Origin of the sequence: Agarivorans sp. Z349TD_8, assembly GCF_050870825.2 — a bacterium.
GTDB lineage: Bacteria > Pseudomonadota > Gammaproteobacteria > Enterobacterales > Celerinatantimonadaceae > Agarivorans.
Genome location: NZ_CP194037.2, coordinates 576,714 through 807,399 on the forward strand (window position 1 = coordinate 576,714; position 230,686 = coordinate 807,399).

Annotated in this window: 192 protein-coding genes, 2 tRNA genes, 3 rRNA genes and 5 pseudogenes (2 of these 202 only partly in view); 114 read left to right on the forward strand and 88 right to left on the reverse strand. The window is 45.2% G+C overall.

The genetic code is table 11. The features are described 5' to 3' along the window. Both ACRRS1_RS02540 and ACRRS1_RS02545 read right to left on the reverse strand, forming a co-directional pair. On the reverse strand, window positions 1-248 hold the 5' end (the start) of the coding sequence (locus ACRRS1_RS02540) for a DNA-methyltransferase (RefSeq protein ID WP_432454723.1). 415 nt of this gene lie to the left of the window's left edge; 248 of the gene's 663 nt are visible here — the first part of the coding sequence; its start codon is at window positions 246-248; its stop codon lies off the left edge, out of view. A 465-nt stretch (window positions 249-713) separates the two neighbouring features. Then, window positions 714-896 carry a DUF2970 domain-containing protein gene (locus tag ACRRS1_RS02545; RefSeq protein ID WP_432454722.1) on the reverse strand — a complete coding sequence of 61 codons (183 nt, stop codon included), beginning with the start codon at window positions 894-896 and terminating at the stop codon, window positions 714-716. 118 nt (window positions 897-1,014) lie between these two features. Here ACRRS1_RS02545 and rpe point away from each other — a divergent pair, with 118 nt between their 5' ends. The 8 genes and pseudogenes from rpe to ACRRS1_RS02585 all read left to right on the forward strand — a co-directional run bounded on the left by rpe (window position 1,015) and on the right by ACRRS1_RS02585 (window position 9,158). Continuing rightward, window positions 1,015-1,692 carry a ribulose-phosphate 3-epimerase gene (gene rpe, locus ACRRS1_RS02550; RefSeq protein WP_432454721.1) on the forward strand — a complete coding sequence of 226 codons (678 nt, stop codon included), beginning with the start codon at window positions 1,015-1,017 and terminating at the stop codon, window positions 1,690-1,692. A 16-nt stretch (window positions 1,693-1,708) separates the two neighbouring features. Then, window positions 1,709-2,404, forward strand: a complete 696-nt coding sequence (locus ACRRS1_RS02555) for a phosphoglycolate phosphatase (RefSeq protein ID WP_432454720.1) — start codon at window positions 1,709-1,711, stop codon at window positions 2,402-2,404. Window positions 2,405-2,435: 31 nt separating this feature from the next. Beyond that, complete coding sequence (trpS, locus tag ACRRS1_RS02560) at window positions 2,436-3,440, forward strand: tryptophan--tRNA ligase (RefSeq protein WP_432454719.1); 1,005 nt, start codon at window positions 2,436-2,438, stop codon at window positions 3,438-3,440. 178 nt (window positions 3,441-3,618) lie between these two features. Further along, window positions 3,619-4,203 (forward strand): anthranilate synthase component II, encoded by a 585-nt coding sequence (locus ACRRS1_RS02565; RefSeq protein ID WP_432468478.1) that lies wholly within the window; start codon window positions 3,619-3,621, stop codon window positions 4,201-4,203. 288 nt (window positions 4,204-4,491) lie between these two features. Further along, window positions 4,492-5,702: pseudogene (locus ACRRS1_RS02570) on the forward strand (aspartate aminotransferase family protein). Between the two features lie 112 nt (window positions 5,703-5,814). Then, complete coding sequence (gene astA, locus ACRRS1_RS02575) at window positions 5,815-6,843, forward strand: arginine N-succinyltransferase (protein WP_432460785.1); 1,029 nt, start codon at window positions 5,815-5,817, stop codon at window positions 6,841-6,843. Between the two features lie 46 nt (window positions 6,844-6,889). Then, window positions 6,890-8,359: a succinylglutamate-semialdehyde dehydrogenase gene (gene astD / locus ACRRS1_RS02580; RefSeq protein WP_432468476.1), complete on the forward strand. Its 1,470-nt coding sequence runs from the start codon at window positions 6,890-6,892 to the stop codon at window positions 8,357-8,359. 10 nt (window positions 8,360-8,369) lie between these two features. Next, window positions 8,370-9,158 carry a DUF1338 domain-containing protein gene (locus tag ACRRS1_RS02585; RefSeq protein ID WP_432456109.1) on the forward strand — a complete coding sequence of 263 codons (789 nt, stop codon included), beginning with the start codon at window positions 8,370-8,372 and terminating at the stop codon, window positions 9,156-9,158. 57 nt (window positions 9,159-9,215) lie between these two features. On the opposite strand, the gene crp is transcribed toward ACRRS1_RS02585, so the two are convergent. Further along, a complete protein-coding gene (crp, locus tag ACRRS1_RS02590) occupies window positions 9,216-9,854 on the reverse strand; it encodes a cAMP-activated global transcriptional regulator CRP (protein WP_432454714.1) in 639 nt (212 codons plus the stop codon). A 210-nt stretch (window positions 9,855-10,064) separates the two neighbouring features. On the opposite strand from crp, the gene ACRRS1_RS02595 reads away from it, so the two are divergent. Then, window positions 10,065-10,472: an OsmC family protein gene (locus ACRRS1_RS02595; RefSeq protein WP_432464298.1), complete on the forward strand. Its 408-nt coding sequence runs from the start codon at window positions 10,065-10,067 to the stop codon at window positions 10,470-10,472. Here the strand turns inward: ACRRS1_RS02595 and ACRRS1_RS02600 are convergent. Genes ACRRS1_RS02600 through ACRRS1_RS02610 form a run of 3 tightly spaced genes read right to left on the reverse strand, consistent with a single transcriptional unit; the run spans window position 10,469 to window position 12,611 of the window. After that, window positions 10,469-11,338, reverse strand: coding sequence for a phosphoribulokinase (locus ACRRS1_RS02600; RefSeq protein ID WP_432454712.1), 870 nt, complete (start codon window positions 11,336-11,338; stop codon window positions 10,469-10,471). The genes ACRRS1_RS02595 and ACRRS1_RS02600 overlap by 4 nt on opposite strands. A 35-nt stretch (window positions 11,339-11,373) precedes the next feature. Further along, the gene (locus ACRRS1_RS02605; protein ID WP_432454711.1) at window positions 11,374-11,622 is read right to left on the reverse strand and encodes a YheU family protein; all 249 of its coding nucleotides are present in this window, start codon (window positions 11,620-11,622) and stop codon (window positions 11,374-11,376) included. Further along, entirely contained in the window at window positions 11,619-12,611 is a 993-nt protein-coding gene (locus ACRRS1_RS02610) for a hydrolase (RefSeq protein ID WP_432468956.1), read from the reverse strand. The genes ACRRS1_RS02605 and ACRRS1_RS02610 overlap by 4 nt, the downstream gene beginning before the upstream one ends. A 131-nt stretch (window positions 12,612-12,742) precedes the next feature. On the opposite strand from ACRRS1_RS02610, the gene ACRRS1_RS02615 reads away from it, so the two are divergent. Beyond that, a complete protein-coding gene (locus ACRRS1_RS02615) occupies window positions 12,743-14,143 on the forward strand; it encodes a coniferyl aldehyde dehydrogenase (RefSeq protein ID WP_432454710.1) in 1,401 nt (466 codons plus the stop codon). 94 nt (window positions 14,144-14,237) lie between these two features. Then, window positions 14,238-14,408 carry a hypothetical protein gene (locus tag ACRRS1_RS02620; RefSeq protein ID WP_432456107.1) on the forward strand — a complete coding sequence of 57 codons (171 nt, stop codon included), beginning with the start codon at window positions 14,238-14,240 and terminating at the stop codon, window positions 14,406-14,408. Window positions 14,409-14,425: 17 nt separating this feature from the next. On the opposite strand, the gene miaA is transcribed toward ACRRS1_RS02620, so the two are convergent. Both miaA and ACRRS1_RS02630 read right to left on the reverse strand, forming a co-directional pair. Then, on the reverse strand, window positions 14,426-15,352 hold the full coding sequence (gene miaA / locus ACRRS1_RS02625; RefSeq protein ID WP_432454709.1) for a tRNA (adenosine(37)-N6)-dimethylallyltransferase MiaA: 927 nt from the start codon (window positions 15,350-15,352) through the stop codon (window positions 14,426-14,428). A gap of 120 nt (window positions 15,353-15,472) precedes the next feature. Further along, the gene (locus ACRRS1_RS02630) at window positions 15,473-15,694 is read right to left on the reverse strand and encodes a DUF1127 domain-containing protein (protein ID WP_432454708.1); all 222 of its coding nucleotides are present in this window, start codon (window positions 15,692-15,694) and stop codon (window positions 15,473-15,475) included. A 696-nt stretch (window positions 15,695-16,390) separates the two neighbouring features. Between ACRRS1_RS02630 and ACRRS1_RS02635 the strand changes: the two genes are divergently transcribed. The 11 genes from ACRRS1_RS02635 (at window position 16,391) to ACRRS1_RS02685 (ending at window position 31,843) form a co-directional block, all read left to right on the forward strand. Further along, window positions 16,391-17,509 (forward strand): pyridoxal-phosphate-dependent aminotransferase family protein, encoded by a 1,119-nt coding sequence (locus tag ACRRS1_RS02635; RefSeq protein WP_432468474.1) that lies wholly within the window; start codon window positions 16,391-16,393, stop codon window positions 17,507-17,509. 81 nt (window positions 17,510-17,590) lie between these two features. Next, window positions 17,591-18,205, forward strand: coding sequence for a flavin reductase family protein (locus ACRRS1_RS02640; protein ID WP_432468473.1), 615 nt, complete (start codon window positions 17,591-17,593; stop codon window positions 18,203-18,205). Then, window positions 18,205-18,711, forward strand: a complete 507-nt coding sequence (locus ACRRS1_RS02645; RefSeq protein ID WP_432468472.1) for a C40 family peptidase — start codon at window positions 18,205-18,207, stop codon at window positions 18,709-18,711. Before ACRRS1_RS02640 ends, ACRRS1_RS02645 begins: the two co-directional genes overlap by 1 nt. A 439-nt stretch (window positions 18,712-19,150) precedes the next feature. Continuing rightward, a 16S ribosomal RNA gene (locus ACRRS1_RS02650) occupies window positions 19,151-20,693 on the forward strand. 225 nt (window positions 20,694-20,918) lie between these two features. Next, a tRNA-Glu gene (locus ACRRS1_RS02655) sits at window positions 20,919-20,994 on the forward strand. Window positions 20,995-21,236: 242 nt separating this feature from the next. Beyond that, window positions 21,237-24,124, forward strand: a 23S ribosomal RNA gene (locus ACRRS1_RS02660). A 111-nt stretch (window positions 24,125-24,235) separates the two neighbouring features. After that, window positions 24,236-24,351 (forward strand): 5S ribosomal RNA (gene rrf / locus ACRRS1_RS02665). The 16S, 23S and 5S rRNA genes sit together here with 1 tRNA gene alongside, the layout of an rRNA operon. 1,045 nt (window positions 24,352-25,396) lie before the next feature. Further along, window positions 25,397-26,263, forward strand: a complete 867-nt coding sequence (locus ACRRS1_RS02670; protein WP_432454704.1) for a DUF2608 domain-containing protein — start codon at window positions 25,397-25,399, stop codon at window positions 26,261-26,263. Window positions 26,264-26,402: 139 nt separating this feature from the next. Then, window positions 26,403-27,392, forward strand: a complete 990-nt coding sequence (locus tag ACRRS1_RS02675) for a hypothetical protein (protein WP_432468470.1) — start codon at window positions 26,403-26,405, stop codon at window positions 27,390-27,392. A 103-nt stretch (window positions 27,393-27,495) separates the two neighbouring features. After that, entirely contained in the window at window positions 27,496-30,549 is a 3,054-nt protein-coding gene (locus ACRRS1_RS02680; protein WP_432460840.1) for an ExeM/NucH family extracellular endonuclease, read from the forward strand. 49 nt (window positions 30,550-30,598) lie between these two features. Further along, the gene (locus tag ACRRS1_RS02685) at window positions 30,599-31,843 is read left to right on the forward strand and encodes an endonuclease (protein WP_432460842.1); all 1,245 of its coding nucleotides are present in this window, start codon (window positions 30,599-30,601) and stop codon (window positions 31,841-31,843) included. A 213-nt stretch (window positions 31,844-32,056) separates the two neighbouring features. Here the strand turns inward: ACRRS1_RS02685 and ACRRS1_RS02690 are convergent, their stop codons facing one another. Together ACRRS1_RS02690 and uvrA are read right to left on the reverse strand one after the other, a co-directional pair. Next, on the reverse strand, window positions 32,057-33,964 hold the full coding sequence (locus ACRRS1_RS02690; RefSeq protein WP_432468468.1) for a Wzy polymerase domain-containing protein: 1,908 nt from the start codon (window positions 33,962-33,964) through the stop codon (window positions 32,057-32,059). A 40-nt stretch (window positions 33,965-34,004) separates the two neighbouring features. Continuing rightward, entirely contained in the window at window positions 34,005-36,836 is a 2,832-nt protein-coding gene (gene uvrA, locus ACRRS1_RS02695; RefSeq protein ID WP_432460844.1) for an excinuclease ABC subunit UvrA, read from the reverse strand. Between the two features lie 170 nt (window positions 36,837-37,006). Between uvrA and ACRRS1_RS02700 the strand changes: the two genes are divergently transcribed. Together ACRRS1_RS02700 and ACRRS1_RS02705 are read left to right on the forward strand one after the other, a co-directional pair. Next, the gene (locus ACRRS1_RS02700) at window positions 37,007-38,371 is read left to right on the forward strand and encodes an MFS transporter (protein ID WP_432456106.1); all 1,365 of its coding nucleotides are present in this window, start codon (window positions 37,007-37,009) and stop codon (window positions 38,369-38,371) included. A gap of 53 nt (window positions 38,372-38,424) precedes the next feature. Continuing rightward, window positions 38,425-39,054: a single-stranded DNA-binding protein gene (locus ACRRS1_RS02705; RefSeq protein WP_432454698.1), complete on the forward strand. Its 630-nt coding sequence runs from the start codon at window positions 38,425-38,427 to the stop codon at window positions 39,052-39,054. Between the two features lie 240 nt (window positions 39,055-39,294). Here ACRRS1_RS02705 and ACRRS1_RS02710 read toward each other — a convergent pair. Then, window positions 39,295-39,435, reverse strand: a pseudogene (locus ACRRS1_RS02710) (transposase); the annotation flags it as partial. A gap of 228 nt (window positions 39,436-39,663) precedes the next feature. Then, a complete protein-coding gene (locus ACRRS1_RS02715) occupies window positions 39,664-40,644 on the reverse strand; it encodes an integron integrase (protein WP_432468467.1) in 981 nt (326 codons plus the stop codon). Between the two features lie 260 nt (window positions 40,645-40,904). Here ACRRS1_RS02715 and ACRRS1_RS02720 point away from each other — a divergent pair, with 260 nt between their 5' ends. From ACRRS1_RS02720 to ACRRS1_RS02735, 4 genes are all read left to right on the forward strand, one after another. Next, window positions 40,905-41,375 carry a GNAT family N-acetyltransferase gene (locus tag ACRRS1_RS02720; protein ID WP_432463500.1) on the forward strand — a complete coding sequence of 157 codons (471 nt, stop codon included), beginning with the start codon at window positions 40,905-40,907 and terminating at the stop codon, window positions 41,373-41,375. Between the two features lie 30 nt (window positions 41,376-41,405). Then, window positions 41,406-42,014 carry a hypothetical protein gene (locus tag ACRRS1_RS02725; RefSeq protein WP_432468465.1) on the forward strand — a complete coding sequence of 203 codons (609 nt, stop codon included), beginning with the start codon at window positions 41,406-41,408 and terminating at the stop codon, window positions 42,012-42,014. 2 nt (window positions 42,015-42,016) lie between these two features. After that, on the forward strand, window positions 42,017-43,009 hold the full coding sequence (locus ACRRS1_RS02730; protein ID WP_432468463.1) for a DUF262 domain-containing protein: 993 nt from the start codon (window positions 42,017-42,019) through the stop codon (window positions 43,007-43,009). 111 nt (window positions 43,010-43,120) lie between these two features. Then, window positions 43,121-43,420 (forward strand): hypothetical protein, encoded by a 300-nt coding sequence (locus ACRRS1_RS02735; protein WP_432468461.1) that lies wholly within the window; start codon window positions 43,121-43,123, stop codon window positions 43,418-43,420. Window positions 43,421-43,488: 68 nt separating this feature from the next. Here ACRRS1_RS02735 and ltrA read toward each other — a convergent pair. Continuing rightward, window positions 43,489-44,820: pseudogene (gene ltrA, locus ACRRS1_RS02740) on the reverse strand (group II intron reverse transcriptase/maturase). Window positions 44,821-46,152: 1,332 nt separating this feature from the next. On the opposite strand from ltrA, the gene ACRRS1_RS02745 reads away from it, so the two are divergent. From ACRRS1_RS02745 to ACRRS1_RS02765, 5 genes are all read left to right on the forward strand, one after another. Further along, a complete protein-coding gene (locus ACRRS1_RS02745) occupies window positions 46,153-46,866 on the forward strand; it encodes a substrate-binding periplasmic protein (RefSeq protein WP_432454690.1) in 714 nt (237 codons plus the stop codon). Window positions 46,867-47,674: 808 nt separating this feature from the next. Continuing rightward, entirely contained in the window at window positions 47,675-49,267 is a 1,593-nt protein-coding gene (locus tag ACRRS1_RS02750; protein WP_432468459.1) for an ABC transporter substrate-binding protein, read from the forward strand. Between the two features lie 11 nt (window positions 49,268-49,278). Then, on the forward strand, window positions 49,279-50,232 hold the full coding sequence (locus ACRRS1_RS02755) for an ABC transporter permease (RefSeq protein WP_432468458.1): 954 nt from the start codon (window positions 49,279-49,281) through the stop codon (window positions 50,230-50,232). Beyond that, complete coding sequence (locus ACRRS1_RS02760) at window positions 50,229-51,038, forward strand: ABC transporter permease (protein WP_432468456.1); 810 nt, start codon at window positions 50,229-50,231, stop codon at window positions 51,036-51,038. Before ACRRS1_RS02755 ends, ACRRS1_RS02760 begins: the two co-directional genes overlap by 4 nt. Then, the gene (locus ACRRS1_RS02765; RefSeq protein ID WP_432454686.1) at window positions 51,013-52,395 is read left to right on the forward strand and encodes an ABC transporter ATP-binding protein; all 1,383 of its coding nucleotides are present in this window, start codon (window positions 51,013-51,015) and stop codon (window positions 52,393-52,395) included. The genes ACRRS1_RS02760 and ACRRS1_RS02765 overlap by 26 nt, the downstream gene beginning before the upstream one ends. Window positions 52,396-52,815: 420 nt before the next feature. On the opposite strand, the gene ACRRS1_RS02770 is transcribed toward ACRRS1_RS02765, so the two are convergent. Further along, entirely contained in the window at window positions 52,816-53,433 is a 618-nt protein-coding gene (locus ACRRS1_RS02770; protein WP_432454685.1) for a TetR/AcrR family transcriptional regulator, read from the reverse strand. 261 nt (window positions 53,434-53,694) lie between these two features. Here ACRRS1_RS02770 and ACRRS1_RS02775 point away from each other — a divergent pair, with 261 nt between their 5' ends. The 7 genes from ACRRS1_RS02775 to ACRRS1_RS02805 all read left to right on the forward strand — a co-directional run bounded on the left by ACRRS1_RS02775 (window position 53,695) and on the right by ACRRS1_RS02805 (window position 63,303). Continuing rightward, window positions 53,695-55,497 (forward strand): ABC transporter ATP-binding protein, encoded by a 1,803-nt coding sequence (locus ACRRS1_RS02775; protein ID WP_432468454.1) that lies wholly within the window; start codon window positions 53,695-53,697, stop codon window positions 55,495-55,497. Between the two features lie 92 nt (window positions 55,498-55,589). Continuing rightward, window positions 55,590-57,257, forward strand: coding sequence for an ABC transporter ATP-binding protein (locus tag ACRRS1_RS02780; protein WP_432454683.1), 1,668 nt, complete (start codon window positions 55,590-55,592; stop codon window positions 57,255-57,257). Continuing rightward, window positions 57,257-58,198 carry an ABC transporter permease gene (locus ACRRS1_RS02785; protein ID WP_432464315.1) on the forward strand — a complete coding sequence of 314 codons (942 nt, stop codon included), beginning with the start codon at window positions 57,257-57,259 and terminating at the stop codon, window positions 58,196-58,198. The genes ACRRS1_RS02780 and ACRRS1_RS02785 overlap by 1 nt, the downstream gene beginning before the upstream one ends. Then, complete coding sequence (locus tag ACRRS1_RS02790) at window positions 58,195-59,145, forward strand: iron chelate uptake ABC transporter family permease subunit (protein ID WP_432454681.1); 951 nt, start codon at window positions 58,195-58,197, stop codon at window positions 59,143-59,145. Before ACRRS1_RS02785 ends, ACRRS1_RS02790 begins: the two co-directional genes overlap by 4 nt. After that, window positions 59,142-59,918, forward strand: a complete 777-nt coding sequence (locus tag ACRRS1_RS02795; protein WP_432468453.1) for an iron ABC transporter ATP-binding protein — start codon at window positions 59,142-59,144, stop codon at window positions 59,916-59,918. Before ACRRS1_RS02790 ends, ACRRS1_RS02795 begins: the two co-directional genes overlap by 4 nt. Continuing rightward, a complete protein-coding gene (locus tag ACRRS1_RS02800; RefSeq protein ID WP_432468452.1) occupies window positions 59,915-60,922 on the forward strand; it encodes a siderophore ABC transporter substrate-binding protein in 1,008 nt (335 codons plus the stop codon). The genes ACRRS1_RS02795 and ACRRS1_RS02800 overlap by 4 nt, the downstream gene beginning before the upstream one ends. Before the next feature lie 113 nt (window positions 60,923-61,035). Then, complete coding sequence (locus tag ACRRS1_RS02805) at window positions 61,036-63,303, forward strand: TonB-dependent receptor (RefSeq protein ID WP_432468451.1); 2,268 nt, start codon at window positions 61,036-61,038, stop codon at window positions 63,301-63,303. Between the two features lie 376 nt (window positions 63,304-63,679). Here the strand turns inward: ACRRS1_RS02805 and ACRRS1_RS02810 are convergent, their stop codons facing one another. Then, entirely contained in the window at window positions 63,680-64,153 is a 474-nt protein-coding gene (locus ACRRS1_RS02810) for a GNAT family N-acetyltransferase (RefSeq protein WP_432468450.1), read from the reverse strand. A gap of 589 nt (window positions 64,154-64,742) precedes the next feature. Between ACRRS1_RS02810 and ACRRS1_RS02815 the strand changes: the two genes are divergently transcribed. After that, entirely contained in the window at window positions 64,743-65,636 is an 894-nt protein-coding gene (locus ACRRS1_RS02815) for a LysR substrate-binding domain-containing protein (protein WP_432464319.1), read from the forward strand. 106 nt (window positions 65,637-65,742) lie between these two features. Here the strand turns inward: ACRRS1_RS02815 and ACRRS1_RS02820 are convergent, their stop codons facing one another. Continuing rightward, a complete protein-coding gene (locus tag ACRRS1_RS02820) occupies window positions 65,743-66,003 on the reverse strand; it encodes a DUF1127 domain-containing protein (protein ID WP_432468449.1) in 261 nt (86 codons plus the stop codon). Between the two features lie 158 nt (window positions 66,004-66,161). Between ACRRS1_RS02820 and ACRRS1_RS02825 the strand changes: the two genes are divergently transcribed. Further along, the gene (locus ACRRS1_RS02825; RefSeq protein ID WP_432454675.1) at window positions 66,162-67,049 is read left to right on the forward strand and encodes a LysR family transcriptional regulator; all 888 of its coding nucleotides are present in this window, start codon (window positions 66,162-66,164) and stop codon (window positions 67,047-67,049) included. Window positions 67,050-67,275: 226 nt separating this feature from the next. Here ACRRS1_RS02825 and ACRRS1_RS02830 read toward each other — a convergent pair whose 3' ends face one another. The 4 genes from ACRRS1_RS02830 to ACRRS1_RS02845 all read right to left on the reverse strand — a co-directional run bounded on the left by ACRRS1_RS02830 (window position 67,276) and on the right by ACRRS1_RS02845 (window position 72,123). Beyond that, on the reverse strand, window positions 67,276-69,081 hold the full coding sequence (locus tag ACRRS1_RS02830; protein WP_432468448.1) for an ABC transporter ATP-binding protein/permease: 1,806 nt from the start codon (window positions 69,079-69,081) through the stop codon (window positions 67,276-67,278). Between the two features lie 418 nt (window positions 69,082-69,499). Continuing rightward, window positions 69,500-69,925 (reverse strand): NUDIX hydrolase, encoded by a 426-nt coding sequence (locus tag ACRRS1_RS02835; protein ID WP_432454673.1) that lies wholly within the window; start codon window positions 69,923-69,925, stop codon window positions 69,500-69,502. A gap of 1,093 nt (window positions 69,926-71,018) precedes the next feature. Further along, entirely contained in the window at window positions 71,019-71,486 is a 468-nt protein-coding gene (locus tag ACRRS1_RS02840) for a Fur family transcriptional regulator (RefSeq protein ID WP_432460862.1), read from the reverse strand. Between the two features lie 28 nt (window positions 71,487-71,514). After that, entirely contained in the window at window positions 71,515-72,123 is a 609-nt protein-coding gene (locus ACRRS1_RS02845; RefSeq protein WP_432454670.1) for a DUF1826 domain-containing protein, read from the reverse strand. A gap of 294 nt (window positions 72,124-72,417) precedes the next feature. On the opposite strand from ACRRS1_RS02845, the gene ACRRS1_RS02850 reads away from it, so the two are divergent. Genes ACRRS1_RS02850 through ACRRS1_RS02860 form a run of 3 tightly spaced genes read left to right on the forward strand, consistent with a single transcriptional unit; the run spans window position 72,418 to window position 74,970 of the window. Beyond that, window positions 72,418-73,170 carry a metal ABC transporter ATP-binding protein gene (locus tag ACRRS1_RS02850; RefSeq protein ID WP_432468446.1) on the forward strand — a complete coding sequence of 251 codons (753 nt, stop codon included), beginning with the start codon at window positions 72,418-72,420 and terminating at the stop codon, window positions 73,168-73,170. Then, complete coding sequence (locus tag ACRRS1_RS02855) at window positions 73,163-74,059, forward strand: metal ABC transporter permease (protein WP_432460865.1); 897 nt, start codon at window positions 73,163-73,165, stop codon at window positions 74,057-74,059. Before ACRRS1_RS02850 ends, ACRRS1_RS02855 begins: the two co-directional genes overlap by 8 nt. Next, window positions 74,056-74,970 (forward strand): metal ABC transporter substrate-binding protein, encoded by a 915-nt coding sequence (locus ACRRS1_RS02860; protein ID WP_432460866.1) that lies wholly within the window; start codon window positions 74,056-74,058, stop codon window positions 74,968-74,970. Before ACRRS1_RS02855 ends, ACRRS1_RS02860 begins: the two co-directional genes overlap by 4 nt. Before the next feature lie 171 nt (window positions 74,971-75,141). Here ACRRS1_RS02860 and ACRRS1_RS02865 read toward each other — a convergent pair whose 3' ends face one another. From ACRRS1_RS02865 to kduD (ACRRS1_RS02930), 14 genes are all read right to left on the reverse strand, one after another. Beyond that, a complete protein-coding gene (locus ACRRS1_RS02865) occupies window positions 75,142-76,098 on the reverse strand; it encodes a helix-turn-helix domain-containing protein (protein ID WP_432454666.1) in 957 nt (318 codons plus the stop codon). 191 nt (window positions 76,099-76,289) lie between these two features. Then, window positions 76,290-77,042 (reverse strand): hypothetical protein, encoded by a 753-nt coding sequence (locus ACRRS1_RS02870; RefSeq protein WP_432454665.1) that lies wholly within the window; start codon window positions 77,040-77,042, stop codon window positions 76,290-76,292. 754 nt (window positions 77,043-77,796) lie between these two features. Beyond that, window positions 77,797-78,918 (reverse strand): DcaP family trimeric outer membrane transporter, encoded by a 1,122-nt coding sequence (locus ACRRS1_RS02875; RefSeq protein ID WP_432464322.1) that lies wholly within the window; start codon window positions 78,916-78,918, stop codon window positions 77,797-77,799. A gap of 159 nt (window positions 78,919-79,077) precedes the next feature. Beyond that, window positions 79,078-80,436: a serine hydrolase domain-containing protein gene (locus tag ACRRS1_RS02880; RefSeq protein ID WP_432464323.1), complete on the reverse strand. Its 1,359-nt coding sequence runs from the start codon at window positions 80,434-80,436 to the stop codon at window positions 79,078-79,080. Between the two features lie 371 nt (window positions 80,437-80,807). Next, entirely contained in the window at window positions 80,808-81,974 is a 1,167-nt protein-coding gene (locus ACRRS1_RS02885; RefSeq protein WP_432468444.1) for an oligogalacturonate lyase family protein, read from the reverse strand. A 66-nt stretch (window positions 81,975-82,040) separates the two neighbouring features. Then, window positions 82,041-83,807 carry a sodium:solute symporter family protein gene (locus ACRRS1_RS02890; RefSeq protein ID WP_432468442.1) on the reverse strand — a complete coding sequence of 589 codons (1,767 nt, stop codon included), beginning with the start codon at window positions 83,805-83,807 and terminating at the stop codon, window positions 82,041-82,043. A gap of 811 nt (window positions 83,808-84,618) precedes the next feature. Continuing rightward, entirely contained in the window at window positions 84,619-85,395 is a 777-nt protein-coding gene (locus ACRRS1_RS02895) for an IclR family transcriptional regulator (RefSeq protein WP_432468440.1), read from the reverse strand. A 124-nt stretch (window positions 85,396-85,519) separates the two neighbouring features. Then, window positions 85,520-86,359, reverse strand: a complete 840-nt coding sequence (gene kduI / locus ACRRS1_RS02900) for a 5-dehydro-4-deoxy-D-glucuronate isomerase (RefSeq protein ID WP_432454659.1) — start codon at window positions 86,357-86,359, stop codon at window positions 85,520-85,522. 275 nt (window positions 86,360-86,634) lie between these two features. Continuing rightward, complete coding sequence (locus ACRRS1_RS02905) at window positions 86,635-87,258, reverse strand: bifunctional 4-hydroxy-2-oxoglutarate aldolase/2-dehydro-3-deoxy-phosphogluconate aldolase (RefSeq protein WP_432454658.1); 624 nt, start codon at window positions 87,256-87,258, stop codon at window positions 86,635-86,637. Window positions 87,259-87,269: 11 nt separating this feature from the next. Continuing rightward, the gene (locus ACRRS1_RS02910) at window positions 87,270-88,199 is read right to left on the reverse strand and encodes a sugar kinase (RefSeq protein ID WP_432454657.1); all 930 of its coding nucleotides are present in this window, start codon (window positions 88,197-88,199) and stop codon (window positions 87,270-87,272) included. 174 nt (window positions 88,200-88,373) lie between these two features. Then, window positions 88,374-89,015: an RpiB/LacA/LacB family sugar-phosphate isomerase gene (locus ACRRS1_RS02915; protein ID WP_432454656.1), complete on the reverse strand. Its 642-nt coding sequence runs from the start codon at window positions 89,013-89,015 to the stop codon at window positions 88,374-88,376. Window positions 89,016-89,057: 42 nt separating this feature from the next. Then, window positions 89,058-89,378 carry a cupin domain-containing protein gene (locus tag ACRRS1_RS02920; RefSeq protein ID WP_432454655.1) on the reverse strand — a complete coding sequence of 107 codons (321 nt, stop codon included), beginning with the start codon at window positions 89,376-89,378 and terminating at the stop codon, window positions 89,058-89,060. A 15-nt stretch (window positions 89,379-89,393) separates the two neighbouring features. Then, entirely contained in the window at window positions 89,394-89,912 is a 519-nt protein-coding gene (locus tag ACRRS1_RS02925; protein ID WP_432460868.1) for a YgjV family protein, read from the reverse strand. A 30-nt stretch (window positions 89,913-89,942) separates the two neighbouring features. Then, window positions 89,943-90,704 carry a 2-dehydro-3-deoxy-D-gluconate 5-dehydrogenase KduD gene (gene kduD / locus ACRRS1_RS02930; RefSeq protein WP_432454653.1) on the reverse strand — a complete coding sequence of 254 codons (762 nt, stop codon included), beginning with the start codon at window positions 90,702-90,704 and terminating at the stop codon, window positions 89,943-89,945. A gap of 256 nt (window positions 90,705-90,960) precedes the next feature. Between kduD (ACRRS1_RS02930) and kdgR the strand changes: the two genes are divergently transcribed. From kdgR to ACRRS1_RS02945, 3 genes are all read left to right on the forward strand, one after another. Next, on the forward strand, window positions 90,961-91,743 hold the full coding sequence (gene kdgR / locus ACRRS1_RS02935) for a DNA-binding transcriptional regulator KdgR (protein WP_432454652.1): 783 nt from the start codon (window positions 90,961-90,963) through the stop codon (window positions 91,741-91,743). 76 nt (window positions 91,744-91,819) lie between these two features. Beyond that, window positions 91,820-93,682 carry a DUF294 nucleotidyltransferase-like domain-containing protein gene (locus tag ACRRS1_RS02940; RefSeq protein WP_432464324.1) on the forward strand — a complete coding sequence of 621 codons (1,863 nt, stop codon included), beginning with the start codon at window positions 91,820-91,822 and terminating at the stop codon, window positions 93,680-93,682. Between the two features lie 10 nt (window positions 93,683-93,692). Beyond that, entirely contained in the window at window positions 93,693-94,403 is a 711-nt protein-coding gene (locus ACRRS1_RS02945) for an exonuclease domain-containing protein (protein WP_432464325.1), read from the forward strand. Between the two features lie 90 nt (window positions 94,404-94,493). Here ACRRS1_RS02945 and ACRRS1_RS02950 read toward each other — a convergent pair whose 3' ends face one another. Beyond that, a complete protein-coding gene (locus ACRRS1_RS02950; RefSeq protein WP_432454649.1) occupies window positions 94,494-95,252 on the reverse strand; it encodes a S1 family peptidase in 759 nt (252 codons plus the stop codon). Window positions 95,253-95,371: 119 nt separating this feature from the next. Here ACRRS1_RS02950 and ACRRS1_RS02955 point away from each other — a divergent pair, with 119 nt between their 5' ends. The 3 genes from ACRRS1_RS02955 to ACRRS1_RS02965 all read left to right on the forward strand — a co-directional run bounded on the left by ACRRS1_RS02955 (window position 95,372) and on the right by ACRRS1_RS02965 (window position 98,466). Then, window positions 95,372-96,232 (forward strand): ThiF family adenylyltransferase, encoded by an 861-nt coding sequence (locus tag ACRRS1_RS02955; RefSeq protein ID WP_432454648.1) that lies wholly within the window; start codon window positions 95,372-95,374, stop codon window positions 96,230-96,232. A 195-nt stretch (window positions 96,233-96,427) separates the two neighbouring features. After that, window positions 96,428-97,336 (forward strand): THxN family PEP-CTERM protein, encoded by a 909-nt coding sequence (locus ACRRS1_RS02960; protein ID WP_432454647.1) that lies wholly within the window; start codon window positions 96,428-96,430, stop codon window positions 97,334-97,336. 167 nt (window positions 97,337-97,503) lie between these two features. Then, complete coding sequence (locus tag ACRRS1_RS02965; protein WP_432460871.1) at window positions 97,504-98,466, forward strand: PEP-CTERM/exosortase system-associated acyltransferase; 963 nt, start codon at window positions 97,504-97,506, stop codon at window positions 98,464-98,466. 30 nt (window positions 98,467-98,496) lie between these two features. On the opposite strand, the gene prsT is transcribed toward ACRRS1_RS02965, so the two are convergent. Continuing rightward, window positions 98,497-101,256: an XrtA/PEP-CTERM system TPR-repeat protein PrsT gene (gene prsT, locus ACRRS1_RS02970; protein ID WP_432468439.1), complete on the reverse strand. Its 2,760-nt coding sequence runs from the start codon at window positions 101,254-101,256 to the stop codon at window positions 98,497-98,499. A 174-nt stretch (window positions 101,257-101,430) separates the two neighbouring features. On the opposite strand from prsT, the gene tviB reads away from it, so the two are divergent. The 8 genes from tviB (at window position 101,431) to ACRRS1_RS03010 (ending at window position 110,422) form a co-directional block, all read left to right on the forward strand. Then, window positions 101,431-102,699: a Vi polysaccharide biosynthesis UDP-N-acetylglucosamine C-6 dehydrogenase TviB gene (gene tviB, locus ACRRS1_RS02975; protein ID WP_432468438.1), complete on the forward strand. Its 1,269-nt coding sequence runs from the start codon at window positions 101,431-101,433 to the stop codon at window positions 102,697-102,699. A 12-nt stretch (window positions 102,700-102,711) separates the two neighbouring features. After that, window positions 102,712-103,746 (forward strand): NAD-dependent epimerase/dehydratase family protein, encoded by a 1,035-nt coding sequence (locus tag ACRRS1_RS02980; RefSeq protein ID WP_432456105.1) that lies wholly within the window; start codon window positions 102,712-102,714, stop codon window positions 103,744-103,746. A gap of 158 nt (window positions 103,747-103,904) precedes the next feature. Next, window positions 103,905-104,963: a GNAT family N-acetyltransferase gene (locus ACRRS1_RS02985; RefSeq protein WP_432454643.1), complete on the forward strand. Its 1,059-nt coding sequence runs from the start codon at window positions 103,905-103,907 to the stop codon at window positions 104,961-104,963. Next, complete coding sequence (locus ACRRS1_RS02990; protein WP_432454642.1) at window positions 104,915-106,324, forward strand: O-antigen ligase family protein; 1,410 nt, start codon at window positions 104,915-104,917, stop codon at window positions 106,322-106,324. Before ACRRS1_RS02985 ends, ACRRS1_RS02990 begins: the two co-directional genes overlap by 49 nt. Window positions 106,325-106,376: 52 nt before the next feature. Then, window positions 106,377-107,294, forward strand: a complete 918-nt coding sequence (locus ACRRS1_RS02995; RefSeq protein ID WP_432460873.1) for a polysaccharide pyruvyl transferase family protein — start codon at window positions 106,377-106,379, stop codon at window positions 107,292-107,294. After that, window positions 107,284-108,171 (forward strand): glycosyltransferase family 2 protein, encoded by an 888-nt coding sequence (locus tag ACRRS1_RS03000; protein ID WP_432468437.1) that lies wholly within the window; start codon window positions 107,284-107,286, stop codon window positions 108,169-108,171. The genes ACRRS1_RS02995 and ACRRS1_RS03000 overlap by 11 nt, the downstream gene beginning before the upstream one ends. 26 nt (window positions 108,172-108,197) lie before the next feature. Then, entirely contained in the window at window positions 108,198-109,124 is a 927-nt protein-coding gene (locus tag ACRRS1_RS03005) for a glycosyltransferase family 2 protein (protein WP_432464328.1), read from the forward strand. A 365-nt stretch (window positions 109,125-109,489) separates the two neighbouring features. Further along, the gene (locus ACRRS1_RS03010) at window positions 109,490-110,422 is read left to right on the forward strand and encodes a sulfotransferase family protein (RefSeq protein ID WP_432468436.1); all 933 of its coding nucleotides are present in this window, start codon (window positions 109,490-109,492) and stop codon (window positions 110,420-110,422) included. A gap of 301 nt (window positions 110,423-110,723) precedes the next feature. Here the strand turns inward: ACRRS1_RS03010 and ACRRS1_RS03015 are convergent, their stop codons facing one another. The 4 genes from ACRRS1_RS03015 to ACRRS1_RS03030 form a co-directional block, all read right to left on the reverse strand. Beyond that, window positions 110,724-111,785 carry a pectinesterase family protein gene (locus tag ACRRS1_RS03015; RefSeq protein WP_432454637.1) on the reverse strand — a complete coding sequence of 354 codons (1,062 nt, stop codon included), beginning with the start codon at window positions 111,783-111,785 and terminating at the stop codon, window positions 110,724-110,726. 48 nt (window positions 111,786-111,833) lie between these two features. Next, on the reverse strand, window positions 111,834-113,867 hold the full coding sequence (locus tag ACRRS1_RS03020) for a methyl-accepting chemotaxis protein (protein ID WP_432468435.1): 2,034 nt from the start codon (window positions 113,865-113,867) through the stop codon (window positions 111,834-111,836). Window positions 113,868-114,161: 294 nt separating this feature from the next. Continuing rightward, window positions 114,162-116,375: a right-handed parallel beta-helix repeat-containing protein gene (locus ACRRS1_RS03025; protein WP_432468434.1), complete on the reverse strand. Its 2,214-nt coding sequence runs from the start codon at window positions 116,373-116,375 to the stop codon at window positions 114,162-114,164. An 86-nt stretch (window positions 116,376-116,461) separates the two neighbouring features. Continuing rightward, window positions 116,462-117,232 (reverse strand): oligogalacturonate-specific porin KdgM family protein, encoded by a 771-nt coding sequence (locus ACRRS1_RS03030; protein ID WP_432468432.1) that lies wholly within the window; start codon window positions 117,230-117,232, stop codon window positions 116,462-116,464. 1,449 nt (window positions 117,233-118,681) lie between these two features. Here ACRRS1_RS03030 and ACRRS1_RS03035 point away from each other — a divergent pair. From ACRRS1_RS03035 to ACRRS1_RS03060, 6 genes are all read left to right on the forward strand, one after another. Then, window positions 118,682-119,569: a carbohydrate ABC transporter permease gene (locus ACRRS1_RS03035; RefSeq protein WP_432454633.1), complete on the forward strand. Its 888-nt coding sequence runs from the start codon at window positions 118,682-118,684 to the stop codon at window positions 119,567-119,569. Further along, window positions 119,569-120,477, forward strand: a complete 909-nt coding sequence (locus tag ACRRS1_RS03040; RefSeq protein WP_432454632.1) for a carbohydrate ABC transporter permease — start codon at window positions 119,569-119,571, stop codon at window positions 120,475-120,477. The genes ACRRS1_RS03035 and ACRRS1_RS03040 overlap by 1 nt, the downstream gene beginning before the upstream one ends. A gap of 17 nt (window positions 120,478-120,494) precedes the next feature. Next, window positions 120,495-121,637, forward strand: coding sequence for an ABC transporter ATP-binding protein (locus ACRRS1_RS03045; protein WP_432464334.1), 1,143 nt, complete (start codon window positions 120,495-120,497; stop codon window positions 121,635-121,637). Window positions 121,638-121,750: 113 nt separating this feature from the next. Further along, window positions 121,751-123,034: an ABC transporter substrate-binding protein gene (locus ACRRS1_RS03050; RefSeq protein WP_432464335.1), complete on the forward strand. Its 1,284-nt coding sequence runs from the start codon at window positions 121,751-121,753 to the stop codon at window positions 123,032-123,034. A gap of 359 nt (window positions 123,035-123,393) precedes the next feature. Next, complete coding sequence (locus ACRRS1_RS03055) at window positions 123,394-125,064, forward strand: hypothetical protein (RefSeq protein ID WP_432454629.1); 1,671 nt, start codon at window positions 123,394-123,396, stop codon at window positions 125,062-125,064. Further along, window positions 125,065-126,516 (forward strand): EmmdR/YeeO family multidrug/toxin efflux MATE transporter, encoded by a 1,452-nt coding sequence (locus tag ACRRS1_RS03060; protein WP_432464336.1) that lies wholly within the window; start codon window positions 125,065-125,067, stop codon window positions 126,514-126,516. Window positions 126,517-126,534: 18 nt separating this feature from the next. Here the strand turns inward: ACRRS1_RS03060 and ACRRS1_RS03065 are convergent, their stop codons facing one another. From ACRRS1_RS03065 to kduD (ACRRS1_RS03080), 4 genes are all read right to left on the reverse strand, one after another. Continuing rightward, entirely contained in the window at window positions 126,535-127,446 is a 912-nt protein-coding gene (locus ACRRS1_RS03065; protein ID WP_432464337.1) for an alpha/beta hydrolase, read from the reverse strand. A 72-nt stretch (window positions 127,447-127,518) separates the two neighbouring features. Continuing rightward, window positions 127,519-128,157 carry an RpiB/LacA/LacB family sugar-phosphate isomerase gene (locus tag ACRRS1_RS03070; RefSeq protein ID WP_432454626.1) on the reverse strand — a complete coding sequence of 213 codons (639 nt, stop codon included), beginning with the start codon at window positions 128,155-128,157 and terminating at the stop codon, window positions 127,519-127,521. Between the two features lie 49 nt (window positions 128,158-128,206). Next, entirely contained in the window at window positions 128,207-128,530 is a 324-nt protein-coding gene (locus ACRRS1_RS03075) for a cupin domain-containing protein (RefSeq protein ID WP_432454625.1), read from the reverse strand. Window positions 128,531-128,763: 233 nt separating this feature from the next. Further along, window positions 128,764-129,525 (reverse strand): 2-dehydro-3-deoxy-D-gluconate 5-dehydrogenase KduD, encoded by a 762-nt coding sequence (gene kduD, locus ACRRS1_RS03080; RefSeq protein ID WP_432454624.1) that lies wholly within the window; start codon window positions 129,523-129,525, stop codon window positions 128,764-128,766. A gap of 341 nt (window positions 129,526-129,866) precedes the next feature. Between kduD (ACRRS1_RS03080) and ACRRS1_RS03085 the strand changes: the two genes are divergently transcribed. Continuing rightward, on the forward strand, window positions 129,867-131,072 hold the full coding sequence (locus ACRRS1_RS03085; protein ID WP_432454623.1) for a hypothetical protein: 1,206 nt from the start codon (window positions 129,867-129,869) through the stop codon (window positions 131,070-131,072). A 46-nt stretch (window positions 131,073-131,118) separates the two neighbouring features. Here the strand turns inward: ACRRS1_RS03085 and ACRRS1_RS03090 are convergent, their stop codons facing one another. Further along, complete coding sequence (locus ACRRS1_RS03090; RefSeq protein WP_432454622.1) at window positions 131,119-132,573, reverse strand: lipopolysaccharide biosynthesis protein; 1,455 nt, start codon at window positions 132,571-132,573, stop codon at window positions 131,119-131,121. A gap of 480 nt (window positions 132,574-133,053) precedes the next feature. Between ACRRS1_RS03090 and ACRRS1_RS03095 the strand changes: the two genes are divergently transcribed. From ACRRS1_RS03095 to ACRRS1_RS03130, 8 genes are all read left to right on the forward strand, one after another. After that, window positions 133,054-134,157: a glycosyltransferase gene (locus ACRRS1_RS03095; protein ID WP_432468431.1), complete on the forward strand. Its 1,104-nt coding sequence runs from the start codon at window positions 133,054-133,056 to the stop codon at window positions 134,155-134,157. A gap of 152 nt (window positions 134,158-134,309) precedes the next feature. Continuing rightward, on the forward strand, window positions 134,310-135,503 hold the full coding sequence (locus tag ACRRS1_RS03100; protein ID WP_432454620.1) for a glycosyltransferase family 4 protein: 1,194 nt from the start codon (window positions 134,310-134,312) through the stop codon (window positions 135,501-135,503). Further along, window positions 135,500-136,027, forward strand: coding sequence for a serine O-acetyltransferase (locus ACRRS1_RS03105; protein WP_432454619.1), 528 nt, complete (start codon window positions 135,500-135,502; stop codon window positions 136,025-136,027). Before ACRRS1_RS03100 ends, ACRRS1_RS03105 begins: the two co-directional genes overlap by 4 nt. Continuing rightward, window positions 136,028-137,200 (forward strand): glycosyltransferase family 2 protein, encoded by a 1,173-nt coding sequence (locus ACRRS1_RS03110; RefSeq protein WP_432454618.1) that lies wholly within the window; start codon window positions 136,028-136,030, stop codon window positions 137,198-137,200. After that, complete coding sequence (locus ACRRS1_RS03115; RefSeq protein WP_432454617.1) at window positions 137,197-138,387, forward strand: hypothetical protein; 1,191 nt, start codon at window positions 137,197-137,199, stop codon at window positions 138,385-138,387. Before ACRRS1_RS03110 ends, ACRRS1_RS03115 begins: the two co-directional genes overlap by 4 nt. Before the next feature lie 79 nt (window positions 138,388-138,466). After that, window positions 138,467-139,375, forward strand: a complete 909-nt coding sequence (locus tag ACRRS1_RS03120; protein WP_432468429.1) for a polysaccharide deacetylase family protein — start codon at window positions 138,467-138,469, stop codon at window positions 139,373-139,375. A gap of 27 nt (window positions 139,376-139,402) precedes the next feature. Beyond that, window positions 139,403-140,836: a right-handed parallel beta-helix repeat-containing protein gene (locus ACRRS1_RS03125; protein WP_432454615.1), complete on the forward strand. Its 1,434-nt coding sequence runs from the start codon at window positions 139,403-139,405 to the stop codon at window positions 140,834-140,836. A gap of 40 nt (window positions 140,837-140,876) precedes the next feature. Continuing rightward, window positions 140,877-141,923, forward strand: a complete 1,047-nt coding sequence (locus tag ACRRS1_RS03130) for a glycosyltransferase family 4 protein (RefSeq protein ID WP_432454614.1) — start codon at window positions 140,877-140,879, stop codon at window positions 141,921-141,923. Here ACRRS1_RS03130 and xrt read toward each other — a convergent pair. Together xrt and ACRRS1_RS03140 are read right to left on the reverse strand one after the other, a co-directional pair. Next, window positions 141,908-143,336: pseudogene (gene xrt, locus ACRRS1_RS03135) on the reverse strand (exosortase). The gene ACRRS1_RS03130 and the pseudogene xrt sit on opposite strands and share 16 nt — an antisense overlap. Before the next feature lie 4 nt (window positions 143,337-143,340). Then, window positions 143,341-144,744, reverse strand: a complete 1,404-nt coding sequence (locus ACRRS1_RS03140; RefSeq protein ID WP_432454612.1) for a TIGR03013 family XrtA/PEP-CTERM system glycosyltransferase — start codon at window positions 144,742-144,744, stop codon at window positions 143,341-143,343. 281 nt (window positions 144,745-145,025) lie between these two features. Between ACRRS1_RS03140 and ACRRS1_RS03145 the strand changes: the two genes are divergently transcribed. The 8 genes from ACRRS1_RS03145 to ACRRS1_RS03180 all read left to right on the forward strand — a co-directional run bounded on the left by ACRRS1_RS03145 (window position 145,026) and on the right by ACRRS1_RS03180 (window position 155,002). Then, window positions 145,026-145,667 carry an XrtA/PEP-CTERM system exopolysaccharide export protein gene (locus ACRRS1_RS03145; RefSeq protein ID WP_432454611.1) on the forward strand — a complete coding sequence of 214 codons (642 nt, stop codon included), beginning with the start codon at window positions 145,026-145,028 and terminating at the stop codon, window positions 145,665-145,667. A gap of 17 nt (window positions 145,668-145,684) precedes the next feature. Beyond that, complete coding sequence (locus tag ACRRS1_RS03150) at window positions 145,685-147,247, forward strand: XrtA system polysaccharide chain length determinant (RefSeq protein ID WP_432454610.1); 1,563 nt, start codon at window positions 145,685-145,687, stop codon at window positions 147,245-147,247. After that, window positions 147,244-148,140 (forward strand): XrtA-associated tyrosine autokinase, encoded by an 897-nt coding sequence (locus ACRRS1_RS03155; RefSeq protein ID WP_432454609.1) that lies wholly within the window; start codon window positions 147,244-147,246, stop codon window positions 148,138-148,140. Before ACRRS1_RS03150 ends, ACRRS1_RS03155 begins: the two co-directional genes overlap by 4 nt. Next, a complete protein-coding gene (locus ACRRS1_RS03160) occupies window positions 148,094-149,575 on the forward strand; it encodes an outer membrane beta-barrel protein (protein WP_432464343.1) in 1,482 nt (493 codons plus the stop codon). The genes ACRRS1_RS03155 and ACRRS1_RS03160 overlap by 47 nt, the downstream gene beginning before the upstream one ends. A gap of 2 nt (window positions 149,576-149,577) precedes the next feature. Continuing rightward, complete coding sequence (locus tag ACRRS1_RS03165) at window positions 149,578-150,645, forward strand: XrtA/PEP-CTERM system-associated ATPase (RefSeq protein WP_432454607.1); 1,068 nt, start codon at window positions 149,578-149,580, stop codon at window positions 150,643-150,645. 414 nt (window positions 150,646-151,059) lie between these two features. Further along, a complete protein-coding gene (prsK, locus tag ACRRS1_RS03170) occupies window positions 151,060-153,099 on the forward strand; it encodes an XrtA/PEP-CTERM system histidine kinase PrsK (protein WP_432468427.1) in 2,040 nt (679 codons plus the stop codon). 42 nt (window positions 153,100-153,141) lie between these two features. Further along, window positions 153,142-154,488, forward strand: coding sequence for a PEP-CTERM-box response regulator transcription factor (gene prsR, locus ACRRS1_RS03175; RefSeq protein WP_432454605.1), 1,347 nt, complete (start codon window positions 153,142-153,144; stop codon window positions 154,486-154,488). 70 nt (window positions 154,489-154,558) lie between these two features. Then, a complete protein-coding gene (locus tag ACRRS1_RS03180; protein WP_432468425.1) occupies window positions 154,559-155,002 on the forward strand; it encodes an acyl-CoA thioesterase in 444 nt (147 codons plus the stop codon). A 42-nt stretch (window positions 155,003-155,044) separates the two neighbouring features. Here the strand turns inward: ACRRS1_RS03180 and ACRRS1_RS03185 are convergent, their stop codons facing one another. From ACRRS1_RS03185 to ACRRS1_RS03205, 5 genes are all read right to left on the reverse strand, one after another. Beyond that, a complete protein-coding gene (locus tag ACRRS1_RS03185; protein ID WP_432454603.1) occupies window positions 155,045-156,442 on the reverse strand; it encodes a TRAP transporter large permease in 1,398 nt (465 codons plus the stop codon). 24 nt (window positions 156,443-156,466) lie between these two features. Further along, window positions 156,467-157,003: a TRAP transporter small permease gene (locus tag ACRRS1_RS03190; protein ID WP_432454602.1), complete on the reverse strand. Its 537-nt coding sequence runs from the start codon at window positions 157,001-157,003 to the stop codon at window positions 156,467-156,469. 69 nt (window positions 157,004-157,072) lie between these two features. Beyond that, complete coding sequence (locus ACRRS1_RS03195) at window positions 157,073-158,053, reverse strand: TRAP transporter substrate-binding protein (protein ID WP_432454601.1); 981 nt, start codon at window positions 158,051-158,053, stop codon at window positions 157,073-157,075. A 199-nt stretch (window positions 158,054-158,252) separates the two neighbouring features. Beyond that, on the reverse strand, window positions 158,253-159,599 hold the full coding sequence (locus ACRRS1_RS03200; RefSeq protein WP_432468424.1) for a sigma-54-dependent transcriptional regulator: 1,347 nt from the start codon (window positions 159,597-159,599) through the stop codon (window positions 158,253-158,255). Window positions 159,600-159,608: 9 nt separating this feature from the next. Next, a complete protein-coding gene (locus tag ACRRS1_RS03205) occupies window positions 159,609-161,420 on the reverse strand; it encodes a sensor histidine kinase (RefSeq protein ID WP_432468423.1) in 1,812 nt (603 codons plus the stop codon). Window positions 161,421-161,621: 201 nt separating this feature from the next. On the opposite strand from ACRRS1_RS03205, the gene ACRRS1_RS03210 reads away from it, so the two are divergent. The 3 genes from ACRRS1_RS03210 to ACRRS1_RS03220 are packed head-to-tail and all read left to right on the forward strand — an operon-like array spanning window position 161,622 to window position 165,857. Then, window positions 161,622-163,409, forward strand: a complete 1,788-nt coding sequence (locus ACRRS1_RS03210; protein WP_432468421.1) for an assimilatory sulfite reductase (NADPH) flavoprotein subunit — start codon at window positions 161,622-161,624, stop codon at window positions 163,407-163,409. Beyond that, window positions 163,409-165,112: an assimilatory sulfite reductase (NADPH) hemoprotein subunit gene (cysI, locus tag ACRRS1_RS03215; RefSeq protein WP_432468420.1), complete on the forward strand. Its 1,704-nt coding sequence runs from the start codon at window positions 163,409-163,411 to the stop codon at window positions 165,110-165,112. Before ACRRS1_RS03210 ends, cysI begins: the two co-directional genes overlap by 1 nt. Next, window positions 165,105-165,857, forward strand: a complete 753-nt coding sequence (locus ACRRS1_RS03220; protein WP_432468419.1) for a phosphoadenylyl-sulfate reductase — start codon at window positions 165,105-165,107, stop codon at window positions 165,855-165,857. The genes cysI and ACRRS1_RS03220 overlap by 8 nt, the downstream gene beginning before the upstream one ends. A 296-nt stretch (window positions 165,858-166,153) precedes the next feature. Here the strand turns inward: ACRRS1_RS03220 and ACRRS1_RS03225 are convergent, their stop codons facing one another. From ACRRS1_RS03225 to ACRRS1_RS03240, 4 genes are all read right to left on the reverse strand, one after another. Then, complete coding sequence (locus tag ACRRS1_RS03225) at window positions 166,154-166,975, reverse strand: TIGR03899 family protein (protein WP_432468417.1); 822 nt, start codon at window positions 166,973-166,975, stop codon at window positions 166,154-166,156. Between the two features lie 246 nt (window positions 166,976-167,221). Then, the gene (locus tag ACRRS1_RS03230) at window positions 167,222-167,764 is read right to left on the reverse strand and encodes a YtfJ family protein (protein WP_432468416.1); all 543 of its coding nucleotides are present in this window, start codon (window positions 167,762-167,764) and stop codon (window positions 167,222-167,224) included. Between the two features lie 75 nt (window positions 167,765-167,839). Then, the gene (locus tag ACRRS1_RS03235; RefSeq protein ID WP_432454593.1) at window positions 167,840-168,766 is read right to left on the reverse strand and encodes a hypothetical protein; all 927 of its coding nucleotides are present in this window, start codon (window positions 168,764-168,766) and stop codon (window positions 167,840-167,842) included. A gap of 80 nt (window positions 168,767-168,846) precedes the next feature. Beyond that, window positions 168,847-169,086 (reverse strand): hypothetical protein, encoded by a 240-nt coding sequence (locus ACRRS1_RS03240; protein ID WP_432454592.1) that lies wholly within the window; start codon window positions 169,084-169,086, stop codon window positions 168,847-168,849. Between the two features lie 49 nt (window positions 169,087-169,135). Here ACRRS1_RS03240 and ACRRS1_RS03245 point away from each other — a divergent pair, with 49 nt between their 5' ends. Further along, entirely contained in the window at window positions 169,136-169,468 is a 333-nt protein-coding gene (locus tag ACRRS1_RS03245) for a hypothetical protein (protein ID WP_432468415.1), read from the forward strand. 67 nt (window positions 169,469-169,535) lie between these two features. Continuing rightward, the gene (gene mpl / locus ACRRS1_RS03250; protein ID WP_432468413.1) at window positions 169,536-170,885 is read left to right on the forward strand and encodes a UDP-N-acetylmuramate:L-alanyl-gamma-D-glutamyl-meso-diaminopimelate ligase; all 1,350 of its coding nucleotides are present in this window, start codon (window positions 169,536-169,538) and stop codon (window positions 170,883-170,885) included. 34 nt (window positions 170,886-170,919) lie between these two features. Here mpl and ACRRS1_RS03255 read toward each other — a convergent pair whose 3' ends face one another. Further along, window positions 170,920-171,537, reverse strand: a complete 618-nt coding sequence (locus ACRRS1_RS03255; RefSeq protein WP_432454589.1) for a TetR/AcrR family transcriptional regulator — start codon at window positions 171,535-171,537, stop codon at window positions 170,920-170,922. A gap of 292 nt (window positions 171,538-171,829) precedes the next feature. Here ACRRS1_RS03255 and hpt point away from each other — a divergent pair, with 292 nt between their 5' ends. The 4 genes from hpt to trmB are packed head-to-tail and all read left to right on the forward strand — an operon-like array spanning window position 171,830 to window position 174,768. Continuing rightward, the gene (hpt, locus tag ACRRS1_RS03260; protein ID WP_432454588.1) at window positions 171,830-172,360 is read left to right on the forward strand and encodes a hypoxanthine phosphoribosyltransferase; all 531 of its coding nucleotides are present in this window, start codon (window positions 171,830-171,832) and stop codon (window positions 172,358-172,360) included. A 55-nt stretch (window positions 172,361-172,415) separates the two neighbouring features. Continuing rightward, window positions 172,416-173,333 carry an ABC transporter ATP-binding protein gene (locus ACRRS1_RS03265; protein ID WP_432468412.1) on the forward strand — a complete coding sequence of 306 codons (918 nt, stop codon included), beginning with the start codon at window positions 172,416-172,418 and terminating at the stop codon, window positions 173,331-173,333. Beyond that, complete coding sequence (locus tag ACRRS1_RS03270; protein ID WP_432468411.1) at window positions 173,330-174,103, forward strand: ABC transporter permease; 774 nt, start codon at window positions 173,330-173,332, stop codon at window positions 174,101-174,103. Before ACRRS1_RS03265 ends, ACRRS1_RS03270 begins: the two co-directional genes overlap by 4 nt. Next, window positions 174,100-174,768, forward strand: a complete 669-nt coding sequence (gene trmB, locus ACRRS1_RS03275; RefSeq protein WP_432468955.1) for a tRNA (guanine(46)-N(7))-methyltransferase TrmB — start codon at window positions 174,100-174,102, stop codon at window positions 174,766-174,768. Before ACRRS1_RS03270 ends, trmB begins: the two co-directional genes overlap by 4 nt. Here the strand turns inward: trmB and ACRRS1_RS03280 are convergent. The 11 genes from ACRRS1_RS03280 to sfsA form a co-directional block, all read right to left on the reverse strand. Continuing rightward, window positions 174,765-175,601, reverse strand: a complete 837-nt coding sequence (locus ACRRS1_RS03280) for a nitrate- and nitrite sensing domain-containing protein (RefSeq protein ID WP_432454585.1) — start codon at window positions 175,599-175,601, stop codon at window positions 174,765-174,767. The two genes, trmB and ACRRS1_RS03280, sit on opposite strands and share 4 nt — an antisense overlap. 1 nt (window position 175,602) lies before the next feature. After that, window positions 175,603-176,694 carry a methyl-accepting chemotaxis protein gene (locus ACRRS1_RS03285; protein ID WP_432454584.1) on the reverse strand — a complete coding sequence of 364 codons (1,092 nt, stop codon included), beginning with the start codon at window positions 176,692-176,694 and terminating at the stop codon, window positions 175,603-175,605. Between the two features lie 75 nt (window positions 176,695-176,769). Further along, window positions 176,770-177,174, reverse strand: a complete 405-nt coding sequence (locus tag ACRRS1_RS03290) for a hypothetical protein (RefSeq protein ID WP_432468410.1) — start codon at window positions 177,172-177,174, stop codon at window positions 176,770-176,772. A gap of 237 nt (window positions 177,175-177,411) precedes the next feature. After that, entirely contained in the window at window positions 177,412-177,792 is a 381-nt protein-coding gene (panD, locus tag ACRRS1_RS03295; RefSeq protein WP_432454582.1) for an aspartate 1-decarboxylase, read from the reverse strand. A gap of 13 nt (window positions 177,793-177,805) precedes the next feature. Next, complete coding sequence (panC, locus tag ACRRS1_RS03300) at window positions 177,806-178,666, reverse strand: pantoate--beta-alanine ligase (RefSeq protein WP_432454581.1); 861 nt, start codon at window positions 178,664-178,666, stop codon at window positions 177,806-177,808. Further along, entirely contained in the window at window positions 178,667-179,461 is a 795-nt protein-coding gene (gene panB, locus ACRRS1_RS03305; RefSeq protein WP_432454580.1) for a 3-methyl-2-oxobutanoate hydroxymethyltransferase, read from the reverse strand. Window positions 179,462-179,515: 54 nt separating this feature from the next. Next, window positions 179,516-180,016 carry a 2-amino-4-hydroxy-6-hydroxymethyldihydropteridine diphosphokinase gene (gene folK, locus ACRRS1_RS03310; protein ID WP_432454579.1) on the reverse strand — a complete coding sequence of 167 codons (501 nt, stop codon included), beginning with the start codon at window positions 180,014-180,016 and terminating at the stop codon, window positions 179,516-179,518. A 2-nt stretch (window positions 180,017-180,018) separates the two neighbouring features. Then, entirely contained in the window at window positions 180,019-181,359 is a 1,341-nt protein-coding gene (gene pcnB / locus ACRRS1_RS03315) for a polynucleotide adenylyltransferase PcnB (RefSeq protein ID WP_432468409.1), read from the reverse strand. A 441-nt stretch (window positions 181,360-181,800) separates the two neighbouring features. Beyond that, window positions 181,801-182,670: a tRNA glutamyl-Q(34) synthetase GluQRS gene (gene gluQRS / locus ACRRS1_RS03320; RefSeq protein ID WP_432468408.1), complete on the reverse strand. Its 870-nt coding sequence runs from the start codon at window positions 182,668-182,670 to the stop codon at window positions 181,801-181,803. 68 nt (window positions 182,671-182,738) lie between these two features. Further along, the gene (gene dksA / locus ACRRS1_RS03325; RefSeq protein WP_432454576.1) at window positions 182,739-183,182 is read right to left on the reverse strand and encodes an RNA polymerase-binding protein DksA; all 444 of its coding nucleotides are present in this window, start codon (window positions 183,180-183,182) and stop codon (window positions 182,739-182,741) included. Between the two features lie 334 nt (window positions 183,183-183,516). Then, complete coding sequence (gene sfsA, locus ACRRS1_RS03330) at window positions 183,517-184,218, reverse strand: DNA/RNA nuclease SfsA (protein ID WP_432454575.1); 702 nt, start codon at window positions 184,216-184,218, stop codon at window positions 183,517-183,519. Window positions 184,219-184,373: 155 nt separating this feature from the next. Here sfsA and hrpB point away from each other — a divergent pair, with 155 nt between their 5' ends. The 3 genes from hrpB to ACRRS1_RS03345 are packed head-to-tail and all read left to right on the forward strand — an operon-like array spanning window position 184,374 to window position 189,923. Beyond that, the gene (hrpB, locus tag ACRRS1_RS03335) at window positions 184,374-186,851 is read left to right on the forward strand and encodes an ATP-dependent helicase HrpB (RefSeq protein ID WP_432468406.1); all 2,478 of its coding nucleotides are present in this window, start codon (window positions 184,374-184,376) and stop codon (window positions 186,849-186,851) included. A 6-nt stretch (window positions 186,852-186,857) separates the two neighbouring features. Next, the gene (mrcB, locus tag ACRRS1_RS03340; RefSeq protein ID WP_432468405.1) at window positions 186,858-189,254 is read left to right on the forward strand and encodes a penicillin-binding protein 1B; all 2,397 of its coding nucleotides are present in this window, start codon (window positions 186,858-186,860) and stop codon (window positions 189,252-189,254) included. A gap of 15 nt (window positions 189,255-189,269) precedes the next feature. Continuing rightward, window positions 189,270-189,923 (forward strand): dUTP diphosphatase, encoded by a 654-nt coding sequence (locus ACRRS1_RS03345; protein WP_432454572.1) that lies wholly within the window; start codon window positions 189,270-189,272, stop codon window positions 189,921-189,923. Window positions 189,924-190,597: 674 nt separating this feature from the next. Here ACRRS1_RS03345 and ACRRS1_RS03350 read toward each other — a convergent pair. Further along, complete coding sequence (locus ACRRS1_RS03350; RefSeq protein ID WP_432454571.1) at window positions 190,598-190,783, reverse strand: hypothetical protein; 186 nt, start codon at window positions 190,781-190,783, stop codon at window positions 190,598-190,600. A gap of 218 nt (window positions 190,784-191,001) precedes the next feature. Here ACRRS1_RS03350 and ACRRS1_RS03355 point away from each other — a divergent pair, with 218 nt between their 5' ends. Next, window positions 191,002-191,373 (forward strand): YbaN family protein, encoded by a 372-nt coding sequence (locus ACRRS1_RS03355; RefSeq protein WP_432454570.1) that lies wholly within the window; start codon window positions 191,002-191,004, stop codon window positions 191,371-191,373. Window positions 191,374-191,382: 9 nt separating this feature from the next. Here ACRRS1_RS03355 and ACRRS1_RS03360 read toward each other — a convergent pair whose 3' ends face one another. Further along, window positions 191,383-191,928 (reverse strand): cysteine hydrolase family protein, encoded by a 546-nt coding sequence (locus ACRRS1_RS03360; protein ID WP_432454569.1) that lies wholly within the window; start codon window positions 191,926-191,928, stop codon window positions 191,383-191,385. Between the two features lie 71 nt (window positions 191,929-191,999). Further along, entirely contained in the window at window positions 192,000-193,283 is a 1,284-nt protein-coding gene (gene hemL, locus ACRRS1_RS03365) for a glutamate-1-semialdehyde 2,1-aminomutase (protein WP_432454568.1), read from the reverse strand. 148 nt (window positions 193,284-193,431) lie between these two features. Between hemL and ACRRS1_RS03370 the strand changes: the two genes are divergently transcribed. From ACRRS1_RS03370 to ACRRS1_RS03395, 6 genes are all read left to right on the forward strand, one after another. Then, window positions 193,432-194,103: a DUF6776 family protein gene (locus tag ACRRS1_RS03370; protein WP_432468404.1), complete on the forward strand. Its 672-nt coding sequence runs from the start codon at window positions 193,432-193,434 to the stop codon at window positions 194,101-194,103. Window positions 194,104-194,160: 57 nt separating this feature from the next. After that, window positions 194,161-194,520: an iron-sulfur cluster insertion protein ErpA gene (gene erpA / locus ACRRS1_RS03375; protein ID WP_432454566.1), complete on the forward strand. Its 360-nt coding sequence runs from the start codon at window positions 194,161-194,163 to the stop codon at window positions 194,518-194,520. Window positions 194,521-194,708: 188 nt separating this feature from the next. After that, entirely contained in the window at window positions 194,709-195,827 is a 1,119-nt protein-coding gene (locus tag ACRRS1_RS03380; protein ID WP_432454565.1) for an efflux RND transporter periplasmic adaptor subunit, read from the forward strand. After that, window positions 195,827-198,952, forward strand: coding sequence for an efflux RND transporter permease subunit (locus tag ACRRS1_RS03385; protein WP_432468403.1), 3,126 nt, complete (start codon window positions 195,827-195,829; stop codon window positions 198,950-198,952). The genes ACRRS1_RS03380 and ACRRS1_RS03385 overlap by 1 nt, the downstream gene beginning before the upstream one ends. A gap of 323 nt (window positions 198,953-199,275) precedes the next feature. Further along, complete coding sequence (locus tag ACRRS1_RS03390) at window positions 199,276-199,605, forward strand: hypothetical protein (RefSeq protein ID WP_432468402.1); 330 nt, start codon at window positions 199,276-199,278, stop codon at window positions 199,603-199,605. Between the two features lie 46 nt (window positions 199,606-199,651). Further along, window positions 199,652-199,987: a hypothetical protein gene (locus ACRRS1_RS03395; RefSeq protein ID WP_432454562.1), complete on the forward strand. Its 336-nt coding sequence runs from the start codon at window positions 199,652-199,654 to the stop codon at window positions 199,985-199,987. 1 nt (window position 199,988) lies between these two features. Here ACRRS1_RS03395 and ACRRS1_RS03400 read toward each other — a convergent pair whose 3' ends face one another. From ACRRS1_RS03400 to ACRRS1_RS03410, 3 genes are all read right to left on the reverse strand, one after another. Next, window positions 199,989-201,278, reverse strand: a complete 1,290-nt coding sequence (locus ACRRS1_RS03400; protein WP_432460894.1) for an NAD(P)/FAD-dependent oxidoreductase — start codon at window positions 201,276-201,278, stop codon at window positions 199,989-199,991. Between the two features lie 381 nt (window positions 201,279-201,659). Then, window positions 201,660-202,970, reverse strand: coding sequence for a diguanylate cyclase domain-containing protein (locus ACRRS1_RS03405; RefSeq protein WP_432468400.1), 1,311 nt, complete (start codon window positions 202,968-202,970; stop codon window positions 201,660-201,662). 212 nt (window positions 202,971-203,182) lie between these two features. Continuing rightward, window positions 203,183-204,097, reverse strand: coding sequence for a hydrogen peroxide-inducible genes activator (locus ACRRS1_RS03410; RefSeq protein ID WP_432454559.1), 915 nt, complete (start codon window positions 204,095-204,097; stop codon window positions 203,183-203,185). A 225-nt stretch (window positions 204,098-204,322) separates the two neighbouring features. On the opposite strand from ACRRS1_RS03410, the gene ahpC reads away from it, so the two are divergent. Both ahpC and ahpF read left to right on the forward strand, forming a co-directional pair. Next, window positions 204,323-204,886, forward strand: coding sequence for an alkyl hydroperoxide reductase subunit C (ahpC, locus tag ACRRS1_RS03415; RefSeq protein WP_432454558.1), 564 nt, complete (start codon window positions 204,323-204,325; stop codon window positions 204,884-204,886). Window positions 204,887-205,009: 123 nt separating this feature from the next. Then, on the forward strand, window positions 205,010-206,602 hold the full coding sequence (gene ahpF / locus ACRRS1_RS03420; RefSeq protein WP_432468398.1) for an alkyl hydroperoxide reductase subunit F: 1,593 nt from the start codon (window positions 205,010-205,012) through the stop codon (window positions 206,600-206,602). A 123-nt stretch (window positions 206,603-206,725) separates the two neighbouring features. On the opposite strand, the gene ACRRS1_RS03425 is transcribed toward ahpF, so the two are convergent. The 4 genes from ACRRS1_RS03425 to ACRRS1_RS03440 all read right to left on the reverse strand — a co-directional run bounded on the left by ACRRS1_RS03425 (window position 206,726) and on the right by ACRRS1_RS03440 (window position 209,942). Then, a complete protein-coding gene (locus tag ACRRS1_RS03425; RefSeq protein WP_432454556.1) occupies window positions 206,726-206,995 on the reverse strand; it encodes a hypothetical protein in 270 nt (89 codons plus the stop codon). Window positions 206,996-207,267: 272 nt separating this feature from the next. Beyond that, on the reverse strand, window positions 207,268-208,071 hold the full coding sequence (locus ACRRS1_RS03430) for an ABC transporter ATP-binding protein (protein WP_432454555.1): 804 nt from the start codon (window positions 208,069-208,071) through the stop codon (window positions 207,268-207,270). Further along, the gene (locus ACRRS1_RS03435) at window positions 208,068-208,970 is read right to left on the reverse strand and encodes an ABC transporter permease (RefSeq protein ID WP_432454554.1); all 903 of its coding nucleotides are present in this window, start codon (window positions 208,968-208,970) and stop codon (window positions 208,068-208,070) included. The genes ACRRS1_RS03430 and ACRRS1_RS03435 overlap by 4 nt, the downstream gene beginning before the upstream one ends. Window positions 208,971-208,982: 12 nt before the next feature. Then, a complete protein-coding gene (locus tag ACRRS1_RS03440) occupies window positions 208,983-209,942 on the reverse strand; it encodes an ABC transporter substrate-binding protein (protein ID WP_432460899.1) in 960 nt (319 codons plus the stop codon). Between the two features lie 388 nt (window positions 209,943-210,330). Between ACRRS1_RS03440 and ACRRS1_RS03445 the strand changes: the two genes are divergently transcribed. Then, on the forward strand, window positions 210,331-211,080 hold the full coding sequence (locus ACRRS1_RS03445) for an endonuclease (RefSeq protein WP_432464356.1): 750 nt from the start codon (window positions 210,331-210,333) through the stop codon (window positions 211,078-211,080). 120 nt (window positions 211,081-211,200) lie between these two features. Here ACRRS1_RS03445 and ACRRS1_RS03450 read toward each other — a convergent pair whose 3' ends face one another. Then, complete coding sequence (locus ACRRS1_RS03450) at window positions 211,201-212,262, reverse strand: ParB/Srx family N-terminal domain-containing protein (RefSeq protein WP_432468397.1); 1,062 nt, start codon at window positions 212,260-212,262, stop codon at window positions 211,201-211,203. A 92-nt stretch (window positions 212,263-212,354) separates the two neighbouring features. Further along, window positions 212,355-212,756: an acyl-CoA thioester hydrolase YciA gene (gene yciA, locus ACRRS1_RS03455; RefSeq protein ID WP_432454550.1), complete on the reverse strand. Its 402-nt coding sequence runs from the start codon at window positions 212,754-212,756 to the stop codon at window positions 212,355-212,357. A 413-nt stretch (window positions 212,757-213,169) separates the two neighbouring features. On the opposite strand from yciA, the gene ACRRS1_RS03460 reads away from it, so the two are divergent. The 5 genes from ACRRS1_RS03460 to ACRRS1_RS03480 all read left to right on the forward strand — a co-directional run bounded on the left by ACRRS1_RS03460 (window position 213,170) and on the right by ACRRS1_RS03480 (window position 217,888). Next, entirely contained in the window at window positions 213,170-214,483 is a 1,314-nt protein-coding gene (locus tag ACRRS1_RS03460) for a methyl-accepting chemotaxis protein (RefSeq protein WP_439022893.1), read from the forward strand. A 255-nt stretch (window positions 214,484-214,738) separates the two neighbouring features. Then, window positions 214,739-215,176: a hypothetical protein gene (locus tag ACRRS1_RS03465; protein ID WP_432468395.1), complete on the forward strand. Its 438-nt coding sequence runs from the start codon at window positions 214,739-214,741 to the stop codon at window positions 215,174-215,176. Between the two features lie 276 nt (window positions 215,177-215,452). Further along, window positions 215,453-216,199 (forward strand): phosphatase, encoded by a 747-nt coding sequence (locus tag ACRRS1_RS03470; RefSeq protein ID WP_432468954.1) that lies wholly within the window; start codon window positions 215,453-215,455, stop codon window positions 216,197-216,199. A gap of 271 nt (window positions 216,200-216,470) precedes the next feature. Beyond that, entirely contained in the window at window positions 216,471-217,520 is a 1,050-nt protein-coding gene (locus ACRRS1_RS03475) for a hypothetical protein (protein WP_432468393.1), read from the forward strand. Beyond that, window positions 217,520-217,888 (forward strand): hypothetical protein, encoded by a 369-nt coding sequence (locus ACRRS1_RS03480; protein ID WP_432464360.1) that lies wholly within the window; start codon window positions 217,520-217,522, stop codon window positions 217,886-217,888. Before ACRRS1_RS03475 ends, ACRRS1_RS03480 begins: the two co-directional genes overlap by 1 nt. Window positions 217,889-218,415: 527 nt before the next feature. Here the strand turns inward: ACRRS1_RS03480 and ACRRS1_RS03485 are convergent. The 5 genes and pseudogenes from ACRRS1_RS03485 to ACRRS1_RS03505 form a co-directional block, all read right to left on the reverse strand. Further along, window positions 218,416-219,690 carry a substrate-binding periplasmic protein gene (locus ACRRS1_RS03485; RefSeq protein WP_432468392.1) on the reverse strand — a complete coding sequence of 425 codons (1,275 nt, stop codon included), beginning with the start codon at window positions 219,688-219,690 and terminating at the stop codon, window positions 218,416-218,418. A gap of 794 nt (window positions 219,691-220,484) precedes the next feature. Then, on the reverse strand, window positions 220,485-221,495 hold the full coding sequence (locus tag ACRRS1_RS03490; RefSeq protein ID WP_432454539.1) for an alpha/beta hydrolase: 1,011 nt from the start codon (window positions 221,493-221,495) through the stop codon (window positions 220,485-220,487). Between the two features lie 37 nt (window positions 221,496-221,532). Next, window positions 221,533-221,958, reverse strand: coding sequence for an organic hydroperoxide resistance protein (locus ACRRS1_RS03495; protein WP_432454538.1), 426 nt, complete (start codon window positions 221,956-221,958; stop codon window positions 221,533-221,535). Window positions 221,959-222,068: 110 nt separating this feature from the next. Then, a complete protein-coding gene (locus tag ACRRS1_RS03500; protein ID WP_432468391.1) occupies window positions 222,069-222,509 on the reverse strand; it encodes a MarR family winged helix-turn-helix transcriptional regulator in 441 nt (146 codons plus the stop codon). 60 nt (window positions 222,510-222,569) lie between these two features. Continuing rightward, window positions 222,570-222,778: pseudogene (locus ACRRS1_RS03505) on the reverse strand (transposase); the annotation flags it as partial. Window positions 222,779-222,927: 149 nt separating this feature from the next. Here ACRRS1_RS03505 and ACRRS1_RS03510 point away from each other — a divergent pair. From ACRRS1_RS03510 to ACRRS1_RS03530, 5 genes are all read left to right on the forward strand, one after another. Further along, window positions 222,928-223,248, forward strand: coding sequence for a hypothetical protein (locus ACRRS1_RS03510; RefSeq protein ID WP_432468390.1), 321 nt, complete (start codon window positions 222,928-222,930; stop codon window positions 223,246-223,248). Window positions 223,249-223,458: 210 nt separating this feature from the next. Next, on the forward strand, window positions 223,459-224,649 hold the full coding sequence (locus ACRRS1_RS03515) for a hypothetical protein (protein ID WP_432468388.1): 1,191 nt from the start codon (window positions 223,459-223,461) through the stop codon (window positions 224,647-224,649). Further along, window positions 224,649-224,873, forward strand: a complete 225-nt coding sequence (locus ACRRS1_RS03520; RefSeq protein ID WP_432468387.1) for a hypothetical protein — start codon at window positions 224,649-224,651, stop codon at window positions 224,871-224,873. Before ACRRS1_RS03515 ends, ACRRS1_RS03520 begins: the two co-directional genes overlap by 1 nt. A gap of 348 nt (window positions 224,874-225,221) precedes the next feature. Continuing rightward, a complete protein-coding gene (locus tag ACRRS1_RS03525; RefSeq protein WP_432468386.1) occupies window positions 225,222-226,265 on the forward strand; it encodes an NACHT domain-containing protein in 1,044 nt (347 codons plus the stop codon). 293 nt (window positions 226,266-226,558) lie between these two features. Beyond that, window positions 226,559-227,643 (forward strand): IS3 family transposase gene (locus tag ACRRS1_RS03530; protein WP_432462919.1). Its coding sequence is split into 2 segments (ribosomal slippage): window positions 226,559-226,808 and window positions 226,808-227,643, totalling 1,086 coding nucleotides; the frame shifts between segments, so codons are not numbered across the junction. A gap of 241 nt (window positions 227,644-227,884) precedes the next feature. Here the strand turns inward: ACRRS1_RS03530 and ACRRS1_RS03535 are convergent. The 3 genes from ACRRS1_RS03535 to dnaG all read right to left on the reverse strand — a co-directional run. Then, a tRNA-Ile gene (locus ACRRS1_RS03535) sits at window positions 227,885-227,961 on the reverse strand. 113 nt (window positions 227,962-228,074) lie between these two features. Next, window positions 228,075-229,901 carry an RNA polymerase sigma factor RpoD gene (gene rpoD / locus ACRRS1_RS03540; protein ID WP_432454535.1) on the reverse strand — a complete coding sequence of 609 codons (1,827 nt, stop codon included), beginning with the start codon at window positions 229,899-229,901 and terminating at the stop codon, window positions 228,075-228,077. 147 nt (window positions 229,902-230,048) lie between these two features. Then, on the reverse strand, window positions 230,049-230,686 hold the 3' end of the coding sequence (gene dnaG / locus ACRRS1_RS03545; RefSeq protein ID WP_432460921.1) for a DNA primase. Its footprint extends 1,129 nt past the window's final position; only the last 638 of its 1,767 coding nucleotides appear in the window; the start codon falls outside the window, past its right edge — the gene reads right to left on this strand; its stop codon occupies window positions 230,049-230,051.

Consider the following 230,686-nt stretch of genomic DNA (forward strand, 5'->3'; position numbering starts at 1 on the left):
AATAAGTAAAAATGCGAATTGTTCTTCAGAACCCGATATATCTGCTTGAGAAGCGTTTCAAAACGCGCATTCGGGAAAATTTCAAACCACTGATTACTAGACGATTTACTTACTTTTAGTCTGGTGGTTGTCCCGATATTTCGGTGCTTTTCCAGGGACTCGTAGGGTGGATCTGTGATTAAAAGATCGACGCTTGCATCGGCAAGTGTCGCAAGCCAACTGACCGCATCATCTCGATAAATTTGCATTGAACCTCTAGACTAAACTGCTACATACGCGCCCATTTTCTGAGACATGAGAAGGTACACCTTTCTTCAATTTACGGCAATCGATACAATAACTTTGATCGCCATCTGGATTTTTAGCCGTTTTTCTCGCAGGTGTCTTTCCAAAGGATAATGGCTAGGGATGAAATACATGTTCACTGCCGTTTGCAGCTGAACAATGTGGGCAAGATTTATAGTTTCTAGTAGTTTGAGGATCTTTTTTATAGATCATTCCATTCTTTAATGCTCTGTTACAACAGTTACAAGCCATATTATTCATCCTAAGTGATTTAGTGATAAATAATATAAGGCGAATCACCAACTGATTTTGAGATTGACCCGAGATTTACGAGTTCAAGATGTGGTCGTTCTCAAGCCAATGAAGGGAACTCGAATCATCCGCTTAGATTGACTCGAGTTGGTGAGTCGAGAGGATATCTCAAATCATTAAGTGATCGCGGTGACTAGTAATACCAGACTCATTACGAGGGCCAATACCATCACGATCCCAAGGCCGATAAATTGCCAAGCTTTACCCTGACTAAAATCCTGCTGGCGTTGTTTGTCTGATTGAACACCTAATAATGCGGCGAAGACACTTTTCAGTATACTTGAAGGCTTTTCGGCCATTATTTAGTCCCTATATTGAGGCGGTTTAAGTCAAGCATAAAACAATCTTGGTAGAGTGATTGGATCATGCCTCAAGCTGCGCTAAAATTGCGCACTTTCAAACCCAATGGTTATTCCAATGAGCACACCTTTTTTAATTGCCCCTTCTATTCTAGCTGCTGATTTTGCCCGTTTGGGCGAAGAGGTGGAAAATGTACTTGCCGCAGGCGCAGACGTGATCCACTTTGATGTGATGGACAATCACTATGTGCCAAATTTAACCTTTGGGCCAGCCGTATGTCAGGCCTTGCGTAATTACGGCATTGAAGCGCCTATCGACGTGCATTTAATGGTTAAGCCAGTGGATAGTCTGATCCCCGAGTTTGCGAAAGCGGGGGCAAGCATGATTACTTTTCATGCCGAAGCTTCAGAGCATATTGATCGTAGCTTACAACTGATCAAAGAGCAGGGCTGTCAAGCGGGCCTAGTATTGAATCCCGCGACGCCACTACACTACTTGGATTATGTGATGGATAAGTTGGATATGATCTTGTTGATGTCAGTCAATCCCGGTTTTGGTGGTCAAAAATTCATTCCTGGTAGCCTTGATAAATTACGTCAAATTCGCGATAAAATTGATGCCAGTGGTTATCCGATTCGTTTAGAAGTGGATGGCGGTGTCACGCCGGATAATATTGCCGAAATCGCCGCCGCAGGCGCTGATATGTTTGTTGCTGGCTCGGCTATTTTTAGCAAACCAGATTACCGAGCAGTGATTGAGCAAATGCGTGCCGAATTAGCCAGTTTAAGTAAATAATAAGTAGTGAGCCTATATGACAACGTTAAACAAAATTAAGCTCATCGCTTTTGATTTAGATGGCACATTAGTCGATAGTGCGCCCGATTTGGCCTTAGCCATTAATGCGATGTTAGTTGATTTAGGTCGTGATGTGTTTAGTGAAGCGACGATCCGCCATTGGGTAGGCAATGGTGCCGAAGTTTTGATTAAGCGAGCACTCTCTGGTTGTTCAGAGATTGCGGCAGATCTAGACGAAGCGCTTTACTTAAGTGCAAAACCTTTATTTAACCGACATTATGCTGAAAAGCTGTGTGTAGCGAGTCGCTTATATGCAGGGGTTCGTTTAAGCTTAGCGGCGTTAGCCGAGATGAACCTTCCAATGGCGATTGTGACGAATAAACCAAGCTTGTTTACCCAACCACTATTAGAACAGCTTGATCTTGCGCAATACTTTGATGTGGTATTATCTGGTGATAGCTTAGCGCGTAAGAAGCCAGACCCTTTACCTTTAACTCACTTAGTTGGTCAGTATCAACTGGGTATTGAACAGTTGCTGATGGTCGGTGATTCAAAAAATGATATTCAAGCAGCAAAAGCTGCAGGATGTCGCTCACTAGGCTTGACCTATGGTTATAACTACGGTGAAGATATTGCCTTAAGTGACCCCGATTTTGTGGCGGATAGCCTCGAGACCCTGGTTGAATTAATGTCGGGTTCAGTCACGGCTTAAGTCCCATTTGTATTGTTTAAGTAGGAAAATCATGAGTAAACCCGTTGTATTAAGTGGCATTCAGCCATCCGGTTCGTTAACCATTGGTAATTATATTGGGGCGATTAACCAGTGGATCCACATGCAAAATGAATATAACTGTCATTTCATGCTGGCAGATTTGCATGCGATAACAGTTCGTCAAGAACCTAAGCAATTTAAAAACCAAGTCTTAGATGGTTTAGCCATGTACATAGCTTGTGGTTTAGATCCCGACAAGAGCACCATCTTTGTCCAATCACAGGTACCAGAGCATGCTCAACTCGCTTGGGTACTTAATTGTTATACCCAAATGGGCGAATTGAATCGGATGACTCAGTTCAAAGATAAGTCGACCAAGTATGCGAATAACACCAATGCGGGTTTATATACTTATCCGGCTTTAATGGCGGCGGATATATTACTTTATCAGGCAAATGCGGTGCCGGTAGGGGAAGATCAAAAGCAACATTTAGAACTCACGCGTGATATTGCTAATCGTTTCAATAATCTTTACGGCGAAGTGTTCACGGTACCCGAACCATTTATTCCTCAGTTTGGTGCGCGAGTGATGTCGCTGCAAGAGCCAACCAAGAAGATGTCTAAGTCCGACGATAATGTTAAAGCTTTCATCTTGCTTAGCGATACACCCAAACAAATTGCTAAGAAAATTAAAGCTTCGGTGACCGACTCTGATGAACAGGCGCGGATCTATTTCGATCGGGAAGAAAAACCCGGTGTGTCTAATTTGCTCACGTTACAGTCGGTGGCCACTGGTCAGTCAATTGATGACTTGGTCGCGGGATATGCTGGTAAAATGTATGGTCACTTGAAAGTGGATACCGCCGATGCGGTGGTGGCAATGATGGAACCTATCCAAGCGCGCTATCATGCGCTGCGTGAAGATGAGTCAGCCCTGCAAGCAATCATGGCTAAAGGCGCGGCGCGAGCTAGTGAGCAAGCTCGCCAAACACTACATTCGGTCTATGAGGTACTCGGTTTTATCGGCTTAAAATAGCCTTTACAGCTTGCGGTTCGAAGAAAGCCCAGTGAATGCTGGGCTTTCGTGTTTGTAAGACGTTTGCTTAAGCGAACACGGGTTTTTAGCTTAACGAAAGATCAACCGACCTTCAGCAAAATCGTATAAGATAGTCCTCTTTTATGGCTTTGCATTATGAGTGAGACGATAAGGCTGCATGTTACTCATTATCGATAATTACGATTCGTTTACTTATAACCTTTACCAATATTTTTCGCAGTTAAAGGTTGAGGTTAAGGTGGTGCGTAACGATCAGCTCAGTATTACGCAGATCGAACAAATGGCGCCGACTCACCTGGTTATATCACCAGGACCTTGCTCGCCCAACGAGGCGGGGATATCTTTACAGGTGATCGCTGAATTTGCCGATCAATTGCCTATATTGGGGGTGTGTCTGGGCCATCAGTGTATCGCTCAGCATTTTGGGGCGAGAGTGGTCAGAGCGGACATGCCGATGCATGGTAAGGTCAGGCCAATCCATCATCAGCAACAATCAGTATTTATGGGTTTGGCCAGTCCAATGGCGGTCACCCGTTATCACTCTTTATTAGTAGAGGCTGATAGCCTGCCAGATTGTTTGGAAGTCACGGCTTGGAGCCATGATCAGCAAGGGCAAGCTTATGAAATTATGGGGCTGCAGCATCGTTCTTTGCCGATCCACTCGGTGCAGTTTCACCCGGAAAGCATTCTTACTGAACAAGGTTTAGGCTTATTCGATAACTTTATTCGTTCGACTATATAGAACACTAATGTTTAATAACGGTTTAATTTTATAATTAAATCGAATGAATAATTTATGCATATTTATGCGAAAGTTTATGTGTTTTAGAGTAAAATGGCTTATTTGGCAGGACGCTTATTTAGAGCTATGCACTGAACTTGCGTAAAAATGGTTATATTTTGTATGGTGCTTTTGCAGTATGCTCAGACATCATGCTCGATATTTGTCATAATCCCAAGAATATTTACAAACTGTTAACTTCTCTGGCTATCGTTATAGGAATCGCCAGATTGATAAGGAGAACGCTACATGTCACATGCTGTAACTCGTGCGCTTTTTGACCAAGTCATGGTTCCCAATTACGCCCCCGCGGCGATTATTCCGGTGAAGGGCGAGGGCTCTCGTTTATGGGATCAAGAAGGGCGGGAGTATGTCGACTTTGCTGGTGGAATCGCGGTCAACTGTTTGGGGCATTGTCACCCCGCCTTAGTGAAAACCTTGACAGAACAGGGCCAAACACTATGGCACCTGAGTAATGTGCTGACCAACGAACCAGCTTTACGTTTGGCTGAAAAATTGGTGAATAGTACCTTTGCCGAGAAAGTATTTTTCTGTAATTCAGGCGCGGAAGCCAACGAAGCGGCCCTAAAGTTGGCTCGTCGCTATGCGATTGAACATGGAAGCCAAGAGAAAACAAAAATCATTGCCTTCGAACAAGGGTTCCATGGACGTACTTTCTTTACCGTGACGGTGGGTGGACAAGCGAGCTATTCCGACGGTTTTGGTCCTAAACCCGCAGGTGTTGAGCACATTCCCTACAATGATACCGCAGCGCTGGAAGCGTTGATTGATGATCAAACCTGTGCAGTGATGATGGAACCTCTCCAAGGAGAGGGGGGATCATTAGCGCCGATCTAGAATTTGCAAGAAAAGTTCGCGAGCTGTGTGATAAACACCAAGCATTACTTATTTTTGATGAAGTACAAACTGGCGTCGGCCGCACAGGGGAACTTTACGCTTACATGGGTCTAGGGATCACGCCGGATATACTCACCTCGGCGAAAGCTTTAGGTGGGGGGTTTCCTATTGCGGCTATGCTGACGACAACTGAGATTGCCGCCTCAATGAAGGTCGGCACTCATGGCAGTACTTATGGTGGAAACCCCTTGGCTTGCGCTGTGGCAGCAACTGCCTTCGATATTGTTAATAGTGAATCAGTCTTAGCGGGTGTGAAACAACGGGAGCAGTGGTTCAGAGAAGCTTTAATGGCGATTAATGATAAATATCAGGTTTTTTCTGAGGTGCGCGGTAAGGGGTTACTGTTGGGTGCGGTGCTGAATGAGCAATATCAGGGGCGTGCGCGCGACTTCTTAGTGGCTGCGGCGGCGGAAGGGCTTATGGTTCTGGTGGCAGGGGCGAACGTGATCCGTTTTACCCCTTCTTTAATTATTCCTCAGCTTGATATAGAGCTGGGTATGCAGCGTTTCGAACAAGCAATTGCCAAAGTGGTAAACGGCTAGTCTTATGGGCTTAGTCTCCTTGTGATACTAAGCCACTTCAATGCTTTATTATCATTCGGCGTGACTCTAAAGGGTCGCGGTGGTTTGTTATTTGATGAATGGAGACTTCGCTATGTTAGTTATCCGCCCTATTAAGGAAACGGACTATCCTGCGTTATTACAAATGGCGGTGGCTTCAGGGGTTGGCTTCACCTCTTTACCGGTTGATGAGCCTCTTTTAAAAGAAAAGCTCGCCCATTCGATACGTTCTTTTACCGCAGATGCCGACAGCCCAGGCAATCAACATTATTTAATGGTTGCTGAAGATAGCGACACCGGAGAAGTGGTTGGGACCACCGCTATTGATGCGGCTGTGGGGATGAGTAACCCCTTCTATACTTACCATCTCGGAAAAGTGGTTCATGCTTCGCGTAGCCTCAATGTTTATAACGTGGTTGAGACTCTTACTCTGACTAATGATTATACCGGGGTGACTGAGTTATGTACGCTGTTTTTGCAAGAGTCGCATCGTCGTGGAAACAATGGACGCTTATTATCCAAATGTCGTTTCTTATTGATGGCTGAACATTCGCATTGTTTTAATGATTCAGTGATCGCCGAAATGCGGGGGGTCTCTGATGAACACGGGCGTTCACCTTTTTGGCAGTGGTTACAGGATCATTTCTTTAGTGTTGATTTCCCGACGGCGGACTACTTAACCGGGGTTGGTAAGAAAGAATTTATTGCCGAGTTAATGCCGAAATATCCGATATACGTCAACTTATTGAGTAAAGAAGCACAGGCGGTGATTGGTGAGGTGCATGAAAAAACTCGTCCAGCTTTACGCCTGCTCGAATCTGAAGGTTTTTGTAAACACGGTTATGTGGATATTTTTGATGCTGGGCCGACCGTCGAGTGCCCATTAAAGTTGATCGAAAGTGTCAAACATTCCCTCAAGGTGAGCATCAGTATTGCGGAGCCCGCCGCCTCTGCTGAAGAAATGTTACTAAGTAATGCTCGCTTAGTTGATTTTAGAGCTTGTGTGGCGGCGATCCAGTTAGATTCCGACTCATTGCGAGCGGGTATATCGGCTAGTACTGCAGCAGCCTTAGAGGTACAAGAGGGTGATCTGATTCGTATTGGTGCGCTACGTTTAGAATAGTCATAGGCTCGCCCATGGGGCCGCTATAAAGGATGTGAGGTTGTAGATGGAACATTTAAATCAGTTTATTAATGGTCAATGGCTAGCGGGTCAAGGTGCCTCGTTTCAGTCTATCGATCCAGCCAAGAATGTTTGCGTTTGGCAGGGCAATGCTGCGTTATCAGCGCAAGTCGATCAAGCCGTTAAGGCGGCACGAGCGAGCCAGTTTGACTGGTATATGCTTGGGCTAGAATCAAGAATTGCAGTGATTAAACAATTCGCGGCCTTGTTGGAGCAAAATAAAGAGCGCCTAGCCTTAGTGATTGCCCAAGAGACCGGTAAACCCTTGTGGGAAACTCGCACCGAAGTTGTCGCGATGATCGGCAAGGTGGCTATTTCTGAGAAAGCCTATGCCGAGCGAACTGGCGAGTCATCTTCTGAGTTACCGATTGCAAAAGCGGTATTACGTCACAAGCCGCATGGTGTGGTGGCGGTATTTGGTCCCTATAATTTCCCAGGACATTTACCTAATGGCCATATTGTTCCCGCTTTAATTGCCGGTAATAGTGTGGTGCTGAAACCTTCAGAACTCACGCCTTATACTTCGGAATGTATCGTTAAATTATGGCAACAAGCGGGTTTGCCTGATGGGGTACTTAACTTACTGCAAGGGGAGGTGGTTACAGGTAAGGCGCTGGCTGCTCATCCTGATATCGATGGGTTATTTTTTACTGGTAGTTCTAACACGGGTCACTTATTGCATCAGCAGTTTGCCAGTCAGCCGGATAAAATACTCGCTTTAGAAATGGGCGGCAATAATCCCTTGGTGGTTGACCAAGTCGCCGATGTTGATGCTGCGGTACACGATATTGTTCAATCCGCCTTTATTTCGGCAGGACAGCGCTGTACTTGCGCACGCCGTTTGTTTTTGCCTCGTAGTGAACAAGGTGAGCAGATCTTAGCCCGTCTATTAGAAGTCACTCAAGCCATTCAAGTGGGTCTCTATGATGCCGAGCAGCAGCCCTTTATGGGCGCAATGATTAGTGCGAAAGCTGCCGCTGGAATGGTTGAGGCCCAACGGCAGTTGCAACAGCTCGGTGGGCAGTCCTTGCTTGAGCTACAGCAGCTAGAGCAAAACAAGGGCTTGGTTACACCTGGTATTATCGATGTGACGTCTGTTGCTGCGCTGCCCGATGAAGAGTACTTTGGCCCGTTATTGCAGGTGCTCCGTTATCATGACTGGGATGACGCGATTGCTCAGGCAAATCATACTCGATTCGGTTTATCGGCAGGCTTGCTGAGCCATGATCCGCTAAAATGGGAAAACTTCCGTCATCGGATCCGCGCCGGTATTGTCAATTGGAACCGTTCGATTACCGGCGCTTCGAGTGCTGCACCTTTTGGTGGCGTGGGCGCTTCTGGAAATCATCGGGCTGGTGCTAAGTATGCGGCGGACTACTGTGCTTATCCTGTCGCCTCTATGGAAGGTGAAGCCAGCGTGATGCCAGCGGTACTCAGCCCAGGCTTACACTTTTAGGGAGAATATGATGACCTTAGATTTGTTTTTTGAACGTTTATGGCAACAATATTTGGCGGTGACACCTAGCGCCGAAGCGATCCATCAGCTGTTGGGCGATGGTCATCAGATCGTCAATGATCATATTGCCATTCGCAGCTTTAATTTACCGAATACCGGTGTGGAAGCTTTTGCGAAACACTTATTGGCGATGGGCTATCATCGAGGAGGAGAATACCATTTTGCGAATAAGCACTTAGACGCGGCTCACTTTGAGCATTCCGACCCGAGTATTCCCAAAGTCTTTATTAGTGAATTACAGGTTGAGAGCTTGTCTGATAAGGCGCAGATGATTGTTCAAGGTTTGGCTAAGCAGGTGCCATTAGCGCTTTATCAACAGCCAGAAGTTTTTTTCTGTGGCCGTCCATGGCAATTGAGCTACGCTGATTATCAGCAGCTACTTGAAGAAAGTGAATATGCCGCTTGGTTGGCTGCTTATGGTTATCGAGCGAATCATTTTACGGTGTCAGTCAACCAGCTACCGCATTTCGACAGCTTACAACAGGTGAATCAATGTTTGAGTGAGGCGGGTTATGTGCTCAATAAGCTTGGTGGTGAGATCAAAGGTTCGCCGGAAGTGTTATTAGAGCAATCTTCAACTATGGCAGATTTATCTGAAGTAGTATTTAGTGATTCTAGTCAACGCATTCCCAGTTGCTTCTATGAGTTTGCACTGCGTTATCCATTACCGAACGGTGAGTTATATTCCGGCTTTGTTGAAGCTTCGGCGGATAAAATATTTAGTAGTACTAATCGTTAGTTGGCACAATAAAAAAGCCGCATAAGCGGCTTTTTTTATAGGTAAACAGAGAGTTGCTTAGCGGGTACCGTAAACCACAATTGTTTTACCGTGGGCGGTGATAAGCTCTTGCTCTTCTAGCATCTTAAGAATACGACCAACCGTTTCACGAGAACAGCCAACAATTTGGCCGATCTCTTGGCGGGTAATCTTAATTTGCATACCATCTGGATGAGTCATCGCATCTGGCTGTTTCGCTAGGTTTAGTAAAGTCTGAGCAATTCGACCAGTCACGTCTAAGAAGGCTAAATCACCCACTTTTTGGCTGGTGATCTGCAGGCGGGTTGCCATTTGCCCTGACAAACGCATCAGGATCTCAGGATTCACTTGAATCAGTTGACGGAATTTCTTATAAGAAATTTCGGCAACCTCACAAGGGCTTTTAGCCCTGATCCAAGCGGTCCGGATCGGGTTTTCAGTGTCTTCGAAAAGGCCTAGTTCGCCCATGAAGTCACCTTGATTCAGATAAGACAAGATCATTTCCTTGCCTTCTTCATCTTTAATTAAAACCGCGACTGAGCCCTTGACTATGTAGTATAGGGTTTCGGCTTTTTCGCCGGCATGAATTAGGGTGCTTTTTGAAGGGTACTTATGTATGTGACAGTGAGAAAGAAACCACTCCATCACCGGATCAGCTTGAGGTTTGCCAATTACCATATTAAAGAAATCCTCTGTCTTTATAATTATTTACCAGCTATATACTTAGTAAATTGTATTTATTCTAATTGTTTTCCATCCACCCCTAGCATAAAAGGCTTCGGACTTTGCTGCAAGGCATTTATACGCCTTTAGTATGAGGTAATTACTAGCCATGAACCTTGACCTAGATTAAGCTGGTGAACGAAATATTAAGCAGGAGAATCTAATATGAAAGCGTCGGTCAAGTGGTCAAAAGAACTACAGTTTATTGGTGAAAGCAGTTCAGGCCACCAAATATTGATGGATGGCGACGCTGCGAAAGCTGCTCCGAGCCCGATGGAGTATGTCTTAATGGCGGCTGGTGGATGTAGTTCTGTGGATGTCATTTCTATTTTATCTAAGGCTCGGCAGCAAGTGACTGATTGCCAAGTTCATTTGGAATCAGAGCGAGCCGAGGCGGCGCCGAAGGTATTTACCAACATCCACCTGGAGTTTGTCGTAAGTGGGGTGAATTTGAGCGATAAGCACGTTGCCCGAGCGGTGCAATTGAGTATGGAAAAATACTGCTCGGTATCGTTAATGTTGGGTAACAGCTGTGAAATTAGCCACAGCTATCGGATTGAAAGCGCGAGTTAACGAACTTTTCCGGTTTCCAGCAATTGTTGGATCATCGGTGATAAAATTAGCTCCATGGCGAAACCCATCTTTCCTCCTGGAACCACGATGGTGTTTTGCCGCGACATATAAGCACCGTCAATCATCTGTAACAGATAAGGAAAATTAACGTTTTTGAGTCCTCTAAAACGGATCACTAACATGCTTTCATCGAGTGACGGAATACTCTTAGCGCTAAAAGGGTTTGATGTATCGACCGTAGGGACGCGCTGAAAGTTGATATGGGTACGCGAAAATTGTGGGGTGATGTAGTTGATGTAGTCATCCATTGAACGAACAATTGAATCTTGCACGGCCTCTCGTGAATGGCCTCGTTCGGTGGTATCCCTCACCAGTTTTTGGATCCATTCTAAGTTCACAATCGGCACCATGCCGATCAGCAAATCAACTTTTGACGCGACATTTTTCTCATCGTAGACCACGCCGCCGTGCAAGCCTTCATAAAATAATACTTCGGTTTCTTCCGGCAGTTCCTGCCAAGGGGTAAACGTGCCCGGCATTTGATTGTATGGCACGGCTTCGTCGAAGGTGTGCAGATAACGTCGATATTGACCAGTACCATCTTCTCCATATTGTTTGAAAAATTCATACAACAAATTGAAGTCGTTGGCCTCCGGGCCGAAGTAGCTGATGTGCTTTCCGTGTTCGCGAGCCTTTCGGATGGCTACATCCATTTCGGGTCGAGTGTAACGGTGAAAACTGTCGCCCTCAATAAAGGCTGCATTCAGTTTATGTTGCCTAAATAAGTGAGCGAATACCTCACTGGTGGTTGACGTTCCGGCACCGGAAGAACCAGTGACAGCGATAATAGGATGTTTAGCTGACATAATGACCTATCTGTAAGTGAGACTATAAACATGATTTATACATCATCCTGCAGCCTATCCGTGGCTGAGGCATTAAATTGCTCTTTGGCAATCAAGTTGACTGTTTCATGTAGTTCTGAGTATACGATTAAAACTGAACCATTAATAACCTGTTGTTTAATTTGCTCTCGTTTGTCTTCTAAACTCAACTCTTGTTCACCATAGTCGGTGCCTTCACGTAATACGAAACTTTCGAGTAAAGCTTCGAAAGTGTCGGCCGCTAGGTTTTGCCAAGGAATTATCATGAATTAGCATGCTCTTTTGTGTTGAGGTGCTGGCTAAACCACTGTGGAATAGCAGACTCTAGCCAGAATGTTGGACGAAACAGGCTACCACCGACAAATCCTACATGTCCACCAGTGCGGCTTAGTCGATATTCAATCGCGGGGCTGATTTGCTCATTTCGCGGGATCACTCTTGCGTCCATAAAAGGATCATCGGCGGCGTGGATCAGCAAAGTGGGTAAGCCAATGTGCTTGAGTAAGGGTAAGCCGCTACAGCGTTGGTAATAGTCAACGGCACCTGCAAACTGATGGGCTGGGGCGGTGTAGTGTTCATCAAACTCTACGAAGTTACGCCAGCGCTTGACTTGCGTTTGTTGCAGTGGGGCTTGTGGCATACGGCTAATCTTTTTACAGAGGTTTTTTTTCATCCGGCTGAGTAAGTGATGCTGGTATATTTGAGAAAAACCCTGTTGTAGTCGCTGGGAACAGGCGGCTAAGTGCAGTGGCGCAGAGATGACCGCGGCCGCAGTTAGCGGTGAGCGTGGTTCTTTCGCTAGATAATTCACCAACATATTCCCGCCTAGCGAGTAGCCCAAGGCGAATAGAGGGGCTTTGGGATTGAGTGCGTGTAAATGCTCAATACAAGCTCGTGCGTCATCAATCTCGCCACTGTGGTAACCGCGCCATAGCTTGTTGGGTTTACCACTACATCCTCGAAAATGCATCACCACTGCTCGCCAGCCTTGCTGTTTACAAGCTTGTAAGATCCCCTTGGCATAGGGTGAATGTACACTGCCTTCTAAGCCATGGAAGACGAGCACGATTGCTTGTTCTGGTTTGTCAGTCTTGGCACTATCAATCCAAGCGAGATCGATAAAGTCACCATCGTCTAGATCTAACTGTTGCCAATCCAAATTGAGTTTTTTGTTGCGCAATAACAAAGTGGGCAGCAGAGTTTGAATATGCCGATTACGAGCCCACCAGGGCGCTTTAAAGTGCGTAGCGTTAATTTTTTGCCTCCATTAAAACCACTGAGTAAACGATATGGTGTGGCATAACAATTTTCGAGTTTGGTCAAATTAGTTTACAAGTTACTCATGGTAACATAACCTTTGTTCACGGCAGATGATTGAGATAGCACATGAACCAAGCAAGCAAACTGCAATTGTCCCAAGAGTTAAGCGATTTGCAAGCGGCTTATCGTCAACAGCCTTACCCTAGTTTAGCGATACGTCGCTACCATCTTAGCCAAATGCTGCGGCTGTTGCTCGATAATCAAGCCGCTATTATCGCTGCGATTAGTGACGATTTTGGTTATCGCAGTCCGCATGAGTCGAGGCTGATTGAAATTTTCCCGGCCATCGAGGGCCTGCGTTATAGTCTAAAACACCTCAAAAAATGGCTTAAGCCACAACATCGTCAGGTGAGTCTTTGGTACTTTGGAGCGAGTAATCGGGTTCAGGCTCAACCGCTCGGGGTGGTTGGGGTCATTGTCCCCTGGAACTACCCTCTGTATTTGGCCTTCGCGCCCCTTACCGATGCACTGGCGGCAGGAAATAAGTTGATGATTAAAATGTCTGAACTTAGTCCCGCCTTAAGCCATTTGCTGATCCAATTGTTGCCAAAGTACTTGCCCGACGATGTGCTGCGGATCTATTCAGACGACGGCTCACTGGGGCCAAGTTTTTCAGCCTTGCCCTTTGATCACCTCATCTTTACTGGTTCCACCCAAACAGGGCGTAAAGTGATGGCGGCCGCCGCGCAAAACTTAACCCCTGTTACCTTAGAGTTAGGCGGAAAGTCACCAGTGATCGTGGCTGAGGATTATCCCATAACTCAGGCGGCTGAGCGAATACTGATGGGGAAGCTGCTGAATGCTGGGCAAACTTGTGTGGCACCCGATTACGTGTTGCTTCCCAAGGGAACGAGGTCAGCTTTTATTCAGGCTTGTTTAGCTTATACCGCCAAACACTACAGCGATATGTCAGATCCTGCTCTTTCTAATATGATCTCGGCGGATTTTTTAACTCGGCAGGTGAACTTGCGCGAGCAGGCAATAGCCCAGGGCGCTGAATTTATCCCGTTAATTGCTGGTGAATGTGCAGGGAAATTTACGCCGGGTTTGTTAGTTGACGCAGCTGCGTCATCCTTGGTGATGCAGCAAGAGATTTTTGGTCCACTATTACCGATTGTCGAATATCAAGATTTGTCGCAGGCCATCACTTATGTCAACCAAACTGCACCGCCGTTGGCCCTTTATCTATTTACCAAGCAGTTTGGGGTGCAGCTACGAGTGCAGCAGCAAATTCAAGCTGGTGGCCTGTGTATTAATGAGGTGTTACTACATGTGGCTCAGCATCAGCTGCCATTTGGCGGAGTCGGCAGCAGTGGTATGGGCCACTACCATGGTTACGATGGTTTTGTGCAGTTTTCTAAAATGCTGCCAATCTTTAAACAAGGTCCATTTGCAGCGACTCGTTTGATGCGACCGCCTTATACCCGCATCAGCGACTACTTGCTTAAATTGATGACCCGTGGATAATCGAATTAGCCAAAGTTAAGGGGGAGCGCTAGTGGATTGCCAGTTTTGTTCTCGGGCATGGTTTGTAGAAAAGTTAGGGCGTTGTAAGCAATGCATGATTTTGGCCAACTTGGGTTGGATACTGATGTTATGCCTTTGCATTGTCTACCGAGGAGATATAGCCGTGTATCGGCTGAGCTTATGGGCTGGTTTTGCCGCGTTTGCTAGTTTAAGTGCTGCCCATTGGTTGATGTTTTTTTATTACCGATGGTTTGCGTCAAAATAGTCACATGCGGCCAACTATTAATCCGTGTTTAGACTGCTTAAATGAGGTGCTATCACTTGCTCAGCTTGAGTTAATAATGAGTTTTCTGGCGATAGCCAATGGATCTCATCACCGCGACGCTCCATCTTTCTGAACCAGGTATCCTGGCGTTTGGCAAATTGGTGGATTTGAGAATTGAGCTTTTGAAACATATCGTTATAGCTCAGCTGTTGTTGCAGGTATTGTGCGACTAAACGGTACTCTAAGCCATAAAACTCTAGTTTTGCATAGCTCACACCTTGAGCGTGCAGGCGTTCAACTTCTTCCACTAAACCCTGTTCAAGCCGCTGTTTTAAACGTAGCGTGATGCGTTGACGGAGTACTGCTCGCTCCCAACGGATCCCCAAGTAAAGTGGCTTTATCTCGGGGTGAGGGGAGGTTTGCGGGGGCGCTGTGTCTGACTCGGCAATTTCAATGGCTCGCACTAAACGCGGTCGGACCTGTAAATCAGTATTATTATGTTGCTCGGGCTTTACTGAGAGTAAACGTTGCTGCAGTTGCTCTAGGCTGAGTTCTGCAAGCTCGTTACGTAGGGCCTGATTGCTTGGTACTTCATGTAGCTGATAATTTTGGGTCACCGCATCAATGTACAAACCTGTTCCACCAACCATAACGGGGAGCTGTTGTCGTTGTTTAATTTGCTGGTAGGCTTTGAAGAAATCACGCTGAAAATGAAATACGCTGTATTCGGCCTCAGGTTCAACGATATCAATTAGGTGATAGGGGATCTCCTGGTATTCATCCAGATCTTTACCCGAGCCTAAATCCAAGCCTCGATACACTTGCCTAGAATCGGCAGATAGTATTTCGCCGCCGTAAAGTCTGGCGATCTCCACGCCAAGATGGGTTTTTCCTGATGCGGTAGGCCCGAGAACAACCAGCAAGTTTGCAAGATTAGTCGACATAGTAGTATTGATTACAGAGTGTTGGCGGGAATGGTAACAAGAAAAAACAAAAACGGCATGTGCAGAAGCAACATGCCGAGTGAAATAGCCTGAGATCCTTGGCAAAAATGGTGTTTAAGCCTAGTTTTCCCAGAAGTTTTTGCGAGACTCTTGGTAGCGGTCTGCTTCTGTTAAACCGATATCACGTAATAAGTACGCGGGTAATTGAGCCAATTGACGGCGGGTTTTTTGGCGCTGGATCCACACATTACAAAGATTGTATAACTCAACAATACCGTGTTGGGTTTGTGGTAAGGAAGAACTGTGTTTATTGCTGTGGATCGTGTTTATATTGATATTCATATCGAGGACCTCATCTCAGTTGATGGGAGAATAGTAGTTCTGAAATGCGAGGTTCTCAAACAAGTTAAATTGCAACCTAATCATTAGAAAAACTAATGTAACGTGGTTTTTTTATAGAGCCGTTTTGAATCGATTTTAGACGTGAATAAATATTCATAAATGTGAATGTAAAATTCATTTGAATATTTTATTTAGCATTTTTGTAGCAGTTTATTTACTCTCTGAGCCTTTATTTTAGGGATTCACATTTATGCTAAAGCTTTGTTGTGATCCAGGTCGTTATTGCGTAATTATTCGCTGGTTGAATTGCCTCTAGATTGACACTTAATCCCCCGTAAATAAAGGGGCTATTGGTGGTTTGAATTAGTCGTTCATTTTTTGTTTAGGATCAATTTTGGAATACCATGAAAGCCTTCGTTGTTTATTTGTTTTGTTGCGACCTTGTGCATGATCTGTTGCTTGGTTGATATCAAAAAGATCGGTTTTTGATCGAATTTGACATGAAGCATTTTAGGCTGAGGAATGAACCACAAGTTCGCTGGGTTAATGTTTTTTTGGCTTAGTTAATTTAACCTAAATGATTTTTGTGGCTTGCTGGTGATTGTTCGTTTTACATTCAATTGTTTGTACGCTAATGCTAGAGTGCATAGGCGACAAAACATAACGACAATAAATAACTAACGATAAGGACATGGCATGAACCTAACATCCTTTAATCCGCCGCGGCGGATTTTAATGGGCCCCGGCCCTTCCGATATTTCACCACAAGTATTACAGGCACAGAGTCGTCCCATTATTGGCCATCTTGATCCACTGTTTGTAAATATGATGGATGAAATTAAGGCGCTGCTGCAATATGCTTTTCAAACTACGAATCAACATACCTTTGCGGTTTCCGCTCCTGGCTCTGCTGGCATGGAAACTTGCTTTGTGAATTTGGTCGAGCCTGGTGACAAGGTTATTGTTTGTATTAATGGGGTATTTGGTCAACGGATGTTGGAAAATGTCGAACGTTGTGGCGGTATCGCTGTGGTGATAGAGGATGCTTGGGGGCAGCCTGTCTCTCCGGCAAAAGTGGAGCAGGCCTTACAGCAGCACCCCGACAGTAAAATCGTGGCTTTTGTGCATGCCGAAACCTCTACTGGTGTCGCGTCTGATGCACAGGCTTTATGTGGCTTGGCCAAGCAGCACGGCTGTTTGTCGATTGTAGATGCGGTGACCTCCGTCGGCGGGATCCCGGTTTTGGTTGATGAGTGGGGGATTGATGCAATTTACTCTGGCAGTCAAAAGTGTTTGTCTTGTGTGCCTGGTCTATCGCCGGTGAGCTTTAGCCCAGCGGCGGTTGAAAAACTGAAAGGCCGTAAAACCAAGGTGCAGAGTTGGTTCTTAGACCAAAGCTTGGTTATGGCCTATTGGTCAGGTGAGCAAAAACGTTCTTATCATCATACCGCTCCTGTGACAGCTCTATATGCTTTGCATGAGTCACTGCTGATGTTACATCAAGAAGGCTTAGAGCAAGCTTGGCAGCGGCATGCGCAGCAACATGCCTTATTAGCTGCGGGTTTGGACAAATTGGGATTAAATCTGATGGTAGAGATTGCATATCGATTGCCGCAATTAAATCTGGTTGCGGTGCCTGAAGGTGTAGATGAACAAGCGGTTCGCGCTCGTTTGTTGAATGACTACAATTTGGAAATTGGCGCAGGCCTTGGACAGTTTGCAGGAAAGGCCTGGCGAATTGGTTTAATGGGATATGCGGCACGTCAAGAGAATGTGAGCTTGTGTTTAGCGGCACTTGCCGAGGTACTGGAATAAGACTAGCTGTTTCTCCTATACTCAAGCATGAAACCCGCGTCGGCGGGTTTGTTGTTATATTACCTTTAAAGGAGCTATTTTGTGTTCATCGATTTTGCTGAGTTAACGAGTCAGCAGATTTACCACTGTATGACTCAAACTATCGTCCCTCGCCCTATTGCTTGGGTTTTGAGTGATAACGGGCAAGCAGCTTCCTATAATTTAGCGCCATTTTCGTATTTCACTGCAATAAGTTCAGATCCACCCTTGATCATGCTATCGCTTGGTAAGAAACCGGATGGTTGTGACAAAGACACTAAAGTGAATATTGAGCAGCGTCAGTATTGTGTGGTTCATCTCGCGCATGCTAAGCAAGCCAAATTAGTGACTGAATCTGCCAGAACACTTCCCCACGGCGAATCAGAAGTTGAGGCGCAACAACTCGCGGTGACAGCTTTTGCTGATTTTGCTTTACCTCGCTTAAGTGATGCGCCTATCGCGATGGCTTGCGAGCTATTCGAAATCCAATCAATTGGCAATACACCGCAAGCGATGATCATTCTTAAAGTATTACACCTATATATAGAAGAACAATTTGTGGCTACGGCAGAAGGGCGAATAGCTGTCGATACCAATGCGTTAAATCCGTTGGGCCGACTCGGTGGTGGTGAGTATTGGGCCAACGGTGAAAGCTTTACTATTCAACGGCCCAAATAATGCAGACGGTTGTTTGTAGAGCCATTCGTAGCAAGCCTGGTCTGCTATATAGTCTTTGTTTCGTGCTTAGCCTTTATCTACTGGTGGGTTGTAGTGCACATCAAACTCAAGTTGTGCCGCCCGTTAAGGGGATAACGCTTGAGCAGGCTGAGTTACTAAAGGTGCATCAAGAATGGCAGGGGACGCCCTATAGATTAGGCGGAGATAGTAAAAGTGGAATTGATTGTTCCGCTTTTGTTCAGCAACTCTATATCAGCGCTTACCACAAACAACTCCCCAGAACGACTGAAGCACAGATGCGCCAAGGTAAGGCTATTCGCCTGGCTGAGGCTAAAACTGGCGATCTGATCTTTTTTAAAACCAGTCGTAAAGTACGACATGTCGGGGTGATTTATGACCAACAGTACTTTCTGCATGCCTCAACATCAAAAGGTGTGATCTTTTCTCGACTCGATAATGTGTATTGGTCACCCAAGATTATCGCCATAAACAGACCTAGTCTGTAGATAAAATAAGCTAAATATTACCGCAGAGTTTACTATCTGAGCAGTTAAACAAAAAACTGTGATTTTCTTCAAAAAAGGCTTGCACCGTAAGCGCGGATCCCTATAATGCGACTCCACTGACACGGCAGGCAGCACGCAATAGCGCAGCAGCAAGCGGTCAGGGTTGGTAAGGCCTGAGGCTTTATCAGCGGCGGTTAAACGCTTCAAACTTTCCTTAGAAAAGTTCTTCGGAAAAGATTGAAAAAAGCGGTTGACAGTCACCGAGGATGGCGTAGAATGCGCACCTCGCTTCGCAAGAAGCAACGCTCTTTAACAATTTATCAAGCAATCTGTGTGAGCACTCACAGAGCACTAAGCGAAAAAATTAGCTTAAGTGGACTGGAGTGACACACTGTTTTAACAGTAATAATTTCAGTATTTACTTTGAGCGAAAAAACTTTGATTGAAGAGTTTGATCATGGCTCAGATTGAACGCTGGCGGCAGGCTTAACACATGCAAGTCGAGCGGTAACATTTCTAGCTTGCTAGAAGATGACGAGCGGCGGACGGGTGAGTAATGCTTGGGAATATGCCTTTACGTGGGGGACAACAGTTGGAAACGACTGCTAATACCGCATAATGTCTTCGGACCAAAGGAGGGGACTCTTCGGAGCCTTTCGCGTAGAGATTAGCCCAAGTGGGATTAGCTAGTTGGTGGGGTAATGGCTCACCAAGGCGACGATCCCTAGCTGGTTTGAGAGGATGATCAGCCACACTGGGACTGAGACACGGCCCAGACTCCTACGGGAGGCAGCAGTGGGGAATATTGCACAATGGGCGAAAGCCTGATGCAGCCATGCCGCGTGTGTGAAGAAGGCCTTCGGGTTGTAAAGCACTTTCAGTTGTGAGGAAGGCAATATGCTTAATACGTATATTGTTTGACGTTAGCGACAGAAGAAGGACCGGCTAACTCCGTGCCAGCAGCCGCGGTAATACGGAGGGTCCGAGCGTTAATCGGAATTACTGGGCGTAAAGCGTACGCAGGCGGCTTTTTAAGCCAGATGTGAAATCCCCGGGCTCAACCTGGGAATGGCATTTGGAACTGGGAAGCTAGAGTTTTGTAGAGGGTGGTAGAATTTCAGGTGTAGCGGTGAAATGCGTAGAGATCTGAAGGAATACCAGTGGCGAAGGCGGCCACCTGGACAAAAACTGACGCTCATGTACGAAAGCGTGGGGAGCAAACAGGATTAGATACCCTGGTAGTCCACGCCGTAAACGATGTCTACTAGTTGTCTGTGGGTTTAACCCGTGGGTAACGCAGCTAACGCATTAAGTAGACCGCCTGGGGAGTACGGCCGCAAGGTTAAAACTCAAATGAATTGACGGGGGCCCGCACAAGCGGTGGAGCATGTGGTTTAATTCGATGCAACGCGAAGAACCTTACCTGCCCTTGACATACTAAGAACTTTCCAGAGATGGATTGGTGCCTTCGGGAACTTAGATACAGGTGCTGCATGGCTGTCGTCAGCTCGTGTCGTGAGATGTTGGGTTAAGTCCCGCAACGAGCGCAACCCTTATCCTTATTTGCCAGCACGTGATGGTGGGAACTCTAGGGAGACTGCCGGTGATAAACCGGAGGAAGGTGGGGACGACGTCAAGTCATCATGGCCCTTACGGGCAGGGCTACACACGTGCTACAATGGCATGTACAGAGGGATGCGAACTCGCGAGAGCAAGCGGACCCCAGAAAGCATGTCGTAGTCCGGATCGGAGTCTGCAACTCGACTCCGTGAAGTCGGAATCGCTAGTAATCGTGGATCAGAATGCCACGGTGAATACGTTCCCGGGCCTTGTACACACCGCCCGTCACACCATGGGAGTGGGCTGCAAAAGAAGTGGGTAGTTTAACCTTCGGGAGGACGCTCACCACTTTGTGGTTCATGACTGGGGTGAAGTCGTAACAAGGTAGCCCTAGGGGAACCTGGGGCTGGATCACCTCCTTATTATGAACGTTTATGTTTTGTGACGTGTTCACACAGATTGCTTGATGAAAAGTGAAGAGAGAAGTCTGACCTAGGTTAGGTTAGAAGGTTCGAAGCTTTATTGCGACGGGCTTTGTGCTTAGCGCAAGGCATGCAACGGCTGAAGGAGGGCGTGTAGTAGACTACATAACCGACTGAAGACGGCGGCATAACGCGGCGATAAGGACAAAGAACAAGTCAAGAAATGTCCCGTTCGTCTAGAGGCCTAGGACACCGCCCTTTCACGGCGGTAACACGAGTTCAAATCTCGTACGGGATACCATTTCTCTCTTGGTTTAAGAAAATAAAGCTAAGCATTATGTTGATACAGTGCTTAGCTTTGGTTTCTAAGAAGCCGAATGCTCTTTAACAATTTGGAAAAGCTGATAAAAAATATCTCAAAAATACGAGTTAAATAACAAGTGTTTTTGGTATTCAAAAAAATAAGGTGATCGTACTCGAGTGGCAGGATTTATACAGCCTGACCATTCAAGTGATTTAAGCGACAACATTTAGGTGTTGTATGGTTAAGTGACTAAGCGTATACGGTGGATGCCTTGGCAGTCAGAGGCGATGAAGGACGTGTTAATCTGCGATAAGCCATGTTGAGTCGATAAAAGACGCAATAGACATGGATTTCCGAATGGGGAAACCCACTGCATTTTATGCAGTATCGTAACGTGAATACATAGCGTTGCGAGGCGAACCCGGGGAACTGAAACATCTAAGTACCCGGAGGAAAAGAAATCAACCGAGATTCTGGTAGTAGCGGCGAGCGAACCCGGATTAGCCCTTAAGCTTCTTATAATTTAGTGGAACAAGCTGGAAAGTTTGGCCGTAGCGGGTGATAGCCCCGTACACGAAAGGTGATTTGAAGTGAAAACGAGTAGGACGGCACACGTGATATGTTGTCTGAATATGGGGGGACCATCCTCCAAGGCTAAATACTCCTGACTGACCGATAGTGAACCAGTACCGTGAGGGAAAGGCGAAAAGAACCCCTGTGAGGGGAGTGAAATAGAACCTGAAACCGTATACGTACAAGCAGTGGGAGCCTCTTTGTGGGGTGACTGCGTACCTTTTGTATAATGGGTCAACGACTTAATTTCAGTAGCAAGGTTAAGCGAATAGCGGAGCCGTAGGGAAACCGAGTGTTAACTGCGCGCATAGTTGCTGGGATTAGACCCGAAACCCGGTGATCTAGCCATGGGCAGGTTGAAGATTGGGTAACACCAATTGGAGGACCGAACCGACTAATGTTGAAAAATTAGCGGATGACTTGTGGCTGGGGGTGAAAGGCCAATCAAACCGGGAGATAGCTGGTTCTCCTCGAAAGCTATTTAGGTAGCGCCTCGGACGAATACTAGTGGGGGTAGAGCACTGTTAAGGCTAGGGGGTCATCCCGACTTACCAACCCTTTGCAAACTCCGAATACCACTAAGTACTATCCGGGAGACACACGGCGGGTGCTAACGTCCGTCGTGAAAAGGGAAACAACCCAGACCGTCAGCTAAGGTCCCAAAGTCATAGCTAAGTGGGAAACGATGTGGGAAGGCTTAGACAGCCAGGATGTTGGCTTAGAAGCAGCCATCATTTAAAGAAAGCGTAATAGCTCACTGGTCGAGTCGGCCTGCGCGGAAGATGTAACGGGGCTAAGCTATGCACCGAAGCTACGGGTACTTGCTTTGCAAGTGCGGTAGAGGAGCGTTCTGTAAGCCGTTGAAGGTGATTCGTAAGGATTGCTGGAGGTATCAGAAGTGCGAATGTTGACATGAGTAACGATAAAGGGGGTGAAAAGCCCCCTCGCCGAAAGACCAAGGTTTCCTGTTCAATGTTAATCAGAGCAGGGTGAGTCGGCCCCTAAGGCGAGACTGAAAAGTGTAGTCGATGGGAAACAGGTTAATATTCCTGTACTTCGTATAATTGCGATGGGAGGACGGAGAAGGCTAGGCCAGCGCGGCGTTTGGTTGTCCGCGTTTAAGGTTGTAGGCTGGACACTTAGGAAAATCCGGGTGTCTAAGGCTGAGGATTGATGACGAGTCACTAAGGTGATGAAGTGGTTGATGCCCTGCTTCCAGGAAAAGTCTCTAAGCTTCAGATTATACGAAACCGTACCCCAAACCGACACAGGTGGTTGGGTAGAGAATACCAAGGCGCTTGAGAGAACTCGGGTGAAGGAACTAGGCAAAATGGTACCGTAACTTCGGGAGAAGGTACGCTGCTGTTGGTGATGGGACTTGCTCCCTGAGCTGACGGCAGTCGCAGATACCAGTTGGCTGCAACTGTTTATTAAAAACACAGCACTGTGCTAAATCGAAAGATGACGTATACGGTGTGACGCCTGCCCGGTGCCGGAAGGTTAATTGATGTGGTTAGCGCAAGCGAAGCTATTGATCGAAGCCCCGGTAAACGGCGGCCGTAACTATAACGGTCCTAAGGTAGCGAAATTCCTTGTCGGGTAAGTTCCGACCTGCACGAATGGCGTAATGATGGCCAAGCTGTCTCCACCCGAGACTCAGTGAAATTGAAATTGCCGTGAAGATGCGGTGTACCCGCGGCTAGACGGAAAGACCCCGTGAACCTTTACTACAGCTTGACACTGAACATTGACCCTACATGTGTAGGATAGGTGGGAGGCTTTGAAGCGTTGTCGCTAGATGATGTGGAGCCGACCTTGAAATACCACCCTTGTAGTGTTGATGTTCTAACGTTGTCCCGTTATCCGGGATGCGGACAGTGTCTGGTGGGTAGTTTGACTGGGGCGGTCTCCTCCCAAAGAGTAACGGAGGAGCACGAAGGTTGGCTAAGTACGGTCGGACATCGTACGGTTAGTGCAATGGCATAAGCCAGCTTAACTGCGAGACAGACACGTCGAGCAGGTACGAAAGTAGGTCATAGTGATCCGGTGGTTCTGTATGGAAGGGCCATCGCTCAACGGATAAAAGGTACTCCGGGGATAACAGGCTGATACCGCCCAAGAGTTCATATCGACGGCGGTGTTTGGCACCTCGATGTCGGCTCATCACATCCTGGGGCTGAAGTCGGTCCCAAGGGTATGGCTGTTCGCCATTTAAAGTGGTACGCGAGCTGGGTTTAGAACGTCGTGAGACAGTTCGGTCCCTATCTGCCGTGGGCGTTTGAGAATTGAAGGGAGCTGCTCCTAGTACGAGAGGACCGGAGTGGACGAACCGCTGGTGTTTGGGTTGTTATGCCAATAGCATTGCCCAGTAGCTACGTTCGGAACTGATAACCGCTGAAAGCATCTAAGCGGGAAGCAGGCCTTGAGATTAATTCTCACTAGGACTTAAAGTCCTCTGAAGGGCCGTTGGAGACTACAACGTTGATAGGCAAGGTGTGTAAGTGCTGTGAGGCATTGAGCTAACTTGTACTAATTACCCGTGAGGCTTAACCATACAACACCTAAAGGGTGTTGCTTATAGATACTTTATTTTAGAAACCAAGAGTGCTTGTTATGCTCGTGGGATATATCAGTTTTTTCGAATGTTAAAGACAACAAGTTTTTGCCTGGTGGCAATAGCGTTGTGGAACCACCTGAACCCATGCCGAACTCAGAAGTGAAACGCAACTGCGCCGATGATAGTGTGGGGTCTCCCCATGTGAAAGTAGGTCACTGCCAGGCGCCTATTTTAAAAACCCAGCTATGTGCTGGGTTTTTTTATGTCTGAAATTGCCATGTGAAAGTAGGCTGGATATTGCCAGACACCTATTTAGAGAAAGCCTATCCTTACGGATAGGCTTTTTTTATGTCTGAGATTTAGCAAGGGCAGCCAAGGCGAACCGATGTTCATGAACAAGCCATGTGAAAGTCGGCTGGATATTGCCAGACACCGATTGAGAGAAAGCCTAAAATTGCCTATGTGAAAGTCGGTTTGATATTGTCAGGTGCCTATTGAGAGAAAGCCTATCTTTACGGGTAGGCTTTTTTTATGCCTGAAATTGCCTATGTGAAAGTCGGTTCGATATTGTCAGGTGCCTATTGAGAGAAAGCCTATCCTCACGGATAGGCTTATTTATGCGTTTCGTTATGGCGTTCTTATAACAGACAAACCACATCGATGAGTGAGCCTATTTTGTTAGTCATATCGCCAAGTGAATTTGACTAAATTGTGCATCAAATTTCACCGAGGATTCTGATCTTGAGGATTGGGTATTTAGATCCTGAATGATTTTTGAAATGCTTTGATTCTAAAGTAAGTTGAATATTTTGTAGGGCTGGGCTGCTTAGAAATTACGCCTGAAAAGAAAATCTTGATTCAGCCGCTAGTTCAGCTAAGCAGCAACTTTTATTTTTATGGACTTATATCGTTCATAAGGGAATAAAACGAATATAATTCAATATCAACATTATTGGTGATGATTGGTTGTAAATTTGACCGTGAGCTTAATTTTTATATTAAATCGCTTTACATTTTTTGCTTGCTGTATCTGGTGATTAAGATGCTCTATATCAAAATATACGTAAGCTCAGCTTAATGTTAGAAGTGTGATCTGTATCACGTTAATGGGTGGTATTGCTTACTTTTCATTAACAAGAAGGAGATATAGGATAGTTGTATAAAAGCTCTAAACATAATATTGACTTGAGTTTTTATGCATTTGGTTAGTAATGGATGTACGGGTGTTTGACTAAACAATCACTCCAAAATTTTAGGGAAATCGAACAAATGAACAGCAAATTGTGTTTAATTGGTGCGGCATTGTTATTTTCTTCAGGAGTGACAGTCGCAGCCACTGAAGTTATCGATTTAAATAGTTATGCAGATATCACTTCTAAAGTTGCAAGCGAACTAAAGCAGTACCCGGTCGACAAGACGCTTATCGTGATGGATATCGATAACACGATTTTAACCAGTAGTGTCGATCTCGGTGGCGATATTTGGTATCAATGGCAGCGTGGTAAATTAGCGGTCAAACCTGCGGCAGAGCAAAAGGTGGCTTGTCTTTTTGAAGACACCATTGGTCTGTTATATGAATTGAACCCTCAGGTGTTGACCGAAGAGTCTGTCCCTAGTCTTATTAGTCAGTGGCAAAAAGACGGTTATACCATGATGGCTTTGACTTCTCGCTCACCAAAGTATCGTGCGGCCACCGAGCGCGAATTACTCAATAAGGGAATTGACTTCAATGTGACCGCCTTAGCACCAGCAGGGCAAACGTCTCCGGTCTATCGAGAAGTCACTAAGCGTGAACTGAGTTATGCCAAGGGTGTGATGATGACCACTGGGATGAACAAAGGCACCATGCTTGAATACATCCTCAAAAAGACAGGCCGCAGCTTCGATAAGATTATATTTATTGATGACTCCGCGAAAAACATAAAAAATGTTGATGCTGCCTATAAAGACAGCAAAGACGTTGACGTGAGTTTATTTCATTACACCCGTGTTGAACATCTACGTGAACAACAATTCGGCAGCGTACTTACCCAAGCTCAGGCCGACAAAATGGCTGCAGACTGGGAACAGTTAAACACCACTCTCAATACTGTGTTTCCCGCTCGTGACTCCGGCAAGTGTCTCAGCGTTAACTAAAGCCTCTTTACATTTAGCTTGGGCGGTTTAACTCCCGCCCTCAAATCAGTCTTTTATTCATACTCGCGCTTCCTTGTTTACTCAAGGTAGTCGGGCTTGCTCGTCCATTCAAAGGACAACTTTATAACAGGAAGTTACTATGAAACGTTCAAATCTATCTTTACTTATTTGCTCACTATTTGCGGCGGGCAGCTTAAATGCGGCCACCATTTATCAGGGAGAAGATGGTGATTCCATTGATCTTATTGGCAGCTTTGAAGTCGGCGGCTACTTAGGGAAGGACTACAACGATAACGGTGAAAAGTGGGACTACGATAGCTTTTATTCCGATGATACGTTTATGTCTTTTGGCTTCGTGGTTAAAACCGGGCAGATTTTCGCTCATATTGATTTCGATTATGAGCGTACGCCTTGGACGACCAAAAACGAATTCCAGCAGGTGTTAGATAAGGCCTATGTTGGCTGGGAGTTTGAAAACGGCGATAAAATAGAATTTGGCCGCACTGATACTGCCTATGACCATTACGATCAAATGGGTGATTTCTCAGTGGATGGTGCCGCAGAAGTTCGCGAAGCCGGTGATCAGGACAGTACCGCTAAATACCGCGGCAGTATTAATAACTTTAAATACGGTATTTCTTATTCAACTCAAGGCTGGGATAACTACAAAACAGACTCTCGCGAAGGCGAAGTGATTAATGGTTACCTCGGTTACTTTAATGACTCGGTTGACGTATTGCTTGGCGCAGAAACCGTTGACCAACGTGGTGAGATCTATTCAGTACACGCAAGAGGCTGGGTTGGTCCAGTTCGACTCGGTGGTTTGGTATCTTTATCCGACCGTGAAGAAGAGCAAGGTTATGATTCGAAAGATGCGCTTACTTATGTTGCATCAATTGGTTATGACATCACCGATAAAATTGAAACCAATCTGGTTTACTCCATCGTTGATGTTGATACCGAGAACAGAGATATGGGCGATGACGGCTTTCGTACCTGGGTTGATGACTCTTGGGTTGCGATCAGTCTGAATTATAAGTACCGCCGCAATATCGTGCTGAAAACCGAGTTTGTGACTGGTGGCGAGCAAGGTAGCTACGGCTACGGCAAAGTGTATTACTGGTTCTAGTCTGTCACTTGTCCCTGCTTGTATCAGGCAGCAGGACGTTAGTTGAGGAAGGATGCGTCATAAGTTAAGCATTCTTTAAGTCATATCTCTTGCGGAGAGAAACATGAAGAAGTTTTATTATCCTGCAATGATGGCGGCTTTGTTACCCATGCTATCCCACGCCGATATTTATATATCTGAAGTGGTAGAAGGCTCGAGTAACAATAAGGCCATTGAAATTGCTAACAGCGGAACCAGTGCTGTCACACTTACCGGTTATGAGTTAGCCAGCGAGTTCCAAAATAAATGGCAAAATCGCTACGACTTAAGTGGTGTTACCCTACAGCCGAATGCAGTCTGGGTAATTGCGAATAAAGATGCCGGTGATGCTTTGCTCAGCTTAGCTGACGTAACATCGACTTCATACTTAGTGAAATATAACGGTGATGATGGTGTTGCACTGCTGCATAACGATGTTGCCATCGATGTTGTGGGCGATCTGTACGATTTAGCATACAACAAAGACGTCACCCTACAACGCTGTGATCTTACGCCGAGCGCGACTTATGTCGATTGGCAGTGGAAGGTCTTAGCAAAAGACGATATTAGTAATATTGGCCAATTTAATGCGGCCGACGATAGCTGTGTCGCGCCGCCAGCACCGACAGCACCAGCTGCAGGTGACTTTACCGCTAGTACAATTATGGCCTTGCAAGGGACGGGTAGCCGTTCGCCCATGATTGAAGACGGGAGTTTTACCTCACAAGATGTGTATCTAGTCAAAGGAGTTGTGACCGCTGTTCAGGTTGGAGCCTTGGGGAATGACTTACCGAAGGGGTATTTCATTCAAGATGAGAGCGGAGACGGTGATCCTCTAAGCTCTGACGGTATTTTTGTGAAAGGTTCCGTTTCGGCCTTAATTAATAGTGGTAGTGCTGAGAGTCAGGATCTGAGTGTGGGTGACGAAGTCGAAGTATACGCCAAAGTCACCGAGTCTTATGGTTGGACTATGCTGCTTCCCGAGCAGTCTGAAGGCTACGATCTGAGCTTTGTCACTGGTGCTACAGGTGAGATTGCAGCGACGCCTTTGCGAATGCTGGATAGTGATGTGTCGGTACAGGATACTTACGAGCGTTACGAAGGGATGTTGACCAAGCTTGACCAAGAGTCAGATATTGTTGTGGCACGAACCTTCGGTTTTGACTACGACTCCTATCGTAACAATATGATTGCCGCGCATAGTGGGTTGCTGTTCCAGCCAACCCAGAAATATACGCCAGGAAGTGCGGACGCAGAGGCGGAAGTAAAGAGTAATGCGCAGCGCCAATTGTATATCGAAAGTTTTCAGAGCGCGCCGAATGGCGTGGTGCCTTGGTTCCCCAATTTTGGTCGCGATGATGGCACTGGTACCAGTGACAGCTATCTACGAATTGGAGCTAATCTAGATGGTTTTGAGGGAGTCATTACCTATTCTTATAGCGCTTATCGCTTCTTTGTCACCAATCAGCTTGATAACAGCAACTTTACCTATAGCCATATTCCTGACCGAACACCGGCTCCCGATGTGGAACGCGGTGACTTAAGCATTGCCACCATGAACGTGCTCAACTACTTCAACTCGCCGTTCGGTGGTGACGAAAATCCCTTGAAAGATAATCGTGGTGCAACCGAGCTAGAGGAGTTTGAAGTTCAACGCGCTAAGATTGTGGCTGCAATTCTAGGTTTAGATGCGGATATCGTTGGTTTGATGGAAATCGAAAACAACGGTTTTGACAGCGACTCGGCGGTGGTTGATTTGGTAAAAGCACTGAATGAGAAGCTACCGGCAGCGAAACAATACGTGATAGCCAAGCCTGAAGGTGCTAAATATGTCGGTACCGATGCGATTACCAGCATGGTTATTTATCGCAAAGCGAAAGTGGGTCTAGATAAGATCGACATTTTGAATATGCCTCGTCAGGCTGTTCCAGCTGAAGATTATCCTGTGTATTTTGATGGCGATTTTGAAGACTTCCGTCCAACCACCAAGTATATGCGTGACAGCTTGATCCCAACCTTCCAAATTAATGGTCCAAGGGAAAAAACTTTGTCGGTTGCGGTCAACCATTTCAAATCGAAAGGCAGTACTTGCTGGGAAGATTTGCAGGCTAAGTCGGTGGATGAAAATGGCCATACGGTGTACGCCGTAGAAGATGATGATCTGCAGGGCAACTGTGAGCACTTCCGTACGGCAGCGGCAGACTATTTAGGTCGTCAGTTAGAGAACTATGATGGTTACAAGGTGATTATTGGTGACTTAAATGCCTATGCCAAAGAAGACCCGTTGTTAGTACTCACTAATCGTAATAGCGCCCCTGCGGGTTACGCTGTTGAGGCTGGACGTAATGTGAAGGTGGGGAGTGAGGAACTTACCGGTAACGCAGGTGAAGTCATTGATCACAGCTATGGCTACATCAATATTGTGCCAGAGCTACATCCCGAAACCATTAGTTATTCCTATAACGAAACCGTTGGTACCCTCGATCATATTCTGATCTCGCCAGACCTGCGGGCCTATGTGAAGGATGCCGCCGACTGGAACATTAACTCAGCAGAGTCAACGTTGTTCCAGTATGAAGGCCAGTATACAGGAAGCCTGCCAAAATTTGCCGATCCGTATCGTTCTTCTGACCATGATCCGGCGCTGCTCAGTCTAGATATTATTGACGGGGATGGCGAAGTGGTTGCGCTTGCTCAGGGGGCGATGATTGCTTTACCTGAGTCGCCACTCAACATGCCTGCTGCTGCAACACCAATCGCGAGTGAAGGTTATCAAGCGGTGATGGACTTAACCAAGCTGGCAGTTGGTTCTATTGCCGTTGGTGATGAAGTTTCCTTAGTGGTTTCCGATATGAACAGCAATGGTGTGGTGACGCAATCACAAGTCGCGCATATCAAACTGACGGAGCAACAGATTACTCAAGGTTGGCTTGCTCATACCTTCCAAGCGGTGGTTGTCGGTGATTTTGTGGCAGAGAGTTATTACGGCGATGCACAGGTCACAGAACAACATTCAACGGTCACCGAAACGGGTAGTTTTGGTGAACGTTCCAGTGCAGGCTCTAGTGGCCCATGGGTATTGCTAAGCATGTTGAGTTTACTGCTTTTTCGACGCAGAACCGCTTCGCTCCAATCATAAGGAATAATGCAGTAAACAGTTCTGCTGTTTACTGCTGGAAAGGATGATTATGAATATTTTTAAAATAGCTTTAGTTGCAGCACCGCTATTACTCGCAGGCTGCGGGTCTAACGACCAAGAAAGTAAAATTGATGCTCGTTTGGTCATCAATACCGACCGCAATGCATCGGAGTTGAGTTGGACGATTACCAACAGTCGTCTAGAAGTGGTGGCCTCTGGTAGTGGTTACGAGAATAGTACCCATTATGACATCGACCTTGGTTTTGACCCCGGTGGTTACCGAATCGATTTTAAAGATGCCGGGAACGATGGGCTTTGTTGTTCCTACGGTGAAGGTAATATTGAACTCTATGTGGCTAATCAGCTTATTCTTAGTGATAACGGCGACTTTGGTGAGTTTACCGACCTCTTGAGTCAAACCTTTGTAGCAGGCGATTACCAAAATACTTATCAGCAAGAACTCAGTGGCTACTATGCCGATGCCGATTTGCTCGATGGTTACTTACTCAAAACCGCCTTGCATCGCATTATCAAACAAGGCTACAACCAGCAGAGTTATAGCGGCGTCTGGGACTTTTTTGCGCTAGGTGGCTCAGAAGATAAGTATTATGAGCAAGATGCTTCAATTCTAGATATCTATTCAGAGGTGCCAAATGGCGCTGATCCATACAATTACACCATTGGTGACGATCAGTGTGGTAATTATAAAGGTGAAGGCGATTGTTATAACCGTGAGCATGTGATGCCCAAAAGCTGGTTTGATGACGGTTATCCGATGTATTCCGATGTAAATAATTTGTATGCAACCGATGGTTACGTTAATGGGATACGTGGCAACCTACCTTACGGTGAAGTGGATCCGTCTACCGTGAATTTCACTTCCGAAAATGGTTCGAAGCGCGGTATGGGGCATGATGAGCTGGGTTATACTCAAGCGGTGTTTGAACCCATTGATGAATTTAAAGGGGATATTGCGCGAGTTTATTTTTATATGGCGACTCGTTATGAAGATGTGATCAACGTCGCCAACCAGAGTGATGACTGGTACGAGCAAAGCGATGAGACCTACGCGGTGTTTGAGCAAAATAGCTCTGACCAGGTTTATCGTCGTTGGTTTGTGGAAATGATGATGCGCTGGCATCAACAAGATCCGGTTAGTCAAAGAGAGAAAGACCGTAACGAGAAAGTGTTTGAGTTCCAAGGGAACCGTAATCCTTTCATCGATCATCCTGAGTTTGTTGAGCAAATTTGGGGTAAAGAAGGTTTTGAAGCGGCCAAGTACTACTTTAACTAGTTATTTTACGCCATTGGTTCAGCCTCATCAAAGGCTGAGCTGAACATAAACTCAGACCTGCTTTTCTGATAGGTCTGAGTTTTTTTATCTTGCATCTAGGTTCCCATTTTCCCGCTTGCGCATATTTCACAAAATGACTTTTCCACTCACTTGCGGTTAACAACGCCAGCAGACATGCTTTTTATGAGCGTAACCATCAACCCTGAGCGGCGGTCATGATGAACCTGTTGGCTTGGTATAAGGCTTTAGGCTTGGAATGTTTCGCAGCTTCAATTCGTTTGGTAGTCGTTGGCTTGCTTGTTGTTGCACTCGAAGTGCTTCATCGATCCGTCCTAAAAGCACTAATCCATTAATTTGATGGATATACAATGCTGCATCTGGCTTGTCTTTCAGCTGTTGTTTATTCCAGACTAAATATGCTTGTAGCGCTTTTTCTCCGGTTCTCATCGCAAAGATGTAGCGAAAAGAAACCCGCTCTGTATCTGGATAAATAAATAGGGCTTGTTGGTATGTTTGCTCGGCCTGTTGGGTGAGACCTAGTGCTTTAAACGCTTGGATCCTGTTGTAGTAGTTTTCGGTTCGAGTTTTTCGTCTCATTAACGAGTCTGACCAGCTTAAATAATTTTTAAGCTCATCGCTTAAATGCAATTTACTGGCAGCATTGAGTCGGAAGGTCATCGCATCAAATTCGTAACGACTGAGCATGGGCAGAGGATTAATGATCCCCTCAAGTAAGCTGACATCACTTGAGCCAGTTCGTTCGAAAGTACTGATGTGGTGAATGGTTTGTAAGCCGGTGAGCATGAATAAGATGGTAAACAGCGGAATTAATCCAGCAAATACCTTTGGCGCAAATTTGGCAGGGAAAGGCTTTGTGCAAAGGCCTTCTGCTTCGGTCGCGATTTTACTTACAAAAAAGCAGAAGAGTAGCCAAACGATTGCAGAATGATAGAAGGGCAGTTCGGTCATGGTATGTAATAGGCAAGGAAAGAGCAGTCCGAGATGAAAGCATGCCTTGGTCCATGTTTGCTTAAAGATGCTATAGATAAAGTAGCCAGCCAGAAATAGCAAGGTGAGTAGTGGTAGTAATCCGCCTTCTACGGCCCAATAAGCAATTTCATTATGTGGATGAGCAACATTGAAGTGGTAGCCCTTGATAAGACCTTGCGCGTTAAATGCCGCTTGCGCATTATGATAAATGCCATCATAAGCACCGTAACCCCAACCCATGAACGGCTGTTGTTTAAATAGTTCCCAACTCACCTTAAGCATCGTGACTCGGTAAGCGGTGGTTTCTCCACCAATAGCGTCGCGCGCGACACCATCATTCAACAATTCTGGTAGCGCCGGTGCTAAACAACCGAGGGCGATGCAGATTAACCAGCCTCGTAATAAATGCGGTTCTGCGGAATTTTTGAGGTAAGGAAACAATAGAGGTAACAGCGCGAATAGCGCTATCAACACCGTTCTTGAGCCACTCACAATGGCTGCCCACGCGGCAAAAAAGCAACAGCCAAACACGATAATTTGTTGTAGTTTGCTACGCACAGCCTTTTCCGAAATTAGCCAAGCCGAGGCTAACAAACCAAATAGAACAAAGGTTCCTAATACATTGGGCTGTTGGAATATTCCGGCTGCTCTGGTGGCATTCACATTAAAACCGACCCAGTTACCTTGGGTCAGTAGGTAGAGCTGAACCAGTGCATAGATACTCTCGATGAGTACGCCTGCGAGTATAAAATAGAGAATGTGGTGCCAGTGCTGGCGACTCAGTTCCAGTTGCATTATCGAAAAGATAATCAGTATGCCAGCGCTTAAGCCGAGGAGTCGGTCTATTGCAAACTCGCCAAATTCAGCATTAGGATAGAGTAAGGGGAGCCATAACAATATTGTGCTGAACAGCATCACTAGCAAGCTGCGGTTATAGCGTAAACGCTGTGAATGACTGACTTTGAGTAAACCCAAGCCAATTAGCAGACTGGCGAAGCACCATACCACTAAGTTAAAAGGAAGCTCTAAGCCACTGCCACCTTGATTGTGCTGAAAGTAGTGCATGCCAATGAACATCAACACGGCAAACACATAGCTAAAACAAGCTTCGAGAGTCCACTTAGACGACATTTTGCTTCCTTGAAAATGGAGGGTGTTGCCACCCTCTGGCTTAATGCCCTGCGAGCATCGGTTTTAAGAATCGAGCGGTATGTGAGCGAGCCTCTTGGGCCACTTTTTCCGGTGTGCCTGCAACAAGAATTTCTCCTCCCCCTTTGCCTCCCTCTGGGCCAAGGTCGACGATCCAATCGGCGGTTTTGATCACATCTAAATTGTGTTCAATCACCACAATCGTATTGCCGTGGTCGCGTAAACGATGGATCACGTCCAGCAGTAATTGAATATCATGGAAATGTAGGCCAGTGGTTGGTTCGTCCAAGATATAAAGGGTTTGTCCGGTATCACGTTTGCTTAATTCTCGGGCTAATTTAACTCGCTGAGCTTCACCGCCCGATAGAGTGGTTGCCGATTGCCCTAGTTTGACGTAGGTCAGCCCGACATCAATTAGCGTTTGTAGCTTTCTGGCGATGACTGGGACGGCATCAAAAAATGGCCGGGCTTCCTCTATCGTCATATCGAGGATCTGGTGGATGTTTTTACCCTTGTATTTGATTTCCAAGGTCTCACGGTTATAGCGTTTGCTTTTGCAAACATCACAAGGAACGTAGACATCAGGTAAAAAGTGCATTTCTACTTTAATGACGCCATCGCCCTGACAGGCCTCACAACGGCCTCCTTTTACGTTAAAGCTAAACCGTCCAGGCTTATAACCTCGAGAGCGAGATTCTTGAGTCGCCGCAAATAGTTCGCGAATCGGGGTGAAAATACCGGTGTAAGTGGCGGGGTTCGAACGAGGTGTACGACCAATCGGGCTTTGATCGATATCCACCACTTTATCCAGTTTGTCGAGGCCTTCAATGTTTTGGTAGGGGGCGATGTCTTCACCCGCTGCGCCATTGAGTTCTTTTTGGGCGATTTTATAGAGTGTATCGTTCACCAAGGTTGATTTGCCGCTGCCGGATACCCCTGTGATGCAAGTTAACAAGCCCAGAGGGATCGCTAAGTCGACGGTTTTTAGGTTATTGCCGCTGGCTCCGTTGAGTTTCAACCAGTCTTCTCCTGCTGGGTGGCGGAGCTTAGGAATTGCAATTGATTTGACACCACTCAGATATTGACCGGTGAGAGAGTCGGGAGTGTCGAGGATCTGCTGTATCGAACCTTGCGCCACCACTTCACCGCCATGCACTCCCGCCCCTGGGCCGATATCGACGATGTAGTCGGCGGCGCGGATCGCGTCTTCATCGTGTTCCACTACAATCACGGTATTGCCCAGATCCCGCAGATGATTCAGGGTAGCAAGTAAGCGCTCATTATCACGCTGGTGTAAGCCGATAGAGGGCTCGTCGAGTACATACATTACGCCGACTAAACCTGCTCCGATTTGACTGGCGAGGCGAATTCGCTGAGCTTCTCCCCCTGATAGGGTGTCGGCACTGCGCTCGAGGGAAAGATAATCAAGCCCCACATTGACTAAGAAATTTAAACGCTCACATATTTCCTTAAGGATCTTGTCGGCGATTTGCGCGCGTTGCCCCACCAGTTCCAGTGAGCCGAAAAACGTCATCGCTTCACCAATTGATTTGCGGCTAACTTCGGGCAGGTTGGTGCTACCAATAAACACGTTACGCGCTTCTTCGCGGAGTCGACTGCCGCCACAGCCAGGACATTCTTGGTTACTGATAAACTTAGCTAACTCTTCGCGAACCGCATTTGACTCGGTTTCTTTATAGCGACGGCGCATATTTGGAATGATGCCTTCGAAGGGGTGCTTGCGCACCGTGACATCCCCTCGGTCATTCATATATTTAAATTCGATGCTGGTCCGACCGGAACCATGTAGCACTAACTTTTTATGTTTGTCGCTGAGGCTGTCGAAGGGCTGCTCTAAGTCAAACTCGAAATGTGCAGCCAGTGACTTTAACATTTGGTAGTAATAGAAATTACGCTTGTCCCAACCACGGATCGCGCCACCCGCTAAGCTGAGTTTGGGGTTGAGGATGATTTTGTTATCATCAAAGAACTGGTCAACGCCTAAACCATCACAGACCTGACAAGCGCCAGCGGGGTTATTGAAAGAAAAAATTCGCGGCTCTAATTCGGTCATACTGTAGCCACACACTGGGCAGGCGAAGTTTGCCGAGAATAGTTGGCGGGTATCTCCGCTGTCCATGTCCACCAAAATTGCCGTGCCGTCGGCAAGCTCTAAGGCAGTTTCGAAGGATTCAGCTAAGCGCTGGGCTAAATCCTCACTGACACGAACTTTAAAGCGGTCGATCACCACCTCAATATTGTGTTTTTTATGTAGCTCCAGATCTGGGGGATCACTTAAGTCACAGACCTCGCCATCGATCCTGGCGCGAATAAAGCCTTGTGCAGCGAGGTTCTCCAGCGTTTTAAGGTGCTCACCTTTACGGTCGCGCACAATTGGCGCCAGCAACATCAGTTTACTGTCTTTGGGTTCTTCAAATACCTTATCGACCATTTGGCTAATGGTTTGCGCAGCTAAGGGTTGATGATGATGAGGGCAACGAGGCTCTCCCACTCGCGCATACAATAGCCGCAAGTAGTCGTAGATTTCGGTAATGGTGCCCACGGTAGAGCGTGGGTTATGCGAGGTCGATTTTTGTTCAATGGAAATCGCCGGGGATAGCCCTTCGATATGATCCACATCGGGCTTTTCCATCAGTGACAAAAACTGTCTGGCGTAAGCGGATAAAGACTCGACATAACGTCGCTGCCCTTCGGCATAAAGCGTATCAAAGGCGAGGGAAGATTTACCCGAACCCGATAAACCAGTAATCACAATTAGCTTGTCACGAGGAAGAGTGAGAGAAATGTTTTTCAGATTATGGGTGCGGGCACCTCGAATATCGATACTGTCCATTGTTACCTGATAAATGCTGCGCTAAATCGCCCAGTATTACATATTGTTGAGATAATTGCGTAGTAGATCCTAAGGATAATTATTCACACTGGGTGACAATCTTAAGCTGGTTTGACCCAGAGTGCTTGTGGTAGCATTACCGGTTCTTTATTGGTGAATATTTGATGGGTATGGCTGTAGAAGAACACTTAAATAACACCGAGAAACGTGGCGCATATTCCTTAGCTTTGCTATTTGCTTTACGCATGGCTGGCTTGTTTATGTTGATGCCAGTGTTAGCCGTATATGGCCAACAGTTAACAGATTTCTCTCCGCTATGGGTGGGGATTGCCATTGGTGCTTATGGTTTAACCCAAGCGCTGTTCCAGATCCCTATGGGTTGGTTATCTGATCGCTTTGGTCGAAAGCCGATCATTTTTATTGGTCTGAGTCTGTTTGTCTTGGGCTCGGTGGTCGCAGCGCTTGCAGAATCTATTCATGGTGTCGCGCTTGGGCGAGCCTTGCAGGGAATGGGCGCGATTGCCAGTACCGTGATGGCTTTGGCTGCTGATTTGAGTCGCGAGACGCAACGCGCCAAAGTGATGGCCTTTATAGGGGTGAGTATTGGTTTATCTTTTGCGGCCTCTTTGGTTCTAGGTCCGGTCATTTCTGCTTTCCTCGGCCTGTCGGGTTTATTTTGGTTAATTGCCGGTTTGGCGGTGTTGGCCATGTTGGTGGTGCAGTTTGTAGTGCCAAACGCAGAAGTGAAGGCGCCCAGCGGTGAAGTGAGTGTTAACCTGCGGCAAATGCTAGGATTGTTACGTAACCCTCAGTTATTGCGTTTGGATTGGGGCGTGTTTAGCTTACACTTGGTGATGACCGCGTTATTTGTGGTGATGCCACTACGTTTAGTGAATGCCGGTTTAGCCCCAGCTCATCATTGGCAAGTCTATTTACCTGCGGTACTGGTATCGTTTGTGCTGATGGTGCCGCTACTGATTATTTCGGCGAAGCGAAATCAGCAACGAGGTTATTTTATTTTTGCCATTTGTTTATTGTTGTTGGCGAATGCTTTGTTATTTGTCGACTTTCAATCGGTTGGTTTATTAGGGTTGGTATTGGCGATATTTTTCATTGGCTTTAATTATTTAGAGGCCAGCCTACCCGCCTTGATTTCAACACTGGCACCGCCGGGGAACAAAGGCGCGGCGCTTGGGGTTTTTTCCACCAGCCAGTTTTTGGGTGCATTTATTGGTGGTAGTAGTGCTGGTGCGCTATATATGGCGGGTGGTATGCATGCGGTGAGTTTGTTTTCTATCGCAGTATTGTTGATTTGGCTACTGGTCAGTTTAGGAATGCGTGCGCAGGCAGGTATAAAAAATTATTCCTTGGCGATATCATCAAGTCAACAACCTGCTCATTTATTGGCAAAACTTCAGGTTTTACCGGGGGTTGTAGAGGCAGTGGTGATCGCACAAGACAACACTGTTTACTTAAAAGTAAAAACAAAAGAATTTGAATTGGCTAGAGCATTGGATTTGCTGCGTGCAGCCTAGTATTATAGCGGGTCTTTTCTCGCCACAACAGATAGATTATAGGAGCGATATACATGGCCACTCGGGGCATTAATAAAGTAATTTTGGTTGGTAACTTGGGACAGGATCCCGAAGTTCGTTTTATGCCAAACGGAGGGGCCGTCGCCAACATTACCATTGCTACTTCAGAGAGTTGGAGAGACAAGCAAACCGGTGAACAGAAAGAGCGTACCGAATGGCACCGAGTGGTGCTATTTGGCAAGTTAGCCGAAGTAGCTGGCGAGTATCTTCGTAAAGGTTCACAAGTCTATATCGAAGGTCAATTACAAACCCGTAAGTGGCAAGATCAGAATGGTCAAGACCGCTATTCGACCGAAGTGGTTGTACAGGGCTTTAATGGCGTGATGCAAATGCTCGGTGGTCGTCAAGGTGGGCAGGGGCAATCCATGGGCGGCGCACCGCAACAAGCACCGCAGCAAAATAACTGGGGTGGACAGCAGCAACAACAAGCTGCGCCTGCTCCGGCCCCTCAGCAAGGTGGTTTCCAACAAGCAGCACCACAACAGCAACAGGCACCACAGCAACAGGCTCCTCAGCCGCAACAAGGTGGTTTTCAGCCACAGGCTAAGCCTGCACCGCAAGCCGCGCCTGCGCCACAGTTTAACGAGCCACCTATGGATTTCGATGACGATATTCCGTTCTAGGCTGGAATTGTTGTATAGTTATTAGCTCTGAAAGCCCCGTTGTACGGGGCTTTTTTGTCGCTGGAACCATAGAGTGACATAATTTACCCATAGTGTGACAAATTTGCCCCATACCTTGACATAAGGTATCTTGGTTTAAGGTTTGTTGCAGATGGGTATTTTTATGTACATCAGAAGCTTGCGAAAACCTTCACCGAATAAAAACATCTTTAAGTTTGCTAGCGTCAAAGTTAATCGTGCTAACTGAATGCGCCGCAATACGTGTTTGGCGTTACCCCGTAAGAAACCATAATCTCTCACCCGCTGTAAGCCCTTGGGTAATACATGCTGCAAGATAAGCTTTAAGAATGTGAAGGTCGGCAAGGTCATGTATGTCGTGCTGGGTAAGCATGCATCGAATGAAGAATGATGACTAACCAATAGTTTTGTCGAGTTATCGCACCACTAACGTGCTTTTGCCCCATTCCGTGTTACGCCTTCTAACGAACAACGCAATCACCCATGTTTCTTTCCATACCAAAACTAATGGTTTTGAATCAGATTTTACGATCCAAGTTTAATCACCAGCTAGAATGCAAAAACCTGTTCGATGGTCTTGTCAAAAATCATCTATTTTGCAGCTTGAACCAAGCACTCTAAAGGGCTTTTGACGCCCGTGGTATGACGACCGATAACATGCGTGTAAATCTCAGTCGTTGTTACATCCTGATGGCCAAGTAATTCTTGTATAGTTCTTAAATCAGTCCCTTGTTCTAATAAGTGGGTGGCAAAACTGTGCCTAAAGGTATGGCAACTTGCAGGCTTATTTATACCGGCATTACGCACGGCTTTGGTGACTGCTTTTTGGAGCACACTATGATGAATATGATGGCGTTTGAGCTCACCTGTTCTAGCGTCGATACACAGGCGAGTTGAAGGAAACAAAAACTGCCAAGAAAACGACCGTTGAGAATGTGGATACTTACGGGCTAACGCGTAAGACATCGTCGTTCCAGCATAATGTAGACTCATATCGTGAGCAAAAACACTTTTGCTCAGGAGAATGTTATCGCGAAGCTTTGGGATCAAGTTAGGGGGTAACAAAGTCACGCGATCTTTATTTCCTTTGCCTTGCCGTACGGTGATTGTATTTTGATCAAAATCTAAGTCTTTAATCCGTAATCTCAAGCATTCACTGAGTCTTAGTCCCGAACCGTAAAGCAGTGAAGCCATGATCTGATAATCCGCGGGTAAATTCGCAATCACTTGGCTCACTTCAGCTCGAGTAAAAACCACGGGAATGTTGACTCGTTTTTTCGCGCGTTTCGCCTGAATTCCAATCATTTCGATACGTAGTACTTTGTTATAGAGAAACATTAAGGCATTAAATGCGATGTTTTGAGTCGCCGGAGCGACTTGCCTATCGACCGCTAGATGAGTTAGAAATCGTTCAATATCAGCAGCTCCGAGCTTTGCTGGGTGCTGCTTGTGATTAAAATACAAAAAACGTTTTATCCAATGCCAATAGGTTTGCTCGGTGCGAATACTGTAATGGTGCTGATAAATCGTATTTCTAAATCGCTGCTGGAGCCGCAATGGTGTGTTTGACATGTTGCGCACTTTTCGTCTGTATATATATACAGTATTTTTAGTTTCGTTTGCGTCATTTGTCAAAGTAATCAATGATAGAAATGGATCGATGATTGATTGATTCCGAGTAAAAAACTAAGGTAGACAATGGGTTAATATCAAATCATAAATTGATGAGCGAACGTGATGAAGATCATGTTTTTTGTGATAGGACGCGCGCTCATTGAATGGGATAGACCGCACGTGCGGCCTACTTAGCGTTAAGTTTCTGGGAGACATTGATGATTATCAGGAAGATGGAAGAGAAGGACCTTGAAGCTGTAAGTACAATTTGCATGGACTCTTTTTTGCAGTCAGTTGCAGGCACATTGTCTGATGAGGGGATTAAAACCTTTTCAAATATCGCTGCGCGCGATGCATTCCTCGATAGGATGAAAGGCGATAACTTGATGCTGGTTACTGAGAACAACAAAAATATCAAAGGTGTCATCGAGTTAAAGGAAGGACGCCATGTTGCGATGCTTTTTGTTAGCCCCGAATCCCAGAAAAGCGGCATTGGAAGAAAGCTGCTTATATCCGCCCTAAATCATGTGAAGGTTGATACTGTTACCGTCAGCGCGTCACTATCTTCAGTGACCGCTTATGAAAATTATGGTTTTGAGTGCAGTGGCGAAGTGGGAGAATCAGCAGGCTTGGTTTATCAGCCTATGGAGCTCAAACTTAACAAGGCAATGCACGCGACAAGCGCGTGATTACGGCGTTATAAGCCATAAGGAAGGCATGTGGATCTAGATAGTTTTATTGCTAGTTTAAGAGAGCAAGATTCTGAGGAGAAGCTATATGATTTTTGCAGAAAAAATATCTTGCATGGTACTCCATATGTTTTTAAAGGTAATGATGATGATTTTTACGAGTTTAGAAAACGAATAGCTAAAAATTTTGATATTCCATTTCATGAAATATATGTAACAGGATCTGGGAAACTAGGTTTTAGTCCTTTCAAAAATAAGAAATTTGATCTTGACTCTGACATCGATGTTGCAATCATATCACCATTATTATTTAGCACAATAATGAGAGATATTTCGAATTATCAAATGCAATTTAGACAAAATAGAAGGGTTGTTCGAGAATCAGAATTAGGCATGTACCATGAATTTCTTGAATACGTTGCTTTGGGCTGGATAAGACCTGATAAACTGCCAACTTCATTTAGAATGCGTACATTTAAAAATAACTGGTTTGATTTTTTCAAATCAATATCATATGGAAAATCGGAAGTCGGTGATTACAAAGTTAATGCAGGTGTTTTTCAAAGCTATGAACATCTTGAGGATTATATTGTAAGTGGCTTGTCAGATGTTAAGCGTCGTCGTAACGTAAGGAAATAATAATGGCTAATCAAATAAAACCATCTGTAACAAATCCTACAATTGCAGATATATATGAAAAAATTGAAGATAATAAATTAGATTTATCACCAGACTTTCAGAGAAAATTCGTTTGGACTCATGAGCACCAAGAACAATTCCTAGATACAATTATAAATGGTTTTCCGTTTCCTGAAATATATGTGTGTCAGGGGAAGGTGGATACTAAAAAATTAAGAACTAGCCAAAAGGTAATAGATGGCCAACAAAGGCTCACTACTATAACTAATTATATTGAAAACTCTTTTGACAAGCCTCTGAAAATAGTTAAACCATTTGATGAGCTGAATGATGCTGAAAGAGAAGATTTTCTTTCATATCAAATAGTAGTTAGAGATATTGGAAAAGTAGAAGATAGTTTAGTTAGAGAAATATTTAGACGCATTAATTTAACAAAATTCAAATTAGAAGATATTGAAATTCAAAATGCTATTTATGATGGTAAGTTTATTCAAACAGCGAAAGAATTAGCTAATGATATTGAGTTAGGTGAATTTGGTGTATTTCATGATTCTGAATTTACTCGAATGGCTGATGTCCATTTCTTTTTACAAGTTATGTCAACTCTTGAAAGAGGTGGATATTATCAAGGTGATAAGGAGTTAGAAAGTTGTGTGGAAGAATTCAATGAAGAGTTCGATAACTACCATAAAACGAAGTCATCAATTCTCAAAGCATTTTCAATTATTAGAGAGTTGGAGTTGGAGCTAGATACTATTTGGTTTAGAAAGTCTAACTTTTTCACTCTTGTTGTAGAGCTTTGCTCTGCTGGAAATGTTAATTCCCACCTTAAGAAAGATTTAACTAATTTTGAACAGAATATTATGGAAAACAAACATAATAAGACTAATGATTTCGGCGTATATTACGGATGCATGTATGCAGGTACAAATAATCGAAAATCAAGAGTGACGAGAGCTAATTTGTTCAGAGAGTACGTACTGAATAGCTTATAACAAAAACCTGCAAAGGACGCAAAAAGCCAGCCCGTTTTTTGCAGGAGCAAAAGCGCAAAAAAAGGTCTCACCTTTTGCGCCCATGAGGTTGGCGTTAGGGGGCTATCACACATGGAAGTTATCGAAAGAGTTGAGGTACTCGAAAATGGTCAGTTAATTGTGGTCTTGGCAAGTGGCGGAGATTCAAGTTACCAGAATATTTATCGTGAAGCAGCTGAGGTGAATTGGGATAATAATTTGAAAGCATTTAAGTCGCCACCTCCTAGAAATTGGAGTCACTCAGATTGGTTTCATCACATTGTAAATGTCACAAAGAAATGCAGTATTAAACTAATTTTAAATAATGAAACAACTTGGGTTAACATTCCAGATAATGTGAAAGAGCAAATGCTTGTTGGTAAAACCCCCTAATCGGGTAGCCGAAGGTATCTAGCCTCCAGCCCCCACAACACCCTGCATGCGGCTCCGCACAGGGCGTTTCACTTAGAATGGTGAAGCTTAATCCATCCATCTCGAAGCGCAAATAGACCTTGGGATGCTAAATAAGCATTCGATAATGCTTGTTGGATCCCCGGTGTTTTCGAGCTTCTCCATGGGCCTTTACTGGTTATGCCACAGGCTACCGCGGCTTGAACATGTACTCCTCTACGCATCAGATTTCTTACTTTGGTTCTCGGTTTTCGCCACTGTCGCCAGTAGGCCATTCGCACTCTGCGCCTTATCCAGTGATCTAGATCTACGCACAGTTGATAGCAATTCGCGATCCCAAAGTAGTTTATCCATCCTCGCAAGTATTGGCTTACTTTAAATAGCTGATAGCCCATCGACACGCCCCAGTTACGGTTTGTTAGACGCCTAATTTGTTGTTTAAAACGGTGTAACGTTTTGGCGTGAATTTGCAGCCGTCCCGCTTTAAAGGTAAACCCTAAGAACTTACTCTTCGCCGTTTTAACCACCTGACTTTTGGCTGTATTAACCACAAGTTTTAAGCGCCGTTGTAAGTATCGACTAATGCTCGTCAGCACCCGTTCGCCCGCACGCTGACTTCTCACCAAAATGATAAAATCATCGGCGTAACGAGCAAACTTGTGCCCTCGCTCTTCCAGCTCTTTGTCTAATGGGTCGAGCATGATATTGGCCAGCAAGGGCGATAATGGTCCCCCTTGCGGTACACCTTCTCGAGTTTGCTGATAGCACTGGTTATGGATAAAACCCGCTCTTAAGTAGTGTCCAATCAGCTTAAGTAAGCGCTTATCTTGCATTCGGTGACCCAGTTTACTCATCAATAAGTCATGATTAACTCGGTCAAAGAATTTAGATAAATCCACATCTACCGCAAAACGTCGGCCTTGCTTGATGATGCTTTGCACTTGTTTCACCGCTTGTTGCCCATTCTTGTTTGGTCTAAATCCAAAGCTGTTCGCTGAGAAGCTAGGGTCAAAGATAGGCGTTAGCACTTGGGCAATGGCTTACTGGATGACACGGTCGAGCACGGTTGGGATCCCCAGTTGGCGTTTACCGCCATCGGGTTTGTCAATCTCCACACGGCGAACCGGTTTAGGCTGATACTGGCCATTACGCAGCGCAGCAGCAACCTGCTTCCAGTGTAGTTTTGCCCAAGAAGGAAATGCATCAATGGACATGTTATCCACTCCAGCAGCCCCTTTATTGGCTCGAACACCTTGCCACGCGAGCTGAATATTCTGCCGCGTTAGCATATGTTCGAATAGATGTTGGCTAAAGGTTGGCTGCGAGTTATTACGCTGAATCGCATCTACGCCGGACGGCGAATGGGTGTTCAAGTTTAACAAGGCTCCTCCTTTATTCTAAGTGTTCAGGCCTTCACCGTGTCCCAACCATTACGATGGGCGTTGGGCTACTATGCCGTCTGCTGACTTCTGCTTAATCACCGTTTGAGTTACCCCAAATAGCGCTATCGTTGTTCATCGTATTTGCTCACTTAAGTTGATGAGACTTAAGTGCCAGGCCTGTTTGAGCTAGCGGCCAAGCTAGTGAGTTTAACGATCGCCTGTTAAGCAGATCTCCCCAGATAAGAACATGTACTGTCTCTGCACTGCTGCATCATTTACGGTGGCCGTTAGATCACATGGCTTCGTTGTCTTGTGCCAACTCGCCTCCAGCCTACGCCTCATATGATGTTCTTGTTCATCAGCTCGCAGATTTGCGTCCGGCTTCCTTCAGACATTCCCTCGCGGCAATGCCCTTGCCATTCGCTAGTAGTTAGCGTTTAATAATCAAAATATTATTAAACGGTGACCTTCCTACAGAGGACTTTCACCTCATTAGTTCATGCCCATGCTGGGCGTACACAAGGCGCTTAAGTCTGATTCATGAACGCGTGCCGATTTCGCTTCGCTCAAATTATGGCACGCTTTCACTCACAGCTTAGCTTGGCGTTAACCCATAGAAATTTTTATCCGAAACAGACGCTTTAGAGTTAAGGCTTTAACTCGGAAATGTCCAAAAGTGTGTTTGGGGGGCGGCAAACATACGAAATGCACTATGCCATACTATGGTTCCATTTTATGTCAAACTATGGTTCAAATTTTGGATGTGCATTAGATGTAACGCAGGTCCGTATGTCACTTTATAGTTCCAGCGACAGGGGCTTTTTTATTGCGGACGTTTTTAGTGATCTAAATAAATCGGTTGTCGTCATCGGGAGCTGGTGGCACTTTTGGTCGTAGAACACATCTATTAAGCGTTGAGTTTAAAAATGAATGCTGATGCCATTAACTCTAGCTGCGTTAGTTTAGAGCATGCGGTTTATGGAAAAATGGCCGAAAGTTCTCCTGTTTGACGGAGCTTGGGTGGCGAACAGGCATCTTGTTTAGTCATTGTCATTTTTGTTCCGTTTCTGCGACATCAAGGGCTGTTTATATTCTGTTTCTTTTATTTCTTATTTTCACAAGCCATTGGATCCTTTGATTATAATGTGAGTATCAGTATCCCCAACCTTTCTGACCTTAATGGAACATCCGTTGCATTTGTTAAACGCTAAAAAGTAAACAAGGAATTTCTGCTTGGAATGAACTATTAACTATATAGGGAAGAGCTGGTGTCTATACCAATTCGTACCAGCGCGAACGATAAACAATGCAAATAAAAAAAGAGATATGCTCATGAAATATCACTTGTTGGTCATTGCTGTGGTGAGTGTTCTACTGACAAGCGCTGGAGTTGCACACGCGCAACAAGTCGTTATTTCGACCTTCTTGGGTGAAAATGCCACTAAAATCGTTGCCGAGAAAGTGATGATGGAGGCCTACAGGCGAATTGGTATCACAATGGTGTTACGACCACTCCCCGGCGATCGAGCCCTTCGGAGCGCGAATGATGGTAATGTGGATGGAGAGCTGTTCCGCAAGGCAGGGATAGAGCACTTATATCCCAATCTACTCAGGCTCCCAGTTCCCATCTCGGTCACTGATTTTGTGGCGATTACAAAAGACAAGCGATTCCTGGTCGACGGCTGGAAAAGCCTCCTCCCTTACCGAGTGGGTTATTTACGTGGGATCAAGTTGATTGAAGTAAACCTTGTTGAAGGGACAATATCGGAAGCAGTGAAGACATATAGGCAAGCCTTTGGGAAACTTGAGTCTGGAAGGAGTGATGTCGTGGTGACATCACGCGCTACAGGATTGATGACACTGAAAGAATTAGGGCTGACAGGGTTGGTTATTTTGGAGCCAACGTTAGTTTCAATTCAATCGTTTCATTACCTTCACGTCAAGAATAAACACTTGGTCGCTCCCCTCACAGCCGCGTTGCAACAGATGGAAAAAGAGGGAATCATTCGTAACATTCAAGAACAAGCCCAAGCCTTCCAACATTAGCTTATGCGAGGCGTTAACCCTCATAGGAGTCGCATAAAATTATTATTCATTGCACTTAACTTCACAGGAAACAAAAACATTCAAAGCATGGGCTGGCTGGTGCTCACGAGGGGCCAGCGCCTGCGGGGGCTCTGCGTAGGTCACCGAGCATGCAAAATTGATCCACTTGGTATTATCCAAAATATTTGGACTATATAGATTGGTATTCAGTAAATCAGGAACTTCAATGGACGAGTTTTCTAGACAGCTTACTATTTGGGATATGTGGAGCGAAAATAATCGAAGAGTGGTTGCTCCTCTTCTGTAGACACTTCTTTCAAATAGCCATTTAGTGTATCAAATGCTAGCTGTCTTACCTTTGCATACCATTAATTGTATCTGTTAGGTGTGATTTAGTTCAAAATGTTATAGTATAACATTTTTATATTCTTCCATTGTATTTATCGTGTTTAATTTCAGCAAGTTCCAACTCAATAAATTGCTATTACTCGTGATGCTCATACTCCCTATTGGGCTGAGTAGTCTTTCACTTGTCCATGCAATGGAGGTGGACCATGATGTTCATGAAAATCACCAGTGTGAAATTTATGATGCGATACAGAATGCCTTAAGCTGCACTATCGATTCAGAGCCTTGTTTAGATCGTGGCCAATGTTTCCTTCGGTTTAATACCTTGGAGGCAGTGGTTTGTTATAAAGAGCTTCCACGAACTCGTTCCCCACCACCATCGGCCTAACTTTTTCTCACTCGAGAACACTTAAAAAATATTCATTTATATAGCGTTAAATTAAACACGTTAGGACTTGTTATGACCGAAATATCTTATGTACGACACAAGAAACGTAAACTTGGCCTTTTGTCTGCCATGCTTATTGTCGCAGCAATCATTGCCATCACTACATTTACCAGCTCTGAAAAATCAGCAGAGTTAATTGTAGCCAATAAAACTAATACCTTGTCGATTAGTGGCCCTTGGGAGATCTCTAGCTTAGATCCTTCTAAACAAGGCTACATTTTAACGCGTCTGCAAGTGATTGAAACGCTGCTCAATGTGGACGCTCAAGGCACTCTTACAGCTGGTTTGGCAACACACTGGCAAAGAAGTGATGATGGTTTGAGCTGGCAGTTTGTTCTGCGTAAAGGCGTGAAATTTCACGACGGAAGCGAACTCGACGCGCAAGCCGTGGTGCGCTCTCTTCGTTATGCACAGCAGAAGCACGGCAGTTTGAATAAAGCTCAAGTGACGCATATTAGCGCAGTGAAAAGTAACGAAGTCAAAATTGACTTAGCCAAGCCTTATGCCGCCTTTGCTGCTTTGCTCACCAACTACTCCAATGCCATTTTATCTGAAAAATCTTACAAGCCTGATGGGACGATTGATGCGCTTTATGGCTCAGGTCCCTATCAAATGGAGAGCTTTTCACCACCTCATAAACTGATGGTGAAAAAATTTGCTGGGTATTGGGGGCAGAAGGCACAGATCAGTTTTGTAAGCTACTTAACGGGTCATCGTGCCGAGAGCCGAATTTTGCAAGCAAAATCGGGAGAAGCCGATATTGTGTTCACTTTAGACCCTTCGATGCTTAGTCAACTTGAAGGCAGTGGTGAAGTTAAGGTTCATCATAACCTGATCCCACGAACCATGTTTGTGAAGCTCAATGCGGGCCATCCATTCCTGCGGGATCCGAAGGCTCGCCAAGCGCTGAGCATGGCGTTGGATCGAGCCGCAATTGCTAAAAATGTACTGCATGCAGAAGGTTCAGAGACTGCGCAGCTGATGCCCAGCTCGATGTCACAGTGGTTTATTCAAGGTATTGATAACAATCCATACCACTTAGAGCAAGCACAGGCGATATTGGCAAAATTGGGCTGGCAACGGAATGAGTCAGGCTTATTAGAGCGTGCTGGTCAGCCATTTAAACTAACCATGATGACTTACGCAGATCGCCCAGAGTTAGCCTTGGTTGCCACTGTGATCCAGGCGCAATGGGCCAAATTGGGGGTCGCGCTTAAGGTCGATGTGACCAACTCCAGCATGATCCCCGCAGGCCATACGGATGGCTCCTTAGCAATGGCGCTTATCGCACGTAACTTCGGTTTTAGTGCCGATCCGCTGCCGATTATCAGTAGTGACTTTGCCAATGGAGGGGGAGATTGGGGAACCATGAATTGGAGTAACCCAGGTGTAGACCGCGCGATTGCTAAGCTGCTTGAATCAAATGACGCTGAGCAATCATTTGAGCTGAGTCAGAAGGTTGCGCAAGAAATCTATCAAGATGCACCAGTGTTACCCATTTCAAGCTACAGCCAATATACATCGGTTAATACACGAGTGAAGCACTTTAAGTTTGACCCTTTTGAGCGAAATTATTTTATTAATCAGATGTACTTCGAGCAATAGGGAAGCAAGTCATGTTGTGGGATCTAGCTAAGAAGCGCTTATATCAATTGATCTTGGTTGCTTGGGGGGTCGGTACACTGACCTTTATTTTAATGCGCAGTTTACCGGGAGACATGGCCTATCGAATTGCGGCCAGTCGTTACGGGCAAGATAATGTTGATTCAGCGGCGGCAGAACTTGTTCGCCAAGAATTGAATCTGGATCAAGCTTGGTTTGGTCAGTACCTAAGTTGGTTATCAGACCTTATGCAGTTCAACTTAGGCAATTCACTGGTGAGTGGCTTGCCTGTGAGTGAAACGGTACTGCATCAATTGGGTCACTCATTACTGCTTGCTGGTTTTGGCATTGCATTATCAGTGGCGATTGCGCTGCCTTTAGGCACTTTAACCGCCAAGGAAGTATTCGCGAAAAAGCGCGGTGTATTGAATTTATTGGTGGTGTGGTTCTCTATTTTCACTCGTGCGATGCCAGTATTTGTATTGGGCCTGATCCTGCTTCTGCTGTTGGCGATTGAATGGCCCTTATTACCGGTTGCTGGTTTTGGTACTTGGCGACACCTTGTTCTGCCAAGTCTTACCTTGGCGATCAGCTTGGCCGCCGTATCAAATCGAGTGGTTCACCGCAGTGTTGCTCAGGTGCTTGGTTCGGCTTTTTATCAGTTCTCTCGGGTAAAGGGTTTAAGCGAAGGGCAAACCTTTTTCCGCCATGGGGTGAGAAATATGGCGCTGCCAATTGTTGCCTTTATCGGCATTCAGTTAGTGAGTGTGATCGAAGGGATTGTGATGATCGAATCTCTGTTCTCTTGGCCCGGAATTGGGCATGGACTTGCGCATGCAATCTTTGCTCGAGATATACCGCTTATCCAAGGTTGTGCGCTGACAATGGGAGTTCTGTTTGTTGTACTAAACAGCCTGATTGATGTGCTGTGTTATTGGATTGATCCCAGAGGCCTACAAGAAAAATGATGAAGCAATTTAATATCAATCAAAAGATTGGCTTAATGATATTACTGGGCTTGTTTATTTTCTCGATACTGGTGGGGGGCTTCTCTCCCTATAGTATTGATGAACAAAATCTCTCCAGTCGTTTACTCTATCCTAATGCTGAGCATTGGTTGGGCACCGATCATTTTGGCAGAGACATGATGACGCGTTTAGCCAGTGCGATTGGTCTGTCATTCACGCTGGGGCTGCTGTGTGTCTTTAGCGCTTCAATTTTGGGGGTAACACTGGGGGTTTGCGCCGCTTGGGCGGGGGGACGTATTGAACAAGGCCTGGATATTTTAGTGAATATCTTGCTGGCTCTACCTGGCTTGGTACTTGTGTTATTGCTGTCCGCGATAGCTCCGGGTTCGTTTTTGGTGATGTACCTTGCCATCTCATTGGTTCAATGGCTTGAGTACTATCGCGTGACACGGGCCATTACTCGAACCTTAATGGATAGCCCACAAAGACAAGTATCGGTCATGATGGGCTTTGGTAAGTGGTATCAGTTTAAGCGCCATATCTGGCCTGCAGTTGCACCTTCGGTCTCGACGATGGCGGCCTTTGGGGGAGCTAACGCGATCTTAATGATGGCATCACTTGGTTTTGTGGCTGTTGGGATTCAGCCCCCACTAGCAGAACTGGGGTTGATGAGTGTTGAGTTATTCCCATTCTATATTGAAGCGCCGTGGATATTGGCTCAACCGCTGCTGGTGGTCGCTCTATTGGTGCTAGGTTTTCATTTATTGGCAGGAGCGAGTCGTGAACCTCTTAATTCAGCTGACTGATCTTTCGATTAAAACAAAACAGCTAGAGCTGCTGCAGCCCTTGTCATTTAAGCTATATCAAGACAAACCGGTGACGATTCTGGGTCAAACTGGCTCAGGTAAAAGTTTATTAGCTCAAGCCATTGTTGGTTTACTCCCCAGTGAATTGTCACAGCAAGGTCAGGTTGAGGTCTTCGGTCAAACTCACGACCGCAAGTCGCTGATAAGCTTATGGGGGAGGGAGGTGATTATGCTGCCTCAAGAACCGTGGCGTGCCCTCGATCCTTTAATGCCAGCTTACCAGCAAGTGTCAGAGGTGTACCAGTGCTTACATGATTTAGATGAAGAGGCTGCATTTTATCGCGCGCTAAAAGATTTAGAGCGAGTTGGCCTAAAAAGCAGTGCCTTAAAACGGCCAGGACAACTCTCTGGTGGTATGGCACAGCGCTTAGCTGTGACCTCTGCAACGGCGGGAGGCGCAAAACTTGTTTTGGCCGATGAGCCGACCAAGGGGCTTGATGTTAGTCGTCGAGATGACATTATTCAAGTCCTGATGAACAGTGCCCAAGGTGGCGGTTTGCTTACCATCACTCATGATATTGAAGTTGCTCGTCAGATTGGCGGGGACATTATTGTGATGAAGGAAGGGGTGGTGGTCGAGCAGGGAAGTGCGCAACAAATCTTAAATCATCCACAGCATGCATACACCCAATTACTGATTGCGGCAGATCCTCGTCATTGGAAAGCGCGTGACTACCCGATGATTGAGAAGAAGCCAGTACTTGAAGCGAAGCGTTTAGCGATCGGTCGCAATGGCCTTGCGCTGTCAAATGGGATCAACTTTACCATTCACTCTGGAGAGGTGGTGGGCGTGGTGGGTGATAGTGGCTGTGGCAAGAGCACCTTAGGTGATACTTTGCTGGGCTTGCTAAAGCCGATTGAAGGTTCGGTCAAGCGTTTGAGTGAAGAGGCTAAACCTTATCAATGGTTGAAGCTGTTTCAAGATCCTCCCGCTGCATTGACTTGCAGTGTCACGCTTGGGGTGTTGTTGGAAGACTTGGTTAAACTTCATCAAATTGAGCGCCAGCGAGTTGCGATTTTAATGAGTAAATTAAACTTAGCGCCAGAGCTTTTAGAGCGCCGCAGCACGGAAGTTTCCGGGGGAGAGCTGCAGCGTTTTGCCATTTTGCGCGCAATGCTGCTCGAGCCGGTATTCTTGTTTGCGGATGAGCCGACGTCTCGTCTTGATCCGATCATCGCCAAGGAGGTGATTGAACTATTGGTTGATTTAGCGAAAGAGCAAGGTTGTGCGCTGTTATTCGTTAGTCATGACCCCTATCTGATTGAAAAGCGCTGCGATACGGTGCTGCGTTTGTAAACGACAGGAACATCTTTACTCAGAGTCGAGGTGATTTAGGCGGGCGCTTCAATCATCTCGACTTCACATCGGCTCTGCTGAATCAGGACTTTTAGTTCACCAGCAGGGAGCATCGAAGAGTCATTCATGTGTGAGTGCTGACTTGCATCGGGCGATAGTTTTGAATTCAAGTCGGTAAGTTCTATCTGTCACTCATTGTCAGTTGGGGCACTCTCGGTGCCCCAATTTAAGTACATGCAGCGCCAATTTTTGTCATCCTTTCAAGCTCATCGTGAAACAGCCAGTGACACGACAATACACTAACTAAGCATTGCCGATTTTAATGCTGCAAAACATGTGAATCTTGCTATTGCAGTCTTTAGGGGCGAACAGAGCCTGGCATGTCATGGCCTTTAGGACCAGCGCCGTGGTCGCGCATGTTTAAACTGCGGTCCCGTTCTCCAGCATCACCAGAGCACCGACGATGAGTGCATGCATCCCCCGAATCAGTTCTTGCTCCATTTCGCTTTCTTCTGCATCGCGGTCTGCATTCTCGATAGGTTCTCGATCGGCGACCGAATATACCGTGTCCGACACCGCGATGCAGTGAAATGCCACCGTGGCGAGTAGCCAGCGAGCTTGTTCCTTTGAAAGATCATAGCTGCCTGCGATGTGGTTTTGGTGCTCATCGATCTTTGTGATCATGGGTTGAGTAGCCGCCAACCGACGGAACACATAGGGTGCCAGCCCAGGATATGCCTTGATGAACTTTCGGATTGATGCGGCAAACGCGATCAGATAGTCCTTCAGTTCTTCGGGCTGTTTGTTGTCGGGTTGTGGGATTTGCCAGCGACTGAATATCTCCTCGGCGACCAGCGATTTGAGCGCTTCTAAACTCGGAAGGTGCTTGTACAGCGCCATATGACTCACCCCCAGGGCGGCCGCAACACCGACAAAAGTGATGTTTGGCAGGCCTATTTCAATGCCGACCTCGGCAATTCGTTGGCGTGTGATGGTTGGTGGGCGTCCCCGCGTGGCACGCTGTTGTGGTGATTTCATCTCTGCTCCTCGGTCGTAGCGGTAGCTACGATCTCATTCTAACCTATTTTTTAGCTATTTAGTTTAGTGGTTGCAACTAATTCGATAATTAGTTTATAGTAATGAAACTAATTATCATTCGTATGTAGTTGGTGTGCCGATCAAGATAAGGTTTTTTGTTACAAAACCGCTTGCTGGCTAGAACAAAACGCCTGTTGATGGCGCGTCTTTTTAGCTCGAATCACGGGCTTGTTTTGTTTTTATTTATTGGAGTTTTATTTCTTGAGCACGAATAAGGTAGCTGTAGTCAAGACCAAAGAAGCGAGTCCAATCAGCCAAGTATTGAGCCCCATTCGTGGGCAATTGGCCGTGGCCGCGATACTCGCTGGCGTGGGCAGCATGCTGACGTTGGTGCCGCTGGCTGGTATCGCGAATATCGCTAAGATCGTCCTTGGCGATGAGAGTATCGCGGCAGCTGGACAAGCGCAGGACGACATTTGGTGGACGCTTAGCATTAGCGTGCTCTGCATGTTTGTCGGTATGGCGCTGCTGTTTGCTGCTGAGCTCAGCGCCCATCTAGCCGACAATCGCATTACCTATCACTTGCGTCTTGCCACCGTCGATCGCTTGACACGGGTGCCGCTGGGCTGGTTTACAGGCCGAGCGTCGGGCGAGGTTAAGCAGGCGATGCAAGACGACATCGCTACGCTACATAGCTTGAGCGCACACTTTTTCACTGCTGTCGGGCGTGCCGTAGGCGCCATTTTAATTTCGCTTATCTATCTGTTGGCACTGGATTGGCGGATGGCCATCGCCGCACTGTTGCCGTTTCCGAGCTTCTTCTTATTCTTGCATTTCGCCATGAAAACCGGTGGTGCCAACATGCAGCAGTTCGTCGCTCGACTGGCACGGATCAATGCCGCGACGGTCGAGTTTGTGAATGGTATTCCTGTGGTGAAAGCATTCGGCGCAGCTGGTAAGGCGCACGCAGGTTATCGAGAGGCCGTGGATGCCTTCGCCGATGCCTTCGTTCGTTTCACCCGTCCGCTGGTCGCAGCGATGGCTCATGCTCATGCGATGATCGCCCCAGTAACGGTGTTGGGCATTGTGCTGGCCTTTGGTGCGGTGTTTGTGAGCCTTGGCTGGCTTGAACCGGTAGAGGTGCTGCCGTTTGCCTTAGTGGCACCGGGGATCTGCGCGCCGCTGTTGCTATTACACACCTTGCTGCACGATCTTGGCAGCGCCACGGGGGCTGCGCAGCGGGTGCTGGCATTGCTAGAAACGCCGGTGCTGGAAACGCTGGAACCGGACCAGCAGCAGCTCCCGACCGGTCATCAAGTTTGCTTCGAGAAAGTCAGCTATTGCTATGGGGAGAACTCTCAGGCTCTGACGAATCTCAGTTTTACGCTGGAGCCGGGCACTGTCACGGCGATTGTTGGCCCCTCGGGCGCGGGTAAATCGACTCTGGCGCGTTTACTGCTCCGCTTTTTTGACCCGAGCGAGGGACGAATCACCCTTGGCGGTGTGGACTTACGGCACATCGAGACTTCGCAGCTCTATCGCCGCATTGGCTTTGTGTTACAGGAGGTGAACCTGATCCATGCCAGCGTGCGCGATAACATTGCGCTGGGGCGGCCAGCGGCCAGTCAACAGGAAGTTGAACACGCGGCGCGGGCCGCCAACATCCATAAGCGTATTCTCGCTTTGCCGCGTGGCTACGACTCGGTCGTGGGTGAGGATGCTCAGCTTTCCGGGGGGGAGTGCCAACGGCTCAGCATTGCCCGCGCCGTGCTACTCGATCCACCGCTGTTGGTGCTCGACGAAGCAACGGCGGCGGCTGATGCCAGTAACGAAGTGGCGATCCAAAGTGCGCTGTCACGCTTCGCGCAGGGCCGTAGCTTACTGGTCATCGCACACCGGCTCGACACCGTGATGCACGCCGATCGGATTTTGGTACTCGAAGACGGCGCGATTACCGAACAAGGCACCCATCAGCAGCTACTCGCGCAGGATGGATGCTATGCGCGGTTATGGGCTAAAGGCGATTACCAAGGGTCAGCAGTATCGGAGGCGCAGCCATGTTAAAGACATTGATTGAGTTGTTGGGCGAGGATGCTCTGGTATTGCGGCGCTACATTTGGATGGCGGTTATTTATGGCGTGCTCTGCGGGTTGACCATGACCGCATTGGTGCCGGTGCTGCTCCATCTGTTGGGCGGCGATGTGCCGCAGATGGTGCCATGGTTAATCGTGCTACTGAGCTGCTTAGTTATTTGCTGGGTCTTGCGGCGCTACGTGGAGCAAGCTGGTGTTCGAGTGGGGGTGGCCATCTTGCGGGGGGCACGCCATCGCCTCGGTAACCATGTGGCAGAATTGCCAGTCGGCTGGTTCTCGCCACAGAATACGGCTCGACTTAGTCACGTTGTTACGCAAGGGATGATGGCCGTGGCTCAGCTTCCGGCACATGTGTTCACCCCAGTCATTGCTGGCGTGGTTACGCCGATGGTGCTGGTGGTCGCTTTGTTTATGCTGCACTGGCCATTGGGCTTGATTGCGTTGTTGGCCTTGCCACTACTGACGGGAGTGCTTGCCCTCACCGCGAAGCTCTCGCGCCGCGCCGATGATGCCTTTCATCGACATTTTGCCGATGCGAGCCAGCGGGTGGTGGAATTTGCTCAAGCTCAGTCTGTGTTACGTGCCTTTAACGGTGAAGGTGGTGGCATGCGCTTGCTGGAGCAAGCGCTAGAGAAGCAACGCCAATCGGCAGCGCGATTGATCTGGCTGTCGGCCGGGTCAACGGTCCTTAATACTTGGGCCGTGCAGGCGGTGTTTGCCGGCTTACTGCTCGCAGCATCGTGGTGGTTGAATAGACACCTTGAGGGAGGCATGGCAACCAGCAGTATCGCTGCGGTCATCGTCGCCCTGTTGCTGGTCAGCCGCTTTATCGACTCGCTGCTGGAAGTGGCCAGTTATAGCGAGGTGTTGCGAAGCGCGCGTGGCCAGCTGGATACGATTGGTGAGTTGTTTGCGGTTGAAGCCTTACCGCAGCCTCACATATCGCAGACACCGCGCGATGCCTCGGTGGAACTGCGAGCAGTACATTTCTGTTATGCGCCAGGCGAGCCTGATGTATTACGCGGGGTGAGCATTCGTCTCGAAGCGGGCAGTATGACCGCGTTGATCGGTGAATCCGGCTCCGGAAAAACGACCCTGGCTCGGCTCGTGGCGCGTTTCTTCGACACGACTCAAGGCAGCGTACTGGTTGGTGGCGTGGATGTTAAACAGATGTCCAGCACACAACTGACAGCGCAAATCAGCCAAATCTTTCAGGACAACTACTTATTTATAGGCAGCATTGCTGAGAATATCCGCATTGGCAAACCCGATGCCTGTGATGCAGAGCTGCTCGAGGCGGCGCGCTTGGCTGGTGTCGTCGAGATCATTGAGCGTTTACCACAAGGGCTGGATACCCCTGTTGGTGAGGGCGGGACGCGTTTGTCCGGTGGAGAGCGACAACGCATCGCCATCGCCCGTGCGCTACTCAAAGATGCGCCAATTTTGCTGGTCGATGAAGCGACTGCTGCGCTAGACGCGGAAAATCAGGCAGTGATTGCCGAGGCTTTGGCACAGCTGCGCGGCCGATGCACGCTGCTGGTGATCGCCCATCAGCTGTCTACGGTGGCAATGGCTGATCAAATAGTGGTACTGGAAAAGGGCCTGATTGTCGAGCAAGGAACACCGCTGCAGTTGCGCCAGCAGCAAGGACAATACACGCAGTTCCTCGGTCAGCGCAAAGCAGCAAAAGGTTGGCGTATTGCTGCCGCATCAGATGGCGTGGATTACTGATGCGTGCCAGCCTATTTGGCGTGTTCTGCCTACTTTGTGGTACATCGTTGCTGCTCGGTGCCCAGCAAATGGCATGGTCTCAGGTGTTTTCGCTATCCAGTGATACTTGGCTGACCTTGACCGCGAGTCGGCTGCCACGCTTGGCGGCGTTGGTGCTAACCGGCGTCGGGCTGTCGGTCTGTGGCGTGATCCTGCAGCACATCGTGCGCAACAAGTTTGTCGAACCAGCCACCTCGGGGGGGCTGGATGCAGCCAAGCTCGGTATTTTAGTGGCATTAACCGTGGCACCGAACACTGGGACAGTAGGGCGGATGTTGTTCGCGCTGGCCTTTTGCTTCGCAGCAAGCTTGATCTTTGTGGCGATTATCCGCCGCATTAAATTCAAAAACTCGATCCTGGTCCCTGTGATGGGCTTGATGTACAGCGGTGTGCTCAGTGCTATCGCCGAATTCTATGCTTATCGCAACAACATACTGCAAAGTATGCAGGGCTGGTTGCTGGGTGATTTTTCTAAGATTGTTCAAGGTAACTACGAAATCATCTACCTGATCCTCCCGATCGTGGCATTAAGCTACCTGTACGCGCAACGCTTCACGGTGCTGGGGATGGGGGAAGGCATGGCGACAAGCCTAGGACTGAACTACTCGGTCACGGTGAGTCTGGGCTTGATGCTGGTGGCCGTCACCGTGTCAGCCACAGTGATTACCGTGGGTGCAATTCCCTTCGTTGGTCTGGTTATTCCCAATTTGGTCGCACTGCACTATGGCGACAACCTCAGTCACAGCTTGCCTGTGGTTGCGCTGAGCGGTGCATCATTGTTGCTGGCCTGTGACATTCTCGGTCGGGTGCTGATCTACCCATTCGAGGTGCCTATTGGCTTAACCGCAGGCGGTGTGGGTGGCGTGTTATTTCTGGTGTTGATCTTCAGGAGGCTGCGATGAAACGCATCACTTCTGGCTATGCTGTGTGGATGATCGTCATCGGATTGGCTATCTGCTTCTTGTTTTTCCGCTCGGGACTCGATTTCGATTATGTGATTCCTAAGCGCTGCTCCCGATTGGTGGCGATGCTGATTGGTGGCGCCTGTGTTGCCTGGTCATCGATCGTGTTCCAAACCATCACCGGCAACCGGATCTTGACGCCAGCGACCATGGGCTACGAGGCGGTCTATCTGCTATTTCAATCGCTGCTGATCCTCGTCATGGGGACGCAGAGTCTGGTGGTACTGGGTGCAAACGGCAACTTTTTATTATCTATCGGCTTGATGCTCGGCTACTCCTGGGTCATCCATCGCTGGCTATTCCGAGAGGGTCAGCATGATGTGTATTTGCTGTTGTTGTTGGGGCTGGTACTCACGATGGTGATCAGCACCTTCACCTTATTTGTTCAATTCCAGGTCAGCCCCGGTGAGTTCTCGGTACTGCTCGGCTTTAGTCAGGCGTCTTTTGGCAAGGCAGAGCCTGAGCAGTTATTGGTTGCGTTGATGCTGGTTGGCGCGGTGTGGATCGTTGCATCTAAGACCTTGCCAACGCTGGATGTGCTTTCCCTAGGGCGCGAGCAAGCGGTATCTCTTGGCGTAGATTACCAGCGCTCGGTGCGGCTCTACCTTGCTTTGATCGCCGTACTGGTGGCGGTTTCGACGAGTCTGCTTGGGCCTACCGCCTTCATGGGCATCTTCGTTGCCAATACCAGCTATGCACTGGCTGGTAGTTTCAAGCATCGGGTCACCTTAGCGACTGGCTGCGCGATTGCGGTTGGCATATTTATCCTGGCCCAGCTTGCAGTTGAACACATTTTTAATTACCGAACTACCGTCGGCATCTTGGTCAACCTGGTATGCGGCGTCTGGTTTCTGGCGCTGATGATGCGCAAGCGAGGAACGACATGATTACCGTTAATCACCTTTCCAAAGCTTATGGTGACAGAACTGTACTTTCCGATGTAAATCTGCGCTTCCCAGCGCAGCAGCTCACGTCGCTGATCGGCCCCAACGGCGCGGGTAAAACGACCTTGTTGATGACGATTGCCCGGCTGCTAAAGCCAAGCCATGGCGATATTTTGATTGAAGGTTGTCGAGCATCGGAGCTGCCTATTGGTGACTACGCCAAGCGTGTCGCTACCTTGCGCCAGTCACCGGATTTTAACTTGCGGCTAACGGTTGAGGAACTGGTCGGCTTTGGCCGCTTTCCTTATAGCCGAGGCGCGCTGAACGCTGACGATTATCGGACGATCGACGAGGCCATCGCCTTCTTGACGTTGGAGCCGCTCCGTGAAGCTTATCTCGACGAACTCAGTGGCGGGCAGCGTCAGATGGCTTTTTTAGCCATGACGATCGCTCAGCAGACACCGTGTCTGCTGCTGGATGAGCCCTTGAATAATCTCGACATTAAGCATGCCGTGCAAATTATGCGTGCGCTGCGTCGTTTATGTGACGAGCAGGGGCGCACAGTCATTTTGGTGGTACACGATATCAATTTCGCAGCCAATTACTCCGACCACATTGTGGCGATGAAGGGCGGTGCGGTGCATTGCTCCGGCTCGGTGTCGGAGGTTGTGACCGAGGCGCGGTTGGGTGAGCTATACGAGCTAGATTTTGAGATCGCGCAAAGCGAGCGCGGATGCCTATGCAACTACTTTAACCCATTAGGAGAACTGAAATGAGTTTCAACCACCGACAAAGGCATTGGGCCTTGGCTTTGCTGATGAGCGTCACGTTCGCCATACAGGGCTGCCAGCCGCAAGTCGAAGAATCGGTAGCCAAAAGTGCACAGTTAGCAGCGACTAGTCAGTCTTCGTTACCCGCCTATCAAGCGATTACGATCCAGCACCAACTGGGCAGCACCGTGATCAACAAGTTACCGCAGCGGGTGGTTGCTCTAGATATGAATGAAGTTGATTTTCTCGATCAATTGGGGATTCCGGTTGCAGGTATGCCCAAGGATTTTGTTCCACATTTTCTTGCGAAGTATAAGCGCGCTTCGCAAGTGGTGGATACAGGCGCGATTGTTCAGCCCAATCTGGAGCGGGTACATGCGGCCAAGCCCGATCTGATCCTGATCACTTCACTACAGGCCAAGCATTATAAAGAACTGAGTGAGATCGCCCCGACCATCCACTTCGACGTGGACTATCGGGATAGCCGAGTTAGGCATATCGAGGTTGTTAAGGAACACCTTCTGAGCTTGGGGCGAATCTTTGGCAAACAAGCACTGGCCAAGCAGAAAGCCCTTGAGTTAGAAGCCAAGGTTGAAGAGGCTAGGCGCATCATCCAAGGTCGTCCCGAAAAGGCCTTGATCGTGCTACACAACAACGGCGCTTTTAGTTCCTTTGGGGTGCAGTCCCGCTACGGCTTTGTATTTAATGCGCTGAATGTAAAGTCGGCCAGCCCGAAGGGCGCAACCGGCTTACATGGTCAACCAATTTCCAGTGAGTTCATCCGGCAGGCCAATCCAGACGTGATTTACATCGTGGATCGCACCGCCGTGATGGAGCACCGATCAGCTTTGAACGCCGAGACGCTCGGTAATCCCTTACTGCGGCAAACCAATGCTTGGAAAAATGGGCGCGTCGTTTTTGCCGATAGCGAGGCTTGGTATGTCACGGCAGCCAGCCCTAGCTCTTTAGCGCTGATTATCGATGATGTCGTTGCTGGCTACCAAAACTGAGTCATTTTAGCTGGTCTCGCGGAGCGTACCCAAAGCGTAACAATCTCATTTGAAAGCATATTTTTATCACCTAGCGGTGAGCTAATTCAATTTAAACTTGAAAGGAGTCAGACATGACAAAACGTCGATATAAGCATCGTAAGCAAGGCCTTGTGCGGCAGACAGCGTCTGCAAATTCTATATTTGCCGCTCATTCTCCCGCTGTCTTGAACCAAAAAAAATTGCTACTCGGGCTCACGCTCAGTGCCTTGACTGTGGTGGCATCACCAGCACTGGCGCAAACCAGCGATAAGGAAACCAATGCCAATAAGCAACAGACCTCGTCTCGTGCTGCTGAAGATGTGACCGTTTTATCCCCGCTGAAGGTGGTTGGGGCAGCCCCCTACGCCGGAGGACAAGTGTCTACTAGCGGTCGTATGGGCTTGCTCGGCGACAAAGATTTTATGGATACACCGTTTAATACAATTAGCTATACAGAGCAGTTTATCGCAGATCAGCAAGCCCGGGATATTAGTGAGGTGATCGCTAAAACCGATCCCACGGTGTTTATGAGTGGCATCCCAGGTGAAAGTAACGAAGGCTATTCGATCCGCGGTTTGCCATCCAGCGTTGGTGATGTGACGATTAACGGCTTGGCTGGCATGGCGGCCTATTATCGCAATTCGCCGGAAATTTTCGAACGGGTCGAAGTACTCAAAGGACCTTCTGCTTTGCTTAACGGGATGCCGCCGAAGGGATCTGCGGGGGGCGCAGTTAACTTGGTCACCAAGCGTGCCGGTAACGAGGCATTAACGCGTTTTACGCTTAATTACATGTCTGACTCGCAGTTCGGTGGGCATGTCGATCTAGGTCGTCGCTTCGGCCAGAAAAAGCAATTTGGGATCCGTTTCAATGGTGTGTATCGTGATGGCGATACTGCGGTGAATACGCAAGACAAAAAAGTCTCGCTAGCTTCACTCGGGCTGGATTGGCGCGGCGATCGGGCGCGGCTGTCGGTCGATCTTTATCGTAGTATGGAGCGCTCGAATGGTTTGACTCGGGGGATCACTCTAGCCCCCGGTTTGGCGGTACCCACACCACCAAGCCCCGATGTTTCGTGGAACCCGCCCTGGGCTTTCTATGAAAGTACCGATAAAGGTGCCATGCTGCACAGCGAATACGATCTAAGTGACCAACTCACAGCTTATGTGGCTGGGGGGATTAGCAAGACCGAATTTGACTCAAATATGGGCGCTGCTCAAGTATTTAATGAAGCGGGAGACTTTCGGATTAACTTCAGTGGCGTGTCCGACAAAGTGGAGAGAAAGTCGGCAGAAATTGGACTGAAAGGTCAGCTTCGAACGGGTCCGGTGGGCCATCAGTTTGCGCTTAACAGTACCTATTACGATGAAGATTATCAGTTGAACGGTTTTAGAAACCTTTTGCCGAATGCTTGGGTGACAAACATCTACAACCCGGTATGGGGCCCAGAAGTCGAACGTCCTAGCAATATCCCTGCGATTACCAAAACCGATACTCGCTTGACCAGCTTTGGCTTAGCGGACACATTGTCGGTTTTTGATGAGCGGCTACAACTAACGCTTGGCTTACGCCGTCAACAGGTGAGCAATGACAGCTATAACGGTGCAACCGGACAGCGGATAGGGCTTGCTTATGACGAAAGCGCCATCACGCCGGCAGTGGCTGTTCTTGTTAAAGCCACCGAGAAAATGTCTGTTTATGCGAATTATATTGAGGGGCTTAGCCAAGGTGCGATGGCACCCAATACAGCGGCAAATGCGGGTGAAGTGTTCGCGCCCTTCAAAACCAAGCAGAAAGAGTTTGGATTTAAATTCGACTTTGGTGAATTTGCCCACACGCTTAGTTTGTACGAAATTGAGCGTCCGAGCAGCTATACCGACCCCGTCTCCAACGTTTTTTCTTTCGGAGGGGAGCAGCGTAACCGCGGAGTGGAATGGGGTTTCTTCGGTTCACCGCTGGATAGCGTACGCTTGATGGGGGGGATTGCCTACTCGGATCCAAAGGTGATGAAGGCTGCTGACCAAGCCAATGAGGGCAAACAGGCAACGGGCGTGCCTAAATGGCAGGCGAAGCTGGGAACGGAGTGGGATATACCAAGAATGCAAGGTCTAACATTGACCGCCAATCTAAACGCGGCTTCCAAGCAGTATCTTAGTGCAGACAATTCGCTATCGGTTTCTGGCCGTACCGTGTACGACCTCGGCGCACGTTATGTCACCGAGCTATCGGGTCGTCGACTAACCATGCGAGCTGCGGTTACCAATTTGACCAACAAGGCGTATTGGGCAAAGCCTAACTTCACCAGCTTGGCGATGGGCGCACCGCGAACCTTCCAGCTATCAACAACGCTGGATTTCTAGCTAAGCCATTAATATCGTCACCAAACTGGCATGGCCGTGAAGCGAAGCATCGGCAGCTTTTGTTTGCCATTGTAGGAAAACGCCAGCGGCCACTGCCTTTCATGGTGCCAAGGTGAACGACCGGCACTGGGTGGCTAGTTTTTCGCCTATTCGTCGGGGATAGTTCGGCCGCTGTGCTTGCTTGGTTAAGCGGGATCTAAGGTGTTGTTTGTTTATTTGGTGATTTCTACGGTGGGGCTTAACGGGCGTAACTTGAGTTGCGGGAAAGGTGAGCCCCACACGCTGGTTCTGCCTCATCAACGAATAGCAACGTGTTAGACCCGCTGCTCTAACCGGTTTATATAACGATTGAAAAAGTACTTTAAAACCCAGCTGATTATGATAGCTGTTGGTCTGCGAGCTCTTTTGTCATAAAGCGACTATTGGGATCTTCTGTATAGTCGGAGAAAGGCCCACAATAACTAAATCCAAACTTCTCGTATAGGCTTCGAGCCGGTTTGAAAAACGCCTGTGAACCCGTTTCTAAGCTTACCTTCCGATAACCATTTTCAGTGGCAACATTTAGCACATGAGTGAGGAGTTGGCTGGCAACACCAGACTTCCTGGCAGAATGAGCAGTTCTCATCGATTTCAGTTCTATATGTTCAGATGTAAGTTGTTTGATGGCCAAACACCCTTGTAACTCGTTGCCTAACCAAGCGCTGAAAAATGTAACTTCAGGCGCCTTGAGGCCGTCGACATCAAGCGCATGGACACTTTCGGGGGGAGAGGTGGCATACATATCTGCAAGATGCTCTTCCAATAACTGAATGACCTCACCACCGGATAGATCGTCAATGATTATTTCCATCTTTTGGTTTTTACTCCATTGGTATAATTTTTATTGGATAGCGAAGCTTATTAGATAGCGAAAGTAACAATTTGTATAGCTATGATCTGGGCAATTTCGTTAATGCTTAAAGCCGTCGCTTATTCACATGAGCCAAGCAAGCTACCAGCATTTTCAATTGAGTCACAGAAACGACTCCACCTACGCCAAACAATATCATCTGTAGAGGCTCGCCTAAGTGCTAAAATCCCTTGTGGAGACGCAAAGCCCACATCAAGCGTTTGGCTTGCCAAGCCCCAGTAATGCTTCTGCTTAACCACCCATTAGTTCAAATTATAAAAAGCTAGAGAAATGTGTTGTTTGTTCCGCTTCAGTATATAGCCCTATATCTTTTTTAATATAAGCGTTTAACTGGTTAACCAGAGTTCTATTTTCATTTGTTCTTATAATAAAATACTTAAGTTTCAATTGATTAATCAGATTTATTCTCTTGGTTTGCCTACGTGCCAGCATCAATTTAACCTTGATTCCGTATTAGATATGACTATTATCAAGCTAATAAAGGGCTATTACGAACAACAATTTATGACAGGAACTATAAGTACAGCTTATGGACAATCGACTGCGTTATCTTTCCGCTCTTCGCTACTTTGAAGCGGCATCTCGACTAAAAAGTTACAGTAAAGCTGCCGACGAATTGTTTGTCACTCAAGCCGCAATCAGCCAAAAATTACGACAGTTGGAAGAGCGCTTAGGGTGTAAATTGTTTATTCGTCGTGGGCGTGAAATGCAGCTAACCGACAAGGGACAAATACTTCAAAAGTATGTCACCGATGGTTTTAAAAATTTAATCACCGGACTGAATCGAATTCAAAACGAACCCTTGGAAGGTGTACTCAATGTGAGCGCTCCTCGTTCATTTTCGACACGTTGGTTGATGCCTCGATTGTGGAAATTTACGATGGAGTACCCACATGTTCCAATTCGAGTGCAAACGGTCAAAGCGATCGATATTCGCCACACCGAAACCGATGTATTAATTTGGCAGGGAAATGAGAGTGTTGCGCACCTTGATTTAGAGCAAGAAACACTATTTGAAGAAGCGATTTTTCCTTATTGTTCTCCACAACTTGCTAAATCAATGCAGTTTGAGCGTCCAGCACAACTGCTCGATTGCTGGCTGATTGATTTTCATTCTGCCTCTTTCAGCTGGGATCAATGGTTTCATCGTGCAAAGGTGAGTGCTAAAAGAGAAGCACTTCAATGGATGGAAGTGAGTACTTTTGATATGGCTATCAACGCCGTTGTCGGCGGCCATGGTGCATGTTTAGCGACGGAAAGCATTTCCGCAGATTTTGTTGAACGAGGTTTATTAGTTAAGCCATTTGATATTGGATTGAATCCAGGTATTTGCTATTCCGTGATTAGCGATCCTTCTTCCTCACGTGTGCGACGAATCCATGCGTTTAAATTGTGGCTACACAAAGAACTAAATGACCATTAGTGGCGTTGTTGAAAGTGGTTGCTGTAAGCCATATAGAGCTGTCTGGCTATCTGAATAATCTGGCCAGTAACTCTCCCTATAAGTTGTCCATTTGAACGTTTAAAGTTCATCGCTTTTGATGAACCTTTGTACCTAATGGCAAATTTGCCATAAACATTAAACGCTGACGGGTGTGACCGATATCTTCCAGGATATGATCATCACAGCTAAGCAGAGCTAATAATGTCTGTCTGCGCCGATAGGCTGCATAGCAATCCCTCAATGTCTGAATACATCGCAGTAGATGTTGTTTTGCTAGAGCTTTTTCTTGTCTAGGTCTCGTTACAATGGCTGATTGCTTGGTCATCACACGGTCATCTTTAGGCATAGCAATGTCCCTTCTTCTCACAATTAATTTCCCACAGTATTTATGGTTAACAACAAACGATTGAGTCGCGTTCCTTGATTAGATGATGATTTTCATTCATTGTTTAATCAAACTAAAAATACTAAACTCATCGTTCAGAAAAACTTAAGGGTTGTCACATGGCTTTGCTTGCAAACACGCCGCCATTATTAGAGTTCGATTTATTAAGATCTTTTGTAGCAATAGCAGAAAGTGGCAGCTTTACCCGTGCGGCAAAGCAGGTTTTCCGTTCTCCTGCTGCTGTTAGCATGCAGATTAAACGTCTTGAAGAAACACTGGGTAAAAGCTTATTTATTCGCGAGGCGAGGCTGGTTCGTTTAACTCCGGAAGGAGAGTTATTACTCAGCTATAGCCGTCGTTTACTCAAATTGAATGAACAGGCAGTAAGCCAGTTTATTGCCCCACCTATTGAGGGAACGGTCTGTTTTGGTTCACTAACAGATATGGCGGTTGGCATATTGCCAATGGTATTAGCTCAGTTCGCGCGTTCTCACCCAGCTGTCGCGGTAAATGTCATCGCAGGTAGCAGCACCGAGTTGTTGCAGCGCTTAGATAGAGAAGAGCTCGATATGGCTTTGTTTACTGCTGGAAATATTGGTCAGGATCCAACTCGTGGAGAGATTGTTTCCACTGAATCGTTAATTTGGGCTAACCGTAGTGGAGGGCTGGCTGCTGGGAAACACCCTTTGCCTATCGCTGTTGCCAGTCATGGTTGTTGTTGGCGCGCAATGGCGCTCGAAGCTCTGGATAAGCAAAGCATTGATTACCGTATCGCTTATACTTGCGACTTTAGTGCTGGCATGTATGCCGCAATGGAAGCCGATCTCGCCATCGCGGTTATGCCACAAAGCCATCTGAGAGCGCCCTTTGTTCAAGTTGATGGGAGCCATGGTTTGCCTAAGCTTGGTGAGTATCAGTTACGATTTGAACACCGTAAGGACTTAGGTTCTGCGGGCAATGTCTTAGCAAGTTATATCGTTGATGCCTTGAAAACTCAGATGGTTTAGCAGATAAGCGCGACGGCTCTGATGAGGCCATTGAATTTACGACGTATTTTCCTCATAAAGGCATCTTAAATCTTATTCATGCTCATCAGCTCACTTCAGTAAACACAATTACCTAGACACGCAATCGAAATGTTCATCGGCCCCTTTTGTATTAAGTAACTATTGGGATGGCTGTTTGGATACCCTCGCGGTTACGGTTGGCTTCCAGTTTAAGCCCTATAAGCGGTTATTGATTATGCTTAAATTGCAGCGCGACTAAGCGTTGGTATAAGTCGCAGCTTTTCATTAACGACAGGTGATCGCCGGTGTTGACTAAACGGCCTTGATCTAATACCGCAATTTGCTCGGCATGCTGAATGGTTGCAAGGCTGTGTGCAATAATTAAGGTAGTTCGGTTGCGCATCAATTCTTGTAAGGCTTGTTGCACATGGTGTTCACTCTCGCTGTCTAATGCGCTGGTGGCTTCATCGAGTAGCAATATACTGGGGTCTTTTAGTATGGCTCTGGCGATAGCGATACGCTGGCGTTGGCCACCAGAAAGCCTTACTCCCCGCTCTCCAAGGTGGCTTTTATAACCTTGGGGTAAGTTCATGATAAACTCATGAGCATGCGCCTTTTTGGCGGCTTCAATCACTTGCTGGTCGCTAGCTTGCGGGTTGCCGTAACGAATATTGTGAAAAACATCGCTACTAAATAAGGCAGGCTGCTGTGGCACCAATGCCATTTGTTGGCGCAGCGCTGTTGGATCTAGCTGGCGAATATCTATGCCCCCAAGCGTGACCTTACCGGATTGAGGGTCGTAAAAACGTTGCAGTAGTTCAAACAGGGTGGTTTTACCTGCACCAGAGGGGCCAACTAGCGCCACCACTTTACCTTGTTCGGCAGTTAAACTGAGTTGCACAGTGGCCGCTTGATCGGGCCGCGAAGGATAGTGGAAAGACACCTTGTGAAATGCGACTTCGGCCGCTAGCCCCGCCGTTGAGATAATATTTTGGCTCGGTGCTACAATATGACTGTTGACTTGGAGTATTTCTATTAGCCTTTCTGTTGCCCCTGCGGCGCGTTGCAACTCGCCTAACACCTCAGAAATAGTTGCCAAGGAAGATGCCACCATAATGGCGTAGAATACAAACGCGGCTAAATCACCGGCAGACATGACGCCGTTTATTACATCGCTGCCGCCAACCCAAAGCATTCCTGCTATGGCACTAAAGACAATCAGAATCACGCCAGAGATTAAAATGGCACGTTGTTTTACACGCTGGCGACCTATCTCAAAAGCCTTTTCTACTTGGTTGGCGAACAAGGCTTTTTCTTGGGCTTCGTTGCTGTAACTTTGTACGGTTTTAATGTGCTCTATTGCTTCGCCAGCGTAGCTTCCTACATCGGCCATAGAATCCTGGCTTTGGCGTGACAAGGCTCTAACTCGGCGTCCATAAATCAATATAGGCACCAGAATAAAGGGCACCGAGGCTAATACGATAAGGGTAAGTTTTATGTTGGTGGCAAACAGCATGATGATCGCGCCCACACACATTAATGCGCTGCGCATCGCCATTGAAAATGAAGAACCAATAATGCTTTGTAGCAAGCTGGTATCGGTCGTGATGCGAGACATCATGTCGCCACTGCCGTTGGTTTCAAAATAACTGGGGTGCAAAGTAATCACATGATTAAACACCGCCAGCCGTATATCGGCACTCACGCGCTCACCCACCGAAGACACTAAATAAAACCGAAAAAATGTGCCGATGGAAATAAATACCGTGAGCGCAAGAATAAATTTAATTGCGCTCCCCAGCTCTTGCAGCGATTGTTGGGCAAAACCTTCATCAATCAAAATTCGCACCCCATATCCTACCGACAGGGTGAGCGATGCGGTAAACATTAGCGCCAGCAGTGCCGCGGTTACTCGGCCTTTGTAGGGGCGAATGAATCGGACTAACTCAAACAAAATACGCAGGTTTTTGTCTTTTGCTGCGGTGTTCGTCTGTGCTGTTTGAGTGCTTGCATTGGTGGTTTGGGTTTGCATTGCTACGCCTTTATATGACCCAGATACAGAATGAAGATTACACTGCGGCTTAGGCAGCAAAGGTTTAATTTTATGGGCTTTATCATATAGCAATGGGGCCATTGCCCCCAATAGCAAGCCTTAGCTCCGCAGAGTTGAAAGATTCATTACTTGAAGAGCCCCAATACACGCTTAAGTTATCGTAGTTCTGGGGATCAACGAATAGCCAACGGCTAACTGCAAGCGGTTTGGCTAAGGCATGCCTAGCCACTGCCGAAGCAATAAATAACACCCCTAGTTTAAATGTCCATCGTCACCTTTGTATTGACTAAGCATTGGAATGGCTGTCTGGTTATTTTTCCGAACACGCCCTGTGCAGAGCCATATGTAGGGTATTGGTAAGCTTAGATACCACTGGCTAGTCGATTAGGTGGATACGCTATCCTGTTTTAACTTTTAGTTGGCATAAAACTTTTTCTAATAGAAATGGTTGGATCTTTGGGTAGGTCAAGTTAGCTGGCATACGATTAAATGACTTTACTTCTGCAGTTTCAAAATCTAGTGAATCACCATAACTGTGAATTTCTGCGAAAAACAGCCCGCCAAAAGTAGTGGCGTCTTCAACGCTTACGGAGTAATTGCAGATTTCAAGAATAGAAAAATCTTTTGCCCCTGTTTCTTCTATAAGCTCTCGGCTTGCCGCCTCAAAAGCGGTTTCCCCGGTTTCAATATGTCCACCGGGGGCTTCCCAAGTATTCCTATTTTGATGCCTTACATAAACAAAACCATGCTGATCTTTCGCAATAATTACCGAAAATTTTAAGTCTACAGAGTTATCTAATTCGTGAAATTTAACTACCATCATTTGTCCGTTGGTTTAATGGCCGCCCTATGCGGTGGCTTTGTCGTTGATTGCTTTGTGGTAGTGTAGCGTTAAGCCGCAGAACGAGCGATGGAAAAGTCGCTCGCCGTATGGCAACTTTAAAAGACTGTTTTATTTGATAAAGAGCCCAATGCTGCTCACTCGTTCTGTGTCCGACCGGACTTAGCAATGGTGGCGCAAAATCAGAAGCCACCACTGGAATACCAAGGCTTGTATTTTAAACGTTTCAGAACACGCCCTGTGCAGAGCCACATGTAGGGTGTTGTGGGGGCAGGAGGATAGACACCTTCGACTACCCGATTGAGTGCATGCTCTATCTACAGACAGTCACTGTAGATAGAGCATGCACCGAAAATTGTTAAAAACCAACTTGAAGGTAGAGCAAGAAGAAAGTAGATGATGCTTAAAGGTCTGCTACTTTTTAGGAACTGTAAAGCCGTTGCACCTATGAATGAGAAAAGAGCTAATACGCTATAGGCAATAAAAGCTGATCTAAAGTTGAAGCCATATGCGAACGGTAGCCAAGTAATAATTGGCAGAAATGGCGCGACTACAACAACCAAATACAATCCTAACTGCTTGTTACTTGGCACTTACTCTCCTAGACACTTAACAGCTTCTTAAAAGGAAAATTTCCTTGCTATAACAAAGAAATTTCGCTTCTCTCTCCCATTTATTGTTCAATACAGTATCACTGCCTTATAGTGATTTCAGCAAGATAGAGCAAAAATTGATAGTTAAATCATGACCAAAGAATGCGATAGCTGGTGGAAACAAGGAATTGCATGAACACTGTATATCATTTTGGTTTTTTAGCGTAAAACGATTAAAAAGCTAAGGTAGTGGCGATGTTATGGGAAACATTCTTCAAGCCCTTTGCTGCACGGGGTGGGGCAAAAATGGATAGCGGATATCTGCCGAATTATGTTGATAAGGCTAAAAGTGGTTAAAGATTATGGCCACGGTTTTAACGCGATGCTTGGCCGCGAACAAAGCCATGATGCAAGCCGAAGCTTAGCCTGCTCTGCGAGATCGGGGAGCACTTTCTAAACAACTTGAAGGTCGATATGGCTTACTAGACTTGACTCGATTTGCAATTGTCGCAAATACATTCAAGCTCGAGCTGAGGGCTAAGAAGATGGTAGCCAACATCTTTTGCGCGAAGCCCTATTTCGTCGATTAGATGCTGGGGAATGGTTATTTCTTTCACCTGTTGGCATTCTCGACAGATCAGAAACTGGGAAATTTGATGGTGACATTGGTCGTGAATATGCGAGCAGGCAACAAATTTGTTTTGCGAACCTAGTTTATGAACTAACTGATGTTGCTCGAGAAATTCAAGGATCCGATATACCGACATGGGCAGCATAGACTGCTCGGTTTGTTGGTTATACAGATCGAGTATTTCGTAGGCCGACAGTGGCTTGTTGGCGTTTAGCAATACCCTAAGGATCTGCTCTCGTTTTACGGTTAAGCGAGCACCGGAGTCTTTGCATCGGCTCATCGCACAACTCACAATGGCTTCATTCTTTTGTTGCGTCATAGTGACCTTAAATTATCTGTAAACCAAGCTAACTCGCAAAATCTAAACTTAGTAATAAGCGAGGATAAAGCTCATTTGAGGTGGGCGAGCGGTGGAACAAACCATGCTCGCTATCGTCCTCCCAACCTTGTCCTTTTAGCAGTGCAACGGCAAACAAAGGAATATTATGAACCGCAGGTGCTTCTGTTGGACTGCTTGAGCCGTTACGGCTTGCTAAATCACGGTATTCTGTGCCTGCACCTAGGTAGCTGACCAGTAACCGACATGGTACCTGATCGCAATGAAATTTAGGACACATGCTTTGCTCAAGTTTGACCAAACGCAAACCGATATGCTCCAGTTCGAACAAACAGCTGAACATGTCGCAGATGAGCACCAGATCTTCAATCAGAGCTGCACGTCCTGGCCCCGCAGGTAACTTCTGGCTCATATAGTCCGACACTTCGCCAACGCTTAGGCGGGCAGTGATCCCCCGAAACATGCTGTGACTGGCAACCAGCGTTTGTGCATAGTCGAGAATGTCTGAGTCGGTATCGCGCAGCCACACCGTAAGTTCGCGTTTGCTGTCATAGATTTCGGTTAATACCTCGGGGGTGTTTGCTTTACTGGTCAGCGTGTCGCTGATTTGCGCATTCATTGTTTCAAGCCCGCTTTCGATTGCCGTTCAAGATCTAGGCAATGCTGGAAGCCAAGCCCATGGGTGATTGGTTGTATGTGGATGATTGGTTTTTTGGCAAACGCGGGATAGTTAAATATCAAGGCTTCATCCTCTTTACTTTATGATTGATTGAATGATATGTTACATCGTAACATTATGTAAAGAGATGGTGAAGTCATGCATTTTTATTTTCACGGTATTATTACTCGGCTATTCCCTTTTGTCTTGCTGGTGATTGGCCTGAGCGTATTGACTTACTGGGTCGCTTAAAGCATGCAAGCAATCATTTCTATGGATCATTTAAGCATTGGTTATCAACCACATCAGCCGATAGTGAGTGACTTAAATGCTGCTATTCCAAACAATGGCATGTTGGCATTGGTTGGCTCTAATGGCGCAGGAAAGTCTACTTTGCTTAAAACCTTATTGGGGCTGATTAAGCCCTTGAGCGGTCACTTGAGTTATCAGATTAATCCACGACAAGACATCGCATATTTGCCGCAGCATTTAAGTGTAGAACGGAGCTTTCCGATCGACCTCAAAGCCTTTGTGAGTACTGGCTTGTGGTCTGAAACGGGTTGGTGGCGTTCGATGCGGCCTTATCAGCAACAAGTGCAACAAGCACTGGCACAGGTGGGCATTGAAGATTTAGCCACCAGCTTACTAAGTGAGTTGTCGGGTGGCCAGCTGCAGCGAGCTTTATTTGCTCGCATGTTATTGCAGCGCAGTAAGCTGTTACTTCTCGACGAACCCTTTAATGGCGTAGATGAACCTACGGTTGAAGTGTTACTACATCAGCTTAAATGCTGTCAGCAAAATGGTGCCACAATCGTGGCTGCAGTGCATGATCTTGAGTTGGTGAAGCAGCACTTTGAGCACTGTTTGTTGTTTGATGCTGGTGGTATTACGCAAGGTCGTAGCCTGCAATTATTCAGTTCAAGTTGCTCTGGGCAGGCGGATCATCCGCTGCAGGAGTTAGCAGGGTTTACGCCTAACCAACCATTATCGGGAGCAGAGTATGCTTGAGTTGAGCGAGATACTTTTTGCCCCGTTTATTGACTATCAATTTATGAGCCGAGCGCTGTTAGGTTGTGCAACATTATCGCTGGGCTCTGCGCCGATCGGGGTATTTTTGATGTTGCGTCGTTTGAGTTTAACTGGCGACGCTATGGCTCATGCTATCCTGCCTGGTGCTGCCTTGGCTTATTTAATGTGCGGGCTTTCCGTGTTAGCTATGACCATTGGCGGTTTAATTGCGGGTTTGCTGGTGGCCATGTTAGCTGGCGCAACCGCGCTTAAAACCAATAGCAGTGAAGACAGCACCTTAGCCGCCTATTATTTAGGCTCGTTAGCCTTAGGGGTACTGTTAATTTCAGCCAAAGGTAGCAGCATCGACCTGCTGCATGTGCTGTTTGGCACCGCGCTAGCATTAGACAATACCGCGTTAACGCTACTTTTACTGATCTGTTTGTGCAGCCTGCTCATCCTCACTCTTATCTATCGGCCACTGGTTCTCGAATCATTAAACCATGACTATCTGGATGGCTTTGGCAAGAGCGGAAAAATTGCACATTTGGCATTCATGTTTTTGGTGGTTGCGAATCTGGTCGCTGGTTTTCATGCCCTTGGAACATTAATGGCAGTCGGTTTAATGATTTTGCCTGCCTGTATCGCGCGATTTTGGACCCGTAAGCTCGAACCCATGTTGTTACTGTCGATAGCACTGAGTATCAGCGCTTGCTGGGCTGGCTTATTGTTTTCCTATTATTTTGGCTTTGCCACGAGCCCTAGCATTGTTCTTTTACTCACCGTTGGCTATTTGCTTTCGGTTATTTTTAGTCCACAAAATGGTTTGTTGACGCGTCATCAATGCAAGCAAACCCCTGCCCATCAACATAAGGATATGCAGTTATGATTCAGAGATACCTTGTCACCGTATTCATTTATTTTTCTATATTTATACCGACCTTAAGTATTGCCGCCCCAGTGAAGGTGGTGACTAGCTTTAGCGTGTTGCAAGATCTTGTTCAGCAAGTTGGAGGTGAGCAAATACAACTCACGAACCTTGTGGGTGCCAACGGTGATGCCCATGTCTATCAACCGTCGCCTGCAGATGCGCAAGCCGTTGCAGAGGCCGATTTATTGGTCGTGAATGGTTTAGGCTTTGAGGGATGGATGGATCGTTTGGTTGGATCTTCAGGATTTCATGGACTAAAAGTCACCGCATCGGATGGCATTCATGTGATTCACCTTGAGCATCATCAAGATGGAGACAGTGAGCACCAAGAGCATCACCATGGAGACTTCGACCCCCATGCTTGGCATAGCGTGGTGAATGTGCGTACTTATGTAGAAAATATTCGTCATGCTTTAGTGACCGTGGCACCGCAGCATGAGGCTTATTTTAAGCAAAACGCTGCACTTTATCTAAAGCAACTGACTCGATTGCAAACTGAGCTTAAGGCGCAAATGTCGCAGATCCCAGAAGATCAACGTCAGGTGATTACTTCACACGATGCTTTCGGCTATTTGGCTCGAGATTATGGCTTTCACTTTACTGCACCGCAAGGCATGAGCACCGAGTCGGAAGCTTCAGCGGCTGAGGTTGTCGCTATTATTAAACAAATTCGTCAACAACATATCAAAGCGGTATTTGTCGAAAATATTTCAGATCCTCGTTTAATCAAACAGATCGCACGCGAGACTGGCGTGAAGATTGGTGGCGAATTGTATTCGGATGCTTTATCCGCAAAAGATCAACCCGCCGCAAGTTACATTTCGATGATGAAATATAATGTAAGCACCTTGGTGAATGCGCTTCGCTAGTGATGGTAAGTGGTTTGAATTATGAGTCATATTTGATACTTAAGTCCTGAATGAAGCATTTGTGTTTGAGTCTCTTTAATCAAAACTTGGGTATGGCGCATTTAGGTGCATCTATCTTGATTCTGTTGGGCTAGTGCGGTCAGCGAATTGAGCACTTGCCTTAGGGGAGGCCTATTTTGCGCAGAGCCTTTGGTATTGGGAGGGCGTTTGTTTAAGCCATCCTTTAAAGGCTCGGTTAAAGTTTGACAGGTCGTTATAGCCGCATAACCAAGCCGTTTCAAAGGGGGATACGCCTTCACGCAACAGTGTTTTGGCGCGAGTGCATCGCGCCTCATCTCTTAATCGACGAAAAGTTAAACCCAGTTCGGTGAAATGTCTTTGCAAAGTTCGTGGTGAGCTGCCAATAAGCAGAGCTAACCATTCAACATTAAACCACGGTAATACAGCATAGGTATGAATCAAAGCATCCAGCGTTTGCAGCCAATGGGATTGTCTCGCTTGTAACTCAACGGGTGTGAAGTTATCCGGTAACGGAATTTCTAAGGCGCCAAAGGGATAACTAAAGGTGAAAGACGTCGCGCGAAAAGAGGCCGGAAGATTACTTGCCAAATGACTTGAGATACTCATAAAAACTGAGGCGGGCTGCCAGTCTTTCCCACAATAGATTCGGCACAAAGAAAGTAAAGCGAAAGCGCGAAACCATTCGGTTTGGTCATAGCCCAAAGCCGATGGGTGGTATGCCCCGCGATGACATAAAAACCATTTACCATCGATTTTTTCTGGCCAAATCACCACATGGTTATTTAAGGTGGGCATCAATTCGATTAAGCGCTGAACAGCTTGTTCTAAACGCTGACACTTGCTTATTTCTAAGTGTAGATTGGGGGAAATTTGTTCTAAGGTAATTAGGCGCCCAACTTCCAGACCAACGCGTTGGTTGGTATTTTGCATCATGGTATTGATAAATCCCATTGCTTGATGGCTTGGGATCCAAGATCCGCTTTGGCTCATATCGTCAGGAAAACGATAGCGTTGGGCTACGCTTTTCCATTCTATGCCCTTGCGCTCAAAGTAATCGATAAAGGGAAGCAGGTTATTCAAATTGGTAATATTGATGTTATTTGGCATTCCTTGCTCTCTGATGATATTCCTTATGACCAAGGTTTATCTTATAGGATATAGACTAGAGAGCAATATATGCAGTTCAGGTGCTTTTTAAGGGCGTTAATTCTATCGTGAATATCGATGTTTGATGTCGCTCTGCAGCGTTAGCGGATTGTTTGACTAAAAGCTATCCCTGCTTTTAATCCGCCAATGCCTTAGAAGTACACTTTGTAAAAGGCCCAAGCAACCGTGTCATTAATCTCAATTTTTTGATTGCTCGACTTCATATTGCCAGAGCTATGTTCAATTTTGAATTGTCCCCAGCGTTTACCATCGCTCGACAGTGGGGTTCCTAGAGTTATTGATGTTTTTAAGCTTGAAGTGGTAATGTCGCCGTCCATATAAGTATATTCAGGAGAGAACATTAAGTAAGTGCCGTCTGCACCAGGCTTCCAAGAGAAATAAGCAGCAGCCATACCCCCGAGGATATTATTATCAGTTTCTCCCATCATCGCGGCAAAGTCTTGATCATATTCACCGGCTAAAACCCCGACGCGACCAAAAATGGTGAGATTTTTTACATTTGGTTTAAACATTGCCACCGCGCCTACAGCTAGGGTTGTAAAGTTTTGGTTGTCGATTAAATCCAGTGAGGCTGCTGCGGTTGGTACCAAGGTGTTTCCCACATTAAATACATGGAAATACTGTAGTCGGCTATCATTATAATTTCCGTCTCGATCCATGCTCCCTTCAAGCGTTCCCATTGCCATCTGGCCATTTTTAAGGCCAAAGCCTACTGAACCTGATAGTTTCACATCTCCCTGATTACTCATTCCTATGTAGGCAGAGGTATTCACGGCTGTAAGGTTGGAAGGGTCAACTTTATCTTTAGATTCAGCTGCGTGACTGAGGCCAATGCTCGAACATAGTAAAGTGCTGGTTAAGATGGTTTTAGTGAAGTTGTTCATATTTGTGCTCCTGTGTTTATCTTGAGCACACTATAAACATTGGCGATTTATCGATATAGGTCACTTTGCGCCAGATATGTGTTGCTGGGACTGAGAGGCTATTCGGCGCATCAAGCTGGCAGCATGAATGGTTATTTTTGGAGCGGGCTGCACGATGAGTCGCCAAGGCATCGATACTGATGAGCTCTGTCAAGCGCACTGGATAAGCTTTGGTCTCATTACTCGTGCCGCACTTCGAATGTTCGATCTCTGGTTCTAAGTGGGCCATCAAATGTAGTTATTTGAATTCAATTTTGGTTTGCCTTGGGTGGAAAAGGCTTGGGTTTAAATCAAGAGTGATCGCAAACAAGGCCATCAAGTTTGGCTAAATTGCATCGAGAACTGAGCATAAAGCCTGTTATTCACTTGAGTTTTAATTTGTTTTGATTACTCACTCGTTTCTGATTTGCCAGTCTACGATTGGCCTTGTGGAAGGCTCTGTCTCTTTGTTATCTATGGGACAGTGCCTTATCAGCTATGAGTTGCTATTCAAGGTATTTTTGTAGGTATATTTCGAGTGTCGATCGTAGGAGTTAGGGCTTGCTTAGACCGCTCAAGTGGTTTAAACGTTATGGGTGAGGTGTGAGCCCTTTCGCTCATGGGGGGATGAAGGATGCGGTTTGAATCGGTGTTTTACTTCATTTATCGCTATGGTTTCGTGTTGCCGATATCAATCACTTTCGGCAACAAGCTTACCCAAGCAAGGTCGGCGCGGTTAGTATTTCCATTCCATGCCTAACATCACACGGTGATTATCACGCGTGCCTGTAATGTTTCGCTCATATTGTGAGTAATTATATTCAAGCCCCAACATGAGGTCTGGTTTAATATTCCAGAGCAAGTTGAGTAGACCATACTGGCTGGAGGTAAAGGTATCGATGGTCGATGTATCTTGCCAATCGAGCGCGCGACTGGCGACTCTTCCATAAGCCAGTACTGACTTGAGATCGGGACGCCAATAGCGTGTATAAGAGGCCATAACACTATGAGTGGTTCGTAAGTCTAGTGTTTTCTCGGCTGAGTTCCAACTGCTGCCTGTGTTCGACAGACCTAACAGGTAGCGGTCGGTGCCTTGCCCTGTGTAGGCGAGTAATGAAACTTGGTCTCTGGGTGTGGGGGACCAACCTCCGGAAAGTTGAACGCCATAGCCTAACTTGCTAAATTCTGTTTGTTCGCTCGCCAGACGAACCTCAGTGAATGCACTACTTGCTCTGAGCCAACCATGCTGATGTGTCCATTCCAGCCCGATGATTAAATCGGGTGATGAGCCGCTGTTGTCTATCGCATCTTCGCTGCTATTTTGGATATCACTATTGGTGCCATTTTCAAGGGCAAGATCATATTTAAATGCCCCCTGGGTTTGCGACCAACGAACCATGGTTTGGCGTTTAAAGACCACGCCACTGAGGGTGGGCTCGGCTAACGAGAGCGGGTAGTTACGCATGTCCATAAAGGTTGACCAAGTTTGACCAGCCAAAATCTGACTATTGTGCCATTGCCAGCTCAGATAGGCCTCACGTAGTCGCGGTGACATACTGGCATCATTGTTCGCATTAAAGTCCATGGCCAGTAATGACTGAAGGTGGCTGCCGTCGCGAAAAGATTTGACAGCCGCGAACTTAAATTGTGATAGAGACGCATCTAACTTGGTATCGCTGTGATGACTTTTTCCATACAAACTGTTGGCGGGAATATTAATACCGACACCCGCGGCGTCACTATCATGAGTGATGATGGTTTTTATTGAGCCGCCAAACTGATAATCAATGTCAGAGGCAAGGCAAGGGGTGCTTGCCAATATCAAACCATAAGCGAGGGGAATTAGTTTGGTTTTCATATGAAATCACTTGAATGATTGAACAATACTTAAGCAAGACCGCCGTGCTCCACCAGCTCAGTCAAAAAGAAGTGCTACTCCTCAACACAGGAGCGTGTATAACGAGGAATAACACTGAAACTAATTTGGCGGTTTCTCAATGAAACCGCCATCCGAACTCTAATGACCAGCAAGTACTTTAGCGGCGGAACGCATCAGCGCAGGTGCTTTATTTTCACCAAAACCAGAGTGGTAAGGGTTGGTTGAGAACACGACACCGACAAAATCACGGTCTGGATCGACATAGATGAACTGCCCTAAGTTACCGCTTTTAGACATCGCGCCATCTTCGAAGATATAATCGAACTGATATGAGTTGTAAGATGCCTTTTCATTAAATGCATGTAACGAGCTAGCTTCTTTAGTGGTTCCGGCAAATGCAGTTTTATCGCCATTGTTATGGATCCGGTCGAGCATTGCTTGCGAAACGATGGGTTCGTCTGTGACCGCGCTCCAGCTTGGCGTAAATAGGGTTCCCCAGCGAGCCATATCTTCCAGCGTTGTGGACACCAAACCAACGGCGATAGCCATACCATCAGGTGTTTGGTTAATCAGCATGGGCTGGCGTGCATTCACTTTCGACCAGACCCGGTCTTCGAACACTTTTGCCCATGTGGTGCCTTCGATATTCTCGATCATCTGGGTGAGAACAATGGTATTCATGGATGCATAACGGAACTGCTTACCGGGGGCATCCCCTTCAATTTTTTTGGTATCTCGAGCGACATCTATCCAGCTTTCATGTTGACCCGTTGAGAAACGTGGAGAGCCAAATGCAGAGGCAAAGAAACGCACCACGGGTGAGTCTGGATTCATGATGGATGCTTCGGTCTCTTCATTGTCTAAACCTGTTGCATGATTCAGCGCGTTGAGCACTGTCACTTGATCCCATACTGTGCCTTTTAGCTCGGGGACATACTCCGTGATGATTTTGTTGTGATCGATTTTCCCTTCTTCGGCGAGCATCGCGACCACGGTCCCAACGGTGGTTTTGGCTGCCGATGCCCAAATGTGTCGGTCCGTTGGTTTCATGCCTGGGTATGCTTCATAGACAATTTTACCCTTGTGGATCAACATAAATCCTTGGGTACGGAATTTAGGGTCTGCAAGGTAGTCTTGCATAGTCATTTCACCCTTGCTTTCGGTATGTACGGTCAGCTGAGCCAGTTCGGGATGGAGCTCTTTAATCAGAGGTTTGTAATGCTCACTGGGAGATGCAACAGCAGTAGGCATGAATTCGCTCATATGCATGTTGTAGTATAAGGCGTGGTCGCCCCCCATTTGCCAGTGGAAGTTGTTAAACTGAGCTCGCGCAGAGTCTACAAATTCATTTGAAAAGGATTGTGGGGCAGCTTGTACCGGTAAAGTCACTTGTGCGCCCTCGGCTTTTAAGGCCGCTGTAACGGGGTTCTCAACAGCTTGTACGACACCGCTAAGAGCAAGAGAAGATAAGATTAAGGCGATTGGTTTAAGTTTCATGATGTTGTCTCCTGTGTTTGTGTGGGACTAATATACGAAACAGCCAATCCGGTTTATAGGTCACTTTACGCCAAGTTGCCGATCCTTAAGCCAATTATTAGCGACAGGCTTTGATAGCCGCTTAGTGGCTAATAGGGGGGAAGTCGGTGCTAGGTGCGGTTAAAGCATGTTAGGGCTTGCCAATTGTTGCTATTAAGGCGCAGGCCTTCAGCGCTATTAGATTTAACTATGAGCGGATGTTTGATTTGCTAAGTTTGATTAAGCGTATGGACGGATTGCTGTAGGCCTTATGGCCCCGTTTGCTGGCCGCGATGAAACAAAAAAGCCCCCGCGAAGCGGAGGCTTGTTGAATTGAACGGCGAAGCGCTTAATTAGGCTTTAAACTGTTCTGGAAGTTCTGCGATGTAAACTGCAGGAACACCTTCAAAATCACTGGTAAATAATACCCCGTCATCATTTGGCGTAAATGATGGGTGAGGGTGAGTGATTTGACGGTCGCCGCCTAATACTTCCCAAGAGGAGTTGTGCTTGGCCAACTTCTTAAAGCTCTTGTTTTTGGTGTTCATCACGTACAAGAAGGGGTCGTTCTCGATGTCATAGCTGTCGCCATCGGCAACATCTACTGGTGCATCACAACCGTCACCAACCATCAGTGAGCCATCGAAGTTGCTCATTAGGTGTGAACAAGGTGGCATCACCATTACTTCTTCATTTTCTAAGGTCTCAGGGTTCGCTTGGTAGATCACCCGGTCGGTTTGTCCTTTGAAGTAAGACACGTAGCCCATGGCGCTGCCATCGGGATACCAGAATTCATGGGTACAAGACTCGCCTTCCGCGTGTTCTTTGACTTTACGAACGTTACTGCCGTCTTCATTAACTAACCACATGCGTGCGTCAACAACGTCGTGCGGACCTTCGTGGCAGAAGCCAATCGTTGAGTCATCGAACGGACGGTAGATAGGGTGACCTAACCATGCGTCGGCTTGGTGAACAACGCTCACATCACCGGTAGTAATGTCAACTTTAATCAGGCGACAAGTTGGATTGGTGAAATAGAAGTCGTGGAACATTTTCCAGTCGGTTAGGGGAGCCCAGCAGCTTTTCAGGATCTCAATTCCAACCAGCTTGGTACAATCGCTATTGGCAACCCAAGTGCCGTAGCCTTTCCATTTATCATCAACGGTGTAAACCACAGTTTCTTCTAGTGTTTCAAGGTCAACCTTCATTAGGTTAAGCTCGTTCTTCACATAGAACATTGCTTTATCGTCGTTGGAAACAAAGCCGCCAAAGGTATTATCGCCAGCACCTTCGGTTAATTGAGTTGCTTTTTGAGTCTCTAGATCCGCCAAGTAGTAGTTGCGATTACCATCAAAATCACCTGCAAATAACAGTTTTTTACCATCTTGAGTAAAGCACTTCTGGTAGAAGTAGTTACGATGACAGGTGATATCTTTAGGAGTTAATCGAATCACTTTTACTTGGGTATCACTATCTAGAAAAGATTCAAACTCTAGTGTGACGACGTTGCCTTTAGCCATAAATATATCTCCGATAGAGTAAAGGCTGCACTCATACGATAGCAGCCAGTAAATGAAATCATATAATTATATTGCAGACACCGCAGTCGGTTGTTTCACATCCAACTTCGCGCTCTTCTTCAGGGCGTAGCCCACTGCAAATATTGCTGCCGCACAGGCCAAGAAGAGTAGGCGTCCCCATAATGGATTTGGAATGAATACCATTAGGGTTAGGCCAGCTGCCATATAAATTACCAAGCTGCCCAGTTTTGCACGTTGCATCCGATCAACAATGTCTTGTCCTTCTTCTGCGATACATTCCCGGTCTACATCTTCGAAGAAGTCCTTAGTTGTCGCAATATAAGGGTCTTTCGCTTCATTGTAGAATAAGGTTGTGATGCAGAAGAAACCAGCGGTGAAGATCAAGTGTGCTGCAATCGTAATAATAGTGCGTAGTTCGCCTGCTTCACGACCGGTAATGCTATCGATGCCGAACCAAGTGGCTACAAACTGTGGTGTGAAGATTTCGACCACAGACCAAGAGACCAACATACCCACAACAACCGTAGCCCAAGGAGCCCACTTCGGTGTTTTACGAATAATGATACCGAGGAATAAGGGGACTAGGATCGGTGATTGGAGTAGCGTGGCGACTTGCATCATTAGGTCGAATAAGCTTAAGTGCTTCAATGAGTTGAAGAACTGAGCCATCAAAATAACTAAGACACCGTTGACTAAACAAGCGATTTGACCCACACGTAGTAGCTCTTTGTCGTCAGCTTGTCCTTTACGAACAATGGTGGAGTAGAAGCTACGTACAAAAATACCTGAGTTACGGTTAAGCGCCGAGTCCATCGAGGACATTGTCGCCGCAAATAGACCTGCCATGAGTAGACCTACGGTACCTAAAGGCATGGTTTCTCGAGCGAATACCAGATATACCGCATCGCGAGCCTTCGCCCCTAACTCTGGGTAGGCCGCGGCCGCATCGGGATATAAAATGGCTGATGCCCATGGTGGAATAAACCAAATAATAGTACCAACAACCATCATCACGAGCGCCATTAAAGCGGCTTTGCTGGCGTTCTTAGAATCTTTAGCATTTAGAAAACGGTAAGACTCCTGCATATTGTTGATACTTTGTAGCTGTTTCACCACGAAGAAGATGAAAGTACACACTAATAACAGCGGGTAGTTCATATCGGGGCCCATAATGAAGCCACCGGGGAATTCGTTGATGATTTCGCCTGGGCCGCCAACGGCATAGAGCGCAACGCCTGCACAGGCGATAGAAATCACAGCGACCACTAAGGTTTGAATGAAATCAGATGCGACCACACCCCATGCACCACTCAGCAATGAAATCACCAATACTGCTGCACCAGTGACGTAAATAGTGGTGATAATGTCGGCATGGAACACTGCAGAAGCAAAAACCCCTAAACCATTCAGCCATACGCCAGCATTAATCACGCTCAAAGGAATGATTACCCAGGTGAAGAATTGCTCATTGGTTGAACCATAACGACGTCTAACGCCTTCGGTTGGGGTGTCGACTCGCATTTGGCGAAAGCGACGTGCAAAATAGAAGTAGGCAAAAACATAGGCGACCATGTTGCCGATAAATACCGCGAGTACCGCGAAGCCATCGTTATAGGCTTTACCAGCCGCACCGGTAAAGGTCCAAGCTGAGAACTGAGTCATGAAAGCAGTTGCTCCCACCATCCACCAAAGCATTTTACCGCCCCCACGGAAGTAATCGCTGGTACTGTTACTTGCCATTTTTTTGAAGATTAAGCTAATCGCAACCATTAGTGCAAAGTAGCCTGCAATGACTAAATAATCATATGTCATGGTTAAATCCTAAACGCTAAATTAATTGCAGGCATTATAAGGTAAAAAAGAAAACGGTATTTGATAAAAATCGAAACATCGGTTCATTATTTGTGTTTTACGTTTAAAATGTGATCTTGATCACTGTGTGCCTGCTTGCGATTATTTTCGATTTTACCTCTCATTATTTAGTATTTTATCCCCGACAAACCGTTGTTGTGCCTTGAAGGCGGGTACTCGTTTGCAAATTAGTCCTCCAAGGATTTGCCTTAGAGTTCGATCTGGAACTCTGTTGAATTTCAAAACAGCTAGGTTATTTCATCACAGACGTCGTGTGGTGTTTTCATTTAGCTTGTATCGCTTATCTAAACTACGCTTGGAGCTGTTCTCTGAGTAGAAACGCAATGGTTTGGCATTCCCACAATGAGCAATTGATCCAGAACGTAGATTGATTTGTGCGATTTTAATATTGATAAGTGTGGCAGCGTTTAGGAGTTGCCCCATCAATAAACTCACGTATAAAACAGTATTTCAATAATATTAATTAGCATATTCAATATATATGAATGCATAAAAATAGAAAGTGTTTGCTTGGCAAAGTGTGAAGCTTGTTTAGGCTTTTATACTGCGAGGCCAATGTATTCGTTTAGGCGCGTGTTTTTGTCTGGTACTTGGGCTTGAGATTGGGTTGGGGGAGACAGTTCTTGGTGATTAAACATTTGGTTTGCGAATAAGCTGCGGTAGTTGGTTGATTCAGCGAGGCTCATTTTAGAGCAGAGACTCTCGCTTGTTGTGGGTTAACATTTCGGCCAAGGCGATATTCTTTAATTTTTTAAGCCTCAAGGCTCAAATTGTGGCTTAATTTTTTGGCCATTTTGAGTAGTTGCTGTCGGGTATGCTCTAGGTCGTCGACAGGATGATGTACGGTATTTTCATTTAAACTAAGAAACGGAATGGTCGCTACCGCCAGTAACCCGCCGTGAACATTTAAGATGGGTACGCTGATGTTGGTCACGCCGGAAATTTGAGGGCTGGGGCCAACAAAGTAGCCCTGCGCTAAGGTTTGTTCGAGTACGGCTAAAGCCTGATTTTTTTCGTCTGCTGTGTCTTCAAGCTGGGCCAAAATCTGGTTTCGTTGCTGGGGGTTACTGTAGGCGAGTAGGATGATCCCTGAACCAGAATTACAGATACTAAGCTTGGCTCCGAGTCGAAGGCTAAAGCCCATCTTGTAGGGACTTTCTTGGCGAGCGATAACCACCAATTCACCATGTTGATAGTGGCTCAGATGGCAGGATTGATTGATCCGATCACAAAGCTGTTCAAGTAAGGCTGGGGCTTGTTTTAGTAATAGCGCGATAGGGGGGTGTTGATTCGACAGAGTAAACATTTTTAGGGTTAGTGAGTAGGTTGCACTATCCAAGTCATAACCGAGGTAGTTTTTCTGTTCTAGCAGCAATAACATGCGAAATATTTCGTTGACACTACGCCCCAGCTTTTCGGCGATTTGTTTTTTACTCAGCGGTTCGGCTTGGGTGGCGAGTAGCTCAAGTATTTCTAAGCCTTTTTCTAGCGCTGGCGCTCGGTATTCAGGAGAGGGGGTATTTTTCATAGCTCGTTCAGGAAGGTCCTATGCAGGTGATACTTCACGAGGGATCATAGAGATCCTCTGGTGTAATTGAAGGCAGAGTGCCAATTTTGACACTCTGCTTGCCACATTGGAAGCTTGGTTTGAGCTAACGTAGTTGGCTTGTTTCTACAAAATCCATGTCGTCAAAGGTTTGATTCTCGCCCACCATTCCCCAAACGAAGCTATAGTCTTTGGTGCCGCAGCCGGAGTGAATCGACCAGCTCGGCGAGAGCACTAGTTGGCGGTTATTCACCACCAAATGGCGAGTTTCTTGGGGTTCCCCCATCATATGGAAAACGACTTGGGAAGGTTGAATATTAAAGTATAAGTAAGCTTCCATACGCCGTTCATGGGTATGGGCTGGCATGGTGTTCCATACGCTGCCGGGCTGCAGATGAGTGACCCCCATACATAGCTGGCAGGTGTCTAGTACATCTGGGTGGATATACTGGTTGATCACTCGTTCATTGGCGGTATCTTGCGAGCCGAGTTCAATTTTAATGGCGTCATCTAATGATATTTTACGAGAGCTAAATTGCTGGTGAGCGGGGGCGCTAAGACAATATAACAAAGCGGGATTTTCGGGATTTAAGGATGTAAATCGAATGTTTTTTTCACCCTTGGCCAAATAAGCTGCATCTAGATGACCCAGCGTGTACTGTTCGTTATCACTTTCAACCAAGGCCTTACCACCGAGATTGACAATACCTAGCTCGCGGCGCTGCAAGAAAAAGTCGGTACCGAAAGCTTGGTTATCGATAAAGTCTGCTAGCTTGAGTACTTGCGTAATGGGTGATACTCCGATCGCGACAATTCGATCAATGTGGCTATATACCACTTGGATCTGATCTTCGATAAAGAGTTGCTCGGTTAGGAATTCCTCGCGTAAGCGAGCGGTGTCAAATTGTTTGACATCTCTTGGATGACTGGCGTGTTTAATAATCATAAGAACCTCATTCAATAATTATATTGAGTGTAGTGTCTATTTAAATATGATCAATTCGATTTGTATATGAATAATGTTTTTGTGAACGCGATCATTGTTGCTTACGATCAATTAAATCAACGGGATGCTGCGTTGCTTGGTATATGCGAGGATTCGGAAGCTGAGTGACGAATGACGAGGTAAGATAATTGGGGCAAAAAAAAGACGCCTAAATGAGGAGTAAAGGCGCCAAGAGACTATGATAGTCAAAGTTAAGTATTGGAATTATGAAGGAATTAGTCGATGATCCCGGCCACTTCGCTGACCAGTTTAGCAAGTTCATCCCATTGCTCATTGTCGATCAAATCGTTTGGAACCATCCAAGTACCACCACAGCAAAATACGCTTGATAGTGCCAAGTAATCGTTCACGTTTTTGGGATTTACACCACCAGTAGGCATAAATTTAACGGGGTAAACTGCTGCTAATGATTTTAACATTGCGACGCCGCCAGATGCTTCCGCTGGGAAGAACTTAAGCGTTTCAAGACCCATTTCCATCGCCTGTTCAACCAGACTTGGATTATTCACACCAGGAACAATAGTTACATTGCGTTGCTGGCAGTATTTAACTGTGCTTGGGTTGAAACCAGGGCTGACTACAAAATCTGCACCTGCATCCATCGCTTGGTCAACTTGTGCAGGTGTTAGTACGGTACCGGCACAAATTAGCATTTCAGGGTAAGCTTCACGCATTGCTTTGATTGCGTCTGCTGCTTGCGCAGTACGGAAAGTTACTTCGGCGCAAGGTAGGCCGTTTTCAATCAGTACTTCTGCTAATTTTACTGCTTTAGAAGCATCGTTAATTGCGATAACGGGTACAACTTTGATCTCGCTAAGGCGTTGATTGATGGTTGTCATGCTTGTCTCCATTAAATAGTTGGCATTACGTCGCGAGATATTACCGCGCCGCGATGTTGAATTACATTTCCTGCTAGCACATGGCCTGCCTGAGCCGATTGTTGCATATCGCCACCAGTGAGTCGTTTTGCTAAATAGCCAGCACTGAATGAATCGCCAGCGGCCGTGGTATCTACGACTTTATCGATTTTATTCGCGGCGACCTCAGTTAAGCCATCTTTATCTACGACATAACAGGCTTCTGCGCCACGTTTCACAACAATCTCGGTTACGCCCAATTGTTGGCTGCGTTCAATGGCTTGTTGTTCATTGGCATCACCCCATAATAGTACTTCATCATCGAAGGTGAGGAAGGCAATATCGGTAATTGCTAGTATGCGCTTATAGAAAACCTGCGCTTCGGCGGCTTCTTTCCATAGTGCTGGGCGATAATTGTTATCAAAGACAATTTTTACCCCTTCGTTACGGCACATCGTGAGCACTTCAATTAAGGCTTCACGGCTTTCATCAGATAGGATCGCTAAGCTAATACCGCTTAAATAGATCATCTGGTGCTGGCATAAGTCTTTTGCGAGTGCACTTAATTGCTGATCTTTGATCCAATATTTTGCTGCTGAATCATTCCGCCAATAGAAAAAACTACGCTCGCCGTCATCGGCGGTCTCAATTGCGTAAATGCCAGGCAGCTTTTCTTTAGAAAGATAGACCATCTCGGTATTAATGCCTTCTTCTTTCCAAGCCGCGAGCATTTCAGAACTAAAAGGATCAAGCCCTAGTCCGGTCACGTAAGAAGTCGTAATACCGTGTGGTTTGGTTAAACGAGATAAGTAAACAGCGGTATTTAAAGTATCACCGCCAAAGCCTTGTTCTAGAGAACCGGCAACTTTTCTTAGCTCGACCATGCATTCACCGATAATGGCTACACGGGAAATTTGGGTCATTAGAATGCTCCTGATCATTTATTGCCGCGATTATACACAATTCCGGGTGGCTATAAATAAAAATTAAAACGATGTTTCATTAATTTGTGATGAAGGTCTAAGTTGTATCATAAAAAAATGGCTAACCTCATCGAGGCTAGCCATTTTTAATGTTCACGCTAAATCTTAGGTTGTTTAGCCTAAAATTGATTTTACATAGGCTTCGATTTCTGGCACTTGGCAGTTGTCGAAGAAACATTGTTGGAAGCGCTCACCAGAAACTGCAGTTTTCACTAATTCTGAGTCAATCGCTTTCAATGTATCTAGGTAGTTTTCTTTAACGACAGCAGATTTAACCTCGTTAAGGATCCCAGCATTGCGTTGTTGTGGTTCTGCACGCTCTAGTGGGTAACCTTGACCACGCTCACCAGTGGTGAAGGCTTTTTCGAAGATATAGCGAACGTTTAGCTCAGCACCCCAGCCAAAACCTTTCGCAAATGCTAGTGCTAAAGCGTTACCGTTGTTGATTTGGTTGAATAGGAAAGCATCAGAAGGATCTAAACAGTAACCACATACCACGCCTGGGTGGATGTTGAGTGACATCATCGCACCTTGGCCAGTACCACAACCAGTAACGACAAAGTCAACTGCTTTAGAGTTGATAAGGATACTCGCCATAATGCCGAGGTGGATGTATGTGAGGTGATGGTCGTTTTCATCGCTCATACCCACGTTGTAAACAGGGTAGTCTAGTCCACCAACAACTGTTTGTAGTTGGTCTAGTACTGTTGCGTTTTTGCCAGCTTGGCTATTTTCCATCATTAATGCAATTTTCATTAAATTCTCCTGCAGTATTTGCTGCGATAAATTAAAGTGTGATTAAACGAAGTCTTTACGCATAGGGGTGAAGTTGTCGATCAACACACCCGCTTCTAGGCAGACACAGCCGTGTTCAATATTTGGCTGTTTATACATGGTGTCACCGGCTTTGACGACTTTTACTTCATCACCAATGGTGAATTCGAATGCGCCCGACATGACGTAAGTTAATTGCTCATGCGGATGGCTATGCATTGGGCCAATGGCTCCTTTTTCGAAGTGCACTTCAACCGTCATGATGTTATCGCTATAAGCAAGAACTTTACGAGAAACGCCTGCTCCGAGGTCTTCTAAAGTGATTTGGTCGTTAAATACAAACATAGTTCACCTAATGTGTTAGTGATTAAGGGTCAGCGCTTGGCGACGTTCACGGGTTAAACGGTAGATGGTGATCAAGTTCATATGGATCACGGTAATTTCTAGGAGTGTTCCACCAATGGAGCCCACCGTTATGTTGTTGATTAACCAACAACTAGCCCCTGCGAGGAAGCCGAGTCGCATCGGAATACCTTTCAGTACAAATACCGAGTAGGTTCCGATAATCGTGCCTAGTATCGGCCAGAGATCCCAGAGGGTATCAGACATGTAAATGCCACTGGCCAAACTAATGCTGATAAATACCACCGCAACCTTTTTCGATGAAACATAAATCGCGGTTGCGGTTCGTAGCGCAGAAAGTAAAGCGCTGAGCGCAGAAACGACTGAGCCCAGCAATAAATAGTGTACGAGATGGTTGAGATTGAAGATTAACATCACAATCTTCAGGGTTTTATCATTTTTCTGATAAAAGGTTGATATCCCTAAAGCAAAGCTCACAAAACCTAATGCTTGCGCAAAAGATAAATCAACCACCATTATTTTAATTACTCTCTTTTTTTGTCGCGTTTAGCGTGATAACCAGCCGCCGTCGACAGCAATGGTATAACCGTTGATGTAGTCAGACGCTTTAGACGCAAGGAATACACAAGGTCCTGCTAAATCTTCTGGTGTGCCCCAGCGAGCAGCTGGAATACGGCCAACAATTTCGGCATTACGGGCTTCATCGGCACGTAAAGCAGTGGTGTTGTTTGTCGCCATGTAGCCAGGGGCAATCGCATTTACGTTCACGCCGTGAGCAGCCCATTCGTTGGCCATAAGACGAGTCACACCCATCACGCCGCTTTTAGATGCGGTGTAAGAAGGCACGCGAATACCACCTTGGAAAGATAGCATTGAGGCGATGTTGATAATTTTGCCGCCTTCACCTTGTGCGATAAATTGCTTGGCAACTGCTTGAGACATGAAGAATACAGACTTGATGTTGATGTTCATCACGTCGTCCCAGTCTTGCTCTGAGAAATCAATCGCATCGTTGCGGCGAATAATACCGGCATTGTTTACCAGAATGTCGATACGGCCAAATTCTTTCACGGCAGTTTCGACAATTGATGGAATGTCATCTAACTTCATCAAGTTGGCGCGAATGTCGATAAATTTACGGCCAGTTTCCGCCATTTTTTCGATGGTTTCGGTGGGTTCAACAATGTTTACACCAACGATATCACAACCCGCATTAGCTAAACCTAATGCCATGCCTTGGCCAAGACCAGTATCACAGCCAGTTACAATGGCCACTTTGCCTTGTAAGTTGAATGAATCAAGAATCATGTTATTTCCTCTAAACTACCTAATTTAGTGATAGCTTCAATTGAAGTGTCACTATTAATGCGCTCAATATACCAACAAATAGAACCGCTTTCCATTTATTTTTGAAATTACGTTTTAAAAAAATTGGTAAGAAGGCATAAGTAATCGTTGAATTATATGCGCGGTTTCAAAATTCTGAAAACCGTTTTCAAAATTAGTGGTCGTTCGCAAAGCTTTGGTTATAATGTCAACAAACATAGTTAAGTAAGGGAAAGTAATGGAAAAGGCAACTCAGCCTGAGGCGGTATCGTCGGTATTAAAGGTGTTTAACATCCTGCAAGCCTTGGGCGAGCAAAAAGAGATTGGGGTCTCTGAGCTATCACAACGTCTCATGATGTCTAAGGCAACTACCTATCGTTTTTTACAAACGATGAAGACCTTAGGCTACGTCTCTCAAGAGGGGGAAGCTGATAAATATTCTTTAACCCTTAAGTTATTCGAGTTAGGCGCTCGGTCATTAGAATATGTTGAGCTGATTGAATTAGCCGATAAACAAATGCGGCATATCTCCGAGCATACTAATGAAGCTTTGCACTTAGGTGCCTTAGACGAAAGCTCCATCATTTATATTCACAAGATTGATTCGGGTTACAATCTACGTATGCAGTCGCGTATTGGTCGCCGTAATCCTTTATACAGTACTGCCATTGGTAAAGTATTGTTGGCAGGGCGTGAAGAGAGCTTTGTCCGTGAAGTTCTTACTGGTGTGGAGTTTATTAAACATACTGATAAGACTTTAGAAAATACAGAACAGCTACTGGCGGAACTGCAAGTGGTTAGACAGCAGCACTATGCGGAAGATAACGAAGAGCAAGAACCTGGACTACGTTGTATTGCAGCCCCTATATTCGATCGTTTTGGTAACGTGATTGCAGGTATTTCTATCTCTTTCCCGACCATCCGTTTCGATGAAAAGCGCATGTCTTATTATGTCGGCTTATTACATAAGGCCGGCAAGAATATTTCTGAGCAACTGGGTTATCAGCATTATCCAAGCTAAAATCCGCAGCCTACGGGCTGTTTTTTTTGTGCCAACTTAGTATGTAAAACGCTGTTTCATTTTTAATGGGTTTAAAATGGGTACCTCCCTTACTATCAATGTTTTTGATTTTCTCGTGAAGCTCGATCCTTTTGATCGCCTACCAACGGCTCTGGTGGATAGCTTAGCTAATTCAGTGAAGGTGAGTTACTTAACTCGAGGTGAAGAGATACAGTTTAGCGCTCAATGTGAACAACGTTACTTATATATTATTCGCACCGGGGCGATCGAGCAACGTCTGAAAGACGGCGAATTACGTGCTCGTTTGGGCAAAGAAGATCAGTTTGGTTTTACTTTCTTAGGCCCTTTAGATAAAGCAGAAGATGGTTATCGTGCGGTTGCCATTGAGGATTCCTTACTTTACTTAATTCCTCATCAGCAGCTACAGCGGATCTGTCAAGAATATCCAGAGTGCGAGAATTATTTTGCCACGCAAGCTTTAGTTCGTTTGAGTTCGGCGGTGGATTATTCCCGTAAAGAGGATAATGGTCTGTTCTTCCGTTCGGTGGGAGAAGTTGCGAGTAAAAACATTGCGATTGTCGACGCCGATACCCCGATCCAAGAAGTCGCTCGTGTAATGTGCGGCGAGCAGCGTAGCTCTTGCGCAGTGGTCAAGCAGGGCGACGACATTGTGGGTTTGGTGACGGATCGCGATATGACCCGTAGTGTGGTTGCTACGGGGATTGACCGCAGCTTACCTATCCAGCAAGTGATGACGCCACAGCCGACGCTGATCCAGAGTGATGATAAGGTGATCCAAGCCATTTCTTTGATGTTGCAGTATCACATTCGTTGCTTGCCTGTATTAAAAGGTCAAAAGGTGGTGGGTTTACTTACCACCTCTCACTTGGTACATAATCACCGTACTCAAGCGTTATTTTTAATTGAAAAAATAAAATATGCCAGTTCGGTGGGTTCGTTGGCCACCTTAAAAGACGAGCGCTTGTCGATTTTTGAGTCTTTGGTTGACAGTGGGGTTAGCGCCGAAATTCAAGGGCGCGTGATGTCGATGATTATGGATGCTTTTACGCGTCGTTTAATTCAACTCTGTGAGGAACTACTTGGTCCTCCGCCAGTGGCATACGCATGGGTGGTGGCAGGCTCGCATGCCAGAAATGAAGTCCATATGTTATCCGATCAAGATAGCGCCATTGTCCTGGCCGATGAGATTAGTGCCGCTGATAGAGTTTACTTTCAGCATCTTGCGATGAAGGTATGCAATGGTTTAGCTGCCTGTGGTTATCCATTGTGTGATGGTAAGTATATGGCGGCTACCGCTCAATGGTGCCAGCCCTTAAGCCGATGGAAAGCCTATTATCAAAAGTGGGTGGCTAGCCCAGAATACAACAAGTTATTGAGTATTAGCGTCTTTTTAGAAGTTCGTGCGATCTATGGCGAGCATGAATTGGTTGATAAAATGCAGCAGTATTTACATCAGTGTATTCAGCAGAGCCGTAATTTTATTCCTGCCTTAGTCAAAGATGCAGTTGATACCCAACCTCCGTTAGGGATTTTCAATAATTTGGTCCTGGAAAAGGGCGGAGAGCATAGTAATACTTTAAATATTAAGAAATTTGCCTTGAACCTGATTATCGATTTAGCCCGTATATTCAGTCTCGCTGCGGGAGGATCGCTGACCGGAACCGAGGAACGTTTTCGCTATGCTGCGGAACAAGGCACGCTTTCTCAGGATAGTTGTGACAACATTATTGGCGCTTATCATTTTATTTCGCAAGTTCGTTTTATTCACCAGATGCACGCGATAAAAGCAGGTAAAGAGCCGAATAATCATATTGCGCCTGCTTTATTTAGCAGTTTCGAACGAAAACATCTTAAAGAGGCCTTTAAAATCATCAGTGAGCTACAAAGTGTAGCCAAATTGCGGTTTATTAAGGCGTGAGCGAAAAACCATGTTTAAGACGCTGAAAAGAACCTTTGCTAAAAAGCTGTCCCCAGAAGCGCAACGTTTAGCGATGCTTGCAGATCCCACGTGGTCACTTGGGATCCGCCAATATTTATCGACGCCTTTGCCCGCGCTTACGGCTGCATTTAACTCACTTCAGTTTTTGGCTTTAGATTTTGAAACCACAGGGGTTGATCCTCAAGAAGACCGAATTTTGAGTATCGGTCTGGTGCCGATGAGTCTTGCTCAGATAGAAATCGCTGAAGCGCAAGAGGTGTTCATTGCGCACGGGCAATACATAAAAGCGGATAGTGCAAGAGTAAACCAGATTACTCCGCAAATGCTTGATGGGGGGCTACCTTTAGAAGAAGGTATTAGTCTGTTATTTCAAGCTTTATCAGGTAAGGTGTTATTGGTGCATGGCGCTTGCATTGAACGAAATTTTATAGATGCTTACTTTAAACAATACCTTGGCATTGAACACTGTCCTTTGTATATCATTGATACTTTAGCGATTGAAAAGAAACTCAGTTATTCGGGGAGAACTGGTGCACATAAGAGTTTTCAGCTGAATGATTTGCGTCGTCACTACGGTTTACCTGACTACGTTTCTCACTCCGCCGCCAGTGATGCCTTCGCTTGTGCTGAATTATTCATGGTTCAGTGTAAGAAGTTGAATATAGCTGCTACGACTTCCCTGCGAGATTTACATCTCTAACTTGAGCATGGCGCTTCTGGCCATGGTTGAACAGGCCATCACTGATTCTGATCAGGCTCTTTAAAGGCCAGCTGGCTATAGCATGTTGCTTTACTGTGGTTTGACGGTTGCTAATAGTTGCTTCAAGTATTTCACGGGTATCGCGTAACTGATTGCACTGGGGTTACTTAATACCGCTTCTTTAGTTGTTTTGACAAATACTTTGTTGATGATGCCTATGACTTCGCCCGTATCTGGGTGGTATAGCGGACTTCCGCTATTCCCTGGATAGGCAGTAGCGTCGAGCTGATAGACATTATAGGGCGCTTTCAATCTTTTGAGTTGAGCAGGGTTTAATTCTCGAGCTGAACGCGCAGGTATCACGACCGGAGTAATACTGGAAATGATACCGCGGTGAGTGACAGGATAAAGTCCAAGTACTGCCCCGATAGGAAAACCGGTAAAGGCATATCGCTCGCCTTCCCTTACCGTTTGGTTTGACACGCGCATTGGCCTTAAGGGTTCTCCTTCAATTTTCAGGAGTGCGAGGTCGTGCTGTTGATTACTTGCCAGCAAGGTTGCGTACCTTAGTTGGGGAGACCGACCTTGGCCAACAAATACCACTAAGCGTTCTTTTTGTTGTTGATTTAAGGTTTTGGGAATGACATGGGCATTGGTCGCGATGACATTGCCGCTAACGGCAAATCCGGTACCACGTAAGGTGGCTCTTGGTGAGTTTAATTTGTTGAACGTTCCCACGCCGACCACCGAGGGCTTGATCTGCTCAATGGTATCGGCAAGTTGGCTTGATGCGGTGCTACTGTATAGCGCCAAGATGATAAGACTTACGATGACTGGAATGAGCCGCATATAGAGTTATTCCTTGAAATGCTGCCTCATATTAATTTTTACTCTAGGCTAGGGCAAGCTAGTATGAAAAGAACATCAAATAAAGTGTTGTGATAAAAACGTTATAACAGGGATGAATAATGATGAGTTTCAATTACGAAGATGCATTTTCGCGCAACATAGGGTGGCTTACCGACGATGAACAGCAACTATTACGCGGGAAGCGGGTGGCCATCGCTGGGGCCGGTGGGGTGGGGAGCGAACATATTGTTACCTTGGCGCGTTTAGGTGTCGGTAAATTTAATATTTCAGATTTTGATGAATATGAAGTGCATAACTTTAACCGCCAAGCGGGCGCATTCATGTCTACCGTTGGGCAAGATAAAGTTAAGGTGATGGAAAGTGTTTGCCTAGATATTAATCCCGAAGCCGAGATCTGTAGTTTTCCTGAGGGTGTATTTGAGCATAATGTTGACCAGTTTTTAGAGGGGGTGGATGTTTATGTTGATAGCCTCGATTTTTTTGCCCTATCGGCACGTAAGTTAGTTTTTCAGAAGTGCCTAGAGAAAAACATCCCTTTGGTGACCGCTGCCCCCCTCGGTATGGGCTGTGCATTTTTGTGTTTCATGCCTGGTGGTATGAATTACGAAGAGTATTTCCGTTTTGAAGATTGCCAAGATGAAAATGAGCAATATATTAAGTTTTTAATTGGTTTGTCTCCCGCAATGTTGCAGCGCCCTTATTTAGTCGATCCAAGTAAGGCCGATTTTCACGCGAAGAAAGGACCGTCGACGCCGATGGCAGTGAAGTTGTGTGCAGGCGTGGCGGCGACTTATGTATTAAAAATCCTTTTAAAACGAGGTGATTTAGTCACCGCTCCCCATGGTTTACATTTTGATGCTTACCGGAATCGTTTTAAAAAAACCTGGCGGCCAATGGGCAATCGGAACCCTTTGCAACGGTTGGTGTTTAAGATTGCGAAAAAAGTGGTTTTAAATTGAGGACTTAGCAACTATTCGCTGAAATATAGTGGGAGTCGTTGCTTGATTAGAGGTGTCAGTAAATTTTACATATTGCTCATGAAAACGGATGTCATTTTATTTAAATTATTGTTTTATAAACGTTTTTTAAGTTGGCATTTGAGTTGCATTGATATACTTGTATTTAACTCTGCGATGACCAAATGGACGGGCAATATGAATAAATTAAAATTGACTGGTATGGCATTAGCTTTAGGTGTTTCAAGCCTTTCGGCAAATGCTGTTTTAATCACGGATTGGGATTACTTAAACGACGCGGGTTTCGGCACTGATTATGTCTCAGAAGCTGGCGACGCAACAGGGATTAACGCTTCGGGTGCTACCTTAGATGACTTTGATACACTCTTTGCTGGTGAGCTTCCTAAAACATTGGCTTGGGGCCAACCTTATAAAGAGGTTAACCCTAACGAATTGCAAAGCTCTTTAATCGTTGACGATGCTAAAACTGGCTCGGTAACCACCAGTGTAGTGAATGGTGTTGGTGCTCTAGCTTTCTCTGAAGGTACTGGTTTAACCCATGAAAACTGGGGAGTAACGGGTGATACTTTGGTATCGGCGACCTTATTCGATGGTTTGTTTTTAGGCCCAACATCTCCAGTGGTGTTGCCTCCAACGGCTGGACCAACGCTACAATTTGAAATTCAATTTGAAGAAACCTACAACCACCCTACTGGCGGCGTATGTGAATATGGCGATACTTTAGATGGTGCAGTTGGTATCAATGAGGCTGGTTGTGCCGATTTATTTACCATTGTATTAGACGACAGTGTTTCTTTCACTCAGGAAGGTGATGCGATTTTCTTAAGCAATAGCTTCACCATCCCTGTAGACGGCTTAGACGATTATGAATACACCTTAACAACTCGTTTGTTAGGTCTAACATTCGTTGAGAATGTCGATTGTCCAGAAGGTAAAACCTGTATTGGTTTCTTAACTGAAGAAGATGATACCAATACTCTTGAAGCTGCATTTGCTATCTCAGCCAGAGAAGTGACAGAACCTGGTACCTTAGCTATATTTGGTTTAGGTTTATTAGGTTTGGCTGGTTTGCGCCGCCGTGCTTAAGGCTTAATAAAAACGTCGCTAAGAGTTAGCGTCATTAGTTGATATTAAAAGCGCAGCCCAGTACTGCGCTTTTTTGTTTTTGAGTCCTTGTCATTGATATTATTTAGCTGCTTTTAACTCTGGCGAGTGAGTGGGTTGCTTTAGATCGAAAGCTTTGAGAGTGCCTTATGATTCGTAATAAATACATAAAAAATTTGGCAAGCTATCCGGTGATTGGGCCGATGGTGAGAAGTGGTATTTCACTGCTAGTGAAACGAGAAGCAAAGTTAATTGCTCAACATTTTGCCGAGTATCTGCGTCCTGTGGTTGCTTATCGTCCCGATATTGTGCATGAAGCGTTTAGGATCCGTCATGATGTTTATTGTGAAGAACTAAACTTTGAGCCAATTCGAGACGATGGGATGGAGCAAGATGAGTTTGATGAATATTCTCGGTTCTGTTTGATCCAACATAAACCCAGTGCGGATTTTGCAGGTTGTGTGCGGATTGTATCCCCAAGTCATAAAGATGAATTACTTCCTATCGAGAAATACTGCGCGCAGGCAATTGAAGGCGCGAAATTCCATCCGGATCAATTTGAACGCTCTGAAATATGTGAGATCTCTCGTTTAGCGGTACGACCTCAGTTTCGTCGTCGTAAAGCGGATAATTTTGAAGGCGCGGCAGCGGGTGCCATTAATGAACAAACCTACTCAGAAGAAGAGCTACGCTGTTTTCCATTTTTGGCGATAGGTTTATATTTGTCGATAGCTTCGCTTGCAGTACGCTCCGGCACACATCATGCGTTTGTCATGATGGAACCTCGTTTAGCACGCAGTATGAGCTTTTTAGGGATCAAGTTTGAGCAGCTCGGGGCCGCTATCGACTACCATGGTTTGCGAGCGCCTTACTATATTAGTGCGTCGATGCTGATGCGAAGCTTGCCGGTTGGTTTTCAAAAACTGATGATGAATATTGACAAAGAAGTAGCCAAGGGTTGTCTGGCCGCCAGAAAAAATGATGATGATGATGAATACATTAAAAAAATGTATTCATCAAACTTCAAAGCAAAACCAAAATCAGACAATAGCCTAATGATGAGAAAAGGTTTTGTTTATTCTCCTGCGAAGGGCTTGTACCTACCGCAATAACTGCAAGCTTTCTCACCATTGGTCAGATGGTTATTTTAGCTGAGCTTCTAGCTCAGCTTTTTTATTCAGCAAGGCCGGATCGAGATCGATTAAACTATTCAACAAGGTTCTCGCCTGACTATGTTTGTTACTCGCAATCAGCGCTTCAACATAATGAACGCCAATTTCGTTATTGGCTTGCTGTTGATAGCTTTCTGCCAGAATTTCGGTGGCTTTTTCTGCTTGACCCGCTTTAAGCAACATATAGCCATAAGTGTCTTTAATCTGGGCGAGTTCAGGTTTGAGTTGATAGACTTGTTTGGCGTATTTTAAAGCTTGTTGGTTGTCTTGTTGCGCATGATATACCCACGCGAGGTTATTCAAGGCAATGATGTTTTCAGGCTCCTTACTGATGATCTTCTGGTAACTTTGCAAAGCTTGCTGAGGATTTAAACTCATTTGTAATTCTGCTAATTGCAGCTGTAATGGTTGTGCGGCTTCACCATGCTCAGACAGTGTTTTTTCTACAAATGCAACAGCACGCTCGGGTTGATTGGCGTCTTTGTAAGTTTGAATTAAACGATTTGCGGTTTGCATGCTGGGGTGCTTGCTATATAAGTCTTCAAAAGTCTTAATCGCTAAAGGCAAGTTTTCTTGGGTAAGATAAATATAACCTTGTTGTTGAATCGCGGCTAAGGTTTTCAACTGGTTTGGGGCGAGGCTATTTAAGGCCTCTTGGCTTGCCGCAGCATTGCCTGTTTTAAGCAACAATACCGAATTTAAAAAAATCATTTTTTGATTATTTTTAAATACTTTGACTGCTCTGTTGCTCAACGCCACAGCTTCATTTAGCTTATTATTAGCCTCTAATACATTAATGTTCTTAATATAAGCCGCTAACGATAATGGAGAGTTATCTAACCAGCGTCGATAAGTGCTAATTGCATTGTCGTTCTGCTTATCTTGTAAATATAGGTCGCCAATTAACTGCCAGATTTGGTCGCTACGTAGCAAAGGCTCGACCTGTTCAAGGCTTGTAATCGCTTGCTTAAAGTCTTTTTTGAAGACGAAGTAGCGGCCTAATTGTTCTTGCAATAGATTAGAGTTGGGTTGTTCCAGTAGCTGCTGATCGAGTAAGGCTTTAACCTCTGCCATTCTATCTAGTTGGCTGGCATGCCCCATTAAAAATTGAAACACTCGCAAGTTTTCTGGATTTTCGGTCTTGAGTTGGTAAATAATTTGGTAAGCTTTTTCGGCCTTGCCGATTTGTACATAAGCAGAAGAACTAAATAGTGTAGCTGGTACATCTTTCGGATTATCTTTAAGAACTGATTGGTATGCATCCAGTGCTTCTTGATAACGACCGAGTTGCTCTAATAATGCGCCTTTATACAATTTTACCGCTTGGTCTTTAGGGTGTTCACCTAGCCATTGCTCAAGTGCTGCAAAGACCTCGTCGGTTTTTTTCTGCTTGTAATGAAAGGCTTGGATCCCCAGGAAGGCTTGGGTTTGCGCTGGATTTTCTGCGAGAACTTGATTTAGGGTCTCTAAACCTTTGGGGTCATTCTGTTTTAGTTGTAACAAGCCCAATTTAGCCTTGGCCGATAAGTTACCGGATGCGGCAGCCTTTTCGGCAATTTGTAGTGCCTCTTCAGTTCTCCCCAGCTGGTTGAGCTGGATGCTGACGGTACTCAAAAAATTGCTATCTTGAGCGTCGGTAAGCGAACTCTGGTTAAGCTGCTCTAGTGCAGAGTCTAATTGACCAATACGAAACTGGGTGGTCACATACAGGCGTTGAGCAAGGGCGTTGCCCGGGTCTTTGGTAATCACTTTCTCAAGTTGAGTGAGTGCTTGCTCATACTTGTTTAGTTTGTAAGCGGATATGCCTGCAATTAGTTGGGTTGAAGTATTGTTTGAACCATTTTGTAAGGCTTTAGTGGCCAGTGTAAATGCGCTATCAAAATCTTCTTTTTGAAACTGAATATAAGCTTTTAATTGGTTACTCAGTATATGGTTCGGCGCCATTTTTAAGATCCTATTGAGATAGGGTTCGGCCTCCGAATACTGTTTGTTTTTCACTAATGCTTGCGCCAAATATAGGGTGAATTGAATCGCATCTGGGGCCAATTCAACGGCATGACGATAGGCCGCCACTGCCGTTTCTATATCGTTGGAGAGCGTTGCTAAGTGGCCTTTCAGCAGCCAAACATCGGTGTTATTTGGCGCCTCTTGTGCCAGCTGATCGATGGTACTATTGGCTTGGTCATATTGCTTATCAGCTGCAGAAATACTGGCGCTTGCCATTCGTGAGTAGGTATTCTCAACGCCCAGCTCTTGTGCCTGATTCAGAGTGAGACGAGCCTTATCGATTTGACCTTCTCTAAATAGTGAGAGGGCATAAATGGCCAGCAGTTCGGTTTCTACATCTGCTTCAAGGGGGCGATTATCAGGGATCAGTGTAGAAATTTTGTCGGCTTGATTTTGATTTAAATAGCTTCTTGCGAGTAGCGGTAAGACTTGCGCTTTGTCTGCGTTAAGCGCTAAGGCTTTGAGCAATTCTTTTTGTGCGGCTGGATAGCTGCCTCGATTCAAATAAATTCGTCCTAAAGAAAGTCGGGCTTGTCCGAGTTCACCATCCTTCTTTATCGCATTTTTCAGTTCGATAATCGCGGCACTATTATCCCCTTCGGCCAGATAATTAGTCGCCTTCGTTAGATGCTCTTGGGCTGAATCGCCACCACAAGCGACTAAGCTTAAACTTAGTGCACCTAATACTAGTAATTTTTTCATTCCAAACTGATGATTACTCATATCTTTCCCTGTTTGTTGGATTGATAAATTTGATAAAGAGCATACAACGGAATTAGCTCGATGTCCTACTTTGAGCAGCCTTTTGTTGAGAACTCAAGTTATACTCTTACTTTCTTCTTCAATATGCGGTTTAATTAGCCCAGATTATATAATTTTTATCACATAGGTGTGTACATGGACGTGAGTATTGCTGTAATTGGTTTAGGTTATGTTGGCTTACCTTTAGCCATTGAATTTGCCAAGAAACGCAAAGTGATTGGCTTTGATATTAACCAGGTGCGCGTCGCTGAATTACAGCGGGGGATTGATCTGACTCAGGAAGTGAGTGACGATGAGTTAAGTGATGTTGCCAATAACATGAGCTATAGCAGCCAGATCGAGGAATTGGCTAACTGTAATGTCTTTATTGTCACAGTTCCGACACCGATTACAGAACACAAACAACCTGATTTGACTCCATTGATTAAAGCCAGTGAAACGGTTGCAAAAGTGCTCAAACCTAAGGATATCGTGGTCTATGAATCGACGGTGTACCCTGGTGCAACCGAAGAGCAGTGTGTTCCCGTATTAGAGCAACATTCAGGCTTGGTATTTAACCAAGACTTTTTTGTTGGCTATAGCCCAGAGCGAATCAATCCCGGCGATAAAACTCACCGAGTTTCTACGATTAAAAAGATTACCTCTGGCTCCACACCTGAAATTGCAACTGTGGTCGACGATCTTTACAGTGAAATTGTGGTTGTTGGGACCCATAAGGCTTCTAGCATTAAAGTCGCCGAAGCAGCCAAGGTGATTGAAAATACTCAACGTGACGTGAATATTGCATTAATCAATGAATTAGCGTTGATTTTTAATCGCCTTGATATTGATACCGAAGCAGTATTAGAAGCCGCGGGCACCAAATGGAACTTTCTTCCTTTCAGACCGGGCTTAGTTGGTGGACATTGTATTGGTGTTGACCCTTACTATTTAACCCATAAAGCTGAGTCAATCGGTTATCGTCCTGAAGTTATCTTAGCGGGTCGTCGGATAAACGATAATATGGGGCGTTATGTGGTGGGTCAGTGCGTGAAAGCAATGGTGAAACGCAACATTTCGGTAAATCAAGGTCGTGTATTGATTTTAGGTTTGACCTTTAAGGAAAACTGCCCTGATATCCGAAACACCAAAGTGATTGATATCGTGCATGAGTTTTCTGAATATGGGGTGCAGGTTGATGTTTTTGACCCTTGGGCTGATAAACAAGAATGTCATGCAGAGTACGGCGTTGATTTAGTTGAACAGCCAGCGGCTGATAGCTATGAGGCTATTATTCTGGCGGTCGCTCATCAGCAGTTTAAAGAGATGTCGGTGCAGGATATTCGAGCCTATGGTAAAGCTAAACATGTACTATATGATTTGAAGTATTTACTTCCAGTGAAAGACAGCGACCTACGTTTGTAATAGGAGTTCATGGTGAATCGTTTTGAACAGGTATGCGCAACATTAAAGGCCGAACCCAAAGTATGGGCTATTTCTGGTGTCGCTGGTTTTATTGGCTCAAATCTCTTAGAGGCCTTACTGAAGCTAAATCAGCGAGTGATTGGTTTAGATAATTTTGCCACTGGCTATCAACACAATTTGGATGAAGTCCAAGGTTTAGTGAGTGAGCAGCAGTGGCAGCGTTTCCAATTTATAGAAGGTGATATTCGAGAACTAGAACACTGCAAGCAGTTTGTTGCAGGTGCCGATTATGTCTTACATCAAGCGGCTTTGGGCTCGGTGCCTCGCTCGATCAACGATCCAATTACCACCAATGGCGTAAACATTTCAGGCTTTTTGAATATGCTGGTGGCTGCTAAAGAACAACAGGTCACAGCTTTTGTTTATGCTGCATCTAGCTCTACCTATGGCGATCATCCTGACTTACCTAAGGTTGAAGAGGTCATTGGGAATCCTTTGTCACCCTATGCGGTGACCAAGTATGTGAATGAATTGTATAGTTCGGTATTTGAGCGGACTTATGCCTTTCCATCTATTGGTTTGCGCTACTTTAATGTGTTTGGTCCACGACAAGATCCAAATGGTGCCTATGCAGCGGTCATTCCCAAATGGACTGCGGCGTTAATTGATGAGCAACAAGTCTTTATTAATGGCGATGGCCAAACCAGTCGAGATTTTTGTTTTATCGACAACGTGGTGCAGATGAATATTTTGGCGGCAACTGCGGGCTTAAGTCAAAGTGAAGTCTTTAATGTGGCACTGAATGATCAAACCAGCCTTACCGAGTTATTTGAGTTGCTACAACAAAATTTAGCAATTCATGGTGTCGTTCGACAATCGGTCCCTGAGTATCGTGATTTTAGGGCGGGTGATGTGCGACATTCTCGAGCTGATATTGGTAAGGCGCAGAAATTGTTAGGTTATGCGCCTGCATTTAATATCGGCCAAGGTTTGGCCAGAGCCATGCCTTGGTATATCGCGCATGCTGATTCTGAGCATCAAACTTAAATTAAGCTGGTTACGCTAATCGAGCTTATAGTTTCGCTGATGAGTGATGTTACAGGGAACGAAACAATGGGCTGTGGGCTATGTCACACCGTAGGCAAGGATGCTGGGGACGTTTATATCTATGCTGTTGTCTCTTGCTTTGTGGAAGAGTTTAGCGCATGAGTCAAACAGCGGTAGATTGGCGTGTAATTACTCAACTGGATGAGTTGATGCGCCTCGAGCCTCAATGGGAGCAACTTGCGGATACTTGTCAAGCTTCGTTGTTCAGTCAGTTCAAGTGGATTAAACACTGGTTAAAGGTTTACTGGCAGGAGGATTGGCAGCTGCTCGTCTATGCTGGCTTCGCTGAGGGGCAGTTGGTAGCCGTTGCTCCCTTTTATCGGCAAATCTTGAAAGCAGGCTTTGGTCTTAAAAAATTGTCGCTGTTGGCACAAGGTGAAGAAGAAGAGGCTGAGTTAGCCTCGGAATATATTGATGTTTTAGTGATGCCGAATTACCAACAGCAAGCATTGCCGGTTTTATCTTTGTATTTACAAAATCTCGATTTTGATTTATTGCTGTGTCGGGCGATTCATGTCTCAAGTCATTTGTATCAGTTGTTGGCTGGAGTAAAACACTGTCAGTGTTATCCTGCGAAATCCTATTCGGTGAATTGCGAACAATGGTCAATTGCTAAGCTATCGCGTAATGGGCGTTCTAAGTGGCGTAGAGCCAGCAAAACACTAGCGCACTCGTCAGCTGTGTTTAAATGGCTAAGCTTGTCGGAGATGGAGCATTATTGGCCAGATTTGGTTGCCATGCACCAGGGGCGTTGGCAAAACCAAGGACAATTGGGGGCATTCTCTGCGGCTCGTTTTATTCAGTTTCATGGTGATTTTCGACGCGAATATGCCAATCATGTTGCAATGAGTGGCCTGTTTGTTGGCCAAAAAGCGATTGCCTTAAACTACTTCTTGCTGGATAAACAACATCTACATTTTTATCAATCTGGCTGGGATGACGCTCAATTTGCCCATTGCTCTCCTGGTTTCGCCTTACACGTTTGGAGCCTGTTGCATAGCAAAACGACGATTTATGATTTTATGATGGCAGGAAAGTTGGGCGGCTATAAAACGCAATTTGCTGCTGAAGAAACAGAAATGGCTAATCTCTGTCTCGCGAAACGTCCATGGAGGGTAAAGTTATTCAAGTTAATCAACAAAGTCATTCCAACATGAATGCGGGTAAGGGGATGCGGAGACAATTTCCGGTTAAAGAGCAAACGGCTCCTTTAGGCTTTTTTTTCTTATATCTGTACACCATTGCGGTATTGATCCGTCCTCATGAGTTTTCTTATGAAACCGCGAATTATATTGTCATTAAGGTGTTTGCGATTTCGTCTTTAGTATTGACATTATTGACGCTCCGCCCGATGAAGCTCTACCCGCAGCATTATATGTTGTTAGCTTTAGTGCCGTTGATTATGGGGTCCGCCTTTTTAAATGGCTGGGGGACTGGCGGGATCTTTCAGGCACAGCGTTTATTTGTGAGTTCCATCGTGCCATTCTTTTTGTACAGCGTATTAATCACTTCACCTAGTCGGCAGCGTTGGTTGATGGTGGTTTGCATTATTGCTGCCCTTGGCATGGTATATAACGGGCATGTACAGCAAAGTACGTTTAATGGCCGTTTTGGCTCTGGGATCGGTGGCAGTATTACGGTAGGTCGAGAGGAGATGCGGATTAGTTATCTGGGCTTCTTCAGTGATCCAAATGACTTAGGTATGTTTTTAGTGATGAATATTCCTTTTGTGGGGTATTTTTATGGCCGTGGCGGTAAATTAGTTAAATTATTAATGTTAGCTGCGCTTGTGGCCCTAGGCTACGGCGTCTATATGACTGGCTCGCGAGGCACCTTGTTGGGTTCTATCGCAGTGATAGCGATTTATTTTTTAATCAGTAATGCGGGCGCTCGCCTGGTGTTATTTATCGTGTTTAGCGCCCCCATTGCCGCAACATTGTTGGCTTCGTTTGGGGGCTTATCGGCTTCCGAGTCATCCGCTCATGGGCGACTTGATGCATGGTACGATGGTATTCAAATGTTGATTTCTAGTCCGGTATTTGGTGTTGGCATGGGCAATTTTGTGGACGTCCATGGCATTGTTGCACATAACTCTTATGTTCATGTCGCCGCTGAACTCGGGGTGCCGGGTTACAGTTTTTGGGGCGGCACTTTGATCCTAAATATGCTGATTGGATATATGTTTTTAAAGCGTTCTGACGCAGAGCTTGAGAATGATGACCAGTTGAGCGCCGAGCTTGAAAAAGAGAAACTGGAACAATACGCAGAAGAAGCCAGTCTCAATAAGACCTTATTTTATTCTATGGTCGGCTTTATGGTGACTGCATTTTTCCTTAGTCGACAATTTACATTGTTGTTGTTTATCTTTATGGGAATGCAAACCGCGAGTCACCTTCGTTTGATGAAAATCCGCCCGGTATTGGCAGAACTGCTATCCGCACAAATGGTATGGCGTTGTATGTTTTATGCCTGGGCGATTATTATCGCAGTTTATATCACCTTGAAAGTGAGTTTATGAGAACCGCTATGCAGCAAAGTACGATTCATCATCAATGGCGAGAGTATCGCTGATGCAGCTATTTTATTATAAAGACGACATCGGCAACTTTGGCGATGACTTAAATCCTTGGTTATGGCCGAAGCTACTTCCTGACTTTTTCAATGATGATCCCTCTGAATTGTTAGTCGGTATAGGTACCTTGCTCAATCATCATTTACCAAGTGATAAAACTCTACATATTGTTGGTTCAGGCGTGGGATATGGCGACATCCCCCAAGTGACTGAGCTTTGGAAAGTGCATGCCGTGCGTGGGCCTTATTCAGCAAAATCACTGAATTTAGATCCCAGTTGTGCGATCACTGATTCGGCACTGTTGTTACGCAATGTGATGCAGCCAGAACATCAAGCCAGTGGTGATATTGGCTTTATGCCGCATTATTTAAGTTGTCGTAGTGCCGACTGGCAAAATATCGCAGAGAGCTGTGGTTACCGGTTTATTTCTCCTGAATGGTCGGTTGAGCGAGTATTTGCAGAGATGCAGCAGTGTCGTTTAATGCTTTGCGAAGCAATGCATGGTGCGATTGTCGCCGATGCTTTGCGGATCCCTTGGCATCCAGTTTTATTATCGGACAAAGTGAATACCGTAAAATGGAAAGATTGGTTAGACACCATCAATATTGACTTCCAACCGACAACGATAAGACCGTATATTCATTATGCTAATGTTGGTACCAAGCAGTATCTTAAAGATGAGTTTAAACGTACGGTGCGATCCTTTGGTTTTGGGAAAGATTGGTATCCACCACAAGCTCGAAACTCAAGTATAAAGAGTAAAGATGAAACCATTGCCAATCTAGCTGCGCTTGCCAACACTAAGCGTTGTTATCTGAGCGATGAAAATTTACAAAATCGTTTGTTACAGCAACTGAATGATGCCGTTGAACAAATGCAATATAGCAGTGCGGAAGCTGGAACTTATGCAAGATAACTTAACTGTGAGTGTCATTATCCCAGCTTATAATGCTCAAAGTTTTATCGAAAAAGCCATCCTTTCGGTATTGGCTCAGTCAGCTGTTGCGAGCGAAATTATCGTGGTGAATGACGGATCTAGCGATGCAACTGCAGACATTTTAAGTGGATATTTGGATCGTATTATTTATATCGAGCAACAAAATGCTGGGGTTTCTGCGGCGCGAAATGCAGGGATAAGCGTTGCCACCAGTGATTTGATTGCCTTTTTAGATGCTGATGATTATTGGCATCCGGATAAATTGGCGATTCAACTCCAAGCGATGCAGGAAAACCCCCATTGGGTGGCTTGTTATACTCGAGATTGTAGTGACGATAGTGAGTTGAACCAAACTGAGACCGAAAGTGGACTCACATTTGAAGATAAAACTATCGAACAAATATTCATTAACCCTTATTTGACGACTTCAACGGTACTGGTGAAACGTGAGTTATTACTGAGCATCGGTTTATTTGATACTCGTTTACTTACCGCCGAAGATATCGATGTTTATTATAAAATTGCCAGCCTTGGCATGATTGGCTTTGTTAATCGAGTGCTGGTGCATAAAAAAAGTGTTGAGAACAGCCTGGGTTCTCAACTCTGTTCTTATGCGGATAATTTGGAAGTGATTGACCGATTTCTTACGACTAAACCGGCTCGTAAGCTCGAGGCTATTGCGCCGATGATTAAAGCTAAGGTTCGCCTAAATTGGGCCCGCGAGTTGATTTGGCGCGGCCAACCTAAGGCCGCAATCCCGATTATTAAACAGGCGTTAAGTGAAGCCCCGAGTTTTGCTGCTCGTTTATTGTTGTATAAGGCGCGTCTTAAGCTAATCTTTGTAGGAAGCAGTTAATTTAGTCAAAAAACAGGGAGTTGATAATGGCTGCGTGTTTGGTGTCCGTTGTTATTCCCGTATACAACGGAGAGCGTTTACTTGAAGCCTCCGTTGATTCAGTACTACAACAAGATTTTTCAGATTTCGAAATTATATTGGTAGATGATGGTTCAACGGATGGTTCAAGGTCGTTGATTGAATCACTTGCCAGCAGCAATCCCAAGATAAGGGCGTTTAGTAAACCCAATGGGGGCGTTGCCCATGCTAGAAACTTTGCGATAGAGCAGTCGCGCGCGCCCTTTATTGCTTTTTGTGATCAAGATGATTTGTGGGAAAGTCACAAACTCTCTTCTCAACTCCCCTTATTCGATGACCCTGAGGTCGGCTTAGTCTTTAGTAATGCCTATGTGGAGCTCTGTCAGTTTAAGCAGACCAAACAAACTCGACTAAAGCCTCTGCAGCAACAACAAATCCGAAGAGACTTGGTCAATGAAAACCTGATCATGTGTTGCACCGTTATTGCTCGCAAAGATATGATTTTAAGGGTCTCTGGTTTCGATGATGATCGACGTCTGATGGGCGTTGATGATTGGCATCTGTGGCTGAAGCTATCCCGCTATTGTCGATTTGACTATGTTTCTGCTCCTCTTGCAAAGCATATTATTCACGAAAATAATTATTCTCTTAATGATCAGAAAATGCATCAAGCGGAGTTGGTTTGTATCAATAAAATTGAAGCAGAATATGGGGCTGAGTTCCCCGGTATTAACTGGGCTGAAATAAAGTCAGCAATCCATCGGCGTTATGCTAAAAATTATGTGTTCTCTGGTGAATTTAAGTTAGCGGGTAGCAGTTTACTGTTGGCTGACCAGTGTCATGCTAATTTGCACATGAGACTGAGGGGATATTTATTGAAATTGATCCCAAGTCCACTATTAACTGCGGCCCAGCAGCTCAAGCGACGATTTTGAGAATGACTAACTGAGAATGATGGATCTTGGGCAGCGGTGTAAGATTATTGAAATTGCTCTTAAGTTTAAGTTTAAGTTCAAGTTTAAGTTCATGGTGAACTGCGGCTCAGCAGCTCAAGCGACGATTTTGAGAATGACTAACTGAGAATGATGGATCTTGGGCAGCGGTGTAAGATTATTGAAATTGCTCTTAAGTTTAAGTTTAAGTTCAAGTTCAAGTTTAAGTTCATGGTGAACTGCGGCTTAGCAGCTCGAGCGACGGTTTTGAGAATGACTAACTGAGAATGATTGAGTGAACATTATTAATCATGGTTCGCAAAGGTTCGCTTGCTAAAACCGGCCAAATAAAGTCAAAGGATATTGTTATGGAAGCAAAGGCCATCATCGTTATTGGCATGCATCGCAGTGGGACTTCAGCCTTATCGGGTGAGCTTGCCCAGTTTGGTGTTTTTATGGGTAAACACCTATTTAAAGCGCAAGCAGGGGTCAATGATAAAGGTTTCTGGGAAAATGCTCATTTAGTCGACTTCAACGATCAGTTATTTGATGAATTAGGTAGTTCTTGGGAAGACCCTTGTTATTGCCTTCATCCGGCTCGCAGTTTTTCTGAGGCATGGCAACAACGGGCACTGCAATTGATTGAACAGGAATATGCTGGTTCAGCAGTATGGGGAATGAAAGACCCTCGGGTATCCGTATTATTGCCTCTATGGCGGCCAGTGTTAGAGCGAAGTCCAGCCCAGATTAATTACTTATTGATGATCCGTAATCCTGTTGAGGTGGCGGGCTCATTGGCGAAGCGTGATGGTTTTTCTCAGGCTAAAGGTCTAATGTTATGGCTTAATTACAATTTCTTGGCCTATCGTGAAACTAATCAAAGTTCTCGTTTAGTCGTAGACTTTGCTGACTTATTGGCTTCGCCTGAAACGGTGAGGAGGCAAATATCTGAACGTTTTGAACTGGACCTCACAACCCAAGGCAGTGGTAGTTTCATTGAGCAGAAGCTTCGTAGAAATGTTGCATCTGCCGTTCACCGGGAAGGCGAGCTTGCTCGATTGGCAGAGCAAACCTATCAGGCCATTTTGGCTGGAGATCCCGACTTGGTTGAGCAACTTTATCAACAATATCAGCAATATTTGTCCCAATTAGACCCTGTCCTGGTGGAACATATATTGCGGTTGCAACGTTCAGAAAGTGATTACCGTAACTTGTTTGAGAGTGCATATCGTTCCTTCACTTGGAAGCTATCGTGGCCTCTACGAACACTTGAAAAGCGGCTGACGAAGGCTCTTTCATGACCTTTTGCCAGGCTGGTAAAGGCGTATTTTTATCGAGGCTAAAGCGGGTGAGGCAAGCTCTCTGGTTGATGAAGATAGACATTTTCCTTTAAAATTACACTCAGGTAGATAAACTGAATATTTCAGTTTATCTACCTGAGTGTAATTTTTGTATGATGTATATCGATTGAGGCTGCATATCAAGTTGGCTCAGCCTCATCAGTGACAAGCCGGGTAACGAAGCTTTTTAAAGAGCTGGCCTCAAACTATTTTGAATTGGCCTGACGCTTGTCGACTGAATCGAAATTGATCCAGAATCATCTTATTCGGCTTGGTTAGCTTGGTACAACGAGGGCCGCCAATCGCCGAAAATATGCTCTAGTTGATAATGCTGCATTTGTTGTTCTGTGAGCTGAGGTCGTTGTTTATCGCGTGATTTGGCACCCGCACCGCTATTGTTGTATTCCCAAAAACGAGAATTTTCAGGCCTGAACCAAATAATATTTTGCTGGATATCCCGACCGCTCATTTTATCCCATCCGTAGAGGTGGTCGTCGAGTTCACAATTGATAAAGGCGACATGCCCAATTGCCTTAGGGTCGGCATAGTTACCATCACTAAATTGTGTGGTTGGGTGCCATGGCCGTCCTAAAGCATAACTATTAGCTGGTACTCCGGGCTCTTTGCTGAGCTGGCAATGGCGAAATACCAAGCCATGTGTTTGCTTGATGTCGGTACAAGGCGCACTAATATAGCCATAGACTTGCTCGTGGTGTTGCGCTTCTCGATTACGAGCTACGATCTCGCATTTGTCGATGAGGGCAACTCCGCCTCCGAAAATGAAGTCGATGGTGCCAGCGATACGGCAGTGGCTCAAGTAACAACGTCCGGCACGTAAATACAGGGTATCTTGATAGCTTTGCAGATCGAGATCGATTAACTGAACGCGGTCGGCATTGTCACCTAAGGCGAGGGCGACTGCTTGGGTATGTTTTAGTTTGCTTGGGTCACCTTCCGCTTTAGCCGCATTGGCTGGAAAATCAAAGCCATTTTCAATGCTTAGCGAGCGGATCTGTACGTCAGCTGCGTCAATACAAAGCGTGTAACTATTAAAGGTGGCAAATTTCCTACCTTGCGAGTCAATCATGCCGTTGGCCATAGTGGCACTGACAATGCAGTGGGTTTGGCTTTCGCCGATGAGCTGGGTGTTCGCTCGAGTCACTTTAATCTTTTCTTGATAACGACCGTTGGCTATATAAATTAAATAGGGTGAATGATCATCTGGTGCGTTGTCGAGCGCCTGTTGGATCGAACTAAAATCGGCGTCTGCTTGCAGAGACACAGTTACTTGCTGGATGTGATTAGGGATTGTTTTATTCGGCATAGTCTTCAGTGATTGGCGAGTCTACATGAGGGCAGACTCGCACTGTATTTAGTGGAAGAAATTAAACTGTTCTTTGAGGGAATCAGCCTGTTGTTGTAGTGCCCGAGCACTTTCAGCGGTTTCTAGGCTGGTGGAATGGCTCTCTCGATTGAGTTCGTGGATTTCACTTGAATTACTGGCAACCTGTAAAGAAACCTGAGCTTGTTGCTCGGCGATGGTAGCGATGGAATGTGACTGTTCGGCGATTGCTGAGACTTGCGATGCGATCGCTTCTAGAGAAGAACCCGCATTCTCCGATTGTGATAACAGTGCATTTGCCTGTTGGCGACTTTTCTCGGTAAGGCCAACAGCATTATCCGTTGAATTTTTCAGTTGTCCCATAATGTCTACCACGTCCTTCACGGAGACTTGGGTTCGGTGGGCGAGGGTGCGAACTTCATCGGCAACCACCGCAAAGCCACGGCCTTGTTCGCCGGCTCTGGCTGCTTCGATGGCAGCATTCAAGGCGAGTAGGTTGGTTTGTTCAGCAATTTCATCGATCATCTTGGTGATGTTATAGATAAGCTGGCTGTCTTTTTCAACTTGTTCTATCGCTTGCGAGGAGCTGTTGAGCTGATCGTTTAATAATACGATGTTATTGCGGACATGATCGACCACCTCTAAACCCGATTTTGTGTCGACATCAGCTAAACGCACATTTTCAGCAATGGTTTCTACTTGCTCGGCAACCGATTGGGCAGAGGCTGCGAGTTGTTCGGTTGCACTCACCACCAACTCTACTTTTTGCTGTTGTAAATCCGATTGAGTCAAGTTGGTATCGGCATGGCGCGCCACATTGGAAGACTGCTCATTAACCTGATTACTGGTTTGATTGATTTCTCCTACTAGTGAGTGTAATTGGGCTGCCATTTTGGCGACGCCTTGAGTTAACTGTTCAATTTCATTCTGGGACTGACTAGAGCCAGTTGGCACCGAGATACTTACCTCGCCTTGACCCAAACGGTCCATAAACACTTTCAGGCGACTTAGTGGGCGAATGGTTTGCTTAATAATTAAGGTCATGACGGCGTAGGTGACAAGGCCAATCGCAAGTGCAATCACAGCAATTAATTTGAGTAGTGTTTGGCTATCTTTGGTCAACTCATTCACCAAAGTCCCCCCAATGAGTCGCCAGTTCCAACCTGGTACCTGGGTATAGACCAAATATTTTTCTAAACGTTTGCCATCCACTTCAACAGGGAAGCGGATCATGCCTTGTTGGCTATCGCTTAAGTTAGCAAAAGGTTGCTGCCCATCGGCATCACTAAATTTGAGCAAGTTAGTTTCATTATTACCAATTGAACCGAGTAGGTATTGACCTTGGTGCTCAGCTTCCTGATCGGCGACGATGGTGGTGCCAGTGCTGCCCCACTTGATGTTGGTTAAAGATGCGAGGATCGCAGCAGTGGCTTTTTCTACGGGTAAAGAGACCGCAAACACCGCACCGACTTTGCCTTCAGAGTCTTTAATCGGATCAAAATATACGATGTAGCTATGACCATAACGGACCGTTTGTTGTGCAAAAGGAGTCGCCTGGCTTAAGGCCTGATAAGCAGGATGCTGGCTATCGATAACATGGTTTAAATCACGTTGGTCGCTGTCATTTTTGAGAGAACTGGCGATGCTTAACCATTGATCGCCCATTGCGGAGTAGATGGTGGCAAAGGCTCCGGTATCTTGGGTAAAGGTATCGACTAGATCTTCGTTATGGATCAAGGGCATGCCGTATAGGCTAACGTTTTGGATCTTCTTGTTTGCGTAATCAAGAATGGTGGTTTCGACTTCATAGCCAGCTAAATAACCATTCTTAAAGGTAGAGCTAAGCACTTTAGTCGAATCCAAATAGGCATTAAATTGACCGCTTACCGTTTGTGCGACAGCATCTAGTTTCGATTGCTGCTCCCTTAAGCTGGTTTCTAACAACAGCTTTGAGGCGTTTTGATAAACTAAGGTTGCGATCCCGCTAAATGCGATGACGAGGCAGAAGACAATCACCAGTTTAAGTTGAAAGCCTACGCTACGATTTTTATAAGCTGCAAACATAGTAGTCCTTAATCAGCATCATTTTGAAAAGCCAAATGTGCAATATCAATCATTCGAGTTTAGTCGGTTGATATTTCATCGTAAAAGTTAATTTTATAGAGAATATTTTACCGAAGATGCGTGTTGTTTATCATAAGTACATCTGCTTTTATTAACTTAAGTTGTTCCTAATAATGATATTTTTTTGTTTCTGTGACGCGGCTAACGACTCGCTTTGTGTCACCATGAGTAAAGGCTTAGCCCTTGATTGACTAAGAGCATAAGCCTTCATTGAACGATGAACTTACCGATCGTCTATTTTAGTAGTTGTTGTAATTTTTTGGCTTGCGCGTCCCCTGGAACCTTGTCTTGAGTATTCACTTTTGACGCGGCTTTTAATTCATCTAATTGGCTGATGTCTACTAAATTGCCATTTTGGTCAGTGGTTTTTCCATCAATAATAAATTGGTTGCCATTGAGTTTGCTGGCATTGACCACATCACTGTATTTACTCTTAACAAAGAAGCGATAGGATTGATTATCGGTGAAGTCACCTTGTTTGACTGCGTCAGAATAGGGGCTCTTGCGAAACAAGAAATTGAAGCGAGCGTTATCGATAGCGACGTTATTTTCTAGTATCAATGAACCAGGATTGAAGTTGTCGGTAAATCCATCCATGTTGTTATGGAAGGCGATACTGTTTTTCACCACATGGGCAACCGGCAGACCTTCCCCGCCTAGTTTAAAGCCATTGCCGCGGGTGCCTCCTTTGCCTTTTACGGTTAAGGTTTGACCGTTCATGTAGGAAATGGAGTCAATAATTGTCACCGCACCATTAGAGCCATCTTCGACCTTATTGAATAAATCCCAGCCGTCGTCAATATTGTGGTGAGAGATACAACGAATGAAAGTATTACCATCACCGACACGTATTTTTGCCGCAAAACCGTCGGCATTAATTTGCGAATCATCCATATTGTTAAAGCTAATGCTATCGCTAACCACGTTATAGCTGGCCCATAACGCACGCCCAATGCCCTTGGCTGACGAGATCTGAAAACCAGTATCGGGGGATTGATGAGTGACCATGTGAGCAAAATTATTGTGACTGCCGTGAACATTGGTTCGGGCGCCAATCACTTCAAGACCGGATATATTCCAGTAACTCGCATCATGCAGGTAGGCGTCGGTAATGCGAACCTTGTTGCCCTTGGCTTTTAGGGTTTTCATATGGTCGGGGGTACCACTGGCAGAGATAGGGATTTCTAAACCTGGGTAATCGCCGTCCTCGAGTAAAATTGTGCCGCCCGGGGGGACCAGTTGAATGGCGTCGGCTAAGCTGAGTCGACCATTGTCACCCTGTGGATTCACCAAAATTTGCATTGGGTTCTTCAGCGCTTGTTTCACCACCTTATACTGAGTTTGAATCGCACTGGTATCTGGACCTTCCAGTGGCGTGAAGCTCAGATCAAACTTAGTATTGCTTTGTGCTAATTGTGTGGGGTAGCTAAACATTTCGCCCGCAGCCACATGCTGGTTTTCCACCAAACTCTGTCCATCTTGGCTCAGGCTAAATTGACCACTGTAATTGGCTTGGGCTTGTACGGTGTAATGATTGGTCGCCGAGACCTCAGGAGACATCGCTTGTACAATCGGAGTTTCCATTTTGGCAACAAAACGGGGCGCATCCGCGGTGTTGGCTTTGCTTAGTTGGAGTTTTACCTTGCTCACGGTCACTTTCGCATTCCGTGAAGCAAAGAAGCCAAGGTATTGATGGGCAGGGTCTTGCATTTCAACTATGTTGGCATTGGCCCCTTTGACTGCTTGGATTTGTTCAAGCTCACCATGGCGATAGCTAACACTGTAACCGGTGTTGGTTCGGGTTAAACTGATTTGATAAGTTTGTGCAAGGCCGTAGGGGATGCCTTTGATGAACTCGTCGCGTTTCATCCGGTTTCCGCCTGTTCCCCAAGGCTGGTAAATGCCTTCACGGTAAGTGGCGTTGATATTGATTAAGCCATTGTTGGCTTTTTTATTGGCACGTAAGATGGCTGCAACCATGTTGGATGCCGCCGGAAATTCTTCTAAACCTTCAGGCTGAGGATCGAGTCGTGGTTTACCGATCACATCGCGCAGCATAATGCCTGCACCTTCTTGGCGATTGGGTTTAGAGCCCGTTTCTGGGCCTAATTGTTCTAAAGTTACGGTGGCTGAAAGACTAAAATTTACATCGGTGGGCAGCTTGGTGTAATAGAAGGTCATCCCTTCATGAGAATTGGCAATTTTTCCACCACGGCTTTCAATGGTGAATTGATTGGCCACGGGGCCAGGTTGCACGGGCTGTCCATCCACGGTGACCTGATTGGTACCAACTTTTTCCGGCAAAATAGTGGAGCCAAAGTTAAGGTCGGTGGATTGGCCAAAGGTAATGGCTTGCCAGACTAAATCATCCGCACTTGCGGCATAGGCATTCAACGCATTGAGCGTGAAGGCCGAGGAAACGCAGACTACAACGGTCGATAATTTCATTAGGGATACCTATATTAAAAAAGCCTATTTTGAAAAGGAGAATCAAAATAGGCCTTGGTTTAAAAAGTAGTAACTATGTGACTAGCTTAGAACTTGTATTTCATACCGATACGGAAGCGAGGACGCCAGATATCTTTTGCCGCTTTAGGAGAACCTACACCCCAAGCATTGTCATATTTATTGTTGGCGTCTTTATCTTTGTCTGGTGCTAAGCCAATTTCAATAAATGGAGACCAGTTACCTTCGAATCCTGTATAAGTCGCTTTGGTATTAAACTCACTGAACCAAGCTTTTTTATCTTCCCAAGCGTTACCTTTGTTAGCACTGTTCCAAGTGTAATCAACTGACGCGCCGAGATTCCAATCTTCAAAGCCTTTATAACCAGCTTCGAAGGTCCAACGATTGTAGTGGTTATTTGGCTTGTCTACAGTTGAACTCTGTCTTTCGTAGTTGTAACGATGACGCCAAGAAACTGCCCAAGCTTTGTTAATTTTGTAACCCAGGGTCAAGTTGAACTGGTGACTTAATTTAGTTGAGCCAGATTCCCACTTATATTGTGGTTTTAGCGAGAAGCCAGACTTGCCGATTTTGTATAGGTAGCTGATGTTGGCTTGTTGGCCAGAACCAGTGTAATCACCGAAAGCGTCATCATTTTTATTGTTTGCCCACTTGGCTTCTACTTCGAAACCAATACCATTTTTAAGACGGTGACTAATCGAAATACGGTCTTTGTGTTTCGCATTGTTACCTTTATAAGATGGTTGGTATTCGTGACGCATGTTTACAGTTGCCGCGCTGACTGTCGCACTTGCGAATAAGCCAACGAGAACTGCGGTTGCAATAGTGCTTTTTCTCATTATGAAACTCCGTTTTGTTTTAATGGGTACACGAGTTCAATATAAGTGCTGTTTTTGTTTTGTAAAGATGGGTTAGCAGAGAAATGTGATCCAATATAAATAGTGATAAATATTGACAGTTATATTTGTGATCTAGCTCCGGAGAATGTTGGTGCTAGCACTTCATTTATGGTTGACACAGCACCGTGCCAATGAACATATTTGATGCATTTGATAGTCTTTATTTAGCAATTTTTGGTAACGTTTTCGCCATATCGTGAATAATTAATCAAAAGAAGCTTTTCGATAGACCTCTTTATTTAAGAGCTAGGGTTTTGTTGTTTGTGAAATTAAATTTTTATATGAAAGTTGTTTTTAATTTTCGTGAGTTGCATCAACTGTAATTTAGTATCGTCTTTGAATAGACTATTACCGATAGCTGTATCGCTAAATCATGTGCAGTCGCTCACAAACCACCATCTGTTGACTCTTTAGTTATTAACTGTTTGTTCGTTTAGATTTAAAATTCAAGCTATGCATAAACTCATTTTATGCGATTATCGGCTTGTGGACCGCTGACTTCTCAAAATCTCCTATGACTGGTCCTTACTGGCAACCCGTTATATTTGAAGGTTAGTAGCTCTCATCAACTGGCTACTCGTTTGGTTTGTTTTTAAGGTGTTGATTTTAAATGACTTTTAGTTTGTTTTGTTGTTTGTTATGACAGTAATGATAAAGAGTTAATATTGTTGCCATTTATTTGGTGTTTTTTGGAAGCCCATCTAAGACTTAGCTCTATGGCTGGGCGCTTGCATCGATTTCCGTTCATTCGAAACTTGTTGTATGTCAAATTCTCATTATTTTGTCGCTCACTTTTAGAGATATAAATCAACACGCAGAGTCGTACTTTAGCCGAATCAAATATGTTGGAATGCTGTTGCTCTATTTATGTCTTAACAAATTAGAGTTGTTATACTTTATATAGGTATTGATCTTTCTGGTTCCGCGATGTTTACCACTCAGACTTGTCTGTAAAATAATGCCTAGTCAACACAACACACTAAATTAGAGTGTTCTAATGTTGGTGACTTTCTTAAAAATAACATTAAGCGCTATAATTTTTTCTAGTTTCAGGATATAGCACCAAGCTGAATCGCCTGATCGTCTTTATCCCCAGTTTAAATTTTTCCTGACATCAATGCAGCCATTTATGGACGTTTTTGTCATGACAGAAGTGTGATGTAGATCTCGTTATTGTTGGGGTAGATGGTATTCAACTCAAATAACGGAACGATGTTTCACATTTTTTGTAGATATCTTTTAAAAAATAAAATCACTGATCACATTTATGGTTTTATTGAGTGGCACTTATGGATTTCTGCGTGTTTAATATAGCTAACAGCTAAAAGGTGGTGTTATACACAGTCCGCCACTTTTTAGAGGATTACTAGAACTATTAAGGACGAAAAAATGTATGAAAGTCGTAGGCTTGGTTTAGCGTACCTATCCCCCTATATTATAGGGTTGATAGTGTTTACCGCTTTTCCATTTATATCATCGTTTTTTATGAGCTTTACCGATTATGATTTGATGACAACGCCTAAATTTGTCGGCATTGAAAATTATCGTTATATGCTCGCTGAGGACGATTTGTTTTGGAAGTCAATGGGCGTGACATTTATGTACGTTTTTTTGACAATCCCAGTAAAATTGGCATTTGCTCTTTTTATTGCTTTCCTTCTTAACTTTAAACTAAAAGGTATTGGGTTCTTCCGTACGGCTTACTACATTCCTTCTATCTTGGGTAGTAGTATTGCAATTGCGGTATTGTGGCGAGCTTTGTTCGCGATTGACGGCGTATTGAACGGTTTGTTAGCGGTGGTTGGTGCCGATCCAATTAACTGGTTAGGCGAACCTGCATTTGCGTTGTTCTCGATTACTTTGTTACGGGCTTGGCAGTTTGGTTCGGCGATGGTTATCTTCCTTGCTGCATTGCAAAACGTGCCTCAGTCTCAATATGAAGCCGCTTTAATTGATGGTGCTAGTAAATGGCAAATGTTCATGAAAGTGACGGTGCCACTGATTACACCTGTAATTTTCTTTAACTTCATTATGCAAACCACTCAGGCTTTCCAAGAGTTTACCGCTCCTTATGTGGTGACTGGTGGCGGCCCCATGAAGTCGACTTACCTCATCTCTCTTTATATTTACGAGACGGCGTTTAAGTTCTTTGATATGGGCTACGGTAGTGCATTGGCATGGGCTCTGTTTGTTGTTGTTGCCATCTTCACTGCAATCGCATTCCGTTCATCTAAATACTGGGTATTCTACTCAGGTGATAAAGGAGGTAAGGCATAATGGCTACTTCTATGTCTACAGCCGAAAAAGCACAAGTTGCTTTGGCGAATAAAGAAAACGACCGTACTATTCGTCGTGAGAAAATTAACGCGACCATCCGTTACATTATCTTAGGTGCTGTCGGTTTTGCGATGCTTTATCCTTTATTATGGATGTTCTCTGCGTCGTTAAAACCAAACCATGAAATCTTTAGCTCTATGAGCCTGTGGCCACATGAGTGGAGCATGGAAGGTTTCATCAACGGTTGGAAAACTGGTACCGAATTTACCTTTGGTCATTACATCTACAATACCTTTGCATATGTATTGCCAAAAGTATTCTTTACTGTGGTTTCTTCAACGATTGTTGCTTATGGCTTCGCTCGTTTTGAGATCCCCTGGAAAGGTTTTTGGTTTGCAACCTTGATTGCCACCATCTTATTACCTCAATCAGTATTGCTGATCCCTCAGTACTTGATGTTCCGCGAAATGGGTTTATTGGATAGCTACTTGCCACTTTACTTACCGTTGGCATTTGCAACTCAAGGTTTCTTCGTATTCATGTTGGTTCAGTTTTTACGGGGTATCCCAACCGATATGGAAGAAGCAGCCATGATTGACGGTTGTAATTCGTTCCAAATTTTATGGTACGTCGTGGTACCGGTGATTCGCCCTGCGATTATCTCGGTAGCATTGTTCCAATTCATGTGGTCGGTGAACGACTTCCTCGGCCCACTTATTTATGTATCAAGCGTAGAGAAGTACCCAATTGCTTTAGCTCTGAAAATGTCTATCGACGTTACCGAAGGTGCTAGATGGAATGAAATCCTAGCAATGGCGTCTATCGCAATTATTCCTTCAATCGTAGTGTTCTTCATGTCTCAGAAGTACTTCGTTGAAGGTGCTGCAAGCAGTGGTATTAAAGGTTAGTTTTCGGAGTTAAGACAATGGCAGAAGTTAAATTTAAAAAGTTAGAAAAAGTATATTCAAATGGTTTTAAGGCCGTTCATGGCATCGATTTAACCATTCGAGATGGCGAGTTCTTGGTAATTGTGGGCCCATCAGGCTGTGCAAAATCAACAACCCTACGCATGCTTGCTGGTTTAGAAACCATCACCGGTGGTGAAGTCACCATTGGTGAGAAGGTAGTGAATAACCTTGCACCGAAAGACCGTGGTATTGCGATGGTTTTCCAAAACTATGCTTTGTACCCACACATGACTGTGGCAGAAAACTTAGGTTTTGGTTTGAAACTACAAAAATTACCTAAAACCGAGATTGAACAACGAGTAAATGAAGCGGCAGCAGTCTTAGAAATTGAAGACTTACTTGACCGTTTGCCTCGTCAGCTCTCTGGTGGTCAGGCGCAACGTGTTGCGGTAGGTCGAGCGATTGTTAAGAAACCTGAAGTGTTCTTATTCGATGAGCCACTATCAAACCTTGATGCCAAACTGCGTGCTTCAATGCGGGTTCGTATTTCTGACTTGCATAAACACTTAAAAACAGAGAATCGTCCGGCTACAGCGGTTTATGTAACCCATGACCAAACTGAAGCGATGACCATGGGTGACCGCATCTGTGTGATGAAACTGGGTGAAATCATGCAGGTTGATACACCTGAAGATTTGTACAACAACCCAGTGAACATGTTCGTAGCGAGCTTTATTGGCGCGCCTGAGATGAACTTGTTCGACGTGAAACTTGAGGAAAAAGATGACTCATTAGTGGTTAACCTTGATGGTCAGATTTTGACCTTGCCGCCTCAAAAAGTCGCGAATATTCGTGCCAATGGTTTTACTGACACTGTATTTGGGGTTCGTCCAGATAATATTTCTCTGGCCTTAACTGCCGAGAACGTTGCGGGTGAACAAACCTTGAAAGGCGACGTTATTCGTATGGAAAATATGGGGCACGAAGTGTTTGTTTACTTCAAAGTAGGCAGCCATGAATTGACCGCACGTGTTCCTATCGATGATGTGAAAGCAGTTCTAAATATGGAACTGAAGAAAGATGTGACCTTTATGGTGGAAACCACTAAGTCACATATCTTCGATAAAACAACTGAAAAAAATATCTCTTTAGATCATTAATTTGAAGTAAAAACGTAACGCGCGTCCACAACGGACATCGGTGGACGCGTATCTTGAGTAAAACTGAAGTGAACATTTCTGAACACAAATAAAATAGCTTGGAGGCTATAATAATGATGAAGAAAACACTACTGGCGACCCTAACAGCGCTAACTCTTGGAGCAATGACTGCGAGTGCATATGCACAAACAGAATTGCGTATGTCTTGGTGGGGCGGTAACAGTCGTCACCAGGCAACCTTAAAAGCCATCGAAAAATTCCATGAGAAGTACCCTGATATCGTGGTAAAAGGTGAATACACTGGTTGGAGTGGTCACTTGTCTCGTTTGACCACCCAGGTTGCTGGTAATACTGAGCCTGATGTTATGCAAACCAACTGGAACTGGTTACCTATCTTCTCTAAAAATGGTACCGGATTCTACGACATGAATGGTCAAGCCGGTGCTTTGCATTTAGATAATTTCCCTAAAACTGCGCTTAATATGACTACTATTGATGGCAAAATTAATGGTTTGCCAGTTAGTATTACTTCGCGTGTTTTTTACTACAACAAAGACTCTTGGGCTAAAGCTGGCGTTGACTACCCTAAAACTTGGGAAGACTTTAAAACTGCTGGTCAAGCTTTCAAAGCTAAATTGGGCGCAGACTACTTCCCGTTGGTTGTAGAGTCGCGTGACGTATTTGCAATTAACCGTTCAATTTTCATTCAAAAATACGGTAAAGACATCATCAATCATGATTCAAACTTATTAGACTTCAGCCAAAAAGAAATGAGTGAGTTCTTCCAAGTTTACGTCGACATGGTTGAAAATCATGTATTCCCTTCTACCAAGCAGTTCGCTTCTTACGGTAAAGGTAATATGAACGAAATGCGCCCTTGGATCGATGGTCACTTTGGCGGTTTGTACATGTGGAATACATCAATCAAGAAATACGCTAACAACTTAGCTCCACCACAATCAATGGAATTAGGTCCATACCCAATGGCGCCTGGTGCAACTGATTCAGGCCTGTTAACTCGCCCATCAATGATGTTCTCGATTGGTCGTAACACTAAGCACCCAGAAGCGGCTGCTAAGTTAGTTAACTTCTTGTTGAATGATCCTGAAGGTGTTAAAGCAATGGCCGATGCGCGTGGTGTTCCACTAAGCAAATCTGGTCTTAAAACTTTGAAAGATGCAGGTTTAGATACCAACAGCTTGCCATTCCAAGGTTATACGCTTGCACAAGAGTTACCCGTGGACGTGTTGCCAACACCTTATACAGATAACGCTCAGTTAATGGAGTTATTTGCAGAAGAAATGCAACACTTAGATTATGGTCAATCGACTCCAGCTGAAGCTGCGAAGAACTTCTTACGCAAAGGTAATCGTGTATTATCGCGTATTTCTAAATAATCTAGATTAACCTCGGTTAATTTAAGCACCCCAGAGATGGGGTGCTTTTTCATTGTAAAAGATATGCGGTTTACTGAAGTGGATTGCATTGCTAAGATTTGAAGTTGCACTTCAAAAGCTTGCCTACCGTCAGCACCCTGTCGATATTGTTGTTTTGTAACGTAAATTCAATACATCGATGACAGTCCAATCAAGCCCTGAACAAGTGGCTAAAAATTTATTATGTCGTGGCTGTCGTGTTCTAGCGCATAAAGCTAGATAGCTGACGCATTGTACGCAGCGAATCACCTAGATAACGCTGTTTTAACTGTTAACTTGATGTCCTTAAACGAGGATATATATTTTCGATGGAGATCGTTATGTCTGATACTCGCCAATCTTATCTACCGCTTCTTACTGACTATTATCAAAAGTTATACTCATTGGCCAAAGCAAGCGATACTCCGTTGTTGGCGGATGGCCTCGATAGCCGTGACAATTCGGCGATTCAGTGGACTTACCCTGATGGGACCAAAGTACCAATGAGTAATTTGGCCAGCCAACAAAATTTCTTTCGCGGTTTAGTGGCCCTCTCGACGATTACCGGTGAGGCATGTTTTGCGGATCAAGCCAAGCAAACGGTGGACTACTTTTTAGAGCATTATGTTGATCAGGCTAGTGGTTTATTCCATTGGGGCGGCCATCGCTTTATTCATCGCGACAATGGCAATATTGAAGGGCCAGCGAGTAAAGAGTGTGTGCACGAACTCAAACATCACTTTCCCTTTTATGACTTTTTATATCAAGTGGCCCCCGAAACCACCCAAAATTTTCTAAAAGGCTTCTGGTCGGCGCATGTGCTCGACTGGAATAAGTTAGATTTAAGCCGCCATGGACAATACCTGACGCCTTGCCCCGATGATGTATTTCAGCAGCATCAGCCAAGTGCAGTCGTTGATCCGAGCAAGCTACCAGCCTTACCCGAAACGGTAGGTCTTACTTTTGTCAATGCGGCCACCGATTTGGTGTATGCAGCTTGTCATTATTATAAATATAGTGGCGACCAAGATGCGGCGACTTGGGCGAAACACCTTTACCATCAATTTGTTTTGGCGCGTCACCCAGAGACAGGCATGCCGGTCTATCAATATTCTTCTCCGCTGCAGCGTGAACCTATTCCCGAAGATGATAGCCTCACTTATTCTTGGTTTGGCGATCGTGCTAAACGTCAGTTTGGCCCCGAATTTGGTGATATTGCCCGCGAAGCCAATGTGTTATTTAGAGATTGTTGGCCAGTTGTGGTTGATAATCCACTGGCTATTTTAGAGTGCGCCAAACAGCTTAACGACCCGCAAATGGCGGCGTGGGCAGTTGATGGCATTAAAGCTTACTTTCAATATGCTTGGGATGAAGCGAGTAACGAGATCATTCCAATGTGGAATAGTGGTCAAGATATGACCGGGTTTGTATTACCACGAGATGGTTACTACGGGGCTAAAGGTGGACAAATCAAACGGCATGCTGCCGATCCATCCTATTTGCTGCCGTTAGTGCGAGCCAGTGTGCTTAGTGATAATTCTGAGTTAAGAGCATTAACTGCTAGCATGTTTGCTCGTTTTGGTTTGGGGGAGCTGGATGCACAGTCATTGGCACCTATAGCGATTGCTGAGCAATCTGATTTGAGTTCTGCTTATTTAGTCTTTGCACTACTAGAGTTATATCAAATTAGTCAAGATAGTCGATTGTTGAGTTTGGCAGATTTAGTGGGGCAAAACCTATTGAAGCAGCACTATCATCGCGGTTACTTTTTGGCCAGTAGCGAACACGTTTATGCGCGTCTTGATGATCCGATCCCCTATGCCTTGTTAGCTATAGAAGCCGCCTATAAAGGTCTCTATTCTGCGATTCCTGTCGCCATTTCTAAGGGTGGCTACTTACATGGGGAACGTTTAGTGAAAGGGGAAGTGAAAACCGTATACGACTATGACGTATTGTATAGCGAAACCTTAGATGGTCGTAGCTTTATTCCAGAGGGGTTAGCAGTAAATTAATTGAGCAGACAACTACTATCTAAAAGTCCACAAGTATTGACATCATCGCTAAGCCCAGCAATCCGATGGCGGTATTACTACCGCTATCGGGTGTTGTTGGCGCGTAACATTATTCCCTTCGCGTGGCCAATTTTAATTGAGTTAGCTTGTGTGGTGTTAATGGGGATCGTCAGTACTATTCTGGTGAGCCGATTAGGAAATGTACAAACCGCTGCCGTTGGGGTGAGCGATAGTGTTACTTTTATCATCATCTCTGTGTTGATGGCAGTGGAACTTGGGGGGTCGGTGCTGATCGCCCACGCTTTCGGCAAACGGGACATGCAAAAAGTCGTCGCTGGCGCCCCACAAGTGGTGAACTTGGCAATTGTATTTAGCTTGTTGGCTGGACTCGGCATTTTTGTTTTTGCCAAACCATTGTTACAAGTTATTGCTTATGGGGCTGACGAGCAGGTGATTGCGATGGCGGCTACCTATCTGAAGACGATTGCTTTCAGCTTTCCGGCTTTGGCGATTGTGTTTGCTGGTAGCGGGGTATTGCGAGCGGTGGGGAATTCTCGCTTACCCGCAATGAGCAACATTTTGATGAATCTCCTGAATATTGTATTCAGTTATCCGTTGATCTATGGATTTCATTGGCTTGGTGGTGATGTTTGGCAAGGTTTTGGCTTGATTGGTGCCGGCCTTGGGATCTGTGCGGCACGTTGGGCGGGCGCATTGATGATTCTGTACTGCTTAGCCAATAATCAGCATTTTAATCTTAAGTTGAAGTCGTATTTTACAGCTATTAACCGGCTCATTTTAAGAGAAATCTTGGGGATTGGTGTTCCTGCTAGCGTTGAATCGATGATGTTTAACGTTGGTAAATTGATCACTCAGATGATGGTCGCTGGGATGGGCACCGCAGCAATGGCTGGTAATGTGGTGGCCTTTTCTATCGCATTATTGATTAATATTCCTGGGAATGCCTTGGCGATTACCTGTACGGTGTTGATCGGTCGGCGTTTAGGACAAGATAAACCGAATGTGGCTCAGCGGGAGCTGCGATTATGCTTCTACTTTGCAACGGCGCTAATAGTCTCCTTTGCTGGCTTGAGCGCTTTGTTTGCCGAGCAATTGGCGCGACTCTATACCAGTGAACCCGAGGTGATTGAGATTGTAGTCAAGTTGATACATATGAATGCCTTGATGTCGCCAATATGGGCTGCTTCCTTCGTATTACCAAATGCCTTTAAAGGCGCGAAGGATGTGAAATATACGATGTGGACCGCGATTGTCAGCATGTGGGGTTGCCGGATTGTTCTGGGTTATGTCTTAGGTATTGTCTGGGGACTGGGCGTATACGGAGTGTGGTTGGGAATGTTTGCTGACTGGTGGTTCCGAGGAGCGTTATATTGCTGGCGTTTGATTAATCGGCGTTGGTTGCATCCGTATCTTCAATCTAAGTCGGGATAAGCGTACAGAGCTCGATTGTCACTTAGACGCAAACTGGCTATTGATCCATTGCTGCAAGAGTTGTGGCCACACGGCAAGCGGCAAACCTTCGGTCTTGCTGATACCAAAGCCATGGCCGCCACGTTCAAATAAATGTAGCTGGGTCGCTATTTGATGGCGACTCAGCGCTCGCCATAGTCGCAAGCTATTCTCTACACTTACCGAGGGATCGTCACTGGCATGCAGGATGAAGCAAGGTGGAGTCTCTGGGCTGACTTGTTGTTCGAGTGAATAAGCTGCAATTTGCTGAGGACTCGGATTTGTACCAATTAATAGTTGACGAGATTCTGGATGGGCAATGGCTTGCTCCATGCTTATCACCGGATAAACCAAGGCGCTAAAATCAGGCCGTGCACTAAAGCTATCGATGTGATCATGGTGCGGATAAATGACCTGCTTAAATTGGTTACTGAGCCGCCCTGCAACATGACCGCCGGCGGAGAAACCGAGTACACCAATGTGCTGTAATTGCCAGCGATGGGCATGCGCTCGGATCCAGCGAAGTGCGCGTTGAGCGTCGGCTAGTGGAGTATCTGCGGCGAAGCGGTGACCGTCGCCTGGCATTCTATAATTGAGTATAAAAGCGTGATAACCAAAGTGATTGAGCTGCTTGGCGATTTCACTACCCTCTTGATCAATCACCACTCGACGATAGCTTCCTCCCGGTATGATCAATACGCCAATGCCTTTACTTTGCTTACTGGGATAGATGATTATTTCAGGATCCTGGGTTTGACTGAGCGCTCGATTAGGCGCTGCGAGATGGTGACTTCGTTCAGTGACTATTGGCTTAAGATGGGAATTGTCTGATGGCTCAGACCATAAGCGGAAGACTGCTTGTTGGGGAAATAGTTGCTGAACCGATTGAAGGGGGGTCGTGATTGGGGACATACTTGGATCGCTAATATTGAGATGAATAAAACCAGCCCGAGGGGGCTGGTTTAAACGCTGGGGTTTAATCCATTACTTAATTAATGAATTCACGTAATCAGCGATTTCTGGTACTTGGCAGTTTGCAAAGAAACATTCTTGGAAACGCGCACCAGTAACTGCAGTTTTGACTAGTTCTTGGTCAATCGCACGTAGTGTATCTAAGTAGTTGTCTTTCACAACTGCCGCTTTCACGGTGTTTAGGATACCTGCATTGCGTTGTTGTGGTTCAGCACGTTCGAGAGGGTAACCTTGGCCACGCTCGCCAACTAAGGCTTTTTCGAAGATGTAACGAACGTTTAATTCAGCACCCCAACCAAAACCTTTGGCAAAGGCCAACGCAAGAGCATTACCATTGTTAATCTGGTTGAATAAGAAGGCATCTGAAGGATCTAAGCAGTAACCACAAACGACACCAGGGTGAATGTTACAAGACATCATTGCGCCTTGGCCAGTACCACAACCAGTGACGACAAAATCAACTGCTTTTGAATTCAGTAAAATGCTGGCAATAATACCAAGGTGGATGTAAGTCAGGTGATGGTCATTCTCATCACTCATACCTACGTTGTAAACTGAATGACCTAGAGGGTCAGCCACGTAGTTTAGTTCTTTTAAAACAGTAGCGTTTTTTCCGGCTTGACTGTTTTCCATTAATAAGGCGACTTTCATTAAATATACTCCCGCTTGAGAAAGCTAAATAGCTTTCTACTATTGATAATTATGAGACGAAATCTTTACGCATTGGTGTGAAGTTATCGAGTAAAACACCAGCCTCTAAACAAACACAACCGTGCATCACGTCGGGTTCTTTGTAGAGTGTGTCACCGGCTTTCACGACTTTAGTTTCATCGCCAATGGTGAATTCGAAGGCCCCTGAAAGAACATAGGTTAACTGCTCGTGTGGGTGATTATGCATCGGCCCAACAGCGCCTTTTTCAAAATGTACTTCCACCGTCATGATGTTGTCGCTATAGGCGAGTACCTTACGTGATACTCCATTACCTAAGTCTTCTAAGGTAATGTCTTGATTAAATACAAACATCGCTCTCTCCTTTATTGCTAAGGCTGCTTCCCCTTTCGCTGGAGCATTTGGACAAATATTTGTCCACTAATGCTCAGCTGGGGCTTGTGACGCAAATTTTAAGTTCAGCACGTCATACTCAAGTACGAAGATGACCAGTCAGCGTGCAGAACGTATCCGCGGTATATATCAGGGAAGCCTGATATATCTGCGTCTGCGGCACTGAATAAGGAGCATCTGCGTTTATTTTCTCGTTAGCGAGACAACCAGCCACCGTCGACAGCAATGGTGTAACCACTGATGTAGTTAGAAGCTTCTGATGCTAAAAATACGCAAGGACCAGCGACATCGCTAGGTAAGCCCCAACGACCCGCAGGAATACGATCTAAGATTTCTTTGCTACGAGCTGCATCGTTACGCAACGCTTCGGTATTGTTAGTTGCCATATAACCAGGGGCAATAGCGTTTACATTAATGTTTTCTTTCGCCCATTCATTAGCCATCAGACGAGTGACGCCCATCACTGCACTTTTTGATGCAGTGTAAGACGGAACGCGAATACCGCCTTGGAAAGACAACATTGACGCGATATTGATAATTTTACCGCCATTTCCTTGGGCAATGAATTGCTTGGCAACCGCTTGTGACATGAAGAATACTGACTTGATGTTAATGTTCATGACATCATCCCAGTCTTTTTCACTAAAATCGACAGCATCTTCACGGCGAATAATACCAGCGTTGTTTACTAAAATATCAATTTTACCAAACTCACTTAGCGCAGTGTCAATAATGCTAGGGATATCATCTAATTTCATGAGGTTAGCGCGAACATCGATGAACTTACGGCCAGTTTCAGCCATTTTCTCAATGGTTTCTGTTGGCTCAACAATGTTAACACCAACGATGTCACAACCCGCGGCAGCGAGGCCAAGTGCCATTCCTTGGCCTAAGCCCGTATCACATCCGGTCACAATAGCGACCTTGCCTTCAAGATTAAATGAATCAAGAATCATAACTTCTTCCTTTATGTGTAGTTAAATTTGTGGCTGGAGCAAAAAGCCCGTCACCGTTTCTATATTTATAATTGAGGTATCAGAAACGCTGTTCAAATAATATTAAAAAGCGGTTTTAAAAAAGAAGATCAAAGTCGTGTTTTTTTATTTTGAGGTCATTTTTTATTGCTGCTGGAAGCTTTTTGACCATTTTGTGAGCAGGTTGTGGGGGCTGATTCGTTGATATCGTTTTCAATAAGTCGTTATTTTTTATCGCATGTCGAACTGTAACTACTATTTATTGTGAAGATCGACTAGCCTAAGGACATTATGGGCTTTCATGTTTATCAAGGAAGATAACAATGGACATCGGTCCAATTACGATAAAGCAATGCCAAGATGTGGTGGTTTATCAAGTTGATTTCGACCTTAAGCAGCAATCGCACAGTCTGTGGTTTGAGCTAAACTTGCCTGGAGCTTTGTGGCCGAGTGAGAGTGGCGATGCCGCCATGCTGGCTTTATTGCTTCCGGCTATGTTGGCCAATGAAAATATTCATGTGCGTGGCAGGGTTTCTGCTCAATTACTGTTTCACCTCAATGGTGCTTATCAAACCTTGGTACGGCAGGTGATCCCTTATCTGCATCAGATATATATATCCGCTGATAGCTGTTGTGATCGTTCCAGCCAGGCAAAGGGCGTCGCCACAGGGTTTTCTGCAGGTGTTGATTCATTCTGTAGCTTGAGGGACTATTATTCAGAGCAGACGCCCGATGCTCTTAAAATTACTCACCTCTTATATAACAACGTAGGCTCTCATGGACATGGAGCGGATAAAGAACAGCTATTTCATGCGCGCTATGATCGATTAAAGAAAACTGCAGATGAATTAGCGCTACCCTTTATTATGATTAATTCTAATTTAAATGAGTTTTATGGAAAGGGCTTAAATTTTCAGCTAACCCATACAATTCGCAACGCATCGGTAGCGCTGTTATTACAGGAACATATTGGGCATTTTTTGTACTCATCAGCTTATGTTTACGCTGATTTATTTGTTGGTCCAAGTTATGACATGGCTTATAGCGATACCTATAGCTTACCGTTGTTATCTACAGAGTCCTTAATTTGCCATTCGGTTGGCAGCGAATATACGCGTGTTGAAAAAACCAAAAGAGTCGCAGAGTTACCGGCCTCTTACAAGGTATTAGACGTATGTGTGGTGGCCGATAATGCTGAAAATTGTTCACAGTGTGAAAAATGTTTAAGAACCTTATTTACGTTGGATATGTTAGGTAAGTTGGAGCTTTATCAGCACTGTTTTAACCTCGAGCGCTATCAACAACATCGGGCAGGGTTTATTCGCGACATGCTGATTAGTGACGACCCGCTGTTAAAAGAGATCCTTGATTGGACCAAGCAACATCATTTCCGCATTGAAAAGACGCATTATTTCGCGGCTTTGCTACTTTACATGCGACGTTTCCCATTGCTGTTCCTGCATCGACTTAAGATTTTTACCAAACGCCATTTGGTTTCGATGGGGCTCTATCAACCGAAGTCATATTAAGCCACTTAATTTACCACGCAATAGAGAGTGCATATTTTGGCTAGGCTTATGCTCGTTTCAGTAACTGCTTGGCTTCTTGGAATACTTTACGGTCAATGATCAGTAGCCCTGTTAGGTAGACGCTAGCACCGATCAGAATGCTGAAGAGCAAGATAACAATCGCACTAAAATCTGCGAGTAGTGGTTTGCTGTAATAAATACTCAGCATCATTAGTGCACCTGCGAAAGCGGGGACTGCAATGTGTTTAAACAAGTCCAGTAAAGGTATATTGATCCCTCGGCTGTTATGTAATACGACGATTAAATAGGCAACCGGGAAGGCGCATAACCAAGCCATTGCCAGACCATGTGCCCCATGGTGGGAGCCGACATAAATGCTGGGCACTAATACGGTCAGTAATATGGTCGCATTAATGAGCATGTGTCTCACCTTTTTAAGGCTTTTTAGCGCAGGATTAAATAGTTCTTCACTAAACCTGAGTGGCATCACCAGCAAAATCAGTGTTGCAGGCGTGACGGCATCTAACCATTTCTCCCCCAATACCAGTGGGATGAGTTGTTCGACGGTGGCAGCTAAGCCCCAAAAAATAGGTAAAGTAATCAGTAAACACAGCTTTTGTGATTTAATCACATAGCTGGCGATCATTTTAGGTTGGTCCTGAATTTTGGCGAAGGCGGGAAAGGCGACTTGACGTAGGATAGGCATTATTTTCTTTTGCGGCATCATCGCGATTTGTAAGCAGATGGCATATAAACCGACTTCTACTGGCGTCATCACACGGCCAGCGATCACGATATCTATATGTGAGAATATATAAAACATGATGGTGAGTAAGCTCAGTCCGCCACCAAATTTGAGCATCCCGCTGATTTCAGAATAGCTGAAGCTAGGCCAATAAGTTATCGGGCGAATAGCCATGACCATGCTGGCCTTCAGTAGATAGAACAAGACCTGCCCATAGATAAGTGCCCAGAAGCCATAGCCTAAGTAGGCCAAAATTAATGTGGTCACTGCAGCAGCCGCGTTGGCTATGCCTTCGATAATCGAAACTCTTTTAAAATCCATCTCTTTGGCGAGCAGTGCCGCTGGAATAATTTCAAAAGCCATGATCAGCACACACCATGCATTTACTTTTAAAATGGCTGCGACTTCAGGCGACTGGTAATAATGGCTGACGGGGCCTGCCAATAAATATTGCAGACTAAAAATGCTGAGATGCACAACAATAATCGCACCAAACATCTGTTTAAGGATATTGGTGTTGAGTGCTTGATGTTGAATTAAGGAGGAACTAAAGAGCGAACCTAGGATTAACACAAAAAAACCGGATAAAACATCGGCCATGGCCACTAGGCCGTAATCTTCGGGGGATAATAATCGAATCACCCAGAAGGTCATCACCCATCTTAAGGTTTGGGTCGCTATTTTTCCTGCGACAACCCATTTTAATGAAGTGAGAACTTGGCTTTTTAAATTCGTGTGCTTTGATGCGGCCGTCATCGATTCGACTTTCCTTTGTCCGTTTCTACTGCTTAAACGCATTGGTTTACTAGGTGCTTAGGATATTACGAACAGGCCCTGCGTCTAACCGATGGCATCTTCGTTGATTTGTTCTCCTGAACTCAAATAATGGTCAATCTGCTTACTGTCACCGGACAATATCTAGGTTCGAAAAAGGATGCAAGTACTTTACTTTCGCATCCGCTGATCTTTGAAGAGCGCGTGAGTGCAATGTTCGTTATCGATTGATTCCTAAAGAGGAAACTAACCCTGCTACGAGTGACTCATGAGGCGGTCGATGTTACTGTTTGTTCATCGAATTTTTGGTTATTTATGCTATTTTAACAACAGTGGGTAAAAAGCGGGTATTGCTAACTAGCGAGCAACCGATTTTATTCATTGAGCGTGGATATAAAAAATGGATTTTGGGTCAATCAAAGATGGATGAACGAAGTGACGATAGATAAGCCGAAATTGGTTATGGTAACGAATTTGTATCCACTGCCTTGGGAACCGAACCGGGGCAAGTTTAACTATCAGCAGTTTGCTTTACTGCAGCAAGATTACCAGTTGGCGATCTTGGTTCCGGTTGCATTTACCGATTGGTGGCGAAATCGTCGACAGATTAAACAAAGCACCGAGTTGCGCTATTGCCCATATTTTTATACACCTAAAATTGGCCGTCGCTTTTATAGCGTGACTATGTTTTTGTCACTGCTGATACACAGTGGCTTATGGTTATTCAAATTTAAACCTCAGCAGCTCATGGCATGCTGGGCATTTCCTGATGCGGTTGCTTGTAGTTGGCTTGCGCGGTTATTTTCGCTCCCCTTTTTCTTTAAAGTTCATGGTTCTGACATTAACCAGCTAGGGTCTTATCCGGGCCGAGCAAAACAGATCAAGGCCGCGGCCGATAAAGCGATATCGATCTTATCCGTATCCCAAGATTTGGCAAAAAAACTGGTGAGCTTGGGGATTGAAGAACAAAAGGTGAAAGTCATTTATAACGGCGTCAACCATCAGTTGTTTGACCAGTGCTTGCCAGCAAAAATGGCCGATGATTACTTATTGTATATTGGTAATTTAAAGCATGATAAGGGCGTGGTGGAATTATTGCAGGCCTTTACGGCGATAGCTGAGCAATTTGCTGAGCTTAAATTAGTTTATGCTGGCAGTGGGGGGATGCTGGCAAAATTGCAACAAATGACTGCAGAGGCGGGTTTAACTCAACGGGTGGTTTTTTTGGGGGCGGTTGCGCATGAGGAACTCCCCCAGTGGTTAGGTCATGCTAAATTATTGGCCTTACCCAGTTATGCCGAAGGGGTGCCAAATGTGGTGCTTGAGGCGATGGCTTCCGGTACTCCGGTGTTGGCGACTAAAGTGGGTGGGATCCCAGAAATATTTAACCCTGCTTTATGCGGTTGTTTAGTCGAGCCTCGTAATACTGAGGCTGTAGCGAAAGGCTTACAGACGATATTGGAGCAAAGTTGGGATAAAGAGGCGATAAAAGCTTGTGCTGCACCTTTTACTTGGCAACGAAACCAGCAGCAGCTGTTGAGCATGCTTAGCCAAGCGGAGGACTAAGCTTGTTTGGCCTTTACGCAAAAAATATGGTGTAGGGGACAGACCGAATAATTCTCTGTAATTAATAACATTTTCTGACTAATTTTGCTAATGTCAGCGTATTCTCAGCAAGGACTTATCCGTTGCTGCAAGCTAGGGAGAGCTTCATAAAAATGAACATTTTATTTCATCACCGAACGCGAGGAAGAGGCGCTGAAGGGGTGCATATTCGGGGTGTGGTCAAAGGTTTACGTGAGCTTGGTCATCAAGTGAAGATCCTCTCTCTGCCTGGGGCCGACCCCGAAGAGGAATTACCCACCAACAACGAGCCAGAGCCTTCTGCGACGGAACAACCTGCCGCCCCGAAACGCGGATTATTTACCCGCATCACCGAATTGACTAAATATACCCCTGAGTTTGTATTCGAGCTATTTGAGCTGGGGTTTAATGTTATTGCTTGGTGGCGTTTACGTAAGACCGTTAAACAACAAAAGGTTGAACTGATCTATGAACGTTATTCCTTATTTATGTTTGCGAGTGTTTGGTGGGCGAAGCGTCACCATCTGCCGATTATTTTGGAAATTAACGATTCCTGCTTAGTGCATCGGGTTCGCCATTTATTCTTTCAAAGTTTGGCGAAGCGGGTGGAGCAATGGATATTTAGCCATGCGACTGGTTTGGTGTTTATTTCCAGTCGTTTTCAGCAGGTCGCGGTTGATACTTATCCTAATATTGCTCCTTCGGTTGTCTCTCCTAATGCGGCTGATTTAGACCAATTTGTCATTGATGAGCAAGCGGCACAACAATTACGCCAACAACTACATATTGAAGATAAGGTGGTCGTTGGTTACGTCGGCGCATTTGTCCATTGGCATGGTATCGACTGGTTTGTTGATATGATCGCGGAACGATTAAAAGATTACCCTGATATCGTCTTATTACTGGTTGGAGATGGCGCTTGTTATGAGTCGATAAAGCAGCGGATTGCCAGCGCGGGGGCGGAGCAACAAATTATATTGCCGGGGAGAGTGGCCCATGATCAGGTTCCAGTTTATTTGTCGGCGATGGACTATGGTATTTTGCCCGATTCAAATGATTATGGTTCACCGATGAAATTATTTGAGTTTATGGCCATGGGCAAAGGGATGGTTGCGCCAGACTTTACGCCAATCGCCGAAGTGGTTGCCGATGGTGAAACCAGTTGGTTATTTCCAGCTAATCAGCGTCAAGCCTGTGTTGAACGGGTGTTAGATTTGTCCCTGAAGGCCGAAGAGCAGGCCCTGGTGGGGCGCAATGCGCGGCAATATATCGAGCGTGAAAGACAATGGCGGCATAACGCTGAACAACTACTGACTTTGGTGAAATGATGGAATTTTTAAAAGCAGACTTTCGACGTAAGCAACAAATATTTGCCGATGATGGGGCACCAACCAGTATGTTGCGCATTGTGATGGCGGATGGTTCTAGCGCCAATATTATTTACCGAACCATGCGCTGGTGTGCGACTCACCAATTAGCCTTGCTTGCTTATTTTTTTCAATGGTTGAATAAGTTTCTCAATGGCTGTGTGATTGGTAGTGGTGCAGAGTTTGGCCCTGGCTTTGTGATCATGCATCCGGTTGGTATCGTGATTAATTCTAAGGTGAGTGGCGGTGCAAATATCACTTTGGAAAGTGGCGTTGTGATTGGGGATGAAAAGGGCAAGTCACCGCGCTTGGGGAATGATATTTTTGTGGGTGCGGGCGCTAAAATTGTGGGTGATTTAGAGCTTGAAGATCTGGTGAAAGTCGGCGCCAATGCGGTCCTTACAAAAAGTGCTCCTCGGGGAGCGACTATGTTGGGGATCCCTGCGAAGGTTTACCATAAAGCCGAAAATGAGGCTGTAGAATAAATGGAACTGGTATTTTGGTTAGCAGTCGCGTTGATCGTCTATGGTTATACGTTGTATCCCTTGTTATTGTTGCTTTTTAGCGGCATAAAGCAAGCTGTTCGAGACACGCGCTATCTTTGGCGACGTCATGAGCGACGCTCTTACGAACCGAAACAATGGCCTTCGGTATCGATTATTATCGCCGCTTACAACGAAGAGCAGTGCCTCGCTCAGCGGATCGACAATCTGTTAAAGCTCAGTTATCCCCAAGATAAACTGACGATTCATATTGGTTCAGACGGTAGTACCGATCAGACCAACTCTATTTTAAGAGCCGTTGAAGCCGAACATTTTCAAGCGCATATCTTTGAACAAAACCGCGGTAAAATAAATGTACTGAATGACCTGGTTGATCAATCTGAAGATGAAATTTTGGTGATGTCTGATGCCAATACTGATTTTGCAGTTGATGCGATTGAAAACTTGGTGAGGCATTTTGATCGGCAAGAGGTCGGCGCGGTATGCGGAGAACTTCATTTAGTGGATTCGGAGTCTGCGGATAACAAAGATGGGATTTATTGGCGTTATGAGCAAATGCTGAAGTTTCATGAATCTCGTTTAGGTGGTTTACTGGGAGCCAATGGGGCGATTTATGCGATGGCTAAACGCTTCTATCAAGTTTTACCAGCGAACACTATTGTTGACGACTTCATGATTGTCATGAATGTCTCTAAGGCTGGTAAGCAGGTGATTTACGAGCCCAATGCGGTGGCTTATGAAGAGGTTGCGCCTTCTTTAAAGGAAGAAGAAAATCGCCGAATTCGGATTGGTACCGGTAATTATCAAGCTTTTAATCGTTGCTTATGGGCTTTAAATCCCTTACGAGGGGCTCGGTGTTTTACTTATTTTAGCCATAAAGTACTGCGTTGGTTTACGCCGCACTTTATGTTAATTGCTTTGGTGAGTAACTTACTGCTCATTGGTCAGCCACTTTATCTGTTGCTGCTAGTGTTGCAACTGTTCGTCTATACCGTCGCGGCATGGGGAAATAGCCGCAGTAAACAAGGCAAAAAGCTGCCCGGGAGCATTGCTTTTTTGACCTTTTTTGTGGCGATGAATACAGCTTTATTGAAAGGCTTTTATGCTTTCTTATTTAAAAATGTGCAAGGAACTTGGCAAAGGACGTCACGGTGATTATCTCTTTAATTTTGTTATTCATTTTACTTGCTGTAGCGGCGGTCTTGTTGATCATTCGTAAGAAGCAAATGCATCTGTGGTTAGCGCATTACCTAAAGCTTAAATTGAAGCCTAAGGCTCACTTTGAAGGGCCAACTCATATTTTATTTTGCTTTGTTGATCATTATGAGCCGCAATGGGGCAAAAATATCAGTTTAGAACAAGAGCGAGCCAGAGTTGACCGCTGGTTTCATGATTACCCAAAAGTGGCGGGTAAACATCAGGATGCAGACGGATGTCATCCAAAACATTCATTTTTCTATCCAGAAGAAGAATACCGTTTTGAACACTTAGCCAAAATAGCTGACTTATGCGCTCGGGGTTTTGGTGAGATTGAAGTTCATTTACATCACCATGACGATACCAGTGACAATTTGCGTAAAACACTGGAAGGATTTACCGAATTATTGCATCAACAGCATGGCGCATTTATGCGTAGTGAAGCGAGCGGAAAGCTTCAGTATGCCTTTATTCATGGGAATTGGTGTTTGGATAATTCTCATCCCGATGGCATTTTATGTGGTGTTGATGATGAATTAATCGTCCTTAAAGAAACCGGTTGTTTTGTTGACTATACCTTTCCTTCGGCACCGAGTGCTACGCAACCTGCGACGGTAAATTCTATTTATTATGCTAAGGATGATCCGCATGCTGCTAAATCGCATAATAAAGGCCAAATGGTGAAAGTGGGTGGCAAGATGTGGGGCGATTTGATGTTGATCAATGGCCCCTTGGATTTAAATTGGAAAGTGCGTAAAAAAGGTATTTTTCCGCAAATTGAAAATTCAGATATTCGGACGAGCATGAAACCGACCAAGGATCGAGTCGATTTATGGGTGAAGTCGAATATTCATGTTCAGGGACGGCCGGAATGGCGCTTTATTAAAATACATACTCACGGTACGCAAGAAGCCGATATGCCAACTTTACTTGGTCAGCCTTTTGATGAGATGTGTGATTACCTAGAGCAAGAATATAATGATGGCCATAACTATGTCTTGCATTATGTGTCGGCCCGCGAAATGTATAATATTGCCAAAGCGGCGGAAGCGGGTAAAACTGGCGATCCTCATCAGTATCGTGATTTCTTAGTTGCAGCGCCAAATTATAAGACCTTAGCAAGCAGCGGTGATAGCCTTGCTTAGGGCATTGTGTAAACAGTCTATAGTTAGATTTTTTAACTGTCGACGACGGCGCTGGAAGACTCCTCAAAATGGCTTATATGTGTTTAACTATCATCGTATTGGTGATGCTGCTGGCACCGACTTCGATCCGAACATATATAGCTGTACCGCCGAAGTATTTGAGCAGCAGTTGGTGTTTTTAAAAGCCAATTTCACCTTGATTTCGGAGGCGAGTCTATTGGCTTTACTGGAAGATGACCAACCTCTGGACCGTGCTTACGCCTTGATTACTTTTGATGATGGTTATATCGACGCCTATCAATGTGCGTTTCCGATATTAAAAAAGCATCAGCTGTCGGCAGTATTTTTTGTGGTTACAGACTTTGCTGAAGGAAAGTCGATTGCTTGGTGGGATGAGATAGCTTGGTTGATTCGGCATACTAAACTATCGAGTATCAAGCTTGAACATTGGCGCAAGAAGGTGGATTTATCCAACGCAGACTTAAAACTTAATATTCGTAAGGTGCTCAAAGCCTTTAAAGAAGATAAACAGTTGCCTATGCGTGATAAATTGGCGCAGCTGCGTCAGTTATGTGGGGTGAAAGACATCCCTGAAGTGACTCTGTTCGCGAATTGGCAACAGTTGAAAGAAATGTCTGATGCGGGAATGAGTATTGGCTCACATACCATCGACCATCCTATTTTGGCTCACCTTAGCGACGAGCAACAAATGCGCCAATTGGCGGTATCAAAACAGCGTATAGCTGCGGCCACTGCTCACGACGTAAACTTAGTGGCTTATCCGGTGGGAAATAGTGGTAGTTTTAATGGTGTTTCCGAAACCTTGGCTCGAAATGTTCACTATAAAGCGGCCTTTTCATTTTATGGTGAGGCTAATTATTTCTTAAGTGAGAGTAATCGTTTTAATATTGATAGAATTTCCGTGGATGGCAATAAAGATGAAGCGGCCTTGAAGGCGCAAATTATGGCGCTATCGTCCAATACCTGAGTCAAGACTACCAGCTAGGGAATGCGAATGAAACGAAGTCTATTGGTTCCAATGATCGTCATATTGGCCGGTTTTTTTAAGGCCCAAGCCGCACCACTATGGCCTTGGCAAAATGCATCTATGGGGGAAGGGGCCCCGGCTTGGGCAACTACCGATATTGCTGCGGGGCAGATTTGGTACGTGGATATTAATGCACCAGAATCTGCGGAAACCGGGAGCCATGATCAGCCTTTTCATCGAATCGCTGCCGCCTTGAAAGTTGCGCGACCGGGCGATGAAATTTGGTTGGAGCCGGGGGTTTATCACGAGCAAGTGCGGATCCGTAAACCAAATATTACCCTGCGATCGAGTGTCTTACATCAGGCAAAAATTGAAGTTCCTTTTAACGAAAAAAAAATACAGCAAGCGATCCGTATCGATTTTACTGCGAAAGGTACGAGAGTTATTGGTCTAGATATCAGCGGTGGTTACTACTATGCGGTGTCTTTACATACTAAATGGAAAGGAGGACCTCATTCGGGAGTTTCTCAGGTCTTGTTATCGCAAAATCTGCTCCATGGTAGTGGCCGAGATCTACTCAAAATAAATCCTTATGTTTGGCAAGTGTTGATAGAACGGAATCAATTTTATCGTTCTGGCCAAAGAGATAATAGCAACGCCGAAGCAATTGATGCGGTGAATGCCAGTGAATTATGGATCCAGGATAATCTGATTAAGGGGATTGCCACCTCTGGTATTTATGTAAAAGGTGGTTCGCATGAGGTATTGATTCAGCGAAATTTGATTCGAAACGTTGGCTTAGCGGGCATTTTGGCTGGTTTTGATACCAGTCCACAGTTTTTTAATATGACTGATAATCCTAATATGTATGAGGCCAGACGGGTTCGTATTATTAATAATATTGTTGATGGAAGTCAGGGTGCGGGGATTGGGGCTTATTCAGCGGAACAAGTTGTGGTGGCTCATAATACGGTGCTTAATTCTGCAATACGTTACCATGCACCGATCTATTTTGGCTTGAGTTTTCAAGACCGAGAGTTAGATGCCAAACGTCCACCTAGCAAGGATATTTCGGTCTATAACAATATTTTTTCATCCTTGCGACGTGATGGCACCGTATTGGAGGTTCGTTATCTTGAAGATGACACATTAGGTGGCTTGTCGTCCTTACAAGGGTGGCCGAAGGCGAATAATAATCGCTATTTCTCGGCCTTTGGGCCTGCTAGTTTTACCGATATGCGACCTCATGCGAAACAGCGCTCATCGAATTTAAGTGAGTGGATGAAGTGGTGTGCTTGTGAGGCGGATACACAACTTATTGAAGTGACTCTAAGTTATCCAAATTATATGCCGCAGGGTGCTGATTTTCAGTTTACTTCAAAGGCCGAAAGTTTAGCGGTGGACTTCTATCAAAATAAACGTGTATCGACCACCTATGTAGGGGCGGTGATTCCTAATTGAGCTGTTTAACCAGTCAAGCCAGTAACAGAAGATGTATAAAATGAAAATTGTCCATGTGGTGAGTAGCCTCAATATGGGAGGTGCTGAGCGTTTAGTTGTGAATCTGTCAATTGAGCAGAAGAGGCTCGGACACCAAGTGACGGTGGTGTCTTTTGGGGCTAAATCTGACACCTACTACACGCTCCTACAAACACATGGTATTGCTGTGCAATTGGTGGGGGGAGGGCTGATTGCTCGATTCACTCAGTCACTCAAATTATTGCTGGCGGCCGATGCGATTAACATCCATTCGACGCCTATTGTGAGAGCGCTGGCACCACTTTTCCCAATGCTCTATTTTAAGAAAACGATTTTTATCGTGCATGGTGAAACGAGTCCTAAGCTACGCCTATTTAAACCCGCTATCTTATTCGCTTGTTTGTTTATAAAACATGTGGTTGCCGTTTCTGAATCGGCTAGGAGGTCTTTATATCGCCGTTTTGCGGTGAATACAGGGCGGGTTGGGATCATCGAAAATGGGGTTCAACTTGCAGCAACCTGCAAGCACGCACCTACTGGACCAGAGTTACCCTTGAAAGTTGGTGCGGTAGGGCGCTTGATCCCGCTGAAAAATTTTGAGTTACTGATTGAGAGTGTGGCGATTATCAATCAAACGGACTCAAGTCCTATCGAATTACATATTTTTGGGGATGGCCCAAGTTTAGAAGACTTAAAAACACTGGCTCGAGACCAAGGTGTTACGGTTAACTTTCACGGCATAGTGTTAGAACAGGATGAAATTTACCGTCACATTGACCTGTTGGTGATTAGTTCAAATACTGAAGGGCTGCCAATGGTGTTAATTGAAGCCATGGCGCGAGGGATCCCCGCGATATCCACTCGTGTAGGTGCAATACCATCCGTGATTGTTGACCAGCAGAATGGTTGGCTAATTGATGTCGGTAATGCGCGACAGTTGCAACAGGCATTAGCTCAGGTTATTCACTCTCCAGGTTGCCTCTCTACGGTCGGTAGACAAGCCTATACGACCGTTGAGCATCAGTTTTCAATTGCTGCCGTGGCTGCAAAATATCAGTCTCTGTATTGAGTGCTTGCTTGTTGGCTGAGCATTTGTTGCAGTGTTCCGAGAGTGTCGCGGCAATCTGTCGCGTTGCATAAACTCGATCCGACCAAGATAGCCGATTCTCTATGGCCTGATAACGCAGCAAGTAGGTGATTTTGTTTTTGTTGCTTAAGGCTGCTGGTTAGGCCTCTGGCGCTTAAGTATGCATAAACTAACACCGCTGGCTGATTGTTTTTGGCTAAAAAGTAGATGCTATGGGTTTGTGCATCTCGTTTTTTAGTTTCTATTCTCATTCCGTCCGGAATGATGCTGTTGTTAAAGTAACTGGCCTTATTATCTAGGCCATAGCCGCTAAATGTAAAATACCACAACGATAGCTGATGATCGTTTTGTTCAATGAGCTGATAGCGCAGCTCGCTATACCTTGAGATCTGCAATGGACCGTGGGTATCAGATGCTCTCACTCGATTGCTTGAATTGAGCGTTTCTGCATCAAAAACTGGTAAATCTAAACTCAGTGGGGAGAGTAAAATTAAGGCGAACAGACTTGCGAATATTGGCTTTAAGGCAATATTTTTTTTGCTGCTTAATCGGTGGTGTTCGGTGGTATTCGCTTCTTTCTTGGCGAGAGAATTTCCAACATAGAAAATCATCAGTAAATAAGGGGCATACACATACCAGCCTAAATTATTGTGATCGCCAACAATCGAACTTTGCATGTTGGTTAAATGGCCGATAAAAATGATTGTGATAATTCGGATCCAGTTAACCAATAGCGCACCGGCCATTGTAATGATGAAAAACAGCAATATCCGGCGGGCTGAACGCAGATTAAAATAGACAAATAGTAGGCATAAAAACAAGGAGGTAATAAAATATCGAAGCCCACTACACCCGTTCGCTATCTCAAATTGACCCGAAGGAATGGAGACAATGTTGCCTTCAAAGTAGCTCGGTATACCAGTAAATGCCATGATGGTTTCGACTGCAGTGGTGGATAGCTGCTGCAAGGGGGGAGAGAAGTCCCCATATGGGCGTAATAAATAAAAATACTAAAGCGTATAAATAGAGGCCTTTATGGCTGACAAAAATGCTTAATAGCGCACTTAGTAAAACCAAGGGAAGCAAGGCTCGAACTGGCAGGCTAATTTGTCCAAGATATAAACAGAGCTCCACCATTAACAAAAATACTAAGATTAGGGTGAAGCCATTGGGCTTGCTGCGAAATTGCAACTGTTCTCGAATATCATATAGAACATAAAGCGCGACAAAGGGGATCAAAAATGCGTGTGAGTATGTTCCATCATCGAAGCTATAACGCCAAATATCGAGTATCACAGGCCAGAACAAGAGGCTGACTATTACCGTAAGTGCTAATACAACGACACTCTCGACTACACCTTTCGAATGTTCTGGCGAGTTTTGGTGCGATGCCACCGGATTAACGGCCTTTACCAAATAAAATGATCTCTGCAGTTCTGACCAGAATCAAAAGGTCTAAAAGAAAGCTGCGATGCTTAATGTAATATAGATCGAATTTTAACTTCTCTAAGGCATCGGCTTCAGTACTACCATAAGGGTATTTAAGTTGTGCCCAACCAGTCAGCCCGGGTTTAACATTGTGTCGTTGGTTGTAATAAGGGATCGATAATACCAATTCCTTTACAAAGGCCGGCCGCTCAGGTCGTGGCCCAACAAAACCCATGTCACCAACAAGTACATTGTAGATTTGTGGTAATTCATCAACTCGATATTTTCGGATGAAGTTACCCACTCGGGTGACTCGGGGATCTTCTTTTTCAGCCCACTTTGCACCATCTTTCTCGGCATCAGTTCGCATACTACGAAACTTATAGATACTAAATGGCTTCCCGTTGAGCCCAATTCGCTCTTGTGAGTATAAGACTGGGGCTCTAAAGCCTTCTTCCAATTTTATCATTACCACTGTAATTAGCATTAAAGGCCAGGTTAGGCTCAATACAATAAGCCCAAGGAAGGTATTGCAAATCCAGTCTAAAGAGCTACGTAAGTAGTTGGTCGAGTGAAAGCCATTACTGTATATCACCCAAGATGGGTAAATCAGGTTCACCGCAATTTGTCCTGATTCTCGCTCAATAAAGTCGATGATATCGGTAATTTCTACGCCACGCAGTTTACACAAGAAGAGGCTGTCTACAGGCAGATTGGCACGTCGTTCGTCGGCAGCAATCACAATTTCTTCAACGCCGTTCGCCAGCACAAAAGACTCCAGTGGGCGGTCTAGCTCAAGAATTGTTTCTCGCTTGATACCATCTTCTGAGTCACCGGGCATGCGGACAAATCCAGCCATTTCGAAGCTTACTCGGTCTGATTTGCGGCGCATTCGCTTTTCTATGATGCTGGCTCGCTCTCCGGCACCTAGCACCAAGATGCGCTTCCGCCCCATGTGTTCATATTGCATTTTAAGCGCAAAGTAACGAACCACCGTTAGTGCCATCATCACTGCTGCATACAGCAACTCTCTAAAGTTACCGGGTAATACTTCTAATGGGCTTACAACGTAAATAACCGAGGAAATAAAATAGCCGAGAGCAATACTCACCAACAAACGGCGAATCACGCCACGAAAAGTCTCGCGTATTTTTTGGTTGTATAAGCCAACCGAGAGGATCGATAGTTGAATCGGGAAGGTGAATGCCAGCAAATGCATCAGCAGAGTGCCTTCCCCGTATGGAGGGATATTCTCAAACCCGCTAAAACGCAATAATTCAACGCCCAACACAAATATGACGATGAGCACTAAAAATTCGGCAATAATAATGACTCTACTACCAGGATCTAGATTGTGAAACTTCGAACCAGCCACGCTTCTTCCTTGAAACCAATTAATTGATATTAATTTTAGACGAACAAGTATACCGAGATTAGCTCGTAGAGCTACAAAAATCCCCTGTATAGCAATTCAGATAGTTACTCATGAGTATGTTACTTTAGCGTTACAGTTGTTTTAATACCACGATAAATATCGATATATCAAAACTATTTAACTCAATAGATTTACAAGATGAGCGCTCGCGCACTATCATGGGAAAAAGGATTTATTCAATCAATGTTATTTGATGGACACTCAGCGTAATGGACAGTGCTATGAAAAAACTTAATAAAGTCGTTATCAAGTCGCTTGCGTTTATTGTGGTTGGTTTTTACCTATCTGCATGCTCAAGCTCTTTACCTAATTTACAAGAGGCTTCTGTAAAACCCTCTCTTACTCAAAATCCCGCGGAATATAAATATTTGATCGGTCCGGGCGATGAACTGAACATTTTTGTTTGGCGCAACCCCGAGATATCTGGAACCTTTTTTGTTCGCCCAGACGGCAAAGTGTCAGCGCCGCTGGTCGAAGACCTTGAGGTATCAGGTAAAACCACAACTGAGATGGCCCGTTTAGTCGAATCTGAACTGGCTGAGTATATCCGTGATCCAATTGTGACCGTGACCGTAGAAGGTTTTGTCGGTCCGTTCAGTGAACAAGTTCGGGTAATCGGCGAAGCCTCTGCTCCACAAGCGGTCAATTATCGAGAAGACATGACCTTACTGGATGTGATGATCCAAGTGGGCGGTTTAACTGAATTCGCTGACGGTGATAATGCTCGCTTGGTTCGAGTGGTCAGTGGAGAGCAACGATCTTACGGTATTTCGGTTGGTAAATTGATTCAAGATGGAGAAATAGACGCCAATGTCGATATTTTGCCTGGTGACATTATTATTATCCCAGAAGCATGGTTTTAGGCGGAGTAGCGGTTTAGATGCAGGAATTTATTGAGGACTTTTTGCAGTACCTGAGAGGGGTATGGCTGAAGCGACGTTATATTATTATTGCACTTTGGTTGCTTTGCCCTATTGGCTGGATTGTTGTGACCTTGTTGCCAAATCAGTATACGGCCGAAGCAAGAGTATATGCGGATACTCGCTCTTTGTTACAGCCACTGCTGAAAGGCTTAGCCTTGCAAACAGACCCTGCTCAAGAATTGCAAATGATGGTTAAAACTCTGTTGAGCAGAAGTAATTTGGAAAAAATTGTTCGCGCGAGTGACGCAGATTTAAGAGTGAACAATAAGCTTGAATATGAAGAGCTACTCGATGATTTAAAAGAAAAAATAATCATTGATAAGACAAAACGAGAAAACCTGTACACCATTAGTTTTGAAGCTGACTCCCCACAGTATGTGCGTGATGTAGTGCAAGCTGCCCTTGATGTATTTGTTGAAAATACTTTAGGTGAAAAACGTCAGGATACAGATACGGCGAATTCTTTTATTAATCAGCAAATTGAAGAGTATGAGACGCGCCTGATTGAAGCAGAGAAACGGCTCGCGGCTTTTAAGCAAGAGTACACAGCTTTTTTGCCCGGTAAAGAATCGACTTATTACAGTAATCTTGAAGGGGTAAAAAAGAAGCTTGAAGAAACTCGTTTACAGTTAAGCGAAGCAGAGACAAAGTTAACATCGGCTCGGGCTCAATTAGCTAGTGAAGAACGTTTAGCATCTCAACAAACCGCTAAGGTCAGAACTGAGTTCGATGACCGAATTGTCTCAATGCAAACCCGACTTGATGATATGTTGCTGCGTTATACGGACAACCATCCAGATGTTATCGAGGTTAAGCGACAAATTGCAGGCTTGCAGAAACAGAAAGATAGTGCTTTAACCGTTGCGCAGACGCCTGCCGCGATTGCCTCCGACTCGGTGATTTATCAGGATCTGAAAATTACCGTGAGCCAGTTGGAAAATGAAGTGGCTTCGCTGAATGTTCGTGAACAACGCTATAAAGACAATGTTTCTGATCTACAAGACCAGTTACGCCAGGTCCCTGATGTGGAAGCTAAACTCACCGGTTTGAATCGAAATTATGAGATTACTAAGTCGAAATATGAAGACTTGTTGTCTCGCCGAGAAAGTGCTCAGATTTCTGAGAGCGCGGGTAAGACCACCGACGATATTAAGTTTAGGGTGATTGACGCTCCAAGGGTGCCATTAGAGCCTTCTGGACCGAAGCGGCCACTGCTTATTATTGGAGTGCTGATTTTAGCTTTGGGTGCCGGTGTTGGTTTGTCTCTGGCATTTAGTCAGATTAATCCAGTGGTATCGAGTATTCAGCAGCTATATCAGCAAACCGGCTTTCCGGTGCTCGGGGTTGTGTCTGCCACCGACAGCTCTGGTTTGATTAAAGTCGAAAGGCAAAAAATGCGTATATTTGTATTTTCAAATATATTGTTATTGTGTTGTTTTGTTGGGTTTATGGTCATTAATTTACTTCCGGGCTTACACAATAAGCTTATTTCTATCTTGGGAGGCATTGGGATCTTATGAGTACCATAGAAAAAGCGATGGGTAAGTTGGCCAAACAAGCCCAACAAAATCAGCAGTCGAATAATGCTGCAGCTCCAGACTCTGTCGCGGATGTGAATCCGCCGAATCAAGAACCCAATGCAAGGCCTCGCGAAAAGGCTGTATTGCAAATTGACTCAAGTGTATTAAGAAACTTAGGGATGTTATCCGATGTTCGTTCTCGAGAGACTCGAATGCTTAGTGATGAATATCGAGGCGTTAAGCGTAAGTTATTGAAAAATGCATTTGATCCAAGTTTGATACCGCGTAATAAAAGTAATCTGATAATGGTCACCAGTGCCAATCCTGGCGAAGGGAAGACATTTACTTCGATTAATTTGGCACTTAGTTTAGCCTTGGAAAAAGATAAAACAGTACTACTGATTGACTCGGATGTATTGAAACCCACCGTGAGTAAAACCTTAGGGATTGGCCAACATATGGGCCTTATGGAATATTTACTCGGTGAGACGGATGATATTGCAGATGTCATTTATCATACCAATATCCCAAATTTACGGATTATGCCGGCAGGAATGCCTCATCACTTAAGTAACGAGTTGTTGGCAAGTGATAAAATGCGTGCTCTGACTGAAGAGTTAAATAGTCGTTATGCCGACCGAGTCGTGTTATTCGATAGTCCACCAATTCTTGGGGTGAATGAAACTGTGGTTCTGTCTAATTTTATTGGTCAGGCGGTGGTGGTGGTTGAACAAGACAAAACGAAGTTGGCCGCAATTAAGGCGGCTGTTTCCCAATTTAGTGAAGAATTGGCGATAGGTTATGTGTTGAATAAAGCAGTGCACGGTAAAACAGGAACTTACGGTTATGGCTACGGATATGGCTATGGATACGAGGAAGAACAAAGCGCTTAGCATCGTTGTTGCGCTGATAGTTGGTTTATCGATGTCGGTGTCGGCAGCAGATTTTAGCTTCCTTCCTAAGCTAAGTGCTGAGCTGGTTTATACCGACAATGTTGGTTTAACTGAAGATGCGACTCGATCAGGACAAATCGGTGTATTTACAGCGGGGCTCGAATCTGAATTTATTGGTCATGATGGTCGTTTGACGCTCGACTACCAAGCTGAGCAAATTTACAATTCAGACGATTCAGATAAGAATAAGCTGTATCACGATCTTATTTTTATGGCTGAAAAGAAAATCCGCAATACTGGTGTTACGGTCGGTCTTGTCTCAAAGATGTATATAATGCCTGCTAAGGTTAATGACAATGCGATAACTGATGTCGTGACTGGTGATTTAATACAAGGCAGTTCACATGAGCTTTCATTAGGATATAAATCTAACCCTCGTAAATGGATTGATTTGAACACGGCGGTGTTTTCTACTTTTAATCGTTATGAAGATGACCGCGGTAATAACAATGATTTAGAGGGAGCTTTGTTATTTAAGAATGGACAGAAAGTAAAGAACGTTACTTGGCTTGTTGAATCCGCTTATTCGAAGCGTGAGGCTCGCGCTAATTCTGCTGCAACCGAAACTCTGAAATATAAAATCGAACTAGGTCTTCCACCACGCTCGGGATTTAGTCCTTTTCTACGTTATTATGCCGAAAGCTACCTCGAAGGTGTGAATGCCTCATCTACGGTTGGGGAGTCTGAAAGTTGGGGGCCCGCGCTTCGTTATTTTCGAACTCAATTAAGCTATCTCGAAGTGAGCTATAATTTTTCTTTAGAGCGAGAAAAGAATGATGACTATATCGGCGCAGCGCTGAATCTTCAGCCAAATCGCAGAACCAAGTTGCTATTTGAGTATGGTCAACGGTTTTATGGTGATGCTTATAACTTTACCTTTTCGCATGAACGCAGACGGATTAAAACCGATATTTCTTACATAGAAGAACCCACTAGTTTTGACCGGCGGTTTTTTGTTGAAGGGGATATTCTTGCAGAGCAAAAATTAAATAAGACTTTACGCTGGAATAGTGCTTTGGACTTACGTCGTAGTGGCATCGATTTTGAAATTCGCCACCAAGATCGAACCAGTTTGACTGAGCTTACTGATTTTATTCAGGATAAAACTTACGGTGTCGGCTTAGGTTTAGATCACAAGTTAACTCGTCAGCTTCGAGCGGCTTTTAAAGTTGATTATGATTACTATCGCTTTGAGCGAATCAGTAAAGGTAAGCAAGTCGATAAATATAGCCGTTATAATTTGTCGCTCACTCAAGATCTGATCGAAGGTTTTTCTCTAATTTATCGTTATCAATTCACTCGTCGTAGCTCTAGTATTGAGGGCCGTGACTATAATGAAAATCGCGTTTCAATTAACGCTACTAAGCAGTTTTAAATATGTATGAATCTTTTTTTGGTTTAAGCGATAAACCTTTTAAGCTAAGCCCTGATCCTAAATTCTTTTTTGCGAGCCCTCATCATGATCGCGCGATCTCTTATCTGCGTTATGGGCTATCACAAGGCGAGGGTTTCATTGTGGTGACGGGCCCGATTGGTACCGGTAAAACCACCATTGCTCGTAGTTTACTGGCCTCAGTTGATGAATCGATCGTCGCTGCGCAGATTGCTACAACCCGACTCAGTCCAGATGAGTTAGTCCGCTTAGTCGCGGCTCAGTTCTCCATTGAAGTCGAAAGCTTAAATAAAGCCGAAATTTTAAAACGCTTTGAGCAGTATCTACTGAGCTTGCATCGGCAAGGGAAGCGCGCGTTATTGGTAGTCGATGAAGCGCAGAACTTACCAGCAGAAACCGTTGAAGAGTTGCGGATGCTGTCTAATTTTCAATTAGATGATAAACCCTTGTTTCAGAGTTTTTTGCTTGGGCAAGAAGAGTTAAAACCAATTATTGAATTACCCGAAATGGAACAGTTTCGGCAACGGATCATTGCTTCTTGCCATTTACAGGCCTTTGATGCCGAACAAACTCAGGGATATATTTTACATCGACTCAAACAAGTGGGTTGGCAACAAAACCCACAATTAGATGACGATATTTTTGTTCAGATTGCCGACTTTACCAAAGGTATTCCTCGGAAGATCAATATTTTTGCCGACCGCTTATTTTTATACGCATTTTTGGAAGATTTGCATACCATTGGTTCCAAGGATGTGGCTGCAGTCATTGAAGAAATGGGCGGCGAATTGTCTGGATCGCTTCAGGGCACGCCACCTCAGCAAGCAAGTGTGAATATTGATCAAGTTCTAGGTCGCCAATATAGCGATGGCTTAACTTCTCCCGATGTGTCAGTGATGGCCGTTGGTGAGCAACAGATGAAAGCGAATCTATTAGATGTGTCTAGTTATCTGGAAGAAGTGGTGCTGAGAAAGATTAAAATTATCCGTTACTTAGACAAAATGATAGAGAAAAAACGCAAAGAAATTGTTGAGTTAGGAGAAAGTCGCTAATTTGACTTTCCCTTTATGGAGTGGCGCTTCTCGCGTCGGCTATTTAGCTGTGAATGAAGGATCGCTATTGGCGAGCGGCCCAATCTTGCTTTGAGGCTCTATCTTGCGTTGAAATGAAGGCCAATGTGAGCGTTGATTTGCTCACAGGATGTTGTAGGGAGTATGAGGGCTCGTAATGGCAGAGCTTGATGTGTAGTCCTGCAAAGCCGCAATGGAGAGTAAACCATTATTCAATTCACTTTAGTCTGGTATGGCTAAGTAGATATTTGGCTTAAAGCTTTTGACGCGTTGTTTTGCGGAATGAGTTGTCCCCATTATGCCACATCGTGTTCGCTGCGATTAAAAGGTTTTCATCTCGAACCTAAAATGACCACCCAGTATAACTGCCCTGAGGGCTAAGATGGATGACTTAGATTGAGTATAATTGTAGGCCTATTCGGATATAGCTTAGCTGCAATAATTTATTTGTTGTTTAGCTTGTTATTGTTGACGACCAAGCAGAGTGGTTTTCAGCGGCAAGCTTTAAGTTTAGCGGTGTTTTTTACTTTTATTTGGGCCGTTCTTGGTGCCGCCCAAATGCGCTTTTCATTTTCCTTAGGTTATTTTTATTCTTTGGAAAGCTTGCGTAACGGGCTATGGATGTTGCTGTTATACGCAACCATTGCGCCGCGCTTTAGTTTTGGTAATTTGTTGCAAGGTTCTTGGCGCCGTAAAGGCGTATTGCTTGGTCTATTGGTGATTGCCTTATTACAGTTGTTGGCTGCTATTTTTCATGTCCCACTGAATCAGTTTTGGCTGATTAGCCAATTGTCACAGGCAGTGGTGGGTCTATGGCTAATTGAGCAGTTGTATCGACGTATCGATGTCACGGCTCGGCCAACCATTAAACCGATGTGTTTAGGTTTGGGAAGCATGTTTGCTTTCGATTTTTCACTGTATGCTAATGCGTTAATCACCTCAGGTATTTCTTTTGATTTTTGGGTCTTACGTGGCTTAGTGGCAATTTTGGCCGCCCCTTTGGTATTGCTAAGTGCGCGTCGGGTCAAGCGTTGGTCGACTAAAATTTATGTCTCACGAGATGTGATTTATCACAGCACTCTACTGTTAGTTGCAGGGGCTTACCTGCTAATGATGGCGCTGGTTGGCTATTACCTCCGTTATGAGGGAGGAGACTGGGGAAGTATTGCCCAGAATGGTTTTTTTGCCTTAAGCGTGCTGGTACTGGTGAGTTTATTTTTATCGGAAAAGTTGCGTAAGCAGCTTAAGGTTCAGATCACAAAGCACTTCTTCGCCAATAAATATGAGTATCGTGAAGAATGGATGAAGTTTGCTGCGGTGTTAGAAGATGACGGTATCTCGCCCTATGCGATTGCGCTTAAAGCGATTAACCAGCCCTTCGATTGTCATTTTGCTAGCTTAGCCATCGTGGAAAATGGGCGATTTATAGTCAAGGCTAGTTATAATCTAAGAGAAGATGATTCACAGATTTTGGCTTGTTTGGAACACCTTGGTATGGCAGCTATCGAGCATCAATGGATCGTTGATATTGCGGAATTAAAAGCCGATCCTAGTGTCGTTCCATTTAAGGTTTCGACTCTGGATTTGCAGCAAATTACTAAATTTGCCTATGTTATTCCAACCAGTACTGCTGCCGGATTTAAGGGGGCAATCTTGTTATCTCCGCCCACTTCGATCCATAGTGTAAACTGGGAAGATCGCGACTTAATGCGTGCTATTAGCCGCCAGTTAGCGGTGTATTTGAATCTTCATCGTTCCAACTTAGCGTTGGCCGAAAGTCAGCAATTCGACACCTTTAACCGGATGTCGGCCTACCTGGTACATGATTTAAAGAACGTATTAGCGCAGCTGCAATTGTTATCAAAAAATGCCATTAAGCATAAACATAATCCTGAGTTTATCGACGATGCCTTTGACACGGTCGATTCGGCTGCCAGTCGCTTAAGAAAGGTGGTTGCGCATTTAAGTAATAAACAACGTATTGATACTGTGGTTGCACCATTTAATCTGCTTCGGGCATTGCAGCAAGTTTTAAAGGTTAAGGTGAGTAACCTACCAGCACCGGAGCTGGATTATCAAATTGGATCCGATTTTGAATTGGTTGGAGATCAAGAACGCTTCATTAACGTACTCTCACATTTGGTTCAAAACGCCCAAGATGCCAGTGATGAGAGTGGTCAGGTCTTGCTTCGCGCATCTTTGCAAGCGCAAACTTGTTTGGTCGAAGTTGAAGATAAAGGCGTAGGTATGAGTGTTGATTTTATTGACAATCGCTTGTTTAAACCCTTTGATACAACTAAGGGAAATGCTGGTATGGGGGTGGGCGCTTACGATGCCAAACGTTTCGTCGAAGAATTGGGTGGACATATCCAAGTGATAAGTAAACAGGGCGAAGGTAGCTTATTTAAGCTATTTTTACCGATTCACAAGATTTAACTAAGTCTGCGGGCTTACTAATAAGTAAATGGATGAGATGACATGGAAACGCTATTAGTCGTAGAAGATGACCCTGGTATTCAGAAGCAATTGAAGTGGAGCTTTAGTGATTATCAAGTGGTGATAGCTGGTGATCGTCATCAGGCCATTACCGCACTTAGGCGCTATGAGCCTAAAGTGGTCACTTTAGATTTAGGTTTGCCACCGGATGAAGCCAATGCCAGTGAAGGTTTAGCAACCTTGAAAGAAATGCTAGAGCTTAATCCTAAGCTTAAGGTCATTGTGATTACAGGGAATGAAGATAAAGACAATGCCTTAAAGGCGATCGCGATGGGGGCTCATGATTTTTATCATAAACCGATTGACGATGACACGCTGTCGGTGATTATTGCCCGAGCCCTGTGGGTGGCAAACATTGAGCTTGAAAATGAAACCTTGCGAGGCGCATCGCTGGATAGCAATGGCTTCTTAGGTAATTCCCCTCAAGTGCAAAAAGTGTGTCGGATGGTGGAACGGATTGCGCCAACGGAAGTCACCACGCTGCTATTAGGGGAGAGCGGCACTGGTAAAGAGGTCTTGGCTAGGGCGATTCATCAGCAAAGCCCCCGTAAAGAGAAGCCCTTTATTGCGATAAACTGTGCCTCGATCCCTGAAAACTTGTTGGAAAGTGAGCTATTTGGTTTTGAGAAAGGTGCCTTTACTGGAGCTCATAAAACCACTGAAGGGAAGATTGAATGTGCCAATGGTGGCACCTTATTCCTTGACGAGATTGGTGATATGCCTTATCCACTACAAGCGAAAATATTACGTTTTTTGCAAGAGAAAGTGGTTGAGCGTGTTGGTGGGCGTAAAGAAATTCCTGTGGATGTGAAAATCGTTTGCGCGACTCACCAAAACTTATCGCAAATGGTAGAACAAAAAGAGTTTCGTGAAGATTTGTTTTATCGGATCAGCGAAATAACCATTAATATTCCACCTTTGCGGGAACGCGGTGAAGATGTGATTCTGCTGGCGCGCGCTTTCTTGCAAAACTACAACAAGCAGATGCAGCGAAACATTAATAATTTTAGTGACGATGCCATCGCCGCTCTCAGTCATCATCGCTGGCCCGGCAATATTCGTGAGTTGCAAAATAAAATTAAATCAGCAGTGATCATGGCTGATAACAAGCAAATTACTGCTGAGGATTTGGCCTTATCGGTGGGTGATGAAGAGGAGATGAAGCTGGCTTTAAACCTACGGCATGTTCGAGAAGCAGCAGAGAAATTGGCGATTAATAAGGCTTTGGCCTTAAGCGATGGCAATGTCTCAAATACTGCTAGTTTATTAGGCGTGACACGACCTACCTTATATTCTTTATTTGAAAAACACGGTTTAAAAACAGATTAACTCGGGTGAATTATTTTGCCCGTAATTCCCTACCGCCGACGAAAGGGTTTGGCAGAAAGAGATGAGGAATATGATGGATAATTCACAAACAGAGATGAATATTTTGGTGACCCCTGAGATGGCTAACTTTTCAGGAAAGATGCATGGCGGGTCAATGTTAAAAAAGTTGGATGAAGTGGCTTATACCACCGCGATCCAGTATTGCGGGCATTACGCAGTGACCTTGTCGGTGGACCAGGTGTTATTTAAGAATCCGGTAGAGATTGGCGAGTTTGTCACTTTTTTAGCCTCTGTTAACTATACCGGCCGAACCTCGATGGAGATCGGGATTAAGGTGATAGCCAAAAATCTGAAAGAACAAACCGTGCGGCATACTCATTCGTGCTTCTTCACCATGGTGGCGGTCGATGATAAAGGCCATTCGATTAACGTTCCGCCACTTGAACCAAGCTCTGAAGTGGCTAAACGTCGCTTTAACGATGCCTTACGTCGGCGACAGCGGCGCATGGAATAATCACTGAGTAATAATAGGGCCTGCATTTGCAGGCCTGTTTGATTAATAGCCATTGATGCGATCGAAGTATTCGGGTAAAAACAGCGATATCTGTGGGATGTAGGTAATCAGCATTAAAAATAGCAGCAGTAAGCTTAACCAAGGCAGGCAGGCCTTAATCACCCAGCCCATGCTTTTACCGGTAATTCCAGCAGTGACAAACAGATTGAGTCCTACCGGTGGCGTGAGCATACCGATTTCCATATTGACCACCATAATGATGCCCAGATGGATTGGGTCGATCCCCAGTTGAGTGGCGATTGGGAACAAAATCGGAGCCATAATTAGCAAGATGGCCGAAGGTTCCATAAAGTTGCCAGCGATCAGTAACAGAATGTTCACTACCACTAAAAATGCCCAGGGTTGTAAGCCATAAGCGACGATCGATTCGGCGATCATATGCGGAATGCGCTCGGTAGTAAGCACATGCGCAAACAACATCGCATTGGCAATGATGAATAACAACATGATGCTTACTTTAGCTGCGTCCTTGAGCACGTGGCGAACCTCTTGATTGTTCACCGATTTGAAGATGCTGATTGGCAATAACCAAACATTGCGAGCGATCGCTTTAGACAGGCTCTCCCCTTGGTTTCGCCAGGCCTGACCTTTGAGCGGCCCAATATCACGATAGCCATAAACCGAGACTAAGAAGGCGTAGACTGCCGCGACCGATGCCGCTTCGGTGGGACTGGCGATACCGCCATAAATGGATCCCAGCACGATGACTATCAGCATTAAACCGCCCGTGGCTTTGAGCGCCGATATCCCCCATTGGCGACAGCCGGGATAGGGCTGCGCCGGAAGATTTTTGATCCTTGCAACTACGTATATGGCGAGCATTAAGATACTGCCCATCATGAGCCCTGGGATGAAGCCAGCCATAAACATGCGTGACGCCGAGACCTCGGTGGCGGCAGCATAGACCAGCATGACAATCGAGGGGGGGATTAAAATACCCAAGGTACCGGCATTAGCGATAACACCTGCCGCGAGGGACTCAGGATAGCCTGAGCGTACCATGCCAGCAATCACGATGGAGCCAATCGCTGCCACGGTGGCGGGACTGGAGCCCGATACCGCGGCAAATAACATACAGGCCAACACCGAAGCCATGGCCAGTCCACCACGAATATGGCCGACACTGTCCATCGCAAAGTTAATCAGCCGTCGCGCCACTCCCCCAGTTGAGAGAAATGCCGATGACAAAATGAAGAAGGGGATCGCAAGCAGCGTATAGTGCTCCGAGGTTGCTTCAAATAGCTTTAGAGCGACTGATGCCAAGGAGTCATTGGAAAACAGTAAAATGGTGGTCATACTGGCAAAACCTAAGGCGACCGCGATGGGCATACCAATGATCATGCAAATAAACAGTAAGATAAAAAGAGTGAAGGTGGTCATGGTCAGATCCTTTGCCGGTAATGCTTATTGTTTTTCTATTTCGTCAGCTAAGTGCATGCTGTCTTTGGCTTCGTCTGCGAGGTGGAAACCATCTTGTTGATTGGTGATGACCTTCCAACCTACCTCTAAAAATCGAACCACTAACAACACAAAACCGATAAATAACACACTCATGGTTTTCCATTTTTCAATCGGTAAATCTTCCATTTCAATGCCGATCCGTTGCAGTTTGCTTAGGTATACCCAAGAGCCATACATAAATAGGCTGCAATAGAATAAACATAGAGCTAAGGCCAATAGCGTGAGTAGTTTACGTTGGGTGGGCGGAAGAATTCTGACAAAGGCATCGACCCCAATATGGGCGCCTTCTCTGACTCCCCAGCTAGCACCGAGTAGGACCAGCCAAGCGGAGCAATAGAGAGTGACCTCTTGTACCCAGTGGATCCCAGAGTTAAATACAAAGCGCATGATCACTTCGATAAATACCAGTAGCGTCATGGAGACCAACAGTAGGGCGATGAAGTTTTCTTCGAAACGCCGGAACCAAGTTACAAATTTCATGCTATGTCCTTATGAGCAAAACCGCTTGGGGACTTGCGCAGAGTGAGGGGCCTCTGCGCAAGTCAGCGTTTATTGGTTGGCAGCCGCCGCTGCTTCGATAATATTTTTACCGATTTCAGTTTCAAATTGTCGCCATACAGGCTTCATTGCCTCGACCCATTGTTGGCGCTGCTGAGGAGTTAGAGAGATAACTTGTGAGCGTTTTGAAGCGATAATATGGGCTTTATCCTGTTCGGCTTTGTCGGCAGCAATCTGGTTTCCCATGGCGACAGCTTCGTTTAAGGCCGCTTTTAATTCAGTACGGATATCATCGGGCAGCCCGTACCAGAAATCGGCGGAGGTGACGATGAGGTAATCCAATACGCCATGGTTGGATTCAGTAATGCTGTTTTGTACTTCAAAAAACTTCTTCGAATAAATATTGGACCAGGTGTTTTCTTGGCCATCGATGGCGCGAGTTTGCAACAGGGTAAATACTTCCGAGAAGGGTTTTTTCAAGGGAACCGCGTCCACAGCTTCAAACTGTGCGGCTAATACGTCTGAAGACATGATGCGAAACTTCTTACCTTTGACATCAGCTGGTGTATACAGCGGTTCATTGGCCGATAATTGTTTCATACCGTTATGTAGATAGCCTAGACCGACTAGGCCCTTGCTTTCTAGAGAACCTAATAGCTCTTGGCCAGCATCACTGGCTTGAAATCGCTCAACCGCAGCCATATCTTTGAATAAGAAAGGAAGATCAAATACTTGCAACTTCTTCGTGTATTTTTTGAATTTAGATAGCGAAGGCGCAATGAATTCGATGTCACCTAAAAGCAGCGCTTCTAGCTCCTTACCGTCCCCATAAAGTTGCGAGTTGGGGTAGACTTTTACTTCTACTTTACCGGGTAAACGTTGTTCAGCGAGTTGTTTAAATTTAAGTGCCATTTGCCCTTTGGGAGTGTTTTCTGCAACCACATGAGAAAACTTAAGTTCAATCGGGGCGGCATGGATTGCTGATGCAAACGCCAAGCTTAGGGCGGTGAGTGTGCTTGCCAATCGTTTCATATTATTCTTCCTTGTAATGGCTTATGTAGGGATTACGCGATAGCTAACAGCAAGCTTTAAGCCAACAATGATCTATATTATTTAACCATTTGTTTACAATGGCTTATTGGTTTTTTCATGAGCGGTAAAGAAAAGGGATGGGTTATGAACGGGGGGGATCCCCCCCTTTGCTGATGATGAAATGGGGGGATTTCCCCCCTTAGTCTAAATTGACGTGTTTATAATCATCCTTTTCTAATTGGTATTTTTTCATTTTTTCGTAAAGGGTTTTACGGCCGATCTGTAACTCTTCTTGAACCGCCTTTAAATGGCCTTGATGGCGATGTAGGGCATCTTGTAAGAGGGTTCTCTCGAATCGGTATAGTTGCTCCGCTAGGTTTAAAGACCGTTGTTGAGACTGGGTATTAAAGGCAACGTCTTCGCCCATCAATACCCAGCGTTCGGCCAAATTACGTAGCTCTCTAACGTTGCCGGGCCATTCTTGTGCCATGAGTTCGGCGAGGCGCTGCGGACTCACCTTGGGGCTGCTGAGTTGATAGCGAGCGGAAGCCACCCGTAAAAAATTCTCTAACAGTAGGGCGATGTCTTCGCTGCGTTCGCGTAGCGGGGGAATATGCACTTCGACGACGTTGAGTCGATAATAGAGGTCACTGCGAAATTCACCTTGTTCACCGAGTGCTTTCAAATCGCTTTTGGTGGCGGCAATCACCCGCAGATCAAGTTGTACTGCTTGATTACTGCCCAAAGGTTCTACACTACGTTCTTCTAAAACTCTGAGTAATTTTATTTGTAAAGCCATCGGCATACTTTCGATTTCATCGAGAAATAGCGTGCCATGATTGGCGTAGGCAATTTTACCGATGCGTTTTTTCTGGGCGCCGGTAAACGCGCCTGCTTCGTGGCCAAATAATTCACTTTCTATCATGTTTTCCGGCACCGCGCCGCAGTTGATGGCAACAAAAGGATGGTTGGCGCGTACACTATGATCATGCAGAAAACGAGCGACCAGCTCTTTGCCGGTTCCTGTCTCCCCATTGATCAACACATCTGCTGGGGTATCCTTAACATGGCTTAAAATTTTGCGCAGTCGCATCATTGCTAGGGTACTGCCAAGTAGTCGTGGTCCAGGGCCACTTTGGGCGTCTAGCTCCGCTTTTAGCTCTCGATTTTCTAGGGTGAGTTGCCTTTTCTCTTGGGCGCGTTGTAGAACTTCGAGTAGATGGCTGGTGGAAAAAGGCTTCTCAAGAAAATCGTAGGCACCATCACGGATGGCTTTAATTGCCATCGAAATATCACCATGGCCAGTGAGTAGAATAATCGGCAGATCGGGATCGATCTGCTGTGCCTGTTGCATCATTTCTAAGCCGCTGATCCCCGGCATGTTGATATCTGAGATAATCACGCCGGGCCAATCCTGTTTGAGTTGGCTGAGCGCTTGCTCGGCACTGCTAAAGGTTTCACAGTGGATCTCCTCCAGCGCTAAGGTCTGCGCCAAAGAGCGTAGAATATCTGGGTCGTCGTCGATGATGATTACCGGTGTTTGCACTGTTACCTCTTAACTATTGATAGCTTGGACAGGGGGACTCGCTGAGCGGAGTCGGATTTCAAATTCGGGGCCAATGTCGCCATGATTACCAACCACTAACTCACCATCGAAGGTTTCCACCAGTCGTTTAGAAATCGCCATGCCTAAACCTAAACCTTGTTTCTTGGTGGTAAAGAAGGGTTCAAAGATACGTTGCAACTGTTCTTCACTGAGCTGCGGCCCATTATCCCAGATGGCAATGCACTGCCAATCGTCGTGTTGGTATTGGCGGATCCCAAGGCGAGCATCGGCTTGTTGCTCTAAGGCGTCGATGGCATTGTTAATCAAGTTAATCAGCACTTGTTCCAGTTGAATGGCGTCGGCCTTAACCCATTGCTCCTCTAAGCCGGAGAATTCGATTTTTATCTCATGTTTCACAATTCTATTGGCTAAGATCGCGAGCGCCGCGTTGATTGAACTTGAACTCGAAACACAAGCGATTTGGCCGCTAGATTTGCGAGAGAAAATTTTAAACTTGGCGATCATCTTGCTCATCTTCAAGCAGAGTTTAAGAATGTCTTGCAAGTTATGAGTGACTTGCTGATATTGTTGCTTTTGCTGAAAGCGTAGTGCGTTTTCGGCGTAGTTTTGCAATGCAGTCAAGGGTTGATTCAGTTCATGGTTGATCCCTGCGGATAACTCTCCTAGGGTGGCTAATTTGGCTGCTTGCACGAGTTCATCCTCGGTCTTCTTCAAGGTGCTAGCGGTTCGTTGGTAATCATTTAGCGCTTGTTGTAACTGTTGGTTGCTGATGGTGAGTTGGGCGGTGCGTTGCGCTACGCGACTCTCTAGTTGTTGGTTGATTTGGTCTTGTAATTGGCGCGCTGACTGTAATTGTCGCCAGTAGAAATACAATAAAACTAAGCCTAAATAACACAGCGAACTGAGCAACATAGCCTTAGCAATCGCTTGCATATAGCCTTGGTCTGGCGATAGGGCATAGAGGCGCCAGCCGGTGTTCGCTAAGATCCGGCGGGTGTAGATGTAGTCTTGGCTTTGGTCTCGGAAATTCGGTAAGGTTATTTCATTGTCACGCTTTTTTTGGGCCATGTTAAGCAGTAAATGTTCACCATATTGTTTTGAGTTGATTAACTGTTGGCGTTGTATTCCAGATAAAGGTTTAATGCTTTTATATAGCCAGTGGGATTGCGAGGCATAAAACACCACGCCGTGTTTATCGGTAAGCAAATATTCAAAGCGAGGGTCTCGCCAACTCTTATCGATCACATTTAAGGCAACTTTGACCACCAATACTCCAATCACTCGTTGCTGCTGGAGTACTGGCGCAGAAAAGTAATAACCGCGTAATCCTGAACGGGAACCCAAGGCGAAGTATTGTGCATTCTTTCCTTGCATGGCCGTTTGAAAATAAGGGCGATAACTGTAATTACTATCGATGAAGGTTCGACTGCTTTGCCAATTACTGGACGCAATGGCAGTGCCGTAAGCGTTGAGTAAATAAGTGACATCGCTGCCTTGCAGTTGATTAATTTTTTGTAAATACAGATTTAATGCATGGCGCTGGGCGTCATTGTCTTGGTCATTTAAGGTCGCGAACAGCGGCTGTTGTACTGCCAGTACTTTTGGAAAATTGCGAAAGCGATCCAGTTCATGCTGAATACTCAGCTGCAGACGATAACTCTCTTCTGAGAGTTGGGCTTGTCGTTGCTGCTGATCTTGATATTGCGCCGCGGTGCCAGTGATGAGCATTAGTATCAGCCAAGCGAGAATTAATAGTAGTTTTTGGCTGTTGGTCATGTTGTTGCTCAGCTGTTGTTCCATCGCAAGCCCTGTCAATGTTTCAATGTTGCTAGTTTATTGATTTTTTGTAAGCAATGCTGGTTGCTTAGTCACATAGTGGACATGCTTCACGGTGCGGTGATCTTATATTTCCTAAAGTTATAAAGAATCCCTTTTTATTCTTTATTGTCTGGACTCTGGCGTGGTTAAACTAGCAGCAATTGTGATTTAGGGTGTGAAAAAATGCTGTTAAAGGAACTTTCGTCATTGGCCAGCCCACTGTCTGAACAACAGGTGAGTTTGTTACAACAAGCAACGGCTGAACTATCGGCTACTCAGTTAGCTTGGGTCAGTGGGTATTTAGCGGGAATTGGTCAGAATTCTGGACAATTGGTACCCCAAGCGGTAGCGCACGCAGCGGCTAAGTTAACCATTCTTTATGCCTCTCAAACGGGGAATGCTAAGGGCGTTGCGGAAGAATTGTTGAGCGCGGCGCAGGCCAAGGGCATCAATACAGAGTTAGTCAATGTTGCCGACTATAAAACCAAGAGTTTGAAGACCGAAAGCCATTTGTTGCTGGTGAGTAGCACTAACGGGGAAGGCGAGCCACCCGATGACGCGATTGAATTCCATGAGTTTTTGGTTTCAAAGAAAGCGCCTAAGTTAGCGCAGTTGAAATACGGTGTATTGGCCTTAGGTGATTCAAGCTACGAGTTTTTCTGCCAAACCGGTAAGGATTTTGATGAACGCTTAGCCGCCTTAGGCGCTGAACGTCTTTGTGAGCGAGTCGACTGTGATGTTGACTACGATAAAGACGCACAAGCTTGGACGGAGCAAGCGTTAGCGCAAGTACAGCAAACCTTGCAAAGCGCGCCCAGTAGCGCGACAGCAAATTTGGCAGCTAGTACGCCAAGCAGTCGTCAATATAATAAGAAAACCCCCTATACAGCCGAGCTGTTGGTTAGCCAAAAAATTACCGGTCGTGATTCGGCTAAAGATGTTCGCCATGTCGAAATTGATCTCGCAGAATCAGGCTTACAATATCAGGCCGGTGATGCCCTTGGAGTATGGTTTGAAAATGACCCTCAGTTGGTGGAGCAAATTCTCACACGCTTAGCTTTGAGTGCCGATGAGGAGGTCACGATCGATGGGCAGCCGCTTGATCTGGCACAGGCCCTCACTAGCAAGTTAGAAATCACTCAAACCAGCGGTGCCTTTGTCGAAGCCTGGGCGAGTTGGTCGCAGAGCAAAAAATTACAGGCACTGGTGGCCGATAAAAACAAACTGCGTGAGTATGCTGCGAGTCAGCAGGTAATCGACGTATTACTTGAGAAAAAAGCTAACGTGACTGCGCAGCAGTTGGTGGATGGATTGCGTCATTTAACCCCTCGCTTATATTCGATTGCTTCCAGCCAAGCGGAAGTTGAGGAAGAAGTCCACCTCACCGTGGGAGTCGTGAATTACCAACAGGGTGAGCAGCAACGTTTTGGCGGTGCTTCAGGGTTTTTTGCGCGCGCTGAAGAGGGCGCTGCGGTCAAAGTTTTTGTGGAGCATAATGATAACTTCCGTTTACCCAGCCAGCCCGATACGCCAGTGATTATGGTTGGTCCGGGAACCGGCATCGCGCCATTCAGGGCCTTCTTACAGCAGCGTGATGCCAGTGATGCTGAAGGTAAAAACTGGTTGTTTTTTGGCGACCAAACCTTTACTCAGGACTTTTTGTACCAAACCGAGTGGCAGGGCTATCTTAAATCCGGTTTGCTCACCAAGTTGGATGTGGCCTTCTCGCGCGATCAAGCGGAAAAAATCTATGTGCAAGATCGCCTCAAAGAGAATGCCGCTGAAGTTTATCAATGGTTGGAATCCGGGGCTCACTTCTACGTGTGCGGGGATGCCAATCGAATGGCGAAAGATGTGCACCAAGCGCTGATCGAGATTATTGCTGAGCAGGGAGCGAAAAGCCCTGAGCAAGCGGAAGAGTATTTAAAACAGTTACGTAGTGCCAAGCGTTATCAGAAGGATGTTTACTAATGAGTGATAATTTAATTGTTGAAGGCAAATTGTCGGATAACGAGCGCCTGAAACGAGAAAGTAACTTCCTGCGAGGCACCATTGAAGCCGATCTGCAGGATCGGATCACTGGTGGCTTCAGCGCCGATAACTTTCAGCTAATTCGTTTTCATGGCATGTATCAGCAAGATGATCGGGATATTCGAGCGGAACGAACCAAGCAAAAATTAGAGCCGCTACATAATGTGATGTTGCGGGCGCGGATGCCGGGCGGGATTATTCAGCCCAAGCAATGGTTGGCCATCGACAAATTTGCCAGCGAAAAAACTATGTATGGCAGCATTCGTTTAACCACCCGTCAAACTTTCCAGTTTCACGGTGTGTTAAAACCAAATATTAAGTTGATGCATCAAACTTTGGATAGTATTGGTATTGATTCGATTGCCACCGCTGGCGACGTCAATCGCAACGTATTGTGTACCAGTAATCCGGTTGAATCAGAATTGCATCAGCAGGCTTACCTGTGGGCCACTAAGATTAGTGAACACTTACTGCCGAAGACACGAGCTTATGCTGAAATTTGGCTCGATGGTGAAAAAATAGAAGGTGGTGACGAAGAGCCTATCCTCGGCTCAAATTATTTGCCGCGTAAGTTTAAAACCACAGTGGTGATCCCACCGCATAACGACATTGACGTGCATGCCAACGATCTTAACTTTGTGGCCATTGCCGAACAAGGGCAGTTGATTGGCTTCAATGTTCTCGTCGGTGGGGGCTTGGCTATGACTCATGGTGATAAGTCGACCTATCCACGTCGAGCGGATGACTTTGGTTTTATCCCCTTAGATAAAACCCTTGATATTGCCGCTGCAGTGGTCACCACGCAACGCGATTGGGGGAACCGAGTTAATCGTAAGAATGCCAAAACTAAGTACACCCTCGATCGGGTGGGGATCGATACTTTTAAAACGGAAGTTGAAAAACGTGCGGGGATTCAGTTTGAAGCGAGCCGTCCTTATGAGTTCACATCGCGTGGCGATCGCATCGGTTGGGTCGAAGGCATTGATGGTAAGCACCACTTAACCTTGTTTATTGAGAATGGCCGCTTGCTTGATTATCCGGGCAAACCCCTAAAAACCGGCTTGGCTAAGATTGCCGAAATTCATCAAGGTGATTTTCGCATGACCGCCAACCAAAATTTGGTGGTAGCAGGGGTCCCTGCTGCGCAGAAGGCTCAGATTGAAGCCTTAGCGCGTGAACATGGTTTAATGAACGATAGCCATAGTCAGCAGCGCTTCAATTCCATGGCTTGTGTGGCTTTTCCTACCTGTCCATTGGCGATGGCCGAGGCAGAACGTTATTTGCCGAGCTTGGTTGATGATGTAGAAAGCCTATTAAATAAACATAACATGGCCGAGCAACATATTATTTTGCGGGTCACTGGCTGCCCCAATGGCTGTGGCCGTGCCATGTTGGCTGAAGCTGGTTTAGTGGGTAAAGGGCCTGGTAAGTACAATTTATATTTAGGTGGTAACCAAAGTGGAACACGTATTCCTAAGCTCTATTTAGAGGGCATCGATGAACAACAAATTCTGTCGGAACTTGACGGTTTAATTGCTCGCTGGTCGGTAGAACGTGAATCTGAAGAAGCTTTTGGTGACTTTGTTATTCGTGTTGGTATCGTCGCTGAAGTTAAAGTAAGCGCTAGGGATTTTCATGCCTAACTTAGATTTGCAGCAGCTAGTTAAGCTGCCGCATGAGTTAAGAAAAGCAGAGTTAGCCTCGGTCAATCAGACCTTAGAGGCTAAAACTGCACAGCAGCGTATTGAGTGGGCTTTAGAGCACTTACCACAACAGGCGGTGCTTACTTCGAGCTTTGGTATTCAAGCGGCTGTGAGCTTGCATATGTTGACTCAAGTAAAGCCAGATATGCCAGTGATTTTGACTGATACGGGCTACTTATTTCCTGAAACCTATCGTTTTATCGATGAACTGACGGCCCGTTTGAACCTAAATTTAAAAGTGTATCGAGCTCAGCAGTCTAATGCTTGGCAAGAGGCGCGCTTCGGTAAGCTTTGGGAGCTGGGGGTCGAGGGCTTGAAGCAGTACAATACGCTTAACAAGGTCGAACCGATGCAGCGGGCTTTTCAAGAACTAAATGTTCAAACTTGGTTCTCGGGTTTACGTCGTAGCCAATCATCGAGCCGTTCAGAGTTGCCTGTGCTGCAGATCCAAAATGGGAGTTTCAAATTGTTGCCAATTATTGATTGGAGCAATAAGGACGTGCATTACTATTTGCAAGAGCATTCCTTACCCTATCATCCGCTCTGGGAGCAGGGTTATGTTTCGGTAGGGGATGTGCAAACGTCACAACCCTTACAGGCGGGTATGAGTGAGGAAGACACCCGTTTTTACGGTTTGAAACGTGAATGTGGGATCCACGAAGAAGTTGCGGGAAGTGGTATTTAATGAATATGTAGCTCATATGAGCTCCAAACAATTCAAATGCTGGTGGGGTGGTTATTAAACCATTCTGCTGGTAGGTCTGATAAGTTCAGGCTTGTTTTGTTGGTGCTTTTATGGCCTGCTTGAAAGGGGGATTTACCGCTATCGCTTATCTTTTTGTGTGGTACTTAAAGTCATAGAAATGCCTGTTGAAGTATTCTGCGCAGTTTATCGCTTATAACATTCGCTGAGGTAAGTCTTTGGGATTGCGATATTTTGCTGCTAATTCAGGGAGTACCCAAGTCTAAACGTTGCTCCGCTCAAACTAATTCGAAGTAGTTTTGTAATAATGCGCTCAGTTGTTCCTGATAAGATGGCTGTGGCTGTTTTTCAATCAGTTTCGCCAACTCGTCACCAATCGGTGTAAAACGATGGTAAGTCAATTTCACTCCTTTATAGCGAGAACGTAGTTGATATTGGGCTGTTCCGTGGGTTAGTGCGGTATTGTGTTGAATAGAAGGGCGAATTTCTAATTCTCGATCGAACAGCAGACCTAATTCGGTGAGCTGTAAAATATAGTGATAAGGCATCCGGTGCTGGCCTAAGCTTATTTTTTCCAACCTAGCTCTTACCAAGCCTAAGTTACTCGCTGGCCTGACGGCTCCGGTGATGATCTTGTGATTGATTTCCCCCCCTACCGTTGAGCTGAGCTCACAAGCCGTATGAAACCATAAAGCTTCTCTTTGCGTCATTAACTTCAAAGTCCTTAGTGCCTTGACCGAAAAGCTGCCGGGGGTACTTAATTCTTGGCTTAAAATATCGGCCCACAATAACTGCATCGATTTTACTTGGGTATTACTGGCAAGCTTTAAAAACTCGCTCATCCAATCGGCATCAGGTTCACTGCCAAGGTCTTGTTCGCTAGTTTTTTGTGCTGCAAGGAAAAATATGTTCTCTAAGTTTTTTTGTTCAACCGCTTGCTCAACAATTGAGCGAGCCTGAGCTCTTTGCGACCAAGTTGAATTAGGTTGCTGCTTTTGTAGCAAGGCATCTAAACCGCGTTGTTTGGCTATTTTTACCAGGCGTAAGCTGGTGTTTTCTACTTGGCTGGTTTTATTTTCTATGATCGGCTTGTCTGACATTGAACTCTCCCTCGCTTTAGCTGTTTTACTGAGGATTTGCGCATAAAGCAAGTTTGCTTTTGTTGTTAAAGGTGTTAAATTTAGGTTAACTAAAAACCGTGTGGGGGTAATTGTGTTAAAAAACCTTACCGTATGGGCGAAACGACACAAACTCTTGACTTTGTTAATGAGTGCTTATGTGCTTAGTTTATTGGTTCTGATGATGATGTTTGAATAGGCGTAATGCTGCTTACGCCAGAGTGACGATTAAATATGAGAGTCGATGAGTTTAATCACTTGCTTAATTTCTTGTTTGTTCAATGCCCCATCTTTGGCAAATAATATTTTACCTTGTGTATCGAGTAAAATAATCGCTGAAGATTTAGGTTTTATATCTAGTAAATCAAATAGTTGTCCATCTTTATCTAATACAAAACTAGCATGTGGAAATTTTTTCTTATTGCTTTTCAGCTTGCTTTGAACAAACATTGAAGTACCGAAAATAGCGTCATCAAGGTTCACAATAGTGGTTGTTTGATATGTTTGAGCCGCAAAGTTAGCATTTTTAATCGCCTCAATCATGGCTGCATTAATCTCTTTAGCGCTGCTGCGTCCAGCCATTGCCTGTACCAAGCGGACTTTACCTGCCAGTTGTTTGGTATTCCATGGACTATAGCTTATCTGTTCGTCAACTAATTGTAACTCGCCCACCTTGTCTATAGAAATGTTGGGCAGAGACTCTCCCAGACTGAGGTTGAGTGCCATCACCCAAGTTGGTAGTAGGCTGAAGAACAATATTAGATATTTCACGTGCCGTTCCTTTTTATTGACAGTTAAAGCAGGTCAGACCTGTTATAAACATTTATAACAAAAAAGCAACAGATGTTAATAGAGGGCATCACTAATCAGTTCTACATCTGCGAGCTGCATCTCGTTTATCAGCTCTGAAGATCCAGAGATTAACACCAAGGTATGCTGTCCAAGAGTAATCGTTGGGCCTTCGATACCACTATTGGCGTCGATAGTTAGCCAAGCGGGTGAGGCGCTACCAACGCTATGTGCAGGATAAACCATATACAGTGAATAGTCTGGGGCTAATTCACTGAGCATCAACGCCAGTAATAAGGCGCGTTCATCGCTATCCGCCAGATTATCCTTGAGTACATGGAGCGGTGGAGAAAAACTGTCACTGATTTCTCGTTTTACTGGAATGGTGAGTAGCCATGCTTGTGCCTCCGCTAGCGTTTGGTTGAGATCTTTCAAGGGCTGAAAGTTTTTTATTAATGGCAGCATTCGATTCCGATTTTGGTAGAACAGCTGCGAATAATTGGGCCGAACACAAGGGTATTGAGTGCCTCGCGGATGTCGACAAGGTAATAGACCTAAGTGGCGAAATGCGTCTTGAGTATATTGTTGATAGGCTTCCCAAAGCATCTCGGAAGAAGGGGTATCAGGATTACTGGCTAATATTTTAAGAATATCTTTTGGTGCCGCCGTTGGCTGCTCAGCATATTGATTGATCATGACTAAAGCGTGCTCTAGGCGAGGGTTTAAGTAAGCACTAATCGCTTTGGTTGGATAAGTCAGACTATAACTGATCCTAAATTGTTCTATTGCCGATTGTTTTAAGAGTTCTTGAGAGAAATGCAGGCGCATTTGTCGTAGCTGACCTTGGGGATTTGACCATTGCCACTCGCCGTTAAAGGCTTGCTCATCTAGCGGCTTAAGCGTTAAGTCAGCGGCCGATGCAAGGGGACTAAACAGTAATACGGGCATTAAAATAAATCGCCATAAAGCCATTAAACTAAGCATCAATAGCTCCCGATATAGTGAGCGTATACTTAAGTTAATAGCAGTATTTGGTCAAATTACTAAGTTTTGTGAGTGCTTTGTTACTCGGGGCAGGCGCCTTGTTGATAGGAATTAACTTCGACATCGCCACAAGCAGAGCAGGCATTTCCATACTCTTTTAGCTTCCCTGCCACTTCTGCACATACCGGATCATATTGCATACTACAGAGTTCAGGTCGGGGGCTTTGGCAGATGTTATCAGCGTTTAATAACGGCGCTGATGTTTGACTACAAGCCATTAAAAGTAGAGCAAAAGATAAGATAGTTGAGTGCTTAATCATGGGCTATCGCCTAAACTTTCAAAAGATAATTATTGTAGATGAAATACTGATGATACGTCGATCTATTTACTTTTTTTGGACTCTGTTCTTCAGCTTAAGTGCAGCGCAGGCGGGGCAGATTATTGTACAAAAAAGCTCAGACCCAAATAAAATTGATGTTTTCGAATTAAAAAAGGAATTGCTCGAGCAGCAACGCTGGCAAGAACAGCTTCGCGCAGAGGCTCATTTACAGTGGCTCCGAGAGTTACCTATTGGTTGTGTGGTTGGCGAGAATGGTGATTATCAATGTGGTTTAATTTGGTATAGGCCCTACCGATATCGGCAACAGCAGTTGTTCATTGAAGTACCTAAGCCTCATTCGAGAGAGGAAAAACAACAATAGCGTAAAGTTGTGGGCATTTCGATGTTATTCTAAGGCTTAGATTTTTGCTTTAGAACAACGAACATTTATGCACATTCATATTCTAGGTATTTGTGGAACTTTTATGGGCGGCTTAGCCATGTTAGCCCGAGAGTCTGGCATGCGAGTCACTGGTAGTGATTTGAACGTTTATCCACCGATGAGCACTCAATTGGAGTCTTTAGGGATTGAGCTGATTCAAGGTTATGATCCTTCGCAGCTTGAACCCGCACCCGATCTGGTGGTGATTGGTAATGCGATGAGTCGCGGTAATCCTTGTGTCGAGTATGTGCTGGACAAAGGCTTAAAGTATTGTTCTGGCCCAGAGTGGTTAAACAATCACATCCTGCCTAATCGATGGGTATTGGCGGTGGCTGGGACTCATGGTAAAACAACGACTGCCAGTATGCTTGCTTGGATCCTCGAGGATAATGGTCTGGCGCCTGGTTATTTAATTGGAGGGGTGCCACGCAACTTTTCCGGTTCAGCTCGTTTGGGAAATACTCCTTTTTTTGTGGTTGAAGCGGATGAATATGATAGCGCCTTTTTTGATAAGCGTTCTAAGTTTGTTCATTACCAACCTCGAACATTGTTACTCAATAACCTTGAATTTGATCATGCAGATATTTTTGAAGATTTAGCCGCAATACAAAAACAGTTTCATCATTTGTTGAGAATTGTCCCATGCTCAGGCCGGATCATTGCGCCAAAGATGAATCAAGCGATACAAGACGTGATTGCCATGGGATGTTGGTCGGAACTGGAGCTCACTGGTGAGGGCCAAAATTGGCAGTGGCAGGCGCTTAAAGATGATTGTAGTGAGTTAACCATTAGTCTTGATGGACAACAACAAGGACGCCTAAGTTGGTCGCTGATTGGGCAGCACAATGCCGAAAATGCCTTAATGGCGATAGCCGCAGCAAGGCATGTCGGGGTATTGCCAGCGCTTGCGATTGAAAGCTTGCAGCGTTTTCTGCCTCCGAAACGTCGATTAGAGTTACTTGCTAAGTTGGATGATATTCGCCTATTCGACGATTTTGCCCATCACCCCAGTGCGATTCAGAGCACCCTTGCAGGATTAAGAGCGCAAGTGGGCAAGGCAAGGATTATTGCAATCCTAGAAGCGCGCTCTAATACCATGAAGATGGGGATCCATCAGCAAAAGTTAGCCGAGAGTTTACAGCTGGCTGACTTGGTCTACCTCTATCAACCGAACGAGGATAATCAATATATATGTGATACGGCAGCACAGTTAGCACAAGCAAAAGTGTTTCAAACCGTTGAGCAGATAGTCGAACAAGTGAAGTCGGTGATGTGTGGTGGCGATCAAATACTAGTCATGAGTAATGGTGGTTTCGAAGGGATCCATGGCAAATTAAAAGCGCTATTAAGCCAATAAAAAAGGGCCTGATGAGGCCCTTGATCGTTTTTAGTTACTGACCCGGTGGGCGTAATAACGACAATACAAAGTCGTTAAGAAAGTCGACCACTTCTTGGCGCTCTGGGCTGTCTGGACGATTAATCATTTGTACCGCTAGGTACAAACCTGCATTAATCGTTTGAGCCGCTTGTAAGGCATTCAAGGCACTGCTAATTTCATTGTTGTCGAAACCAGCTTGAATACTTTCACCAATTTGTTGATTGATTTTAGCCATTACATTACTGAAGCGTGGCCAAACATCTTCGCGTACCGAAGAACTCCACTCTAACCAAATGTGAATGACATCCGAGTTGGTGTAAACCAATTCAACAAGTGCTGATAGATGGTGCTGAACGGCAGTAATGGCATTTTCATCGCTAGGATAAGTTTGTTCAACTACGCCTAACATGGTTTGCTCTACTTCCGATAAAACGGCATCAACTAAGTCTTCGCGGGTATTAAAGTAATTAAAAACCGTTGCGACCGATACATTTGCAAGTTCTGCGATTTCCGCATGACCTGCACGACCGATACCACGGCGGGCGAAAATTTCAACAGCGCATTGCATGAGCTGTTTACGACGTACTTCAGGCGACAGCCGAGTACGGCGTCTTAAGGTGCTAGTTTGCATATTTTAGTTCTCGCGTTTGTTGTTTCAATTATTATTTTTTATGAGGCATTTGTTGCTTACCATTTCAGACAAAAATCATCTAAAATATGGCGTTCAGTGCTGAAACATACACGAACATGCGAATACCTTCAGCTAAATCATAGTGTATTTACAAGCTAATTAATAGTTACTGACATAAGTAACTAATGATTTTTTTGTTAATTCATTGAAATATCGTGTGTTTATGTATTTTTTAGGTCCGGTTTATCCAAGTTTTTACTGATGGAAATCAGTTTATTAATAGGTCAGAGTTATGAAACATCGCGTAGAAGAAATGATCAGTGAGCAAGATATTGCACAACGAGTAACGGCTATTGGAGAGCAGATAAATGCCGCTTACCCCACTGACCGAAAATTAGTACTTATTGGGTTGTTACGCGGCTCATGTATTTTTCTTTCTGATCTGGCTCGTAAGATTGATCGCAAGCTAACCTTCGATTTTATGACTGTATCGAGTTATGGTAGTAGCATGGTTAGTACTCGTGATGTTCGAGTATTGAAAGATTTAGATGATGACATTAAAGGCTGTGATGTGATCATTGTCGAAGACATTATTGATACGGGCAACACTCTGAACAAGGTTAAAGAGATGCTGTCCTTGCGTGAACCAAACAGTGTGGCTATTTGTACATTATTGGATAAGCCTTCACGTCGAGAAGTTGAAGTGCCTGTTGATTGGATTGGTTTTTCTATTCCCGATGAATTTGTTATTGGTTATGGACTTGATTTTGACCAGTACTATCGCAATTTACCTTATGTAGGCAAAGTTATTCCGCTAGATTAAGCCAACTATCTTCGGGCCTAGGGGCCCATCTTTTATCTTCATTTAAGTAGTGATTATGCAGGCATTAGCAATTCAAGGTTTACAAAAAACGTACCCCGGTGGTGTTCAGGCGGTAAAAGGGTTTGATTTATCGGTAGAGCAGGGAGATTTTTTTGCACTTTTGGGACCTAACGGAGCGGGGAAGTCGACCACGATTGGCATCATTACTTCATTGGTGAATAAATCAGCCGGTAGCGTGAAAATTTTTGGTCACGATATCGATCACGACTTAGAAGCTGCTAAATCTTTTGTTGGACTAGTACCACAAGAATTTAATTTCAATCAGTTTGAAACAGTACTACAGATTGTGGTCAATCAAGCTGGTTATTATGGGGTTCCCCGAGCACTGGCGATGAAGCGTGCGCAAACTTATCTTTCTCAACTGGATTTGTGGGAAAAACGCGATGCACGTGCTCGCGAACTCTCTGGCGGGATGAAGCGACGCTTGATGATCGCACGGGCATTGATGCATGAGCCTAAACTCCTTATTTTAGATGAGCCGACCGCTGGGGTTGATATAGAGTTAAGACGTTCGATGTGGGCTTTTCTTCAGCGACTCAATGCTCAAGGTATTACGATCATTCTTACGACTCACTATTTGGAAGAGGCGGAAATGCTCTGCCGTAACATTGGTATCATCGATAAGGGGCAGTTGGTTGAAAACACTTCGATGAAGCAGTTGTTGTCTAATTTAAACATCGAAACTTTTATTTTTGATATTGAAGATGGGGTCGAAACGGTGGCATTAAATGGTTTCGCCACTCGAGTAACCGATGCTCATACGTTAGAAGTGGATGTTGAAAAACAACAGGGCCTGAATGCAGTGTTCCGTTTGCTTGATGAAGCAGGCATTGTGGTGAAAAGTATGCGCAATAAGGCGAATCGTTTGGAAGAATTGTTTGTCAACTTAGTCGCTGATGGGAGACAAGCATGAATTTAAGCTTATATTGGACTGCGCTGAGTAGTATTTTAACCAAAGAGGTCATTCGTTTTGGTCGAATTTGGGTGCAAACTCTAGTACCTCCAGCGATCACCATGAGTTTATATTTTGTTATTTTTGGTAACTTGATTGGTTCGAGAATCGGTGAAATGGGCGGCTATAGTTATATGCAGTTCATCGTGCCAGGTTTGATCATGATGTCGGTGATTACCAATTCCTATTCCAATGTGGCGTCGTCATTTTTTAGCTGTAAGTTTCAACGTAATATTGAGGAGTTATTGGTCGCGCCAGTACCAAATTATATTATTATTTTAGGTTTTGTGGGCGGTGGCGTGGTGCGAGGTTTATGTGTCGGCTTCCTTGTGACCATGGTCTCGCTGTTTTTTGTACCTTTGCACCTGCATAGTGTAGCGGCCATTATTTTCACAGTACTACTCACTTCCATTTTGTTTTCTTTAGGGGGGTTGATTAATGCCATCTATGCCAATAGCTTCGATGATATCAGTATTATTCCTACCTTTATTTTGACGCCACTGACTTACTTAGGTGGCGTCTTTTATTCAATTAGTTTGTTGCCAAGCTTTTGGCAGGGCTTATCACAAGTGAACCCTATTGTTTATATGGTGAATGCTTTCCGTTTCGGTTTTCTGGGTATTAGTGATGTTTCGCTAGTGCTATCGTATGCGATGATATTAGCGTCGATTGCTATCTTGTATACATGGGCATTTATTTTAATTAAACGTGGTTATGGTTTGAGGTCATAATGCAGGGGAATTCTCGCAGTGTTAGCTCTAATCAACAAGGTATTCACGAGAATTTGCAAAAAGTGGTGCGACGCCACTTACAGCAGCCCTTCCAAAAGCCTTATCAACAGCACACCTTAGAAGCGTTCTTGAATTTAGAAAAGCAGCTTGCTGCTGCAGACCGCCCGCTGATATTGGATTCTTGTTGCGGTACCGGACTGAGTACGGCTGCGCTTGCTCAACTTCATCCAGAGGCCTTGGTTGTTGGCTTAGATAAGTCGGCTCACCGCTTAACCAAGCACCAAGCGCATTTTGACCAAGCCGGGCAAAATTATATTTTGCTACAAGTCGATTTAAACGATTTTTGGCGTTTGGCTTGTGAAGCTGGCTGGCAGCCAAGCCATCACTATTTGTTATATCCCAATCCTTGGCCAAAGTCGCGGCATCTGCAGCGGCGCTGGCATGGGAGCGCGGTGTTCCCCTACCTCCTAAAACTTGGCGGGCAGTTAGAGCTGCGTAGTAATTGGCAGACCTATTTAGATGAATTTCAAATGGCCTTACAATTAGCGGGTTACAGTAGTCAAATTCTCCCTTATCAAACCGAAACACCGATGACCGCTTTCGAGCGCAAATATCAAAATAGTGGGCAAGGCTTATGGCAGTTACGCAGCCAGTTATCGGCTTAATGTTTCGTCGTCTGGTTTGCTTCCAAATGGGCTATTCCTGCATCAAATAGCTGGTATAGCCCATCTAATACGGCGCTAGCCTGCTGAAAATAATCGGCAACATTGATGGTTGGTCGAGGTTTGTTAATGAGTTCTAGCTGAATGGTCTGAAGCAGTTTTTCTAGTAAAGGTTGATAACTGGGATCCTGTGGAATGAAACTATCGGCAAAGTGATTGAGAGAATGTGCATCTATTTGGGCAATCTTGTTGTGTAAAAATGCTAAGCGGATCCGCTCGACGCTGCTGCTTTGATTGGCAGCGGCCAAGCCTGAGCCAAGAGCCCTTGCTTGGCCGATAGATTCAGCGGTTTCCAATAGTTCAAACCAGAGAAAATCGATATTTTTATGCTGCTTACTGAGGTTGGCCAAGCTGTAAAAACCAGCTAAATCTTGGGCTAAAAACAGTAGGTTTTTAATCATTAAGCTATGTTGAGCGATATTATTTTCTAAATTGTTATTCTGCCAACTGTGTTGCAGGCTTTGCCAGTGTTGACTAAAGCTGTCCCAACGAGCTTGCTCGGCGATGAACTGATCTTCGCAGAGGGTGCTTTGATAGCGGCGAATTTGCTGTTGTTGTGTGGCAAGCTCAGCTTCTGCTTGAGTATTCCCTTTTAAGATCGCAGAGCTCAATCCACGGTGCTTTTGTAAAGCAACGAGCAGATTTTTGAGTTGTTTTAAAGTATTTAGCCCAGCATATTGCTGTTGGCTGTGTTGTTTGCCTAGCAGCCAGGAGAGGCTGAGCCCCAGAGCAATGATGCTTAAGACACTGATGGCGATAATCGCGCTGGTATTCATGTTACGCTCCTTGCTGACTTAACACGCTAAGGTGTTGTGCAATATCGGCGCTTTGTTCTGCGCTAGAGGTATTTTGCCGCGCGGAATCAGCCACTTGATTAATGTTTTTGGACAGTTCTATAGTGGCTGTATATTGTTGCTCACTATTGCTGGCGATGATGGCTATTTGTGTTTGTAATTGTTGATTCTTATCGAAAATGGCAAGTAACTGCTGGCGTGAATCATCAACGGTGTGCTGGATCTGCTGCGCCTGTTCGGCTAGTTCAGTGATAGATTCTAGTAATTCATCGATATTGGTTTTCACATCTTTCATACTACTGCTAATTTCATTCGCCGATTGGTAACTGCGCTTCGCTAATTTTCGAACCTCATCGGCGACAATGGTAAATCCTCGCCCATGTTCGCCAGCCCGCGCAGCTTCAATCGATGCATTTAAGGCAAGTAAATTAGTTTGCTCGGCTATCTCTTCGATGGTTTTAGAAATATGACTGACAGTATGTGATTGTTGATGAAGTTGAGTGACCTTATTGAGGCTAGTGGTGCCCTTGTGGACCATTTTTTCAGTGACTTTTTGAGCGCTTAGAGCCGCCTTTTGGCCGAGCTCTGAGTAGTGTTTTGCTTCAGTACTCGCGCTTGCCACGTTTTTTACCTGTTCAGCGACATCTTTGATACTTTGACTCATTTCAATCACTGCGCTTGCCGAGGCCTCACTCGCGGCGGCCTGTTGTAGCGCCCCGCGAGCGACCGACTGCGCTTGTTGAGAGAGCTCTTTGGAGCAGTGGCTAATTTCCGCTAGGGCGTCTTGGTGTTGGGCAACTTGGCGTTGCTGTTGTCTCATCAGATCTAATTGTTGATAACGGGTATTGTGAAAGAAGTATGCCGCAAAACCTTTACTGTGTTCCTCTACGGGGTGTTGTACATGGGCGGTCAGCAGTTTAAGTAAGTACAGGTTGGCGATGGCGAATACGATGTTAACGGATACCATACTAAGGCTGAGTTGCGAATGATATTGCAGTAATATCAATAGACTCAAACTGATGACTAGTAGATGACTAAATAAAAATAAGTAGAAAATAGCCCTTGCTCTACGCATGTATAGTCCTCGCTGGGATGAACACTGATGCTGTTGTTTATCGGATAAAGCAAAGACCATTCCTTTTTGATGATTTTATTTTAAAGCGTGATTGAGAGAGTCTTGGCAAAGTCGTAGCATTTGCTGGTGGTGATAGCGTAGTTGCGGTAATTGCTGGCGCTGATTAAGTTTGTGCCAATGCAGCATAAGATCATTAAATTCTTCATAATACTGGTTATTTATCTTGGTATTTAATAACACCAAGGTTTCGTCTATTTGTTGTTTGGTGCTTGCGAGTGCCACACTGGGAAGTCGTGATTGAGCCAGTTGTTGTGCTTGCAGGCGCCAATGGCGTCGTAGATTCCGATCTAGCGACAGGATCAGCCGTTGGTATTTGGCCCGTTGTTGCTGTGCTACACCGCGACGAGCACGGATAATTGCAGGAATAGGAATGACTGCTACGACGAATAAACTCAATATCACAAACCATACACTCAGCACCGCTGCGCTCCTGTGCCAGAAACCGAACTAGAAGGATCTTAGCAAAAAGCAAACCATAATCTAGAATGAAGGCTTTCTCACCATATATATCGCTAGTTTTTTGCAAAATGTTAGTGAACTGTGTGGTTGTCGTGTCTTGGGTGTTAATTTGCTTGTTGAGCGCGGTGTTGCGGAGAGGCCACTCATAAAAAACGCACTAATTTAGTGCGTTTTTTTAAGGAATGCACAATCCTGAGCTTAGCTAAGTTGCACTGGAATCGCCTTACTGGTACGAACCACATCATTGTGCTGATTGAGGTATACCAATGAAGGTTTATGTTGCTGCACTTGTTTGGCATCAAGGCCTACGTAGGCACAAATAATGACGCGATCGCCGACGGCGGCTCGTCGGGCAGCGGCACCATTCACTGAAATGATTTTAGAGCCGCGTTCGCCTGCAATGGCGTATGTTGAAAAACGTTCACCATTCTCGATGTTATAGATATCTATTTTCTCGTATTCCAGTATGCCGGCTAAATCCAAAATGTCCTGATCGATGGCGCAGGAGCCTTCATAGTTCAGTTCTGCATGAGTTACACGAGCCTGATGTAACTTGCCTTTAAGCATGGTTGTTTGCATGGACTTCTCTCTATTAATTGACGATTTGTTTCAACGCAATCACGCAATTATCGATGAGTCTAACTTCCCCGAGAAAGGCCGCTAGTAGAATAACAGCACGTTGTGAGTGAGGCGTTAAGGGCGCGAGTGTATCTGCGTCAACGATATCGATCCCGTCACAAATAAAACCATGTTGTTCAAGCTGTTGTTTGGCTTGAATGGATAGCGATTGCTGGTTGCCGTAGCTTAATTGCTCGGCTAATGTGTACATCTGTTTGGCCAGTTGTGGTGCCACTTGGCGTTGCTCTGGGCTGAGTCGAGAATTACGCGAACTCATCGCGAGTCCATCGGTTTCTCGTATCGTAGCCAGCCCTATAATCTGGATTGGCAACAGGAGGTCTTGTGTCATCTTACGGATCAAGGCTAATTGCTGAAAATCTTTCTCGCCAAAAATTGCCACTGAAGGCTGTACTAAGTTAAATAATTTACAAACGATGGTCGAAACACCATCAAAATGTCCAGGCCGCAAGGCCCCTTCTAAGATGGTGGATAAACCAGGGACTTGAACTTTGGTTTCTTCGGCTAAGCCGTTTGGATACAAGGTCTCAGGGCTTGGCACAAATGCTAAGTTTGCACCAGCTGCCGTTAAGGCTGTTAAGTCTTGCTCAAGGGTGCGCGGATAGTTTGCCAAATCATTGGGGTTGTTAAACTGTAGCGGATTCACGAAAATAGACACCACCACATAATCACATTCGGTCTGCGCCCGTTTGACCAGTGCGATGTGACCCGCATGTAGGTTGCCCATCGTGGGGACAAAACCAATTCGTAATTGTTGGTGGCGAACATGATCTAATTGCGAGCGTAACTCGTCGGGTTGCTGAATGACTTTAATCATTTAGTTGAAGCTCTGCTCTGTGCCGGGAAATTCTCCGGAAGCCACTTGCTTGATGTAACGACTAACAGCACTGGCGATATCCCCCGTTTCGGCTAAAAAGTTTTTCGAAAATTTGGGAATATGCCCCTTGCTAACGCCAAAAGCATCGTGCATCACCAAAATTTGCCCATCAGTTACATTACCAGCACCGATACCGATGACAGGGATAGTTAATGCGGCGGTAATTTGCTGGGCTAAGGCCAATGGAACACACTCTAATACTAATAATTGTATACCAGCGGCTTCCAAGCGCTTGGCGTGGTCGAGCATTTGCTGTGCTTGTTGTTCACTTCGCCCCTGTACTTTATAACCACCAAATACATGCACCGATTGTGGCGTGAGACCGAGATGACCACAAACCGGTACCCCCCGCTCAACGAGGCCAGTGATGGTTTGGCTCAGCCATTCTCCGCCTTCTAACTTTACCATTTGAGCGCCTGCCTGCATTAACTTAGCGGCATTTTGGTAGCTTTGTTCGGGTGTGGCGTAAGACATGAAAGGAAGGTCGGCAACAATCATGCTGGTGTCACTCCCTCGAGCCACACATCGGGTATGGTAGGCAATCTCATCAACAGTTACTGCAAGGGTATCTTGGTGGCCTTGTAGTACCATCCCTAGTGAATCACCTACGAGTAGCAGATGCATGCCAAGTTGGTCAAATAACGCGGCAAAGCTCGCATCATAGGCGGTGATACAGGAGAATTTCTGGTTATTCTGTTTAAATTGTTGTAATTGAGAAACCGTTATTCTGCTCATAATAGGTTACCGTTTACACCAAGATAGGCATAAATTTGTTAGTGAATTTTTTGTTTACGCCCATTCGAGTGGACGTTTATAAACTTGTAAGCCGTTAGTATCGATAGATTCTGCTAATTTTAGTAGCTGACTCCCGTCAGGTAAGCATAAATCTACGGCTATTTCAGCAAGTGGTAATAATACAAACTCTCGCTGCTTCATGCCATAGTGCGGTACGGTTAGTCGGGGACTATCGATGATTTGATTGGCGTAGAGCAATAAATCGAGATCTAAGGTGCGTGGTCCCCAACGTTGATTTTTGCGAACTCGACCTTGTTGTTGCTCGATGGATTGAGTGAGATCGAGTAGCTGAAGCGGTTGTAAGGAAGTGTCTAAACTGAATACTGCGTTTAAATAATCGGGCTGGTCCTGTGGTCCCATCGGGCGACTGCGATACAAGGATGAACTCGCCACTAATTTCAGTTGTGGATGAGCAGCCAGTGCGCGTCTAGCTGCTATTGCCTGATGAAGTGGATCGACTAGATTACTGCCTAGGGCAAGATAACAACGAGCCATGGTTAATCGTCAGTTTTTTTCGGCTTACGGGGCCGACGACGGCTCTTGGTGCGGGCAGACGTTTTATTGAGTTCTCGCACCATGGTATTACGACCTTGCTCATTACTGCGCTGCCATTGTTGCCACCATTGACTAAGCTCCAATAATTTGGGTTCTTGAGTGGCCTTGGCGCGTAATTCTAAGAAGTCAAAGGCGGCTCTAAAGCGAGGATGACTAAAGGTTTGGAAGGCGCGTTTGCCGAAGCGACGATCAAGTCTTGCTTGTAGCTGCCAAATTTCGCGAATACCAGTGGTAAAACGTTTAGGTATTGCGACGCTCTTGCATTGTTGCTCTAGTAACCAGTTCATCGCCATGGCAGAGGCATCATGCTCGCCAAGTGATAGTTCGATCAATAATTCGTCTTTCTTAATTTCCAATAAAGGCCACAGTAAAGCAGCGAAAACGAAGGCTGGCGTGACTTTTTGCTCGCCATTTACCCGTTTATCGGTGCTGGCTAGCGCCATAAGCATGAAGCGTAGTTCTGGTGATTCTTCATCCCATTGTTGTAATAAGGGTTTGAGTAAGGGGAATAATGGGTAAAGAAGTTGGGTTTCGGCCAACATCTTAAAGGTATCTCTTCCTTCACCGCTTAAAAATAACTTGAGGCATTCTTCAAACAAGCGGGCGGAAGGGATCTCTTTTAGTAGATGCCCATGTTGAGCAATTGGGGCTAAGCTCTCTGGCGCAATACTAAAATCGAGCTTAACGGCAAAACGTACCGCGCGGAGCATCCGCACCGGATCTTCTCGATAACGCGTTTCCGGCTCGCCGATCAGTTGTAAGCGTCGTTCGGCAATATCGGTAATTCCGCCAGCAAAGTCGACCACTGAAAAATCGGCGATATTGTAATATAAGGCGTTCACCGTGAAATCTCTGCGCTCGGCATCTTCTTCAACGCTACCGTAAACGTTATCTCTTAGCAGCATGCCTTCTTCACTGCGTTTCGATTCGTTGTTTGCAGCATCGCTATCGTGATGGCCTCGGAAGGTGGCAACCTCGATAATATCGCGCCCAAATAAAATGTGTGCTAAACGGAAACGGCGACCCACTAAGCGGCAATTACGGAATAAGGCTTTGATCTGTTCTGGTGTCGCATTGGTTGCAATGTCGAAGTCTTTAGGTTGTTTGCCGAGCAGTAAATCCCTTACGCCGCCACCTACTAAATAGGCTTTATAACCAGACTTATGTAAACGGTATAATACCTTGAGTGCATTTTCACTAATATCCTGACGGGAAATATTGTGTTCGGCACGCGGGATCACTTGTTGCACCAGTTTGGCCGGCTCGACACTATTGGTTTGCATGATCCGTTTATATACTTTGGCGAGTTTGCGTAAAATGGGTGCCCCCTTGAGCGCGCATTATCTACATGGTGAAAATAAGGCGCTAATATAGCTTTTTTACACAAAAATACAACCAATTCACGGTTCTAGCATGTCGAGCTTTGTCTATCCAGCTGGTCACTCTTTGCTGCTTCTTTATACAAAACAGTACGATGGCTTGGCGTGAGGCAAAGCAAATAAGCTCGCTGTTGGGACTAAATAAGTGATAGGAGCTATCTGTAAGCGCCGATGACAAAGCTTAGAGTCGGTTGATTGATGCGGGTTGGTATTATTCAATGCCTTAACGACTGAGCTTTTAATTCTTAGACTAAAGGGAAGGTCTACCGTGCAGGGTTTGGTGAGCGTTAATGGCTGTTCTTGTATCCACTTGAAGCCAAGTTGACTTCGAAATCCTAAGCGACTTTAGCGGAGCGCTGTTTTAGGGATTGTTTCTAACTGCCAATTGATGACTGCCTCGGTCAATATTTGTTCACAACTGAGTTCAATCCACCCGGTTTCAACCGTTTGTCCTAGAAAGCCTAGCGCATGCAGCAACAGTTGTTGCGCTTGTTTGCCCGAAATTGAAGGCGCGTGATTCTGTTTACTCAGCTTATGGCCTTGTGCGTCATAAACCAGGGGAAGGTGGAGATAACGTGGCGCTGGCTGTTTTAGTAATTTAAAAATGCTCAGTTGGCGTCCGGTGGTGAAGATCAGATCAGCACCGCGTACCACCTCGGTAATACCTTGTTGGTAGTCATCCAAACTTACCGCAAGATTATAGGCGTACAAACCATCACGTCGCTGAATGATGAAGTCTTCTTCGGCTAAGGCTTGCGTAATCGAGACCTTGCCATACAGACCGTCTTGAAATTGATAAATGGGCTGGTCAGTCATCAAGCGAGTTGCTAAATCACCTTGCTTGAGTTGTTTATGGCGACAGTGGCCTAAATAGTAACCGCCATCGGCTTTAATTTGTTTGCGAGAGCACTGGCAAAAATAAGCTTTGTGGTCTTGTAAGCATTGGTCTATGAATTGTTGATAGCTGTCTAAGCGTTGGCTTTGGTAGCATACAGTTTGGTCCCAGTAGAGCGAAAACTGTTCTAGTTGTCTTAAGATCAGGCTGCTGGCACCGGGCTGCTCTCGGGGCGGATCAATATCTTCGATACGGACTAGCCATTGGCCATTGTGGCTTCGGGCCTGTAAATAACTGCCAAGGGCGGCAACCAGCGAGCCTAAATGCAAGGGGCCTGAAGGGGAGGGTGCAAAGCGGCCTACGTAGGGCTTAGTGTCCATAGTTAAGTGATGGCTAATAAGTTTAGGCAGAACGAAACTGAGCTCATCTCTGCCTAAACTTGAATAAACTAGCCTACCAGCTGCTTCTCTTTGATCTCAGCTAGGGTTTTACAATCGATACACAGATCGGCTGTGGGTCTTGCTTCTAAACGACGGATCCCGATTTCGACACCACAGGCATCACAAAAACCGAAGTCTTCATCAATCTTGAGCAAGGTCTTCTCGATTTTCTTGATCAGTTTGCGTTCGCGATCGCGAGTGCGAAGTTCAAGGCTGAACTCTTCCTCTTGAGCCGCTCGGTCAACTGGATCAGGGAAATTAGCCGCTTCGTCTTTCATGTGGGTAACCGTGCGATCGACTTCTTCACGAAGTTGATTACGCCACGCTTCAAGTATGATTCGGAAGTGGTCAATCTGAGCATCGTTCATGTACTCTTCGCCAGGCTGAGCTTGATAAGGTTCAACCCCTGCGATAGAGAGCACACCTAGTGTTTTCTTTTTGCCTTCAGGCATACTTCTCTCCCAAATTCCGTACGACTTTATTCGTTTAATAGTCGAGGATGTAAATTTAGGCGGGTATCTATATCAGAAAGGATTAGTTACCGCAAATAAAATGAAACGAATTTGCTATTGCCACCTAAGCTCAGTGAAACATTTTGGACTGTTTGTCGATTTATTAACCGCTCCTATATTTGTCAGGGAGAATGACTCACTGTTGATCAATTCAGCAGTGGTGCCGCTAAGGATCAAGTTGGTCCGTAAGGAATGGTCTGGCTTGAGTTTACTTAGCTTCGTGTTACCAATATGTGAATATAAGTATACACGTATATTGCAATATGCGGGTGATTTAATAGCTTGCTAATGGGTGTTGTAAAAGACAGGCCTGAGGGCTGAGACTAGCCTTGTAGGCTAGAATTTCCACGCCTTGTTGTTTTGCTTGTTCGAGCAAAGCTGCATATTGAGGATCGATGTGAGCGGCAGCCTGTACATTGTTAATACCGCTGTGGAGTACCGCAAACAATAGTACCGCACGATGTCCCTGTTGTTTCATCGCCATTAACTCTCGCAAATGTTTTTGCCCCCGATGGCTAACCGCATCGGGAAAGTAGCCTTTTCCTTGTTGTAATAAAGTGCAAGACTTGACTTCGAGATAGCATAGTGGCTTTTCAGGAGCGCTCAGTAAAAAATCGACGCGACTGTTCTCGCTTCCATATTTCACTTCGCGTTGGATATTGGGGTAAGCCTTCAGTTCGTCAATCTGCTGATTGTTTATTGCTTCTTCGACTAAGTGGTTGGCTTGAGCGGTATTCACGCAGATGATGTCGTTATTGGCTGTTTGGCAGAGTTCCCAAGTGAGGGCGTATTTGCGTTTGAGGTTACTCGATTGGCTATACCATACGGTGCTACCTGGCTCGGCACAGCCAGTCATTGCCCCCGTGTTGGCACAATAAATCGTGGTTTCGCTGCCGTCGGCGAGTCTTACATCGGCTAGAAAGCGCTTATATCGTTTGAGTAGGATCGCGGCTTGTAAAGGTGGCTTAAATTGCATGGGGCTGACTGTCGGTAAATGATTCGAGATGATTTGATGCTAGCATTTTCACGGCTGGCTTGCGTAGTGGTATCTTCGTTGTTCGTTACTTGGGTCGATCGCGCGAATTGGTTAAACTAAGCAGGTTTTATAATGATTTAAGTTTAGGAGCTGCTTTGAGTGCGTTACCGGTAGCACAGATTTTCCCTGCCTTGTTAGAGCAGTTCAGTTTACGGCAAAACTTTATTGTGTGTGCTCCGCCAGGAGCGGGCAAGTCGACAGCTCTGCCCTTGATGTTGCTGCAACAAGCCGCTTTCAAGGGGAAAATTATTATGCTGGAACCCCGTCGTTTAGCGGCTCGCAACATCGCCCAATACTTGGCGAGCCAATTAGGTGAAGCGCTTGGTCAGCGGGTTGGTTATCAAATGCGCGGCGATAACCGCCAGTCAGCGAATACCCAGTTATTGGTGGTGACCGAAGGGGTATTAACTCGTTTGATCCAAAGCGATCCTGAATTGAGCGGAGTCGGGTTGCTTATCTTCGATGAATTTCATGAGCGTAGTCTCCACGCCGATTTAGGTTTAGCGCTCAGTTTGGAGGTGCAGCAAGCTTTTAATCCCGAATTAAAGTTGATGTTAATGTCGGCCACTTTAGAAAGTGAGCATTTACAGCAAATCCTTCCCGATGCCTTATTACTTGAGAGTGAAGGGCGTAGCTTTCCTATTACTTACAGTTATCATCCGATAGCACGCGATTGGCAATGGAGCGAACGTGTGGCGCAACGCTGTATGCTGGCGGTATCAGAGCAGGTGGGGAATCTGTTGGTATTTTTGCCTGGTAGCGGCGAAATTCGTCAGGTGGCTCAATATTTGTCTGCTGAGCTGCCCGCTGAGCTGCCCGCTGAGCTAGAGCTGCACTGCCTATATGGCCAGTTGTCCTTGGCTGAGCAGCAAGCGGCAATCCAGCCACCCGCGCAAGGGAAGCGCAAATTGGTACTCGCGACCAATATTGCTGAAACGAGTTTAACCATCGATGGGATTAGCTGCGTGATTGACTGTGGATTCGAGCGGCAGGCGAGTTATCATGCAAGCAGTGGAACCAGCCGCCTGCAAACCAAGATGATCTGCAAGGCTTCGGCTATCCAACGTGCGGGGAGGGCTGGACGCTTACAAGCGGGCCACTGTTATCGCTTATATAGTGAAGAACAGTTAAATCATCGTCCCTTTGCCAATAGCCCAGAAATTTGTCGCAGTGAATTGAGTCGTTTGCAGATCGAATTGCTGCAATGGGGGGCTAATGCGGCAGAGTTAACTTGGCTGGATGCGCCGCCTGCGGCCCACTTAGCTCAGGCTGAGCAGCTGTTGATTGAGTTGGGACTGATGACTTCACAAGGGCGGCTAAGCCCAACGGCCGAGCGACTTGGCCGAGCGGGAATTGGACCGCGTATGTTTGCTCTTATTGAACAAGCTCAGCGCTGGCAGCAACAGTTTTCGCAAGCCGGCTTGGTATGGCGAGCTTGCCAATTGGTTGCCTTGTTAGAATTGAACTTACCCATTAAAGCCGATGAACCGAATCAAGCCATCCTTAACTTACAAGGCGCCGCGAAGCAACAATATAAACAGCAGCTTGGCCAGCTCGCTCAGCGTTTTAAGGTTACGGTTGCCGACCCCATCGATGCCAAATGGGATGGTTTACTATTGGCCCAAGCTTTTCCTGATCGGATCGCCTTAAAGCGGCAAGGAACGGCGTATACTTGTAGCGCGGGGTTTGGTTTAGAATTGGATGAGCAACACCCCTTGCTGAAACAGCAAGCGTTGGTGGTGGTTGATTTATATTGGCCAGAAGGACGTACTCAAGCGCGGCTGGCGCTAGCTTGTCCACTTGATTTAGCTGAGCTTGAAAGCCGACAAGCCGAGCGTTTTAGTACTCAGTTGTATTGCAGTTGGTCTGATTCGGCGAAACGAATTGTTGCGGAGCAACGTAAACAACTGGGGGCACTGGTATTACATCGACAGCCTTCAACTCGCTTTGAGCCTAGGCAAATTAGCCAAGCCTGGTTGCAACAAATACATAGTAAGGGTTTTGCCTGGTTACCGATTGGTGAACGAGCCCAAGCATGGTTACAGCGGGTATGTTGTGCTCAGCAGTGGTTTAGTGAATTGGCTTGGCCCGATTACAGTGAGCAGGCCTTGCTCGCCGAGGTTGAACAGTGGCTATTGCTGGATCTACAAGCGTGCCGTAGTTGGCAGCAACTTAAAAACCTTGATTGGTTAGCGTTACTTAAATCGCGACTCACTTGGCAGCAGCAACAGCAGCTGGAACAATATGCGCCGATCCACTATTTAGCGCCTTCGGGAAATCGAGCGACCATTCGATATCAGTTGGGGCAAGCGCCGATGGTGTCGATTAAACTGCAAGAGATGTTCGGCCAACCGCAGTCGCCACGGCTGGGGAATAAAATCGCTTTGACACTGGAGCTATTATCCCCTGGCGGGAAAGCATTACAGCGAACCCAAGATTTAGCCAGTTTTTGGCAATCAGCTTATATAGAAGTAAAAAAAGAAATGAAAGGGCGTTATCCTAAGCACCCATGGCCCGATGATCCGGTTCTGGCACAAGCCACCCATAAAACCAAACGTCAATTAAAGCAGTAAGGCAGTATGAGTCCAAAAGTGTCCCTTTCTACCCCAAAAAAAGCGAGTGCGAAGAAGCCGGCTGCTAAGAAAAAAGCGGCCAATAGTCGAACAAAGCCTAAATCAAGGGCACGCAGCAAGGCGAAACCATCTCGTAGTCAAAAGATTTCTTTAAAAAAACGTTTGTTTTCTTTGAGCTGGAAACTTGCTTTAGTGTCGACCCTATTGATTGCTGCTTGGGGGGTATTGTTAGATGGTAAAATTCAGCAACGGTTTAGCGGTGACAAATGGCAGTTACCAGCAGCTGTATATGGTCGAGAGTTACAGCTTTATCCCGGTTTACGTTTAAGTCGTAAAGAGTTGCAAGATGAGCTGGCCTTGCTGAATTACCGTAAGGTGAAGCGGGCCAAACATGGCGGTGAGTACGCCGTGTCTAAAACTAAAATAGAAGTGGTGCGTCGGCAGTTTGATTTTGCCGATGGTGTCGAGCCAGAGTTACCGATGTTACTTACCTTTGGTCCATCTCGTTTGGCCAAAATTCAACATCGTGATAGCGGAGAAGAGATCGCACAAACACGTCTCGATCCAGTGCTGCTAGAACGTTTAAATGTGACCGAGCAAGAAGATCGCTTATTTGTGCCGCTGGCTGAGATCCCCGATAATCTGAAACAAGCACTGATCCTCACCGAAGATCGGCACTTTTATCAGCATGATGGGGTTTCCATGATGGCCATCGCGCGAGCCATGTTGGTTAACCTGCGAGCGGGTCGCACGGTACAAGGCGGCAGCACCATCACTCAGCAACTAGCCAAAAATTTCTTTCTCACTCGCGAACGAACGCTTTGGCGAAAAATACAGGAAGCGTATATGGCCTTGCTGATTGATTTTCGTTATAGCAAGGATGAAATCCTTGAGAGTTACTTAAACGAAGTTTATCTGGGGCAAAATGGCAGTAATGCGGTACACGGTGTTGGTTTAGCCAGCTATTTCTACTTTGGCCAGCCGGTGAGTGATTTGTCGGTGGAACAAGTTGCGTTATTAGTGGCAATCGTGAAGGGGCCTTCTTATTACGATCCTTGGCGTCATACGCAACGCGCCACTGAGCGCCGTGACTTGGTGCTACGTATTCTTGCCGAAGCAGGAACTTTAACTGCTAAGCATTACAAACAAGCGGTACAGCAGCCTCTTGGCTTGAGTAAACGCGGTAGTATGGGTTACCAAAAAACCCCTGGCTTTGTCTCTTTGGTTCGTCGCGAGCTACAGCAACATGCAAGTAATTGGCGCAATTATAATGGGGTGAAGGTGTTTACTACGCTCGATCCTTTATCGCAACGGCATGCTCAGAGTGCCGCGCAAGCAGTACTTAATCAACTCGATAAGAGCCACAAAAAACAATTACAAACTGCGATGGTGATTAGTGAGCGACAAACCGGAGCAATTCGAGCGCTAATTGGCAGTCGGGAGCCTAATGACCATGGTTTTAATCGGGCTTTAGATGCGCGTCGGCAAATTGGCTCATTGGTCAAACCCTTCGTTTATTTAACCGCTTTAGAGCAAGGCCATCAATTGGGAGAATTATTGGAAAATAGCCCCTTATCGGTACGCCTAGATGATGGCTCAACTTGGCAACCAAATAACTACGATAAGCAGTTTAGTGAGCCGGTGATGTTAGTTCGTGCTTTAGCCGAGTCGCTGAATGTGCCGACAGTGCGTTTAGGTTTAGAGCTTGGTGTGAATTCGGTATTACAAACTTTGCAACAAGCGGGTTTAGAGACCAAAGCAAAACCTTACCCGGCCTTACTGCTGGGAAGCCTCAGTTTGTCACCTTACCAGTTGGCGCAACTTTATCAAACGCTAGGCGGTGATGGTGAGTATCGTCCGTTGTACGCGGTACATCAAGTGAATGACGGCCAAGGTCATGTTTTATATAAAGCGGATAGTGAGCCACAGCGCCGTTGGTCGGAAATGGCCAACTATCAGATTTTATATGCAATGAGTCAAGTGACTCGCAGTGGGACTGCTCGTTCACTAAAATGGCGGATCCCTAAGGTAGATTTGGCGGGTAAAACTGGTACCACCAATGATTTACGTGATAGCTGGTATGTGGGGATCGACCAACGAGAAATTGTGACTGTGTGGGTTGGGCGCGATGATAATAAACCGGCTGCTGTTACTGGGTCATCGGCGGCACTGCCAGTTTATGCTGCCTATTTAAAAACCTCTTATCCGCAATCGTTACGAGCCATGCAACCCGATCAATTGAGTTGGGTGCATTTTGCAAGCCGCGATGGGCGACCTACAATTGCGGGTTGCGGCGAATCAGTCTTGTTACCCGCACCAAGCAGTCAAGCCGAGTTGGCGAAAGGCTGTATCCAGCAGACGGCGAGGAAGGCAAAAACGTGGCTGCAAAGCCTCTTTAACTAATCTAAAGGACCGATCATGCTACAAGCAATTCAAGCGCAAGTGATGTTGCAGCTTCAAGACGATATGAATACTAAAGTTAATCCAGATTGGTTGCAGGCGCGCTCACCATTTTTACGCGCAGTTGTGATTGAAGGGGCAGAAGCCATTGAGCACCATGGTTGGAAATGGTGGAAGAAACAGCACTGTGATTTAGAACAACTGCAAATGGAGCTGGTAGATATATGGCATTTTGTGTTGTCAGAGCGACTACTGCAGTTTGCGGGAAAGCATTCTTTGGCTGAGGATTCCATTTTTGCGAATATCGCTGAAACAAGCCTTGAGTTTGATGGCCAAAGTTACGTCTTCACTGAGCTTGATTTACTCGAAAAGTTAGAGCTGTTGATCGGCTTAGCGGCAGCTAAACGCACCAGTATCGGGCTGTTTTCTGCCTTGCTCCTTGATTGTAAAATGGATTGGCAATCCTTGTATCAACAGTATGTGAGTAAAAATGTACTTAATTTTTTCCGACAAGATAACGGTTATAAACAAGGCACTTACCGTAAAGTATGGGATGGGCGCGAAGATAACGAGCATCTGGTTGAATTGATGACTCAACTGGATGCAACGGCGGCAACTTTCCAGCAAGATTTGTATCATGCCCTCCAACAACGTTATGGCCGCTCTAAGTAGAGATATGTTCCATTTTGGCGCATGTTTTGCGCCTAGTTAGCGCAGTTTATTGAGCTGTGTAGATACCTTTGCAATTTTTATTTATATCATGCTAGGAAAATCGCAAAAAAAGAGTATATTCTGCTGTGTATTGACTTTGTTGTTGATTGAATTAGATATTTTTGTGAAATTTGGTTTTTGCCACGCCTTGGCCTTGTTATTGCAACAATTTATTTGTGGGTTTAGGCAGAGCGCCGAATACCAAATATTTTGTTAAGTTGTAGAGGTAAATAACATGGCTTTTTCTAGTTTTAGAGGTGCTTCAGGTGCCAGTTTTTGTCCAAGTAAATCAGCTGACGAACAAGCGCAGACGCCGACTAAGCCCAAAGTTAACTAATTGCAACATCACTCCTTTACCTCATGTGTAGCGAGAGTGAAGTATTTACTTTGAGTTCATGGTGATTTTGAACGGTTAATGACATTCGCTTAAACGAGTGTTGATTTTGCTACGCTATTGTTGCGTTGCAAGAGACGATTCCGCTTGCTTATTGGTTCACCGTCGCTGGTGGTTGCGCTTCATCTTGCGCTGATCGTTGGTGGATTGAAAAATATTCAATCGTAAAACTAGTGTTGCGCAGAGCCTTGCAAGAGTTTGTTTACTGCATCTGCAAGGCTGGGTGATGAGCGATTAAAGCTTAGGTATAACTGGTGCGATAACCGGGACGATAACGGTCGTTAAATGCCGATTGCTCCAAGAGCGCTTCGGGCAGTCGATGGCTGGCGAAGGCGGGCTTAGACTGTGATACTGGCGCTTGGCGACTTGCAGCAGGGCTAGCCTGAAATAAGTTTAATAATTCCTGTTCACGGATAGCTTCAAACATAACGAACTCCTATTGAATGTTCGCGCCATGCTGGCGCTTTAGCTGAATTTTTAGTCCGCCCGCAAGTTGGCGAGTAAATCGGCGGCAAAGCTAAGTTAGCAAATAGACATCCAGACGTCCATGAATTAAAGCTTATATCTCATAACAATCTGTTATTACATTGCAGGCTGAAAGAGATAAGATAAGCCGAACAGATGGATAAGGTGAGTACTACTGGCATGTTAAAACTGTTGTACCTGATCATTGGCTGGATATCAGTTCTATTGGGTACCCTCGGCATTTTCCTTCCTTTATTACCGACCACGCCTTTCATGCTGTTGGCTGCGGTTTTGTTTTCTAAAAGCTCGCCCCGTTTTGAGCGTTGGCTGCAACAGCACCGGGTCTTTGGTCCCTTGATTGAGGATTGGCACCAATATGGCGTGGTTAGCTTGCGAGCGAAGTGCAGTGCGACCATCATGGTGCTTATTTCCGCTGCTTTGATGTTGTGGTTTCAGGTGCCTTGGATAGGTCGTATGGTGGCCGCTGCTTGTTTATGCTCGGTGATGATTTTTTTATGGACTCGGCCTTCCAGGCGAGATCCTTCCGATTAACATCAAGTTCTATTCTGCTGCTTGTGCGATCAGTGCAGCAGTATTGACCGCCGCAATTTTTACTCCGAAGCTTGTGATGTTAGGCAAGGTGCAATTGTGATGTAGGCGAATGGTCTCAGCGCTCGCATGAGGTTTGTCATGGGTGGTATGGGCATCGGCAACCAGTTCGACAGAATATCCCAAACTTGCCGCGCGGCGAATGGTGGTATCCACACAAAACTCGGAGGCATAACCGCAGACGATGAGGTGTTCAACTTGTAGGCTTTTAAGCAAGTCCCCAAGGTCAGTATTGAGGAAGCTATCGGGCGTGGTTTTTCGAATAAAATAGTCGTTGGTTTGGGTCTTTAGGCCCGCTTGTAGTTGCCAGCCATCACTGGCAAATTCGATCGCTGAGTTTGCTTGTTCGTGCTGAATATAAATCACTGGCTGATGCTTCGAGCGCGTCCATCGGCTGAGAACATTTATTCTTTCAATGACTTCATTTATTTCAAATGGTCTGGGTTCGGGATCAAACAAAACGCTTTGTACGTCAATGATTAATAGAGCGGATTTCATATCTTTCCTGCTTTTAATGTTTCATCAGCCATATTGCTTGAGTGTGAGCAATATGACTGATGATGGCTTGCTTAATTGAGTTGAGCGAAACAGCGCTCGGCCGCTGCAATGGTGGCATCGATATCCGCTTCAGTATGCGCATAAGAGGTAAATGAGGCTTCAAATGCTGAAGGTGCTAAATAGATCCCTTCGGCTAGCATTAGATGGAAAAACTGCTTGAAACGTTCGGTGTCACAGGCACAGGCCTGAGCAAAGTTGGTTACTTTTGGTTCTTCGGTAAAGAAGAAACCGAGCATCGCGCCAACTTGGTTGATGCTCAGTGGAATGTTTTGCCGCTCGGCTGCGTCTTTTAGGCCCTTGGCTAAACGTTCGGTTATCGCATGAAGATGTTGGTGGACAACTGGATCACGTAGTGCACTTAAAGAAGCTAAACCTGCTGCCATCGCGATGGGGTTTCCAGAGAGGGTGCCTGCTTGGTAGACCGGACCAACAGGTGCTAAGTATTCCATGATTTCTTTTTTACCACCGAAGGCGCCCACAGGCATGCCGCCGCCAATGACTTTTCCTAAGCAGCTGAGATCAGGCGTGACGCCGTAGTGTGCTTGTGCACCGCCTAAGGCGACCCGAAAGCCAGTCATTACTTCGTCAATAATGAAGACACTTTGATATTTATCACAAATGGCGCGTAGCCCTTGTAAGAAGCCGTCGACAGGTGGAATGCAGTTCATGTTGCCAGCAACGGGTTCGACGATGATACAGGCAATTTGCTCTGGGTAAGCGACAAATAAGGCTTCAACCGAGGCTAAGTCGTTGTAGGTGGCGGTGAGTGTATGTTGGGCAAAATCGGCAGGGATCCCTGGAGAGCTGGGTTGGCCTAATGTAAGGGCACCTGAGCCAGCTTTGACTAAAAGTGAGTCGGCGTGGCCGTGGTAGCAACCTTCAAATTTGAGGATCTTGTCGCGTCCAGTATAACCGCGAGCGAGACGAATGGCACTCATGGTTGCTTCGGTTCCCGAATTGACCATGCGCACTTGATCCATCGAAGGCACCAGTTCACATACTAAGTTCGCCATCTCAATTTCACTGGCAGTGGGCGCGCCAAAGCTTAGGCCTTTGGCTGCGGCATCAACCACGGCTTGGTGAATTTTAGGATGGTTATGACCAAGGATCATCGGTCCCCATGAGCCCACATAGTCAATATAGCTATTGCCATCGACATCAAAAATACGGGCTCCGTCAGCTCGTTCAATAAATAATGGGGTGCCGCCAACGCCATTAAATGCTCTTACGGGTGAGTTTACGCCGCCAGGAATAGTTTGTTGAGCTTGGGTAAATAGTTGTTCTGAAAGAGACATGAAGTAATCCTTTAAAATCGTCAACGAGGGCTGAAAAGCACCGAATGGCGCTCACTATAACAAACAATGTAGGAGGGAAAAATCTCTGGTTTGTTGCAAGGCTTAATTATCGGTAAACTAGCGGTTTTTATTGTTCAGTGAGTTTTTCGTGCTTAAGCCTAAGTTGGTTGTGGTTAGTTTGGTTGGTGTATTAGCACTTACCTGTGTTTATGGTGTGTCGGTGGTGGCGGAGCAAAAGGACCAACTCAGTGCGCAGTTACAACAGCAGTTGAGTGTAGCTTTAGATAGCCAAGCAATATTACAACAACGCCTAGCACTCTTGAGTTTAGAGCAAGATACTAGCCTTGCAGAAATTGCGTCGTTAAAACAAAGTCTAAGTGAACGCAACGCCGAAAATTCCGACTTAAACCAAGAGCTGATGGTTTACCGAAAAATTATGGCACCCGAGCAACAAGCTGGTGGCTTGAAAATTGAGCAGCTGCATATCGAACCCACATTAAGTCCTGGTTACTTTCGAGTGCAGTTGTTATTAATGCAGGTGTCGCGTAATAAGCGTTGGTTAAGTGGTGAGGTGGAGTTGGTGGTGGTGGGTAGTCAAGATCAGTTGCCGAACCAATATAGCTTAGCTGATTTACAAACCACGCCCGAACCCTTAAGTTTTAAGTTTCGTTATTTTCAGGAACTAAATACCGAGATTAAACTGCCAGTAGGCTTTTTAGCCGAGCGAGTTGAGTTAAAGGCTAAACTGAAGGGCGATCGTTGGAATAAGGCGGCGGAAATATTATACCAAGAAAACTGGCCATCTTTGGGTAATACTTGAATAAATTACTCGGGTATTGGATAATCTGGCTTAGCTTATATATTTAAGGAATACACCGTGTCAGAACAAGCTGTAACTGAACAGGTCGCGTTTCCAATTCAATTTACCGATGCCGCGGCATTGCGTGTCAAAGAGTTGGTCGCGGAAGAAGAGAATCCTGCCTTGATGCTACGCGTTTATGTTACCGGCGGCGGTTGCTCGGGCTTTTCCTATGGCTTTACCTTCGATGAAAAAGTCAACGAAGGGGATACCTTAGTGGAGAAACAAGGGGTCTCTATGGTTGTCGACTCGATGAGTTTACAATACTTAGTGGGTGGCGTTGTCGATTTTACATCGGGTTTAGAAGGTTCTCGTTTCTTAGTCAATAATCCGAATGCCAGCGCAACTTGCGGCTGTGGTTCTTCATTTAGCATTTAAGTTCGCTAGAAATAATTTAACCGATTGCTTATTTTTTGATTAAGCCACCTTTAGGTGGCTTTTTTGTTTTACAAGCCAAGCCAAGGCTTGTATTGATTTTGTCAGCTCTGTGCATCAAATAATGCCCTAGTCAATACTTACTTGTATACTTTGAGCCTATTTAGACCAAAGACAGGGAGTATTTGATTGTGTCTACAGGCGTAAAGGGTTTTTTGGCCGCTCGTCCTTATTGGCTTTCTATTGTGATTGTTGGCATCGTTGCGCTATGGATGTTTTCTGGTCAAGTCTCTAATTGGGAGCAGGGCAACGACAATCCGCAGCCTCCCATTGAACAAACGACACATCAACTGACTCGAGTCTTGGTTAAAACCTTTCAAGCTCAGCGCATCGAGCGGAACTTGTTGCTATATGGACAAACTGAAGCTAGTCGTCAGAGTACTATTTCTGCAGAGATCTCGGGTCGGCTGCTTGAGTTTTTAGTGGATGAGGGCCGACCAGTGAAACAAGGACAAGCCTTGGCTCGCCTCGATATTCAAGATCGCCGTTCTCAGTTATTGCGCGCTGAAGCCTTATTAGAACAGCGCCGGATTGAATACGAGGGTGTCAAAGCTTTAAGTAAAAAGGGCTTTCAAGGGAAAGCGCGAGTCGCCGAAGCGAAGGCTTCTCTGGTTGATGCCCAATCGATGGTGAAAACCCTCACCTTAGCCATCGACAATACTCTATTGCTGGCACCTTATGATGGAATTTTTGATGAAAATATAGTTGAGCAAGGTGCCTATTTGTCGATTGGCGATCCTATTCTTCGCTTAGCCGATACCCAACAACTTCGTGTGCGCACCGATGTGTCCGAGCGCGATATCGGGTTGTTGCAGCTTGGTCAAAGGGCGCATGTGAGCTTGGTTACCGGCGAACAGGTAGAAGGGCTTATCGATTTCATCGCCAGTATTTCTAATCCCAATACCCATACTTTTAAAGTTGAGGTATTAATTGATAATCAGCAGCATCTTTTAAAGGCTGGGGTGAGTGCGAGTGTGCGTTTTCCTTTGCTTGAAGTGGAGGCGATAAAGGTGAGTCCAGCGGTATTAGCGCTAGATGATGAGGGCAACCTTGGGGTGAAAACGGTGCGCGACTCAGTGGTGCAGTTTGTTCCTGCTCAGCTAGTTCGCTCAGATCCTGATGGTGCTTGGCTATCGGGTTTTAGCGGTGATAATGAGGTGATAGTGCTGGGCCAAGGGTTTGTGAGTGCAGGAGATAAAGTAGAAGCGGTCTCTCAGCTTGAGTCGTTGGCGCAACCGGAGGCAAACTAATGCATAGCTTTATCGAGGCCATACTGTCACGCACTCGTACGGTGATCTGCTTGTTGGTATTTTTATTTATTAGTGGCACCGTCACTTATATCAACATTCCTAAAGAGTCGGATCCCGACGTTGAGATCCCGTTTATTTATGTTTCTATCCCGCATGACGGCATTTCACCCGAAGATGCCGAGCGCTTATTGCTGCGGCCTATGGAGCAAGCTTTACAGGGTTTAGAAGGTATCAAAGAAATGAAGGCAGTTGCCAGTGAAGGCTTCGCTTCGGTCGCTTTAGAGTTTGTGGTTGGGGTTGAGATTGACCAAGCTTTAGCCGATGTGCGGGCGAAAGTCGACGAAGCCAAACCGAACCTGCCCGATGGGGGGGAAGAGCCTGAAGTTCATCAAGTTACGCTTGCGACCGAACAGCCAGCGGTCACTGTATTGTTATCGGGAGACTTGCCACAACGAGCCTTGTTAAGCATTGCTCGTGACTTGCAAGATCGAATGGAAGCGATGAAACAGGTGCTGGAAGTGAACATTGGTGGCGATCGCGAAGATTTTTTGGAAGTAATCGTCGATCCTTTGCTGATGGAGTCCTATGGCTTGGATCAGGCCGATATTGGTTCCTTGGTGAGTCGGAATAATCGTTTAGTGACCGCTGGGACTTTAGATACGGGAAGTGGCCGTTTTTCAGTGAAAGTTCCTTCGGTGTTCGAAACTGTGAAGGATTTGATCGATTTACCAATTAAGGTGGATGGTGATCGCATCGTAACTTTTGGCGATGTTGCCAGCGCTCGACGTACTTTTAAGGATGCGAGCAGTTATGCCCGGGTTAATGGAAAACCAACCATCTCCTTGGAGGTTAGTAAACGTCCCGGTGAAAACTTGATCGAAACCATCGAGCAAGTGAAAACCCTGATTGCCGAAGAGCGCAAGCTATGGCCTGATTCGGTGGTGGTGGACTATGCTGGCGATCAATCAAAAGATATTCGGACCATGTTGTCGGACCTGCAAAATAATATTTTGTCGGCAGTATTGTTGGTGGTGGTGGTGATTATCGCGGTGATGGGTTTGCGTTCGGCACTGCTGGTGGGGATTGCTATTCCGGGTTCTTTTCTGGCTGGGATCTTGGTTCTGTCACTGGGTGGGCTCACCATTAATATGGTGGTGCTGTTTTCACTGATCATGGCGGTAGGGATGCTGGTGGATGGTGCCATTGTGGTTACCGAGTTTGCCGATCGGCAAATGAGTGAGGGGGTTCCGCGTCATCAAGCTTATTCTTTGGCATCGCAACGCATGGCTTGGCCGATCATTGCTTCCACCGCTACCACTCTTGCGGCGTTTGCCCCCTTGCTGGCTTGGCCAGGAATTAGGGGACAGTTTATGGGATATTTACCGTTGACCTTGATTGCGACGCTGAGTGCATCATTGGTGATGGCATTAATTTTTGTGCCTTCTTTAGGCAACATCTTTGGTCGCCCGCGCAGCTTGAGTCATCAACAACAGCAAGCATTGATTAATGCAGACCTCGGGAAATGGCAGCAACTCGCAGGCATGACTGGCTGGTACTTACGAATATTAAACAAGGCGGTAAGTGCGCCTTGGCGGGTTTTATTATTGAGTATTGTAATTGCTGGGGTGGTGCTCTTTACTTATGTGCGAGCCGGTAAAGGTTTCGAGGATTTTCCCAAGGTTGAACCCGTGGGCTTTAATATTATTGTTCGCTCTTATGGTGATTTCTCGACTGATGAAAAGCTGGAAATCATGAAAAGAGTCGAGCGTCGGATCATCGATATTGAAGATTACGATACGCTCTACAATAAGGTTGGTGGCGATCAACTGGGTAATATCCGGGTGAACCTAAAAGATTGGGATCAACGTCGGCCGGCGGAGGAGGTGATTGCCGATATGCAGGCTCGCCTAGCCCCCTTGGCGGGTTTAGAAATTGAATTTCCTCAAGACAAGGCGGGTCCACCCGTAGGCAAGGATATTCAGTTGGAATTGAGTTCGCGTTTTCCAGAACGTTTAGCCCCCATGGCGAAAAAGATCCGTGCACTGATTGATAATAATCCACATCTGGTGAACGCCGAAGATTCGAGCACCAAGCCAGGTATTGAATGGCAGCTGAAGGTGGATCGCGCTAAGGCCGCACGGTTTGGTGCGGATGTGACTCTCCTGGGTAATACCGTTCAGTTTGTGACCAATGGTTTGAACATTGGTGAATACCGCCCCGATGATGTTGATGATGAACTGGAGATAAGAGTACGCTTCCCTGAAGAAAATCGTAGCATTAGTCGTTTAAGTGAGTTGCGGGTAAAAACCGCCTATGGTCTTGTTCCGATGACCAATTTTGTGTCTTTGGAAGCGAAGCCCAAGCAAGACGTGATCAATAAGGTCGATGGCCGACAAGTGCTTACCGTGAGTGCAGATATGGCGGAAGGGCAGAACTTAAGTTTAGAATTACCTAAATTACGAAAGCAATTGGAGCAATTGCAGCTCGATCCTTTGGTCGATATCCGGGTGCGGGGTCAGAATGAAGATCAACAAGAAAGCATGGAGTTTTTAGTGAAAGCTTTTGTGGTCGCCTTATTTGTAATGGCGCTGATTTTGATTACTCAGTTCAATAGTTTTTATCAGGCATTTTTGATCCTCTCTGCGGTGTTATTTTCCACCGTGGGAGTATTACTTGGCTTGTTAATAGCAGGGCAAGCCTTTGGCATTATCATGAGTGGCATAGGGGTGATTACCCTTGCCGGGATTGTGGTAAACAATAATATCGTATTGATTGATACCTATAACGTGTTGCGTGCCCAGGGGCTGCCTGTGCAGGAGTCGATTATGCGGACGGGCGCTCAACGTTTACGGCCAGTGATGTTAACGACTATCACCACGATCTTGGGTTTAATGCCGATGGTGTTGCAGCTGAACATCGATCTGTTTGAGCGAAGCATTCAATTTGGTGCGCCGTCATCACAATGGTGGTCTCAGTTGGCCACTGCGGTGGCTGGAGGCTTAACTTTTGCGACCTTATTAACTTTGATCCTCACTCCATGTTTGTTGATGTTGGGACAAGTTGTGCCGCGGCAGTTGCGGGCTTTGACTGGCCGAGTTAAGCCTGTTAAGGCTGAAGTTCGCTAAGTTGTGCGGCCTAAAGTATCTTGTTAGTTCCAGAGATTCGCGTTACCGACTATAGCGCGAATCGCTTGATATGCTCCCTTCTAAGACACATCTTGAGCTGTAAGATAGTGATGACGATTTTCGTTTTCTCTTGTTTTTCGGTCGGTCGTTTATTTTTTTGCAATATGAGCTTCTGGTTATCCGGATAGGATTTTAATTATCTGCCAGGTAAGATTTGATTCATCAATCGTCATTTGTTTAGGTATTGCCAGCAATACGTCCTGTGCGAAGGCGGAAGAATCGTTTAAATTGTAAACCTTAGGTTTGAAAGTTCGCAGATCATCGTGAGTGGAATGTTTGTTGAGTCGCTCTCTATCGCAGTGATTATGATTAATTATCAACGTATTATCATTAATTATCAACGTTTTATGATTTTTCTGTTCAACTATGGTTTTCCCAAAGGTGGGTATTCGATTGGTTCCTGTTCGAGCTGTAAAAGTTGTGCTGAAAGGCTCTCTCCACCCATGGTCTCCAAGCGCCATCCTCAAGGAAAGGTTGTTTTTACCGCCTTACAAAAAGGACTTGGGGGAACTGCGTCAGCAAGGTTTAATCAGCCGGGCCTTAAAGGCATGTGGCATGATCTATCAGCGAGTTTCGAATTGGAAAGTGACTAACTAAGTCATTGGTTTTTTATACGCATTATCATGAGTGAGAGGAACCGTGAAAAAAACGACAAAGGCCCTGCTGTGGTCGGCTTTGATTTTTCCAGGTTTGGGCCATTACTACTTAAAAAAATATTTGAGTGGCAGTGTATTACTAGGGCTCGCGCTTGCTGCTTTTTATTATTTGAGCCGTCAGGCAATTCAGAGAGCAACGCAAGTGAGCGAGCAAATTCTTAATGGGAGTGTGCCTTTGGATGCAGCTACGATTGCCAAGTTGGTGACTCAAGCTCCTACGGGAAGCGATGCAGTGATGTTAAATATTGCAACGCTGCTCTTAGGGGCATGTTGGCTGGTCGCGTTACTTGATATTTATCGCCTGCGGCGAAGTTTGTAATTTAGCGATAATGCTCCAACATTTTGTAGTACAGCATACCGATGGCTAAAGCTTGATTGCCAAACCACTCGTTGAGTGGGATCCGAAATTGTTTCATGGCACTAAAGGCGTCAAATTCGCTTAAATGACCACTGATCGCGTTAGCCATGATTTCACCCATGATATGGGAGGTGGCAAGCCCATGTCCGGAGTAGCCTTGGCAATAAAATACATGAGGTGATACTTTGCCTAACTGTGGTATTCGATTGAGCACGATACCCGCAGTACCAGTCCACTCAAACTCGATATCAATGCCTTTTAAGCGGGGGAAAGTATGCTCCAAGGCTGGCCTTAGCTCAGCGGCAACACTTTTTGAGTCTCGTCCAGAATAGTTGGTTCCACCACCAAACATCAGCCGCTTATCTGCGGTTAAACGATAGTAATCAAGAACAAAACGACAATCGTATACGGCGACATCATGCGGATTTATCAACTTCGCTAACTGGTCACCGAGTGGCACGGTTGCCATATTGCCTAAGGAGGCTGGAAACAGCAATCCTCGCAGCTGTTTACGGGCTAGGTGATGATAAGCGTTACCGGCAATTAGCACCGAGTCGGCGTTGATCCGTCCCTGCTCACAGACCACCGTGCAGGGCTCTGCTTCAATAATCTCAAGTACTTTACTGTGTTCGAATATCTGTACGCCTAAGTTTGCAGCAGCATGTGCTTCGCCGATACACAGATTGAGTGAATGTAGGTGCATGTTCCGTTTGTTTAAGAGGCCGCCGTGATAAATCGACGAGCCCAAATAGTCGGGGATCTGTTCGGCATTCAATAATTGCATATCGTCGCCCATTCCGCGTTGTTCTGCCTGTTGAAACATAGCTTGCAATTCAGGGAGATGAGCGGGTTTATAAGCCGTTTGCAGGTGGCCATATTTTAGGTCGCAATCTATGCCGTATTTAGCGACCCGATCTTGAATGATTTGGTGACCTCGCCAGCGTAAGTTCCAGACGTATTTTTCGGCTTCTTCGCCAATCTGATGACGCAATTGCTTGGTCATGGCTTGATCCCCAGACAGACTGCCGGTGACTTGACCGCCGTTACGTCCGCTGGCTCCCCAGCCAATTTTATTGGCTTCAACTAGCGCCACTTTATAGCCTTTTTCGGCAAGCTCTAGTGCTGTCGCTATCCCCGTAAAGCCGCCGCCAATAATTGCAATATCTACGCTTAATTCCCCTGTCAATATGGGGTAGTTGGTTTCATGTTTGATGGTTGCCGAATAATAGGAATTACAGCGAGCTTGAGACATGACGAAACATCCTTGTGAGTAGCTTTCTATAGTGTGTTGTGCTGTCTATCTAAGTAAAAATCTAACATTGCTTGGGGATGTAAGTAAAATGTAAATAAAAATATAGAGTTTATGCTTGCTTGTTGGTTTTTTTGACTGTGGTTTGGAGTCTTGTTGGTTTAGGATCGGTGGAATATCTGGCTGACTTTAGCAGTCAGCAATACTGGAGATGGCGTATTCTATGTACTCTGACTAGCTTTGAGGATCCCCTCTCTCTAGGAACTGCACTGGCCTACATTTATTTATGTTTGTGATTGTTGAGGGATAAGCCGAACGGAAGCATGCTAGCATGCTTGGGAGCTCTGAATAGATTGGCGTCTTCCATTCTGCTAACTTTAGCCATTAGTTCTCATCTTGCAAAGGCAGCGACTCGTGTTTGCTGCCAAATTGAAATTTATTTTTGCCACGACGTTTCGCTTGATACATGGCTTGATCGGCGATGTGTAATAATTCATCCATATTGTTAGCATGGTCGGGGAATAGCGCAATTCCTAAACTTGCGCCAATCTCGTGGGATGTGGCTGCAACTTCGATGGGTTTAGATAATTTGTTGAGAACTTTGATTGCCATCAGCTCCGCTTCTTGAGGGGGCTCGGTGCAGAGTTCTAATCCTTGTAAAATCATGACAAATTCGTCACCACCAATGCGAGCGATAAAGTCGGTTTTTCTTAAGGTATGGCGTAATCTGTTGGCGGTTGCGGTTAATACTTGGTCGCCGCGGTGATGACCATAGTTATCATTAATGTCTTTAAATTTATTTAAATCGATGAAAATCAGCGCAACGCGACTCTGTTCAGCTTTGGCTTGGTTGATGGCTTTGGCTAACTTTTCTTCTAACTCAAGTCGATTTGGTAAACCGGTTAAGGTATCGATATGCGCCAACTTCATTAACTCATTTTCGGCATTTTTCTCTTCGGTGATATCACGTACCACCCCCATCATTTTTGCTACTTTGCCATTTTTATCGTTCACCACATTGCCCGTTTCGCGGACCCAGCGAATACTGCCGTCGGGCCACACCACTCGATATTCTTCGTCGTGATTTTCGCCAGTTTCGATGCAGCGTTGTTCACCAGCTTTCACTCTTTCTCGGTCTTCGGGATGCACACAATTACAAAATAATTGGTAACTAGGCTGTATTTCGTCGACTTTATAACCAAACATGGCATAAATTGCATCCGACCAATACAGTTGCTCGGTATTCACATCCCAGTCCCAAGTGCCGATGCGGGCAAAGTATTGGCTACGTTTAAAACGTTCCACTTCTTCTGGTTGTGCTTGTCCCAATTGATCTGAGTGGAGTATATATAAACGGTTACCGTCGGCTTGAATGATGAGTGTCAGTTCAAATTCTAAGTGCTCATTTGTGGCTAACAAACCATAGCTTTGACGTGTTTGATTGGCTGCCAAGTGTTCAATGTTGGGAAGAATCGTGCTGATAGCCTGACCAATGACCTTCGTCTTGATATTTAATAAATGAATAGATGGTTGATTCATATACAGGATCTGGCCCTGCTCGCTGGTTAATATTAAACCTTCAGCTAGGCTGGCGAGAATGCTTTCTTGACGCAGTTGTTGCTGTTTGAGTTTTCGGTAAGCACCGAAGCTGACAACAAGCAGCAAGGACATTAAACATAGAAATAAATAGGTCATAAACGCTTTATATTCCGTTAGTTAAGACTGCATTTATTGGAAGAGTTATGAACACATATTTTCAGTATGCTGCAGTATACCTGCTCTCTTCATTCTCATTTTTACGGCTTGTGTGACACTTGCTAGTGAATTATTTGTCCCGTTATGCAAAGCAGTCTCTTCCTTGTTGAAATGATTGTGCTTATCGATGGACGTCATTTGTGAGCCTCGGTTCAACAGCGTTCATGCTGTTGGAAATGACTGGTGAGTTTATCGTGCATAAAGCTGCCTAATCGTTCGATGTTATTTACTGAAGGATAGTTGGGGCGTACCACAAAGGCGATTTCTCGATGGGGGCCTTTTTCATCGAGGCGCACCGAGGCCAGAGAAGGGCGATGTTGTACCAAGCTTTCTAAGGCCATTTGTGGCAACAAGGTGGTGCCCATTTTACTAACCACTAATTCGATCAGCGTATTTAGGCTGGTGCCACTGAGGCTATGGCCCGCATCTGATGAGATATTACAGGCCGACAGTACATGATCTTTTAAACAATGCCCTTCTTTGAGCAACATTAAATTAGATTGTTGCATTTCTTTGGCTCTGACTGTGGCTTGGGTGGTCATTTTATTGTCTTTATGGGCGATCCAATAAAAATCTTCTTGCCAGAATGGAAAGTGCAATAAGTTCTGACATGGATAGGGAAGCGCTAAAATCGCAGCATCGAGCTTACCGTTAGTGACTTCCGAGACCAATTGCTGAGACTGATCCTCTATTACGGTGAGTTCTAACTGTGGATAGGTTTCCAGCAACGAAGGCAATACTAAGGGGAGCAGATAAGGCGCAATGGTTGGGATCACGCCAATCGACATTGGCGTGCTTAGTGGGTTTTGAGTGGACTCGACTAGTTTGCCGATGTCGCCCATTTGCAATGAAATTGCTCGCGCTTTCTCTAGTAGTTGTTTTCCCAAGGGGGTGACCAGTACTTTTTTGTTGTCTCGCTCAAATACCTGAAAGCCAAGTTTACGTTCCATATCGGTGATGGCAGTGCTTAAGGCCGATTGAGAGACTGCGCAAGCATCGGCGGCATTCTTAAAATGCAAATGCTGTTCAATGGCCAGCGCGTAATGAATTTGCTTCAAGGAGATCATAGATATACCGCTCTCTATTTAAAATTTGAGTCACCAATACAGCGACCTTCAAGTGATTTGATGATTCACTATATTTTCAAATATTCAATATGCGTTCTAAAAAACAGAAGGTCAACTTCAATTTTTCCAACTGTAACCGAAGCTCGATCCGAGACATTATAGCTTCACTGCCAAGGCGGCAGACCAAATTAACTAATAACAACTCATTATGACTGGAGAAATTAAATGTCTGTAATTAACACTGAAATCAAACCTTTTAACGCAAGTGCTTTTAAACAAGGTGAATTCATCGAGGTAAGTGACGCGGATCTAAAAGGCAAATGGGCGGTCTTCTTCTTCTATCCAGCTGACTTTACCTTTGTTTGTCCAACTGAGCTAGGCGACGTGGCTGACTACTACGACGAATTTCAATCTCGTGGCGTAGAAATTTACTCGGTTTCAACCGATACCCACTTCACGCACAAAGCGTGGCACGATTCTTCAGAAACCATTGGTAAAATCCAATACACCATGATTGGTGACCCAAATGGCGCGATTACACGTAACTTTGAAGTCATGCGTGAAGCACAAGGCTTAGCTGACCGTGGTACCTTCATCGTTGACCCTGACGGCATCATCCAAGCGGTAGAAATCACTGCTGAAGGGATTGGCCGTAACGCTGAAGACTTACTGCGCAAAGTGAAAGCTGCCCAATATGTGGCTGCTCACCCAGGTGAAGTATGTCCAGCTAAATGGAAAGAAGGTGAAGCGACGCTTGCGCCATCTTTAGACCTAGTCGGCAAAATCTAATGGTAATGATTCGCAGCCTTCGCGAATCAAGACGAGTCGGGGCCAGATGTTCGGCCCTGATAATTATTGAATTTGTTGCTTGAGCCAATAGGGCTTAACGACGCAAACATCAGGAGACTTATTGTGCTTACTCAACAAATCTTAGACGCTTTAAAACAATACACGGCATCCATGCAAAACAGCGTGAATCTTGTGATTCAAACTGGTCAGCATAGTAAACGACAAGAATTAGTGGACTATCTTACTGGGATCAGTGGCGTAAGCGAACAGCTTAGCATTGAACAGCGAGATACCCAGGGCGAGCTTCGCAGCCCACTTAGCTTTACCCTTGAAGCAGATGGAGAAGCCACTGGTATTCAATTTTCAGGTATTCCAGGCGGCCATGAATTTAATTCCTTGGTGTTGGCTATTTTACATAGTTCTGGTACGGCGATTCGCTTAGATGAGCGTTTGAAGTCGACCATTGCCAACATCAAAGACAAATTACACTTTGAAGTTTTTGTTAGCCTAAGCTGTCATAACTGTCCTGAAGTGGTTCAGGCATTAAACCAATTTGCGCTGCTGAATCCGAATATTAGCAGTGAAATGATTGATGGCGGTTTATACCCCGATTTAATTAAGACTCGCGACATTCAAGGTGTGCCCTCGGTCTACCTAAATGGTGAATTATTTGCCAATGGTAAGGTGGATGCAGCCGAGCTAGTAGACAAGTTGTTAGCCTTATACCCAGAGGCAGCTAAAGGCAGCGCTGCTGAGGCGCTTCCTTTACAAGATGTCACGGTGATTGGCGGTGGCCCTGCGGGTGCTAGTGCCGCTATTTACAGTGCTCGCAAGGGCTTAAAAGTGACCTTAATTGCCGATCGTTTGGGCGGTCAGGTAAAAGATACTATGGGCATTGAAAACTTAATTTCGGTGTCTAAAACCACCGGCCCTGAGCTTGCAGGTGCCTTACAAGCACATATGAATGATTACGAGATCACCACCAAAGAACATATTCGAGTCACAGAGGTGATAGATCTAGGGGATCGTAAAAAGTTGCTATTGAGCACTGGTGAAGAAATTGAAACCAAAACGCTTATTTTAGCCACTGGTGCTCGCTGGCGTGAACTGGGCGTGCCGGGTGAGAAAGAAAACATCGGCAATGGCGTGGCCTACTGTCCTCACTGTGATGGCCCCTTCTTTAAGGGCAAAGATGTCGCAGTGGTTGGTGGCGGTAACTCCGGTATCGAAGCAGCACTCGATTTAGCCAATATCGTGAAATCGGTCACCGTGTTTGAATTTATGCCTGAACTGCGTGCAGACCAAGTGTTGGTAGATAAGGCAGAAGCTACCGCAAATATTCAAATTCGGCGTAATGTTGCCACCAAACAGGTGCTTGCAGAGAACGGTAAAGTTACCGCGCTTGAGTATCAAGAACGCGACGGTGGTGAAGTACAGCAGCAGCACTTACAGGGCATTTTTGTGCAGATTGGACTGGTACCCAACAGTCAGTTTGTCAGCTCGGTGGTCGATACCACGGCGCGCGGTGAGATTATAATTGATGAAAAATGTCAAACTTCGGTCCCCGGGATCTATGCCTGCGGTGATGTGTCTACAGTGCCTTACAAGCAAATTGTAGTGGCTATGGGCGAAGGTGCTAAAGCTTCTTTAGCGGCCTTTGAATACTTACTCACTGCACCTAGTAGTGATGAAGAACAACAAAAACAAGTTGCATAAACACTCATTTCCCTGAGTCTTGGGCTGGCTTTGCCAGTCCTTTTTTTTGCCTGAGCAATGGGTAATAAGCAAATCTTTTGTTGAACATTGATTAGCAACTATTGGTGCTATACAGCCGCGTAATTAAAAGAAACGCAATTGACCTTGGATGGAAAGCAAGCCAATGATAAGCAGATAGATAAATAGCACCACCCAGTTATATGAACGAAAGTAAGAGTGCGGATCAGTTTGATAAATTAAGGTCGAACGATAAACAGTATACCCAGCCGCAATAGAACACCATGAAATGGCTAAATAATGCCCGGCTTCGATTGCTGTGGGCCATATTTCTAAAACTGAGTTTGCCAGGCAAATGACACCACCAAGCCATATCAGTCGCCCTAATATTTTCATTAAACTCTCCCTCCTTGCTTCGTCACACAACGAGCAACTAACTGATTATTAAACTTTTACTATGTATCAGTAGACTCGGACAATCAATAACAATGATTGACTACTGAATCATGCGAACACTTGTGTAAAGAAAGGATTCAACAAATGTGAAGAAACAATTGTTGATTAATCGGTGAAGCGTATAGAAAAAGGAGGGGAATAAGTGCTGGAGGAACAGCCAGCGAAGCGCCAAGGCCCTTCGCTGGTTTAAGTTTCGCGATGAATCGTCAAACTTAGCTGCCTAACAATAACTTGTCGTCGTCTAGCTCGGTATCATCGTTACGCGCCTTGGCAAACAGTTCTAGTAAGTCTTTTACTTCACTGTTAGCGCGGGTCTCGCCAGATAAATCAAACACAATTTTGCCTTCATGTAGCATGATGGTGCGCGAGCCATAATCCAATGCTTGACGCATCGAATGGGTCACCATCATCACCGTCAGTTGCTTTTCGGCAATAATTTGTGAAGATATATCCATGATCAAGGCCGCCGTTTTTGGATCGAGTGCCGCGGTATGTTCATCCAATAGCAGGATACTGCTGGGTTGCAAGGCCGACATCAGCAAACTTACCGATTGTCGTTGACCACCCGATAACAAACCCATTTCGGCATCTAAGCGATTTTCTAGACCTAGATTAAGACGACTCAACTGCTCGCGAAACAATTTGCGCAAGGATGAGTTGAGCGCTGTACTCAGCTTGCCACGACTGCCCCTCCCGTAAGCCAAAGCCATGTTTTCTTCAACCGTGAGCGTACCACAGGTGCCGGCCAAGGGATCTTGAAATACTCGGGCAATATCTTTGGTGCGTCCAGTGGCTGGTAGGGAAGTCACATTGCGTTCATCGAAAAATATCTTGCCCTTGTGGGAAGATACGTCTCCAGCAATGGCATTGAGCAAGGTTGACTTACCTGCACCGTTAGAGCCAATCACGGTTACAAATTGACTTTGAGGAATGGTTAAATCGATGCCCCTCAATGCCAGTTTTTCGGTGGGTAAACCGCGATTAAAGGTAACGTGTAAATTTTCACAAAGGATCATTGGCTGGCCTCCTTGGCGCGTTTGGCTTTCCACTCGTTACGTAACTGCGGAAAGATTAAGGCAAGTCCAACTAACACCGCGGTAATCAGGTTTAAGTCGGAGGCGGTGAAGCCAAGGAAATCAGCGTTTAAGGCCATCGATACCGCCACCCGATAAAGTAAAGAGCCAACAATACAGCTCAATATAATCACTAACATTGAGCGGCTGGCAAACAAGGATTGACCAATAATCACTGCCGCTAAACCCACCACAATGGTACCAATGCCCATGGTGGAATCAGCAAAGCCGTTGGTTTGGGCGAATAGGCCGCCCGCTAAGCCAACTAAGCCATTGGATAATGCCAAGCCCACATAGACTTTTTCTTTCACCACTATCCCATTGGCTTGTGCCATGCGGGGATTAGCCCCGACTGCGCGCATGGCTAGGCCATATTGGGTATTTAAAAACCAAGCGACAGCGATGCCAGCAAGTACCGCGCATACTGCGACAAAAATCACCTTGAGATACATGTTATCCAGGCCCAAACCTTCAAAAGGTGTGAGCACCGTTGGTTCCATAATCAAGGCAACATTTGGTTTGCCCATCACCCTCAGATTAATGGTGTATAGGGCGGTCATGGTAAGAATACTGGCCAGCAAGTGTAAAATGTTAAAACGCAAGTTGAGCCATGCCGTAACTAAACCGGCACAAGCTGCCGCAAGGGTTCCAATGAGTGTGGCGAGGTAGGCATTTACCCCCATCACAATCAGTGAAGCGGTGACTGCCGCACCTAAGGTAAAACTACCGTCTACGGTGAGATCGGGAAAGTCTAAAATGCGGAAAGTCAAATAAACACCGATGGCGACCAACCCGAAGATAAAGCCGATTTCAAGGGTGCCTAAAAATGCAAACATTGACATTATATGGCCTTATTATTTGAAGATCTTATTGGCGCGCTTAAGCACACTCGCTGGAACCTCAATCCCCATGCGTTGGGCGATTTTAGGGTTCACATAAAGATCGGTGCCTTCGGCCATTTTTACATCGATGTTGCCAGGTTTTTCGCCTTGCAAGATGCGTAGTACAATTTCACCAGTTTGATGGCCTAAGTCGGCGTAGTTATAACCGACAGCTGCAACCGCACCTCGTTCTACCGAAGCTGTATCTGCGGCAAATACTGGGATTTTTGCATCGATCCCTACTTTTACTACCGATTCAAAGGCGCTAATAATGGTGTTGTCGGTGGAGCAGTAGATGGCATCAGCTTTACCCACAAGCTGTTTGCTGGCGATCATCACGTCTGAAGATTTAGGTGCAGCCGATTCGATCACTTCGATACCCATGGCAGCAGCGGCTTCGGTCATCGCTTTTACAATTGCCACAGAGTTCGCTTCGCCTGGATTGAAAGGAATGCCCAAGCGTTTGATATTAGGCATAAATTCTTTGATTAGTTCGAGCTGTTGTTGAACGTTAACCATGTCGCTTAGGCCAGTCACATTGCCACCGGGTTTGATTAGGCTAGGGACAACTTTTGCACCAATTGGGTCGGTGACTACCGAAAATACCACCGGAATGTTTTTACTGGCACTCACTGCGGCTTGCGCTGAGGGGGTGGCGATGGCCACGATGACATCGGGTTGGTCGCCTACCATTTTACGAGCAATTTGCGAAGCAATTGCTGGTTGACCTTGGGCGCTTTCATAGGTGAATTTAAGTGCATCACCGCTGTAGCCATTTTCTGCCAAGTATTCTTTCACGCCATCGCGTACGGCGTCTAAGGCTGGGTGTTCAACAATGGCGGTGGTGGCAACATATACCTGTTTCGCTTGAAGGGGGATACAGATCATTGCAGCGGAAAGCAGCATGGTTTTAAGCGCAGCATGTAGCTTCATCAATTCGTCCTTTTTAATTGTATTTGCGTTGTATTTGCATAGCTCGCTAGTGTACTCCACCGTTTAAGCGCTGCAAACCGCTAGTCTCTTTAAACTGCCAGCTAGACCGTGATTAAGCACATTTTGTGGTGATTATTCATGTTTAGTTGCGCAAATGGTGACTGTTCGAGCTTAATAAAGGGTCTCATTTTTTAGATTAAGTTGTGGTTATTGCTATTATTGTTGGTTTTATCAACTGGGTTGTGGTTTCATCGCCTTAGTTTTATGCGACATTTTGTGGAATAAACCGTATAAAATTTATATCATTTAATGATTAAATTTGGGCTCATCATTGCCAATAGCGGTGGATTGTTAGCCCGCCAACTCGTGACCATAAGATAACCAAGCCTTGAATCGATATTTCTCCCTTTTTCGCCCTTTTGTATGGTGGCTGCTACTACTTGTTTCTAGCTCGGTGTTTGCCGATGGTAATCTCACCATAGAGTCATTTAGTAAGGCAAAGCGCTTATTACTTGAAAAGGTCTATGTTGAGCCTTCCGACAGGAAGACCCTGTATTGTGAAGCTCGGTTTGATAGTCAACGCAAATTGACGCTGGATCGAGGTTTCTCAAGTCCAAAATATAAAAATCGCTTGGCTAAATACGAAACTGAGCACGTGGTGCCAGCAGAAAATTTTGGCCGTAGTTTTGTGGCGTGGCGGGAAGGTCATCCTTTGTGTGTTAACTCAAAGGGCAAAGCCTATAAAGGGCGAAAATGTGCTGAAAAGGTTAATGCTGAGTACCGTTTGATGCAGGCTGATCTGTATAATTTGTTCCCAGCGATTGGTGCGGTGAATGCCAGTCGCTCTAATTATAACTTCACTCTACTTAGCAGTAATGCTTCCAGTTTTGGCTCTTGTGATATGCGGATCAAAAATCGCAAGGTTCAGCCTCCGGAGTCTGCGCGCGGACAAATTGCCAGAAGTTACTTATATATGGAAGCGAGTTACCCCAAATATAAGATGAGCGCGAGTCAACGACAGTTAATGCAAGCCTGGAATAAGCAATATCCAGTCAGTGGTTTTGAATGTAAACGCGCAGCAAGAATTCAACAAGTGCAGCACAATGTGAACCCGGTATTGCACAAGCTATGTGGTTGATTAACCAAGTGCATCACCATCAGAGTAATTCAGGCTAAAGGTTTTGCTCTGATTGCTTAAGAGTTGATGCTGACAGCAGCATGATAAGCGGATATTGATATAGCAAAGCAGTCGCATGGCTTAGTGGCAAAGCTCTGTTAATAAGCCGGGGTGTTGGTAGCTTAAGGCGTAGCCGAGCTTACCCAGATGTTTTTTCTTGCCTTTACAAAGTAATTGCTTAAAGCGTTTAGAGCTCTGTTTGTTCCAAGCTTTTTTTTGTCCCAGTTGTTGGGCGCTGTAGTGGCTTTGGGCGATGACTTTATCGGGTGCATAGGCCAGCATCTGTCTTGCAACTTGTTCTATTTTAGCGAGATAGTAGTCGCTATCGCTTAAACGAGCTGGGTCAATGGAGATGTCTTCTGCCAGCGTTTGTCCCCAATGAAATTCTAGAAAATTAATTGGAGCTGCCAGTGTTTTATCCCAGCCTATGCCATTGGCAAAATAGACTAGGGAGCGAAAAGCTTGGTTGGCCAAAAATTGCCGACCCACATGTTTTGGCATGTCTTGGTAATCTATTGCTGCGCCCTTAACACTAAACTGCCAACTATTGTTACTACTAGCGAGATCTTGCCAAAATTGCGCCATTGGAGTTTTGGTTTGGATGCTTGGCTTTGACCAATTCTCTTGAATTTTTACCAGTACCGGCATGTTTGCACCTCCTCTGCGCATATCCATAAAAGTGCTAAAGGTATGGTGACCATCGGTCAGGTAAAGTTGGCCGTCGGGTGCGACGATGGCTGTTTTTATATCACTGGAGCGGCTGACTAATGCTTGTGAGCAGCTGAAGCTAGCTGGCTGCAAAGGGGAAGACTGTGCATTCCATTTTACTTTGTTGCTGCTTGCCCCATAAGACTCACAAATTTCTTGATACATCTTTTGTGGTTCGGCTTGGTAGCGCCCCAATTTGTAATTCACTTGGTCATGGCCAATTAGCGCCTGAGTGGGACGTAAATCCCCAAGCTTAATCCAGCGAAATTGGCCTTTTTCAAAGTCGAATGGTTTGGTTTGTAGATCGGTTTTAAGCGAAGCTAAATAGGGATCACTCTGGCTTATTTTTGCTTGGCAAGCGGTGCTTAATAAGGCCGCAAACAAAGCAATGGCAAGCCCCCATGGGGCGTGTGATTTTGGTGAAATCAATACCATGGTGTAATCTCCATTCCTTTTAAGCCAAGTAAGTTACCGATTTTTAGTGAGGCAAGTATTCTAAGCGCTGTTGATATTCTAATGATGTGTTATTAATCTGATTTTTTAATTGGGCGGGGCCTACCATTGCTGTCGATGGCGACATAATTGAAGGTTGCATGGCAAACTTGGAAGCGTTCACCAACATCATCTTCTTTCACTTGGCGGATCCAGACTTCAAGATCGATAGACATTGAGGTTCGGCCTATTTTACTGCACTCACCATAACAGCACACCACATCGCCCACTTTCACCGGTTTTTCAAAGGTGATACTGGAAACCGACACGGTGACTATCCGGCCATTGGAAATTTCTTTGGCTAAAATACCACCCGCTAAATCCAATTGAGACATGATCCAGCCGCCGAAAATATCGCCATTGGCATTGGTATCTGCAGGCATGGCCAAGGTTCGGAGTAATAATTGCCCTTTTGGAGCACTAACTTTCTGATTCATGTTCTAATCGCCACAATAACAAATAAGTAATTAAGCAAACTGCTGGTCTGCTGTTGAAAAATACTATTATATCAAAAATATAAGCAAACTCACGGAGTGCATAAGTAGAAGACTTAGAGGCTGCAAGCATGAACTAAATTGACTTAAATAAGGCTGTATACGGCTCTAAAAGTATATGTTTTCACAACTTACTCTGGTCTTTTCAAATTTATTCTACAATCGCCTTCATGTCATGGCTATTTTAAGTATTACTTATAATGGTTGATGTTCTTGCTGTTGCTTGTTCTATGATTGGATTAATCAAAAGTAAAAGCTCTCTGATTGGCAATCCCTTCACAGCTGTCTAGACTATCAATAGGTGGCTTAGCTTGCTTGAATGCAAAATATAAGTCTACGGATCGTCGGGGGGAAATATGTTTTTTAATAAGCGACTGTTGAAAGAAAACCGGAAGTTAACTGAAGAACTCCAGATGCTTAAACAAGCGCGTGCTGGTCTTGAAGAAGGAATGTTGAGAATATCACTGGATGAAAAGGGGCGTGTGACTTCGGTGAATAAAAGGTTTGAACAAGAACTTGGCTTGAGGCAAGGGGATCTTATTAATAAGCACATTACCGACCTGGTGCCAGATCAAGCGAAAAACACTGAACATTACAAGCGAATGAAGCAAGCAATTGAGCAAGCGGTGCATTGGGATGGCGCGCTGCAAGTGAACAAGGGCAATGCTGAAGAGGCTTGGCTGCGAGCTATTTTAGAACCGATTAAAAATAGTAGTAACAAGCTTACTCATTATAGCTTATTTGCTTCAGCCTTAACTCGAACTATTCAAATGTCGCGCGAACAAGAAGACATGCTGAATGCCTTAAATCGTTCCGCTGCGGTCATCGAATTTTCTATTGATGGTGTGATATTAAAGGCAAATGATAATTTTCTAAGCGCAATGGGATATACCAACGCACAAATAGTGGGTAAACATCATCGTATTTTTTGTAGCTCTGAAGAATCAAATTCTCTAGAGTACCAATCGTTTTGGAGAGGCTTGGCGAGTGGCCAATTTGTATCGCAGCGCTTTAAGCGGCTTGATAGCCAGGGGCAAACCGTGTGGTTAGAGGCCTCGTATAATCCAATCCACAACGATAGGGGAGAACTTTATAAGGTTGTAAAGTTCGCCACTGTGATTACTGATCAAGTGATTCAAGAACAATCAGCAGCCGAAGCGGCTCAATTAGCCAATGAAGTGTCAGAGAAAACTGGACATCAAACATCTCAAGGACAACAGGTGATTAAGGCTACCAATCAGAGGATGCAGGAGCTTGCAGAGTACATGAGTGAAGCGAACACAGGTATTGCCGCCTTAAATGATCATTCTCAAAAAATTAGTGAATTGGTGAACAGTATCAGTGGTATCGCCGATCAAACAAACTTACTGGCACTGAATGCGGCGATTGAAGCCGCGCGCGCTGGAGAGCAGGGGCGTGGGTTTGCTGTTGTTGCAGATGAAGTTCGCCAACTAGCATCGAGAACGAATACCACGACCGAAGAAATTGTGATGATGGTTTCAGAAAATCTCAAACGAACTGGCGACGCGGTTAATTTGATTTCTCAATGTGAATTGAAGGCTAGCGAAGCACTAGAGTTATCGACTGAAGCTGGACAGATGATGGAAGATATTCAAAGTGGCGCGCAACAAGTGGTAGATGTAGTGAGTCAGTTTAACCAGAGACTCTAGGGCGTGGTTTTTGAATAGGGCCATAGCGAGAATTCTCACTCATTGGCTAGGGACTTGTTTCAACAAACAACAAGCTAACATTGATTGTTTATAGAGCTCTGACAGCGTGGTAACTGACCTTATGCTGCTCTAGAAATGTCAGCGACTTTTGCTGATTTATCGAGCAAATAATGCTTTTAAATCAAACTTTATTGGCGACAAGATTAATAGTGTTTAATTTATGTTTTTGTCATTTACCCATTAAAGGGCTAAATAGTGAGTGAACAAGCGGAGATTTTTCTGAGTACGAAAAGTCGTCAGGTAAAATTGAATGACGTTGCACATGAAGCCGAGTTCAATGCCTTTTTAAGTGATAACGCGCTGCAAGCTGGCAGTATTCTTCATGCAAGTTCACCTTACATTGTTCGCTCAAGCGGGAGTAGCGCACCTAGCGATTTAATGCAGCAATGCCGCCAGCTGCAAACTATCCCTTCTTGTCACCGTCGCTCGTTAGCCAATGTAAATGCTCAGTTAGGCAGCGACATAACACTTGGTTTGGCCGAGTTATTTGACCAGAAGATTACTCCTGCAGCCAGCAAGCTGAATCAATGGCTGGATGAAGAAAAGGTTAATTTTGCGAGTGCAGGTGTAGGGTTACTAGAGAATCGAGGCGCGGCTTTAGAGAACAGCTTGAAAGTTTACGAAACAAGTTAAATGGCGGTGAGAGCCGGGCACCAAGCTAAGTTACCTAAAATACAGATGATGAAATTAGAGTCTAGTGCTCGTACAGCATGAAAGTCTCTTAATGAAGTCTTTAGCACTGAACTAACTAAAGCTACAGTAGTTATGGTCTGCTGGTGCTGCTTTGCTCTTATCTATAGCTACATGGTTGATATGGAATTAGAGCGCTTATTCACTTGTTGGCAGAACGGATCTTAGTCACAATAAACTTGCTGATTCCCCTTTCATACTTTAGAGGTCGTTATGAAAATCAAACCCGAAGTCGATCTGCATTTACATACCATCGCCAGCACCCATGCTTATAGTACCCTACACGACTATGTTCATTATGCCAAACAGAATGGCATTAAGATGTTTGCGGTAAGCGACCACGGGCCAGACATGACCGATGCCCCTCATGAGTGGCACTTTATCAATTGCGCCTTGTTTCCTCGGGTCGATCAGGGCATTGGCATTCTTCGCGGCATTGAAGCCAATATCAAATCGCCAGCGGGAGAAATTGATTGTAATGAGCGCATGCGGGCTCAATTGGACATCATTTTATGTGGCTTTCATCAGGAAGTGTTTCAACCGAAGTCCATTTATATCAACACCGAAGCCATGCTTAATACCATCAAAAATGGGCTGGTGAATGTAATCACCCACCCGGGCAACCCCAGCTTTCCTATCGATGCTGAAGCCATTGTCAAAGCGGCGGCGGAATATAACGTAGCCTTGGAAATTAATAACAGTTCGTTTATTCATTCTCGTAAGGGCAGCGAAGCCAATTGTGAACAGATCATTCAACTGGCTAAAAAACACGATGCGCCTTTAAGTATTGGTTCAGATGCGCACATCGCCTACGACATAGGCCGCTTCGATAAAGCCTTGGGGCTACTAGAGGCGAACGCCTTTCCTGCCGAGCGGATCATTAATCGCAGCATGTTGTCGCTACTGGATCATTTAGCCGATAAGGGAAAAGCGCTTCATCAAGAATTTGCCGACTTACTAAGCTAAGTGAGGATCCGCATTTGTATGAAAACACTTTGCGATGCGATATACGCCGATGAAGCCTAACGGGCACCGTTTAGGCCTGATTTATAAGCTAAACGGGGGCGTCCAATGCAAAAAACCTTGCTTAAGCGAAGTAGTTTTTACCGTGGATGCCCATACTAGCTGCTCTAAGCAAGTCATTACTAAAATAGTTCTTCTGATTGCTATTGACTTATTTGTTATTTAAATTTACCGTGTTCCTTCATTTCTGTTTTGACAGTAAAAGGAACAAACTGTGAGTGAACAAGCGGAGATTTATCTTAGTACTCGGAGCCGTCAGTTAAAGCCTGCTGATTTTGCGAGTGAAGCAGAGTTTAATACATTCTTAAATGATAATTCTTTGCAATCTGGTGGCTTTCTTCATGCAGGAACGCCTTACATTGTTCGCTCAAGCGGAAGCAGCACTCCTACCAATTCAATGCAGCAATGCAGACAACTGCAAACTATCCCTTCTTGTCACCGTCGCTCGTTAGCCAATGTAAATGCTCAACTAGGTAGCGACATAACACTTGGATTAGCCGAGCTGTTTGACCAGCAGATTGCGCCTGCGGCCAGCAAGCTGAATCAATGGGTGAATAAAGAAAAGGTTAATTTTGCGAGTGCAGGTGTAGGGTTACTAGAGAATCGAGGCGCGGCTTTAGAGAACAGCTTGAAAGTTTACGAAAGAAGTTTAATGGCGGTGAGAGCCGGGCACCAAGCTAAGTTACCTAAAATACAGATGATGAAATTAGAGTCTAGTGCTCGCACAGCATGGAAGTCTCTTAATGAAGTCTTTAGCACTGAACTAACTAAAGCTACATCGGTGGTTAAAGCGCGTAAAGGAACGGTGCTTAATAATGCTACTCGTGGAATTAATAAAGCTAAAAGTGCACGTACGGATGCGCCAATTAGAGTGACAAACGTTAAAGAGCTACAAAGCCTAAAGCGGATGTCATTGGGGCTAAAAGGAGCTGGTCATCTTCTTCTCGGTTACGATATATATAGACGAGGTAAAATCGTGCAGGCGGATTTTGAACAAGGTAAAGATTGGCAGAAAACTGCGGTAGTGCAAACAGCGGGTTTATCGATGGGATTTTTAGCAGGAGCTGCCGCTGCCAAAGCTGTGACTGCTGCAGCTATCACTATCGGCCTAACTGCTACGCCTGTAGGGTGGGTTATTGCAATTGGTATTGGTATTGGAGCGACATATTTAGCGGCACTTCAGGGTGACAAGTGGGCGCAATATGGAGTCTCAAAACTTTATGATAGGGAAGGCGTGTTTAATTATGTGCCGAGGTCGCTTTAATGATAGCTGTATCTGATTGGCTACTTTTAGCTTTTTTTATTTTTGCTATTTCGATGATGATAGCGTGGTTAGTTTTCTCAAATATGACTATGAAAAGGATAGAACGAGAATTTAATCAATTAGGTATTGAAAGGGTTGACTGGGATGGGCTTGGATTCCGCGTGCTGAGTTATGCCACGATTATTTTATTTAAAACAGAAAGAATGAATGATCAAAACTATCAATTTGTCCCAGTAAGCGCTACACGTAAATTAGCCACAAAAAGAGATTGGTACTTGGCTTTATGGCTTTGGGGATCTGCAATAGCAATGTTAGGTATATTACTAGTTTTATCCATCTTTTTCTCTGAGTTAGTGGCTGACATATAGCACTTTGTTATAGCTGATGATGTACTTATTGGGTGTTTCTTCATTTATTGGCTGTGGTGTATTTATGCTTTCAGTTATGTTGGCATGGTTGTGCTTTGCGCGAATAAGTATGCCTAGCGGGAGTTAAAGAAGACACCCATTCCAACTAACCAAATACTGATAACAGTCTAAACGGGAGTCAGTATATGGGACATAAACGAACGGCCGGTTTAAGTTGCTGCAAACGTTTGCTAAATCGCGCTTAAGCGCGAGCTTGCTTTCGAACTATGTCTGAACCATCAGCTTTGCTGAGGCGTGTATTGTTTCAAAAATCAACGAAATGAGCCATTTTTGCAAACTTACCCGTTAATTGGCATGAGAACAGCCAGAGGACTAAATGATTGCAGTGGTGTTCACTTCACTAACGTTGTTACTGTCTTTGTGTTTTTATCATGGATGTCTACTTTAACTATTCATGTTGAACGCGGCACTCGATGGATGTCTACTTTAACTCTTGGTTAAGCTATTTTGAAGTTGTCATTAATAGGTTACTCGTTAGGCGAGTAGTAAGTCATTAGCGCTTTTTCGATATCGATACCAATAGTCACCCCGCCAATCGGATTATCATTTGCTGCGGAGCTTATGGTCAGACTAACTTGTACCAGAAAGTTGCGTGTGGAGGCATCATAGTTAATATCATCGATAAACATAGCACCGTTACCCTGTAAGTAGGTTTGGCTGTATTTGGCTTCATCTCCTTGCCAATAGTCGGACGTTGGTTGGCTTTGCCCTACATTCACTCCTCGCGCGTCAAACACGATTATCTCTAAGTAAAGCCCTGCCGAGTTAGCGGCGATCTCTTCGAGGTAGTCGGATAACTCACTATTGATCATTGAGTCAACTTTAGCTTGTAACCGTGTTGGTATCTTTTGCAGGCCGCTATTTAAGTCAGCGAGGTTGGCGTCTGTTAATGAAGATGTGCGCTGATTACTTTGCTCAACAGCACGGATCACCTGCGGGTTGTTGACCCATTCACTGATTTTCTCTGTGGCAATTCGCTCCATCAGGACTCGCTCAGTATTGGACAGGGTGGGCAGTGAGCTGACGCACCTCGGCAACGCCTGATTAAACGCGTCGAGAAAGTCTGGGTGATTGGCTAAGTAGGCTTTAGAAAAGTAGAAACCCAACGGACTATATTTTTCGAATTGCGAGTTAATTTCCTTTCCTAGTGTTTGCTTTTGCACGTTCTCAAAGGTTTGCTTATCCATCAAAATGCTATTAACCCGACCTTTGATCAGTAGTTTGACCAGCTGGTCTAGGGTATTCACTCGTTGCACTTTAATCGTCGGATAGGCAGCTTGCAGCCACAGATCGACAGTGGCGCCACGCACAATGCCAACCTTATCCTTCACAAGCTCTGGAGACGTATAGAACCAGTACCATTTCTCTAAGGCAGCCGGGGAGGACAATGCAGCAAAGTCATTGGCTTGAGGGAAAGGGAGGGAAGTGAAAAAACCATCTGCTTCACCCGCTCTAACCCGGGAGTAAACCCGTTTCCAGGGCGCTGTTTGAACCGCATAGGGCCAATCGAGTGTTTCCATCAAACACGCTAAAATTTCAACCGAACTGCCTGCCAGTTGGTTGTTTTGTATTTCTTGATAGGGAGGCGATATATTGGTGTACAGGCGCAATGTAGCAGGATTGCTGTTTGCATGCAGACTACCGAAAAGCAGCCACGCCATTAGCGTGAATTTCACCATGATGTCGAGGTGCCCTCGGTTGTAAGTGATTGCGCTTAATCGGAGGCGTTTCAGTATGTTCATCGTTTTGCTTAGTCAGTGTTGATTATACTAAAGCATAGTGCATGCGAGGACTCGGCAGGGGGGAAATAGCATTCCCATGACCACGACAGAACCACAGTATGGTTACAATCTAGTCTGCGTTCATCTTGGCCGCAGATTTCTATTGTCGAGGGGCACATAGTGTTCCAAATTGTTATCTAAGGATAGATCCGTTGGGTCATCAAAATCTCCGTAGTATGCTTTGTGGGCAATGCCATTTTCAAAACCGCTATGCCTAAAAATGTCACGCATATACGTGGTTGCCTGCGTTACATTTGTTCGAAGTAGGAGAGCAAATTTAGTGAGCCAGAAGTTACAGCGCTCACCGCTAAGCTTGAGGTATTGAAGCTGAAAAGAGGTTTTCAAACATCACTTAAGCACAAAGCTAATGTTCGTGAATTAGTTGCTGAAAAAGCTGTCAGAGACAATCTGGTGAGCTTTGCCCTAAACGTGGGGCACAGTTGGTCGAGTGATTGGCAAAGCGTGATAAGAATGCTGATAACAGTCTAAACTAACAATGTTTGTGTTTTTTATCATGGATGTCCACTTTAACTCTCCCAATGAGTCTGAACGACTGTATTGGGAAAACTATAAACGGTGGCCAATTTTAGTTGACCACTAGATCAATCGACTCTCAATTTATCGGGCGACCTGAAATTGCTGATGTTGTAAGTATGAATGCACTTTCAAATTACTTGTGCTGCGAATTGAAAATTAATTATAAACGAGGTGCTTTGCTGGTTCCGCAAAGCACCTATCAATAAGATGTCTAGAACTTAGTTTGTTAAATGGTTAGCAAGAGCTTGTGCAGCTTGCGTCAATGAGTCTTGAACTTCGGGGGTAGTTGATAGCGCGTTTAACATACCAAAGTCGTGAATCATACCGTTGTAGCGAACGGAAGTGACATTAACACCAGCTTGCTGAAGCTTGATGCCATAAGCTTCACCTTCATCTCGTAGTACATCTTTTTCTGCGGTCTGAATCAATGTATCCGGCAAACCGGAAAGTTGCTCAAGAGATGCACGTAAAGGTGATGCGTAAATCTCATTTCGCTCAACCGGACTCGTTGTGTAGTTATCCCAAAACCACTTCATCATTCCACGCGTTAAGAAATGACCATTGCTGAATTGATCATAGGAAGAAGTTTGAAACGAGGCGTTCGTGACTGGCCATAGTAACAATTGGAATCGGAGTTTAGGCGTTCCGGCTTCTTTGGCTTTCAGAGCAACAACTGCCGCCATATTCCCGCCAACACTGTTGCCCGCTACAGCCAAACGACTACCATCAATGTTGATTTGATCACCATGTTCCGCCACCCACTTCGTTGCCTCGTAAGCTTGGTTGATTGCTACTGGGTACTTCGCTTCAGGCGACGGTGTGTAATCAACATATACTGCAGCTGTACCAGAGCGAACCACTAGATCTCGAATCAGTCTCTCGTGTGTAGGAAAGTCACCGAGCACCCATCCACCTCCATGGAAAAACATGAAAGCAGGAAGTTTGCCTTCCGCTTCTAAGGGTCTGACCACTTTAATAGCTATTTTTTGACCATCAACGTTAATGGTATAACTTTTAACTGACGCAGGTGCCAAAGCCGCTCCTTTTTGCGCACCGGTCAATACTGCTCTGGCTTCTGTTGGTGTCATCGTTTCAATTGGCTGGCCTCCTTCCAAAGCTTGTAAGAAGCTTTGAGTATGAGGTTCAACTCCGTATGAACCTGAATGAGCAAAAGCCCCGAAACTACTCGCACACAATGCCATTACCAAAATAGATTTTGTCAATTTCATTTTCCTTTTAGTCTAAATGCCTTTTCAACAATGAATTCTAATTTGCAACAATTAGTTCAACTTGGATGTTTCCACGAGTCGCATTTGAATATGGGCATACTTGATGCGCTTTTTCGACCAGTGCCAATGCGGTTTCATACTCTAATCCAGGTAGAGAAATATGAAGTTCTACAGCAATTGCAAAACCGATACCTTGTGGATTTTCGCCTATACCGACTTTCGCAGTCACGGTAGGCTCATTCAGTAATCGGATCTTGTCTTGCATCGCAACAAACTTCATCGCGCCGATAAAGCAAGCCGAATAGCCGGCGGCGAAGAGTTGTTCTGGATTGGTACCGTCGCCTCCAAGTCCACCAAGTTCTTGGGGCGTACTAAGTTTTACGAGCAGTTTGCCATCTTCCGATTTGGATTGTCCGTCACGACCACCAGTCGAAGTTGCTTGTGTGGTATAAATTGACTTCATTTAAATTGCCCTCAATTGATTATTGCGATAACTATTTGCGTTAAAGAGAACCCACATATGGGTGCTCCGTTGGGACTAACGTTATCGCAATAACTATTATCGCACAACTATTATTTTATTTGATTTGATATATTTTTTCTAAGAAGGATAATTTTATCTTTTAAATCAATGAGTTCTTCCGATTCCAGACCACAAGCATCAGCAATACATGTGTTGATATTTCGAGCATCTTTCTCTAAAGAACGTCCCTTTAACGTTAATCGGACACTTAACGATCGTTCATCATGAGGCAATCTAACTCGCTGTACTAGGCCATCCGTTTCCATTCGCTTTATCACTGGTGTTAAAGCTCCTGACTTTTGGCCTAACTTTGAACCAATATCTTTAAGGCCAATACCGTCTTCTTCCCACAATGTAAGCAAAATCAGATAATGAGTATATGTCAGCCCCAAAGGTTCCAGCATTGGTTTGTAAAGTTGTGTCATTGCGAGTGAAGCGGAGTAAAGTGCGAAACACACTTGATTGTCCAGCGATAGCTGATTATCAGGCATATTGTTCTTCTTAATCTAAAGTCGTTGTGAGGGTATTCTCTCCTCAAGCCTTCGCAGTTTCAATACAGTCTTGGATGAATAACCATTACGACTATTCTTATCGGGCTTTTCAGCGTGTTTCTGATAACCGAGGTGGTCATCAAGCTCAGCATTTAACGCTGTCTCAACAGTCACCTTGGTTAACATTTTACGAAAGTCATCTAGATCTGAGGGGTCTTGATTGACTTAGCGGCTTCACGAGCAAATGCTTCGAGAGCTTTCTTATCCATGTTGCTTATCCTTAGCCTGTTCAGGCCTAATTATAAGCAATTTCACAATTTAATTTACAGGCTCGTGGGGCACAGTTGGTCGAGTGATTGGCAAAGCGTGATAAGAATGCTGATAACAGTCTAAACTATCAATATTTGTGTTTTTTATCATGGATGTCCATTTTACCGTTGATGCCACTTTCAAAACCGCTATGCCTAAAAATGTCACGCATATACGTGGTTGCCTGCGTTACATTTGTTCGAAGCAGGAGAGCAAATTTAGTGATCCAGAAGTTACAGCGCTTACCGCTAAGCTTGAGGAATTGAAGCTTAAAAGAGGTTTTCAAACATCACTTAAGCACAAAGCTAATGTTCGTGAATTAGTTGCTGAAAAAGCTGTCAGAGACAATCTGGTGAGCTTTGCCCTAAACGTGGGGCACAGTTGGTCGAGTGATTGGCAAAGCGTGATAAGAATGCTGATAACAGTCTAAACTAACAATGTTTGTGTTTTTTATCATGGATGTCCACTTTAACTCTTTGGAAAAATTCGTTTATGAGAGCTAATCAAACATGGTTTAGCTGACTAATAAGACAATTAAATGTAGAATACAGATTAAGAGCGCTTTGTTGGGACTAAGCGCATAATTTCTCATTTAAATGCAATATTGCTACTATAATTGTACCCGTGAAAGGAATTGGTTTTGTTTGATGTTTTTGCTTTCGTGCTCATAGGAGCTGTTACAGGCATTGGTTCGTCGATAATGTTGCTCCGTTTTGATGCCCGTTGGGTAAAAGCTTTCTCGCTAAGCGGAGGGGCAGGCATCTTAATAGCCGAGTTTGTCGCATTTTCCGAATTATTTGGTGTCAATGATGAAGATAATTCTAGTTTTTTTGTGTATTTTCTCACCTCTTGGTTGGTAGTGTTTATTGTTACTATGGCTATAGCATTGAGATCGTTTAAAAAACAAGAAACAAAATACAAGATTCAAACTTGGGAGATTTTACTTGGTGATAAAAAGGCCATAGACCAATATTATACTAGTAAGAAGGAAGAAATATCTAAAAGTTTGGAGGAGCAATATAATGTTGCTGCTATCAAAGAAGCGAAAGAAGAATTAGATGCTCAAGAGCTTCGCTTAAATATAGAGCAGACAAAACTGGATGTAGAAAAAAAACACTTAGAATCAATTCAGGATGACGTGGATGAAATCTTAAAGAAGAAACATAAAATTGAAATTCCTCATAATTTTATGTTTCCAATAAAATCGGATTTTTTTCACTTGTTACCTCGTTATATCAAGTCTATCTCTGAGTTTGAACATCACTTGAGCTGTTTTACTAAGTCTTTTATTCAAGATTTGAATGATGATTCCTATAATGATGGATCATATAGTAATAACAAAATACTCAAAACATACTTGAGTGGTGTCTGTTATTACATAGGTCAATATTTGTTTGACTGGCGTGATGTGAGAGTTCATTTTAGAATACTTAACGATAATAATAATACTTACGATAAATTTATTGCTGTCCACCGGTCAGGTGAAGATTACAATGAAACGCTAACTGAAATCCCTGCTAACAAAGGATTAATTGCTTTAGCGTCGGAGTCTAAAAGAAGTGTTGTTTATAGTGCCAATAGAAAATCAGCATTTGACACCGGTAGTCATCATATATGGACAGATTATATTACTATGATTTTTGAAAAACTCCATAAAGATGGTAAACCTGTCCTGTCTCTAGGAGTCTCTGTTAAGCACCAATTGGATCATAAGGATATGCTTTATTTTTTGAGCTATATTCAGATTGAACAGGTCATTCAAGATAACTTACTGAGGCTAAATAATGAAGGAGTCTCTATTTGTAATGCTGTACTTTCGGAGGTTGCGTAATGTCGTCTGTATCTTCAAAAATTGAATTGCTATATATGATTAATGATTTAAGAGAAAGTGGAAATATAGATAGTGCAAATAAGTTACAACATATTTTTTTAGAATCATTAGCTGATGATAAAAAAACTGGGCTGTACAGTAAGGAAGTTTTGCTTGACAGAAAAGATAAAAAAACGGTAACTGTTGCTAAAAGCACGTTGCGAAAATCCCCTGTTCATGGATGATTTTAGTCGGCTTGTCGTGAGAAGAGTTACTTCTTAATTTTGACTCTACTCAGAAGAGTACTTAGGGTTCTAGTTTTTTGTGCTTTTAATGGCTCAGCGTTCTATTAGTAAGAATGCCACATAACCTAATTCACATTTTATAGGTATAGCATTTTAACATTGAATGCACCTTTATTTATATCCAGAGAAAGAGAGAGCCGCTTTCTTTGCTTTGGTCCAAATATTGATACACCCTCAGCCACAATACTTTAATTATTTCATGGCCTTGATTGGCATGGTAATCAGTCTCAGCTTGGTCCCTGTGTTTTTATTGAACTGGCCCAAGAGCGAGAAGCTTTTAAAAAATATGTGACTAAGGAAAAGGGAAAAGTATCTCCAGATAGTCTGGTTAAAGCTGTTTTGTATGCTAGGAAAATAACCCCAACAGCAAAACATGTCGAAGAAGCGAGGGAAAAGCTTGAAAAAGTACCGTTAGTATTAGACGGGCTAGACGAGGTCATTACACATGTCCCTGATATTATTGATGGAATAAAGTCATTCAAATTAGCAAATCCTTGTAGTCAAGTTATTGTATCGAGTAGAGATAACTATGATTATGTAAAGGATATGGGGTTTACATCTATTTGCTTGATGCCTTTTACTGAAACGCAGTTATTTGAATTTGTAACAAACGTATGTACATCAAAAAACGTGGCAAATAAAGTAGTGAATCTAATAAAGAGTAATGATTTATTTGAAGTTCTCAGTAATCCATTACTTGCCACAATTGCTTGCGCATTAGCTGAGCATGGGGTCAGAGTTCCAAGTAAAGAATCAAAGCTTTATGAAAAACGATTTTTGTTGCTCACTGGAGAGTATGACCATTATAAAAATATTATTAGACAGAAGAATCTAAAAGAGAACTTACAAGGAGTCGCTATATTATTAGCTTGGAAAATGCATGAAAAGGGCCTAAGGCAAGTGGAGTTTGATGAAGCATTATCTTGGTTGTTAAAAGATCGGTCTATTGGCCTTGAACCACATGCGGTTCAAAGTTGTTTGTCTGAGTTGATTTGTCCATGCAATATACTAATCCAGATAAATAGTGGGAATATTTTAACGTTCGGCCACTTCAGGTTCCAAGAAAGCCTAGTAGCTATGAGGTTAAGTAGAACTCAAGCTAATGATTTTGAAACTCTTCTTGAATTGCCATTCTGGAAAGGGGCTTTTGGTTTGTACGCTGATTCTAACGATATACACCCGATATTTCACTATCTTTCAGGAGTTGACCGCTATAACTGTGATTACGAAAATACACTTAAAGAAATGATTAGCCGAGCAGATATTGGGCGGGTGGAAAAAGAAGGGTTATTAGACCTACTAGATATGTGGGCAAAAGAACCAATACTATAATTTCAACACTAAATTAACAAACTGCAATATTTATTATGTCTATAGGTGTGTTTTTTCCCTGTGTGAAACAATTTAGTGTAAATATGCCCATGCTCAGAGTTTGAATGTCTAGGCTAGTATTTAACAGCAATAATTAAGTTAACGATATTCTTAAACTTAGTTGATTCATTAAGAGAGGCTTTGAATTAGTTGCTGAAAGACATCTGGTGACTGAGCTAGTTGGGTAATCCCCCCGAAAATTAATCCCATGCAAAAGTAGAATTTTCTCGTATAGTAAATACAGGAGATTCAACATGAAAAAGTCACGTTACACGGACAGTCAGATCTTATCTATTCTCAAGCAGGCTGAGGCTGGTACACCTGTTCCTGAGCTCTGTCGTGAGCATGGAATGAGCAACGCAACCTTTTACAAGTGGCGTTCGAAATACGGTGGTATGGACGCATCCCTTATGGCGCGGATGAAAGAACTCGAAGATGAAAATCGACGGCTTAAAAAGATGTATGCGGAAGAACGCCTTAAAGCAGAGGTGATCTCAGAGGCGATGGCAAAAAAGTGGTGAAGCCCTGTGAGCGTCGATTGATGGCTCAGCGTTCGGTGGCGAACTATCACATCAGCATTAAAAGTGCATGCTATTGGTTTGGGATCAGCGAGACCTGCTATCGCTATAAATCGAAGCTTCAACCTGAGAATGAGTTGATAGCTCAAGAGTTAGTAACGCTGTGCAACAGTGAAGACTGCTCTGACTGGGGCTTTGGCCTGTGTTTTCACCATTTGCGGAACGTTAAAGGGTATACATGGAACCATAAGCGGGTTTATCGGATCTACTGCGAATTGGCTCTAAACTTACGTATTAGGCCAAAACGACGCCTGAATCGCCATACGCCAGAGCCTCTTAAAGAGCCGATTAAAACAAACCAAGTTTGGTCCGTGGACTTTATGCATGATCAGCTATCTGATGGCCGGAAGTACCGTTTATTCAATGTGATAGATGATTACAAACGTGAAGGTCTGGCGTCAGAACCTGATTTTTCAATGCCCACAGTACGAGTCACTCGGATCTTAGAGCAGCTCATCGAACAACGAACCAAACCTGTTGCGATCCGCTGCGACAATGGTCCTGAGTTCATTAGCCATGCGTTTATTAAATGGGCCAACAACCACGACATTCGAATCGATTATATTCAGCCAGGGAACCCACAACAAAACGCGTATATAGAAAGGTTCAACCGTACTATGAGGTTTGGCTTAGTGAGTAAGTATTTGTTTGACACACTTGAAGAGGTTCAAGATCGGGCGACCCAATGGTTATGGTTCTACAATCATCAACGACCACACCTTGCAAATGGAGGGTTCCCACCACTAAAAACGGCAGCATGAATTCTACGAATAAATGCGGTTAATAATGGGAGGATTACCGTTGAACGCTTGGTAAAATGTGGCGAGACTGCAGGGACCACGTTTATTGGCTGTTCAGCCTCCCCCCATTGTAAATTCACTCGATAATCTGAAGAAATATAGGAGATGACAGTTTTCTTTCGGAAATCTGCTGCCTATCCGCTACTCAGATAGTAAAAATAGAAAAGGCGTAGTGGTTACTAACCTTCTACGCCTTTGTATGTGGTGGCCCTTCACAGACTTGAACTGTGGACCTAACGATTATGAGTCGTGTGCTCTAACCAACTGAGCTAAAGGGCCGAATTTGTGGTGCTAAGCGCTTGGCTTTAGCAACGAGGCTGGATTATAAAAAATAGTCTCAGCCTTGTCTATGCGTTTGAATCTAAGCGCCTATTTATTCGCCGTTTAGCGGTCTATTCGTCTAAGAAACTGCGAAGTTGCTCAGAACGAGAAGGGTGACGAAGCTTACGTAAAGCTTTCGCTTCAATCTGACGAATACGTTCACGTGTAACGTCAAACTGTTTGCCCACTTCTTCAAGCGTATGGTCGGTGTTCATGCCAATACCAAAGCGCATCCGCAGTACTTTTGCTTCACGCGGGGTGAGGCCTGCCAGTACTTCTTGAGTGGCAAACTTGAGGTTTTCACCGGTCGCTGCATCAACAGGCATCGACAGGGTGGTGTCCTCAATAAAGTCACCTAAGTGCGAATCTTCATCATCACCAATCGGGGTTTCCATGGAGATCGGTTCTTTGGCAATTTTAAGCACCTTACGGATCTTATCTTCAGGCATTAACATCCGTTCTGCCAATTCTTCTGGCGTGGGTTCGCGGCCCATTTCCTGAAGCATTTGACGGCTAATACGGTTGAGTTTGTTAATGGTTTCGATCATATGAACCGGGATACGAATCGTACGCGCCTGGTCGGCAATAGAACGAGTAATTGCCTGACGGATCCACCAGGTGGCGTAAGTCGAGAATTTGTAACCCCGACGGTATTCAAATTTGTCCACCGCTTTCATCAAGCCGATGTTACCTTCTTGAATCAAGTCGAGGAATTGCAAACCACGGTTGGTGTATTTCTTCGCAATAGAGATTACCAAACGTAAGTTGGCTTCAACCATTTCTTTCTTGGCGCGGCGAGCTTTCGCTTCACCAATGCTCATACGACGGTTAATGTCTTTGATGTTGTTAATGGATAGGCCGGTTTCTTGTTCAACTGATTTTAGCTTGAAGATACAACGGCGAACTTCTTCGTCGACTTCCATTAACGCTGGGGCATAGTCTTTGGCAGAGGTTTTATGCTCGTTAAACCATACGTCACTGGTTTCATCTTTTGAGAAGGCTTTAACGAAGGCTTGCTTCGGCATTTTACCTTGTTCTACACAAAGTTTAAGAACCAGACGTTCTTGGGTGCGAACACGCTCCATCATCCGGCGCATACTGGCAACCAGTTTGTCGAACAATTTTGGCACTAAACGGAAAGTGTGGAAGATTTCGCTAAGTTCAAAAATCTCGGCTTTCGCTTGTTTAGAAGTCCGGCCATGTTTGGCAATCATTGCGTGAGTTTTGTCATATTGAGCACGCAAGGTTTCGAAACGTTCTTTGACGAGTTCAGGATCTAGGCCTGTGTCTTCTTCTTCTTCGTCTTCGTCGTCTTCATCTTCGTCTTCAAGATCTTTTTCTTCAAGCTCTGAGCCAATGTGAGTCGCGGTGGGCGCGGCTTCGGCGACTTCGTTTTCGTCGATGAAGCTATTGACGATGTCACTGACTTTAAGCTCTTCTGCCTGATACTTATCGTACATATCGAGCAAGATAGAGATGGTTTCTGGGTATTCAGAAACGCTACGCTGAACTTCGTTAATGCCTTCTTCGATACGTTTCGCAATATCGATTTCGCCTTCACGAGTTAGCAATTCAACAGTACCCATTTCACGCATATACATACGTACAGGGTCAGTCGTTCGGCCTAATTCTGATTCTACCGTGGCGAGCGCTTGAGCCGCAGCTTCTGCTGCGTCTTCGTCGGTCGTGTTTTCCGCCAACAATAAGTCATCGGCATCAGGTGCGTTTTCATGTACCTGAATACCCATGTCGTTGATCATTTGAATGATATCTTCAACTTGATCGGAATCTACGATATCAGCAGGTAAATGGTCATTTACTTCTGCATAAGTTAGGTAGCCTTGCTCTTTACCTTTTGCGAGAAGGAGTTTGAGTTGAGACTGTGGGGTTTGTTCCATAGATGTCATCCGAAGTAGATTAAGCTAGCAAAACCATAAACGTAAGCGCTGCAAGCGCAAACGAAGAATTATATCAAGTATGGGTGAAAATTTCTATATTAAAGGCATTTATATAGTATCTTTTTGTTTATTACTTAAACAGCCGAGTTAAGGCTTTAATTCAACAACTAATTGTAGCATTTCTCGCTTCTCCTCTACGCTAAGTGTGCCGTTCAGCGATTTGATATTGAGTTGGTCGTAACGTTGTAGCAACAGTTGTTCGATGAAGCTGGCGATTATATCTTGTAGCTCATCGGGGTAACCTGATTCGTCAATTTCCAAGTTATAGCTGGCCAAAGCGTTAAGGTGTTTTTGCTCTGGTAAATCTCGCCAGCGTTCTAAGAGCTGCGCGGTGGTAATATCTGGTTTTTGATGGATCTCGGTAATCAGCCGCTGTAGCAAGGCCATTCCTTTAATATTGACCTGGCTCAGTTGTGGGCTTGGCGGTAAGTCATTGGCAATAGTTGGCCGCTGCAAGAGCATTGCTATGGCTTTACGCATTGGTGTTAAGCTAAGTGCTTTTTGTGCATTGGGTCGGCTGCGTTCCGCTTGTTTTAACTGTGCTAGTTCTTTTTCTAGCTGGCTACGTAGCATTCGGTTTTGGGTGGCCAGCTCGGTGAGTAAAGTTTCTTTGTAAAAACTGGCGTTCACCTGAGAGATTAACTGATAAGCTTTCGACGCGAGGTGGCTTTTTCCGGCATCAGTGCTGATGTCGATGTCTTGGCCGAGGCGTTCAAATAAGAAAC

Excerpts from the sequence above, each read along its gene's own strand:
- ACRRS1_RS02545 (WP_432454722.1), bottom strand. The coding sequence starts at position 896 with ATGGCCGAAAAGCCTTCAAGTATACTGAAAAGTGTCTTCGCCGCATTA.
- rpe (WP_432454721.1), top strand. The coding sequence starts at position 1,015 with ATGAGCACACCTTTTTTAATTGCCCCTTCTATTCTAGCTGCTGATTTT.
- ACRRS1_RS02555 (WP_432454720.1), top strand. The coding sequence starts at position 1,709 with ATGACAACGTTAAACAAAATTAAGCTCATCGCTTTTGATTTAGATGGC.
- trpS (WP_432454719.1), top strand. The coding sequence starts at position 2,436 with ATGAGTAAACCCGTTGTATTAAGTGGCATTCAGCCATCCGGTTCGTTA.
- ACRRS1_RS02565 (WP_432468478.1), top strand. The coding sequence starts at position 3,619 with ATGTTACTCATTATCGATAATTACGATTCGTTTACTTATAACCTTTAC.
- astA (WP_432460785.1), top strand. The coding sequence starts at position 5,815 with ATGTTAGTTATCCGCCCTATTAAGGAAACGGACTATCCTGCGTTATTA.
- astD (WP_432468476.1), top strand. The coding sequence starts at position 6,890 with ATGGAACATTTAAATCAGTTTATTAATGGTCAATGGCTAGCGGGTCAA.
- ACRRS1_RS02585 (WP_432456109.1), top strand. The coding sequence starts at position 8,370 with ATGACCTTAGATTTGTTTTTTGAACGTTTATGGCAACAATATTTGGCG.
- crp (WP_432454714.1), bottom strand. The coding sequence starts at position 9,854 with ATGGTAATTGGCAAACCTCAAGCTGATCCGGTGATGGAGTGGTTTCTT.
- ACRRS1_RS02595 (WP_432464298.1), top strand. The coding sequence starts at position 10,065 with ATGAAAGCGTCGGTCAAGTGGTCAAAAGAACTACAGTTTATTGGTGAA.
- ACRRS1_RS02600 (WP_432454712.1), bottom strand. The coding sequence starts at position 11,338 with ATGTCAGCTAAACATCCTATTATCGCTGTCACTGGTTCTTCCGGTGCC.
- ACRRS1_RS02605 (WP_432454711.1), bottom strand. The coding sequence starts at position 11,622 with ATGATAATTCCTTGGCAAAACCTAGCGGCCGACACTTTCGAAGCTTTA.
- ACRRS1_RS02615 (WP_432454710.1), top strand. The coding sequence starts at position 12,743 with ATGAACCAAGCAAGCAAACTGCAATTGTCCCAAGAGTTAAGCGATTTG.
- ACRRS1_RS02620 (WP_432456107.1), top strand. The coding sequence starts at position 14,238 with ATGATTTTGGCCAACTTGGGTTGGATACTGATGTTATGCCTTTGCATT.
- miaA (WP_432454709.1), bottom strand. The coding sequence starts at position 15,352 with ATGTCGACTAATCTTGCAAACTTGCTGGTTGTTCTCGGGCCTACCGCA.
- ACRRS1_RS02630 (WP_432454708.1), bottom strand. The coding sequence starts at position 15,694 with ATGAATATCAATATAAACACGATCCACAGCAATAAACACAGTTCTTCC.
- ACRRS1_RS02635 (WP_432468474.1), top strand. The coding sequence starts at position 16,391 with ATGAACCTAACATCCTTTAATCCGCCGCGGCGGATTTTAATGGGCCCC.
- ACRRS1_RS02645 (WP_432468472.1), top strand. The coding sequence starts at position 18,205 with ATGCAGACGGTTGTTTGTAGAGCCATTCGTAGCAAGCCTGGTCTGCTA.
- ACRRS1_RS02670 (WP_432454704.1), top strand. The coding sequence starts at position 25,397 with ATGAACAGCAAATTGTGTTTAATTGGTGCGGCATTGTTATTTTCTTCA.
- ACRRS1_RS02675 (WP_432468470.1), top strand. The coding sequence starts at position 26,403 with ATGAAACGTTCAAATCTATCTTTACTTATTTGCTCACTATTTGCGGCG.
- ACRRS1_RS02680 (WP_432460840.1), top strand. The coding sequence starts at position 27,496 with ATGAAGAAGTTTTATTATCCTGCAATGATGGCGGCTTTGTTACCCATG.
- ACRRS1_RS02685 (WP_432460842.1), top strand. The coding sequence starts at position 30,599 with ATGAATATTTTTAAAATAGCTTTAGTTGCAGCACCGCTATTACTCGCA.
- ACRRS1_RS02690 (WP_432468468.1), bottom strand. The coding sequence starts at position 33,964 with ATGTCGTCTAAGTGGACTCTCGAAGCTTGTTTTAGCTATGTGTTTGCC.
- uvrA (WP_432460844.1), bottom strand. The coding sequence starts at position 36,836 with ATGGACAGTATCGATATTCGAGGTGCCCGCACCCATAATCTGAAAAAC.
- ACRRS1_RS02700 (WP_432456106.1), top strand. The coding sequence starts at position 37,007 with ATGGCTGTAGAAGAACACTTAAATAACACCGAGAAACGTGGCGCATAT.
- ACRRS1_RS02705 (WP_432454698.1), top strand. The coding sequence starts at position 38,425 with ATGGCCACTCGGGGCATTAATAAAGTAATTTTGGTTGGTAACTTGGGA.
- ACRRS1_RS02715 (WP_432468467.1), bottom strand. The coding sequence starts at position 40,644 with ATGTCAAACACACCATTGCGGCTCCAGCAGCGATTTAGAAATACGATT.
- ACRRS1_RS02720 (WP_432463500.1), top strand. The coding sequence starts at position 40,905 with ATGATTATCAGGAAGATGGAAGAGAAGGACCTTGAAGCTGTAAGTACA.
- ACRRS1_RS02730 (WP_432468463.1), top strand. The coding sequence starts at position 42,017 with ATGGCTAATCAAATAAAACCATCTGTAACAAATCCTACAATTGCAGAT.
- ACRRS1_RS02735 (WP_432468461.1), top strand. The coding sequence starts at position 43,121 with ATGGAAGTTATCGAAAGAGTTGAGGTACTCGAAAATGGTCAGTTAATT.
- ACRRS1_RS02745 (WP_432454690.1), top strand. The coding sequence starts at position 46,153 with ATGAAATATCACTTGTTGGTCATTGCTGTGGTGAGTGTTCTACTGACA.
- ACRRS1_RS02750 (WP_432468459.1), top strand. The coding sequence starts at position 47,675 with ATGACCGAAATATCTTATGTACGACACAAGAAACGTAAACTTGGCCTT.
- ACRRS1_RS02755 (WP_432468458.1), top strand. The coding sequence starts at position 49,279 with ATGTTGTGGGATCTAGCTAAGAAGCGCTTATATCAATTGATCTTGGTT.
- ACRRS1_RS02760 (WP_432468456.1), top strand. The coding sequence starts at position 50,229 with ATGATGAAGCAATTTAATATCAATCAAAAGATTGGCTTAATGATATTA.
- ACRRS1_RS02770 (WP_432454685.1), bottom strand. The coding sequence starts at position 53,433 with ATGAAATCACCACAACAGCGTGCCACGCGGGGACGCCCACCAACCATC.
- ACRRS1_RS02780 (WP_432454683.1), top strand. The coding sequence starts at position 55,590 with ATGACCGCATTGGTGCCGGTGCTGCTCCATCTGTTGGGCGGCGATGTG.
- ACRRS1_RS02785 (WP_432464315.1), top strand. The coding sequence starts at position 57,257 with ATGCGTGCCAGCCTATTTGGCGTGTTCTGCCTACTTTGTGGTACATCG.
- ACRRS1_RS02790 (WP_432454681.1), top strand. The coding sequence starts at position 58,195 with ATGAAACGCATCACTTCTGGCTATGCTGTGTGGATGATCGTCATCGGA.
- ACRRS1_RS02795 (WP_432468453.1), top strand. The coding sequence starts at position 59,142 with ATGATTACCGTTAATCACCTTTCCAAAGCTTATGGTGACAGAACTGTA.
- ACRRS1_RS02800 (WP_432468452.1), top strand. The coding sequence starts at position 59,915 with ATGAGTTTCAACCACCGACAAAGGCATTGGGCCTTGGCTTTGCTGATG.
- ACRRS1_RS02805 (WP_432468451.1), top strand. The coding sequence starts at position 61,036 with ATGACAAAACGTCGATATAAGCATCGTAAGCAAGGCCTTGTGCGGCAG.
- ACRRS1_RS02810 (WP_432468450.1), bottom strand. The coding sequence starts at position 64,153 with ATGGAAATAATCATTGACGATCTATCCGGTGGTGAGGTCATTCAGTTA.
- ACRRS1_RS02815 (WP_432464319.1), top strand. The coding sequence starts at position 64,743 with ATGGACAATCGACTGCGTTATCTTTCCGCTCTTCGCTACTTTGAAGCG.
- ACRRS1_RS02820 (WP_432468449.1), bottom strand. The coding sequence starts at position 66,003 with ATGCCTAAAGATGACCGTGTGATGACCAAGCAATCAGCCATTGTAACG.
- ACRRS1_RS02825 (WP_432454675.1), top strand. The coding sequence starts at position 66,162 with ATGGCTTTGCTTGCAAACACGCCGCCATTATTAGAGTTCGATTTATTA.
- ACRRS1_RS02830 (WP_432468448.1), bottom strand. The coding sequence starts at position 69,081 with ATGCAAACCCAAACCACCAATGCAAGCACTCAAACAGCACAGACGAAC.
- ACRRS1_RS02835 (WP_432454673.1), bottom strand. The coding sequence starts at position 69,925 with ATGATGGTAGTTAAATTTCACGAATTAGATAACTCTGTAGACTTAAAA.
- ACRRS1_RS02840 (WP_432460862.1), bottom strand. The coding sequence starts at position 71,486 with ATGACGCAACAAAAGAATGAAGCCATTGTGAGTTGTGCGATGAGCCGA.
- ACRRS1_RS02845 (WP_432454670.1), bottom strand. The coding sequence starts at position 72,123 with ATGAATGCGCAAATCAGCGACACGCTGACCAGTAAAGCAAACACCCCC.
- ACRRS1_RS02850 (WP_432468446.1), top strand. The coding sequence starts at position 72,418 with ATGCAAGCAATCATTTCTATGGATCATTTAAGCATTGGTTATCAACCA.
- ACRRS1_RS02855 (WP_432460865.1), top strand. The coding sequence starts at position 73,163 with ATGCTTGAGTTGAGCGAGATACTTTTTGCCCCGTTTATTGACTATCAA.
- ACRRS1_RS02860 (WP_432460866.1), top strand. The coding sequence starts at position 74,056 with ATGATTCAGAGATACCTTGTCACCGTATTCATTTATTTTTCTATATTT.
- ACRRS1_RS02865 (WP_432454666.1), bottom strand. The coding sequence starts at position 76,098 with ATGCCAAATAACATCAATATTACCAATTTGAATAACCTGCTTCCCTTT.
- ACRRS1_RS02870 (WP_432454665.1), bottom strand. The coding sequence starts at position 77,042 with ATGAACAACTTCACTAAAACCATCTTAACCAGCACTTTACTATGTTCG.
- ACRRS1_RS02875 (WP_432464322.1), bottom strand. The coding sequence starts at position 78,918 with ATGAAAACCAAACTAATTCCCCTCGCTTATGGTTTGATATTGGCAAGC.
- ACRRS1_RS02880 (WP_432464323.1), bottom strand. The coding sequence starts at position 80,436 with ATGAAACTTAAACCAATCGCCTTAATCTTATCTTCTCTTGCTCTTAGC.
- ACRRS1_RS02885 (WP_432468444.1), bottom strand. The coding sequence starts at position 81,974 with ATGGCTAAAGGCAACGTCGTCACACTAGAGTTTGAATCTTTTCTAGAT.
- ACRRS1_RS02890 (WP_432468442.1), bottom strand. The coding sequence starts at position 83,807 with ATGACATATGATTATTTAGTCATTGCAGGCTACTTTGCACTAATGGTT.
- ACRRS1_RS02895 (WP_432468440.1), bottom strand. The coding sequence starts at position 85,395 with ATGAAAAATACCCCCTCTCCTGAATACCGAGCGCCAGCGCTAGAAAAA.
- kduI (WP_432454659.1), bottom strand. The coding sequence starts at position 86,359 with ATGATTATTAAACACGCCAGTCATCCAAGAGATGTCAAACAATTTGAC.
- ACRRS1_RS02905 (WP_432454658.1), bottom strand. The coding sequence starts at position 87,258 with ATGACAACCATCAATCAACGCCTTAGCGAGATCAAAGTTGTACCCGTT.
- ACRRS1_RS02910 (WP_432454657.1), bottom strand. The coding sequence starts at position 88,199 with ATGACCCAAATTTCCCGTGTAGCCATTATCGGTGAATGCATGGTCGAG.
- ACRRS1_RS02915 (WP_432454656.1), bottom strand. The coding sequence starts at position 89,015 with ATGAAAATTGCATTAATGATGGAAAATAGCCAAGCTGGCAAAAACGCA.
- ACRRS1_RS02920 (WP_432454655.1), bottom strand. The coding sequence starts at position 89,378 with ATGTTTGTATTTAACGACCAAATCACTTTAGAAGACCTCGGAGCAGGC.
- ACRRS1_RS02925 (WP_432460868.1), bottom strand. The coding sequence starts at position 89,912 with ATGGTGGTTGATTTATCTTTTGCGCAAGCATTAGGTTTTGTGAGCTTT.
- kduD (WP_432454653.1), bottom strand. The coding sequence starts at position 90,704 with ATGATTCTTGATTCATTCAACTTACAAGGCAAAGTGGCCATTGTAACT.
- kdgR (WP_432454652.1), top strand. The coding sequence starts at position 90,961 with ATGGAAAAGGCAACTCAGCCTGAGGCGGTATCGTCGGTATTAAAGGTG.
- ACRRS1_RS02940 (WP_432464324.1), top strand. The coding sequence starts at position 91,820 with ATGGGTACCTCCCTTACTATCAATGTTTTTGATTTTCTCGTGAAGCTC.
- ACRRS1_RS02945 (WP_432464325.1), top strand. The coding sequence starts at position 93,693 with ATGTTTAAGACGCTGAAAAGAACCTTTGCTAAAAAGCTGTCCCCAGAA.
- ACRRS1_RS02950 (WP_432454649.1), bottom strand. The coding sequence starts at position 95,252 with ATGCGGCTCATTCCAGTCATCGTAAGTCTTATCATCTTGGCGCTATAC.
- ACRRS1_RS02955 (WP_432454648.1), top strand. The coding sequence starts at position 95,372 with ATGATGAGTTTCAATTACGAAGATGCATTTTCGCGCAACATAGGGTGG.
- ACRRS1_RS02960 (WP_432454647.1), top strand. The coding sequence starts at position 96,428 with ATGAATAAATTAAAATTGACTGGTATGGCATTAGCTTTAGGTGTTTCA.
- ACRRS1_RS02965 (WP_432460871.1), top strand. The coding sequence starts at position 97,504 with ATGATTCGTAATAAATACATAAAAAATTTGGCAAGCTATCCGGTGATT.
- prsT (WP_432468439.1), bottom strand. The coding sequence starts at position 101,256 with ATGAGTAATCATCAGTTTGGAATGAAAAAATTACTAGTATTAGGTGCA.
- tviB (WP_432468438.1), top strand. The coding sequence starts at position 101,431 with ATGGACGTGAGTATTGCTGTAATTGGTTTAGGTTATGTTGGCTTACCT.
- ACRRS1_RS02985 (WP_432454643.1), top strand. The coding sequence starts at position 103,905 with ATGAGTCAAACAGCGGTAGATTGGCGTGTAATTACTCAACTGGATGAG.
- ACRRS1_RS02990 (WP_432454642.1), top strand. The coding sequence starts at position 104,915 with ATGGAGGGTAAAGTTATTCAAGTTAATCAACAAAGTCATTCCAACATG.
- ACRRS1_RS02995 (WP_432460873.1), top strand. The coding sequence starts at position 106,377 with ATGCAGCTATTTTATTATAAAGACGACATCGGCAACTTTGGCGATGAC.
- ACRRS1_RS03000 (WP_432468437.1), top strand. The coding sequence starts at position 107,284 with ATGCAAGATAACTTAACTGTGAGTGTCATTATCCCAGCTTATAATGCT.
- ACRRS1_RS03005 (WP_432464328.1), top strand. The coding sequence starts at position 108,198 with ATGGCTGCGTGTTTGGTGTCCGTTGTTATTCCCGTATACAACGGAGAG.
- ACRRS1_RS03010 (WP_432468436.1), top strand. The coding sequence starts at position 109,490 with ATGGAAGCAAAGGCCATCATCGTTATTGGCATGCATCGCAGTGGGACT.
- ACRRS1_RS03015 (WP_432454637.1), bottom strand. The coding sequence starts at position 111,785 with ATGCCGAATAAAACAATCCCTAATCACATCCAGCAAGTAACTGTGTCT.
- ACRRS1_RS03020 (WP_432468435.1), bottom strand. The coding sequence starts at position 113,867 with ATGTTTGCAGCTTATAAAAATCGTAGCGTAGGCTTTCAACTTAAACTG.
- ACRRS1_RS03025 (WP_432468434.1), bottom strand. The coding sequence starts at position 116,375 with ATGAAATTATCGACCGTTGTAGTCTGCGTTTCCTCGGCCTTCACGCTC.
- ACRRS1_RS03030 (WP_432468432.1), bottom strand. The coding sequence starts at position 117,232 with ATGAGAAAAAGCACTATTGCAACCGCAGTTCTCGTTGGCTTATTCGCA.
- ACRRS1_RS03035 (WP_432454633.1), top strand. The coding sequence starts at position 118,682 with ATGTATGAAAGTCGTAGGCTTGGTTTAGCGTACCTATCCCCCTATATT.
- ACRRS1_RS03040 (WP_432454632.1), top strand. The coding sequence starts at position 119,569 with ATGGCTACTTCTATGTCTACAGCCGAAAAAGCACAAGTTGCTTTGGCG.
- ACRRS1_RS03045 (WP_432464334.1), top strand. The coding sequence starts at position 120,495 with ATGGCAGAAGTTAAATTTAAAAAGTTAGAAAAAGTATATTCAAATGGT.
- ACRRS1_RS03050 (WP_432464335.1), top strand. The coding sequence starts at position 121,751 with ATGATGAAGAAAACACTACTGGCGACCCTAACAGCGCTAACTCTTGGA.
- ACRRS1_RS03055 (WP_432454629.1), top strand. The coding sequence starts at position 123,394 with ATGTCTGATACTCGCCAATCTTATCTACCGCTTCTTACTGACTATTAT.
- ACRRS1_RS03065 (WP_432464337.1), bottom strand. The coding sequence starts at position 127,446 with ATGTCCCCAATCACGACCCCCCTTCAATCGGTTCAGCAACTATTTCCC.
- ACRRS1_RS03070 (WP_432454626.1), bottom strand. The coding sequence starts at position 128,157 with ATGAAAGTCGCCTTATTAATGGAAAACAGTCAAGCCGGAAAAAACGCT.
- ACRRS1_RS03075 (WP_432454625.1), bottom strand. The coding sequence starts at position 128,530 with ATGTTTGTATTTAATCAAGACATTACCTTAGAAGACTTAGGTAATGGA.
- kduD (WP_432454624.1), bottom strand. The coding sequence starts at position 129,525 with ATGATTCTTGATTCATTTAATCTTGAAGGCAAGGTCGCTATTGTGACC.
- ACRRS1_RS03085 (WP_432454623.1), top strand. The coding sequence starts at position 129,867 with ATGGACATCGGTCCAATTACGATAAAGCAATGCCAAGATGTGGTGGTT.
- ACRRS1_RS03090 (WP_432454622.1), bottom strand. The coding sequence starts at position 132,573 with ATGACGGCCGCATCAAAGCACACGAATTTAAAAAGCCAAGTTCTCACT.
- ACRRS1_RS03095 (WP_432468431.1), top strand. The coding sequence starts at position 133,054 with ATGGTAACGAATTTGTATCCACTGCCTTGGGAACCGAACCGGGGCAAG.
- ACRRS1_RS03100 (WP_432454620.1), top strand. The coding sequence starts at position 134,310 with ATGAACATTTTATTTCATCACCGAACGCGAGGAAGAGGCGCTGAAGGG.
- ACRRS1_RS03105 (WP_432454619.1), top strand. The coding sequence starts at position 135,500 with ATGATGGAATTTTTAAAAGCAGACTTTCGACGTAAGCAACAAATATTT.
- ACRRS1_RS03110 (WP_432454618.1), top strand. The coding sequence starts at position 136,028 with ATGGAACTGGTATTTTGGTTAGCAGTCGCGTTGATCGTCTATGGTTAT.
- ACRRS1_RS03125 (WP_432454615.1), top strand. The coding sequence starts at position 139,403 with ATGAAACGAAGTCTATTGGTTCCAATGATCGTCATATTGGCCGGTTTT.
- ACRRS1_RS03130 (WP_432454614.1), top strand. The coding sequence starts at position 140,877 with ATGAAAATTGTCCATGTGGTGAGTAGCCTCAATATGGGAGGTGCTGAG.
- ACRRS1_RS03145 (WP_432454611.1), top strand. The coding sequence starts at position 145,026 with ATGAAAAAACTTAATAAAGTCGTTATCAAGTCGCTTGCGTTTATTGTG.
- ACRRS1_RS03150 (WP_432454610.1), top strand. The coding sequence starts at position 145,685 with ATGCAGGAATTTATTGAGGACTTTTTGCAGTACCTGAGAGGGGTATGG.
- ACRRS1_RS03155 (WP_432454609.1), top strand. The coding sequence starts at position 147,244 with ATGAGTACCATAGAAAAAGCGATGGGTAAGTTGGCCAAACAAGCCCAA.
- ACRRS1_RS03160 (WP_432464343.1), top strand. The coding sequence starts at position 148,094 with ATGGCTACGGATATGGCTATGGATACGAGGAAGAACAAAGCGCTTAGC.
- ACRRS1_RS03165 (WP_432454607.1), top strand. The coding sequence starts at position 149,578 with ATGTATGAATCTTTTTTTGGTTTAAGCGATAAACCTTTTAAGCTAAGC.
- prsR (WP_432454605.1), top strand. The coding sequence starts at position 153,142 with ATGGAAACGCTATTAGTCGTAGAAGATGACCCTGGTATTCAGAAGCAA.
- ACRRS1_RS03180 (WP_432468425.1), top strand. The coding sequence starts at position 154,559 with ATGATGGATAATTCACAAACAGAGATGAATATTTTGGTGACCCCTGAG.
- ACRRS1_RS03185 (WP_432454603.1), bottom strand. The coding sequence starts at position 156,442 with ATGACCACCTTCACTCTTTTTATCTTACTGTTTATTTGCATGATCATT.
- ACRRS1_RS03190 (WP_432454602.1), bottom strand. The coding sequence starts at position 157,003 with ATGAAATTTGTAACTTGGTTCCGGCGTTTCGAAGAAAACTTCATCGCC.
- ACRRS1_RS03195 (WP_432454601.1), bottom strand. The coding sequence starts at position 158,053 with ATGAAACGATTGGCAAGCACACTCACCGCCCTAAGCTTGGCGTTTGCA.
- ACRRS1_RS03205 (WP_432468423.1), bottom strand. The coding sequence starts at position 161,420 with ATGGAACAACAGCTGAGCAACAACATGACCAACAGCCAAAAACTACTA.
- ACRRS1_RS03210 (WP_432468421.1), top strand. The coding sequence starts at position 161,622 with ATGCTGTTAAAGGAACTTTCGTCATTGGCCAGCCCACTGTCTGAACAA.
- cysI (WP_432468420.1), top strand. The coding sequence starts at position 163,409 with ATGAGTGATAATTTAATTGTTGAAGGCAAATTGTCGGATAACGAGCGC.
- ACRRS1_RS03220 (WP_432468419.1), top strand. The coding sequence starts at position 165,105 with ATGCCTAACTTAGATTTGCAGCAGCTAGTTAAGCTGCCGCATGAGTTA.
- ACRRS1_RS03225 (WP_432468417.1), bottom strand. The coding sequence starts at position 166,975 with ATGTCAGACAAGCCGATCATAGAAAATAAAACCAGCCAAGTAGAAAAC.
- ACRRS1_RS03235 (WP_432454593.1), bottom strand. The coding sequence starts at position 168,766 with ATGCTTAGTTTAATGGCTTTATGGCGATTTATTTTAATGCCCGTATTA.
- ACRRS1_RS03240 (WP_432454592.1), bottom strand. The coding sequence starts at position 169,086 with ATGATTAAGCACTCAACTATCTTATCTTTTGCTCTACTTTTAATGGCT.
- ACRRS1_RS03245 (WP_432468415.1), top strand. The coding sequence starts at position 169,136 with ATGATACGTCGATCTATTTACTTTTTTTGGACTCTGTTCTTCAGCTTA.
- mpl (WP_432468413.1), top strand. The coding sequence starts at position 169,536 with ATGCACATTCATATTCTAGGTATTTGTGGAACTTTTATGGGCGGCTTA.
- ACRRS1_RS03255 (WP_432454589.1), bottom strand. The coding sequence starts at position 171,537 with ATGCAAACTAGCACCTTAAGACGCCGTACTCGGCTGTCGCCTGAAGTA.
- hpt (WP_432454588.1), top strand. The coding sequence starts at position 171,830 with ATGAAACATCGCGTAGAAGAAATGATCAGTGAGCAAGATATTGCACAA.
- ACRRS1_RS03265 (WP_432468412.1), top strand. The coding sequence starts at position 172,416 with ATGCAGGCATTAGCAATTCAAGGTTTACAAAAAACGTACCCCGGTGGT.
- ACRRS1_RS03270 (WP_432468411.1), top strand. The coding sequence starts at position 173,330 with ATGAATTTAAGCTTATATTGGACTGCGCTGAGTAGTATTTTAACCAAA.
- ACRRS1_RS03280 (WP_432454585.1), bottom strand. The coding sequence starts at position 175,601 with ATGAATACCAGCGCGATTATCGCCATCAGTGTCTTAAGCATCATTGCT.
- ACRRS1_RS03285 (WP_432454584.1), bottom strand. The coding sequence starts at position 176,694 with ATGCGTAGAGCAAGGGCTATTTTCTACTTATTTTTATTTAGTCATCTA.
- panD (WP_432454582.1), bottom strand. The coding sequence starts at position 177,792 with ATGCAAACAACCATGCTTAAAGGCAAGTTACATCAGGCTCGTGTAACT.
- panC (WP_432454581.1), bottom strand. The coding sequence starts at position 178,666 with ATGATTAAAGTCATTCAGCAACCCGACGAGTTACGCTCGCAATTAGAT.
- panB (WP_432454580.1), bottom strand. The coding sequence starts at position 179,461 with ATGAGCAGAATAACGGTTTCTCAATTACAACAATTTAAACAGAATAAC.
- folK (WP_432454579.1), bottom strand. The coding sequence starts at position 180,016 with ATGGCTCGTTGTTATCTTGCCCTAGGCAGTAATCTAGTCGATCCACTT.
- pcnB (WP_432468409.1), bottom strand. The coding sequence starts at position 181,359 with ATGCAAACCAATAGTGTCGAGCCGGCCAAACTGGTGCAACAAGTGATC.
- gluQRS (WP_432468408.1), bottom strand. The coding sequence starts at position 182,670 with ATGGACACTAAGCCCTACGTAGGCCGCTTTGCACCCTCCCCTTCAGGC.
- dksA (WP_432454576.1), bottom strand. The coding sequence starts at position 183,182 with ATGCCTGAAGGCAAAAAGAAAACACTAGGTGTGCTCTCTATCGCAGGG.
- sfsA (WP_432454575.1), bottom strand. The coding sequence starts at position 184,218 with ATGCAATTTAAGCCACCTTTACAAGCCGCGATCCTACTCAAACGATAT.
- mrcB (WP_432468405.1), top strand. The coding sequence starts at position 186,858 with ATGAGTCCAAAAGTGTCCCTTTCTACCCCAAAAAAAGCGAGTGCGAAG.
- ACRRS1_RS03345 (WP_432454572.1), top strand. The coding sequence starts at position 189,270 with ATGCTACAAGCAATTCAAGCGCAAGTGATGTTGCAGCTTCAAGACGAT.
- ACRRS1_RS03350 (WP_432454571.1), bottom strand. The coding sequence starts at position 190,783 with ATGTTTGAAGCTATCCGTGAACAGGAATTATTAAACTTATTTCAGGCT.
- ACRRS1_RS03355 (WP_432454570.1), top strand. The coding sequence starts at position 191,002 with ATGTTAAAACTGTTGTACCTGATCATTGGCTGGATATCAGTTCTATTG.
- ACRRS1_RS03360 (WP_432454569.1), bottom strand. The coding sequence starts at position 191,928 with ATGAAATCCGCTCTATTAATCATTGACGTACAAAGCGTTTTGTTTGAT.
- hemL (WP_432454568.1), bottom strand. The coding sequence starts at position 193,283 with ATGTCTCTTTCAGAACAACTATTTACCCAAGCTCAACAAACTATTCCT.
- ACRRS1_RS03385 (WP_432468403.1), top strand. The coding sequence starts at position 195,827 with ATGCATAGCTTTATCGAGGCCATACTGTCACGCACTCGTACGGTGATC.
- ACRRS1_RS03400 (WP_432460894.1), bottom strand. The coding sequence starts at position 201,278 with ATGTCTCAAGCTCGCTGTAATTCCTATTATTCGGCAACCATCAAACAT.
- ACRRS1_RS03405 (WP_432468400.1), bottom strand. The coding sequence starts at position 202,970 with ATGACCTATTTATTTCTATGTTTAATGTCCTTGCTGCTTGTTGTCAGC.
- ACRRS1_RS03410 (WP_432454559.1), bottom strand. The coding sequence starts at position 204,097 with ATGATCTCCTTGAAGCAAATTCATTACGCGCTGGCCATTGAACAGCAT.
- ahpC (WP_432454558.1), top strand. The coding sequence starts at position 204,323 with ATGTCTGTAATTAACACTGAAATCAAACCTTTTAACGCAAGTGCTTTT.
- ACRRS1_RS03425 (WP_432454556.1), bottom strand. The coding sequence starts at position 206,995 with ATGAAAATATTAGGGCGACTGATATGGCTTGGTGGTGTCATTTGCCTG.
- ACRRS1_RS03430 (WP_432454555.1), bottom strand. The coding sequence starts at position 208,071 with ATGATCCTTTGTGAAAATTTACACGTTACCTTTAATCGCGGTTTACCC.
- ACRRS1_RS03435 (WP_432454554.1), bottom strand. The coding sequence starts at position 208,970 with ATGTCAATGTTTGCATTTTTAGGCACCCTTGAAATCGGCTTTATCTTC.
- ACRRS1_RS03440 (WP_432460899.1), bottom strand. The coding sequence starts at position 209,942 with ATGAAGCTACATGCTGCGCTTAAAACCATGCTGCTTTCCGCTGCAATG.
- ACRRS1_RS03450 (WP_432468397.1), bottom strand. The coding sequence starts at position 212,262 with ATGGTATTGATTTCACCAAAATCACACGCCCCATGGGGGCTTGCCATT.
- yciA (WP_432454550.1), bottom strand. The coding sequence starts at position 212,756 with ATGAATCAGAAAGTTAGTGCTCCAAAAGGGCAATTATTACTCCGAACC.
- ACRRS1_RS03460 (WP_439022893.1), top strand. The coding sequence starts at position 213,170 with ATGTTTTTTAATAAGCGACTGTTGAAAGAAAACCGGAAGTTAACTGAA.
- ACRRS1_RS03480 (WP_432464360.1), top strand. The coding sequence starts at position 217,520 with ATGATAGCTGTATCTGATTGGCTACTTTTAGCTTTTTTTATTTTTGCT.
- ACRRS1_RS03485 (WP_432468392.1), bottom strand. The coding sequence starts at position 219,690 with ATGAACATACTGAAACGCCTCCGATTAAGCGCAATCACTTACAACCGA.
- ACRRS1_RS03490 (WP_432454539.1), bottom strand. The coding sequence starts at position 221,495 with ATGAAATTGACAAAATCTATTTTGGTAATGGCATTGTGTGCGAGTAGT.
- ACRRS1_RS03495 (WP_432454538.1), bottom strand. The coding sequence starts at position 221,958 with ATGAAGTCAATTTATACCACACAAGCAACTTCGACTGGTGGTCGTGAC.
- ACRRS1_RS03500 (WP_432468391.1), bottom strand. The coding sequence starts at position 222,509 with ATGCCTGATAATCAGCTATCGCTGGACAATCAAGTGTGTTTCGCACTT.
- ACRRS1_RS03510 (WP_432468390.1), top strand. The coding sequence starts at position 222,928 with ATGGATGTCCATTTTACCGTTGATGCCACTTTCAAAACCGCTATGCCT.
- ACRRS1_RS03520 (WP_432468387.1), top strand. The coding sequence starts at position 224,649 with ATGTCGTCTGTATCTTCAAAAATTGAATTGCTATATATGATTAATGAT.
- rpoD (WP_432454535.1), bottom strand. The coding sequence starts at position 229,901 with ATGGAACAAACCCCACAGTCTCAACTCAAACTCCTTCTCGCAAAAGGT.